Source organism: Microbacterium sp. BWR-S6Y, from assembly GCF_041379845.1.
GTDB classification, from domain to species: domain Bacteria; phylum Actinomycetota; class Actinomycetes; order Actinomycetales; family Microbacteriaceae; genus Microbacterium; species Microbacterium hydrothermale.
The window spans coordinates 171,686-393,272 of sequence record NZ_JBFECV010000004.1; the positions used below are offsets into that span (position 1 = coordinate 171,686).

Genomic DNA, 221,587 nt, shown 5'->3' on the forward strand with positions numbered 1-221,587 from the left:
CGCCGAGGTGCTCTCGATCGGCGTGCGCATGGCGGGGGCGCTCGAGTCGGCGCATCACGCCGGGCTCATCCATCGCGACGTCAAACCCAGCAACATCCTCGTGACCACCTTCGGCGCCCCGGTGCTGGCCGACTTCGGCATCTCGTCGTCGCTCGTGCGTCAGGGCGCCGACGAGATGCTCGCCATGAGCGTCCCGTGGAGCGCGCCCGAGGTCGTGGCGGAGCAGACCGCCGGCACCGTGGCGAGCGAGGTCTGGAGCCTCGGGGCCACGGTCTACTCGCTGCTGGCCGGCCACAGCCCGTTCGAGCGGCGCGAGAAGGGCCAGAACTCGCGCGAGCAGCTGCGCCGGCGCATCGCCCGGGCCTCGTACACGCCGATTGCCCGCGACGACGTCCCGCCGTCCGTGCAGGAGGTTCTCGCGAAGGCGATGGCGCGCGATCCCGCGCAGCGGTACGCGAGCGCCCGCGCCTTCGGTGAGGCGCTGCAGGGGGTGCAGACCGACATGGGCTCCGCGGCCACGCCGCTCGAGGTGCCCGCGGCCGAGTGGGCGCCCGCCGCGCGCGCGATCGACTTCGCCGACGGCACGGTGCGCGGGCCCGCCCGCTCGCGCGTGGAGCGCGAGATCTCGCGCAAGACCCGCGACTCGTCGGGCATCACGGGATACGCCCGCGACGAAGACACCGACATCGCGACGCCCGTCTCCACGGCATCCCGGGCACTGCCGTGGGTGCTCGCCTCGGCGACGCTCGTGACCGCCGGCGCGGTGGTCGTGGCCGCGCTCTACGCGACGGGGGTGCTGCGGTGAAGCGCCGCACGCTGGTCGGGCTCGCCTCGACCGTCGTGGCGGCCACGCTCGTGGTCACCGCGAGCATCGTCTGGCCGGGGCTCGACGCCCAGCAGACCCCCGAGGTCGACACCTCGGTGTGGGCGCTGCAGACCGGCGACGGGCAACGCTACGCCCGGGTGAACACCACCGTCGGCGAGCTCGACACCGTGCGGACGGCCGGGAACCCGAGCCAGGTGGCGCAGGCGGGCGACGGCGCCTACCTGTTCACCGACAGCTACAGCAAGCTCACCCGCATCGACGAGGCGCAGCCCGTCGACCTCGAGCAGGACCAGCTCGAGGCGGCCCCCGACACACCTCCGGGAACGACCTCGGTGGCCACGGCCGGCGACTACGTCGTCTACCGCACCGACACGGGCGCACTGTTCGCCGGGCGGTTGAGCCAGGCCGGGCAGCGCGCCGCCGAGCTCGACCCCTTCGGCACCGCCGGCGACGACGACGCGGTGTCGTACACCGCGGATGCCATCGCCCTCGACGATCGCGGCATGCTCTTCGCCTACTCCTCGGTCGACAAGTCCGTGATCCGGTACGACATCGACGCCGACGAGGTGCGCGCGCGCGACGCCCTCGATGTCGCGGTGACCGCCCCCGAGCTCTCGGCCGCGGGCGACACCTGGGTGCTCGTGGATGCCGAGGCCGGCCGCGTCTGGACGCGCGGCGCCGATCCGGTCGACATCGATCTGGGGGAGCAGGCCTCGCTGAGCGAGGCCGACGCGGGCGCCGACGCCGTCTACCTCGCCGACGACAGCTCGCTGTGGGCGATCCCCGCCGACGGCTCGGGGCCGCGGCGCGAAGCGGGCGGCAGCGGCGAGGTGCGCGGCCAGCCCGCGCGCCCGCTCACCCACCAGGGCGTGGCCTACGCCGCGTGGCTGCTCCCCGACGACGGCGGCGGCACGCTCTGGCGCAGCGACCAGGGCGAGACCTCACTCGACTACGGCGGGGCGAGCCTGCCCGACCAGCGTCGTCCGGTCTTCGTCGCGACCGACCACGCCGTCATCCTGAACGAGACGCGCACCGGCTGGGTGTGGACCGTGCCCGACGGAGCCCTCGTCGCCTCGAGTCAGAACTGGTCGCTCGACGATCGCACCGAACAGGCCGCGGTGCAGAGCGACGAGCAGCTGAGCGTCGTCCTCGATCCGAAGCCCCCGATCGCCGAGCCCGACTCCTTCGGCGTACGCGCGGGGCGGCTCACGACCCTCCCCGTCCTGCTCAACGACCACGACCCCAACGAAGACGTGCTCAGCATCGTGCCCGAGAGCGTCACCGGTCTCGACCCGGCCTTCGGAGCCCTCTCGCTCACCGACTCCGGGCAGCGCCTCGCGGTGCGCGTGCAGCCAGGAGCGACCGGCAGCGCGACCTTCAGCTACGCCGTGACCGACGGCACGACGGCCGACGGGCTCACCTCCGCCGCGACGACGGTGACCTTGACCGTGTCCCCTGCGGGGTCGAACGCGGCCCCCGTCTGGTGCGGCGTCGATAAATGCCTGCAGCCGTGGCCGACCCCCGAGGTCGCGCGCGGCGGGACGATCACCGTCCCCGTGCTGCCCGGATGGGTCGACCCCGACGGCGACCCCCTGCTGCTGCTGTCGGTCGAGAACCCGGGCGGGGTGGGGACGGTCGCCGCGACCCCGGGCGGCGACGTCGTCTATCAGCACGCCGATGACGGCTCGGGCGGCGAGCAGAACGTCCAGCTCGACGTCACGGTCGCCGACACCTCCGGGGCGACGACGACGAAGCCCCTCGTCATCCGCGTCACCCCCGATCCCTCGCTCGCGGTGCAGTCCTTCGCGACGATCGACACCGTCGGCACCTCGCTCTCCGTCGACGTGGGTCCGCACGTCACCGGCACCGCGGGAGACGTGACCCTCGGCTCGGTGCGCGTGCTCGACGACGCCGCCGCGACCGCGACGGTCGTCGCGGGCAGCACGGTGTTCGACTTCTCCGCCTCCGCGCCGGGTGTGTACCGCGTCGACTTCACCGTCAACGGCGGGGGCCGCGATGCCACGGGCACCGCCCGCATCACCCTGCTGCCCGGCGACGCGCCCGCGCAACTGTCGACGGCGCCGGTCGTGGCCTTCGTCCGCCCGCAGGAGGACGCCACCCTCGACGTCTTCACCGCGGTCTCCAACCCCACCGGGCGCGTGCTGCTGCTGAGCGATGTGACCCCGGCCGCCGCGGACGGTGCGTCGCTCACCGTCGACACCGTCGGGCAGAACGACCTGCGCGTCTCGGGCTCGACGGCCGACGGCGCAGCGGGGCTGCTCGGCACGGTCGGATACACCGTCAGCGACGGCACCGACGACGAGGGCTCCCGCGTCGCGGGCGAGGCGACGGTGTACCTGCTGCCGCCGGCGCCCGAGATCGCGCCGATCGCGGTCGACGACACCGTGACGGTGCGCGCGGGCGCGCAGATCGACATCCCCGTCCTCGACAACGACATCTCTCCGGCCGGGGGGCGACCCAGCCTCGACCCCTCGAGCGTGCAGGCGCAGCCGGCGAGCGACGCCCTCGCCTTCGCGTCGGGAGGCGTGCTGCGCTACCTCGCCCCCACCACTCCCGGGGCGTACGAGGTCACCTACCGCGTGTACACCACCGGAACGCCCGCCCTGTGGGACGAGGCGACCGTGCGCATCACCGTCCTGGGCGCAGAGGCCAACCGCGCTCCGCTCCCCGAGACGCTGCAGGGGCGCGTGCTCAGCGGGGGGACCACCACGATCGACTTCCAGGCCTTCGGCGTCGACCCCGACGGAGACGCCGTGTCTCTGGACCGCATCGTGGCCCAGCCCGACCGGGGCACGGCATCCGTCGCCCCCGACGGCTCGTCGATCGTCTACTCCTCGGTACCGGGCGATCGCGGGCAGGTGTCGTTCCGCTACCGCGTGTCCGACCCCTCCGGCGCCACGGGAGAGGGCACGGTGCGCATCGGGATCCTGGATGCCGAGGCCAACCCGAGTCCGATCACCTTCACCGACTACGTGCAGGTGCAGGCCGGGGGAGACCGCACCATCCGCGTCAGCCCGCTCGCGAACGACATCGACCCCACGCAGGGGCGCCTCACCCTCACCGCGGTGCGTCCCGACCTGCCGGAGACCCTGGTCGACGGGAGCGCCAACCCCGAGTACGCGCGGTTGAACGGGTTCGTCGAGACGGTCAGCGACACCGGCGTCGTCCTGAAGGCGGGCGATGACCCGGGCACGATGTCGTTCCTTTACGACGTCGAATCTGACTCGGGCAACACCGGTCGCGGCCTCATCGTGGTCAAGGTGGTCCGCGAGAGCGTTCCCGACTACCCGGTCGTCACCGACACGGTGCTCACGGTCGAGAACCGCGACGACTTCTCCACCGGCGTCGACGTGCTCGCGGGTCGCGCGACCTGGTCGGGCGGCGAGGTCGGCGATCTCGACGTGTCGCTGTGGGGTCAGCCCACCGACGTCCGTCTCGACGGCCGCCGTCTGTCCGGCGACCTTCCGGCCACGCGGCGCGTGATCCCGTTCGCGGTGACCGGCCGCGTGGGCGGCGCCGACGTCACCACCTACGCGTTCCTGCGCGTCCCCGGCGACGACGACGTGAGTCTCGCGCTGCGGCCCGGCTCGGCGCAGCGCGTCGACGAGCTGGCGTCGGTGGAGTTCGACATGGCATCCCTCGTCGCCCTGCCCCGCCGGGCGACCCTCGAGGTCGGAACCGACGTCGCCACCACCGGCGTGCGGGCGGAGGGGCGCTGCTCGGTCAGCGGCTCGGTCGTGCGGTACGACGCGGGCACCGGCTCGCCGTGGACCGACGCGTGCCAGGTGCCCGTGCGCGTGGCGGGGACGCAGGAGTGGACCGTGCTGTCGGTGCCGATCGGCGTCGTGGCGCGCGATCCCCAGCCCGAGCTGCGGCCCGGCTCGCTCACGGTGGGCCCCGGCGAGACGAAGACGTTCGACCTGCGCAACATGACCTCCTGGCAGCTCGGCCGCGAGGACTGGGCCGGCATCCGGTACGCGATCGGTGACAGTGGGTCGGCCTTCCAGGTCTCCCTGGACGGCTCGACGGTGACCGTGGTGGGCGACGATCGCGCGGTGCCCGGTACGGACACCGCGGCGGTGGTGTCGGTCACCAGCCACAACGCCGTCGCCCCGGCGCGACTCGTGCTGCGCGTGGGCGCGGCCCCCTCGACCCTGCCCCAGGGCGGCACCACCTCGTCGCAGTGCTCGCAGGCCCAGGGCTCGAGCTGCACGATCGGCGTGATCGGCATCAGCGGCGAGGTCAACCCGCTGCCGCGCACCCCGCTCGAGGTCGTGGGCGTGCGGCCCACCGCCGCGTGCACGGGAGTGGACTTCTCCGTCGCCTCGCCCACGAGCGTCGTCGCGTCGTGGAACGCCGACGCGCCCGGCGCCACGTGCAGCGCGAGCGTGACCCTGCGCGACGCCCAGGGGCGCACGACCGCCTCCACGCGCGACGCGCGCGTGGTGCTCGACCTGCTCGGCTATCCCCGCGCCCCCGCGAGCGTGCGGCAGACCGCTTACGCCGACGGCTCGCTCACGCTGCGCGTCGACCCGGGCGAGGCCCGCCGCGCCTATCCCGCGCTCGCCGGGTTCACGGTGCGCTCGCGCGGCGAGGTCGTCGCGCAGTGCGGCCCCGACGGCGGCTGCCCCGTGATCTCGGCGCCGAACGGCGAGCAGCGCGAGTACGTCGTGACGGCGGTGAACAGCGTCGGCGAGTCGCGCGGTGCCGTCCGCACCACCGCATGGGCCTACGCCTCGCCCGACCGGCCGAGGTCCGGCGACTTCACCCCCGTCGACAACGGCGGGGAGGGAGGCGTCGCCGACCTGACGATCCGAGGTGTGGATGCCGCCGAGACGGGGTCGCTCGAGATCGTGAGCGCCGCGGGGCAGAAGCGCACCGTCGACATCGGCCGCAACCAGGAGAACGTCTCGATCGACGCCTTCCCGGTCGGCAGCAACTCCTCCACTCAGATCACGGTGACCCCGATCTCGCGATTCACGGTGCCGCCGGGTCTCGGCGGGTCGCAGAGCGGGCAGGCCCTCGTGTTCTCCGCGCACGGCGTCGGCGCGCCGCAGCAGCTCACCCTCTCGTTGAACTCGAAGCGAGAAGGCGGTGGCAAGGTCACGATCGTGGCCGAGGGATCGGCGTCGAAGAACGGCGACGGCTCCGAGCTGCGCTACGGCTTCGCGATCGATGGCTCGTGCCGCGTGGGCGACGACGGTCCGCGTCGGGAGTTCCCGGGTAAGGACGACGGCGTCACGTACACCGTGCGCATGTGCGTCGACTCGGTCTACCAGGGCAAGAGCTTCGGCTCCGCGCAGGTCGAGCAGACCGTCGACGCCGCCCAGGACACCTCCGCCCCGCAGGGCTACACGTTCCGCGTCGACGCGAAGCCCGTGGTCGACGGCAACAGCGCCCGGTGGAAGATCAGCCGCATCGAGGAGGGCTCGAAGCCGCCGCGCAACAACACCGTGCGGTACGAAAATTGGGGCCCGGGCAGCGATGTCTACGACCGCGACCCCGATATCGGCGTGTATTTCCAGCACAACCTCTGGCAGACCCGCTCCGACCCCGGCGTGGTGAAGCCCGCATCCGGAAGCGCCCCCTACCAGGTGCAGGCCTCGGCTCGCGTCGAATCCTGCGTCGCCGGCAGCGAGCTGAAGCTCGGCTGGAAGACCAGCAACGGCGAGGCCCGCACCTCCACCGACCGTTCCGGCGTCGTCTACTACGACAAGGCCGGCAAGAAGCTCGACGCGACCGACCCGACCATCGTCCCGAAGGGGGCGGTGCGCGTCGAGAACGCCCGCGTCGTGGTCAGCTGGTCGGCGAAGGGCTGGGGCCTCGACGACGCCACCCTGGTCACCGGCGGTACCTGCGACCCCGGCAAGACCGACCCCTCGCAGCCGCCCGCGGGCAACAACTGACCCCGGCATTCCCGCCCCGGCATCCCCGTCCCCCACAGGAAAGAACGCACCGACATGACGATCACCCAGGAGCAGGCCACCTGGTTCTCCCAGACCTTCTCGCAGATCGCCGACAACGTCGAGCGCGCCGTCCTCGGCAAGCGTCACGTCGTCGAGCTGGTGCTGACCGCGATGCTCAGCGACGGGCACGTGCTGCTCGAAGACGTCCCCGGCACCGGCAAGACCTCGCTCGCGCGAGCGGTCGCGCAGTCCGTGCAGGGCACGAACACGCGCATCCAGTTCACGCCCGACCTGCTCCCCGGCGACATCACGGGCATCACCGTGTACGACCAGAAGACCGGGGCGTTCGAGTTCCACAGCGGTCCGATCTTCGCCAACATCGTGCTCGCCGACGAGATCAACCGCGCGAGCCCCAAGACCCAGTCCGCCCTGCTCGAGGTGATGGAAGAAGGACGCGTCACCATCGACGGCGTCTCGCGCGAGGTGGGCGTGCCCTTCCTCGTCCTCGCGACGCAGAACCCCGTCGAGCAGGCTGGCACCTACCGCCTGCCCGAGGCGCAGCTCGACCGCTTCCTGCTGCGCACCTCGCTCGGCTACCCCGACCACGCGGCGACCGTGCGCATCCTCGACGGCGCCCCCGTCGCCACCGCCGACCTCCGCCCGATCATCACGCCGCAGGCCCTGGTCGGAATGGCCGACCTGGCGGCATCCGTCTACGTCGACGCCCTCGTTCTCGACTACATCGCCCGCCTCGTGGATGCCACCCGCACGGCCGACGAGGTGCGTCTGGGCGTCAGCATCCGCGGTGCGCTGGCCCTCACGCGCGCGACCCGCGCGCGGGCCGCTTCGCAGGGACGCACGTACGCCACCCCCGACGACGTGAAGGCCCTCGCCGTCCCCGTGCTCTCGCACCGGCTCATCCTGCACCCCGAGGCGGAGTTCGACGGGGTCACCCAGGAGGCCGTGATCGGTCAGGTGCTGCTCGACACGCTCCCGCCCACCCAGCGCGAGAGCGCGTGACGCCCGTGCGCCCGGCATCCGCAGCCGCGCGGGAGGGGGGTGAGCCGTGCCCGACGTGAACCTCACCGAGTCGCGGCTGACCCGCACCTCCGCGGCGACGATGGCCACGGGATCGCGCACCTCGATCACCTCGACCGCGACCCGCCGCCAGCGCCGCATCGTCCGCGCGGTCGTGCGCGCGTCCGAGACGTGGCGGGTGGTCACCGAGGCGGTGGCGGCGGCCGTGTCGTGGGCCGGCCGCACCGTGCGCCCCGCGGGAGCGGTCGTCGCGATCGCGGCGACCGCTGGTCTGCTGCTCGGCATCCTGTTCGGGTGGATGGAGTGGATGGTCGCGGGGTCCGCGGCGCTGCTGCTGCTCGTCATGAGCGTGCCGTTCCTCTTCGGCGCCCGCGCGTACGAGGTCGACCTGGCCCTGCAGCACGAGCGCGTGACGGCGGGGCACGGGGTCACCGGCGAGATCGTCGTGCGCAACGACAGTTCGCGCCCGGCGCTGCCGGGGCGGCTCGACATCCCGGTCGGCCGCGGGCTCGTCGAGTTCGGCGTGCCGCTGCTGCGACCGGGGCAGAGCAGCACCGAACCGCTGCAGATCCCCCCGCTTCCCCGGGGCGTCGTGCGCGTCGGCCCCGTCACCACCGTGCGCAGCGATCCGGTCGGACTGCTGCGCCGCGAGCACGCGTTCGACGACGTGCACGACCTCTTCGTCCACCCGCGCACGGTCGGCCTGCCCTCCACCAGTGCCGGTCTCGTGCGCGACCTCGAGGGCAACGCGACCCGTCGCCTCGTCGACGCCGACATGTCGTTCCACGCGATCCGCGAGTACGCCCCCGGTGACTCGCAGCGGCAGGTGCACTGGAAGTCCACCGCCAAGACCGGTCGGCTGATGGTCCGGCAGTACGAGGAGTCCCGTCGCTCGCGCATGGCTGTCGTGCTCGCCGCCGCGACGCAGGAGTACGCGGATGCCGACGAGTACGAGCTCGCCGTCTCGGCCGCGGCCTCTCTCGGGATGCGCGCGGTGCGCGACGCGCGCGACATCGACATCGTGACGGGGTCGGAGATCCCGCGCGTGGTGAAGGGGCGCCTGCGCGCGATCCGCCACATCCCGGTGATCTCGTCGCGCGCGATGCTCGACGGGTTCAGCGCCATCGAGCGCCACGACAACACGATGCCCGTCGAAGACGTCTGCCGCCTGGCGGCCGAGGCGAACGAGCGCCTCTCGATCGCGTTCGTGGTGACCGGTTCGGTCGTGCCCCTCGCGCGTCTGCGCCAGGCGGCGCTCGCCTTCCCCGCCGACACGGCCGTCGCCGCGGTCATCTGCGACGAGCGCGCGCACCCGCGCATGCAGAGCGTGGCGGGGCTCACCGTGCTCACGATCGGGACGCTCGACGACCTCTCGGGCCTTCTCGTGCGCGGGGCCACCTCGTGAGCGGGTCGCGCGAGCGCGCCCCGCGGCGCCGGCGCGAGGCGTCGGCGGCTCCGCGCTGGGTCGCCGCCGCCGTCTACACCCTCGCGTCCGTGCTGCTCGCCGCGGTGGCGGCGTGGCCGATCTACGCCGCCGCGAGCTTCGTGATCCTCGTCGTCGCGGCATCCGTCGCCGCGGCCGTCGTGGTGGCGTCGGTCGCGTGGCGGCGGGGAAGCGGATGGATGCTGGCGGCGGGGCTCGTCGCCGCCTTCACGCTCCTGGCCGTGCCCGTGGCCGTCCCCTCGCGGCTCACTTCTCCCCTCGACGTGCTGCGCGGCCTCGGGGAGTCGTACGCCGGCATCGTCGTCGCGTGGAAGGACCTCGTCACCGTCGACCTCCCCGTCGGCGCCTATCGCAACCTGCTCATCCCCGCCCTGGTGGTCTTCCTCGTCGGCACCGCGCTCGCGCTCGCGCTCGCCGGCCGCAGCGACCGGTGGGCGACGGCCGCGGTGGTCGCGGGTCTCGGGATGACCGGCTTCGGACTGTTCTTCGGACGCACTGCGACGAGCGCGCCGCTGCAGATCGGCCCCCTCGTCCTGACCGCTCCGGTCGAGACCGCCGTGGGGGTGGGTGCCCTGCTGTCGGCGGTGCTGTGGCTCGCGTGGCGTGCCCACGACGAGCGCGCCCGCGCCCTGCGGAGGGCGAGCGACGTGTCGGCGGTGCCGGCGAGCCCCGGACGATCGCGGGCCGATCGCCGACGCACGGCGCTCGGGGTGGCGATGATCGCCGTGGCGGTGGTCGTCACGGTGGCGGTGGTGCCGTGGGTCGCGCGCGGAGCCGATCGCGAGGTCCTGCGCTCCGCCGCGGGACCCGACCGGCAGATCGCCGAGGCGGTCAGCCCGCTCGCCGAGTACCGCGCGATGTTCTCCGACTCTCGCGCCGACGAGGTGCTCTTCCGCGTCAGCGGCGAGGGGACGTTGCCCGACCGCATCCGTCTCGCCACCCTCGACACCTACGACGGCGAGATCTTCCGCGCCTCGGGCGACGAGGGGGCCGGGTTCGTGCGCCTCCCCTCGACGCGTGACGCCGGCGCGGGGCGCTCCCTCTCGGCCGAGGTCGAGATCGTCGATCTCGAGGGGATCTGGATGCCGACGGCCGGCCGCCTGTCGTCGGCGACGTTCGAGGGTGATCGCCGCGGGGCCCTCGCCGACCGCTTCTACTACAGCTCCGCCGCCGAGGCGGGGGTGCAGACCGCCGACGGCGGCCTTCGCGCGGGCGACGGATACCTCCTGACCGGCGTCGAACCCGCCCCCGTCGACCTCGCGACGCTGACCCCGCCGGGGGCGCCGCAGGGCGTGTCGGGCGGTGACAACTTGAAGCGCTGGGTCGAGGAGCACGCCGCCGGCTCGGACGGCGCCGCGCTCCAGGGTCTCGTGCAACTGCTGCGCGAGCGCGGATACCTCAGCCACAGCCTCGCCGCTCCCGGGGCCGCCGCCCCCGCGTGGACCCTCGACCTGCCCGGCTATCAGCTGCAGCCGAGCGCCTCGGGGCATTCCCTGGCGCGCATCGACCGCATGTTCGAGCGAGTGCTCGACCGCGAAGACGATCCACGCGCCGCGGCGTCGGGAAACTTCGTCGCCGCGGTCGGCGACGACGAGCAGTTCGCCGTGGCCACGGCCCTCATCGCGCACGAGCTGGGCTTCCCGGCCCGGGTCGTCGTCGGTACGCGCTTGACGACGACCGACGCGAGCCTGCCCGTCTGCGATGCGGGGGAGTGCCGACCGCGCGACCTGAGCGCCTGGACCGAGGTGCAGGGCGCCGACGGACAGTGGGCGGCGATCGACGTCACCCCGCAGTGGGAGCAGTCGCCGAGCCTCGAGGTGACGCAGCAGCAGGACCCCGAGAACGTCACCGACGTACGCCCCGACACCGTCGAAGAGGTCGTCCCGCCCGAGCCCGTGCAGCAGGACGACGCCCTCGACGACGACACCCGCACCGACGACGGGCTCGACCTCGCGTGGCTCTGGCCGATCCTTCGTGTCGCGGGTCTCTCGCTGCTCGGCGTGCTGGTGCTCTTTGGCCCGTTCCTCGCCATCGTCATCGCCAAGGCCGTCCGCCGCCGCGGGCGCCGCCGCGATCCCGATCCCCGAGGGGCGATCGCGGGAGGGTGGGACGAGTACGTCGACGCCGGAGTCGACGCGGGCCGTTCCGTGCCGCGGGCTCCGACCCGGCGCGAGGTCGCCGAGGCGTTCGCGACGCCATCCGGCATCCGTCTCGCCGCCGACGCGGATCGGGCGGTGTTCGCCGCCGACGAGGTGGGCGCCGACGAGGTCGCCGCGTTCTGGCGCATCGTCGACGACGAACGGCGCGCACTCACCCGTCAGCGCGGCTTCTGGCGCCGTGTGCGAGCGGCCGTATCGTTGAGATCGTTCCTGCGGTTCCTCGCCCCCCGGCCTTCTCGGCGGGGGTCGCCGCATCGCGACGAGAGGGGGAAGCGCCCCGCCACGGCGGCCGGGCGCGACACGACATGACGGATTCGACGCTGCTGATGTTGGGGGCGAGCTCCCTCGCCCTGGTCGTGGTGCTCTACCTGTGGTCCGCTCTCGCGCTCGCCGCGATGTGCCGCAAGGTCGGCGAGCCGGTCTGGAAGGCGTGGGTTCCCGTCGTCAACGTGGCCACCGTGCTGAAGATCGGCGGATTCTCGCCGTGGCTCGTGCTCATCAACCTGGTGCCCCTCTTCGGCTTCCTCGCCTTCGTCGTGGTCTTCATCGTCGCCGTGCACCGCATCACCGTCGGGTTCGGGGCGGGAGCGGGACTCACGGTGGTCGGTGCCGTCGTCCCGGTCGTGTGGGCCAGCATCCTCGGGTTCGGCTCCGCGCGATGGGAGGGCTCGAGCGAGCGCGGTCTCGACGAGGACTCCGCCCCGGTGCGCCGCGGGCGCGACTTCGAGGGGCCCTACGTGCCGCTCATCGGCGGGTGGACGCCGGAGCCGGGCTCCGACGACCGCGATGCCGCGGCCGACGCGGATGCTCCCGCGCCCGTGTCGGAGCCGGTCGTGCAGCCCTTCGCCGCGCCCGCGGGATCGCTGTCCGACGCCGTCCCGTCGCCGAGCGACTGGGGCCCGCCGATCGATCTCGCGCCCGCACGCCTCGACGGCCGCCGGTCGACCGAGCGGCCCGCGGCGTCCGAGGCGTCCCAGGCGCCCGCCCCCGTTGTCTCGGGGTCGGTCTTCGAGGTGCTCGACGCCCTGCGCGACAGCGCTCCCGCGCCGCGCGCCGCCTCATCCACCACCGACGAGGAGCCCGCAGCGGCCTCCGAGCCCGCCGCGTCGGCTCCCGCCGCACCCGATTCGCGGATCCCGGATGCCGCTGACGCGCCGTCCGGCTGGGTTCCCCGCCCCACGGACGCCGTGCCCGAGCCGGGGCCCGCGCCGGAGCGCGAGCCCGAGCACCGAGCCGAGCCCCAGCCCCACCCGGAGGACGATGGCCTGGCCACGCGTGCCCTCCTCCTGCCCGGCTCGCCCACGCGGGGCGTGCCGTCGTGGGCCGCTCCCCGGCCGACCGAGCCGGCCGAGCCGGAGCCCGCGGCATCCCCTCGCGACGACGTCCCCGTCTCGGAGGAGCCGTCCGCCGATGACGCCGTCGACGAGGCGCCGTCGCCGTGGGCCGGTCCCGCGCGTCGCGGCGTCCCCCCGACCGACGACCTCGCGGATGCTGCACCGTTGACGCGACCCGCGGCCGCCGCTCCGGTGCCCGCTCCGCGCGTGGCGCGCACCCCCGTGGATGAATTCCCGGAGAACTCCGAGGCCGTGTCGGCGGTGCCCGAGGCCCCCGACGCGGGTGCCCCGCGCTCCGCCCGCACGTCGGTGTCGGCGCTGTACACCCGCCCGGAGGTCCCCGCGGACGACGACTTCGACGCTCTCGATCGCACGGTCGTGGCGCGGCGCAAGCGCATCCCGTGGGCGCTCATCGCCCCCAACGGCGAGACGGTCGACCTGACGTCGTCGGTGGTCATCCTCGGTCGTCGCCCCGGCCACGACAGTGCGTACCCCGACGCCCAGCTCGTGCCCGTCGCCGACGAGACGCGGACGGTCTCCAAGACGCACGCGCGCCTCGAGCTGCGCGGTGACACCTGGTACGTCACCGACCTCGACTCCACCAACGGCGTGCTCTTCGCGACCCTCATGGGCACCGAGGTCGAGGCCCCTCCGGGCGAGGAGATCGAGGCCGGGGAGCGGTTCTTCCTCGGCGACGCGGAGGTGCGCCTCACCCGGAGGACCGTGTGAGCGGCCCCGGAGACCGCCCCGACGATCCCGACGAGGTCACCCTGTGGGCCGGTCGTCTGCGGGGATGGGCCGCTCACAACGCGCCGAGCACGGCGAGCTCCGACGACGACGGCGTCGATGACGCGACCCTGCGCCCCGGGACCGACCGGCCGCGCGACGCCGCAGCGGCGGGCCCGGAGGATCCTCCCGCCGACGAGCTCGACGACGCGACGCTGCTCAGCCCCTCCCGCGACGCGGCGCACGAACCGGATGACGCGACGGTCGTGTCCCGCCCGCGTGGTCCGGTCGACGAGCCGGATGACGCGACGCTGCGCAGCCCCTCCCGCGACACGGCGCACGAACCGGATGACGCGACGGTCGTGTCCCGACCCGCCCCGGGCGAGCCCACGGTCGCCGTCGCACCGGCGCGCGCCCCCCTCGACGAGCCCGACGAGACCACTCGCCCGCGTGTCACCGCACACCCCCGGCCGGAGCCCGTCGACGAGCTCGACGAGACCACCCGCCCGCGCATCGCCGCCACCCCCCGATCCGAGGCCGTCGACGACGACACCGTCCGCCGCGAGGCCCCGGACCACAGCGGCGACACCCGCGCGGGCACCCGCCGCGCCCGCCGATCCGCCGCCGCGGCCGCCGCAGCGGGGGCGAATGCGGATGCGGACACGGATGGTGTGGCGCCCGGCCGCCCGTCTCCGTCCGGCTCGGGTCTTCCCGAGGCGACCCGCGACGCCCGCGTGCCCGTGGCGCTCGAGCGCGAGATCTACAGGCCGCGCGCCGACGCCCCCGTCCGCGTGGAGCGTTCCGGGCCGCGACCGTCCGCTCCGCCCGATCGTGACGCCGCTGCGGTGCGCCCCCGCACGACGCGTCGCGCGGCGTGGCGGGCCCTGCTGGTCGGCGTCGCCGTGGTCGTGGTGCTCGCGGCGGTCGCCGTGGCCGCAATCGTCCTCCTGGGCTGAGCGGGCGGCATCCGGGCCGTCGACGGCAGCGAGACCCGCGCACGTTTGCCCGACCTCCGGGGAACGCGTATCATTGAGCGGGTGTGCGTTCACGCGCGCCGTGCGTCGTGCCTTCGGGCGTGTCGTGCGGATCAACGCTCGCACCATCTCAGGGATCGATCTGCGAACAGGTCGCCCCCACGGCATATCCACCACAACCGCTTCCGATCATTCTGTCGCGCGGTGGATCACACGTGAGCCCGACACGTCACGAATCGCAAGATGAGCGGCATGACGGGGGAGACACGACCGCTGTCACCGTGCAGCACCCCGGACGGTCCGAGAGGAACCGCCCGGCCAAACAAGGAGAGAACGTGCCAACCATTCAGCAGTTGGTTCGCAAGGGCCGCTCGCCGAAGGTCTCGAAGACCAAGGCTCCCGCGCTGAAGTCGAACCCCCAGCAGGCCGGCGTGTGCACCCGCGTGTACACCACGACCCCCAAGAAGCCGAACTCGGCCATGCGCAAGGTCGCCCGCGTCAAGCTGCGCAACGGCACCGAGGTCACCGCGTACATCCCCGGTGAGGGCCACAACCTCCAGGAGCACTCGCTGGTGCTCGTCCGTGGTGGTCGTGTGAAGGACCTCCCCGGTGTCCGCTACAAGATCGTCCGCGGTGCACTCGACACCCAGGCTGTCAAGAACCGTAAGCAGGCTCGCAGCCGCTACGGCGCGAAGAAGGGCTGAGAACCATGCCTCGTAAGGGTCCCGCCCCGAAGCGTCCCGTCGTCAACGACCCGGTGTACGGCGCTCCCGTCGTCACCCAGCTCGTCAACAAGATCCTCGTCGACGGCAAGAAGTCCATCGCCGAGTCGATCGTCTACGACGCCCTCAAGGGTGTCGAGGCGAAGAACAGCCAGGATGCCGTCGCGACGCTCAAGAAGGCGCTCGACAACGTCCGTCCCACCCTCGAGGTCAAGAGCCGCCGCGTCGGTGGCTCGACCTACCAGGTTCCCGTCGAGGTCAAGCCGCACCGCGCCAACACGCTCGCGCTGCGCTGGCTCGTGAGCTACGCGAAGGGTCGTCGTGAGAAGACGATGACCGAGCGTCTGCAGAACGAGATCCTCGACGCCTCGAACGGCCTCGGTGCCGCGGTCAAGCGCCGCGAAGACACCCACAAGATGGCCGAGTCGAACCGCGCCTTCGCGCACTACCGCTGGTAAAACCCGCGGAGGGTCCGTGATCGAACCCCGGTCACGGACCCTCCGATGGGCCCGGCATCAACCTCCCAACAGGTAAGGAAGACACCCGTGGCACAAGACGTGCTCACCGACCTCCACAAGGTCCGCAACATCGGCATCATGGCGCACATCGATGCCGGCAAGACGACGACGACCGAGCGCATCCTGTTCTACACGGGCGTCAACCACAAGATCGGTGAGACGCACGATGGTGCGGCGACCACCGACTGGATGGAGCAGGAGCAGGAGCGTGGCATCACGATCACCTCCGCCGCCGTCACCTGCTTCTGGGAAAAGAACCAGATCAACATCATCGACACCCCCGGTCACGTCGACTTCACCGTCGAGGTGGAGCGCTCGCTCCGCGTGCTCGACGGTGCCGTCGCCGTCTTCGACGGCAAGGAGGGCGTCGAGCCCCAGTCCGAGACCGTGTGGCGTCAGGCTGACAAGTACGACGTCCCCCGTATCTGCTTCGTCAACAAGATGGACAAGCTGGGCGCCGACTTCTACTTCACGGTCGACACCATCGTCAACCGCCTGAAGGCCAAGCCGCTCGTCATCCAGCTCCCGATCGGTGCCGAGAACGACTTCGTCGGCGTCGTCGACCTGGTCTACATGCGTGCCCTGGTCTGGCCCGGCGATGCCAAGGGTGATGTCACCATGGGCGCCAAGTACGAGATCCAGGAGATCCCGGCCGACCTCGTCGAGAAGGCGCAGGAGTACCGCGAGAAGCTCCTCGAGACCGTCGCCGAGTCCGACGACGCGCTGCTCGAGAAGTACTTCGGTGGCGAAGAGCTCACGCACGACGAGATCAAGGGCGCCATCCGCAAGATGACGATCGCCAGCGAGGTCTACCCCGTGCTGTGCGGTTCGGCGTTCAAGAACCGCGGTGTGCAGCCCATGCTCGACGCCGTCGTGGACTACCTCCCCTCGCCCCTGGACGTGCCCGCCATCGAGGCGCACGACCCCAAGGACGAAGAGGTCGTCATCGAGCGCCACGCCGACCGTGAGGAGCCCTTCGCGGCACTCGCGTTCAAGATCGTGACGCACCCCTTCTTCGGTCGCCTCACCTACATCCGCGTCTACTCGGGTCACCTCGACTCCGGCGCCCAGGTCGTCAACGCGACCAAGGGCAAGAAGGAGCGCATCGGGAAGATCTTCCAGATGCACGCCAACAAGGAGATGCCGGTCGACTCGGTCACCGCCGGTCACATCTACGCGGTCATCGGTCTGAAGGACACCACCACCGGTGACACCCTCTGCGACCCGGCCAACCAGGTCGTCCTGGAGTCGATGACGTTCCCGGAGCCGGTCATCGAGGTCGCCATCGAGCCCAAGACCAAGGCCGACCAGGAGAAGCTGGGTGTCGCCATCCAGAAGCTCGCGGAAGAAGACCCGACGTTCCGCGTCGAGCAGAACGCCGAGACCGGTCAGACCGTCATCAAGGGCATGGGCGAGCTCCACCTCGACATCCTGGTCGACCGCATGAAGCGCGAGTTCAAGGTCGAGGCCAACGTCGGAAAGCCCCAGGTGGCGTACCGCGAGACCATCCGCAAGTCGGTCGAGCGTCACGACTACACCCACAAGAAGCAGACCGGTGGTTCGGGTCAGTTCGCGAAGATCCAGTTCGCGATCGAGCCCCTCGAGGTCACGGCCGACAAGACCTACGAGTTCGAGAACAAGGTCACCGGTGGTCGCATCCCGCGCGAGTACATCTCGCCGACCGACCAGGGCTTCCAGGACGCCATGAACGTCGGCGTGCTCGCCGGCTACCCCATGGTGGGTGTCAAGGCGATCCTCCTCGACGGTGCCTCGCACGACGTCGACTCGTCGGAGATGGCGTTCAAGATCGCCGGCTCGATGGGCTTCAAGGAGGCCGTCCGCAAGGCGAACCCCACCATCCTCGAGCCGATCATGGCCGTCGAGGTGCGTACTCCCGAGGAGTACATGGGCGACGTCATCGGCGACCTGAACTCGCGTCGTGGCCAGATCCAGTCGATGGAGGACGCCGCCGGCGTCAAGGTCGTCCGGGCCAACGTGCCGCTGTCCGAGATGTTCGGCTACATCGGCGACCTGCGCTCGAAGACCTCGGGCCGTGCCGTCTACTCGATGGAGTTCGACAGCTACGCCGATGTCCCGAAGGCCGTGGCTGACGAGATCATCCAGAAGAACAAGGGCGAGTAACTCCGCTCTCACGGATGCCGGGAACCCCGGGTTCTGCTCAGGTTCCCGGCATCCGCACAAACTGAATACCGACTCTCTAGTAATCTGAGAACCATCCCCGCGAAGAATCGGTCGCAATCCAGCGCCCGAGACCTCGCAACCAACGTCCTGAGGAGGACCCAGTGGCTAAGGCCAAGTTCGAGCGGACCAAGCCGCACGTGAACATCGGAACGATCGGTCACGTCGACCACGGCAAGACCACGCTCACCGCTGCCATCTCGAAGGTGCTCGCCGACAAGTTCCCGTCGGCCACCAACGTTCAGCGTGACTTCGCGTCGATCGACTCCGCGCCCGAAGAGCGTCAGCGCGGTATCACGATCAACATCTCGCACGTCGAGTACGAGACCCCCAAGCGTCACTACGCTCACGTCGACGCCCCCGGTCACGCCGACTACATCAAGAACATGATCACCGGTGCCGCTCAGATGGACGGCGCGATCCTCGTGGTCGCCGCCACCGACGGCCCGATGGCTCAGACCCGCGAGCACGTCCTGCTCGCCAAGCAGGTCGGCGTGCCCTACCTGCTCGTCGCGCTGAACAAGAGCGACATGGTCGACGACGAGGAGATCCTGGAGCTCGTCGAGCTCGAGGTTCGCGAGCTTCTGTCGTCGCAGGACTTCGATGGCGACAACGCCCCCGTCGTGCGCGTCTCGGGCCTCAAGGCTCTCGAGGGTGACGAGCAGTGGGTCAACTCGATCGTCGAGCTCATGGAGGCCGTCGACTCCTCCATCCCCGACCCGGTGCGTGATAAGGACAAGCCGTTCCTCATGCCCATCGAGGACGTCTTCACCATCACCGGTCGTGGAACGGTCGTCACGGGTCGCGCCGAGCGCGGTACCCTCGCGATCAACTCCGAGGTCGAGATCGTCGGCATCCGCCCGACGCAGAAGACCACGGTCACGGGTATCGAGATGTTCCACAAGCAGCTCGACGAGGCCTGGGCCGGCGAGAACTGTGGTCTGCTCCTCCGCGGCACCAAGCGTGACGACGTCGAGCGCGGCCAGGTCGTCGTGAAGCCCGGTTCGGTCACCCCGCACACCAACTTCGAGGGCACGGCGTACATCCTGTCCAAGGAAGAGGGCGGCCGCCACAACCCGTTCTTCACGAACTACCGCCCGCAGTTCTACTTCCGCACCACCGACGTGACCGGTGTCATCACGCTGCCCGAGGGCACCGAGATGGTCATGCCCGGTGACACCACGGAGATGTCGGTCGAGCTCATCCAGCCGATCGCCATGGAAGAGGGCCTCGGCTACGCGATCCGTGAGGGTGGCCGCACCGTCGGTGCCGGTACCGTCACCAAGATCCTCAAGTAAGTCCTTCCAGACTTCACTCGGCAAAGGCCGGGCCTTCGGGCCCGGCCTTTGTCGTTTCCGGACGCCGTTCGCGGCGTCCTTTCTGCATTTTCCGACCGGACATTTTCGGACGCTTTGCGGCCGCGGTGAGACCTTACCGATGTCCTGGGATACCCCCTTTCGCGAGCATCGCGGGGCGGGTGCGACCGGTTCCCGCTTTTTCGCAAAAGGGGAGAATCGATGTTGGAAGAGCTGTCATCGGACAAGGCAACGGGTGCGACGGGTTCCACGCGGGGTATCGAGCGCCGAACCATTCTGAAGGGCGCCGCGTGGTCGGTTCCGGTGATCGCGGCCGCTGTCGCGGCTCCTGCGGCCTCCGCATCGGTGAACAATGCGAACCTCGCGCTCACGAATGATGTGACCAGCCTGCTGGCGCTGAACGTGCTCGACTCGACGACGGTGCTGACGGCGGCTGTTGCGATCACCGTGCCCACGACGCTGCGCGTCACGAACGGCGCGGGCGCGCTGTCGGGCAACGCCACCGTGACCATCAGCGTGGGGCGCCCCAGCGGCATCCCGATCTCCGTCGGCCGCGCTCACGGCTTCGGCGTGTACCGCTTCGACAGCACGCTGACGACGGCCGGACAGCGCAGCGCCACCTACCAGAGCGCGCCGATCGTCGGGCAGTTCGGCTTCCCGACGACGACCTTCACCACGACGAAGAACTTCAGCGTGGGGTCGGGTGCCGCCCTCGACATCCCCGTCCAGTGGGGTCTCGCCGGCGACCGCACGGGCCTGTCGATCACCGCTCTCGCGTCCTATCCCGTGTCGGTGACCGTCGTGTTCCCGGGACGCACTCTCACGGCCGCCAGCTCGATTCTCGTTCCCGTCGGCGCGGGCATTCTCTGACGCCCGCCCGGTTGATCCCGATCGGCTACGTAGGCGGCCCGGTCGTCGTCGCACCGACTACTGATCCCACTACGTATGCCTCTACGGATATCCGCTGCGATGGCTGACCTCCCACTGAGGTCCACGGCTACCGTGCGGTGAAGGATCACGGCGCTCCGCCTCCCGGTTGTAAGGGGGCGGGAGGCGGAGCACCGTGGTGCGGCGGGAAGACGCTCCTCCCGCTGACGCTTCGAGCCACCACACCCCCTGACAATCACCGCTGCGATCGAGGCTGGGGGGTCGGGTGAGCAGCATCGTTTCGTCGACCCTCGCGGCCGACCCGGGCGGGGACCGCGCGCCCATCCGAGCGCTTCTCCGGGATCACCTGCGCATGACGCGCATCCCGCACCCGGCTGCCGTCACCTCGGCGGGTCGCACCGCGATCACGTTGCACGCGGTCGATCACGGAGACCAGTGGCTGTGGTCGGAAGAGGGCGACACCGGCTACATCGGGATCGTGTTCCCCGTGGATGACGCCGGGGCGACGGTTCAGGGCGATGCCCCCCGTGAGGGCGCGGATCGCGCCCCGATCGTCCTCCGCCACGGACTTCCGATGCGCGTCGCGTGGACGCGCGGGGCGGCGGCCACCCTCTGGCTGCCGGGTGCGGCCCTCGAGGATCTGGGTCTCGACCTCGAGCGTGTCGCCTGCCGGCCCGCACTCACGACCGCGGCCATGGCTGCGCGAGCCTATGTCACGACCGTCGCCGGGATGCGACCGTCGCTGAGCATGGTCGAGGCGATGGTGATGGAGCGCACGCTCTTCGACATCGCGTTCGCGCTGCTCTTCTCCGCGGGGGAGCGTGAGGTCGTCGCCGCGGCGCGCACCTCGACGTTCAATCGGGTCCGGCTGCTTTTCGAGTCGCGCTTCACCGATCCTCGATTCTGCGTGGCGTCCGCCGCTCAGGAATTGCACATGTCATCGAGGCATCTGCATCGATTGTTCGAAAAGCGCGGAACGTCGCCATCCTCATACCTCCGCTCACTCCGGGTGGATTTCGCCCGCGCGCTCCTCGAGGTACGCGCCGACTCGGGAATGACCGTGCAGCGCATTGCGCGGCAAAGCGGCTTCGCGTCGGAGCGGACGATGCGGCGCGCGCTTTCCGAGACCGCGCCCGCGTCGGCGTGACTGCGGTCGACGCCATCCTTCCGAGCGCGCTAAGAATGAGAGTGTGAATGCGTTCGTGCGCGTTCACCGAGACACGTGAGTGGGTTCTAGAATCGTGTGCCCGAGGCATTTCTCGGTCGTCGCGGCGGAATTCCGGGGGGCGAAGTCGTCGCAGTGACGGCGCGGAAGAGGAGTGTGTTCGATGGAGTTGCAGACCTACCTGCGCATCATTCGAGTGGGCTGGGTGTGGCTGATTCTCGGCACTCTTCTCGGCATCGGGGCCGCGGCGGGCTGGGTGGCACTGCAGAAGCCCGTCTACACCGCGGATGCCAGCGGCTTCGTCGCCGTGACGGGGCAGGGCGAAGACACCGGTTCCGCGCTCATCGCCGACAATCTCGCGAAGTCCAAGGTCAAGTCGTACATCGACCTGGGCACGTGGCGGTCCGTGGCGGAGGACGTCATCACGCAGCTGGGGCTCGACACCCGTCCGGAGACACTCGTCGATCAGGTGCGCGTGAGCAATCCCGTCGACACGGTCAATCTGCTGGTCGTCGCGAACGCGTCGACGCCCGAGGGTGCGCGTGATCTTGCGCAGGCGTGGATCCAGGCGATGTCGTCGGAGATCTCGCGTCTCGAATCGCGAGACGGCGGTCAGGCGCTCGTGCAGCTCGTCGCGGGGGATTCCGCGCAGCTGCCCCGTTCGCCCAGCTCCCCGAACTGGCGTATCGCCCTCGCCGTCGGAGGTCTGATCGGCCTCGCCGCCGGTGTTTCCGGTGCCGTCGTCCGATACGTTCTCGACCGCCGCATCCGCTCCGCCGAGGTGGTCGAGCGCGAAACGGGGCACCCCGTCGTCGGCACCATTCCGCTCGAGAAGTCCTTCACCGATACGGGACGACTCGTCCCGTTCGACGGCGGTATGAGCGGAGGCGCTCGAGCGAAGTTCTTCCGGGTGGCGGAATCGTTGCGCGAGCTGCGCACGAACCTTCAGTTCATCGACGTGGACAATCCGCCGCGCGTGATCGTCATCAGCAGTCCCCTCCCCGGTGACGGCAAGTCCACGACCAGTGCGAACCTCGCGATCGTGCTCGCGGCGAGCGGGCAGCGCGTGGTCCTGATTGACGGAGACCTCCGGCGGCCCATGGTCGCCAACATCTTCGGCCTCATCGACGGCGCCGGTCTGACCGACGTCCTCGCCGGACGCGCCCTCTTCGACGAGGTGGCGCAACCGGTCGGTGTCGACGGCAACCTCCTCGTCCTCGGCGCGGGGATGCTGCCCCCGAACCCTTCCGAGGTGCTCGGGTCGGAGCGCATGCGCGATCTCATGCGCACTCTCTCGGCTGACGCGACGATCATCATCGACGCTCCGCCGCTGCTCCCGGTGACCGACGCCGCAGTGCTCGGGCACCACGCTGACGGCGTGATGGTCGTCGCGAGCGTCGGCAAGACGACGATCGAGACGCTGAACAAGGCGATGCTCAACCTCGAGAAGGCGAATGCGCGCTGCCTCGGGGTGGTCATCAACCGCGTGCCCGTCCGTGGTCGTGGGCGAGGCTACGACGACTACCAGTACACCGGTGATTACTACGCCGCTCCGCCGTCGGCTACTCCGGAGCCCGTCACGGTCGCGGGCCCGTTATCGGCATCCGTGAAGGAGGCGCGAGGTTCCTCCCGGAAGACCGAGGGGAGCGGCGCCCGCAGAAGCACGGCGATAGCGGTCCCGACGACCGGTGAGGGCCCCTCGCCGTCGCGGCGTTCCCGGCGTACGGCTCGATGACGAAGCGAGCCGCGGCGAGAAGCTGACCGACCTCGTTCAGCGACGGGTCGGCTGCAGCACACCTTTCGAGGCGAGAGCTTCGACGAAGGAGGCGACCGTCGGTCGCACGTCGGTCTCGTCGATCTCCCACAGGCGGACCATCTCCGCCACGATCTCGTTTTCGTCGCGGCGGCCGTCGACGAGCTCCCAGATGGCGGCACCCACCTCGGAGAGTCGGATGACGGCGAAAGGCGTCGTCCGGGCGGGAAGAGCGATGTAGGCGGTGGATCCCTCCTGCGTCCAACCCACACCGTCTGCGCGTCGCCACACGGGCGTCGGGTCGGTCATTCAGGGCCTCCGTCGGCGTGAGGCGGCGAGGATGCGGAACAGCTTCGCCGGTGCTGTGACGATGCGGTGCAGGTAGAACCGGAGCAGGCTGATCGGATCGTCGGCGACGCCGAAGAACGCTTGAGCGAAGCGCGGGCTCGGGACGAGCTTCCGAGCCGCGAGGCGAACGCGCGTCGACCAGCTCGCGCCGGCGAATTGTTCGGCGAGGGTTTCGGGGAGGTCGTCCGGGGATTCGACGCGACGTCGCCATAGCGCGGTCAGTCGGTCGGCCTCGGGAGTGAGGGTGACGGTCACGCCGATCAGATCGCGCAGCGTCTCGCGCAGGGGGCCGGCCGCCCCCGTCAGGTGAGCTCGTTCCGCGAGGTCGCTGAGGTCGGTCGACAGGCGTGGGGTGGCGCGTTCCTCGAGCTCGGCGAGCTGGCCGGCGTCGCGGGAACGCGTGGCGTGCAGCGCTGCGATGAGCCAATGGTCGGCCACGCCCGGGACCGGGCAGGCGCGATGCGCCAGGTCGATCGTGGTGCGGGCCTCCCACAGGGTGTCGAACACGTCCTGAGCAGGGTTCAGGAACCCCGGATAGTAACGGTGGAGGTCCAGATGGCACGGCCACTGAGGGTGCTCGAGGGTCCTGGCATGGGGAGCGAGAACGGTGCCCTCCCGCGGGAGGTCGACGAGGACCGCCCTGTCTCGATCGGTCCATCCGCTCGAACGCAGGATCGCCCACAGCCGTTCGAACGCCGACGGGTCGACCAGCACGTCGACATCCGACGATCCGCGGACTGCGCGCAGCCCTTGATCCGCGAGCACACGACCCTTGATCGTCAGGATGCGGATGCCGTGGAGTTCCGCGAAATCGTTCACCGCTGCGGCGAGGAGCTCGACCGCCACGTTGTGGGGGAGAGGGACGAGCTCGATGCCCGCATCCGGTGTTGCGGTCGAACCGGCCTCGACGCGGTTCCCCTCACGGCGACGTGTGCTTGCCATCAGCGTTCCGGTTGTCCCCACTTCATCCAGCGCGTGAGCGCGAGCCTACTTGAGTCTTCACCCGGGCGGGTGCGGCGGACCGGCGTCTGAGGGCGTACCGGCGTCTCCCCGCGGGCTGGTTCGGGTGAAACCCGTATGCTGAGCGGGTGAATGAAGCTCCCGTCGGCCCGAGCCGGAGATCCCGTCGGGAAGCGCGCGTCGTCGGCGATGTCGTGCCCGGCACGGACGATGCTCCTTCGTCGGAGATCAGTACGGCGTCCGAGGATCCCTCTCAGAGCAAGGGTGCGGACGGAGTCTCCTCGGCAGCGCGCGCACGCCGCGACCGCGACGCAAGCCCACGGGTGCACAGCGGCTTCGCCGGCACCTGGAAGCCCCTCGCCGCCGCGGTCGGAGCGCTCGTCGTCGCGATCGCCGTCGGCTCGCTCGCCTCGGTCGCCTTCGACGGCGACACCGGCCGCAGCATCGGCGGTCTCGCGGCGGCCCTCATCCTCGGGGCGACGGGGCTCGCACTGGCGGCGCGTACTCGCGTCAGCGGGTTCTTCTCGCTCCGGGCGCTCGACGTGCTGTGGGGCCTCGTGCTCGGCGTCATCCTGCCGTTCCTCACCGGTGTGTTCGCCGGCGACCTCGGGTTCCCCGCGCTCGCGGCGCTCTCCCCGCGCTGGCTCGTGCTCGGAGTGGCGGCGCCGTTCGTCGTCGTTCTGGGCCTGACGTTCTTCGCGATCTTCTTCGTCTACCCCGCCGCCGAGTCGTTCGCCGCCACGCGCCTGCCTTCGGTGTGGAGCCGGGTCGTTGCCGCCGCGGCGTCGACGCTCGCCTTCGCCGTCGTTCCGGCGGTCTTCTCTCCGACGGTGTCGGGGATGCCCCGGGCCCTTCTCATCGGCCTCGGGCTGGCGGCATCCGTGTTCGTCGCGCTCTCGCGTCGCTCGTGGGGGCCCCTGCTCACGGGCCTGGTCTTCACCGCCGTCTGGGTCGCCCTGGCGGCCGCGGGATACGTGCTGGCCTGAACCGATCCGACCCGGGCCGGCCACCCGGGCACGGTCCGGCGAACGACCGCGACCGGGCCGCCCTCAGCGACCGCGGAGCGCCGGCACCGCGGCGGCGCTGAGCGCCAGCAGCGCCGAGAGCTGCACGATCGCCACACCGGCTGCGGCCCCGGCGACTCCGCCGACGCCGGCGCCGATCAGCACGGCCGGCACGATGAGCACGGCCGCCACGCACACCGAGGCCAGATAGGCGCCGTCGCGCCCGGAGGGCAGAACGACGCACATTCCGAGCGCGGTCGCCAGGGTCATCGCGGCGAGGGCCATGCCGCCGAAGAGCGCGGTGAGCGGGGTGATCTCGAAGCCGGGTCCGAGCACGATCGGGGTCGCCCAGGGGGCCACCAGAGCGAAACCGGCACCGAGCCCGAGAGCGAGGAGACCGTGGATGCTCACCGCGCGGCGCATCCGTCGGAGTCCGGCCTCACCGGTCGCCGACGACACCCACCCCTGGAACGACGAGGTGATCATGTACACGCCGATGTAGCCGTACTTCAGGACCCGGTCGAAGGGCGCGAACCCGATCGCCGCGGGCGAGGTGGCCACGCCGAGAGTGGACAGCGGGGCCGTCTCGGAGAACGTGAGCAACCCCGCGGCCAGCGCCGTGCGCCAGCCTCCGCGGTACGCCGACCGCGCGTCGCGGAGCGCCTCGCCGAGCGCGAACCGCTCGCGCAGGCCGATCAGCCACGTGGCGATGACGAACGCCGCGAGGGTTCCGGCCAGCAGGATCACGGGGTACAGCAGGGGGATGCCGGTGGTCAGAGCGAGGATGGCACCGGCCAGGTTCAGCACGATGCGGGGAACGGCGTCGAACACGAGAGACAGCAGGGGGCGGCCGACCCCAACGGCGTACCAGCTGAGCGAAAGGCCCTGCAGCGAGAAGGCGAGGGCAGAGGCGATCGCGAGCGCGTGATCATCGGCGTGGCTCGCGAGGGCGGCGACGACGGCCACGAGGGGCAGGATCACCACGCTGTTCGCGCCGCGCACGACGATGCTGGCGCGGAAGACGCGGGAGGGGTGGAGAGAGCGCGCAGCCTCGACCGGACCGCGCACGGCCCATCCGAAGGTGATGAGGGTCGCCGCGAGTGTTCCGAGGGCCTGGCCGATCGCGATCTCCGCGAAGCCCGCGGGTCCGGCGGCGCGCGTGATGAGCGGCAGCGCGATCAGGGGCGAGATGGCCGAGAGGGCTGACACCCCCGTCAGCAGGGCGACGCTGCGGGCGCGGTGCGGGCGCGGCGCCTCAGGAGCGGTCGAGGTCACGCTCGTCCTCGGTGAGGGGTCTCAGCAGCACGGCGATGAGGATCCAGGTGACCGCGAACCAGAACATGCTGGTGAGGGTCGCCGACAGCAGATACGAGGCGAGCAGTCCCGCGGCGATCGGCTTGCGCGGGCGGGGAACGCACACGAACACGGTGACGAAGAGCGCGATCAGCAGGCCGAGGCCCACGATGCCTCCGTCGTAGAGCACCTGGACCGGCAGCATGATGATGTGCCCGCTCACGCCTGGGGTACCGGGCTGGTCGTGCCGCAAGCCGAAGGTGTTCGTGCCGTTGCCGAACCAGAGGTTGACGCCCTTCATCTCCTGCGCGGCGAGACCGGCGACCTCGAGGCGGAAGCCGATCGTGCCGCCCTGGAAGTCGACGTCGCCGATCTTGTTCTGCTGCTCGGGGTTGGTCGGGTCGGGCTCTCGCGTCGGGACGGGGGAGGGGGATGCCGTGGAGGTCGTCGCCGGTGCGGAAGGCGCGGAAGTCGTCGCGGTGGGCAGCGTACGGTCCGCGGGCTCGGTGCCGCCGAGCGCGGCGACGATGCCGTAGGTGACCACGAGGGTTCCGATGAGAACGAGGGCGGGCGCGATGCGCCGGACGCGTTCCCGCCAGCTCGACCGGAGGGAGAACACGGTGAACAGCCCGAACACGGCGAGGCCCAGCACGAGACTGAAGACGGCCGTGCGCGTCTGCGAGGCCACGAGACCGAGGGGCACGGAGACGGCGATCGCCGCCGTCTCCCAGCGCCCGATGCCCCGTCGGGTGATCGCGAGCAGCGTCCAGAAGATGAGGATCGAGGCGTAGATGTTCGCCTCGATCGCGGTGACCCGGGCGACGTAGACCTCGTAGAGGTAGTCGAAGTCGGCGCCGAACGCGACCTGGCCGCGGGTGAGGTTCGCGACGACGTAGACGGCGAAGCCGACGAGTGCCCACGGGGCGACCGACAGTCGTCCGAGTCGACCGGCGAACTCCGCCCCCTCGGCGAGTGCCATCATCGACACCAGCAGCAGCAGATCGATCAGCAGCCACACGAGGATCGATGCGCTCCACGTCAGGCTGGGCGAGAAGATCAGCGTCGCCACGATGTTCCACGCGACGAAGGCGGTGAACACCAGCGGCACCGGATGCCGCAGGGCGCGGAGGAACGCCGGTCGCAGGGTCGGGTGGACCAGCATCCATCCCGCCAACAGGAGCGGGACGACCTGCTCGACACGGACGCGGAAGCCGAGGATCTCCGCGTCGTACCGGCCGAGGAACGAACTGACGACCACGGCCGCGATGAGGCCGAGCGTGATCAGGCGGGTCCGGCCGGTCAGCGAGGTCCGCTGGAAGGCCGATGCGGTCGCGATCCTCACGATGAGGCCTCGCTCCAGAGCTCGTCCCGTATGCGCCGATCGAATGTCTCGCGCGAGAACAGCTGGTCGAACCGACCCCGGGCGGTGGACGCGGCGCTGCGCACCGAATCCTCGTCGAGGCCTTCCAGGGCTCGGGTCCACGCCTCCACGTCTCCCGGGGTCACCAGCAGGGGGCTGTCTCCCGCGATCTCACGGAGGCCGCCCCCGTCGCTCGCGAGCAGGGCGCGCCCGGCGCCGAGGGCTTCGATCGCGATCGTGGGCAGCGGGTCGGGCAGGATGCTCGGCACGATCACGACATGGGCGGCGTCGAGGTGGGCACGCACATCCGCGGTCGGGCCCACGACGGTGATGGTGTCGGGTCGGGGGGATGCCGCGACCAGCGCGGGAACGTCGACAGCCTCGCCGCTCGGCGGCTTGTCACCCAGGACCGTGAGATGCAGGTCGTCGCGTCGAACCGCGTTCCACGCGGCCAGGAGGACGCCGTGCCCCTTCCAGGCGTTCCATCGGCTCGCGACGACCAGGCGGATGCCGTCGGCGAAGCCGGGCAGCTCGGTCGGCGGTTGCGCGGAGAAGCCGTTGTTCACGACCCGCGTGCGCGCGCGGAGGGGTGCAGGCAGCACATCGGCGACCGCGCGACTCACGGCGATGATGCGATGAGCGAACCGCAAGAAGGGGACGACGGCGCGCGAGCGCTCGTCGATGTGCTCGTGCAGGTGCAGAACGACACGAGCGCGCGAGGCGCGGGCGGCGGGCGCGGCGAGGGCCGAGGCCGCGGTGTTCAGATAGACGAGCCGGGGTCGCGCCGCCATGAGACGCAAGCTCGTGGTCAGCGTCCTCCATCCGAGCCCCGGCAGTCGTGCCGGGCGCAGGTAGGCCCGTCGCATGATGGGCAGCGCGAGATGACGCACCCGGATGCCGGCGTCCTCGAGCGCACGTGTCAGCTGACGTTCGGGATACTCCACATCGGTAGGCAGCCAGACCTCGATGTCGAGGTCGGCGGGCGCCGTCCTCAGGACTTCGAGGAGGACGCGATCAGCACCGTACATCTCGTCGGAGGGGTGGACGACGATGCAGCGGCGGGTCTTCACTCGGCGCTCCGCGACTTGAGCTCTCGGGCGGGGATGCCGCCGTAGACGGCGCCGGCGGGGATGTCGCGGGTCACCACCGCGCCGGCGGCGACGACGGCGCCATCGCCGATCGTCACCCCCGAGGTGATGGTCACGCCGCTGGCGATCCAGCATCCGGAGCCGATGGTGATCGGCGACCACTCGACACCCTGGGACTTCACGTCGAGCGACGGGTCGCTCATCACGTGGTCTTCCGCGAAGACGCGGACTCCGGGGCCGAGCATGGTCTTCTCGCCGATCGTCACTCCGCCAGAGCACCCGATGTAGCACCCGGGCGAGAGGCTGCTGCCGTCGCCCATGACGAGTCCGACGCCGATCGCGCGGGAGTAGTAGCTGCTAGGGCGGATGAGCGAACCCGTCCCGATCGAGACGCCGTCCCCAAACCTGATGCCATCGCGGCTGAGGCCCTGGATCTCGGCGAAGTCCTCGACGATGAGATCCCGACCGGCGTGCACGAGGTGCGGGTTGCGAACGCGCACTCCCCGTCCGATCAGGGGGAGGCCGTGCGAAGTTCCGAGGCGGGGGGCGAGGAGCGCGCCGCGCACGGCCATGGGACCGACCTTGCAGGCGAGCTGTGCGCTGACGATCCGCCACCGGTCACTGCCGGCCTCGCGCAGACGCTCGCGCTGCTCGTGGATGATCTTCCCGGCGATGCCCATGGTGTCAGCGTTCCCGTTCCTGCGCTTCGTTGGTGCGGGAGGACTCGGAGGTCAGGTGCGCCCGCAGGAGTCGTTCGTATGCGGCATTGACGCTCTCCCATGAGTAGGCCGCGCGGGCGCGCTGCACCGCCGCTTCACTGAGCTGCTGCTGTCTGCGGGGGTCGTCAAGCAGGCGACGGAGCGCGCTTTCGATGTCCGCGGGAGTCGGCCCGGTGAAGTCACCGGCATCCGTTCCCAGCACCTCGCGGCTGTGTACCGTGTCGCGCGCCACGATCGGGGCCCCCGCGGCCATGGCCTGCACGAGGGCGGGATTGGTGCCCCCCACGCTGTGACCGTGGAAGTAGGCGCCGGCGTGCTGCCACAGACTGTGGAGGCGGTTGTCGTCGTGCACGTGGCCGAACCAGTGGAAGCGCGGCAGGCGCGCGGCGAGCGCGGCCGCCCGGTCGTCGAGTTCTCCGCCGTAGCCCGCCGACCCGACGACGATCACGTCATGGGTTTCGGCCAGTCGCTCAGCCGCGTCGAAGAACGGGCCGACGGTGTTCTCCGGAACGAAACGAGCCACGAGCAGGGCGTAACCGCGATGCGAGAAGCCGGGTTCGACGGGCAGCGGCGCGGGCACGTCGGCGCCGTAGGGGATGAATTCGCCACCGACGCCGAAACGCGACTGCCACGCGTCACCGATCGTCCGCGCGTCGACGACTCTCTCGGTCGACCATTTCGCGGTCACGTGCGCGCCCGCTTTGAAGACGGCCTTTCCCAGGGCGCTCCACTTCTCGCGTTCCCACTCGAGGCCGTCGACATTGACGATCGTGGGGATGCCGCGAGCCCGCAGCATCGGAAGCCAGAATCCGTTGGCGACATTCATGATGAGGGCGACATCGGGGCGGCGGCGGACGGCGTCGAAGGTGGACGTGAATCCGTATGACAACGTGCTGAGGACCCGAGAATCGATGCCCTTCGTCTGACGCGACAGCACGCGGTGGTCGCGCTCCGGATCATCGAGTTCGATCGAGCCGGGGCGACCGTAGACCGTCACATCCCATCCGTGATCAGCGAGGTACGGCGAGAGTCGACGCACGGCGGTTTCGAATCCGCCGTAATAGCTCGGATACCCCCGGGTGCCGATGATGGCGACGGACGGCGTGCGGTCGGATCCCACGCGGCTCCTCGTCTTTCGGCGGGTAGGAATCGAATAAAGCCCCCAGGGTGAGCGCTTTGCGCATCAACCGTCTTTCCATTCGACTCCGCTAGCATACCGATTTGCGTGACGGGCCCCGTTGCGCACGACGCCGGACCTCGGACTCACGGCGTGAACGGAATGTGATGTCGCGTATCTCCCTCGCCCGCCTGAGCCCCACGAGAATCGCGTGGATCGCGCTCGCCGTCGTCGCGGCCATCCTTGTCGTCCTCGTCGCGGCGGTAGGAATCGGCGCTTTCATCGCGCAGAAGGAACTGCGCGCTGCCGTGCCCGTCGTCTCGCAATTGCAGGATGATTTCGGGGGCGATGATCCCGCAGCCGTCCAGGCGTCTGTGCAGAAGCTCCAGGGCCACGCGGCGGCGGCGCGTGGCGCCGCCGATACCCCGTTGTGGTGGATCGCCGAGCAGGCACCCTTCGTCGGTCCGACCCTGCACGCCGTGCGGGAGTCGACGGTCGCCATCGACGAGCTCGCCCAGGGAGTGCTGCCCGCGCTGTCCGACGTCGACCCCGCTCTTCTTCGCCCGACCGGCGGGGTGTTCGACGTCGCTGCTCTCGCCTCCCTCGCCGCTCCGGTCTCCACCGCTGCGGATGCGGGGGAGCGGGCGGCCGACGCCCTCTCCGGGGTCGACCTCGCCGACACCCCCGGGGTACTGCGTCAACCCCTGTCGCAGCTCACGGGAGCCGTTGCCGCGCTGCAGCCGGCGCTCTCGCGCGCGAACGCGCTCATGCCGCACCTGTCCACGATGATGGGCGCAGACGGCCCGAAGAACTACCTCCTCCTCGTGCAGAACAACGCCGAGGCTCGCGGAACCGGTGGCATCCCGGCCTCCGTGGTGATGCTCCGCTTCGATGGTGGCAAGCTCGAGATCGCCGCGCAGGCGACGAGCCGTGACTTCACCAACAAGCGACAGTCGCCGATCATCCCGCTCGACCCCGAGGTCGTGAAGCTGTATGACGACAAGGTCGGCCGCTACTCGCAGGACATCACCTCGACGCCCGACTTCACCCTGTCGGCCGAGCTCGCGAAGGCGTACTGGACCGAGTCGTTCGGCACGCAGGTCGACGGGGTCATCTCCATCGACCCGGTGGTGCTTTCCTACATCCTCCGGGCGACCGGACCGATCACGCTGGCGACCGGCGACAAGCTGACATCGGGCGATGCGGTGAAGATCCTGCTCAGCGATGTCTACGCGCGGTATCCGAAGAATGCCGACCAAGACGCGTTCTTCGCCTCCGCGGCGGTGGAGGTGTTCGATGCCGTGTCGTCGGGAGACTTCAAGCCGGTCCCCTTTGCGACGGCCATCGTCCAGGCGGTCGATGAGAACCGCGTCTACTTCCATTCCTTCGACGACGGGATCGAGTCAGCCTTCGACGGGTCGCGCCTCTCCGGACCGCTGCCCGAGAGCGATGGCCCCGATCAGACGACGCTGGGTGTGTTCGTCAACGATCTCACCGAAGGAAAGCTCAGCTTCTACACCTGGATGTCGGCCGACGTCGTCGCCGACCGCTGCTCGGCGGTGCCGACGTACACCACGACGGTCACCTTCGTGAACGCTCTCGACCAGGCGACCTCGGACGGCCTCGTGAACTACGTCGACGGGGCACGGCACTACCCCAAGGGCACGATTGGAACGGACATCCAGTTCTACGGACCGAGCGGGGCGCGATTCGTCAAGGCGACGATCGACGGGACCGATGTCGAGATCACCAACGGAGAGCATCTCGGCCGGCCCGTAGGTCGCATGTGGGTGGTCAACGGTCTACAGCAGGCGCACACTCTGACCATGACCTTCGAGGGCGCGCCCGAAGACGGCGGCGAGGTGTCGCTCGTGCACACCCCGATGGTCAACCCGGTGCGAACGAGCGTGACCGAGACCAGCTGCGGCTGAGCCGTGGGGTTCGATCGTCGGCGGGCTGCCGACGGTCGCCGTGGCGGCGTCTCAGAGCACCGCGAACAGGAAGGCGTACGCCGCGAGCAGACCGAGGTTGATCAGTCCCGCGATCGGGGCGAGCAGTCCGACCGAACCACGCCGCAGAATCACCGCGACGACAGCCAGGGCCAGGCCGAGCACGGCACCCGCAGCACTCAGGGCGAGGGTGCCGGTGAGAGACAGCGTCTCGACGAAGGCCGCCCACAGGCGAGCCACGACCGCCAGTTGCACCCCGAGGGAAGCGAGCGCGGCGAGCAGAGACAGGGTGCCGAGCACGCGGGGGGCGGTTTTCACGGGGCGAGCCTACCCGAGGGGCTTTCGGCGACCGGAATCGCCCGCGCCGGTGGGAACACGACGAAGTGATAGAGCAGGAACCGGATGACGGTCACCCCGCCGATCGCGAACAGGTTGACGATGTTGAGACCGACGGGGTCGGCCGCCCCGAACACGGCCTCGAGCGCGCGCGCTCCGAGCCAGACGGCGCCCGCACCGAGACCGGTGCAGACGGCATTGACCAGGAGGAACTTCACCATCTGCCGTCCGGCGCCCGTGCGTGCTCGCGACCGGAAGGCCCACTCGCGGTTGCCGATGTAGGCGTTGACGAGGGCGATGAGCGACGCGACGATCTTCGCGGCGACGGGACCCATTCCTGTCAGAAGCAGCAGATTGAAGGCGGCGATCTCTATCGCGGTGCTGATCGCGCCCACGATCAGGAAGCGGGCAGACAGAGCGCCCGCACGACGAAGATTCCGGCTGCGCCCCACGAGTGTCATACGCTACATGTTCGGGGGAGTTGCCGGGTGAATCCGTCCCGGCTGAGAGCGGGGATGCCAGGGTGCAGGCGCAAGACCATGTTGCGGTCGTGATACCGGCCTACAACGAGGCCGAGGCCCTGCCGTCGTTCCTCGCGGAGATCCATGCATCTTTCGACAGCATCGGCGTCTCCGTTTCCGTGATCGTCGTCGACGACGCCTCCACGGACGACACGAGCGAAGCGGCTGCGCCGCTCGCCGACGTCGTTCGATCTCCGCGTAATCAAGGACATGGCCCCACGGCGCTCGCCGCATACGAAGAAGGCCTCCGCAGTGGGGCGGGCATCATCGTGCATGTCGACGGCGACGGGCAGTTCTACGGCGACGACATCGTGCGCGTCGCATCCGCCCTCGACCACGCCGAGGCCGATGTCGTCCACGGTGTGCGACGGGGGCGGACCGACCCGTGGTTCCGGCGGGCGTTGAGCGGACTGGTGCGCTTCGCGGTGCTCCTGCTGTGCGGGAGGTCGGTACCCGATGTGAACACGCCCCTCCGCGCTTACGGTCCGGCAGCGCTTCGTCGTCTCGTCGACGGCGTGCCGGCGGATGCCCTCGTCCCGCACGTGCATTTCTCGATCTCTGAAGCGCGCGAGCGGCTGCGGGTGCGGTACGTCTCCGTCGCCAGCATTCCCCGTCGGGGCGCGGTCGCCCAGGGCACCATGTGGGGCGGTGGGCGTGCGCGAGCCGTGCTGCCCCCGCGTCGCCTCGTCCGATTCGCCGCGCGGGCCCTCCGCGAATTGTGGCGGGTCGACATCCTCAGCTCCGCTCGACGCGGCGCTCCGCACGGCGCGGCCGTGCGCGGCTGACCGTGCGTCACCTGTTCGCGTGGACGGGTCTGGGGCTCTGTCTCGCCGTCGTGCTGATCGCCACCCTGTCGCCGACGCCCATCGATCAGGGCTACGAGAGCGCGATCGAGCGTCTCCTGTCGATCCTGCACCGGAACGGCGTCCCCCGGTGGTTCGGCTACCGATGGCTGGAGTTCTCGGCCAACATCGCCATGTTCGTGCCCCTCGCCTACTTCCTTTCGCTGGTCTTCCCGACACGGTTCCTGTGGGTGGCGCTGGGTGTGGTTCCCGCCCTGTCGGTCATGCTCGAAACACTGCAGTTCTTCGTGTTGCCGGCGCGCTTCGCCACCGTCAACGACGTGATCGCGAACACGCTGGGGGGCTGGGTGGGAGTCGCGGCTGCGGCGGTGACGGTCGCCGCGGTCCACGCGCGCGATCGACGGGTGCTGCAGAGGTGGCGCGAGCAGAACGTCATCGGCGTCCGAGAGGACGTCAGATGACGAGGCTCCCGGTTCGAATCGCGGTTTCGACGGCGGCATCCGCGCTCGTCGTCAGCCTCGTCGCCTACGTCCCGATGATCGTCAGCGGTCACATCACGCGGGATTCCGGCGTGTTCCTCTATACGGGAATGGTCGTCTCTCGCGGGGGAATGCCGTACGTCGATTCGTGGGACCACAAGGGCCCCCTCCTCGCGGTGATCGAGACCCTGGCATGGCGTCTCGGGGGAGGTATCGTCGGCGCTCCGATTCTGGAGGCGATCGCCCTCTTCTTCGGGCTCGCCGTCGCGGGCCTGATCTGGTCGCGATGGATCCGCGCGTGGGCGCCCGTTCTCGTGCTCGTCGTCGGCGTGACCTATCTCGGCGTGTTCGAGGGCGGCAACTTCACGGAGACGTGGTTGTTCCCGTTCCAACTCGTCGCCTACAGCCTCGTCGCTGATGTCGCGCTGCGGTTGGGGCGGGATGCGCCCGCCCGGATCATCGTCGGAGCAGGCCTGACGGTCGGCCTCGCCGCATCCGTCGGTCTGTTCACCCGTATGAACAACGTCGCGGGTCTTCTCGTACTGGCGGGGATCTGCGTCGTCTTCATCCGGCGGCGCCTCGCGTTCGCGGCATCCGTGGTCGGCGTGGTCGCCGTCGTCGGCATCGCACTGACCCTGTGGCTGTGGACGGGTGACGCCCTGCGTGCGGCGGTGGACCAGTACATCCGATACAACCTCTTCTACTCCGAGGGCACGCCCCTGGGCGAACGCGTCGCCTCGTTCGCGACGCTCGCGCAGCTGCTCGTCTCGGGAGCGGTCGTCGCCGTCGCACTTGTCATCATGGGCGCCGTCTTCATGAGGCGCGTCGCGGCGAAGGGAGCGTCGTCGCCGGCGTTGACCGTCGCCGTGGTCTTCCTCGCCGTGGGAGCCGTCGATGCGCTCTCGCAGATGGCGTCCGGTCGGCCCTACCCGCACTACCTGATCGTGGCGATCGCCGGCTTCGCCGTGGCGGTCGCCAGCGCCGGAGCTGAGGTGCTTCCGTCCGTCGGAGCATGGTGGCGCAGCGAGAGGCGTCTTCGGCCCCGCGCGATACGGGTGCTCGGGGCCGCGGCGCTCGCCGTCTTCGTCCTTGCGAGCTCGAGCGCGACCGCCCTGCAAGGAATTCGCACCACGTTCGGGGCCGGGGTCTTCGTCGCCGGGTCCTATCAGGCGCAGATCGTCGACCGTGTCCTGGCGGAGACGAGCCCCGACGACCGTGTGCTCGTACACGGAGCCGAGACGTGGATCCTGGCGGCATCGCAGCGGCTGTCGCCGACCGCGATCACCTACTCTCTGCCCGTCGAGCAGGGGTATGGAGGTCTCCCGGAGCAGTACCTGGCAGATGTGACGGCCTTCCCTCCGGCCCTGATCGTCGAGTCGCCCGTGTCGTGCGGGATCTCGATCGCCTGCCCGGCGGAGAAGGACCACTTCGCGGGGCTAGCGCCGTGGGTGGCGTCGTCCTACGAACTGGACGGGGACGTGGTGGGCTTCCGGTTCTGGCGCAGACTCGGCTAGAAGGGGGCGCGACGGACTTCTGGTCCATCCCACCTGCCGAGCTAATCCCGGGCGTCGCTCAAGTCGGTTTGGAATGCGCATACACCAAAGCGTCGTGTTACGTATACCGGCGGATCGTCTTGGCTGACTTCGATTATGCTTTCATCGAATTCGCTGGCCACATTCGCCGGCGTCGGAATCGTCTACGGTGCCCCTTACCACCGGGGGCTCTGGCGTGGATACCGCTAAAGCTGTCGACCGTTCGGGTGACCGTCGGCAAGTGGTGTCGTCTGGGAATGGGGCATTCCCCCAGAGGACTCCCATGTACCCGCAAGACGTACGACACGGTTCGCGCCTCCTTTCGTTCGGTGTCGCGATATCTCTGTTGCTCGGCCTCATCGCTCCCACGAGTTCGGCCTCGGCGGCGAGTGTGAGTTCCGTGACGGCCTCGCAGGTGACGACGTCGCATCCCCGGTTGCTGGCTGACAACACGCGCTTCTCGCTTCTCCGCTCTCAAGTGGCCTCGGACGACTGGAGTGCCAAAACCTATGCGGGTGTCATTTCGGCCGCGGATGCGTTGCTGTCAAAGCCAACGCTCACCTACTCAAAGCCAGACGGTGTCAAGATTCTCGACACGAGTCGCGAGATGGTGGAGCGCGCTTACACGCTCGGAATGGCTTGGCAGATCAGTAACGACGCCAAGTACGCGGAGCGCCTTTGGAAGGATTTGGACGCCGTCACCCGATTCGGCGACTGGAACCCGAATCATTTCCTCGACACGGCCGAGATGACCCATGGCGTCGCTATCGGCTACGACTGGTTGTACTCCTACTGGTCCGCGAGCCGTCGAGCGCAGTTGTCCCGAGCCATCATCGATCTGGGGCTCAAGCCGGCGCTGCCGGTGTACGACGCGCCGGAAGGCACTAACGGGCCCTATGCCAACGGGGGAAATTGGGCCCGGAACAGCAATAACTGGAACGTTGTGGTCAACAGCGGTCTCATGGTCGGAGCCATCGCAGTCGCTCAGGACGACCCGACGACATCCAATAGGATCCTCGGCGCGGCGGTAACGAGCGTTCAGCGTGGCATCGGCAGTTATGCCAATGGCGGGGGCTACGCCGAGGGACTCAGCTACTGGGACTACGCCACCCGTTATCTCGTTGTGATGCTGAAGAGCCTGCGATCGGCGACTGGCGGCGACGCAGGCCTGTCATCGCTTCCTGGACTCGACGCCACTGGTTTCTTCCCCATCTACCTGTCCGGTCCCTCCGGCGAGAGATTCAATTTCGGAGACAGTGAACGCGGTGTGAGCCGCGGGCCGGTCCTGGCCGGTCTCGGCGATCTCTATGACAATGCGTCCTTCACCTACGCGGGGATCGACGAAGGACGAGGCGGCAACTCGGTGCAGCGACTGCTCTGGTACGAGCCTGGCGGAGCCTCCATCTCGCCTGGCGCCGCCAACCTACCGATGGATCGCAACTTCCCGAATGCCGCTGTTGCCAGTTTCCGATCGTCGTGGAACGATCCGGATGCCACGTACGTGGGCTTTCGGAACGGGAGCCTTCCCGAGGCGAGTCACCAACACCTCGATGCGGGCACATTCACCCTCGACGCACTCGGACAAAACTGGGCGACTGAGTTGGGGAAGGACGATTATGGATTGTCCGGTTACTTCGACGAGGGGACTTCCGGGGGTAGATGGGACTATTACAGGTTGGCCGCAGAGGGGCAGAACACCCTTGTGATCAATCCGTACAAGCCTCGTCCGACGACCCTTGCGACGACACCCGCCGCGCGGTTTCAGTCCAACCTGACGTCGGCGTTCTCTGTCGCGGACCTGTCGGCTCTGTATCCCGGCGATGTGACATCGTGGAAGCGCGGAATCAAGTTGTTCGACGCTCGGCAGCAGGTCCTGGTGCAGGACGAGATCCGCTCGAGCAAGCCGGTCGAGGCCCTCTGGTCCATGCATACAGCTGCTTCGATTCAAATTGCGGGCGATGGCCGCTCCGCCACGCTCACCATGAATGGAAAGCAACTGCTCGCTCGCATCGTCTCCCAAAGCGCGACCGCGACATTCGTCGACACTGCTGCGGCCCCTCTCCCGACGTCTCCGCACCCGCCCCAGCAGGCCGAGAACGTAGGCATCCGTAAACTGGCGATCCAAGTTTCGACGAAGGGCAACACGACCCTTGCGGTGCAGTTCACTCCCCTCACGAGCGGGCTCGCGGCGCCACCGAACGCAGGAATTGTCGCGCTCGATGACTGGAAGCTCGAAAGCCAGGGAACCTCTCGTGCGCAGGGGATCCGGGTGGGCGGCACGGACCTCGCGAATTTCTCTGCATCTGCCCTCGCCTATACAACGCAGTGGGATCCGGGATCCGCAGTACCGACCGTCGCCGCGTACAAGAGCGGAGCCACCGTCACGAGCAAGCTCCCTTCCAGCATTCCGGGGGTGGCCACGACCACCGTCACCGAGCCGGGGAAGACCCCGACGACCTACCGGGTGCTGATCGAGCGCGGCCCGATGAAGATCAAGTCAGCGGTGGCGACACGCACCACCGAGGGCTCACCCGCGCAGACTTTCGATGGCGACCCGGCCACGTATTGGACGACATGGTTGGACAATTCGATCACGTTCACGTTGGATCAGCCCCGGTCCATCAAATCTCTTCAGATCGATTGGCGAGCCAACCGTTCTCGACTCACGAAGTTTGAAGTGCAGACGTCCTGGAACGGCTCGACCTGGATTACACGCCATGACGGCGCCTACGAGGGGTCCACGGGGTCGCAACTGATCGTTCCGTCCACTAGTGCGTCGTCGAAGTGGGTTCGAATCATCGGCCACGGCGATCAGGGACCTGACCCCAAGACGTCCATCAGTGAAATCAAGCTCTACAGCTACGCGGTCACGACGCCGTCGGCGACGCCATCAGCTTCGCGACTGGCTTCCGTTGGCCTCACTGGTGTCCCCGACACCATGAGCAAGGGTCAGACGGCCACCATCGCATTCACGGCGAGGAGAGCTGACGGTCGCACGCTGAGCTCGTCGGATTTGGCGACAGTGCGTTTCGTGTCGGGAGATCCATCCGTGGCACAAGTTTCTGATGCTGGTGTCGTGACCGCGTCGGCCGCGGGGCAGACATCCGTCGGGGCCATCGTCACGATGGGTGGGGTTTCGGCGTCCGCCTACGTCACGGTGAAGGTCGAGGATCCGCAGAGAGTACGCATCTATCCCGATGCAGATGCTTGGGTGAGGGGAGGGGCCGCCGCAGGAACCAACTACGCGAAAGACACGCAACTGGCAGTCAAACCTGCGAACACGGGATCGACAGATGAGTCGTATACCCGCCTTGCCTATATGGGATTCGACGTTTCCGCTCTGAAAGGCAAAGAAGTCTCGTCCGCCATCTTGACCACGACAGCCGCGGTGACTGAACCGTCAGCAGACCGCGCGCGGCTCGATGCACATGCAGTCGAGGGTTCGTGGGCCGAGGGCGGTCTCACATTCTCGAATCGACCGAAGCTGGGCGCCACCGTGGGCAGCACTGCAGTTGACACGACATTTGCCGAAAAGAAGACCGACATCACCGCTTACATGGCTTCGAAAGCTGCGGCAAATGCGGACCGCCTCTCGCTCGGATTCACTCAGGACATCCCATTTCTGACGGGTGAGCCGGTGATCGTGCAGATAAAGAGTCGCGAATCTTCGACGCCCGCATACATTGATGTGGTGCTGAAACCCGAGTCCGCTCCAAAGCTCGCTCCATACTTGAGCGCCGTCGAGCTGAGCGGCGTCGGTCCCACTCTTGCGCTTGGTGAGTCGCCGCAACTGGCAGTCGTCGCGAAAAGCACGACGGGCGAGACGATTCCTCCTTCCGCGTTGACGATCACCTACGCGACGAGTGATGGCTCTGTGATCGAAGTCGATGCTTCCGGTGTCTGTCGACCGAAAGCGGTGGGAGCCGCCACAATCGACGTAGCTGTCACGACGAATGGATCGACCGTGACACAGAAGGTCGACGTGGCTGTCACAGACCCGTCCAAGATCCGCCTCTTCGCCAGCGGCGACGCTTACGTGCGGGGTGGGGATGTCGCGGACACCAATTTTGCACAGGAAACGAAGATGCCTGTCAAACCCACCACGGGCGGCTCCTCGGACGAGTCCTACACGCGGCTGACGTATATGGGATTCGACCTGAGCGCATTGGAAGGAAGAAGAATCGCATCCGCGACGTTTTCCCTGAATGCCGCCATCACTGACGCGACGGGAGATCGCGCTAGGCTCGATATTCGCGCGGTCGAAGCATCATGGTCGGAGACGCAACTGACATATCGAAACCGTCCAGAGATGCTGTCTGCGGTGGGGAGTGTCGAGGTAGATCGAAATTTTGCTTACCGGAGTCTCGACGTGACAGAACGGGTCAGAGCGCTGCTCCGGCAAAACGTAGACACCCTCTCCTTCGGATTCACCCAGGACGCCCCGTTTCTGACGCCCAAGCCGGTCATTATGCAGGTGCGGAGTAGAGAATCCGCGGTGCCGCCCTACATCGACATCGTTTTTGCGGAGTGAGTCGGACGGGCCAAGAAGCGAGCGAGGGTCTCCTCGGGCCGATGCGGTCGCGCATCGTGTGAACGGATACGATGTGAATCTCGACGGGCACAGGGGGAAGCGTTATGCCGAGTAGGTCCGAGCGTCGTCGCCTCTTCACAAGAAGACGTGTCCACTTATGGATCGTTGGGGCCTTCGTCTGCTTTCTTGCAGTCCAGGGCTTCCTCTCGTTCCGGATTTCGCCCGAGCCGTACCCGGTGATTCGCATGCCAGGCTTCCAATCCGCCGCGGGTCGTGATGGGACGGTGAAGACCACTCTCGTCCACGCAGAGGTGGACCTTGCCGATGGTTCGAACGAGAGCATCGACCCGTCCGCGCTGATGGAACCGCTGAGGTTCTCGACGGCGCTCCCGACGCTCAACTTTGTTCTCGGCTCGGAAGGAGAGGGCGAGCTGTCGGAGGAAGCGACGGAGTGGCTCAAAGATCGGGTGCGCACCGTCTCAGGGCGTGATGACGTCACGAGCCTTCGGGTCTGCTGGGAGCCGGTCACAATAGACATCTCCACTGCGCAGGTCGCGGACAGAGGCGCCTGCGAGTGGAAGACGGTCAGACTATGATCTCGTTCCTCGAGAAGACGGTCGCCGGAGCGGTCGAGTCTTACAAGACCGATGGGCGGTTTCTTGCGGTCCTGAGAATCGCGTACGGCGCATGGATCATCTTCCTTCCCGTCGATATCCTCTGGATCGCGGGCCTCCCCGATGACTTCCTGCATCCTCGTCCAGGCCTACTCGGTTTTATCTCCGCGATCCCGCCGTTGGATGTGCTGGTCGCCATCTCGGTAATACGTTTCGCCCTAGCGGTTCTCCTCGTGCTTGGCATTGCGACGATCCCGGTCTCTATCCTCTTGACTATCACGATCATGACCGCCGCGGGTCTGTCCTACTCCTTTTCGAAAGTCGACCACTTCATCCTGTTCGAACTCGTGCCTGTATTTCTCGGGTTCGCCGGGTGGGGTTCTCGCTGGTCCATGGACGCGATGATCCGGCGGAGAAGGGGGCGAGACGCCAGGGAGGTGGCTGGCTTGCCCGTCCTTCTGTTCGCGTTCACCATCGGCTGGGGCATGCTCTCGGCGGCTGCGCCTAAAATCGCAGGTGGATGGCTCGACCCTGCTCGAGACGCGACTCGCGGTTATCTCGCCAAAGACATTGCGGCAGATGACAAGCTCGGTCTTCTCGGTCCGTGGATGTTGACCTTCGACAGTCAGATATTCTGGAAGGCACTGGACTACGCGACGATCGCAGCTGAGGGTCTGCTTTTCTTTCTCGTTCTTACGCCATTCCTCTTTAGGTGCTGGCTTGCGCTTCTTTCCTGCTTCCACATAGCGGTATACCTGACTTTGGGCATCTCCTTCGTCGACTACACGCTTGTTTACGCGGTCTTCTTCGCACCGGCCATTCTCTGGATCGTGCGCAAGATCATCGACGGTCGGCCATCAGTAGGTGTGGCCCGTATTGATACGTGACTGGAGTCTGTTGTGAGAGTCAGCGTTGTTGGCAGCGGTCCCAATGGGCTCGCCGCCGCAGTCATGATGGCGCGGGCTGGGCACCGCGTGGTCGTGTACGAGGCGGATGCGAGTGCCGGTGGAGGTCTCAAGACCGATCGATTCGATGGCTTCGACGGAATATTCGACGTCTGCTCCGCGGTGCACCCGATGGCACTGGCATCAACCTTCTTCCAGTCTTTCGAGCTGTCTCGCCGTATCGAATTCCTCATGCCTGAGATCTCTTACGCCCAGGCCATTTCGTCGAGGTCTGCAGTGGCCTACAGAGATCTGGAACGTACGATGGACGAATTGGGGCGATCCGGTGCAGGATGGGGGCGTGTCATGAAGCCGCTCATCGCGAACATCGACGGTGTTCGCCGTTTGAGCGGGTTGGACTTGCGGTTGCGCCCGTCCACGGTGGTCAGTGCCGCTGTCATGGCGGCTGCGGTGGGTGGATTCTCCGCCCTTCGGCAGGATGCGCGCGCGTTGGCTGCAGGAGCGACAGCGCATGCGGCTTCGCCCTTCAGATCCCTGCCCGCACGGTTCGTCGGCGCTGTGCTCGCCGCCGAGGCGCACGCCACTGGATGGCCGATCCCACGTGGAGGCTCACGCGTCATCGCGGATGCTCTGATCGCAGATCTCCTTGCGCACGGGGGCGAAGTCCGGACCGAGCACCGTGTGTCTGATCTGCGGGAGATCTGGAGGCCGGGAGACGTCACGTTCCTCAATGTGGGACCGCGTGAGATAAGCCGAATGGCGGGTCCTCTTCTGCCCGCGAGATACGACCGTCGGTTGAAGCGATACAGGTACGGGAACGCAGCATCGAAGGTCGATTTCGTTCTTTCCGCACCCGTCCCGTGGCGCGATTCGCGATTGAAAGATGCCGGGACCGTCCATATCGGGGAGCTGGAGCGGGATGTCTCGCGTGCAGAGGACCAGGCGCGTCGTGGCCGCGTTCCGGACAAACCATACGTCCTGCTGTCGCAGCCCACGCGTCTGGACCGCACTCGCCTGCCGGCATCGTCGTCGGACGAGGTGATCTGGGCATACGCCCACGTGCCGAACGGTTCTACAGTTGACGCGTCTGAACTGATCACCAGCCGCATCGAGCACTTTGCCCCGGGCTTCCGCGATCTCGTCATTCATCGGGAGGCCCGTCCCGCCCCATTCTTTGCTGCGATGAACCCGAATTTCGGAGGTGGGGACGTCCTCGGAGGGCGCATTGACGTAAGCCAGTTTTTGACTCGCCCAACCATGACGGATCTCCCATGGACGACACCGCTGCCGGGAGTTTATCTGGCTTCTGCGGCGACCCCGCCTGGTGCCGGTGTTCACGGAATGGGGGGCTGGCACGCAGCTCGTCTGGCGCTACACCGGCTCCATCAGAACGTTCCATCGCTTGGAATGGCCTGACAGAAAGGGCAGCAGATCGTCAAGCGTCCGCCTGGTGCCACATCTTCCACTCGCGCCGTTCGCGGATGAAATCGGCCAACGTGTAATTTGCGAGGGCGCCTAAAAGGTGGATCATCCGGCCCCCAGAGGTCGTGGCAGACGCTCGCCGGATTCGATGAATAGTCAGGCGGAGTTTGCGCAGGTCGCGGCGCGTCAGATGCTCGCGATGCTTGGCGATGTAGAGCTCTGTCCCGTGCGCCCGCCGTTCGTTCTTACTCGTCAACTGCCCAAGACCGTGTTTACGCTGCCGGACGAGCAGATCTGAAACGACCGCGTATCTGAAACCGGCCAGGAGATATCGGAAGAAGAAGTCGGTATCGTTCTTCACCGGGAGTCCTGAATCGAACCCACCAATTGCCTCGAAGGCGTGGCGACTGACGATCATGTTGCTTCCGGTCGTGCCCAGGCTTGCAGCAGCGACATCTGCCGAGGTGAGCCCCTCGACGATGCGCGGACCGATATGTGAATCGGATTCTGAGAATATCTCCCGATTGATGGCAACAAGGTCAACCGCCTGGACACTTAGCGCGTCAGAGACCGCCTCGAGAAGCGTGGGTTGCCACAGGTCATCATCGTCGAGGAATCCGATGAAGTCGGTTCTCGCTTCTGCCGCGCCGCGATTTCGAGAGGCGGAGGCGCCGGACCCCGACGCGGGGTCGTGTATGAACAGCACATTCGGATGACCTGAAGTCTCGGCGAGGTCGGCGCAGATCTGCGATGCAGCTTCGTCAGCGACGTCGGAGACCACGATGACCTGCTGAGGCGTGAGGGTCTGCGCCAACACGGATGAAAGCGACTCTCGCAGAAAGTCATGCCTGTTATGCGTCGGAATGACGCAGGCAAACGAGTGCTCGGACATCAGACTCCATTCTTCTTTCGGCGATACTCGATGACGTCAACGTTAAGCACATTCCCGACCATACCGACACCGTGCGCGAGCATGTTCCAGCTTCGGGCCATGAGCTGTCGTCGAACGATGAAGTCTAGGGCGATGAACGGCAATCCGACGCCGATTCGCGCGATTCCTCCGAGAAGCGCCTGCGGACGCTTGCGGTATCGCGCGTTGATGTTGCCAATGCGGATAGCGCGGCGGAACAGCCATCGTGCATTTGCTCGTTCAGCGAGCACGTGCTCCCGTACAACTGCTTCGGCACACCAGGACACCCTCAGGGGAGAGGCAGCTCGCACCGCCCGGAAGAACTCTGTGTCGCTGCCACCCTTCATCGAAAGCGCTTCGCTGAACCGGATTCCGCTTTCTCGCCAGGGCGCAAGTCGGAGCAGTGTGTTATTTGTCGCGACGGATGCAGGCACGCTCCCCGACGGACTGTTCTGTCGCCTCCAGAACCCCCCACTTACGATCCATCGTGGGACCGCATCGGTCATGAGTGGCTCGACAGGGCCGGTGACGATATCCGCGTCGTGCGTGTCTGCGAACTCCAGCATCGTGCGTAACCATGCGTCGGCCGGAACCTCATCGTCGTCAATGAAGATGATGGCGTCGTCGTCGATCCGCGCCGCGTCTAGGCCACGATTTCGCGCCGCGGCGATACCGGGTGAGGGCTCCATCGCATACTGCACCGACTGGAAACGTGAAACGACATCTTTTGCAGAGCCAAGAGGATCGTTGTCAACGACGACGATCCTCACTGCCGCATCGACTTCCGCAATCTGAGCAGTGCACACGTCGAGCAACTGCTCGAGAAGGTTTGGTCGCCGAAATGTCGCGATGGAGATCATCGCGGAACGTATACCCGGCTTCTTGAAGCGACGGGTTGGGTCGCTGGCCATCATTTCTTGCCGCCCAGGATAAGTGAGTTCATCGAGTCCGTGAGCTCAGCGAGAATCGATCGAGCTTCTTCGACCCTTTCGATCACAACCTCCTGGCCGCCGGCGAGAGCAGACACGGTGTCTACCAGATCAGCGTCATTCGGGCTGACCATGTGCTCCGCAAGCCCGACCACAGCCATCGTGCGCGGGATCTTCGCCGAATCGATGCTGGGAAGGTAGAGAGGGACGGCGCCCTCCGTCGCCGCGAAGATCAGTACGTGGAGCCGATCGCTGATGACGACGCGCGCACGGCGGTAGACGCTCCTCAAGTCGGCTTCCGCTGCAAGATGGTCTCCACCGTGCCAGGGGTGGACGTCTCCGCTGAGCGATTCGGCCAGTTGCCCTCCGCGTTGGACGTCTCTTTCTACCTGTGAAACTGTGACGAGCTCTAGTCCAAGAGCGGTGCGGATCGAAACAACAGCGTCAAGCCATTCCGCACTGACGGGAGGAGTGTCTCCACGCATCGAGACGACGAGCAGATCGCGATCTCCAGTTGCCATCTGGTCGCTACTCGCGCCCAATGCGAACGCCCAATCCGGGCGGACTGCGCCGGCCCTCGCGAATCGCTGGCTCTCCTCATCGCGCCAGGTAGTGATCTGGCACGCGCGCGCGAGTGAGGTCAGCGTTGCCGAGGGCTCTCCGGCGGGATTCCGAATGCCGAGCCCTGTTGTGATGGCCGCGCCACCGCGGAGTCGAATCAGGGCCACGAGCAGCCTGTCGGCGCGATTGATCCTGAGCCGACGTCGATTCAATTGAATCTCGCCGGCGTTCGACACGAATGCCGCGCGTCCCTGGATCGCGTGCCGGAATGCGGAGAGCTGCCAACGGCGTCGATTCGTGTAGGTCAGGTCGTCGGGTCGAAGTCCGAGCGCCTTGACGTAAGCGTGCGATGCGGCACCCACGAGCACATGCCGACGCCGATCGGGTGCGAGCCCGTCAAGCATGGCTCTGCGGAGGGCGGGATCGCCGACGTTATCGTCCTGTCCGTGAGCGGCGACGAAGATGTCAGAGTTTTTCATCAAAGGGTCCGTCTCTCAATAGCGTGGAGGGTCGGGGCGTCAGCCATTGCGTCGACCGCCGATTGCGCGTCGCCCGAAATCAATGAGCTGGGACGCGTCTGCGCGGACTCGAGGGAAGAGAAGGAAAGCCAACGCCGCCCACATGACCGCCGCTACCGTTCCAAGAACCACGACCAAAATGGGCGGACCACCCGCGCTCTCAACAAGAAGCCGCGTGCCGAATGCGCATCCGGCCATAGGAAGCGCGACTAGCCCCAGCGCGTAAAGCGCGTCGGAGTAGAGGACGCCGAGCGGGAGTTTAGTCACGCGTCGTACCCAGGCCAGTGATGCCACCCAAAAGAGGGCATACCCGATGGAGACCGCACCCGCGACTCCGAGGGGGCCGAAGGGCACGCCACAGGCAATGACGCCGACCAGAAGAGGTTGCGCTACGAGGTAGAAGCGCAGCTGTGCAGCCGCGAGACCTTGCGACATGTAAACCCAGTAAGCGACCTGCACCAGTGATCGGAAGATGCCGCTTACGGCGAGAATGCTGAGGATCGGTCCTGCGGTCGTCCATTGATCCCCCAGCACGGCGACGACAAGCGGGGTCCCGAGCGCAAAAAGAAGCGCGAAGATGGAAGAGGTCACATAGAGCGCGACGAGTTGCGCTCGGCGCAGGTACGAGACGAACCGCTCTCCCTCCTCGGCGATTCGGGCCAGCACCGGGACAGCGACTCTCGACATCGGCGTGTTGATCTGCGTGAGCGGAAGGACAACGAGGTTATATGCCCGGTCGTAGTAGCCGAGCGCAGTGGATCCCCATACCTTGCCGATCAGAAGACTATCGATGTTGCGCGTCAGGTAGGAGATGATCTGAGTCCCGGCGAAGCTCGCACCGAAAGAGATCAGCCCGTCCATGGGCACTTTTTTCGGGAGGCCCGGCCGCCACTTCGTAAGTGCTACGGAGAAGAGGAGGGTTCCGGCCGCGACGATCAGTTGTTGCGCTACGAGAGCCCAGAAGTTGGAGAAGATAGCGGCGATCACAATCGCCCCGCCGATACCGAGTGCGTATGGGAGCAGGTCGGCCACGGCAAGAGCGACGAACCGTAGGTCTCGATTGATGTGAACCTTGAACTGAGTGGACAACCCGCCGAGGACGAACGTTACTGATAGGGCCTGAGTTATCAGAGCGACCTCTGGTTGGCCATAAAAGGCGGCTAGCGCGTAGGAGGAGATAAAGAAGACGATGCCCAGTAGCGAGCCGACCGCTGCATTGATCCAAAAAAGATTGGATTGCTGCGCCTGAGTGAGTGACTTCGCTTGTAGCGCAGCCATCGAAAGTCCAAAATCGCGAAAGATTTCACCGACGCCCACGACCGCCACAACCATCGCCACGAGACCGTAGTCGGTCGGGTTCAAGAGTCGGGCAAGAATGACAGTCGACCCCAACATGAGGACGACTTTGAGGATCTGCGAGATTATTGTGATCCCGCCACCGCGTGCAGCGGCGGAGGCTAGCGAACTCAATGCGCTCCCTCTGCGTGGTTGTCGTCTGCGGTAGAGGCCGCCGCAGACGGCTGCTGCTCATTCATGAGACTGGAACTTGTGGCGGAACACACGCGTCAATAGAAGGAACGGTTCGACAAGATACCGCTTCGCCAGGCGACGAGGGGAGTGGGCGAGCCGGTACAGCCATTCCAGGCCGACGCGCCCCATCCACCGTGGAGCGAGCTGCTGTGATCCTGCGAAATAGTCAAAACATCCCCCGACGTTGGCGACGACCGCGCCATCTCCGATGGCGTCGAGATGGTCGAGAATCCACGCCTCCTGCGTGGGCATTCCCAATCCGACGAGAACGAGATCCGCATTCGCGAGCGCGTCGTCTAGGGTGCGTTGGCTGTGCGCGTTGCCGTTTTCCTGAAACCGGAACCCATCGAAGTGACGCCACTGGATGTTGTGTGTGTTGTCGTTGACATGACTCGACATCTTCGCCGCCGTCTCACTGGTTCCACCTACGGCTACGACTCGAAGCGCAGGATCACGCGAGAACAGCTCTTCAAGCCAATCGGTGCTGCCAATGCGTTCCCGCGACGTGGGCCATTTGGCAGACGCTGTCGTGAACCTCGCGAGAAGGAGGATCGGCCAACCGTCGATCAGAGTCACATCGCTAACTGCTGTCAGCCGCTTGACGGGACCTTCTTCCAGAGTCAGGTGGAGGGCGTGAAGATTGAGGTTTGCGAGGATGCGAGGTTGCTGACGGGACGGGGCGGCATCCAAGATCCAGTCGCAGGTCTGCTCCACATCGAGCGGGGTGACCGTTCCGAGGCCCCAGGGGAGCGCGACGCTCTTCACGTCGTATACCGCCTGATCTGGGCGACCCTGTCGAGAAGGGGCTGGATCCTCGCCGTCCAGCTATGGGCGCTGCGAACCCGTTCCTGATCGCGAACTCCGGTTCGTAGAAGATCAGCGAGGCGCGTGGAAGCGGTTCGCAATGCCTGTTCCAATTCTCCCTCGTTCTCGCCGAAAACCTCGACGGCATAGCCCTCTGATGAAAGTCGTTCCGTCGTGTCATGGCGAGAGGCCAGGACGGGCCGCCCCGCGGCGAGGTACTCCCAGAGCTTGAGCGGGGAGAAGTACACGCCCTCGGAACTTCCGTGACCTGCGTAACAGATGTCGACGGTCCTGAGGAACGAAGGCACCTCATCGGGATGGACGCGCCCAAGAAATGTCACCCGCGAACCCAGGCCGAGTTCGTCAGACAGTCGGCGGAGCGTTCCGTACTCGGGGCCTTCTCCCGCGATCCGAACTCTCCACGGGGTTTCGCTCGCGCACACAGCCCGCAGCAGGCGGTCCACACGCTGCCAAGGGTAAAGGGTGCCGAGGAACCCGATTGTCGGAACCTCCTGCTGTTGGGCTGAGGCGTTCTCATGTCGGGTGGTGTCGACGCCGTTCTCCACCACCAGAATGCGATCGATCGGCACTCCATAAATCTCATGGATGGCGGTCTTCAATTGCTCGGTGACGGCCACGATAAGGTCAGCGCGACGGAGAGTACGACGCTCGAAGAACGTAGCGACGCGTCGGCTCGAGGTCGCTCGGCGGTCGGAGGTGGACTCGATTGCGAGCAGGGCATTCACCTCGAGCACCCACGTCGCGCCTCTTCGCTGCGCAACGCTGCCCAGCTCCTGCATGAGCGCGTACCGCTCGTAGGCCATCGCGGCGGCGGGGGAGGTGGTTCCGAGGTGACGGCGCAGGTTCACCCTGGAGCGGACGCGATAGACGAGGCGCCCTACGTCAGCCGCAAGCAGCCGGAGGATCGAGGCCGTCATGCGCGCTTCGCTTCCCGAGGCATGGAAAGACTGCGGAACAGTATCGCCGACAACGAAAGTTCGAACACTCGACCCGCTGTCCCTTAGCGCTCCGATCACTCCGAGGATGTGAGACCGAGGACCGAGACTCTCCGTCGTCGGCTTAGTCGAAAGCCGGGGCGCACCCGACAGGTAGAGGACAGGCGTGACTTTCGGGCTCCCGAGGTTTGAGGGCGAGATCGTCGTCTCAGTCAAGATGTCTCTCTCTCAGAAAGAATGAGCGCCGCATCCACCCCGCATCTTTGGGGGTACGCGGAAAGACGCCTCAACGTGTCAGTGCAATGATACAGGGCGGCGCGAGGCAGACAGTGAACGCGTTGCTGAGCGGCGTTCCGCTTTCGCCGATCGTCGCCGTGCCTTCTCTAACGTCCCTGTCGAGAAGAGGGTAGTGAACAAGAAAAGCGGCACTACCTCGGTGTACGCGTATGAGGGCACGAGATACATCACAAACCCCGCCGCGGCCGCGGTGAGCGCAATCGCGAATGTCCCGGAGGCCACGGAGCTACCTAGAGACGCACCCTGCCTGTAGGAGCGCACGAGAACCTTGCCGATGATGACCACAAGAGCAATGAGGCCGACGACTCCGAAGTCGACCGCAGTCTGGATGTAGGTCTGATGGAAGTGGGGTACGTCCCAGCTCCTGAACTCGGGAATTGAGTAAGCCACAGCGGCAGCGTCAGGCGTCTCGAAATATGCGCCGTAACCCCAACCGAAGATGGGCTTCTCCGCCCACGTCCGCAACCCCCAGTCCCAAAGCACGGTGCGACCTGTCAAGGTCGCGTCCCGGGAGAGAAGGCCGAGAACATCGGACCATGTCCATGCGATAAGGAGCCCACCGGCGATCGCGGTTAGGACGAGCGAAGCGATCCACGCGCGGGCGCGCATACCGCGGTCGAGCGCGCGGCGCGTCAACAAGTAGATGGCGACGGCGAATGGGAGGAGAACCAGAGCCGTGGAAGAACTTGAGAGCACGATGACGGCGAGGAGGGTGATGATCGACACCACGCGACCCAGCCCGGGCCGCGAAGTTGCGAGGATCGCCACAACCCCGGTCGCCGCGTAGAACCCTGCCACGATCTTATGGGGGAAGAGGCCCTTGAACGGGGCCGTTCCGACGAGATTCGCTCGGTTTGCGGCGTCGACGTAGATAGCGATGTCAGCACGGAAAACATAGAGCGCAAGGCCAATGAGCGAAAGTGCGACCGTTACGCGAGCGAGGAGCACGAGAACGCCCCGCATGTTCAGGTCAATCGACATGAGGTAGGCGACGCACAGCACGCCCACCAACGTGGAGCCGTACTGGAGGGACGTCTGCGGCGCGACTGACCATGTCGCTGAGGCCAAGATGTAGACGCTGAAAAGCACGACAGTGAACAATGCCCCCGGTCGTTCCCGGGCGGCGGCGAGCACCAACAGCACGGCGAAAGCATTCAGCGCCAACCAGGTCCAGTAGAGCGCAGTGTCGGAAGGCGCGCCGAGGTAGCGGGCCGGCGCCGAAACGAGGGTGGGAGCCATCATCAACAAGGCGACATAGACCGTGTAGAAGGCGACGCGCAGTTGTCGGCCGGTAGTCATGGGCTGAGCCAGCGCGATGACGTCTTGTGACGCGTCCCCAGCTTTTGTCGCGGCTGCGCGTCTATAGCTTCTCGACTCGCTCGATGTCCCCACGGGCAGATACTACCCCGAGGCGGTCCGAGCACTTTGCCGGATCCCTACCGACCAGAGCCTGCGCTCACGACGAACGAGCGATTTCCAGCCACTTCGTCCCGAGGGAGACGAGATTGATACTTCCACCGGCGCCCGGCTTGAATGCCCCATTCATTTGAAGGTCCGTGCCCTCGGACATTCCCCCTGTCGTTCCGTTGTCGAAGACGAGACTGACAATACGGCCCGGACGACCGGGCGCTATCTTCGACACAGCCTGCGACCCCTTCACGCGCACGACGTCGGCCCATGGAGGCAAGGTGATGGTGCTCGCCGCTGTCACGGTGGGTATATCGTCCTCTCCCAGGTCAGTGGCAGAGACTCGAAGCAGTGCCGACTCAGTCCTTATCGAGATCCCGCTGAGCTGCTCCTCCGCTCGGAAGACCCCACCCGTGATGACTGACCGGCCCGTGTCCCCTGTCTCCACATAGGCGAACGTCTGGCTCATGGTCGCGCCACGGCTCGGGAGTTCAGGCGTCTCGGAGTTTTCCGGAACCCACAGGGCGGACAACTCCACGGCGTCGTCCCAAGCGCTGCAGCCCATGATCGTCCAAGCGTCGCCTCCGTCGTTGCGTATTGCGGCCGCGGAGACCGCGTCAGCTGAGGCCGAGCCGCCTACGTTGGTCCGGCCATTGCGCGTGAATGTCGATCCAGCCAATGTCAGATGACGGGTGCGCTCTCCCGTGAGACCCGATCCGCCGTTCTCCCATATACGGCACCCAGTCACGATGCTCCCGTCGCCGCCGCCTGCTTCAAAACAGAACCCGTCACCGAGGTTCTTCTCTGCCTGGCAACCGCTGAAAATATGGGTTCGAGACGTGATTCGGAAGCCGTGCTGATCGTTGTTATCGCCGCCTCGCACGCCCGACTGCCAGACGTGCACGTTGGACATGTTCTGCGAAGACGACTCGAGAAAGACGCCCGATAGACCCGAACGACCCACATCGATGTTGGACCAGAGCCCATCCGTGGATCCCGAGTCTTCGTTCTTCGCCGAGCCGTGTACGCGAATGCCGTATGCGCCGCAATCGCGGACGATGAGGTTCTCCAACATGTGCGCAAGAGATCGGCTGTCCCTGCCCACGGCGATGCCGGTACGCGGGGCCCGGTTCAGATTGCAGTTACTCACACGGTTGTAGCCAGCATTCAGGACCAGAAGGTCGTTCTCTCTTGTCGCGCCGCCGCCGTCGAGCTGCAGATTTTCCACAGCGGCGAACGTGGCGTTCAACGAGACCAGCGGATCCGCGCTCGTTTCGGAATGACGAAGAGAGATCTGAGAAGCGCGAGGCCCATCACCTCGGATCGTCATCGGGTGACCGGCGGGTACCGTCAAGGTTCCTGCCGCCAGCAGGTAGGCCCCGCGGGGGAAGTAAATGGTGGCGGGCTGTCCGCGGATTTGTGCTACTTCGAGCGCCCGTCGAACGGCCGCGGAGTCGTCGGCAGCGCCGTCGCCGCGCGCACCGTGGTCGCGAACATTGACCATCACGTAAGCGTCGCTTGGTGGGGGTTCTTCCGGGGCCCAAGACCCGCGCGTAGCGGCGACGGCACCCGCAGCTGCGACCCCCGTCATGAGGATCAAGTCCCGGCGGCTCGGTGACAGCGGTTCTCTACTCACGATCGGACACTATCCAGACGCGTGTGGGGAAGCGGAAAAAAGCAGTCCGTTATGCGGCAATTCAAAGGCGCTGAATACAGGTGTGAAACAAGCCTCACAGCATTGACGCCAGCCGTAGCGAGGAGGGTGCGATCGGGCATCCGTTGCAGGTTCAGGGCGCGATGGCGATCCTCGCGGCCGCACGCAGGAACAGCGCGACTCGCTCGGCAGCAGGGGCCAACTCCTCAAAAGAACGGCGATATGTCTCATCGGACCGGCGGTAGGGGTCGACAACATCGAACTCATCCGCGCTTTCCGGCGGAGGAACGGTGCCGCGCAGCGCCGAAGCGAGGGCGACGGCCGCTCGCATCCCGTCAACCTCCGTCGCAGCACTCGACTGACGAATCGCGTCCGGGAGGGCGGGCTCCGCATGATCAGCAATGCGAGCGAGCTCACGGAGCGTGAACGACCGTCGCATGGCGCCTGGGAATGACTCGACGATGATGCGTCGATGTTCGCGGGCCATTGTGACGATGAGGTCGGCGCCGCGGAGCATGGCGATATCGAATTGACGTGCGACGTGCCCGGATGCATCGATACCTGTTGCCGCGGCGAGACGTTGTGCCTGCTCGGGAACTCCGCTGCCTACCAACGCACCCGTTCCAGCGCTCGATACCTCGACGTCCGGGAAAGATCGCAGCGCATCCGCGATGATGAGTTCCGCTACCGGCGATCGACAGATGTTTCCCGTGCATACGGAAAGCACGGAGAAGGTCACTGGCTTTCCGGCTTCTGTCGACGAGCGCGGCGCTGACCCTCGCCAGCGGAGATTGTTTCCTCCTGCGCGCTGTAGGAGTACGCGCCGTAGCCGTAGCTGTCCGGGCCCTTCGCCGGCAGCATGGTCACGATCACGCCGAAGAGCCGGCTGCCGATGGCATTCAACTTTTCGACCGCAGCGGTGAGCTGCGGCTTCTTCGTTGTTCCCGACGCGGCGACCATGAGCACACCACTGGTGAACCGTGAGACAACAGCGGCATCAGTGACAAGGAGAAGCGGAGGAGCGTCGACGAGAACATAGTCGAACGCCTCAGACAGCTCCGACAGGGTGCGCTGCATCGCCTGGCTGCCGAGCAGTTCCGACGGGTTTGGGGGCGTCCGGCCGGACGGCAGGACGAAGAGCCTGCCGGTTCCCCATTGCTGCAGTACGTCGACCAGCTCTGCACGACCGATCAGGACATCGGTGAGTCCAACCCCGCCTTCGATTCCCATGTAGTCGGCGACACGCGGCAGTCGAAGATCGCCGTCTACAAGGGCGACGCGGGCACCGGTCTCTGCAAGCGCGATCGCAAGATTGGCAGTTGTCGTCGACTTGCCCTCGCCGGGGCCAGCGCTCGACACGACGAAGGAGCGCGACGCGCCATCGACATCGATGAACTGGAGGTTGGTCCGCAGGCTCCTGAACGATTCTGCACGGGGGTTTCGCGGGTCCGCGTGGACGATGAGGGGACGCTTCTTCGCGTCTGGGTCAAGAGCGATTCCGCCCAGCACGGGGGATTCGGTCGCGGCCTCGATGTCGTGAAGTGAGTGGATGCGAGTGTCGAGAATCGAGCGCAGGACGGCAAACGCGAGGCCCAAACCGAGGCCGACGATAATTCCGAGGGCGATATTGATCGGGGTGTGGGGAGCGGCCGGAGACGTGGGAACGAGCGCTGGCTCAATCGTCTCGACTTTCACCAGGCTTGCTGCGCTTCCGTCAGGCTTCTCCAGTTGGTTCACGACCACGTTCGCGAAATTGGTGCCCACTGAGTTCGCGATCGACGCGGCCAACTCCGCATTCGCATTCGACGCCTTGATCGAGATGATCACCGAGTTCGTCGGAGAGGAAGCGTCGATGGACTTTGCGAGCTGCTGCGCGGATTCGTCCAGGTTGAGATCATCGATCACGCGATCCAGGACCAGAGCGCTGTCGACCACATCAACAAAACTGACTACGGCCTGACGTGCGAAGTTTGTCCCTTGCGCAAGTTCGCTGACGCCGGAGCTCTCCGATCGCACGGATACGTACAACTGGGTGCTCGCCTCGTACGTCGGCGTCTGGAGCAGCGAGTACCCGTACGCGCCAGCGCCGCCGAGAATCGTCAGCGCCAGGATGAGGATCCAATTGCGATGCAGGATCCGGAGATAGTCGCGCAGTTCCAAGCCTCGTCCATTCGCCTGTCGTCTCGGTGAGTGGGTGCCCGGCAGTTTCGCGAGATTTCTCCGGCTATTGTTGCCCGAGACAATCCGCGCCGTACTCGGCGCCCCCTCGACTACCCTACGACATTCGCAGAACGGCGCCGGAGATGCGCCGGGGAGACGCCATGAACGACCTCGGAAAGCTCGTCGGTCCCTCGCCCGATCAGAGTCGGGCCGTTCGGGCCGAGGCAAAATCCGGCTCAGATCGCGATGCCTTGGCCGCCCTGGTGGGTGCCCCCTCCGTCAACGAGTCGGGCGCTGCTCAACGGTCGGATTCCGCCTCGCTGAAAGCATTGGTGGGAAGCGGCCAACAATCGACGGCGCCCGACCGCACGCAGGATCTCGTCGACCTCGTCGGCGGCGCCCGTCCCGCGTCGTCTCCTGATTCCCGTGCGGCACTCTCGGCGCTGGTCGGCGCCGGCGGAAAGTCCGCCGAAGACGCCGGGTGGCAGGCGCCCGAACTGGCGCAGGTCGGCAAGAGGCCTCTGTTCGGGGGACGACGTAAGGCCGGCGCCGTCAACTATCTGAGCGTGGCCGCTGCCGTGGTCGCCGTGCTCGCCATCGTCGGCACGGCATCCTTCGCGGTCGTACAGCGTGCGACGGCGAACCCCGCGGACGACGCAATGATCAGCCTGCGCGAACGCGAGGCCGAGCTCGCGAACGACACGAAGGTGCTTCAGACGGCCGCCGACCTCTACGACGCCTCGGTGACGGAGGCTGCGTCGCTGGCCCAGGCGAGCGAGTCCGTCTTCGTCGCCCTGCAGGGCCGCGTCGACGGGGCAGCCCTGGGTGCGGCCGAGTCGGCCCGGGGCACGCTGTTGCAGGCGTCCGCCACGGCGGCGCCCGTCTCCATCCCCGAATACCAGCGTGCGTCGATCGACGAGAAGTCGCTCGCCGACGTCGGCAAGGCGATCGACGGCGTTCGTCTCGCCCGGGAATCTCTTCCCACCCTGATCACCGACGCACGCGACGCCCGGTCGCAGATCACCGCGGCGGTGTCGGCTTTCAAGTCGCAGCTCACGGCGCTGGGTTCCGCGATCAAGACAGAGGCCGACAAGCTGGTCGTCGAGAACGACTCCGCGGCGCAGAGCTTCCGCGCGGCGGTCACCGACGCGGCGGGACGCGTGACGGCGGCCCAGCAGGCCGGTGGAGACGGCCTCGCGGAGATGCCCGTCTACGCCGCGGCCGTAGACGCGCTGCGCACCGAGAACCAGCGCGTCCTGGCGCTTGAGGCGGCCGAACGCGAGCGGACGCCCACCCAGCAGCCGAGCCGCAATCCCGGCTCAGGGGGATCGAACACGGGAGGCGGGTCGACGAACCCGTCGCCCGCACCCTCTCCGTCGCCCTCGGAGTCCACGCCCCCGACCGAACCCACCGATCCGCCCACCGACACCCCGACGGATCCGCCGACGACCGAGCCCAGCCTGCCGCCGATCATCGTCGACCCCCCGGCCACCGGTGACGGAACGGGGGCCAGCTCGTGACCGCGGATTCGAGTTCGCGTCGCGACCGCTCCCGTCGCTCCACCACCGACGCAGCCCCCGCGCCCTCCCCGCGCACCAAGCTCGCCGCCGCCATCACCGGCTGGACCCTGGGCGCCCTCGGCTTCGCCGTCTTCGGCGCGGCCGCCATCGCGCTGGCGTTCGCCCACCAGGCGGGTGTCGTACGCACTGATCTCCTCGGGGCGCAGGCGAAGCTCTCCTTCGTTCCGCAGATCGTCGCCAATCGCGACATCGCGGGTCTGAACCAGGTCTCGGGCGAGGTGCTCGAGCAGACGAATCGCGCGGATGCCAATTCGTCCGGACCGCTGTGGGACCTGGCATCCTCGCTGCCCCTCGTCAAAGACAACACCGAGGCGGTGCAGAGCCTCACCGCCATGACCCGCGAGCTGACCGGGCGGGCGCTCCCGCCGACGGTCGCGCTGCTGTCGGCCTCGGACCTCTCGTCGCTCGCGGTGGAAGGCGGAGGCATCAATCTCGAGCCGTTCCGCGCGGCCGAGGGCGCGCTGCCCGAGATCACTGCCGCATTCACGGATGCCAAGGTGGTCACCGACGGCATCGACCGCACGAACCTGCTGCCGATCGTCACCGAGCCGCTCGACCAGGTCGCGCAGATCGTCGATCAGGCCGCCCCTTCCCTCACGCTGGTGCAGAAGTATCTGCCGTCCCTGCTGGCAGCCGCGGGTGCGGACGGACCGAAGACGTATCTGGTGCTCTTCCAGAACAACGCCGAGATCCGCGCCACCGGAGGAAACCCCGCTGCGTCGAGCGTCATGGTCGTCGACAACGGACGCATCGAGCTCAAGGAACAGTCCGACTCGATGGCGTTCTACGCCGCGGGTCAGGCCGGCCGGTCGGCGCTCGACCTGCCCGAGAGCACTCTCGCGCTCTACCCCGACACCTTCACGCGGTACTCGCAGGACTTCACGTTCTCACCCGACTTCCCGACCACGGCGCGCCTGTTCGAATCGCTCTGGAAGCGCACCGACGGGTCGCAGTTCGACGGGGTCATCTCGATCGACCCGGTCGTGCTCGCGCACATGCTCGAGGTGCTCGGGCCCGTCGATCTGCCGACCGGTGAGCAGATCACCGCGGAGAACGCCGTGAAGCTCGTGCTCAGCGACGCGTACCAGCGATACGGCGACGCCGGTGACAACGGTCGATCGTCCGACGAGTTCTTCGCGTCCGTCTCGTCGACCGTGTTCTCTCGCCTCGCCGCGGGGCAGTGGAACCCGATCGCGATGTTCGATCAGCTCACCCGCAGCGCGCAGGAGCAGCGCATCAACCTCTGGTTCACCGACGAGCAGGCCCAGGCTCTCGTGACCGAGGTGGGCCTCGACGGCGGGCTGCGCGGCGACAACGCCGCGTCGACGCAGCTGGGCATCTACCTCAACGACTTCTCCGTCGGCAAGCTGGAGTACCACCTCTCGACCGAGGTCTTCGCTTCGTGCAACGCGGCGGATCGCACCGTCAACGTCAGCATGAACATGCGCAACGGCATCACGGATGACATCACCAACGCCTACACGCTGGGCTTCCGCAACAGCTCGTACGGTCTGCCGTCGCGCACGATGATGCTCGACACGCTCTTCTTCGCGCCCCCGGGCGCGACGATCACGGCGATGGATCCCGGGCAGGGCGACATCCCGTCGCTGTCGCGCAGCGGCAATGAGAACGGCAACACCGGTGAGAGCCGCATGGTCACGCTCGGCCAGAACGAGACGCGCACCGTCTCCTACACCGTGCAGCTGCCCGGTGGTCCGCTCGGACCGCTCGACCTGCGTCACACGCCGACGGCGAGCGACACCCCGGTCACCGTCGACGCTTCCTGCGACCCGTTCCTCGCCGGTTTCGCGAGCTGACGGCAGGTCGAACGCCGCCGGCATCCGGCTTCCAGGCGCTCCCTCTGCACTGTGTGTCGAGGGGCGTGGGCCGTCAGGGCGCGGCGTGAGACGACGCCGAGACCCCGGTACCGGGGCGGCGCAATCTGTCACGGTGACTGCGTACGGGTGCGCGCATTTTGGATATCTTTGCGCAATCTTGACAAGGCCTTGACGTGACGCCGAGGTGGGTTTGCGTTCGCCGCGATTCGATGTGAGCAGCGTCGGTTGCGTTCCGACGTGCCGAGCCCGCATCCCGCGACGGCTCGTCGTCGCCGTGTCGGGGGGGGTGTGGGCAATGGCCACCGTGCTCTCCGACGTCCCACCGACGCAGGCCGACTTCGGCAGCGTTCGCATCCGCGCCCTCCTCAGCGCTCATCCCACGACCGCCCCGCTGCGCGCCGCCCCCGACGAGGTGACACTGGTCGTCGCTCTCGATCGGCCACCCTCCATCCGGGGAGTGATCACCGAGAAGGGCCCCTGCGTCGCCGTCCTTACCTCGGATGCCGCCGCTGACACCGTTCCTCCGGCGAAGTGCCACCTCGTGCTGACCTTCCCCGCCCAGGTTCTGAACGGTGTCGGGCTGGAGGCGCCCTTCTTGCAGGCGATCGACACGCACTCCGCCCTGTTCTGGCCCTTCCTCACGTTCGCGTGGACCTGCGTGACCACGAGGGACCGCCAGACCGGGCTCTCGCTGTACTTCATGGAGCGACTGCTGCAGGAGATGGTCGTCGGTGTCGTGGTCGCGTCGCTGCGAGCTCGACACGACAAGCCCGCAGCCGATCTGCACGCGGCGGCTCTCTCGGTGATCACGGCGCGCGTGGGCGATCCCGATCTGACGGCGGCTTCCGTCGCCGCGGAACTGAACACGTCGCTGCGCACCCTGCAACGGCAGTTCTCTGCGCGCGGCACGACGATGGACCGCAGCATCCGGAATGCCCGGGTGCGGCACGCGATGGCTCTGCTGCGCGATCCTGCCTACTCCTCGCTCTCGATCGAACGAGTGGCCCACGCGTGCGGCCTCGCGAACGGCTCGTCTCTCGCCCGCGCGTTCGCCGCCGAAGGGCATCCCTCCCCGACGCGGGTGCGCGCGGCGCGCCACCTCCGCGCCGTTCGCGCCTGACGCGCCATCTCTCATACCTGACGCGCCGTCTTCATCGCTTCACCCGCGTGCTCACCTCACTGCGTCGGGATCATCGCCGTGTTGTCGCCTCGTCCTTCACCCGATGCCGGACGAGACATCCGATCGAACCCCTGGGGGGCACACATGAGCACCGAGAACTCCGAGACCGTCACCGGCTCCGTCAGCCGTCGCGCCGTCATCAAGACCGCCGCGTGGGCCGCGCCCGTCATCGCCGTGGCCGTCGCCGCGCCGCTGGCTTCCGCCAGCACCACCGGCCCGCAGCCCGTGCCCTCCGGGTCGGCGAGCACCCTCGACGGCGGCACGTCGATCTCCACCTACCGTGGTGGCAACCCGAACGAGATCCGCATCAACCAGTCCACCTCGGGCTTCGGCTTCTTCATCTACGACGGCAACGGCGACGAGTACCCGGCCGGCTCGTACTACGCGTCGGCACCCACGATCACGGTGAAGTGGTCGGGAACGGGCGACTACACCCCGATCCTCCAGAACCTCCGCGGTTGGACCCAGTCCGGTGGCACCGTCGCGTCCGGCACCTCCGGCAGCATCACGTTCTCGTACTCCGGACAGCTGCTCAACGGCGCCGCGAACCGGGTTCCGGCTCCCTACGTGATCCTGCGCCCGACCTCGGGCAACACGCTGCCCCCGACGCGCGCCGTCGTCGAGGCCTCTGCGGTCAACTTCGAGACGATCGACAGCGGCGTCACCATCTGATCCGCGACACTCCGAAGGGCGCCGCGCACACCGCGCGGCGCCCTTCGTCATCTGCGTCCGTCAATGTCTTCCGGGCGACGGCCCCGCACGCCAAAATGAGCGTGAATCGAACCGGCGTTCCGGCCGGATCGTGCGAGTGAGGGGGAACGCCATGGGCGTCGACGACATCATCAACAAGGGCAAGAAGCTCCTCGACGAGAACCGCGACAAGATCGAAGAGGCTCTCAAGAGCGAGAAGGCCGAAGAGGTCAGCGACAAGATCCTCGACGGCGCGGCCGACGCGATCAAGAAGGTCGTGCCGGCCGAGCAGCACGCGAAGGTCGACGAGGTCCGTCAGAACGTCGACAAGCACATCGGCAACGCCTGAGACCCCGTACGCCGCGGCGCCGTCCTCCGGGGCGGCGCCGCCGCGCGTGACGGGCGGTGAAGAGCGTCCCGAGACGCTCTCGGCCCACCCGACGGATGCCGCCCGCTCAGTCGAGCGGTCCGAACGCGCGGTCCAGGGGCCAGAGGATGGCCCGCACCTCGCCGATCACGTCGCTGCGGGGCACGAAGCGCGCACACTCCGCGGATGCCGGGGCCCCGCGGCATCCGACGACCGAATCCGCCGAGTTCGCCCTGTTGTCGCCCATCACGAGGTACTCGCCGTCGGGAACCGTGATCGGCCCGAAGCACCGCGTCGACGCCGGGACGCTGCCGCAGTCGAGCTGCCCGGCGACGAACGGCGCATCGTTGCGGACGTAGCTCTCGTCGAGCGCGACGCCGTCGACTTGCACCGCCCCTTCGGCGCTGCAGCACTGCACGGTCGAGCCGGGTTCTCCCACGACGCGTTTCACGAGGGCGTCGAGGTTGCTCGGGCCGAATCCCACCAGGTCGCCGACCCACCCCACCGCTGTCCGAAGCGCGCCGCGCGGTGCGGCATCCGTCTTCCACGTGTCGGGGCGGGAGAAGACGATCACGTCGCCCTGCACCGGGTCGCCGAACGAGAGCGAGATGCGATCCGCCAGAATGCGATCCCCCGTCTCGAGGGTGGGCGACATCGACTCGGACGGCACCTGGAACGGCTTGACGAAGAACAACTGCACGAGCGCGAGCACGACGAACGCGGCGACCACGTGCGTGATCGGCGAGCGGCGCACCCGCCGCCACACGCTGCGCTCCTGCGCCGGACGCGTCGCTCCGGTCGTCATGCGGCCTCGATGAAGCCGAGCGAGCACAGTTCGTCGAGCGTGCCGGCGACCAGGGTGGCGGCGTCGGCCCCCTCCGGCTCGCCGAACTCGGCGACCGCCGCGGTCATCGTGGCCTCGACCGTCGCGCCCTCGAGGCACTTCACCCACACGAGGCGGCCGAGCTCGCCGAGGGCGGTCACCACCCCGTCGCGCAGGATGCACGCGCGCCCGTCGACGAGGATCGCATCGTCGTACCGCCCCGCGCGCCACGGCCCGGACGAATCCGACCGGTGGGGGAGCGCCCACGTCGCCGGCATCGACGGCGAGGCCTCGAACATCCGCTCCACGAGCGCGGGGAGTTCCGTGGCATCCCGATAGACGAGGCGCGTCGGCGCACCGACGGCGTCGAACAGCCGAGCCAACCACTGCAGGGGCGTCGGCAACTCCGGCAGATAGCTGATCTGAGGGGTCATCTCGCAGATGGCGTCGATCGTGTCGACCACGACGGGGCCGACCTCGTCGGCATCGGGCTGCCGGTCGAGCAGGGTCAGTCCGACGAGGCGGAGCGGGCGTGGCGGCAGATCGCGCAGGCCGACGTCGCTGGGAGCGATCTGCTCCTTGTGCACCAGCCCCGGCGTGATGACCGACAGGGGCTTGCGATACGAGCGGACGGAGAGGTCCGCGGCGACCGCCACCGTCTCGTCGCTCACGTACGAGAAGTGCCGACCCAGATGACGGGATGCCGTGGTCTTGCCGCGCCCGGACGGTCCCACGAACGCGATCGTGCGGCCGTCCTCCTTCGACACCCCCGCCGCGTGCAGCAGGAGTCGCGAGCCGCGCAGCGCGTCGAGGGCTTCGAGCGTCACCCGGGTGGAGAGGTCGGAGAGCCCGGCGGCCGGGTCGGCGAAGAAGTCCGGCGACAGCTCGATCGCACGCCGGTGCTGCGGCACCGCCCCGGTCGCGAGGCAGTCCTTCCACGCCGCGCGGATGCTCGAGCGCACGGCATCCGGCAGCGCGGCCGTGGCACGGAGTTCGACGTCGACGCCCATCGCGTCGACCGCGCAGACCGTCGTGAGGGGGGAGGCTTTCTCGACCGGGCTCATTCGCGTCTTCCTGCCCGGGGTGGAGGCGCTGGATTCACGTCGCGGAACCGCCCTCGAGCGCCCTCATCCTATGGGGGAGCGACCGCGGCGGGGGAGTGCGGACGGCGGCATCCTGAGCATCCGCCGAGCGCGACACGCCCGGGTTTGCGACGCGTGCCGGGGGTCCGTAGACTAGACCAGTTCCACATTCCGGCGCGCGCTCGGCGCGCGCCAGGATCACTGTCTCGGCAGTGCACAGGCGGCGCGGAAGCGCAGGGTCCTGGGCCGCGGGCAGCAGAACACCACACCGAACCCCTCATCCTTCACGGGATTCGCACGCGTGCGTGCGCGGGGCGGGCCGGATGCCACGACGTGGCATGCGGTTTGACAGCTGAACAGCGGTGCAGCATCTCTCGCGAAAGCGAGGGGAAGTGCCAGGGTGCGTCAGCACCACCGTGCGTCCAATGCCCCAGGTCGGGTAAGACGCTGAAAGAGAGAGAGCAGACAATGGCGGGACAGAAGATCCGCATTCGCCTGAAGTCGTACGACCACGCCGGGCTCGACTCGTCGGCGCGCAAGATCGTCGACACCGTGACCCGTGCCGGCGCCACCGTGGTGGGCCCGGTTCCCCTTCCGACCGAGAAGAACGTCGTGTGCGTCATCCGGTCGCCCCACAAGTACAAGGACAGCCGCGAGCACTTCGAGATGCGCACCCACAAGCGCCTCATCGACATCATCGACCCGACGCCCAAGGCCGTCGACTCGCTGATGCGTCTCGACCTCCCGGCCGATGTCAACATCGAGATCAAGCTCTGAGGTTCGACATGGCTGACATCAACTCCAAGATCTCCAAGGGCCTCCTCGGCACCAAGCTCGGCATGACCCAGGTGTGGGACGAGAACGGCAAGCTCGTTCCCGTCACCGTCATCGAGGTCGCCCCGAACGTCGTGACCCAGCTGCGCTCGCTCGAGAAGGACGGCTACAACGCCGTTCAGATCGGCTACGGCCAGATCGACCCCCGCAAGGTGAACAAGCCCCTCACGGCTCACTTCGACGCCGCCGGTGTCACCCCGCGCCGCCACCTCACCGAGGTGCGCACCGCGGATGCCGCCGACTACGCGCTGGGCCAGGAGCTCACCGTCGACGGCCTCTTCGAGGCCGGCCAGCTGGTCGACGTCGTCGGCACCAGCAAGGGCAAGGGCACCGCCGGTGTCATGAAGCGTCACAACTTCAAGGGCGTCTCCGCTTCGCACGGTGCGCACCGCAACCACCGCAAGCCCGGTTCGATCGGCGCCTCGTCGACCCCGAGCCGCGTCTTCAAGGGCATGCGCATGGCCGGCCGTATGGGTGGCGAGCGCGTGACCGTCCTCAACCTCACGGTGCACGCCGTCGACGCCGAGAAGGGCCTGATGCTCGTCAAGGGCGCCGTCCCCGGTGCTCGTGGCCGCATCGTCTACGTCCGCAACGCAGTGAAGGGTGCCTGATCATGGCTGACTCGACTCTCGCGCTCGACGTCCTGAAGGCCGACGGCAAGAAGGCCGGCTCCGTGGAGCTGCCCGCCGCCATCTTCGACGTCAAGACGAACATCCCCCTCATCCACCAGGTCGTCGTGGCGCAGCGCGCCGCGGCTCGCCAGGGCACGCACTCGACCAAGCGTCGTGGCGAGGTCTCGGGTGCCGGCCGCAAGCCCTTCAAGCAGAAGGGCACGGGTAACGCCCGTCAGGGCTCGATCCGCGCGCCGCACATGACCGGTGGTGGCATCGTCCACGGTCCCAAGCCCCGCGACTACAGCCAGCGCACCCCCAAGAAGATGATCGCCGCCGCCCTCCTGGGCGCGCTCAGCGACCGCGCTCGTGGCCAGCGTCTGCACATCGTCGACAGCTTCGCCATCGAGGGTGCTCCCTCGACCAAGGCCGCTGCTGCCGCGCTGAAGGCTTTCGGTGCCGTCAAGAACGTCCTCGTGGTCATCGACCGCGACGACGAGCTGACGATCAAGAGCGTGCGCAACCTCGCGTACGCCCACGTGCTGACCGTAGGCCAGCTGAACACCTACGACGTGCTCGTCTCCGACGACATCGTCTTCACCAAGGCCGCCTACGACGCGTTCGTCGCGTCGAAGAGCGCTGCCACCGAGGAGGTCTCGGCATGACCACCGTCAACAAGGACCCGCGCGACATCATCCTGAAGCCGGTCGTCTCCGAGAAGAGCTACTCGCTCATCGACGAGGGCAAGTACACCTTCCTGGTGGACCCCCGTGCGTCGAAGACCGAGATCAAGCTCGCGATCGAGAAGATCTTCAGCGTCAAGGTCGCTTCGGTGAACACGCTGAACCGTCAGGGCAAGGCCCGTCGGACCCGCTTCGGCATCGGCAAGCGTAAGGACACCAAGCGTGCCATCGTCACGCTGAAGTCCGGCACCATCGACATCTTCACGTCTGTCGGCTGACGGTCGGGATAGAGGACAACAACAATGGCTATTCGCAAGTACAAGCCCACGACCCCCGGTCGCCGCGGCTCGTCGGTGGCCGACTTCGCCGAGATCACCCGATCGACGCCCGAGAAGTCGCTGCTGCGCCCGCTGTCGAAGACCGGTGGCCGTAACAACCAGGGCCGCATCACCACGCGTCACATCGGTGGTGGCCACAAGCGTCAGTACCGTCTGATCGACTTCCGTCGTAACGACAAGGACGGCATCGACGCCAAGGTCGCGCACATCGAGTACGACCCCAACCGCACCGCGCGCATCGCGCTGCTGCACTACGCCGACGGTGAGAAGCGCTACATCCTCGCCCCGGCGAAGCTGGCGCAGGGCGACGTCGTCGAGTCGGGTGCCGGCGCTGACATCAAGCCCGGCAACAACCTGCCGCTGCGCAACATCCCCACCGGTACCGTGATCCACGCGATCGAGCTGCGTCCCGGCGGCGGAGCGAAGATGGCCCGTTCGGCCGGCGCCTCGGTGCGTCTGGTCGCGAAGGACGGCCCCTACGCGCAGCTGCGTCTGCCCTCCGGCGAGATCCGCAACGTCGACGTGCGCTGCCGCGCCACGATCGGCGAGGTCGGCAACGCCGAGCAGTCGAACATCAACTGGGGCAAGGCCGGCCGCATGCGCTGGAAGGGCGTCCGCCCGACCGTGCGTGGTGTCGCCATGAACCCGGTCGACCACCCGCACGGTGGTGGTGAGGGTAAGACCTCCGGTGGTCGTCACCCTGTTTCGCCGTGGGGCAAGGCCGAGGGCCGCACCCGCCACGCGAACAAGGAGAGCGACAAGCTCATCGTCCGCCGTCGCACCGCCGGCAAGAAGCGCAAGTAGGAGTAGAGGAAGATGCCTCGCAGCCTTAAGAAGGGCCCCTTCGTCGACGAGCACCTGCTTCGCAAGGTCGTCTCGCAGAACGAAGCCGGTTCCAAGAACGTCATCAAGACCTGGTCGCGCCGTTCGATGATCATCCCCGCCATGCTGGGACACACCATCGCCGTGCACGACGGTCGCAAGCACATCCCCGTGTTCGTGACCGAGACCATGGTCGGCCACAAGCTGGGCGAGTTCTCGCCCACCCGCACCTTCCGCGGCCACGTGAAGGACGACAAGAAGGGCCGTCGCCGCTAAGGCGACCGAGGAGGAGAGAGAAATGGTGGAGTCCATCGCACGCGTGCGACACATCCGCGTGACCCCTCAGAAGGCTCGTCGTGTCGTCGCGCTCATCAAGGGGAAGCAGGCCGAAGAGGCCCTCGCCATCCTGAAGTTCGCGCCGCAGGGCGCGAGCGAGCCGATCTACAAGCTCGTCGCCTCGGCGATCGCGAACGCTCGCGTCACCGCCGACAAGACGAACGAATACCTGGATGACGCCGACCTGTACGTGAAGAACGCGTACGTCGACGAGGGCACGACGCTGAAGCGTTTCCAGCCCCGCGCTCAGGGTCGCGCCTTCCAGATCAAGAAGCGCACGAGCCACATCACGGTCGTGCTCGCGACGCCCGAGGCCGCTGAGGCAGCCCCGGCTCGCGCCAACAAGAAGGCGAGCAAGTAATGGGACAGAAGGTCAACCCGTACGGCTTCCGCCTCGGCATCACCACCGACCACGTGTCGCGGTGGTTCTCGGACTCGACGAAGCCCGGTCAGCGTTACGCCGACTACCTCGCCGAGGACATCAAGATCCGTCGCCTGCTGACCACCTCGCTCGACCGCGCCGGTGTCAGCAACATCGAGATCGAGCGCACGCGTGACCGCGTCCGCGTCGACATCCACACCGCCCGCCCGGGCATCGTGATCGGTCGCCGCGGCGCCGAGGCCGAGCGCATCCGCGCCGACCTCGAGAAGCTCACCGGCAAGCAGATCCAGCTGAACATCCTCGAGGTTAAGAACCCCGAGGCCGACGCTCAGCTGGTCGCGCAGGGTGTCGCCGAGCAGCTCTCTGCTCGCGTGGCGTTCCGTCGCGCGATGCGCAAGGGTCTGCAGGGCGCGCAGCGCGCCGGCGCCAAGGGTGTCCGCATCCAGGTGTCGGGTCGCCTCGGCGGCGCCGAGATGAGCCGCTCCGAGTTCTACCGCGAAGGCCGTGTGCCCCTGCACACCCTGCGCGCGAACATCGACTACGGCTTCTACGAGGCCAAGACGACCTTCGGCCGCATCGGCGTGAAGGTCTGGATCTACAAGGGCGACCTCACCAACAAGGAGCTCGCCCGCGAGCAGGCCAACGCGCCCAAGTCGCGCGGTCGTGACGACCGCGGTGGCGACCGTCGTCGTGGCCCGCGCAACGAGGCCCCCGTGGCAGAAGGAGCGTCGGCGTAATGCTCATCCCCCGCAAGGTCAAGTACCGCAAGCAGCACCACCCCGGTCGCTCGGGCCAGGCCACCGGTGGCACCTCGGTGTCGTTCGGTGAGTTCGGCATCCAGGCTCTGACCCCCGCCTACGTGACCAACCGTCAGATCGAGTCCGCTCGTATCGCCATGACGCGTCACATCAAGCGTGGTGGAAAGGTGTGGATCAACATCTACCCCGACCGTCCGCTCACCAAGAAGCCGGCCGAAACCCGCATGGGTTCCGGTAAGGGTTCCCCCGAGTGGTGGGTTGCCAACGTCAAGCCGGGCCGCGTCCTCTTCGAGGTCGCGGGTGTCAACGAGGAACTCGCTCGTGAAGCACTGACCCGAGCCATCCACAAGCTGCCGCTGAAGGCACGCATCATCAAGCGCGAGGAGGGCGACGCGTAATGGCGATCGGCACCAAGCAGCTCGCCCCGAGCGAGCTCGACACGTTCGAAGACCAGCGCCTCGTCGAGGAGCTGCGCAAGGCCAAGGAAGAGCTGTTCAACCTGCGCTTCCAGTCGGCCACCGGCCAGCTCGAGAGCCACGGTCGCATCCGTGCAGTCAAGCGCGACATCGCGCGTCTGTACACGGTGATCCGTGAGCGCGAGCTCGGCATCCGCGCCACCCCGGCTCCGGTCGAGGCTCCGGCGAAGGCGAAGAAGAGCAAGGCGAAGAAGGCGGATGCCGCTGACGACGCCACGAAGGAAGAGGCGGAGTAATGGCTACCGCGAAGAAGGCCGAGGCGCAGGTCGCCGGCCACGAGCACGCCGAGAACGACGTTCGCGACGAGAACGCCCGCGGTTACCGCAAGGCGCGTCGTGGCTACGTCGTCAGCGACAAGATGGACAAGACGATCGTCGTCGAGGTCGAGGACCGCGTGAAGCACCCGCTCTACGGCAAGGTCATCCGCCGCACCTCCAAGGTCAAGGCGCACGACGAGACCAACTCGGCGGGCATCGGCGACCTGGTCGTCATCAACGAGACCCGTCCGCTCAGCGCCACCAAGCGCTGGCGCCTGGTCGAGATCCTCGAGAAGGCCAAGTAAGCCTCGCGGCTTGCTTGGAACCCAAGGAGTAAAAAGTGATTCAGAACGAATCCCGGCTGAAGGTCGCCGACAACACCGGCGCCAAGGAGCTGCTCACGATCCGCGTGCTCGGCGGCTCCAACCGTCGCTACGCCGGCCTCGGTGACGTCATCGTCGCCACGGTCAAGGACGCGATCCCCGGTGGAAACGTCAAGAAGGGCGACGTGGTCAAGGCCGTCGTCGTCCGCGTCGTGAAGCAGACCCGCCGTCCCGACGGCTCGTACATCAAGTTCGACGAGAACGCCGCCGTGATCCTGAAGAACGACGGGGAGCCCCGCGGCACCCGTATCTTCGGACCGGTCGGTCGTGAGCTTCGTGACAAGAAGTTCATGAAGATCGTCTCGCTCGCCCCGGAGGTCATCTGATCATGGCGAAAATCAAGAAGGGCGACCTGGTTCAGGTCATCTCGGGTGCCAAGCCCGAGCGCGGCGGCGACCGCGGTAAGCAGGGCAAGGTCCTCGAGGTCCTGTCCGAGCAGAACCGCGTCATCGTCGAGGGCGTGAACTACGTCACCAAGCACAACCGCGTGGGCCAGTCCCAGCGCGGCACCAAGACCGGTGGCATCGAGACGTTCGAGGCCCCGATCCACATCTCCAACGTCGCGCTCGTCGACCCCTCGACCAAGAAGCCGACCCGTGTCGGCCACCGTGTCGAGGAGCAGGTGAAGGACGGCGTCAAGCGCACCGTCCGTGTGCGCTACGCGAAGAAGTCAGGCAAGGACCTCTGAACATGAGCACCGTGACTGCCGCGGAGACTGGCAAGATCCAGCCCCGCCTCAAGCAGAAGTACAACGCCGAGATCAAGAAGGCGCTGCAGGACGAGTTCGGCTACGAGAACGTCATGCAGATCCCCGGCCTGGTCAAGGTCGTCGTGAACACCGGTGTCGGCGAGGCCGCTCGTGACAGCAAGGTGATCGATGGTGCGGTCGACGACCTCACCAAGATCACCGGTCAGAAGCCCGTCGTCACCAAGGCCCGCAAGTCCATCGCGCAGTTCAAGCTGCGTGAGGGCCAGGCCATCGGCGCGCACGTCACCCTCCGTGGCGACCGTGCGTGGGAGTTCATCGACCGCCTCGTCAACCTCGCCCTGCCCCGCATCCGCGACTTCCGCGGTCTGTCGGCCAAGCAGTTCGACGGCAACGGCAACTACACCTTCGGTCTCCAGGAGCAGTCCGTGTTCCACGAGATCGATCAGGACCGCATCGACCGCGTGCGTGGTTTCGACATCACCATCGTCACCACTGCCAAGACCGACGACGAAGGCCGTTCGCTGCTCCGCCAGCTCGGGTTCCCCTTCCAGTCGGCCGACCAGCAGGCCTGACCCCTCGGGCCCCCGGGTTTCCGGGGGCCCGTCATCGAAGGTCGGCTGTCGTGTAACGGCAGCCGAAACCTCATGAAAGAAAGAAGCAACACATGACGATGACAGACCCGGTCGCAGACATGCTGACCCGTCTGCGCAACGCGAACTCGGCGCACCACGACTCCGTGTCGATGCCGAGCTCGAAGCTCAAGACGAACATCGCCGCCATCCTCAAGCAGGAGGGTTACATCGCCGACTGGAGCGTCGAAGACGCGCGTGTCGGCCAGACCCTCAACATGACGCTGAAGTACGGCCCGAACCGCGAGCGGTCGATCGCCGGCATCAAGCGCGTCTCCAAGCCCGGCCTTCGCGTGTACGCGAAGTCGACCGAGGTCCCCACGGTCCTCGGCGGACTCGGCGTCGCCATCCTGTCCACCTCCTCCGGTCTCCTCACCGACCGTCAGGCCGAGCAGAAGGGCGTCGGCGGGGAAGTCCTCGCCTACGTGTGGTGATCTGACATGTCGCGTATTGGACGTCTTCCCATCGACATCCCCGCCGGCGTCACCGTTTCGGTGAACGGCCGGGAGGTCAACGTCAAGGGCCCCAAGGGCGAGCTCGCGCTCACCGTTGCGCAGCCCCTCGAGGTGTCGGTCGAGGAGAACCAGGTTCTCGTCACCCGCCCCGACGATGAGCGCGAGTCGCGGTCGCTCCACGGCCTGACCCGCACCCTCATCAACAACAACATCATCGGTGTCACCCAGGGCTACTCCAAGGGCCTCGAGGTCGTCGGCACGGGTTACCGCGTGGCGCAGAAGGGCAGCTCGATCGAGTTCGCCCTCGGCTTCTCGCACCCCGTCCTGATCGACCCGCCCGCGGGCATCACCCTCACGGTCGAAGGCAACAACAAGGTCACCGTGAGCGGCATCGACAAGCAGGCCGTCGGCGAGGCCGCCGCCAACATCCGCAAGATCCGCAAGCCCGAGCCGTACAAGGGCAAGGGTGTGCGGTACGCGGGCGAGGTCGTGCGCCGCAAGGCCGGAAAGAGTGGTAAGTGACCATGGCTGTCAAGACAAAGTCTGTCGCTCGTGCTCGTCGTCACGCGCGCCTTCGCAAGAAGGTCGTCGGCACCGAGCTGCGCCCCCGCCTCGTCGTGACGCGTTCGGCGCGCCACGTGTTCGTCCAGGTCGTGGACGACAGCAAGGGCCACACGGTGGCCTCCGCCTCGACCCTCGAGACCGACCTGCGCGGTTTCGACGGTGACAAGACCGCCAAGGCCCGCAAGGTCGGCGAGCTCGTCGCCGAGCGTGCCAAGGCCGTGGGCGTCTCCGACGTCGTGTTCGACCGTGGCGGCAACCGCTACGCCGGACGCGTCGCGGCGATCGCCGACGGAGCTCGCGAAGGAGGGCTGAACCTGTGAGTGACAACAAGGAGACCGAAGTGACCGAGCAGACTGCACCGGCTGAGGGTGCGGCTGCGGCTCAGGCCCCCGCCGAGCGCGAGCGCGAGCCCCGTCGCGGTGGTCGCGAGCGCAACACCAACCAGCGCGACCGTGGTTCGCGCGACCGCAACGAGAGCCAGTTCCTCGAGCGCGTCGTCACCATCAACCGCGTCTCGAAGGTCGTCAAGGGCGGCCGTCGCTTCAGCTTCACGGCGCTCGTCGTCGTGGGTGACGGCAACGGCGTCGTGGGTGTCGGCTACGGCAAGGCCCGCGAAGTCCCCCTCGCGATCTCGAAGGGTGTCGAAGAGGCCAAGCGCAACTTCTTCCGCGTCCCCCGCTCGGGCTCGACCATCCCGCACCCCGTCCAGGGTGAGGCCGCTGCCGGTGTGGTGCTCCTGCGCCCCGCCGCCGCCGGTACCGGTGTTATCGCCGGTGGTCCCGTCCGCGCCGTCCTCGAGTGCGCCGGTATCCACGACGTCCTCTCGAAGTCGCTCGGTTCGTCGAACACGATCAACATCGTGCACGCGACCGTCGAGGCTCTGAAGTCGCTCGAGGAGCCCCGCGCCGTGGCCGCCCGCCGTGGCCTGGAGTTCGACCAGGTCGCCCCGGCCCGCCTCGTGCGCGCCGAGGCCGCCGCTCAGAAGGTAGGTGCCTGATGGCCGAGCGTCTGAAGGTCACGCAGATCAAGTCCAAGGTGAGCGAGAAGCAGAACCAGCGTGACACGCTGCGCTCGCTCGGTCTCAAGCGGATCGGCGACTCGGTCGTCCGTCCCGACGACGCGCAGACGCGCGGTTACGTCAAGACCGTCGCCCACCTCGTCAAGGTTGAGGAGATCGACTAATGGCTGCCAAGAAGGACGAGACCGCCACGGTCGACGCCCCGAAGAAGTCGACGGCCGGCAAGACGGCCGCCAAGAAGGAAGCCCCCGCGGCGCGCCCCGGCGTGCTGAAGGTCCACCACCTGCGTCCCGTCCCGGGCGCTCACACCGCGAAGACCCGTGTCGGTCGCGGTGAGGGCTCGAAGGGTAAGACGGCCGGTCGCGGTACCAAGGGAACCAAGGCCCGTTACCAGGTCAAGGTCGGCTTCGAGGGTGGGCAGATGCCGCTGCACATGCGCACCCCGAAGCTCCGCGGCTTCAAGAACCCGTTCCGCGTCGAGTACCAGGTCGTGAACCTGGAGAAGCTCGCCGAGCTCTACCCGCAGGGCGGCGACGTCACCGTCGCCGACCTCGTGGCCAAGGGTGCCGTCCGCAAGAACGAGAAGGTCAAGGTGCTCGGCACCGGCGACATCTCGGTCGCGCTGACCGTTTCGGTCGACAAGGTCTCCGGCTCGGCTGAGCAGAAGATCGTCGCCGCCGGCGGCTCCGTCAACTGACGCCCGACCCCGAAGGGGCCGGCGGCCTTACGGCCGTCGGCCCCTTCTGGGTTAGTCTGATTTGGTGTGCGCCCCGTCGCGCGCCGAGATCGTTCTGGAGGATTCTCCCTTGTTCAGCGCCATCGCGCGGGTTTTCCGCACGCCCGACCTGAGGCGGAAGATCGCCTTCACGCTGGGCATCATCGCCATCTACCGGCTGGGTGCCCACGTGCCGACGCCCTTCGTCGACTTCCCCAACGTTCAGCAGTGTCTGAACCAGTCGGGGGGCACCGAGGGCCTGCTCTCGCTGGTGAACCTGTTCTCGGGCGGTGCGCTGCTGCAGCTGTCGATCTTCGCGCTGGGCGTGATGCCGTACATCACGGCGACGATCATCGTGCAGCTGCTGCGCGTCGTCATCCCCCACTTCGAGACGCTGTACAAAGAGGGTCAGGCCGGTCAGGCCAAGCTCACGCAGTACACGCGCTACCTCACGATCGCGCTGGCGCTGCTGCAGTCCACGACGCTGGTCACCGTCGCCCGCTCGGGCCAGCTCTTCGGTTCGGCCGGCGTGCCCGAGTGCCAGCAGCTGCTCACCAACGACATCTGGTGGGCGCAGCTGCTCATGATCATCACGATGACCGCCGGTACCGGCCTGGTCATGTGGTTCGCCGAGCTCGTCACCGAGCGCGGCGTCGGCAACGGCATGTCGATCCTCATCTTCACCTCGATCGCCGCCACCTTCCCCGGCGCGATGATCTCGATCCTCAACGCCCGCGGCGTCGAGGTCTTCCTCCTCGTCCTCGCCGTCAGCGTCGTCATCGTCGGCCTCGTCGTCTTCGTCGAGCAGTCGCAGCGCCGCATCCCCGTGCAGTACGCCAAGCGCATGGTCGGCCGCCGCACCTACGGCGGCACGAACACCTACATCCCGATCAAGGTCAACATGGCCGGCGTCGTGCCCGTCATCTTCGCCTCGTCGCTGCTGTACATCCCCGCGCTGATCGCGCAGTTCAACCAGCCGCAGGCGGGCCAGGAGCCGCAGCCGTGGGTCACGTGGATCTCGCAGTACCTCACGCGCGGCGACCACCCGCTGTACATGCTGATCTACTTCCTGCTGATCATCGGCTTCGCGTACTTCTACGTCGCGATCACGTTCAACCCGGTCGACGTCGCCGACAACATGAAGAAGTACGGCGGCTTCATTCCCGGCATCCGTGCGGGCCGTCCCACGGCGGAGTACCTCGACTACGTGCTCACGCGCATCACGCTGCCGGGCTCCATCTACCTCGGCCTCATCGCGCTGCTGCCCCTCGTGGCGCTCGCGACGGTCGGTGCCAACCAGAACTTCCCGTTCGGCGGCGCCTCGATCCTCATCATCGTGGGTGTCGGTCTCGAGACGGTGAAGCAGATCGACGCGCAACTCCAGCAGCGTCACTACGAAGGGCTGCTGCGATGACCGCGCGTCTTCTGATCGTCGGACCCCAGGGTTCCGGAAAGGGAACGCAGGGCGTCCGCGTCGGCGAAGCCCTCGGCATCCCCGTCGTCTCGACGGGCGACGTCTTCCGCGCCAACGTCAAGGACGGCACGGAGCTCGGCCTGCAGGTCAAGTCGATCATCGACGGCGGCGACCTGGTCCCCGACGAGCTCACGAGCGCCGTCGTGCGCGATCGTCTCGCCCAGCAGGATGCCGCGGACGGATTCCTGCTCGACGGGTACCCCCGCAACCTCGCGCAGGTGCTGCACCTCGACGAGTTCCTCGAGGGGCGCGACGAGTCCCTCGACGCCGTCATCGCTCTGGTCGTCCCGCGCGAGGAGTCCCTGTCGCGCCTGACCGCGCGCGCGGCCGAGCAGGGTCGCGCCGACGACACCGAGGAAGCGATCGCGACGCGCCTGGGGATCTACGAGCGGGAGACCGCCCCGATCCTCGACGTCTACGGCACGCGCGGCATCGTCGACGAGATCGACGGCGTCGGCAGCCTCGACGAGGTCACGGCCCGTATCTTCGCGGCGCTCGACGCGCGCGGCATCTCGGCTCGCTGACGTGGGACTGCGTTCCTCGATCTACAAGAAGCCGGCCCAGCTGCGCTCGATGATCGAGCCCGGGCTGATCACCGCTGACGCGCTCGACGCCGTCCGCCGTCTCATCGAACCAGGCATCACCACCCTCCAGCTCGACGCGGAGGCCGCGCGGGTTATCGGCGCCCGCGGGGCGAAGTCGAACTTTCAGATGGTGCGCGGCTACCGGCACACCATCTGCGCGTCCGTCAACGAGCAGGTGGTGCACGGCATCCCGAACGACCGCGCGCTGCGCGCGGGCGACATCCTGTCGATCGACGCGGGCGCCGAGTTCCAGGGATGGAACGGCGATTCGGCGTTCACGGTGATCGTCCCCGGGGAGGCGCCCGCAGAGGTCGTCGCCCCTCGCCGTCGCCTGTCGGAGGTCACCGAAGGCTCGCTGTGGGCGGGTATCGCCGCCCTCAGTCGCGCGACCCATCTCGGCGAGGTGGGTGCCGCTATCCAGGCGTACATCGAGCAGCACGCGCCCGACGGCGGGTACGGCATCCTCCGCGACTATGTGGGGCACGGCATCGGACGCAAGATGCACGAGTCGCCGAGCATCTTCAACTACGCGGTCGACGATCGCGGTCCAGAAGTCCGCCCCGGGCTGGCCGTGGCGATCGAGCCCATGGTCGTCATCGGAGACCAGCAGACGCTGGTCGAAGACGACGGGTGGACGGTGTCGACCGTCGACGGCACAGACGGCTCCCACTGGGAACATAGTGTCGCCGTGCATGATGGAGGAATCTGGGTCCTCACCGCTCACGACGGCGGTGCCGAGAAACTGGCGCCGTTCGGCGTGGTGCCGAAGGAGATCGACTGATGATGATGGCGGCTGTCCGCAAGTCCACGAACTGGTTCGCGATCGGGATCACGGCGGCTGTCGTCGTCGTGGTGCTGATCATCGGGGGAGTGGTCTTCTTCGCCAACAGCCAGGCGACCTCGCCGGGGACGCTGCCGCAGTCGTCGGCGGTCGACACCGAGACCGGAGCGATCTCGGTCGGCTCGGGCGAGAAGACGGTCGACACCTACGTCGACTTCATGTGCCCGGTCTGCAACTCCTTCGAGCAGGCCTACGGACCCACCCTGCAGCAGCTCGCGGATGACAGCACCATCACGCTGAAGATCCACCCCATCGCCATCCTCGACCGCCTGTCGCAGGGGACGCAGTACTCGACCCGTGCGGCGAACGCCGCCTACTGCGTCGCCGTCGACGACGCGGCGAACATCCCCGCCTTCGTGAAGGCGATGTACGCCCAGCAGCCCAAGGAGAACACCTCGGGCCTCGACGACGCCACGCTGGCCTCCATCGCGACCACCGCCGGAGCCTCGGATGCCGTGACCTCGTGCATCAACGACGGCACGTACACGAAGTTCGTCACCGCGATGACGCAGAAGACGCCGGTCCAGCCCGGTCAGAGCGGGGTCGCCACCCCGACCATCGCGGTGAACGGCACCGTCCTGTCGAACCAGAACGACCTGTCCGGCGACCCGCAGAAGGACATCGTCGCCCGACTCAACGGGTGAGGCGTCCCCCGGCGAGTTGCCGGGGGAAGTAATACCACGTATGCTTGATCTTTGGTGCGTTGCGCCTTCATTGGCGTGTCGAAGCACCGAATCCCCATCCACCGCAGACCGGCCGGTCTGCAACTGAGCGTGAGCGAGTTTATGGCGAAGAAAGACGGTGTCATCGAGATCGAGGGCACGGTGTCCGAGGCACTGCCCAACGCGATGTTCCGTGTCGAACTGACGAACGGTCACAAGGTGCTCGCCACCATTTCGGGCAAGATGCGGCAGAACTACATCCGCATCATCCCGGAGGACCGCGTCGTCGTCGAACTGAGCCCCTACGACCTCACCCGCGGTCGTATCGTCTACCGCTACCGCTGAGTCCGGCCGAGAAGTAACGAGCCGCGCAGCGGTCTCGAAGACAGCGAAACAGGAACATCATGAAGGTCAACCCCTCCGTCAAGCCCATCTGCGACCACTGCAAGGTGATCCGTCGCCACGGGCGCGTGATGGTGATCTGCAAGAGCAACCCGCGCCACAAGCAGCGCCAGGGCTGAGCTTCCAGCTCGACACCTTTTCAACTGAATACACACCGGCAGGATCAGATCCCATCCGCGCGAGCGGGCGGGGGACACCTCGGGGCGGAGGCCCGAGCACCGATCCTGCTCCACACCTCCACGACACTCTGAGGAGAGCCGCATGGCACGTCTCGCCGGCGTCGACATCCCGCGCGACAAGCGCGTGGTGATCGCACTTACTTACATCTACGGCGTGGGTCGCACCCGCTCCGTCGAGATCCTGAACGCCACTGGCATCAGCCAGGAGATCCGCGTCAAGGACCTCACCGACGACCAGCTGGTCGCGCTCCGCGACCACATCGAAGGCACCTACAAGGTGGAGGGTGACCTCCGTCGCGAGGTGGCCGCCGACATCCGCCGCAAGGTCGAGATCGGTTCCTACGAGGGCCTGCGCCACCGCCGCGGCCTCCCGGTGCGCGGTCAGCGCACGAAGACGAACGCGCGTACCCGCAAGGGTCCCAAGCGCACCGTCGCCGGCAAGAAGAAGGCGCGCTAAGCCGCGGGCTGAGCGTCAGGATTCAGGAGAACGCACATGGCACAGGCCAAGTCCGCCGCGCGCAAGCCGCGCCGCAAAGAGAAGAAGAACATCGCCGTGGGTCAGGCCCACATCAAGTCGACGTTCAACAACACCATCGTTTCGATCACGGACCCCTCGGGCGCCGTCATCAGCTGGGCCTCGTCCGGCGGTGTCGGGTTCAAGGGCTCGCGCAAGTCGACGCCGTACGCCGCCGGCATGGCCGCGGAGTCGGCCGCTCGCCAGGCCCAGGAGCACGGCGTCAAGAAGGTCGACGTCTTCGTGAAGGGTCCGGGTTCGGGTCGTGAGACCGCGATCCGCTCGCTGACCGCTGCCGGTCTCGAGGTCGGCTCGATCCAGGACGTGACGCCGCAGGCCCACAACGGCTGCCGTCCGCCCAAGCGCCGCCGCGTCTGACGCGATCGTTCCCGGGGAGTGCTCGTCACTCCCCGGGAACGCCGCGCTCGCGCGCGACTCAGACTTCCGGATGCCGAGAGCCCGCCGTCGCGGTCGACCGGCATCCCGCGAGTACAACTCAACACCTCACCCCATTACACGTGTCATATAGCGGGCACGTGATCGAAAGGAACACATAGTGCTCATCGCACAGCGTCCCACTCTGACCGAGGAGAAGATCGGGGAGTTCCGCAGCCGTTTCATCATCGAGCCGCTCGAGCCCGGCTTCGGTTACACGATCGGCAACGCGCTGCGCCGCAGCCTCCTCTCGTCGATCCCCGGCGCGGCCGTCACGAGCATCCGCATCGACGGCGTCCTGCACGAGTTCAGCACCATCCCGGGCGTGAAGGAAGACGTCACCGAGATCATCCTGAACATCAAGCAGCTGGTCGTCTCGAGCGAGCGCGACGAGCCCATCACGGCGTACCTGCGCAAGACCGGCGCCGGTGAGGTCACCGCCGCCGACATCTCCGCTCCGGCGGGTGTCGAGGTGCACAACCCCGAGCTGGTCATCGCGACGCTCAACGACACCGCCAAGTTCGAGCTCGAGCTGACGATCGAGCGCGGCCGCGGCTACGTCTCGGCGACGCAGAACCGCAACGAGTACGCCGAGGCCGGTCAGATTCCGATCGACTCGATCTACTCGCCCGTGCTCAAGGTCAGCTACCGCGTCGACGCCACCCGTGCCGGTGAGCGCACCGACTTCGACAAGCTCGTCCTCGACGTCGAGTCCAAGGCCTCCATCGCCCCGCGCGACGCCGTGGCCTCGGCCGGCCGCACCCTCACCGAGCTGTTCGGTCTCGCCCGCGAGCTGAACGTCGAGGCCGAGGGCATCGAGATCGGCCCCGCGCCGGTCGAGACCGTCCTCTCGAACGAGCTGTCGATGCCGATCGAAGACCTCGACCTCTCGGTCCGCTCGTACAACTGCCTCAAGCGCGAGGGCATCAACACCGTTTCGGAGCTGGTCGCCCTTTCGGAGACGCAGCTGATGAACATCCGCAACTTCGGTCAGAAGTCGGTCGACGAGGTGCGCGACAAGCTCACTTCCCTCGGCCTTTCGCTCAAGGACTCGGTGCCCGGCTTCGACGGCGCCCAGTTCTACAGCGGCTACGACGAAGAGACCGTCTGACCCCGTCGGACCCGACCGAACCTTTCCCTGGAGTAACACGACATGCCCAAGCCCACGAAGGGTCCCCGCCTCGGAGGCGGCCCGGCCCACGAGCGTCTGCTTCTCGCGAACCTCGCGGCAGCTCTTTACACGCACAAGTCCATCAAGACGACCGAGACCAAGGCCAAGCGCCTTCGTCCGCTCGCCGAGCGCCTGATCACCTTCGCCAAGCGCGGCGACCTGCACGCGCGTCGTCGCGTGCTGAGCGTCATCGGCGACAAAGAGGTCGTTCACACCCTCTTCACCGAGATCGCGCCCCTGGTGGCCGAGCGTGACGGCGGCTACACCCGCATCACCAAGGTCGGCAACCGCAAGGGCGACAACGCCCCGATGGCCGTGATCGAGCTCGTCCTCGAGCCCGTCGCCAAGAAGACGCCGACCAAGGCCGCCGCGGCTCCCGCCGCCGCTGCTCCGGCCGCTGAGGAGCCCGCCGCGGAAGAGCCCGCCGCCGAGGAGACCTCGACCGACGAGGCCGCCGCCGCCGGCGCCGAGTCGCCCGAGGAAGGCGCGGCCGCCGAGGCCGCCGCCGACGACGCCGTCCAGGACGACGCCAAGGCCTGAGCCTCTCGCTCGCACGAAACCCCCGCCCTTTCGGGCGGGGGTTTCGTCGTTCCACCCCGCCCTCGGTCGGGCCCTCGTCGTTCGCCCTTCCGCCGCGCTCGTAGGCTGGACGGGTGCGCATTCGCCTCGACATCGCCTACGACGGCGCCCACTTCCGGGGGTGGGCACGCCAGCCCGGCCTGCGAACGGTCCAGGGCGTCCTCGAGGACGCCCTCGCGCGGATCGTCGGCGGCGGGCCCCGCCTCATCGTGGCCGGCCGCACCGACGCGGGGGTGCACGCCTCCGGTCAGGTCGCCCACCTCGATCTCGACCCCGATCAGGCCGCCCGCCTGCCACGCCGACGTCGAGACAACGACGAGTCCGACGCCGTCGCTGCTCTCGCCGGCCGCGTACGCGGCGTGCTGGGCGCCTATCCCGATGTGACGGTGCGGAGGACGTCCCGGGCTCCCGAGGGCTTCGACGCGCGGTTCTCCGCCGTCTGGCGGCGGTACACGTACCGTCTGGCGGACGCGGCGACCGCCTACGACCCTCTCGACCGCGCCCGCACCACCACGCTCCGCAGCGCTCTCGACGTCGAGGCGATGGATGCCGCGGCCGGGCGCCTCATCGGACTCCACGACTTCGCGGCCTACTGCAAGGCGCGCGAAGAGGCGACGACGATCCGCACCCTGCTCGAGTACGACTGGCACCGCGGGGCGGACGGGGTGCTGGTCGCGAACGTCCGTGCCGACGCGTTCTGCCACAGCATGGTGCGTGCGCTGGTGGGGGCGTGCGTGGCGGTGGGGGAGGGGCGCATCGAGATCGACGACGTCGTCGCCATCCGCGACGCGCGACTGCGTATCCCCGAGACGAAGGTCCTCGCCGCCCGCGGTCTCGTGCTCGCCGAGGTGGGCTACCCCGCCGATGAGCTGCTCGCGGCGCGCGCCGAGCAGACGCGCAACCGGAGGGATGCCGACGACGCGGCATCCTGATTCGCCCTCCCCGACCCCGCGCAACCCCCGCAGGTGGCCATCGGCGCAGGTCGTATGCTGACCAGGCCATGAAGGTCATCTCGTACAACCTCAACAAGCACCGCGCGGCGGGGGAGCTCGACGCGCTCGTCGAAGAGCACGAGATCGACGTGCTCTGTCTGCAGGAGTGCGACGCCACCGACATCCCGGAGCGCATCGGCGGCCTCCGTCTCGCCGAGGCCACGCAGCGCAACCGGCTCGGACTCGCGCTGTACTTCCGCGAGAACACGTTCCGCGCCGAAGAGGTGCGGGCCATCGCGCTGAAGAAATCCCTGCACGACTACGTCCTGAAGCCGGCCGAGGAACGCATGCTCGGGGTCCGCCTTCGCGACATCGATCAGGGGCGCGACGTGATCGTCGCCTCGTTCCACGCGGCGCCGCTCACGGCGCTGAACTCGCTGCGTCGTCACCAGATCCGGACAGCGCTCACCGAACTGCAGAACCTGGGACCGGGGCTCCCCGCCCTCATGGTGGGCGATTACAACTACCCCGTCTTCAAAGAGAACCTCGGTCAGAAGGTGCGTGATCAGGGGTACGAGCTCACCCTGAGCGACACCCGGACGTACACGCGGTACCGGTTCTTCCGCGGCCACTACGACTTCGCGACGTCGGTGGGCTTCGACATCGCGCACATCAAGACCCTGCCCCAGGGGCTGAGCGATCACCTGCCGATCCTCATCACGGCGCAGGTGTCGGCACCGCACTCGCCGCTGCGCGACTAAGCGGTCGGACACGACGAAGAGGGGGCCGTCTGCGGACGGCCCCCTCTTCTCTCGGGTGGGGTATCAGCTCTTGCTGGCGCGGCGGCGGCGGACGACGGTGCCGATGCCGACGGCCGCGCCTCCGGCGAGAAGGGCCGCGCCGGTCAGCCACAGGCCCGTCGTGCTGCCCGCGTCGAAGCCGGTGACGGCGAGCCCGCCTCGAGCCGGCGCGCTCGGCGCTCCCGCCGCGTTCACCGTCACGCTCGCGTGGAGGACCACTCCGCTCTGCGTTCCGGTGAACGTGAAGGAGTAGACGCCTTTCGCCGTCGTGGGGAAGCGGACCTGGGCGTTCAGGTTGCCGTTGATCGCCTGAGAACGCAGCGTGTCGTTCGTCTCGGTCGTGACCGAGGCGAGCGCGAGGCCCTTGGCCGCCGTGCCGGTGGCCGAGATGGCGATGTCTTCGCTGCCCTGGAACGCGGCGCGGCCGGTCGTGAACGTCACCACTCCGCCGGGCGTGGCGACCGAGGGCGATACGGTCACGACGGCAGGGTCGGTGTAGGCGTTGGCGGCTGTCGGTGCCATCAGCGCCGCTGCGGCGAGCGACAGCGCGGCGACGGCCCGGATGATCGTGGTCTTCATGGTGTGCCCCATCTGCTTGGCGTGGTCGAGCCGGTGATCGAAGCGGAACGCGCCGCTCCATCGGGAGTCTTCCCCACGACCGGGGAGGGACTCGGCGCGTCGAGGCCGCTTTCACGCCCCGCCTCACCGGACTTCACCCGCGACGGGCGTCTCATCCGGCTCCCTCGAGCGTGGGGCACGCACCCGTTCGGGCCACCTCCGTCGGATCGCTCGTCGGCGTCGAGACGACGTCCAGCCGCGGCGTCGTCGGGATCCGTACGTCCAGCTCCAGCACCCCGGAGCGGCCGGGCGCCAGCTGGACCGACCACTTGACGACGGGCAGACCATCGTGCGTCCCGTCCGCGAAGCCCGAGGGGGTGTCGTCGTCCGATGTCGTGCGTCGGGCGGTCACCTCGGCGCCGCGCGGGAGATAGACGTAGACACCGGTCAGCGCGTCGCCGACGGGCACTCCGTAATCACCGCCGCCCGTGACGTAGGCGGGGAGAGTCGCGGGATCTGGCGCGCCGTTCCGGAGGGCCACGCGGACGACGACCCGGTCGTCGCCGCACCATCCGGCCTCGATGTCCGGATGGAGGTAGTAGTCCATCTTGGACCCCGTGCCGTCGTCGAGATACACGCCGATCGTGGTGCGCTCCCCATCGGAGGCGGGGAGCGCCCCCTGCAGCGTCGAGCCGTCCAGAACGGACTGGTCGGCGGCATCCGCGTTCCACACCAGCACGCGACGCTCGGCTCCCGCGCGCGTCAGGGCGTCGACGAGGGCCGCCGGGTCGCCGCGCCCCTCGACCAGCGCTTGGAACACGGCCGAGGATGCGCTCTGGAAGAACGCGTCCTGCGCGCGCGGATCGGAGAAGCGCCGGTAGACCTCGTCGAGCAGCAGAGGGACGGCATTGTCAGCGGTGAGCTCGTCGCCGGTCGGAAGGGTGACCGGTCCTGTCGCCCGCAGCAGGTAGGAGAGGGTCACGGGGTCGACGGCGACCACGGCGTCGACGTCGACCCCGTGCGTCCGTCTCCACATCTCGCGGGCGATCTGCGCTCCGAGGGCGAAGTCGGGGATCTGCGTGGTGTTCTGCAGATACCGGGCCGGTCGCGTGTCGAAGATGCCGCGGACGTCGTCCGGCAGGGTGAGCGCGGGATCGTGGGCGAACGCGGCGAAGTCGCCGCTCGAGGCCTGCGCGGTGAGCGCGAGGTGCCCCTCCGTGGAGTCGACCTGCGCGACAGCGCCCACCACGCCGCCGAGGGAGCGCCATTCGGCATTGTTCTGAAAGAGCAGGAGCGTCGATCGAGGGCCGTCGGCCCCCAGCATCCGCGGAAACAGGATCGTCGCTCGCCGCAGGGCGTCGCTGTCGGCGGCGGCGCGCTCGAGCGTGGCTGAGGTCGAGGACACCGCGGAGGCGAGCGAGCCGAGGAGAGGAGCGGCATCGATGGCCGACACGCGATCGGCCGCCCCCTGCAGCACGCCTGCCGCGTCGGAGACGGCTGGCGCCGCGGACGCGACACGGGCGACGTCGATCGCCCCGTCCGGGCCTCGCAGGGCATCGGGTGCGAGGAGCTGGGCCGCGGTGCGAAGCGGAGGAGCGGCCTCGGATGCCACGTCGTCGACCGCGGCGGCGGTGACCGACAGCGCGGCCAGTTGCGGGCCGATCCAGGGCAGCGCCTGCGCGGCGGACCAGATCGGATCGTCGGTGAGGGAGCGGGCCGCGGAGGTGTCGGCGGCCGCGTCGCTGAGACGCTCGATGGCTCCGGCCGGATCCTGCGCGTCGGCCGTCGCCGCCGCGACCGTCGCCTCCGCCGACCGGAGGTGCTGGACGGCCACCGCCCCGCGCACGCCGATCCACGCGGCGAGTCCGGCGCCGAGGACGAACACGCCGAGCACGGCGGAAGCGAAGACCGTGGCTGTGCGAACACGACGGGGTGCGGAAGAAGAGCGCGTCACGCGCACACGATAGGTGCTCGTCGGCGGTCGCCCCGCACGGGGCACCTACACTGAAGAGAACGATCCGGGGGAGGACGAATGAGGCTCGCAACGAGGCGCGGGAGGCTTGCCGGCGCCGCAGCGCTGTTCGTCACGGGCGCGCTCGCGCTCTCCGGGTGCGGTGCCCCGCCCTGGGCCCAGGGTTCGGACCAGGCGTCTTCGTCGCCCTCCCCGACGGCGACGGCGAGTGCGGTTCCGCAGCCCGTCCGCAACGATCTGTCGAGCGGCTCCACGCAACGGCCGCTCACCGCGGGAGCCGTCAGCGCCACGGTGGATTATTGGTCGACGCTGTCGATGGACCGGTGGACGCCGACGGCCCTCAAACCAGTCAGCCTGTCGATGGTGACGACGGTGTCGCCCGATGACGGGCAGAAGGTCTATCTGCAGCGCGCGACGATGACGGCCGTCCCGGGCAACGCCGCACAGTCGTTCTCGCCGCTCGCCGCGCAGTCCGATCAGACGGACGCCCCCGGATACCTGGTGCTCGCGCCGTACAGCTATTCGCAGACGTTCAACGTCGGAGAGGTGCCGGCGGATGCCACATTCGTCACCCTCCAGTTCACCTTCGAGTTCTTGGTTCAGACCACCCCGACGTCGAACGAGTTCGCCAAACAGACCGCGAGCGACAGCCTGACCGTCGCCATCGCCGGCGGCGGCGAAACCACGACGGGCTGATCAGGCCCGTACGCGCTCCCAGCGATCGCCGCCCTGGCGGGTCGCTTCGAGGGCCGCACGGTCGGCTTCGACGATGAGGGTCGGCAAGTCGAAGTCCGCCATCTCGGCGGGGACCCATCCCACGCTCGCCGACACCTGGACGCCGACGTAGCCGGACGAGTCGATCTCGGTGATGCGGCGAAGGAGCGTGCGGACCTGTTCGCGGAGGATCGAGTCCGGCCGGGCCACGACGACCACCACGCGCCCGCGGACCTCGCGTCCGAGGTCCGCCTCCGCGGGGAAGGTCTCGGCGACGACGGTCTCGAAATCGCCGACCAGTCGCATCCACGCGTTCTCTCCGGCGGCGCTGCGCAGGTGCTGGGGGTCGTCGAGTCGGACGGTGAGTACGGCCCAGCTCTCTTCTCGAGAGCGCGCGGCACGACGCAGGCGAGCGGACGCGGTGACCACGAAATGCGGCCACGACGACGCCGCCCGCTGCCCGGCGGGCGAGACGGAGGTGAAGTACAGCAGGGAGACGGTCGCGCAGACCAGGAAGACCAGCATGGCCAGCCCGTTGAGGATGCGCGCCAGGGAGAGGTCTCCGATGCTGGCGGGGGCGGAGAGCCCGGAGACGAGGATGGCGACGCCGAGTGCGACGAAGGCCGCCGAGACGATCGCCAGCGGCAGGGCCAGCCTCTCGAGCCGGTCGGCGGCGTGACGCATTTCGCCGAGGGTCAGACCGGCGAAGACGGCCGCCCCCACGAAGGCGATCCGGAAGGCCAGCCCGTACGCGCTGAGATCGGTGACGGTCACGAAGACGGCGGCCGTGACCACGGCCTGCAGGGCGCCGATCCAGGGCATCGAGCGCACACCCCGCCGGGCCCGGAAGCCCGACCAGATGAGGGCCGGGGCACCGAGCATGAGTCCGAGTCCCGCGCGCCGCACGGTCTCGTCGTCGAGAATCGCGCCCGTCACCGAGACCCAGGTGCTGGTCATCGCGAGGACGAAGGCGAGCGACCACAGCAGCGCGGAACGCGAGGGGCGGTGCAGGAACCCCAATCCGATAATCATGACCGTTCCCAGGGTGGCGACGGTGGCCTGCGCGAGTCCGAGATTGGACAGCACGTCGCTGGGGGTCATGCGGCCTCGGCCTCGGTGCGCACAGAGAGGATGACGGTCACCGTGGTCCCGGAGCCCAGCTCGCTCTCGAGGAAGAGGGACCCGCCCTGCTCTTCGACGATACTGCGGATGATGCCCATCCCCAGGCCCGTGCCGGGGGTCGAGCTGTCGCGCACACTCTGGGCGCGGAAGTAGGGGTCGAAGACGCGTGCGAGATCGTCGGGGTGGATACCGATACCCGTGTCGGCGAATCGCAGGATCACATCGTCTGGGGAGACCTCTCCGGAGATGCGGATCGATCCTCCGGCGGGGGTGTACTTGATCGCGTTGCTGAGGATGTTGTCGAACGCCTGCCGGAGACGGAACGCGTCGCCGAGGACTTCGGCCGAGGGCGGGAGCTCGTCGATGACGCTCACGCGGCGCGCGGCGGCCGCGGGGCGGAAGGATGCCAGGGACGACGCGATGATGCGGCTCGCGTCGGCCGTGGCGGGCGCCGTCTGATCGCGGAAGACGCCGCGGGAGTTCGCGAGGATCTCGGAGATCAGCTTCTGCATACGTTCGCCCGCCCCGGCGATGACCTCGATCTGCTCGCGCACCTTGGGGGAGAGGTCGGGGTCGTCCAGAGCGAGGTCGGCGTGACCGACGATCGCGGTGAGCGGATTGCGCAGTTCGTGCGAGACCGTGGCGGCGAGGCGCTCTCGCGCCCGCTCCGCCTCGATCAGGGCGGTGATGTCGTGGACGATCAGCAGCGTGCTCTCGGGCTCGTCCGACGAGATCAGGCGGCGCGTCGACACCGACAGCGCGTGCCAGTCCCCGTGGGTGTCGAAGAGCCACACGCGTTCGTCGTCGAACTGCTCCCCGCGGGCCGCGCGCGCGAAGGGCCGCTCGGCTTCGGGCAGCGGATCCCCGCGGAGCGTCGCGTACTCGACCGCCGCGCCCGGCCGCTGGGGCTCGTCGCGCTCGACCCCGTAGAGGTCGACGTACGTGTCGTTGAGGGCGAGGACCTCTCCGTCGGCGGACAGGCGGGCGATACCGGTGTCGAGACCGTTGAGCATCTGCGAGACGCGCCGCTCCTGACCGGACACGCGCTGGAGGGTCCCTTGAAGACGACTGGCCTGTCGACGGAGGAGCTGTTTGAAGGCGCGCGTCTGCCGAGCCGACAGGAAGGAGGTGATGGCGATGAAGGTCAGCGACAGCAGCACGACGATCAACCGGAGGGCGGTGACGGGCCCGGTCGCGTTGACCGTCGCGTCGACGACGATGAGCACGCCGACCGCGCCGAGCGCCGAGATGAGGTAGGCGAGTGCGAAGTGGGTGGCGATCCAGATGATCGGGAACACCCAGAAGAACCCGAAGCGGAGGTCGGTGCCGAAGCTCAGCAGGCCGATCCCGATGATGTCGCCGAAGGGGATCACCGCGACAGCCGCGCGGGGGAATCTGTGCCAGGGCACCACGATCGCCACGGCGGTGAGGGCGATGACGACCCCGACTCCCGAGGAGAACGACCAGAGCGAGAAGAGGGTCGGTTCGAGTGCCTGGACGAGAAGGACGGTGATGACCACGCTCGCGCCGAGGACGAGTTGGAGCAACCAGACCGAGCGGGTGCGGCTGCTGGGGCTCGCGTCGTCGTCGTCGTGTCCCCCTCCCGCAGCAACCGCCGGTGGGACGTTCCTCACGGATGCCATGTGATCGAGTGTATAGAGAGTGGTGTAGTCTTCTGCGCGCCATCCTGTCTCTGCTCGCCGCTCGCGATCCGCGCATCACGACGACCGGTCAGACTCCCCCTGAGGCCTGCATCCCGCAGCGTGATGGTCGTTCAGCGACCTCTGCGCATCCTGCGCTGATCCTCAGGAGTACACCGTGAGCATGCCCTTCCGCCGTCGCGCCCGCGTGATCGCATCGGCCCTCGCCGTGGCCGTCGTCGTCCCCACGGCGTTGACCGGCTGCACGCAAGTGGCCGACCTCTTCAACGCGCTGCCCGGACAGGTCGGCGGAGGCGGCCAGTCCGTCGTCGTCGCGACCCCGGAGCCCGCGGCCAGCGCGACCGCGAAGCCTTTCGACTCGCAGTTCACCTACGACGGCTCGGTGTCGCTGACCTCGGAGGTCGCGGACGGTCTCGAGGTGCGCCTGGACGTATGGGCCGACAACCCCAAGCGCACGATGGAGTGGACGTCGACCAACGAGAAGCAGTTCGGATTCGCGATCAACGTCGTCGATAAGCGCGTGGACGAGAAAGCGGTCCTCACGCAGAAGCGGCGCGTGTATCTGTCCTCCGTGTCGATCAGTTCCCAGACGGCGCAGACGAGCGGGCAGGTGTCCAACCCGTTCCAGTTCAGCGCAGATCCCCGCACGCTGGTCCCGTCCGACACGCTGCGTTCCGATCGTGGACTTCTCCTCAACAGCTTCCAGGGTGGTCTGCTCGTTCCCACGACCTCGATCCGGCAGCTCCCGAACGACACGTACGGCATCACGCTGGAGTTCGCCCTGAACGTCGCCGTCGAGGGCACCGCGAACACGGACTCTTCGTTCTCGCAGCAGACGGTGTATCAGTACCTGCCGATCGCCATTTACAGCGACGGTGGCCAGGCGGCCTCGACGGGCACGACCGGGACCTCCTCCAGCACCGGGCGCGCTCCCGGATGGGGACAGGGCACCGGGTCGAACTGAGCGGCCGCTCGGGCCGGTCAGTCCTCGCGCTGCTCTTGACGCGGGCGTGGTCGGAGGGCGTCCATCAGGAGAGAGAGTTCGTCCACGTCGGCGACCAGGCGATGCTCGAACGTCAGGTCGGGCACGTCGGCGTAATCGATCTCGGGCATGCGCCGCGCGAAGGCCACGCGTACGTCCCGCTCGAGCTCGGCGGTGTCGGACGCCGCGGGAGCGATCGCGAACACCGTGTCGCGTCCCGGCATCCCGCAGGCGGCGTCCTCGAGGGAGTCCTCGAGCGCGGCGGACACCGCGCGCAGGATCATGTCCGCCCGTTCGGCGCTGTGGGCCGCGCGGATCAGATCGATCTCCGGCACCCGCACGAGCGTCGCGCGAACGCTCTGCCGGGTCGCCAGCATCCGAGCGGCCGCGCGGCGGAGCACGCCCCGGTCGTGGGCGCGCGTGCCGGGTGCCGGGGCGTCGTCGAGTTGGCGACCCAGGCGCACCACGGACACGGACACGAGGACGATGGCGACGGCGCTGACAGCGGCAGTCGTCTCGGCGGAGACGGGACCGCGTCCGATCAGGGGGCCGACTCCTGCGACGCCGACCACGATGAGGCGGGAGAGGTTGTACGCGGCGTAGACGCCGAGCGTCCATGACAGCACCCGCGCCCCCGACAGGGCGCCGAGGGGTCGTCGCGCGAGCTCGAGTGCACTCAGCGCGCCGAATACCGTCAGTCCGGCCGTCTTCAGCAGCGTCGCATCGTCGAGGGGGATGAGGAACGTGAAGCCGAGCATGAGCACGGCGCCCGCGGCCGTGCTGACGGCGCCGATGGCGCGACGGCGATTCAACCGCCGCGCTCCGGCCCAGATGAGCCCGACGGCGACGAGGTTGGTGGCGTTGCCGATCGCGGCCGCCGTGTCGCCGCCCCCGGCCGTTTCGAGGATGTTCATCGCCCCGCACAGCAGCGCGGCGATCGCCGCCCCGCCGAAGTAACGCACCATGTCGGCGCGGGGACCGCCACGGTCGTCCTCGGGTCGACCGTGGGCTAGGAAGAGCATCGTCAGCGCGAGACCCGCCGCGGCGATGGAGGCCAGGAGAGCGAGGAAGATCACGGGGTCGCGTCTCCTTCGGGGGGACCGCCCGCAAATCTTGAGGAAATCTTGCGGGGAAGGTGTTCGTGTGCGGTGGTCGCGTTGCGGCGAACCTACCAGAGTGGGACATGGCCGATACGCCGATACACCGACAGGAAGACATCGCCATGACCGATGCGCGCAGCTTCACCCCCACCACCCGGGAATTCAACCTCCACGCGGGTGAGTTGGCGGCAACGTCGACGGCGGAGGAGCACGGCTTCGCGGATGACTTCGCGGCGGTCCTCGAGAACACGTCGGTCCACCGCTCGACCATCGGGTGCGTCATCCCCGCGTACAACGAGGAGGAGTCGATCGCCGATGTGATCGAGGCCCTCCTCGCCCAGACCCGCGTGCCGGATGTCATCCACGTGGTCGTCAACAACACCTCGGATGCCACGGTGAAGATCGCGTCCGAGTACAGCGGCCCGCACGAGCTGCACACCGAGCTCGGCGAGCAGTTCACCGAGGTCTTCGTACACGACATCGGAAAGAACCCCGACAAGAAGGTCGGCGCGCTCAACTACGGCTACTCGCTCGTCGAGGGCTATGACTACCTCCTCGGCGTCGACGGTGACACCATCGCCGACACGAAGGCCGTCGAGTATCTCGAGACCGAGGCGGTGTCGGACTCGCGCATCGGCGGGATCTCCGCGATCTACACGATCGACGACAAGCCGATCAAAGGCGTCATCGCCCGGTTCCTCACCGCCGGTCAGCGCACGCAGTTCGCGGCGTTCAACCTGCAGAACATGCTCCGCGGCCGCAACATGGCGGTCCTCGGCGGGCAGTTCTCGATCTTCTCCACCAACGCCCTGCGCGACGCGATGAAGCAGAACCACCAGTCGACGCCGTGGGTCAAGGACTCGGAGGTGGAGGACTCGCTGCTGTCGCTCCAGATCAAGAGCGCCGGCTACCTCACCAAGATCAGCCCGTACGCGCGGGCCGACGTGGGCGGCATGACCACGCTGTCGGGATACGACGCTCAGCAGGTCAAGTGGACCTACGGCGCGATCGAGCTGATGTGGCCCGGCCAGCGCGGTGACACCAAGGGGCAGCCCTTCCACCCGAACCTGCGCCTGCGGTGGTTCGAGAACTTCGGCATGCTGACGAACCTGTTCGTGCGTGTGGCGTTTCTGACGCTGTTGGCGGGCTCGCTGTCGATCGGCGCCTTCGTCTTCTCGCCCCTGTGGCTGATCCCGCCGGTGATCGCCATGCTGCTGAACCTCCGCATCGCGCGCACCATGAAGAACTGCAACCGCAGCGACGTACTCTTCGCGGTGCTCTTCTTCCCCGCGGAGCTGTTCATGTGGATCCGCATCAGTCACTTCGTGCGCTCGTGGACCCGCTTCCTCTCCCGCAAGAAGGTCGACAACTGGGCGATGCAGGCCAAGGCCGAGCGCGGTGGCGGTCTCGGTCACTGGACGCCGATGGTCGTCCTCATCGCCGTGGCCATCGCCCTCGCCGTGATCTGGGTCATGGTCGGCCCCATGGTGCAGTCCTCGATCCTCTGGATCGGGTGGCCCATCGTCGGTGTGGTCACCGTCCTGCAGACCCTCCTCATGTTCTCCAAGCTCGTTCGTCGCCAGCACGGCTTCAAGGTCTGACGAACACCGGATCTGATCGCGCCCGAACGCATCAGAGACACGGATGCCTCGGCCCTGGGGAGGGTCGAGGCATCCGTTATGTCGTCGGGGGAGCTCAGGGGGCGGCCAGCAACTCCGAGGTGAGGCGATAGCCGACTCCGCGAACGGTCTCGATGTACCGGGGGTTGGCCGGGTTGTCGCCCAGCTTGCGACGCAGGTTTGTCATGTGCGCCTCGATCGCGCGCTTGTCGGCCTCTCCGACGAAGTAGCTGGTCACGTAGGACTCCCCCCGGAGGACGAGCGTGAGATCGGCCTTGCTGCGCACGCGCCGCTTCGACTCCATGAGCGTGGCGAGCAGGTCGAACTCCGTGCGGGTCAGGTCGAGCTCCTCCCCGCCGACACGGACCAGGCGGCTGTCGGGGTCGAGCTGCAGGTCGCGGTGCGCGACCCAGGATCCCCCCGTGGGGGTGAGATCCCCGGCCGCGGGGCGTGGCACCAGCTCGGTCCGCGGGCCGGCCGCCGGGGCGGGAGCCGTGCGCGGCTCGGGTCCCTGCGACGACGGCACGATGACCGCGGCGCTCGGAGCCGGGGCGGGCGCCGCGGGCGGCGGGGTGGCGACGTCGGGACGCGCTGCGGGGAACGACGGACCGACGCTGTCCTGGCGGGGCGCGGCGGACGGCTGCGCCTCTCCGCCCCGGGGGCGTCGGAGCAGCGCTTCGATGCGCGCACGCAGTTCGCGCGGGCGGAACGGCTTGACGACGTACTCGTCGGCCCCGGCGCCCAGCCCGAGCACGACGTCGGCCTCTTCTTCGAGGCCGGTCAACATGATGATGTACGTGTCGCTCTGCTGACGGATGCGGCGCGCCGCCTCGAACCCGTCGATGCCCGGCATGTTCACGTCGAGCGTGGTGATGAGGGGCTGGTAGGCGATGACCGCCCGCACCCCGTCGATTCCGTTCCCGACCGACACGGTGGAGAAACCGGCCGATTCGAGGACCTCGACGAGGAGGTGTCGGATGTCCGGGTCGTCCTCGACGATCACCGCGGTCTTCAGCAACTCGGAGCTGTCGCTCATTTCACCCACTCTTCCGGCTTCGCACGAGGTCGTGCCCGCGTTCTCCCCCGAGACACGGTGTTCGTCACTTGGCACAGCGACGAGCGCAATCTTGACACACTTCGCGGCGAAGTCGCCCGTCCCGCACCAGACGGGGGGAAGTCGCGGAGCGGTCAGCGCTGTTCGCGCGTGAGCTCCGCAGCCGCGGAGGGCCACCAGGTCCCGGCCGTGGGGCCGCCGTTGCACTCGCCGTCGCTCTCGCCGGGCGGCTTGATCCAGAGGTTCGTGTCGACGACGCCGTCTCCGAACGAGCCGCCGGGGCTGCCCACGAGTCGATCGGAGGGATTGCACCATTCGCTTCCCGCGGGGCCGGCGCCGTTGCGCGAGGTGTCGATCACGGCGTGCGTTCCGCCCAGGGCGTCGGAGAGGGCGTGGGCGTAGGCGAACTCCGCCGCGGTGTCCTGGTAGTTCGAGACGTTGAGTGCCACTCCGCGAACGTCCGGCAGGAGCCCGGTGGCGCGGATGAGGTCGGCCATCTCGTTGACCGGATGCCAGGACGAATGCCCGCCGTCGAGGTAGATCCACGTGTTGATCCCGCGGATGTTGTCCACGGCATCCTTCAGATATCCGGCGCGGTCGGAGGGGCTGCCGCACGTCGACGAAAGGGCGATGCTGTCGGGCTCGAGCACGACGATCTTCTGGACGTCGGAGGCGTTGCCGAGGGCATCGCCGATGCGGGCGGTCCACGCGCGGTAGGCGTCGGGGTCTAGACCCCCCGCGGAGTGGTTGCCGCAGTCCCGGTCGGGCAGACCGTAGACCGCGACGGAGAGGGCGGCATCCTGGTCGCGCGCTTCGGCGGCGAGGTGCGCGATCCGGTCCCACACCTCGTCGACGGGGTCGATCTCCGGGGTGAGCCAGTACGTCGTGGGCTGCGCCGCGAGCCACTGCGCGGCGGCCTGCTCGTCGGCACTGCCCTCCGCGGACTGCGCCGCTTGGGCGGCCTTCGATTCGTCGGGGGCGACGATGCGCGTGTCGACGGCCGGCGGGCGAGCGGCGAGCGTTTGGAAGAGCGTGCTCACCAGATTTCCGACGAGCGCGATCGCCGCGATCACGGCGACCAGCGCGACCACGGCGAGGATCACCAGAACGGCGCGCGGGACGCGGCGCCGAGGGCGGGTGAATCGCGGGAGTCGGGGCACGGTGAGCACTCTAGTTGAGGTGTCGAGAAGGTGACGGCGGGGTAGTTAACCGGGTGAAGGGTTGTAGTCTCTTCTGGTGGGAAAACTGGTTTACAACACCCTGGGTCACTCCTTCGATATCGAGGACCGCACGCTCTCCCACCTCCGCATGGTCTTCATGAACAAGCTGCGCCGCGGGGAGCCGTTCATGTTCCACTTCCCGCTCGGTGACGGCAGTGGAACGCGCAGCCTGTGGATCTCGCCCTCGATCCCCCTGGTGTTCCACTTCTACGGCAGCCGGGCCCCTCAGCTGAATCGCCGGTGGATCGACGACCTCATGAACGAGGCCAGCTCCGCGCACGGCCTGGTCATCACGAACGAGCCGGAGCCGGAGACGATCTCGGCCCCCTGAGGCCGTCAGCGGCATTCCGCATCGACGACCTCGCGCACGCGGTCGAGGAAGAGCGCGAGCTGTCCCGCCGTATCGGTGGGCAGGTCGAGAGCGAACTCGCGGATGCGGGCGGTGACGGGGTCGATCGCGTCGGGGTCGAGGTCTCGATCGAACGGCACCACGAACTTGCTGCGCCGATCGGCCGGGTTCGCGACGAATCCGATGAGCCCCCCGGCGTGCAGCCGATCGAGCATGCCGGTCACCGAGGCCGTCGAGATCGCGAGGGATTGCGCGATCTCGGTGGGCGTGATGGTGGTGCCGGCGTCGGCGCGTTCGAGGATGAGCCGCATCGCTGCCCGCGCGTTCTCGCTCGGCCCGCACTCGGTCTGACGACGACGCGCCAGGCGAGCCTCGGCGAGGCGGAGACGTTCGACCGCCTGTGCAGCGGTCGTCGCGGGGTCGTGTGCGGTCTCGATCGTCATGCGTCTCCTCCGGGTCTGGCCCCCGTGGCGCCATTCTAGTTCGGTCGCCGAGATTCCAGATGTCCAAACTATTTCCCGCCCCCGTCCAAGAAGTCCGTCTTCCGCATATTTCCCGGGAATTCATTTGGTGATAGTTAGGCAATCTAGTAAAATAAGAGAAGCTGGCATCCTCGGAAGGAGGAGCTGATGGGCTCTCTGTTCTACGGTTCCTCCGAGCGCGCGATTCACATCCCCGACCGGGTCCTCGCTCACATCAAGGTCGTCATCGCGACCAAGCTGCGGCGTGGCGAGAGCTTCACGATGTCGTGGCGGCATCCGTCCGGTGAAACCGCCGGCCGCAGCACCATCTGGATCCAGCCGTCGATCCCCCTGCGGTTCGTCTTCGGCTCCATCGAGCCGGAGATGCTCGATCCCGCCCTCCTGCAGGCGTACGCGAACTCGGCGAACTCGTCGAGCGGACTCACCGTCGACATCGACGTCCACGACGCCGCCCCCGCAGCGGCGGAGGCGCCCTGAATCACGACCGCGCTGCGGTCTGATCGGTCGGGCCGTACGGCTCAGGCGCGGGCGGAAGCGTGCCGGTGCGCGATGGCCGACACCCACTGCATCCCGGGGCACGGGGAGCGTTGCGCCCGCGCATCCGCTCCCACGCCTCGACGTAGATGCCCTCGAGCATGCGGTTCGCCTTGTCGGCGACTCCCGTGAGCGACAACAGGATGGCGTAGACGCGCGGCGCGGTGGCGTCGTAGAACGCGACGAACGCGTCGCAGTCGCCGGAGGCCGCTCGCACGAGCAGCTGGTCGAGATCGTCCTCGCGGGTCGCGGGGGACTCGGCATCCGTCATGGTCATGGGCACCTCCTCGACCGCCGTGTTCACAGTCAACCTCGCCGCGTCGTCCGAGGCCGGGGGTTGCGCAATCGGGACGCGTGCCCTAGAACCGCCCCCACGGGAGAAGAGGGGTCCCGCATCGCCCGTCAAGCCCGAGAGGACCGAGCGGCCCGCGCCTTAGCGTGCTGTCATGAAGTCGCTCGTGCGCTGGGCCCTCGCCCTGGCAATGATGTTCGCCGGTATCTCCCACCTCACCTTCGCGCGGCGGGACTTCCAGGCTCAGGTCCCAGACGCCCTCGTCGAGAAGGGGCCCCTCGATCGCGACGCGGTGGTCGTGGCATCCGGGGTCGTGGAGGCCGCGTTCGGGCTCGCCCTGATCGCGCTGCCCAAGGAACGACGACGCATCGGCGCCGCGCTGGCGGCGTTCTTCATCGCGATCTTCCCGGGCAACATCGACCAGTGGCGCAAGGGGCGCTCGGCCTTCGGGCTCGACACCGATCAGAAGCGCTTCGGTCGTCTCTTCTTCCAGCCGGCGCTGGTGGCGGCCGCGTGGTGGTCGACTCGGTGAGACGCCCGTGAGCGACATCGTCAGCCTCGAACTCGTCTTCGACGCCGAGTCGGATGCGGCGATCCGCGCTGAGTGGGACGCCCTGGTCGCGGCCGCTCTGCCCAGCCAGGCGAGCCACACCGGAGCGAGCAACCGCCCGCACATCACGCTCCTCGTGCGGGGGTCGCTGTCGAACCTCGACGGAGCGCTCCTCGCCGACGGACTTCCCCTTCCGATGACGCTCGGCGCGCCGGTGCTGTTCGGCGCGGGCCGCTCCCGGGTGATCGCCCGGTCGGTCGTGCCGTCGGCGGCGCTCCTGTCGCTGCACGCGCGCGTGCACGAGGTCGCGGGGGCGGGCGATGACGTCGACCACACGCGACCGGGCGCCTGGACCCCGCACGTCACGCTCGCGCGGCGCGTGCCCCTCGACCGGCTCGGGGAGGCGCTCGACGTCCTTTCCCAGCAGGCCCCGCCCGAGCGCGACGTGGTGGCGGTCGGCATCCGGCGCTGGGAGACGGCGACGAAGACCGTCTCCGACGTGGTCACTCATGGCACGCTGGAGGGGTGCTGACCGCCGACGCCCTCGCCTTCGTGAGCGAATACCACCTGGCCACCCTCTCGACGATCGGTCGCTCCGGTCGCATCCATGCCGTTCCGGTCGGGTTCACCTACGAAGAGGGGGTCGTCCGCGTCATCGGCTCGCGCGGCACGCAGAAGTTCGTGAACGCCGAGCGCAGCGGTCGCGCCTCCGTGTGCTCGGTCGACGGAGCGCGATGGCTGAGCTTCGAGGGACCCGCCCGGGTGAGCGACGATCCGGATGCCGTGGCCCACGCCGTTCGGCTCTACGCGGGCCGGTACCGCCAGCCGCGCGTCAACCCCGACCGCGTCGTGCTGGAGATCGCGGTGGAGCGCGTGCTGGGATCGGCGAGCCTGCGTTCCTGAGCCGTGCGGGGTTCCGTCGCGACAACTCGCGTGTCGTCCCGCGGAAGATGACGGTTCCGCGCGCGCCCGCGCGATATCGTGGAACGTCTTCCCCCGGACGCAAACCCGCTGCGTCGTCGGCACAGGGAGATGAAGAGATGTCCGGCACCACGTCACGCCCGTCACCGCCGCACGGTCGCCTCGCGGCGGCTCCCGCCGAGACCGCACGAGGATGCCTGGCCGGATGACGATGGATTCGCACGACGGGCGCCTGGACCAGGTTCTGCGCACCCTGGCCGACCGCGTCCGCAGGCTTCGTGAAGAACGCGGACTCACGCTGCTCGAGCTGTCTTTCGAGGCGGGGCTGTCGGAGTCGCGCGTGCGCGCGATCGAGGCAGGACGCACGACGGCCTCGCTCGCGACACTGGTCGCCCTGGCGGAGACGTTCGAGGTCGAGATCGCAGAGCTGTTCAGCGGCTCCGCACGTTCCGCGGGGGAGGGGGCGATCGAGACCCCGGCCAGCGCGTACGTCGTGCCGAGCGAGGTGGTGTGGGGCGGCGAGCTCCCTCCGGCCCCGTGGCTCGCCGCGACGCCCGCTCCCGCCGTGAGCCCGTACGTGGTGCCGAGCGAGGTCATCTGGGGTGGGGACCTCCCCGCCGCGCCGTGGACGTCCGCCACGGCCGCGCCGACCATGCCGGATCACCCCGGGGAACCGTCGCCGCCCCGGTCGCAGCAGACGCCGCGTGCGGGCCTCGTCGGGGGTGCGACCGGGACCGCCCGGAGAGAGGCGCCGCTTGCCGCGCCGATCGCGCCGTCGCCGGCGCGGCATCCCGTCGACGAGACCTCGCCGTACGTCGTGATCGCCTCCGGTGCGAGCACTCGCCGTCAGCCCCGTACCTTCGCTGATCTGCGGGAGGGCGCGCTGGCGGGCCGCGAGTTCGCCTCGCTGCGGCACTTCGCCGTGGCCGCCGTCGTCGAGGGCGGGTTCTCGACGGTCGCCGTCGCCCGCGTCTTCCGTCTTCCCGCGTGGAAGCTCGAGCAGTGGGTCGTCGAAGCGGGGTACCTCCGCCGCTGAGGGCGGGGCGCTGACGGACGGGGCGCGCCGCAGGCACGCCCCGCCGCGAGTCAGAGCGCGCGCAGCTTCTCGAGGAGAGGTCCGGCGATCTCGTCAACGAAGCGCTGCTGCTGCTCGTCGCCGACCTGCACGATCGCGATGTCGGTGAAGCCCGCGTCGATGAACGGGCGGACGCTCTCGGCGAGTTCGTCGAGGTCCGGACCGCAGGCGATCGAGTCGGCGACGTCCTCCGGACGGACGAACTGCGATGCTCCGGCGAAGCCCGCCGGCGTCGGCAGGTCGGCGTTCACGGCCCAGCCGCCCGCGAACCAGCGGAACTGGTCGTGGGCGCGCGCGATCGCGGCATCCTTGTCGGGATCCCAGCTGATCGGGATCTGGCCGATCTTGCGCGAAGCGCCGTCGTGGTGGGCGTCCCAGCCCGTGATGAGGTCGCCGTCGGGCTCGGTGGTGATGAGGTGGTCGCCGAGGGGCGCGAACCGCTCGATGGAGTGCTCCCCGGACACGGCCACGCCGATCGGCACCCCTCCGTCGGGCGCGTCCCAGACGCGTGCGGAGTCGACGCGGAAGTACTCGCCGTCGTACGTGACGAGGTCGCCCGTGTGCAGGGCGCGGATGATCTCGATCGCCTCGACGAGCATGTCCTGCCGCGCGTGGACCGCGGGCCATCCCTCGCCGACGACGTGCTCGTTGAGGTTCTCGCCCGAGCCGAGGCCGAGGGTGAACCGTCCGTCGGACAGCAGCTGCAGCGTGGCGGCCTTCTGCGCCACGACGGCGGGGTGATATCGCACGGTGGGGCAGGTGACGTAGGTCATCAGCTCGACATCGCTGGTCGCATGGGCGACTGCTCCGAGGACGGTCCAGGCGTAGGGGGCGTGGCCCTGGCTGGTCAGCCACGGCGAATAGTGATCGCTCGAGACCAGGAAGTCGTAGCCGGCGCGCTCGGCACCGACGGCGTAGTCGACGAGGGCCTTCGGGCCGCTCTGCTCGGTCATGAGGGTGTAGCCGAATCGCGTCATGTCGGCCACGGTAGGACGGCCGGTGAGGGCGCTCGCCGGGGTTGCGCTCGCCGCGCGGATGCGGCAGGAACGCCGAAGGGCCCGCGGCGATGCCGCGGACCCTTCGTGCGGACCTCAGTCCTCGGGGGCGTGGATGACCTTCTCTCCGTCGAAGGTCTCGCGCTCCTTCTTGCGGTCGTCATTGCGGGTCTTGCGGAGGCTCGCGATCGTCGCGACCGCCACGGTGGCCGCGATGAACAGCAGCGAGAACCAGATCGGGATCTCGGGCACCCACAGCAGCGGCTCGCCGCCGTTGATGAAGGGCAGCTCGTTGACGTGCAGAGCGTGGAAGACGAGCTTGACGCCGATGAAGGCGAGGATGACGGCCAGCCCCTGCGCGAGGTAGACGAGACGCTCGAGCAGCCCGCCGATGAGGAAGTACAGCTGCCGCAGGCCCATGAGCGCGAAGGCGTTGGCGGTGAACACGATGTACGCCTCGTTCGTGAGCCCGTAGATCGCGGGGATCGAGTCGACCGCGAAGACGAGGTCGATGAAGCCGATCGCGATGATGACGAGCAGCATCGGGGTGACGAAGCGCTTGCCGTCCTTCTTCACGGTCAGTTTGTCGTCGTTGTAGTCGGGGCTGACGGGCAGGACACGGCGGACGAACTGCATGAACTTGCCGTTCGCGGGGTCGCTCTCACCGTGCGAGAACGCCTGGCGGTACGCGAGGAAGAGCAGCAGGGCGCCGAAGATGTAGAAGATCCACGAGAAGTTCTCGATGAGCGCCGCGCCGACGGCGATGAACGCTCCGCGCATGATCAGGGCGATGACGATGCCGATCATCAGCACCTTCTGCTGGTAGATCTTCGGCACCGCGAACCCGGTCATGATGATCAGGAACACGAAGAGGTTGTCGATCGAGAGGGCCTTCTCGGTGAGGTAGCCCGCGAAGTATTCGCCGCCGAAGGTCCAGCCCGACACGACGCCGATACCGACGCCGAAGAGCAGGGCGAGGCCGATGTAGAACGCCGACCAGCGGGCCGACTCGGCGATCGACGGCTCGTGCGGTTTGCGCACGTGCGCGAAGAACTCGAAGACGAAGAACGCGACCGTGATCGCGATGGTGATGATCCAGATCAAGGGTGTGACGCCCAAGACGGCCTCCAAGGGAAACAGGTGTACGACAAGACACCAAGGTCTCCTCCACCCGGCGAGATGGGCCGACGTCCCGGGTCCTCGATGGCGTGGACCGTATTGACGAGATCGTCGCGGTGGGAGTACTCCCCTTGCTGAGACCAGTCTACGGGAGGCGGCTGGAAATTCCCTCGCTGGACGTCGCCCGCGCACGTGTGCTAGCCGGGCACCGAAGCGACCGCCCCGGGGCGAGATCGCGAAGCACCTGGGACACGGCGACGCAAGCCCCGCCTCCCGGATCCCCGAGGGGGTCAGGATGCCGATCACGACCAGCTCCGAGGAGGACGACGATGACCGAACGCGAAGAGACCCAGGACGCTCCCGTCATGGACGGTGCCACCGACGCCGGGGTGGAGGAGAAGAAGGACGGCGCCCGCGAGCAGCAGGCCGCCGACGCGGCGGTGCAGGATGACGCGCCGCAGAGCGACATCGTCCCGGGTGATGCCTCGAAGGAGGACCTGAAGGACGACCTCCGCAGCATCCGCGGCTACGGCGAGGACCGCTGAGCCGGACGACGACTCCCGTCCGGAGCCAGGTGGGGGACGGGCTCGACGGACGGGAGTCGTCGGGGACGCCGGATCGACGTCATCCGCGCCGGCGAATGCCGGGGCCGGGTAGAAGAAGAGTACGCGCGGGCGGGCGGAAACGAGCCGGCTCTCAGCCGATGCGAAGACGGCGCCGAAGCACCTCGCGGAATCGCCAGGTCGCTTCCCTCAGCCGGTGCCGACGGGCGGCGCGCGAGAGCGTCACCGCCCACCGGGTGAGGACCGTCGCCTCGTCCAGGGAGCGCGTCCTGTCGACGGCGTTCCGGCGCATCCGCGAGAGCTCGTCGGGGGCGAGGGATGCCGCTTGCACCAGCGTGTCGGCGAGGGCCTGCACGTCGCCCGCCGGGACCAGCCATCCGGTACGGCCGTGGGCGATGAGTTCGCGGGGGCCGTACGGCACGTCGTAGGCGATCGGAAGGCATCCCGCGGCCATCGCTTCGGCGACGACGAGTGAGAACGCCTCCGAGCGACTCGTCATCAACAGGAACGATGCATCGCTCAGGGCCTCCCGTGCTGCGGGGTCGAACCCGCGCAGACGGATGCCATCAGCGACGAGTCCCTCCAGTCGCGGGCGGGCGGGACCGTCTCCGTACACGTCGAGTCCGAGAGAGGGAGAGACGTTCCGAGCGCGGGTGACCGCGTCGATGGCGTCCTCCACGCGTTTGATGGGCTCCAGCCGGGCGAGCACGACGGCGCCGTCGCGGTGCCGCGCGGTGTCGACGCCGTCGACCGGCGCGACCGGATGCGGCACGACGGCCAGCAGCGGTGCGGGCCCGACCTGGCGACGGACGTCACCCGCCTGTCGGGCGGTGCAGAACACGACGGCGTCGAAGGCGCTGAGGCGAGAGAAGACCTCCGCTCGCGAGGCGCGGATCGCCGAGCCGTCGTCGGTGAGGTGCGAGCCGTGGACGACGTGCACCACGACCACCCCCGGGCGGCGGTAGCCGGCGGCGAAACGCGCCATCGCCTTGCTGTCGACGAGGACGAACGAGCGCTCGCCCGCGATGAGCCGGTCGAGCCAGGAGGCGTAGAGCTCCCGCACCCAGCGCCAGGCGGCGCGCGGCTGTCCACTCGCGTCGCACGTGACGATCACGCGGCGCGGGCGGCCGGACGAGTGCGGGACGTCGCGGCGATCGCTCACGGCGAGCGTCCCGTCGTCGCGCAGATGGTCGATCTGACGGACGAGGCCGTCGGCATCCGTCCGGATCCGCCGGACCAGGATGCCGCCGGAGTATTCGCGTCGCGTGTCGGCGTCGTCGGACAGGGGGGAGAAGCCGGAGCCCGCCCCCACGGGCCGCCCGCGAAGATCGTTCTCGCGCAGCCAGTCCCACAGGTTGGTGATGCCGACGCCCTCCGAGAGGGCGCCGCGGCGCTCGACCTCCGCCGCGACAGCGGCCCTGTCGTCGCGGTCGTCGCACGTCAGCACGTGCACCGGGGTGCCGCCGCGCTCGGCGAATAGGCGGGACCGCTGCAGGAGAGCGGCCGTCAGACCGCCGTACTCGCTCGGGATCCCCCACGTCAGGACGAACTGGCGCCCGTGGGGGAGGATCGACCCCCGGGTCATCCGGCGTCGTCGGTGGGGATCTCTCCGGCCGCGATCGCATCGGCGTAGGTGCGGATGTCGGGGCCGGGCTCGTAGTCGATGAAGCGGTCCTTGATGCGCGCGTTGATCTGCGCGAACGCCTCGTCCGACGAGATCCCGTCGCTCTCGCGGGCGATCGCGACGACGGCCTCGCGCAACACACCGTCGGCGTCGTCGAGGATCTTCTGCCGCGCGGGTTCGTTCCAGCGGATGTCCGAAATGTCCATGGCCTCACCCTAGGGCGGTCCCGGTGGCCGCGATCCCGGGGTTGCGCGCGGCGTGCGCGCGTGCGCGTCGTCGCCGTCCGCAACCCCGCCCGCCGCGCGGTCCTCGCACCGCAGGATGGACGGATGTCGAGGGATGCCGTGGCAGCCGTGCGCACCGGGATGCGCGATCTCTCGTGGTGGGTGCGCGACTACGCCTACGCCGTGCGCGCGCAGGCCCGCGCCGTGCGGGGGCGAGGGATCGCGGCATCCCTCGCGGAGGGGGAGGGGCGGCCGATCGTCCTTCTGCCGGGGATCTACGAGACGTGGCGCTTCCTGGAGCCGCTGGCCCGCGTCCTGCACGAGCGCGGGCACCCGGTCCATGCCGTGGTCGAGCTCGGCGGCAACCGGCGTCCGATCGCAGAGTCCGCCGAGCGCGTGGGGGCCTTCCTCGTGGCGCACGACCTCCACGACGTCGTGCTCGTCGCCCACAGCAAGGGCGGGCTCATCGGGAAGCACCTCATGGCCTTCTCTCCGGAGGGAGCGCGCGTGCGCGCGATGGTCGCCGTCGCCACACCGTTCGGCGGATCGCGTTACAGCAGACTGATGCCGACCCCCTCCCTCCGGGCGTTCGCCTCCGGCGACGCCACCATGCGCGCGCTCGCCGCCGCCGCGGAGGCGAACGCCCGGATCGTCTCGGTCTATGGCCCCTTCGATCCGCACATTCCCGAGGGGAGCGAGCTCGCCGGAGCGCGCAACGTCCGCCTCGCGGAAGGGGGGCACTTCCGTGTCCTCGCCGACCCGCGCGTGGTCGCGGAGGTCGTCCGCGCTGCGGAATGAGCGGCCCGCGCCGCACGCGGAGCGTCAGGACGCCGAGCCCCTCCGACCCGGGGAGGTTCAGCGCAGCAGGACCGTGGCCTCGGGATCCTCGGCGACGAGGTCGCCGAGCGCCACGGCCGTCACCTCGACCGAGGCCAGGGCGGCGATCCCCGACAGCGTGGTCAGGAACGCGGTGTCGGCCGCGTCACGGCCGGTCGCGATCCGCACGAAGTGCGCGCGCGGCGCGAGGCGAGTGGCATCCACGACCTCCCACCGCCCCTCGACGAACGCCTCGACGACGGCGTGGAAGTCCATCGGCTCGAGCCCGGGGGCAAACACCGAGACGAGTCGCGCGGGGATGCCGGCGGCCCGCAGCAGAGCGATGGTGACGTGTGCGTAGTCGCGGCAGACTCCGGCGCCCTCGCGCAGCGTGTCGAGGGCGGTGTCGGCGGGGCCGCTCGCTCCGGAGACGTAGCGGAGACGACCGGCGACCCGGTTGACGATCTCGCTGACCGCCTCGCGAGCCGACTCCGCCTCCACCGACGCGTCGTCGGTCAATCGGGGGTCGTCGGAGGGGGCGTAGCGGCTGGGCCGGAGGTATCGGACCGAGTCGAGATCGTCCGACGGAGCGGGGGTGGAGGGGCTGGACACGAGACCTTGATAGGAGACGACGGTGCGCCCGGGCGGCAGGAGCGCCCGGTGCACCCGGGTCCCGTGGGCGTCGCCGAGAGCGCTCGCCGTGACGTCGTGGCCGTCGGCGTGGACGGTCAGATTCTCTTCGACGGCCCACCCGTCGGCGGGCACGACCGAGAGGACGACGTCGGCTTCCTGCTCGACGTCGAGGATCAGCTCGACCCCGACTCGTGCCCTCACGCGGCCGCGTCCGGTTCGAGAGGGGAGGCGCGGGTTGCCGCCGCCTCGGGGCAGCACGTCCCACTGACGGCGCAGAGGTCGGCGACGGCGCACCGCATCCGTGTCAGGAACTGCGTCACCGCCGCGGTTTCGGACTCACTCATCCCTCGCGTCGCCCGCATCATCCGGGCGTGCATGGCGGTGAGGGTGTCTCGGATCTCCTCATCGGCATGGGTCGTGCTCGTGACCACGATCTTGCGCCGATCGGACGGGTGCGGGTGGCGCTGCAGGTGCCCGGACTTCTCCAGACGGTCGAGGAGGGCGGTCATGGATGCCGTCGACACGCCGAGATGCCGAGCGAGATCGATCGGCGTCACCACGGAGCCCTCGGAGGCGGACCGCGCGAGATAGCGCAGGACGAGCAGTTCGTTCTCGCCCATCGACATGGACTCCTGCGTGCGCCGACGCATCGCCATCTCGGCGGAACGGTACGCGCGCATGGCCTCCATGATCCGGGCACCGCGCTCGTCGTCGGCGCTGTCGCTGTACCAGTAGGACGGGGGCGAGGGCGTGTCGGTGTTCATCTCGCTCCTAATATCTCGCTTGCCTATTCGCTAGTCTACCTAGTAAGTTCATCCGTGAGCAACGAGCAAAGGGGTCACATCATGGCGAAGCTCTTCTACGGCACCACGACGGAGCCGATTCAGATCGACGACCGGCTGCTGGCGCATGTCAAGGTGGTCGTCGCCACCAAGCTCCGCCGCGGTGAGAGCTTCACCCTCTCGTGGGTCCACGGCCCGGATCAGCCCGTCGGCCGCTCCACGATCTGGCTGCAGCCGTCGATCCCTCTGCGCTTCGTCTTCGACTCCGAACAGCCGGAGGCGCTGGATCAGAACCTCCTCAAGCGCATGGCGAACGACGCCAATTCCTCGCGAGGCCTGAGCCTCGACATCGCCGTCGAGGAGCCCGCCGCCGGCGTCGCACCGACGCGGTCGAGCTCGCCCAAGAGCGCGTCCACGCGCTCGCTCGCGCGCGCCGCCTGAATCATCTCCCCGCCGCCCGCGCGGGCGGCTCGCCGAGAGCCGGGCTCCGCGCTCGCCGCTGCGTCATCCCCTAAGGAAAGACCCGTATGAACCCCGTCGCGTCATGGGAACTGCCCACAGAGCCCATCTCCGTGATTACCGCCGAGGCGCTGGAGGCTGCGGCGTCCCACTGACGTCGTCCGGCGCCGCGGTGACATCGGATCCGGCGCCCTCGTTCCGGATCCGCACGATGGCGATGATGAAGACGACCGCTCCCACGCCAACGAGCGCGAGCTTCGGCTCGGTGGGGGAATCGGCCGGGAAGAGCAGCGTGGGCACCGCGGCCACAACCGCCGCCGCTCCGCTGAGCACCGCACCGAGGGGGCGCCGAGATCGAGTCATCGCGTCTTCCCTCCTGCCGTCCGACCACCTCAGCCTAGGCGAGTCGCGCGGGCGCATAGCGGGACTCGGCCTCGCCGTCCAGCACCCGGAGCACGGTCACCGCGGCGCATAGCGTGACGGGACCGACGAAGGGAGCGCCGTGCTCACTCGAAAGACCCCCCTGTTCGTCTCCGCGGTTCTCGCCGCCTCGATCGCCCTTGCCCCGGGGCCCGTCGCCGCCACCGCGGCGGAGCGGGGCGCGCCGCAACCGCAGATCGTCGCGGACTCCTCTTCCGCCGTCGTCGGCGAGCAGGCCCAGCCCGACTCGGAGGCGGAGGCCGGGCGTCTCGCCTTCGTGCTGATCCCGCTGATCGGAGCGGCGGTGGTCGTCGTGGGAGCGATCGTGGTGATCTCGCGAGGTCGGCGTCGCCGGCGCGGGGATTGAGCCGGCGCGGTCCTCAGGGGACGATGTACCCCGCCGCGCGGACCAGCGCATACCACTCCGCCCGGGTGAGTGAGAGGTCCGAGCCCTCCGCCGCGTCGCGCACGCGCTCGGGCGTCGTCGTTCCCAGGACCACCTGCATCCCCGCCGGATGCCGCGTGATCCAGGCCACGGCGATGGCCAGGGGCGTCACGCGATAGTGGTTCGCGAGATCGTCGATCACCCGCGTGAGCTCGGCGTACTCGGGGTGGCCCAGGAAGACACCGCCGCCGCCCCGCGTGCCCTGCAGGGGAGACCAGGCCTGCAGCGTGATGTTCTCGATGCGGCAGTACTCCACGAGCCCGCCGCCGTCCAGGACCGCCGACTGGGGTGCCGTCTCCATGTTCGCGGCGAGGCCCTGGACGACCAGGGGTGCGTGCGCGATGGACAGCTGTACCTGATTGGCCACGATGGGCTGGCGGACCGCGGTGCGCAGCAGGTCGATCTGGCGGGGCGTGTGATTGGAGACGCCGAAGGCGCGCACCTTTCCCGACTGCTCGAGATGATCGAACGCGCGGGCCACCTCGTCGGGCTCGACGAGCGCGTCGGGTCGGTGCAGGAGAAGGACGTCGACATAGTCGGTGCGCAGGGCCCGGAGCGATTCCTCGACGGAGGAGACGAGATGGTCGTACGAGAAATCGAAGTACGGGCCCTCGCGGACGATGCCCGCCTTCGTCTGCAGACGGATCTCGGACCGCTCGCCGGCGCTCAGCGACAGAGCTTCGGCGAATCTCGTCTCGGCCGAGTGCAGGGTCTTCGCGTAGATGTCGGCGTGATCGAAGAAATCGATCCCGGACTCACGCGCCGCGTCGTAGAGGGCGCGCACCTCCGCGTCGGTCTTGTCGTCGATCCGCATCATCCCCGCCACGACATTCGGGACGGCGAGACCGGAGGGGCCGAGGGGAACACTGCGCATCACCCCACGCTAGCCGGGTGACGCCCGACCGCGGCCCGGTGTCAGCGTTCCGTGGTGTCGTCGGTCTCGTCCGAGCGTTCGGGCGAGGAGGGGGCGTCCGCCGCCGCCGGATCGCTCTCGTCGGTGCCGGTCTCGTCGACACCGGTCTCAAAGGTGCCGGTCTCGTCGAAGGCGAGCCCGTCGCGGGCACCGCGGGGAGCGGCGCGGAGCAGTTCGTTCATCTCGGCCATGAAGCTGCCGAGCTGTTGCTGCTGCCATCGGAGGTCCCGCGTGCGGTCTTCCGCGTCGCGGAGGACCCCCGTGGCGTGGTTCGTGATCGTGTCGGCGATCTTCTGCGCGCGCTCGCGCGACTCGTCGAGGATCTCGCGGGCGCGCACCTGAGCGTCAGCTTCGGTCCGCTGCGCCTGCGCGCGGGCGAGACGTTCGTAGTCGTCCGCGCGCGCGGCGATGCGTCGAGCGTGCTCGAGAGCGGCTTCGACCTGCTCGGTCGCGTCGGATGTGATGCGCTCGGCGTGGGCGACGGCCTGGTTGTGCAGCACGAGGAACTCCTGCTGCGCCTCGTCCTGCCGGCGTGTGAGCGACTCCTCGAACTCGAGCACCCGGGCCGTCATCTCGCGCACGTCCCGCTCCGCCTTGGCGCGGAGGTCAGTGGTCTCGCGGGACACCAGCGATCGCAGCGCCGCGGCTCCCTTCTCGGACTCCGTGCGGATGGCGAGCGCTTCGCGCTCCGCCTGCGACACCCGCTCGGCCGCGTGGGCGGCTTCTCTCTCGAGCCGTGCGGCGTGCGCGGTGGCCTCCGTCTCGACGCGGAGACGGATCTGATCCGCGTCGTGCTGCGCCTCGGCGCGCAGACGGGTCTGCTCGGCGAGCGCTTCTTCGCGGATGGAGGCGGCTTCGTCGTGGGCGCTCGCGAGCAGCCGTTCCGACTGGCCCACCGCGTTCTGCACGAGGACCGATGCCTGTTCCTCCGCGACCCGGAGGATCGCGTCGAACTGCTGCCGGCCCTGCTCAGGATCGTCGTCGCCCCGTCGAGCGGCGAAGTCGCTCGACAGCGCGGAGATCTGCGTCTCCGCCTCCGCGGCGCGGGCCGATGCCTCGCGCAGTTGCTCGCGGGAAGCACCGTTCTCCTCGGCGTGGCGGCGGGCCGCTTCTTCGAGCTCCTGATCGTGTTCCGCTCGCTGCTGCGCGAAGACCGCTTCTGCGCGCAGCTTGGCGTCGTGGGCGTCCTCGGCGCTGCGACGGAGCCGCTCGCCGAGTTCTCGAACGGCTTCGTCGACCGCCTCGCGGTCGTAGCCCCGGAACCCGACGGGGAAGACGGGACCGTCGTCTCCGTCGATCGACCTCAGGAGGGCATCGAGCTCGGCATCCGATGTCGGGGACTCGTCGACGCGGTCGTCGTCGGGACGATTCGGATCGTTGTCGGCTCGATCGGTCACGGGGTTCCTCCTCGGTGTTCGCGCCCCCTGCGCCTTCCGATTCAACCCCACCGGTCGTTTCGGTCGGAGGTGTTCGGGGGAGGTTCTCAGAGGATGCGCGGCCCGACAGCCGGGTGCCGTGGCCGGGGCCGCGCATCCAGGAATGAGCAGAGGTAGGGGAGAGTGAGGTTCTGGGGGAGAGCCACTCGACGTCCGCTCGCTTTCACTCTGGCAGCGGCCGTCGCGGGGTCGTCGCGAGGGGCGGTTTTTTCATCCCCGGCTTCGCCTCCGGCCGGCGCGTCCGCTCGCCTCTTCCGCGTTCTCCCGCCGGGCATCGTCGAGGTGCGGGCAGAGCGATGGTCCTTTCGCGCGGCCCCCCGGCTCACGCGACGACGCTCTCGCTCTGCCCGCTCGCCCAGCATCCATCCCCGGGGAGAACCGCCCCGCGGCGTCGGCGGTGAAATCACCCACCGCGTAAGGGACATCACCCGTGCTCCGCAGGCCCGACGACACCGAGACGGTAATGTTGCGGAGCCCGATCCAGGAGGACCCGATGACCGAGACCGTCGAACGGCCGACCGGCATCCTGCCGCCCCGCGCCGCGGGCCGGTCCGCGGTCCAGGCCGGGATCGGAGCCGGTGCCGCCTTCGTCAGCGCGGCGCTCATCTGGGTCTGCCGGGTGTGGGACCCGAGCGTCCACTACGTCAGCCAGCTCGGCGCGACGGGGATGTCGACCGCCCCCCTCTTCAACGCCGCGCTGCTGCTCCTCGCGATCGCCGCGGTGCTCGTCGACCGCGCGCTGCGGGGAGACGGCGGCCTCTATCGTGTCGGTTGGCCCGTGGCGACCACCCTCCTCCTCTGCGGGCTGTGCTTCGGTGTCGCCTCCGCCGTCACCTGTTCACCGGGCTGCCCGGTGCCTTTCACCGACGGGTCGCTCCCGCAGGATCTCATCCACATCACGTTCGCCGTCGTCGGCTTCGTCCTCGCGATCGTCGCCATGGGCCAGGTCGCCGCCCTCCGTCGGCGCCCGTGGATGAGGGCGGCGAGTGTGCTCACTCTCGTCGCCGTCGGTGCGACCGCGCTCACGGGGGCCATGATCGCGCTGTTCCGCGGTGACACGGTGCTCGGCGGCAACCTCGAGTTCACGGCGGCGACTCTCGCGATCACGTGGTTCGGCATCTTCGGATCGCAGGTGGCGATCGAGCACCGTGCGGCCGCGGGCGGGCGCCGAGGCCGCTGACGTGACGAACAGGCCCCCGCACCCTCGGCGGAACGCATCCGTCGCACTGAGGTGGATCCGGCGACTGTCCGGGATCCTGCTTCCCGTCGCGGCCCTTCTCGTCGTGGTGACGGTGCTGAAGGGCGCGGGGGTGCCGCTCACCGTTCCGGGCGTGCTGATCGCGATCGGCCTGCTCTTCGTCGTTCGATTCGCGATGGGGTGGTCGCGGCGCGGACGCCGCGACCCCCCTGTCACGCCTCGCCGTCGCTCTCGATGAGTCCCCACGCGTGCGCCGCGCGGATGGCGCTCGAGCGGTCCGACACCTCGAGCTTGCGGTAGAGGCTCTGCAGCTGCGTCTTCACCGTGTTCGGTGAGACGACGAGAGCGCGCGCGATCTCGGCGATGGTCGAGGTGGGAGTGAGGTGCGCCAGCACGACCTGCTCGCGCTTGGTCAGGTGCGGCACGCTCACCGAGGACGCGAAGAACGACGCGCGCTCGGTGATCTCGGCGCGAGCCGCGGGTGACAGCATCCGGAGCACCAGGTGCCGATCCTCGGGGGCGACCGCGCTCCACGGCCCCCACAGGTCGTGCCGCGTGCTGAGCGCCTCCGCCCGCTGGACCGCGGTGCGGTGCGCGTCGACCCCGTTCAACCGGACATCGGCGACGACGCTGACCACCAGGCTCTCGAGAGCGGCGCGCGCGGACGGCTCGTGATGCAAGCCCCACTTGACGCTCATCACGAACGCCTCGTGCGTCCTCCCGGCGTACAGCTGCGAGAGCGCGATCGCCGGTGCCGTGGCGGGGGAGAGGGCGAACGGGCCCTCGAAGAGGGCGAGGGCCTTGCGGGCCTGCCGCAACGCGATGAGCACCTTCGCGCGGGCCGTGAGCATGTGGGTCGACTGGAAGTGCGAGGGCGGCGTGCTGCGCGCTCGTGCCATCCACGCCCGCAGCAGACCGAGAGCATCGGATGCCGCGCCCGACAGGAGGAAGGACAACGCGTGCGCCGACGCGGCGAAGGGCCACAGCTCCCGTCCGCCCTGCGAGGCCGTCGTCGCGTCGAATCGCGCCCGGGCCGTCGCGGCGTCGCCGGCCTCCAGGAGCAGCCACGCCTCGGCGATGCGCATCCCCTCGCCCCACGGCGACGAGAACCACGGGTCCTCGCGGTTCTCCTCGATCAGGACTCGCGCACCGCGCACATCGCCCTCGAGAAGGGCGATGACGGCCTGTGCGCCACGGGCCCGCATCTGCCGAGCCGGGGGCGCCGCCCGCTCCGCGTGCCCCAGCGCGAGCGTGGCGTCGCGGAGTTTGCCCATGGCGAAGGCGGTCATGCCGACCTGATACCAACCCTCGTGGACGAGTTCGCCCTCCAGATCCCGGCGGCGGCGCAGGGCGTCGGACAGTAGGGCCGCGGCTTCGGTCGCGAGCGCGAACCGACCCGCGGCGCGAAGGAGGCTCACCCGGAGGACGAGCGCCTCGACGTTGCCGGCGGCAGCGCTCTTGGCGTCGGGGAGTCGCCCGAGAGCCCCGACCACGTGCGCGGGGGTCTCCGACGAGATCGCCGTCTCGGGGTCGAGGGCCAGCAACGCGTCGACCACGCGCGGCTCGGTGGGAGCGCCCGTCCTCAGCGAAGCGACGAGCCGGTCGAAGGTCTCCCGGTCACGCGCCCAGATCTCAGGCCCGGATGCCCGCAGGACCCCGGCGAGAGTGCTCCACTGGCCGGCATCCGCGGCGAGGCGCGCAGCCAGGAGGGATTCCCCTCCCTCCACGAGATGCCCGAGGAGACGGAGCTGGGCTGCGGCGACGAGTTGCGGGCTGCGTGCGGCGATGTCGCTCAGCCACTGCGCCCGGATCGGCTCCGCGAGGGTGACGCGCATCGAGCCGGGCCAGACGAGCCCCGCGCTCTGCATCCGGGCGAGGAGGTCGCGCGAGAGGACGGTCGTGGTGTCCATGCCGATCGCCTCGGCGAGGGGCGCCGTGACGTAGGGCGCGACGGCGAGGAGTCGCATCTCGTCGGTCACCGGCAGGCCCAGTCGCTGTTCCATGTCGGTGGTGAGAGCGGAGACCGCGTATCGCGCGGCCGAGACCGCGTCGTCGTGCGTCCGCAGCGCCATCCCCTCCAGGCGCAGGTGCGCGCTGGCGAGCTGCCCCAGAGCGGGCCACCCGTAGGTGAGATCCACGAGGGCGTCGATGGCGGACTCGGACGACTCGACCCCGTTCAGCGAGAGGACGGTGGCCAGCTCGTCGCGTGTGATCCGCAGGTCTTCGGGCGAGATCACCTGCACGTCGAACTCCAGGGCCACGAGCGGGCTCTCCCACCCCGTCGACAGGCGCGTGGCCACGATGATGCGCAGGGCCGGATCGCTGCGCAGCATGCCGAGGAGATCCTCGGTCGAGAGCCCGGCATCCTCGGCGAAGTTGTCGACGAGGAGGATGTGGATCGGAGGCCCTGCGGCGAACGCGTCGAGGACGTCCGGGATGGATGCCGCTGCCGCGTGGGCTCCGTCGATCAGCTGCACGCCCCGCTCGGGGTCGTCTTCCAGTGACGTGGCGAACTGACGCAGCAGCGAGGTCTTCCCCACGCCGGCGGGCCCGCGCACGAGGACCACGTCCGCCGTCAGCGCCTCGTGCAGCCGCGCGAGGGTCGCCGCCCGAGGGGTCCAGAAGCGGCTCGTGCGACGATTCGAACGAGCGTTCGTCGGCAGCCTGTCCACATCGATGAGCATCGGTACCTCCAGTCCGGAACCCGGGTGCGTCTTCGACGGACACCCGTGCGTTCGACGAGTCGCCGACCACGCACGAATGATCCTGGGGGTGAGGCAGGGGTCGATCCGGACCGAACGGCGCTCTTTCATCCCTCTCGTCATCCCCTTCTCACCCCATGCGCATCACCCTTTCCGTCATCCCCCACCGCTCGGTGCGGACTCGCCCGTCGGTCGCGCGCGACCGGCCGTTCCGACGCCCTCGTCGAGCGTGCCTATGCTGCGGACGTCTCGACGGGGCTCGCCGTCGGGCGTGGAAAGGCGGACTCGAGTGGACATGCAGCGGGTGGTGCGCATCCTGCGCGCCTATTGGAAGGCGATCGTCGCGCTGACGGTCGCGGGTGGTCTCGTGGGTCTGGCTTGGAGTGCGGTGCAGCCGCGGGTCTACACCGCGGATGCCAGCGGCTACGTCGCGGCGGTCGCGTCGGACGGGTCGACCGGTGCGGCCCTGGCCGGGGATCAGCTGGCGCTGTCGAAGGTGAAGTCCTTCATCGACATGGGCTACTGGCGGAGTGTGGCGGAGACCGCGAAGTCCGATCTCGGACTCCCGGACAGTCCGGAGGCGCTCGTGCAGCGTGTGAAGGTGTCGAATCCCGTCGACACGGTCAACGTCCGCGTCGATGCCACCGGTCCGACGCCGGAGTCCGCGCGGGATCTCGCCGAGGCGTGGATCCGCGGGATGACCGCGGAGGTCGATCAGCTCCAGTCGGGCGGAGGAGGTCAGAGTGCCGTCCGGCTCATCGCGGGGGACTCCGCGCGGTTGCCGACCGCGCCGTCGTCTCCGAACGTGAAGCTGGACATCGCGATCGGCGCGCTCGTCGGTGCCGTCGCGGGGATCGTCTTCGCCCTCGTCCGCCGGGCTTTCGACCGGCGGATCCGATCGGCATCCGACATCACCGGGACCATCGCCGCGTCGGTGGTCGGCATCCTCCCCGTCGACAAGGATTTGGCCTCGGGTCGCGCCGTGTTCTCCTTCGACGACATCCGTGACGGGCGGGGCTCGTTCGCCCACAAGGAGGCGATGCGGGAACTGCGGACCAACCTGCAGTACGTCGACGTCGACAGGCCCGCCCGGGTGATGGTGATCACGAGCCCGCTTCCGGGCGACGGCAAGTCGACGACGGCAGCCAATCTCGCGGTGAGCATCGCCGCCACGGGGCAGGCCGTCATCCTCGTCGACGCGGACCTGCGACGCCCGGTCCTCGGCGGCATGTTCGGCTTCTCCGACGACGTGGGCCTCTCGGACGTGCTGGCCGGTCGCGCGCAGATCGAACAAGTCGCCCATCAGGTCGACGAGAAGGGGAGCCTGTTCGTCGTCGCCGCGGGACGCACCCCGCCCAACCCCAGCGAGATGGTCGGCTCGCAGCGCATGCAGGCGCTCGTCCGCAAGCTCGCCGAGGACCTCGTCGTCATCGTGGACTCCCCGCCGACGCTCGCGGTCGCCGACGCCGCCGTGATCGCGAGCTGGGCGGACGGGGCGGTGCTCGTCGTCACGGCCGGTCGCACCACGGACGACATGCTGTCGCGCGCGGCGGAGAACATCGGAAAGACCCGGGGGCATCTCCTGGGGGTCGTCCTCAACCGGGTCCCGCTCCGCGGCGTCGACTCGAGCTATTACGGCGGTCGCTACGGCGGCTACTACGGATACGGCTCGCCCCGGGACGAGGGGCGCACGCGGGGGCTCTTCGGCCGCCGACGCCGTGGCGCGAACGGCTCGATCACCGACGAGTCCACCGGCGCCCGTCGACGTTCGACGGACGTGCAGCCCGAGAACGTCAGCGGGTTGCGGACGCTGGCGCAGCGGAGGACTTCGACACGGGCCGAGGGTGAGTCGTCGAGTGAAAAAACGACGACGGTGACCACTGTCGCGCCGCGCGCCGAGCGGCGACGCCGCACGACGTCCTGAGACGCTGCGCACGCGAAAGGCGCCGGCCGCATGGCCGGCGCCTTTCGCGTGTTCTCGTCAGTGGGCGGTGTCGCCGGGGACGAGCACGGCCTTGAAGGTCCGCGCGAGGATCGTCAGATCGCCCACGAGAGACCAGTTCTCGACGTAGAAGAGATCGAGTCGGATGGCGTCGTCCCACGCGAGGGCGGAACGACCGCTCACCTGCCAGAGCCCGCTCATGCCGGGACGAACCATCAGTCTCCGGTGAGCGTCGTCGTCGTAGAACTCGACCTCCGCATCGCGCTGCGGCCGCGGCCCGACCAGGCTCATCTGGCCGGCCAAGACGTTGATCAGCTGGGGCAGCTCATCGAGCGAATACTTGCGGAGCCACCGGCCGACCGGGGTGATCCGGGGGTCGTTCGCCACTTTGAACAGCGGAGTGCCCTCTCGTCCCTGTGCGGCGAGGAGTTCCTGCAAGCGCGCGTCGGCGCCGTCCACCATCGATCGGAACTTCAGCATGCCGAATCGCTGCCCGCCCTGTCCGATGCGGTCCTGGCGGTAGAAGACCGGCCCCGGTCCCGATGCCCGTACGAGGAGCGCCAGCACGAGGAAGAGCGGCGCGAGCAGAAGGAGGAGCGCGCCCGACCCGATGATGTCGAACGTGCGCTTGAGGATGCGCTGCGTCGCTGAGAACTGCGGGGTCTCGATGTGGACGAGGGGGAGCCCGGCGACGGGGCGCGTGTGAAGTCGAGGGCCCGCGACATCGGTGAGGTTGACCGCCACGATGAGGTGCTCGCGGCCGGGATCCAGCCCCCAACCGATGCGCCTGATGTCCTGCGCCTCGAGCAGAGCCCCACCGGAGACCAGGACGCTATCGGCCCGGAGATCCGACAGTCGACGACGCAACGCCTCCGCCTGAGCATCGTCCCATGCCGAGCGGCTGTCGGCGGCGACTTCGTGCACGCCGACCACTCGCAGCCCCGCAGCCGGTTGTCGGGCCAGCTCCGCGGCGACGCGGGCATTCTCGTCGGCTCCGCCGACCAGGACCACGCGAGAACTCATCGCGCCGAGGCGGCGACGGCGGCGGAGCCACACTCTGCACAACGCGCGCCCCGCGAGCAGCGAAGCCGTCCCGGCGGGGAGGCTGAGGAGGAAGTACCCGCGGGAGACGTCGGCGCCGGTCAGGTAGGCCACGATCGCCAAGCCCCCGAACAGTTGGAAGGATGCCGCGAGGATCAGTCGGTACTCGAGCACTCCATACCCGATGCTCCGCGGGAGACGGGATCCCCAGACGGTGAGGGCGCCGAACCAGCAGACGGTGAGGATCAGCGACAGGGTCGTGTAGTCCACGGACGACGAGGCGACATCGACGGGATGCGGCCCGAGCCAGAGGACCTGTGACCCGAAGACGGCCGCCGCGACGACCGTGAGATCGATCGCTCCGAGGAGCCGTGCGTACCGGCGTGGCCAGGGTCGGGGGTGAGCAGGCTCCGCCGTGGTGAGGTGGGTTGTCGGTCGAGGTGAGTCGATAAATGAGACGGAAGGATTCATCTGTGCTCCGCGGACCGCGCCCCGAGGTCCTGAAGAAGCCGTCGGCCGGGCGTGGATACGACGGTGGGCGCGGGAACTGTCCCATCGACGTCGGGATCGACGATGCCGCTCCCGACCCGCTCCGCAGGGGTGAGGTGTCGCTGACGTCCGCGGCAGCCCGCAGGAGCGGTGGGAGACCGTCGGTGTGGGCGGGCGCTGCCGGGGGGTGTGCCCGGATCGCTCCGTCGCTCACCCTGCCGGACGTATCGCTCACCACCCTCCGAGAGGCGGGCTCCGCTCGGCCGAGGAGCACCACAGCATGTTGACATGTTCATGTGAGCGTGGGCGGCCGATCAAGCTGGAACCATGAGCGAAGCGCCCGACCCCTGGACCGAATTCGCGCGAGAGCTCGGAGTGCGTCTTCTCCGCGCTCGCGCGGAGAAGCGGATGTCGCAGGAGCAGGTCGCCCACGCAGCCGGGCTCGCGACCTTCACCTACCGGAAGCTCGAGAAGGGCGAATCGAACCCGGGCACGGCGGCGAACCCGCGGCTTCGCACCCTGGTCTTCCTTGCCGAGGTGCTCGACATTCCGCTTCACGACCTCGTTCCGCCGCCGCCGGGGGGCCTCGCTCCCGGTCGGTGACGGCGGTGTCGGAGGTTCGGGTCAGACTTGCTTCGTGCCCACCCACGTCCGGTCCGCCCACTCGGGCGGTCCTCTGAGAGAGGTGCGCGCAATGACCCGATCCGACGGTTTCCCGTCCGACCCCCACACCTGCAGGTACGACTGGTGCTCCACTGAACACGGACGCACCGTGCACGCGCTCGACGAAGATCACCGCAGCGCGGGGTACGCCGTCACCGTGCGCGTGCGGAACGCGGCCGAACACGGTGAGGGCCGGTTCGAGGAGTGGGAGGTCGGACTGCTGCGGAGGTCCTCCGATGACGAGACGTGGTTCGTCGTCGAACGCCCGGGCGACGGATCCATCGCTCTCTCTCGGGATGCCGCGAGGGCGTTGAGACGAGCCATCGAGACCGACCGGTATCTGCGTGAATTCTCTGCGACGGGTGACTCAGGGGAGTGATGTCGCGCGTCCGGCGATTCGCCGGTCGTGGGCGTACGTCCACACCGCGGCTCCTGCGTACAGCACGCAGAGAGGCAGCGCGACGAACAGCATGCTCATGATGTCGGAGGCGGGTGTCACCACCGCGGAGAACACGACGATCACCACCAGCGCGATCCTCCATCCGCGGATGATCGCTCGGGCGCTCAGGACGCCGGCGGCATTGAGAGCGATCAGCGCCAGCGGAGAGACGAACGACAACCCGACGCCGAGAATGAGCTTCAGGAGGAAGTCGAAGTACTGACCGGCCGTGAGTATGGTCGTCGAGGCAGCCGGGGCGAAACCGGCCAACAGATTCACCACGTGTGGAACGATCGTCCACCCGAATCCCACGCCGATGAGGAAGAGAGGCACGGCCGCGCACACGAAGCCGATCCCGATCCGACGTTCCCGCGAGGTGAGGGCCGGCACGAGGAAAGCCCAGACCTGCCAGATCCACACCGGCGCGGCCAGGACGATACCCAGCGTCAGCGCGATCTTGAATCGGAGGTCGAATGCTTCGCCGAGACGCGTGAAGTTCAAGCTCGTCACGGACGGGCCCTGCACGTGAGCGAGAGGATCGGCGACGGCGGCGATGACCGCGTCCGACAGGAAGAACCCGATCACACCGCCCACCAGAATGGCGGACGCAGTGATCACCAACCGACGTCGGAGCTCCGAAAGATGGGAGAGGAGGGGCATCGCCCCTCCTCTCCCATCCCGTCGGGCCGGCTCCCGTCGACGTCGCTTGCGATCGTCGCGGCTCACGCGTGCGTCGAAGGGTCCGGGCGACCGGTCTCCGCGTGCTCGGTCGGCTGAGACGAGGTGGAGGGAGCGTCGCCGCCGCCGTTCTCGGAAGCTCTGCTTTCGGAGCGGAGAATCCGCACGGACTCGCCGACGCTCTTCGCGAGGCCGGGCAGCTTGGCCGCCCCGAACAGGAGGAGAACCACGGCGAGGATCAGCAAGAGGTGCCATCCGGAGAACGCGTTGCCGAAGATGCCCATGGCGGAGTCCTTTCGAGTGGCCGTCGTGATTCCCATGCTCCGCCGCTCGCCCGCGCAGACGGTCGTCGCCCAGGCACAATCGCCCTACCACCGCACCGACTTCACCCCGGCGCGTGCTCCGGGTCTCGTCCGGGGGCGGAAACCCACCGCGCTTTACTGGGAACGCCCGCGCGACGGCTTCTCCCGCCGCGCGAGGCCCGGGGAGGGGACACCATGACTGCGAGGAGCGACCGACTGGTGATCGTCTGCACGGCGAACGTGATCCGATCGCCCTTCGTGGCAGGCCTGCTCGCCTCGCGCATGCCCTCCTCTCTCGGGCAGCGGCTCATCCTCGACAGCGCGGGCACGATGGCGCGTCCGTCCATCCCCGCTGACCCTCGGGTCGTCGCTCTCGGGCGTACCTACGGCCTCGATCTGGACCCCCACCGCTCCCGGCGACTGGATGAGGGAGTCCTCCGCACCGGTGACACCGTCCTCACCGCTGAGCGCGCGCACAAGCGGGTCGTGCTCGATCTGCGGCCCGACCTCATCTCATCCGTCTTCACCCTGCGTGAATTCGCGCGTCTGGCTGAAGCGGTCCAAGGGAGGGCGTCGAGCTGGGCGGGTCTCGTCCAGGCGGTGTCGCGAGCTCGTCTCACGCTACGGCGGACGCACGACGAAGACGACGACGTCGTCGACCCCGTGGGCGGGCCCGACGCTGCCTGGCTGGCGTTCGAGCGCCAGGCGACGCAGGCCGTCTCCACGATCCTGGGTGTGGTCGCCACACTCGCCCCACCGGTCCATCCGGAAGGGAGCGCGGCGCCGATCCTGACGCGTCGTGAGTACCGGCGGTCGCGGGAGTTCTCCGTGCTGGATCGCCGCTCGACGCGGAAGGGCTGACATGTTCGACTTCGGATTCGACAAGATGATCGTGGTGGCCGTTCTGGTCGGCATCATCCTCGGCCCCGAGCGGTTGAGGGAACTCCGGCGTGCCCTTCCTCGACACCTCGGCCGTCTTCACGAGCTCTACCAGCAGGGCCGGGCGCAGGTCGTCGACGAGCTCAATGAGTTCGCCCCCGACTGGCGGGAATACGATCCGCGGCAGCTGCATCCGCGGCGCATCCTCCAGGACCTCAACGCGGCAGCGGCCGCCTCGGCGGTCGAACGGGCGACGTCGACAGGCGGTCCGGGTGAACCGACCGGTCGACTCGACGATGCGCGCGAGGTGCACGGGCACGGCGTCCCGGAGTCAGCGGGTTCCGCGCATTCGGCGCTCGCGGACGGCGACGGTGCAAGGCCCGACCCCGCTCCACCCGGGGCATCGGGCTCGAAGCCGCGCATCCGGCTCGAGGGTTCGTCCGCGTCCGAGGGTGAGGCGGACCGGGACGAGTGATCCGGTGCCCCGTGTCACCGCGCGGCACAGAACTCCCGCGCTGACCGCCCGCGGTGCGGTCGAGGACGGGTCAGAGCCGGGCGGGTCGTCGCAGGGGCCCGCCCGTCGACGGGAGGCGAGTCCCCTCCTCGGACTCCGCGCGGGCGATGACCCGGCCCAGTCCGATGCCCGTTGCGAGAGCGACGATCACCCAGATGGACGCGGCGATGATGGCGACGATGAGAGCGATCATGGGACTACTCCTTCGGAGTCCGCCCACCGGTCGGTGGTGCGCTCACCGTACCGCCTTCGCCGGTGAGACGTCACGTGCGGCGCGCCGTCTGGTCATCGAGGTCGGGAGAACGTCTTCCGCACGATGCGCAGCAGACCGAGGAAGCCGAACAGGCCGATGACCGCTCCGAGAACGGCGAAGAGGGTGACGGAACCGCCCAGAAGCGGGCCACCACCCGAGATGACCAGGACGACGGCGATCACGACGGCGGCGATCGACACGAGCGTCGAGGCGACCTCTGCCGTCACGCGTCCGAGGATGCCGCTCACGTCGCTGCCGTCATCGCTGCGCAGGGTGACCCCGATCGCCCCCTTCTCGACACCCGAGAGCAGGGCGTCGATCCGCTGCGGCATCCGCTCGAGGCGCGCCAGGTTGATCACGCTCTGCGCCTGCAGGTCCGTGGCCATGCGCTTCATCGAGAGCGTCCGACGCAGCAGGGTCGGCATGAGCGGCAGGGCGCGGCCCACCATGTCGAAGTCATCGACGAGGACGCGGAGACACCCCTCGAGGGTGGCGAAGCTGCGGAACGCCGACGCCAGCTCGCCGGGGAGGGCGATGCGGTGCTGGCGGATCACGTCGACCATCCGCGTGAAGATCGATCCCTGGCCGTCCGTGCGCAGGTGCTCGGTCGTCAGGACGATCCCGACGTCGTGACGGAAGGCGTCCAGGTCGAGGTCGTCGGGCGGGTCGACGATCAGCAGCAGCGCGTCGGCTGCGGCGACGTCGTTCTCGCTCAGCGCGGCGAGCAGGAGCGCCGTCAGGTGCTGCCGTCGACTGCGTTCGATGATCCCGACCGCCCCGAAGTCGATCATCCCGAGGGTGTCGTCGTCGGTGAGCAGGACGTTGCCGGGGTGCAGATCGGCGTGGAACACGCCGTACACGAGGATCTGCTCGATCACCGTCGACATCAGGGTCTGGGCGAGTCGGTCGCGATCCTCGGGGGAGAGGGACGCGAGCCGCACGGCGCTGTCGCTGAGCGCGGCGCCGCCGACCAGCTCCATCGTGAGCACGCGCTGATTCGAGGCCGCGGCGAAGACGCGCGGGGCCGTGACGACCCCGCGCCGATCGGGCTCGGCTCGGTCGATGAGATCCAGGGTGGAGCGGATCATCCGGGTGTTGCGGGCTTCGATGCGGTAATCGAGCTCTTCCAGAAGAGTGCCCGTGAACCCTCGCGCGACCGACTCGATGCGCAGGTCGCGGCCCACGCGGGTGCGCATCTCGGCGCGATGGGCGAGACGGCCGATGATGTCGGCATCCGCCTCCACCTGGGCTCGCGCCGCGGGGCGCTGCACCTTCACGACGACGGGCGTGCCGTCGTGGAGATGGGCGCGGTGCACTTGCGCCACGGATGCCGCGGCGAGGGGGACCGGGTCGACGTCGGCGTAGATCTCGTCGATCGAGACGCCGAGGTCGTCTTCGATGACGGCGCGCACGGTCTCCCACGGGAGGGTGGTCGCGTTCGTCTGAAGAGAGGAGAGGGCCGTGAGGTAGGGCTCGGGGATGAGGTCGCGACGCGTGGAGAGGACCTGCCCGAGCTTGACGAAGCTGACGCCGGCATCGTTGATGGTCGCCACGATCGCGTTCGCTCGCTCTTCGGTCGTGCTGAGCTGTTCTTCGACCCGTGAGCGACCGCCGTGGAAGAGCCATCCGACTCCGTGCCGTGAGGCGATGGCGAGGATCTCGAGATACCTGCGGGTGCGCTTGCGCTGACGCAGCGCGGCGCGCACGAGGTCGATCGGGTTCGGCAAGGGCCGCGTCGGGAAGATCGCCTCGCTCGCGACCAACGCCGCGACCCCGAGGGCGAACACCCACGCGAGGGAGAGGACGATCAGACCGATCCAGAGCCAGACGTCCGCCGCGGGGACGAGTGCCGTCGCCTCGGTCAGACCGGTCTGCCGAAGGGTCCATTGCGCCGACGGCACACCGAGGAAGAACACCAGCAGACCGACGATGATGCTCCGCGGCCATCCGACCGCGGTGCCCAGGATCCGTCGCGCGACGAACCCGACGAGCACCGCCGACACGACGGCGGAGATCGAGATCAGGATGGTCGCCCCCACGGGGCTCAGCGTAGCCGCCCGTTCAGCCGAGCACGGGGAGGGCGCAGGAGGGGCAGCGCCACCACGCGTGATTCCGAGTACCGTGCGGCTGCGTCGTGATTCTGCAGGAGGGACACCGTGGCGCGAATCCGACCATCACGTCGTCGTCGTGGGCAGAGATACCGGGGACCGGGCGGGAGACGGACGTGATCATGGTTCCTCCTGTGGGGAGCATTCTTGCATGCGCATGCGCGCGCGAGGTCGTCATCCACAGGGGCGACGTCATCCCCCGATCCGTTGCGCCAGCTCGCCGATGACCGTCCCCAGATCACCCGCTCGATCGATGGATCCGACCACCACGGCGACGAGGGGGAAGACCGTCACGACGAGTGCGACGACGATGGCCGACGCGGCGAGTGTCCAGGCCGCCGCGGTGCGCCGCCGGGTGGCGGAGCCGACGAGCAAGGCGACCACCAGGACGGACCCCATGATCGTCGTCACGGAGACGGCGAGCACGGGGAACGGGATGAGGCCCGCCGTGCTCGCGGTCGCGCCGGCGAGCACGCCCACGAGGGGCAGAAACGCCAGGAGGGCGATGAGGACGACGGTGACGGCGGAGATGAGCGCAGCGACGGCACTGCGGCGAGAGCGGATCAGGGTGCCGCTCGACAGGGAGCGGGACATGGGGATTCCTCCTCGGGATGTCTCGGGGATCGTGATGCGGGTCAGGAGCGGAGTTCGCGCAAAGTGCGACGCGCCCGCTTCTTCGCGGCGCGAGCCGCCTTCTCAGCGGTCTTCTTGCGTCGACGCCGGGCCCGCGGGTCGTCCCAGAGCCGCACGATCTGGTGGCCGACGGACTCTCGCTTCTTCACCTGGACGCGCGTGGCGCGTGTCCCCGCGACGTAGGCCACGAGGGCGACGACGCCGATCAGGATGAACTTGTTGCGCATGGCATCCTCCTTCTGCACGGGGCCCGGAGCCGGAACGCACCGAACCGTCACCTTGGAGACGTGTCGGCCCGCCCATTCGTCACGCCGAGGGGGATATCCGTCGAATCGGCGCTCGGGAACGGTCGATCCGACGTCGTCGGACGGCGGTGTCGCGCGGGCGGCGCGCCCCGCGTCGCTCCCGGACTCGAGACGACGAACGCCCCGGCCGATGGCCGGGGCGTTCGCGGGTGTCTCGGGTCAGGGGCGACCCATGCCGAAGTATGACCACCCGGCGGCGCGCCACGCGACGGGGTCGAGGCAGTTGCGACCGTCGACGATCACACGCCCTCGCGCCAGCGACGCGGCGTGCTCGGGCGACAGCTCACGGCGGTACTCGTCCCACTCCGTCACGACGATGACCGCGTCGGCGTCGCGGAGCGTCTCATCGAGATCGGCTTCGTAGGTCAGCTGGGGGTGGATGCGACGCGCGTTCTCGATCGCGGCCGGGTCGGTGAGGGTGACGTGCGCGCCGAGGCCGTGCAGACGCACGGCGACGTCGAGCGCGGGGGAGTCGCGGATGTCGTCGCTGTGCGGCTTGAAGGCCGCACCCAGAACGGCGATCTTCTTCTCGAAGACGCTGCCGCCGAGGGCGTCCGTCGTCAACTCGACGGCGCGATCGCGGCGCCGGAGGTTGATGGCGTCGATCTCGCGGAGGAAGGCGACCGACTCCCCTCGACCCAGCTCTTCTGCGCGCGCGGAGAAGGCGCGAATGTCCTTCGGGAGGCATCCGCCGCCGAAGCCGATGCCGGCTCCGAGGAAGCGGCGACCGATGCGCGCATCGTGTCCGATGGCGTCGGCGAGAGTGGTCACGTCGGCTCCGGTGACCTCGGCGATCTCGGCGATGGCGTTGATGAAGCTGATCTTGGTCGCCAGGAACGCGTTCGCGGAGACCTTGACGAGCTCGGCCGTGGCGTAGTCGGTGACGATGAAAGGCGTGCCCTTCGCGATCGACGGGTGGTACACCTCGCGGAGGACGTCCGCGGTGCGCTCGCCGTCGGCGGTGGGCGCTCCGTCCTCGGAGGGGACCCCTGCGACGAGTCGGTCGGGGTCGATGGTGTCTTGGACGGCCCAGCCTTCGCGCAGGAACTCGGGGTTCCAGACGAGGACGGCGCCGCGGTCCGCGACGCGCGGGGCCAGGCGGGCCGCCGTGCCCACGGGGACCGTGGACTTGCCCGCGACGATGTCGCCCTCGCTGAGGTAGGGAAGGAGGCCGTCGACGGCCGCATCGACGTAGGTGAGGTCGGCGGCGTGACCGCCCGCCTGCTGCGGCGTGCCGACGCCGATGAAGTGCACCTTGGCGCCCTGCGCCGCCGACATGTCGGTCGTGAAGGACAGGCGCCCCGAGGCGATGCCCTCCGAGAGGATCTCCTGCAGACCGGGCTCGAAGAACGGCGCTTCACCCTTGGAGAGCGCGGCGATCTTGCGCTCGTCCACGTCGATGCCGACGACCTCGTGCCCGATCGACGCCATCGCCGCCGCGTGCACGGCTCCCAGGTACCCGCAACCCACCACAGACAAACGCACGATCAGAGCCTTTCAGATTCACGTCGACGCGACACGGTGACACCGGTTCGCGGACCCGCGAGGGAGCGCAGGATTCTCACGCGGCCGTCTCGCCCGGCGCCAGGGCGGCGCGGGCGGTCTTGCCGAGGATGACGAAGTCGCCGAGCAGGGTCCAGTTCTCGACGTAGGAGAGGTCGAGACGGACCGATTCCTCCCACGACAGCGAGGACCGCCCGCTGACCTGCCAGAGTCCGGTGATACCCGGCTTGGCGAGGAAGCGACGGTGGACGTGGTCGGCGTAGACCGCCACCTCGGAGGGCAGCGGGGGACGGGGACCGACGAGTGACATCGAGCCGCCGATCACGTTGAACAGCTGGGGGAGCTCGTCGAGGCTGAATTTGCGCATGATCCGTCCGATCGGCGTCACGCGCGGGTCGTTCTTCATCTTGAAGAGAACCTCATTGCCCGCGTCGCGCTCCTGCGTGGCGAGCTGCTCGAGGAGGTCCTCCGCGTTGACGACCATCGAGCGGAACTTGATCATCGTGAATTCACGGCCGCGGAACCCGACGCGGGTCTGACGGAAGAAGACCGGTCCGTCGCTCGACAGGCGTACGGCGATCATGAGGAAGACGAGCAGCGGGCTCAGCAGGATCACGCCCACGGACGCAGCGACCAGGTCGACGCTGCGCTTGAGGAAGCTCTGACCGCGCGAGAACTTCGGCGTCTCGACGTGGATGAGCGGAAGGCCGGCAACCGGGCGCGTGTGCAGGCGCGGGCCGGCGATGTCGATGATGCTCGGCGCGAGCACGAGGTGCTGCCGACCGGCTTCGAGGCTCCAGGAGATTTGCTTGACCTTGTCGGCCGGCAGATCGTCGGCGCTGGTGATGGCGACCGTGTCGGCACCCGTGACCTGCAGCGCTCGGGTGACGTCGCCCACGTGGCCCATGACGGGGATCGTGGTGCCGGGGATGACGTCGGCGATCTTGCCGTTCGGCACGCAGGCGCCGACGACGCGGTAGCCGGCACTGGGCGAGCGACCGAACTCCCGGGCGAGCTGGGTGACCGACGGCAGCGAGCCCACCAGGAGCACGTTCGCCGAGTACAGACCGCGCGAGCGCTGGACAACCAGCCACTGCCTCCACATCCAGCGCGTGAAGATGAGGACCAGGATGCCGAGAGGCAGGCTGATCAGCAGGTAACCGCGGGCGACGTCGATCTGCGTGAGGAACGCGATGATCGCCACCGTGCCGAACAGGCGGAAGCTCGCGTCCGCGATGCGCACGTACTCGGCCGATCCGGTGCCGATGACGCGGTCGCTGCGGGAGTCGACGAACGACAGCGCCCACATCCACGTGACGATGAGGATGGCGGAGAACACCCAGTAGGAGAGATCGCTGATGCGACTGTCCCGCCCGGCGGCGACCTGGGCGTTTCCGAGGCCGAACCAGAGGAGCTGGGTTCCGTAGACAACCCAGACGAGGGAGAAGAGGTCCGTCAGCGCGAGGTTGCGGCGGTAGCGGCGCCGCCAGGGGTCGCGGCGGTACATGGGGGTCGGGTCCGCGGTCTCGCGGAGCCCGGGTTCATCGAGCGGGTCCGCGTCGGCGGATGCCGTGTTCAGCTGCAGGTCAGACGTCACGATGTGCAGCTCCTCCCCCCGCCGGCGAGCAATTCGGCCTACCCCGTGAACGATAACAGCCCGAACTCACCTGCCAAGTCACCCTGCGTCTCTTGTCACGAGCCTGAAACACGTCGGTACTCACCCGATAACTCACCTGACAGGTGAATCCGCGTGGGCGCGACGGCGACGCCGGGGGCGCGGTTCCCACAGGCGGTGGTGGTCCCGCGCGAGCGGTTCCCCTACACTCGGGCAGCGGATCGGCTGATGAGGCCGTCGCGAGATCACGCCCGCGCCGCGGGACGGATGCCCACCCGCCGCCCGGAGGAACACGATGAGCCGCGTCCCGCCGCCCCTCACCGGCGTGCGGCGCGAAGGATCGGCCGGTCTCATCGCGGCGATCGCCATCGCCGCGGTGCTCTTCGTCGCCGTGGCGGCGATCTTCGCCTTCGCTCTGCTGCGGCCCGCCGGGGATCCCGCCGCGATCGATCCGGTCGCGTCGCCGTCCTCCTCCCCGACCGCGACGGTGGAGCCGACCCCGACACCCACAGCGACGCCGACTTCGTCCGCCACCCCGACGACGCCGAGTCCCCCCGTGTCGCCCGCCGCGCAGGTGTGCGAGGGGGCTCCGACGCTGCTCACCATCTGGGCGCACCCCGACGACGACATCATCTTCGCCAACCCGACCATCTCCGACGCGATCGCCGCGGGGGAGTGCGTGCGGACCGTCTTCGTCACGGCGGGCGACGCGGGCAAGGGCATGGAGTACGTGCAGGCGCGAGAGCTCGGCATCCTGCGCGCCTACAACGCCATGCGCGGGCGGGAGGGGCTCTGGCACGCCGACGAAATCACCCTCGACGCGGGCCTGCACATCCGCCGGCTCAGCCCCGACGGTGACGACCGCATCTCGGTGACCTACGTGCGCCTGCCCGACGGCAACATCACGGACGGCGGTTTCGCCGCGACCGGCTTCGCGACCCTGAGCAAGCTCTTCGACGGCTCGCTCGCCTCGCTCGCGCCGGTGGACGGCGGACCCGCGATCGACCGCGACCACCTCGTCGCGTCGCTGCGCGAACTGGCCGACGCGGTGCGGCCGACGCGCACCCTCACGCACATTCCCCGCGGAAGCGCATTCGCGCCCGGGGATCACCCCGACCACTCGGTCGTGGGGTCCCTGGTGCGTGACGCCCTGTCGTCCGATGCGGCGGTGGCCCCCGGCATCCGCTACTTCGTGGGGTACCCCTCGGAGAATCTGCCCCGCAACCTGGACGGCGCGGTGCTGGACGCAAAGGTGGACACGTACCGGATCTACACGCAGCAGGACAGCGTCATCCGCTGCGCCGATCGCGGCGGCTGCCTGAAGACGCGCAAGTTCGGCGAGTGGTTGCAGCGGTCGTACCCGAAGACCGAGGCCGAACTGCAGCTCGGATGATCAGTCGTCCGTGGTGAGGGCGTCCTCGACGGCCGCACGCGCCTCGCGCTCGGCGATGATGTCGACGAAATCCTTCACGGGCGCGTCCGCGTACTTGTCCACCGCCGCGACGGCCTCGTCGTGGACGACCTCGTGCGGCACTTCGGGGAAGCGGTCCTGCACCCGCTCCTCGACACCCGCGATCGTCTGAGCCTTGTCGAAGCCGTCTTGGCGCTGCGTCATGTCGGATCCTCAGTGCTCGTAGGTGCCGTGCAGGATGGCACGACCGATCGTCTTGAACGCCAGGTTGAACGAGACCACGGCGGGGCTCGCATCGCGATCGACGCCGAGGGAATCCTCGCCCACCGCGTGGACGACGAAGAAGTAGCGGTGGGGCTGATCGCCCTGCGGGGGAGCGGCGCCCATGAAGCCGGCCTCGCCGCCGTCGTTGCGCACGTGGAACGCCGCGCCGGTCAGGTCACCGGAGGCGGCGCCGGTGGCGAGCTCGTGCACGTCGGCGGGGATGTCGACGAGGACCCAGTGCCAGAAACCGCTCGGTGTCGGGGCGTCCGGATCGAAGCAGGTGACGACGAACGACTTCGTGCCCTCCGGCGCTCCGGACCACCGCAGGTGGGGGGAGGTGTTGCCCTTCTCGGCGACCTGATCGTCCTTCAGGGGCTGCCCGTCGGTGACGTCGTCGCTGACGACGTCGAACGAGGCCGTGGCGGGAAGCAGCGGGTACGGATCGGGCGTCTGGGGGCGGGTGAGATCGACCATGCTCGGCACGATAGGACGCGGCGATGACGACTCGGCAGGGCTTGCGTGCGGGACCGGGGGAGGTTAGCGCTCAAGGGGCCAGAGCGAGGAGGGATCGGGCGGCGTCGTGGCATCCGTCCGGGGTGGGCAGGCCGTAGTCGACCTCGATCACCTCGCGCAGGTCCGCGGCGAGGTCGTCCACGCTCGGTTCGACCTCGAGGGCTTCGAGGATCGGGAGGATCAGGTCGTCGTACTCGTCGTCGGGCCAACCCGGACCGATGAGGTGGACGCCGATCGGATCCCAGTCGTTGAGGACGGCGCGCACCCGGAGGGCGATGGGCGACAGCGACCGCGGCGGTGAGGACGTCTGCATGACGGAGAGTGTTGCGAGCGTCCTTAGGTGCCGGCTGAGCATCGGCCATGGACCAGGTGGGCTCACCGACGCCGGGCCTTCACCCGCGGGATGATCGTGAGGTCGAACGGCTCGCTATGTCCCTGACGTCGCGCCGACGCGGGGTTTCGCGTGCGGTGAGCGACGCGCTTCGCGGTACCGTCGACGTACGCCTGAGGGCGAGGGGGAACCCGCACATCCGTCGCCGGGGGGCGCAGCACAGGACGGAGTCGCCGTGAGTGACATCGACGAGCCATCGGGCGCCGGACCCGCGCGGGGCGACGGGTCGGGCGGCGCCGCGAACGGCGGGGCGGACAGTCGCCGGCCGAAGGTGTCGCGTCGCGCCCTGCTCCTCGGCGGCCTGGCCGTGGGTGGCCTGGCCGCGATCGGTGGCGGCGCCCTCGTCTACCGCGACCTGCGACGTGCCGACGGTCCGGACGGGACGTGGGTGAAGCTGAGCCCGATCGTGCCCCTGCCCCGCGACGCCCCGCGCGACGCGTCACCCGCCTTCGAGGAGCCCGGAGCGGACACCACCGTCGCGGTGTGGGCGCACGCCGACGACGACATCATCTTCGCCAACCCCCATCTCGGCGAGCTGATCTCGTCGGGTGCCACGCTGCGCACGATCTTCGTCACCGCCGGAGACGCGGGTCGCGGACTCGGCTACGCGGAGCAGCGCGAGGCGGGGATCCGCGCCGCCTACGACGAGATGCGCGGCAGCACGGCGCCGTGGGACACGCGGCAGATCACGCTGCTCAGCGGGGCGCGCGTGACGCGCTTCGTCCCATCCGACGATCCTCGGCTGTCGATCACGACGCTCCGCCTGCCGGACGGGAACCTCAGCGCGAAGGGGTTCCCCAGCACGGGGGATGCCGGGCTCACGCAGCTCATCAACGGCATCGTGCCCGCGCTGGCGCCGATCGACGACGGTCCCACCCTGGACGCGAGTCGACTCTCGGACACGATCGCGGAGCTGATCCACGCCGGTCGGCCCGATCGCATCACCACGAACATCCCGCACGAGAGCGCGTTCGCCCGCGGCGACCACCCCGATCACTCGTGCGTCGGTTCGCTCGTGCGCGCCGTCGCGCCGACGGTGGGGGTGGATGCCGCGGCGGTGACCTACTACATCGGCTACCCGTCCAAGCGGCAGCCGGTGAATGTGATCGGCGCTCCGCTGGACGCGAAGGTCGGCGTGTACCAGGTCTACGCCGCGAAGGACCCGGTCGTCACGTGCGGGGACGCGGCCGCGTGCCTCGCCCAGCCCGGTTTCGGTCAGTGGCTTCGTCGCTCGTACGGCAAGACCGAGGACGAACTGCAGCTGTCGTGAGACACGAACGCCGCCCGCGGGAAGCGGGCGGCGTTCGCTCTGCCGGAGGCGGACCCAGGACGGGGCGCGCAGCGGTGTCAGTCCTCGGAGACGGTGACCGTGACCTCGATGTTGCCGCGCGTGGCGTTCGAGTACGGGCACACCTGGTGCGCCTGGTCGGCGAGCTCCTGCGCGAGCTCGTGCTCGACGCCGGGGAGGACCACCTCGAGCAGCACGGCGAGCTGGTACCCGCCCTGCCCGTTCGGGCCGATCTGCACGCGGCCGCCCACGGAGGAGTCCTCGAGCGTGATCTTGCGGCCGCGCGCGACGGCGTGCAGCGCGCTGTGGAAGCAGGCCGCGTAGCCCGCGGCGAACAGCTGCTCGGGGTTGGTGCCCGCGCCGGAGCCGCCCATCTCCTTCGGCGGGGCGACCTCGAGGTCGATGTAGTCGCCGGCGGTCACGTGACCGGTGCGGCCGTGGCCGGTGGAGACGGCTTCTGCGGTGTAGAGAACGTCCATGGGGGTTCCTTTCTGTGGACGAGGAAGGGGGAGTCGGATCAGGTCCGGGGCCGAGGGGCGCCCGCGGCCCCGATGATCGCGTCGGGGTGGTCGCGCAGGTCTTTCATCGCCTCGGTGAGCTGGTGCAGGGCGTCGATGAGCTCGCGCGCACTGTCGGCGTCGGTGAGGCCCGCCCCGGCGGCGATGCACCGGGGGACGTGGGAGAGCTCCTCTCGCAGCTCCGCCCCGCGTTGGGTGAGGGCGACCGACACCATGCGTTCGTCGTCGGCCCGGCGGGTGCGGGTGAGATACCCCGACGACTCCATGCGGGCCAGCATCGGGGAGAGGGTTCCCGAGTCGAGCTGCAGCGCATCGCCGAGACTCTTGACGGTCTGCTCGCCGTCGTTCCAGAGCGTCACCAGCGCGATGTACTGCGGGTAGGTGAGGCCCCAGGGCTCGAGGAGCACGCGGTACGCCTGCGTGGTCGTGCGATTGGCGGCGTAGAGCGCGAAGCACACGAGCGAGTCGACGGCGGGCATGCGACAACAATTGCACACAATTAAATTGTGCACAACCGAGTAGGTTCGCCGCCCTTCCGGCTGCGGTGTCAACCCCTGCCGTCGGGATCCCTCACGGGTGACGATGGGCGCATGATCCGCCGTAGCGACGCGAGCTTCACGGCGCCGTCGGGTTTCCTTCCCGACGGCGACCGCGACCTGCTCGCCATCAACGGGCATCACTTCGAGCTGGGCGACTCCGCCGCCCCGCTCGGAGGCGACCTCGCCTGAGTCCGCCGCGCCGGGAGCACCGCTCCGGCGCCGGACGCGCGCGCCCGACCGACGTACGGCCCGCCGTGGAACGCTCCTTAGTCCCGCGGTGACCGATCTCGCGGCGCGTCTTCGTCGTCCTCGACCGGATGCCGGGTCACCAGCAACTCCGCGACCCGTCGCCGGTCCACCGCGCTGACCTGCAGCGTCGCACCGTCGACCTCCACGGTGTCGCCGACCCGCGCGAGGCGGCCGAGCCGCTCGACGACGAATCCGGCGACGGTGTCGGAGGCGCCCCGGGGCAGGGTCACGCCGGTCGCCTCCTCGAAGTCCTGCAGGTTCAGGCGGCCCTCCACGGAGCCGTGCTCGCCCTCGGCCAAGGGTTGCTCGGCCGCGTCGTCGTACTCGTCGAAGATCTCGCCGACCACCTCTTCGACGAGGTCTTCGAGCGTCACGATGCCGTCGGTGCCGCCGTACTCGTCGACCACGACGGCGATGTGACTTCCTTCCGCGCGCATGGCCGTGAGGGTGGGCAGCACGCGCGCCGTCGACGGGATGTAGCGGATCTCGCGCACGACGGCCGTGAGCGGGCGCGAGGTGTCCTCGTAGAGGTCGCGCACGTGGACGAACCCGATGACGTCGTCGACCGTGCGCTCGGCGACCGGGTAGCGCGAGTACGGCAGGTCGCGCACGCGCTGTACGGCGTCGGCGATGGAGCCGGCGGCATCCAGGGTCACGACCTCCGTCCGCGGGCGCATGACCTCGCTGACGTGGCGGTCGCGCAGCGAGAGGACGTCGTCGAGGATGCGGCGCTCCTCGGCGGGCAGCCCCTCGTGGCTGGAGACGATGTCGCGCAGTTCCTCCTCGGTGAGTTCTTCACCGGTCTTGTCGGGGTCGCCGCCCAGCAGGCGCACCAGCACGTTGGTGGAGATCGACAGCAGCCAAATGACGGGCCGCATGAGGGTCGCGAAGCCGTTGAGCACGGGAGCGACCCCGTAGGCGAACGCGGCGTTCCGCTGGATCGCGAGCCGCTTGGGGACGAGCTCGCCGAGGACGAGCGACAGGTAGGCGATCACTAGCGTCAGGGCGATCGTCGATACGGTCGCCGCGATCGGCTCGTCGAGTCCCCACGCGACGAACAGGGGCGTCACCGACGGGGCGATCGACGATGCGCCGTAGGCCGCGGACGCGAACCCCGCCACGGTGACGCCGATCTGGACGGCGGACAGGAACGTGTTGGGGTTGCGAGCGAGATCGACGACCTTCTGCCCGCGACGACCCCGCGCGGCGAGGGCGTTGACCTGGCTCTCCCGGAGCGTGACCAGGGCCATCTCGGTGGCGGCGAAGACGCCCCCGATCAGCACGAAGACCACGACGAGCACGATGTTGAGGGCGAGGTCGTTCATCGTCGCTCCGCCCCCACCTGCTCCGAGCCCGCACCCGGGCTGACCCGGGCACGCGGACTGTGGGCGTCGGCGTCAAGAGCGTGGCGCATGCGCCGAGTGTAGTGAGCGCCGAGGGTCCGGATGCCGGGGAGCACGGGGCTTGCGCAGCCCGTGCGCTTCTGCTGCGTCAGCGCACGCTGCCGTCGGTCCCGGACACGCGGACCGTGGTGCCGCCGACCAGGTCGATCTTCCAGATCGGGGTGCCGTCTTCGCTCTCCAGGCTCGCTTCCTCGATGCGCGCGTCACCGGAGGCCCGGGAGGCGGCGATCCGGACGGCATCCGCGAGCGTCGTCGTGGTGGCCTGGAGGGCGGCGGCGTCATCGGTGTCGAGACCCTCGGCGTCGTCGGAGGACTGCGCCTGGGACCCGTCGGCGCTGACGACGACCTCGACCTCCTGATCGCCGACGGCGACGTGGATCTGCCACCGGCCGTCGTCGGTGCCGAGCTGGAACGCCCGCCCTCCCGCATCGGCTTCGGCGGTGGTGACGGCCCGCACGGCGTCGCGGTCCGTGGCGGTCAGATCGCCTCCGCCGGGGGCGGAGGGCGCGCACGCCCCGAGGGCGAGGGGCGCGGCGACGAGGAGGGCGACGCTCAGGGGGCGGATCGAGGCCATGCCGTGAGGGTAACGACGCACCACCCGCTCTCCGCAGAGCTTGCGTCGCCGCGGCTGCTGTGCGTCGCGGCCCGTCCTGACGGCGAGCGTTACCAAGCCGAGAGGACATCGTCAATGCCGGGGTCGCGTTCAGGCAGGGCGCGAACGATCACCTGCATGAGCGAGATCACCGCACACCATGGACTTCTGACCGACATCGACCTGCACGTCGACGACACCGGCGGCTCGGGGCGACCCGTGGTGCTGATTCACGGATGGCCCCTGTCGGGCGAATCGTGGGCGCACCAGGTTCCGGCCCTCGAGGCGGCCGGTCACCGGGTCGTCACCTACGACCGCCGTGGTTTCGGTCGCAGCGACAAGCCGCGCACCGGGTACGACTACGACACCTTCGCCGACGACCTGCAGGCGGTCCTCGAGGCGCTCGACCTGCGCGACGTCACCCTCGTCGGCTTCTCGATGGGCGGGGGAGAGGTCGCCCGCTACCTGACGCGTCACGGCGCCGACCGCGTGCACAGCGTCGTCTTCGCCGCGGCCGTCCCGCCGTACCTCGCGAAGACGGAGGACAATCCCGAGGGCCCCCTCGACGACGAGACCGCCGACGGCATGAAGAGCGGCCTGAAGGATGACGAGAAGTCCTTCTACCACCAGTTCACAACCGACTTCTTCTCGGTCGACGGCACGCTCACGGTCTCGCTCGAGGAGCAGGCCGAGGCGGAACGCCTGGCGAACCAGGCCGACCACCACGCCGCGCTGAAGTCGATGGAGGCGTTCGCGACCACCGACTTCCGCGGCGATCTGCCCCACGTCACCGTGCCCACCCTCGTCATCCACGGCGACAGCGACGCGACGGTGCCGTTCGAAGGATCCGGCAAGCGCACGCACGAGGCGATCGCCGGCAGCGAGCTGCACGTGGTCGCCGGTGCGCCCCACGGCGTCAACGTGAGCCACGCCGACGAGTTCAACCGCGTCCTCATCGACTTCCTGAAGCGCTGACCTCCCCGGAGCTCCGGCCGATCCGGAGCTCCGAGCCGAACGGTGCGCCCCACTCTCGCCCGCGCCCGCGGGGGATGCGCCGATCCTCCGATGCCCCGTCGTCCGATGACGACGGGGCATCGTCGTGCGGGCGCCCCGGTGTCGACCATGCGGTGACCGGGCAGCACCGGGCGGGCGACCGGGCGGGTGAACCGCGGCGCGGCGGGCATCCCACCCTCCGGCGCGGCTCCCGGACGATCGGGGCATCGCCCTACGGTGGCGGCCATGACCGATGCCTCCGACGCGCCGACCCGATCCGCGCGCCGTCGACGGCAGCGCGCCCCGCGTCCCTGGCGGACGGGCGAGTCGACGACCCGCCGCTGGGACCTCGAGATGCTGGCCTGGGCCGTTTGCGCGCTCGGCGCGGGCCTGCTGGCCGGGCGGGCGGCATCCGCTCTCCTTCCGCTCGAGACGGCGGAGGGCGGCGCGCGGGCGGTCGTCTGGGTCGCGATGGGGGGCGCCGTCGCCCTGGCCCTCTCGCGGTCGAGGCCGCGCGGGCTCCTGAGAGTGCGTCTCGTCGACGCGCTCTACGGCGTCGTCTTCGGCCTCGCCCTGCGCGTGCTGCAGGGGGTCGTCGCCGGGATCCCCGACGGACCCGCTCCCTGGCCCTCGATGTTCTCGGTCGGCGGGGCCCTCCCGGAGTCCTTCGTCGTCGACGCCCTCGCCGACACGCTCGTCGCCGCGACGCTGGAGGAGTTCTTCTTCCGCGGGGTGGTGCTGATCTGCGTCTACGTCCTCGTGCGTCGCTTCAGCGGTCGCGTCGCCGCGGGGATCGCCGCCGTCGCGGTCGCGACGGCCCTCTTCCTCATCGCGCACCTGGTCTCCGGCAGCGCCGCCGGTCTCGATCCGATCGCGCTCGCCGCCGTGGGCGTCGTCACCGGGGCGTTCGTGCTCGGAACGGGGAGGATCTGGCCGGCGGTCGCGGTGCACGTGGTCTTCAACGCCTCGGGTTATCTGCTGCTCGCCGTCGGGACGCTCCTCGCGTGAGACCGTCGCCGTTTGGCGATGGCATCCGGATGACGTAGTCTTGATCTTTGGTGCCTGCCTCTCTGCGAGCGGGTCACCCGAACGTGAGCCCTCCACCGGCCCTGTTCCCTCGTCTTCCGGGCGGTGAACGGACCACCGGAGCGGGATTCACGAACTCCTCCGTTCGATCAAGAAAGCAGCACTACTGTGACGCGCACTTTCACCCCCAAGGCCGCTGAGGTCACGCGCGAGTGGGTCGTTATCGACGCCACCGACGTCGTTCTCGGCCGCCTCGCCTCGCACGCGGCGGTCCTCCTCCGCGGCAAGCACAAGGCCACCTTCGCCAACCACATCGACTCCGGCGACTTCGTCATCGTGATCAACGCCGAAAAGGTGGCGCTCACGGGTCAGAAGCTCTCGCAGAAGAAGGCGTACCGCCACTCGGGCTTCCCGGGCGGCCTCAAGTCCGTCACCTACGACGAACTCCTCGAGAAGAACCCCGTCCGCGCGGTCGAGAAGGCCATCCGCGGCATGCTGCCCAAGAACAGCCTCGGCGCGGCGCAGCTCAAGAAGCTCAAGGTCTACCGCGGCGCCGAGCACCCCCACGGTGCCCAGCAGCCCACGGCATACACCTTCGACCAGGTCGCCCAGTAAGCGCCGCCGGATAAGGACGAAACAGTGTCGAACATCGACTCCAGCAACTACAGCACCGAGACGCCGGCCGAGCAGTCCGTCGTCGCCGCCGAGCGCCCCGTGCTCTCGGTTCCCGGCGCAGCCGTCGGCCGCCGCAAGCAGGCCATCGCCCGCGTGCGCCTGGTCCCCGGCTCGGGCACGATCACGGTCAACGGCCGCACGATCGAGGACTACTTCCCGAACAAGCTGCACCAGCAGCTGATCAACGACCCGTTCACGGTGCTCGAGCTCGCGGGCTCGTACGACGTGATCGCGCGCATCTCCGGTGGCGGCCCCTCGGGTCAGGCCGGCGCGCTGCGCCTCGGCATCGCCCGTGCGCTCAACGAGATCGACGCCGAGAACAACCGCCCGACCCTGAAGAAGGCCGGCTTCCTCTCGCGCGACGCCCGCGTCAAGGAGCGCAAGAAGGCCGGTCTCAAGAAGGCCCGCAAGGCGCCTCAGTACTCCAAGCGCTGAGTTCGAACCTCCGTATGCCTCTTTTCGGCACGGACGGGGTGCGGGGGCTGGCCAACGGCCTCCTCACCGCCGAACTCGCGCTGCACCTGGCCCAGGCGACTGCTGTCGTCCTGGGCCAGGGCCGTTCTGCGGAGGCGCGAAAGGCCGAGGGTCGCCGACTCACGGCCGTCGTCGCGCGCGACCCGCGCGTGTCGGGGGAGTTCCTCGCCGCCGCGGTCGCCGCAGGGCTGGCCTCCTCGGGGGTCGACGTGCTCGACGCCGGAGTGATCCCCACCCCCGCCACGGCCTTCCTCATCGCGGACCACGACGCCGACTTCGGCGTGATGGTCTCGGCGTCGCACAATCCGGCTCCCGACAACGGCATCAAGATCTTCGCCCGCGGCGGAACCAAGCTCCCCGACATCGTCGAGCAGCGCATCGAGCGCGCCCTCGAGGGGGAGCGTCTGCAGCCCACCGGTGCCGGTGTCGGCCGCATCCGTCGCTTCGCCGACGCCGAAGACCGCTACGTGCTGCACCTGCTCGGCTCGCTGCCGCATCGGCTCGACGGCATCCACGTCGTGCTCGACTGCGCTCACGGCGCGGCGGCCGGGGTGTCGCCCGAGACGTTCAAGGACGCCGGTGCGCAGGTCACGGTCATCGGGGCCGAGCCCGACGGTCTCAACATCAACGACGGCGTGGGCTCCACCCACCTCGACGTGCTCGCGGAAGCGGTCGTCCGCCTCGGTGCCGACGTGGGCATCGCGCACGACGGCGACGCTGATCGCTGCCTCGCGGTGGACGCGCAGGGCAACGTCGTCGACGGCGACCAGATCATGGCGATCCTCGCGGTCGCGATGAAGGAGCGCGGTGCGCTCGCCGACGACACGCTCGTGGCGACGGTGATGAGCAACCTCGGACTTCACCGGGCGATGCAGGAGCACGGCATCCGTGTTCTGCAGACCGGGGTGGGCGACCGCTACGTGCTCGAAGCGATGAACGAGGGGGGCTACTCCCTCGGCGGCGAGCAGTCCGGACACGTCATCATGAGCGAGTTCGCCACGACCGGCGACGGACTGCTGACCGGTCTGCACCTCGTGGCCGAGATGGCGCGCCAGGGCAAGACGCTCGCGGAGCTCGCGTCGATTATGACCGTGTACCCCCAGGTGCTCGTGAACGTGCGCGGCGTCGACCGCGACGGTGTGAGTGACGAGGGCGTACAGGCAGCAGTCGCCGCGTCGACCGCCGAGCTGGGCGATTCCGGTCGCGTGCTGCTGCGCGCGTCGGGCACCGAGCCGCTCGTGCGCGTGATGGTCGAGGCGGCGTCGGAGGACGTCGCCCGGGCCCACGCGGACCGGCTCTCCGAGGTCGTCCGGGAGCGCCTGGCGCTCTGACGTCCATTCGCGCGAAAGCCCAGGGGTCCCGCCGCGGGGCTCCTGGGCTTTCGTCGATTCCGGGTCGCCGGCAGAACCGGCGCGCGTCCTCCCGCGGTCGTCAGTACTCGAGCGACTCGATGTAGCGCAGCAGGACGCCCTCGCGCAGCGCCCACGGAGAGACCTCGAGCTCCTCGACGTCCATCGCCTTCATGGCCCGTTCGACGACGATCGCCGCCGCGACGATCTGGAAGGTGCGGTCGGCGGTGATCCCCGGGAGCGCTTCGCGCGCGTCGGCGGGGATGCGGGCCAGGCGGGGGATCCAGTCCTTCAGCTCCTTGCGGGGCAGGACCATGCGGTCGATGCCCGACCAGCCCGGCACGGGATAGCCGGCGAGCTTGGCCAGGGAGCGGATCGCCTTCGACGATCCGATGACGTGGTCGGGTCGGGGGAGCGCGGCGAAACGCTCGGCGACGGGGGCGAGGACGGATGCCGCGTGCTCGCGCAGCGCGTCGATCTCGTCGTCGCCGGGTGGGTCGTGAGGAAGGAACTGCACGGTCGAGCGCCCCGCACCCAGGGGGACGGACTCCGCGAGATCGGGGAGTTCGTCGGCGCCGCCGGCGATCTCGAGCGAGCCGCCGCCGATGTCGAACAGCAGGATCTGGCCCGCCGACCACCCGAACCAGCGCCGCACGGCGAGGTAGGTGAAGCGCGCCTCGGTTTCGCCCCCGAGCACCTGCAGGGGCTGGCCGAGCGCCTCCTCGATGAGCGCGATGACCTCCTCGCCGTTCGTCGCGTCGCGCACGGCGGAGGTCGCGGTGGCGAGGAGTTCGTCGACCCCCTCGGCGCGGGCCCGATCGCGGGCGGCGGTCACGGCATCCACCAGTCCGGTGATCCCCTCGGCGGAGATCGACCCGTCGGCCTGCAGGTAGCGCATGAGGCGCAGCACCGAGCGGTGCGAGCTCGTCGCGGTGGGGCGACCGCCCGCGCGGGCGTTGGCCACCAGGAGGTGGACGGTGTTCGAGCCGATGTCGAGGACTCCCAGGCGCACGGTCCGAGCGTAGCGGGGCGTCCGATCGGCGGGAGAACTCCCACGCGGCATGCCCCTCCCGCGCGGCGCGGCCGCAGCTGCACGGCCGATCGTCCGACGGCGTCGTCGTCGGCGGGGAAGCGCAGCCGGGCCGCCGGGGAGGGGGCGGACTCGCGGGTAGCATGAGCGAGTGTCCGCCGCCGAGACAGCCGCTCCCGCACCGTCGCTGAGCCCCTACCGTCAGATCGACCGCGACGATTGGGCCCGCATGGCCGGCGGCCTCGAGCAGCCGCTCACCGAGAACGAGATCGTGCAGTTGCGGGGCATCGGCGACCGTCTCGACCCGCGAGAGGTCGCGGAGGTCTACCTGCCGCTCAGCCGACTGCTGAGCCTCTACGCTCGCGCGACGCGCCGCCTCGGGGCCGACACGAGCGAGTTCCTCGGCGAACCGGATGCCACGACCCCCTTCGTCATCGGGGTGGCCGGTTCGGTCGCCGTGGGCAAATCGACCATCGCCCGCCTGCTCCGCGAGCTCATGAGCCGCTGGCCCGACACCCCGCGCGTCGAACTGGTCACCACCGACGGCTTCCTCTACCCGAACGCCGAGCTCGAGCGACGGGGGCTCATGGACCGCAAGGGGTTCCCCGAGTCGTACGACCGTCGAGCGCTCGTGGAGTTCCTCAGCGAGGTCAAGTCGGGAGCCGAAGAGGCGCGCGCACCGTTCTACTCGCACGTGCGGTACGACATCATGCCCGACGCGCACGTCACCGTGCACCGTCCCGACGTGGTCATCGTGGAGGGACTGAACGTCCTGCAGCCGCCGCCGTCGCCGAACGAGGTCGCCGTGAGCGACCTGTTCGACTTCTCGATCTACGTGGATGCCGACGCGGCCCACATCGAGCGCTGGTACGTCGACCGCTTCCTGGCGTTGCGCGACAACGCCTTCACCAACCCCACCTCCTTCTTCCGCGTGTTCGCCGACATCAGCGACGAAGAGGCAGTGGAGCGCGCCCTGGGGTACTGGCGCGAGATCAACCTCCCCAACCTGGAGGAGAACGTGCTGCCCACGCGGCACCGCGCCAAGCTCGTGCTGCAGAAGGGCGCCGACCACACCGTCGACTCGGTGCTGCTGCGCAAGCTCTGACGCCGCGCCGACGTCGTCGAGAACCGGATGCCACGGGTTCGTCCGACGCGCGGACAGGCGCAGACGGCCGGGGAGGGGTTCGTCCATCCCCGCCCCGTAGACTCGGGGACCATGTGCGGAATCATCGGTTACGTGGGTCCTCGGCAGAGCCAGGACATCCTTCTGGCGGGGCTGTCGCGTCTGGAGTACCGGGGGTACGACTCCGCGGGCATCGCCGTGATCGACGGCGACGGTGCACTCGGGATGCGCAAGCGCGCCGGCAAGCTGGCGGTGCTGCGCGACGACCTCGAGGCATCGCCGATGGCCAACGGCACGACCGGAATCGGTCACACGCGCTGGGCGACGCACGGCGGCCCCACCGACGCCAACGCGCACCCCCACCTCGCCGACGACGACAAGCTCGCCGTCATCCACAACGGCATCATCGAGAACTTCGCCGAGCTCAAGAGCGAGCTCGTGGGCGAGGGCTTCAGCTTCCGCAGCGAGACCGACACCGAGGTCGCCGCGGTGATGATCGGTCGCGAGTACGCGAAGTCCCAGGACCTCGTCGCCGCCTTCCGCGCCGTCGTGTCGCGCCTCGAGGGCGCCTACACGCTGCTCGCGATGCACGAGGACCACCCGGGCCTGGTCGTCGGTGCGCGGCGCAACTCGCCGCTGGTCATCGGCCTGGGCGAGGGCGAGAACTTCCTCGGCTCCGACGTCGCCGCGTTCGTCGAGCACACTCGCAACGCCCTCGCGATCGGCCAGGACGAGATCGTCGCGATCACCCCCGACGGCGTCGAGGTCACCGACTTCTCGGGCGCCCCCGTCGAGGTCGAGGCCTTCGAGGTCACCTGGGACGCCTCGGCGGCCGAGAAGGGCGGCTGGTCGTCGTTCATGGCCAAGGAGGTCTCCGAGGAGCCCGAGGCCGTCGCGAACACGCTGCGCGGTCGCATCCACGAGGGCCGCGTCGAGATCCCCGAGCTCGAGGGCCTCGACGACTTCCTCGCTGACATCGACCGCATCCTCGTCATCGCCTGCGGCACCGCCGCGTACGCCGGCATGGTCGGCAAGTACGCCCTCGAGACCTGGACGCGCGTGCCCGTCGACGTCGAGCTCGCGCACGAGTTCCGCTACCGCGACCCGGTGCTCTCGCCCCGCACGCTCGTCGTGTCGATCAGCCAGTCGGGGGAGACCATGGACACCCTCATGGCCGTAAAGTACGCCCGCTCCCGCGGCGCGAAGACCCTGTCGATCTGCAACACGCAGGGCGCGACGATTCCGCGCGAGTCCGACGCCATCGTCTACACGCACGCCGGCCCCGAGGTCGCCGTGGCCTCGACGAAGGCGTTCGTGGCGCAGATCACCGCGCTGTACCTGCTCGCCCTGCACGTGGGTCGCGTCCGCGGCGCCGTCGACCCGGTCGTCGCCGTCGAGGCCGTGACCGAGCTCGAGGCCGTGCCCGGCAAGATCGCCCGCGTGCTCGAGACCGAGCAGTCGCGCATCGAGCAGCTGGCGCACTGGATGGCAGACACCCGTTCGGTGCTCTTCCTGGGCCGCAACGTCGGTTACCCGATCGCTCTCGAGGGGGCGCTGAAGCTCAAGGAGCTCGCGTACATCCACGCCGAGGGCTTCGCCGCCGGGGAGCTCAAGCACGGCCCGATCGCCCTGATCGAGCCCGGTCAGCCGGTGTTCGTCGTCGTGCCGTCGCCGCGCGGCTCGGGCGAGATGCACAAGAAGGTCGTCTCGAACATCGAGGAGATCCGCGCCCGCGGTGCCCGTGTCATCGCGATCGCGGAAGAGGGCGATGTCGCGGTGCTCCCCGCCGCCGACGAGGTGCTGCGCATCCCGCTCGCCGCTCCGCTGTTCGAGCCGCTGCTGGCGGTCGTGCCGCTGCACATCTTCGCGATGGGCCTGGCCGAGGCCAAGGGCCTCGACGTCGACCAGCCGCGCAACCTGGCGAAGTCGGTCACGGTCGAGTAAGACCGTCGATCGCGGGGGTCGGATGCCGTGGCATCCGGCCCCTTTCCCGTTCCCGACCCGAGGGGCGGAGGGCGACCGATGCCGGCGCGCACGGGCAGAATGGAACGGATGCCGGGGAGGGAGGCCGCATGATCGTCGGAATCGGCGTCGACCTGGTCGACGTCCCCCGTTTCGAGGCGCATCTCTCGCGGACGCCGCGTCTGCTCGCCCGGTTGTTCGCACCGTCCGAGCGGGTCCTCAAGCCCCGGTCCCTCGCGGCGCGCTACGCCGCGAAAGAAGCGCTCATCAAGGCGCTGGGCGGGTCGGACGGCGTGCACTGGACCGACATCGAAGTCGCCTCCGAACCCTCGGGACGCCCCGTCTTCGCGCTGCGCGGAGAGACCGCGACCACGGTCGCGGCTCGGGGCATCACGGCGCTGCACTTGTCGATGTCGCACGACGCGGGCCTTGCGACCGCCTACGTCGTCGCCGAGGCCGCTCAGCCGGCCGGCGACACGCGGGCGTCGGCGCCCGCGGCATCCGTTCCCGACCCCGCCGGAGAGGACACCGCATGACGATGGCACCCGGGGTGCTGCGCGAAGCGCTCGTCGACGTCGACGCGATCACCGAGAATGTGCGCCACCTGCGCGCCCTGACCGGCAGCGAGATCATCGCGGTCGTCAAGGCGGACGGGTACGGGCACGGCGCGCACCGCGCCGCCCTCGCCGCGCTGCGCGGGGGAGCGGCCCGCATCGGCGTGTCCGACATCACCGAGGCGCTCGCGCTGCGCCGCGCCGGCATCCGGGCCCCCCTCTTCGCGTGGCTGCACGCGCCCGGGGCGTCGTTCGACGAGGCCGTTCGCGAAGAGATCGAGCTCGGCATCTCCGACCTCGACCAGTTGCTGCGCGCCGGTCAGGCGGCGGGCGAGGGGCGTCCCGCCGCGGTGCACCTGAAGATCGAGACGGGCCTTTCGCGCAACGGCATCGCCCCCGCCGACTGGCGCGTGGTGTTCTCCGAGGCGGCCCGCCTCGAGCGCATCGGTCGCCTGCGCGTGGTCGGTCTCTTCTCGCACCTGTCAAACACGAGCCTCGACGACGACCGCGCGGCGCTGGCGAAGTTCGAAGAGGGCGTGATCCTGGCTGCGTCGGCGGGGCTCCGGCCCCCGTTGCGGCACATCGCCGCGACGAACGCCGCGATCGCGCTTCCCGAGGCCCGCCTCGGCTGCGTCCGTATCGGCATCGGCCTGTACGGCGTCTCGCCCTTCGACGACCGCACCCCCGCCGACCTCGGGCTGCGCCCCGCCATGACCCTGCGGGGCGCGGTGGCGGCGGTGCGGCGCGTCCCCGCGGGCACGGGCGTCTCGTACGGCTACGACTACCGCACTCCGGTCGACACGACGCTCGCCCTCGTGCCGCTCGGCTACGCCGACGGCGTGCCGCGGCAGGCGTCGGGCCGCGGGCCGGTCGTGATCGGCGGTCGCCGTTTCACGGTCGCGGGTCGGATCGCCATGGACCAGTTCGTCGTCGACGTGGGCGATCACCCCGTGTCGATCGGCGACGAGGTCGTGCTCTTCGGCGATCCGACGCTGGGCGTGCCGTCGGCCCGCGACTGGGCGGATGCCGCCGACACGATCGACTACGAGATCGTCACGCGCGTGGGAGCGCGCGTCCCCCGACGAGAGGTGCACGCATGAGCGTCCCCGAGGAGGTGCTCGGTGAACGCGTCGTCGAGTCCCCGTCCGACATGGAGGACCTGGGCCGGCTGATCGGCCGCGCCCTCGAGCCCGGTGACGTCGTCGTGCTGACGGGTCCGCTCGGCGCGGGCAAGACCACCCTCACCCGCGGGATCGGCGAGGGCCTCGGCATCCGGGGGCCCGTGCAGAGTCCCACTTTCGTCATCGCGCGCACGCATCCCTCGCTGTCGGGCGGGACTCCGCTCGTGCACGTGGATGCCTACCGGTTGGGCGCCGCGGTCGAGCTCGACGACCTCGACATCGATGTCGCCCACAGCGCGGTGATCGTCGAGTGGGGTCGCGGGGTCGCGGAGTACCTGGCCGACGCATGGTGGGAGATCGAGATCTCGCGCCAGACCGGCGGTCGAGGCGTCGACAACGCGTGCGGCGAGATCGCCGTGCACACCGTCGAGCTCGACGCCGACGCCCCGCGGACCGTCACGATCTCGCGGCATCCCTGAGCGCAGCCTCGCCGGCGGGGCGCGCGCCGCGCGTCACGCCGCGGGGGTCCGCCGTCCGCGGCGCGGGGGAGCGCTCCGTCTCCGCGAAGCGGGGGTCGGGGTCGCCCGGGAGGCCGCCCACACCTCGCGCAGCGCGCGCAGCGTCTGCACGGGCTGCTCGACGTGGGCGAAATGCCCGCTGTCGGCGAGGACCACGTGGTCGACGTCGCGCAGGATGCGCGACCACTCCCGTGCATCGGCCGCGGCGACGAACACGTCGTGCGCCCCGCGCACCGAGCGCACCGGGCACGCGATCCGGCGCCACACGGCGTCGTCATGCGTGCGCGACAGGTGAGCGGCGGCGAGAAACGCCGCGGGGCGGATCTCGTCGGCGAGAGCGTCGGTGACCGCGGGATCGACCCGTTCCGGATGCCGGAACAGCGGCCGCGCAAGATGGCGCAGGGCTCCCGTCCGTCGGAGCAGCCGCAGGAGGGGGTTCGCGAGAGGACCGAGACCCCGAAGAATCCGCATGGCGACGACCATCCCGGCGAGCCAGGGGAGCCGGATGCCGCCCGCCAGGGGGCGGCGCATCACGGCGCGGGCCCCGGCGCCGCTGGGCGACACCACGCCGACCGCCACGGTCTCGTCGGGGAAGCGCGCGGCGACGTCGAGAGCGATCACCCCGCCGAGGGAGTGGCCCACGAGGCGCCACCGGGGATAGCCCAGGGCACGCGCCACGGCAGCCACGGCGACCGCCAAGTCTGCGGGTGCGGGGACCGGCCCCGGGGACTCGCCCCACCCGGGGAGATCGACGGCGACGACGTCGGAGAGCGGAAGGCCGAGCTCATCGGAGGCGGCGATCATCGGTGCCCACGTCGCCCACGACCCCGCGGCGCCGTGCAGCAGCACGGTGGCGACCGGGCTCCCCGAGGCGCGTCCCGCGCGCACCACCAGGGGGCCGACCCCCGTGGGGACGACCGTGCGACGCAGCCCGAGGGTCGTGGCATCCATGTCTGTTCTTCGGAGCGGAGGGGAGCCCGGATGCCGCGACGCGCGGGCGGAGGGCGCCGGATACGCTGGAACGGTGATCCTCGGCATCGACACGTCGCTCGGCACCGCCGTCGCGGCCATCACCCGTGACGGAGAGGTGCTCGCCGACGAGCAGAGCGCGAACCCGCTGGGTCACGCCGAGGTCATCGGCGATCTGCTGCGCCGCGCGTCGTCCGCAGCGCCCGCCCCGACCCACGTCGCCGTCGGCATGGGCCCCGGGCCCTTCACGGGCCTGCGCGTGGGGATCGCCACCGCGCGGGTGTTCGCCCTCGGAAAGGGGGTGCCGGTGGTTCCGGTCCCCAGCCACGACGGCATCGCGCTGGGGGTGCTGCTCGCGGACGCGCTCACCGGCACCGAGACGGGGCGATTCGCGGTGGTCACCGATGCCCGGCGCCGCGAGTTCGCCTTCAGCGTGTACGACGGCCTTGACGACGACGGACTGCCCGTCCGACTCTCCGACGCCGCGCTCGCCCCGCGCGACGACCTCGACGCGCGTCTCGACGAGGCCGGCGCGCGCCGGTACGACGCCACGAGTGCCTCGGCCGCGATGATCGCTCTCGCCGCCGCCCGCGCCCTCGACGCCAGTCGCACGCTCGCGGACGGCGAGCCGCTCTACCTGCGCAGCCCCGACGTCGTCGCCGCCCACGCCCCGAAGCGGGTCAGCTGATGGTGACGCGTCGCGCCACCGGCGCCGACCTCGACGCCATCATGGACCTCGAGCGCACCTCGTTCCCCACCGACGCCTGGAGCGACGCGATGATGCGCGAGGAGCTCGCCTCGCCGCACGGCTGGTACGTCGTGGTCGAGGAGGCCGGTCGCCTCGTCGGATATGCGGGACTGCGCGCGGTGCGCGGCGCCCGGGACGCCGACATCCAGACCATCACGATCTCCGCGGCGGCGCGCGGTCGCGGGCGCGGGCGGGCCCTGCTGGCCACGCTGCTCACCGAGGCCGTGGACCGCGGGGTGCACGACGTGTTCCTCGAGGTGCGCGCCGACAACCCGGTGGCGCAGGCGCTCTACGCGTCGGAGGGCTTCGTCGAGGTCGGCCGCCGCGCGCGCTACTACCAGCCCGACGACGTCGACGCGATCGTGATGCAGCTCGACCTGCGCGGCTGGGCGGCCCGGCGCGCCGAGACCGCGGCATCCTCCGCCGCCGACCCCACGACCTCGTCGCCCACCGGAAAGGGATGGTGCTGATGGACGCGCCCCTCGTGCTCGGCATCGAGACCAGCTGCGACGAGACCGGGATCGGCATCGTGCGGGGACGCACCTTGCTCAGCAACACGATCGCCTCGAGCATGGACGAGCACGCGCGCTACGGCGGTGTCGTCCCCGAGGTCGCCGCGCGCGCACACCTCGAGGCCCTCCAGCCCTCGATCGACGCCGCGCTCGCCGAGGCGGGCGTCTCCCTCGCCGACCTCGACGCCGTCGCGGTGACCAGCGGCCCGGGGCTCGCCGGCGCGCTCATGGTCGGGGTGGGCGCGGCCAAGGGACTCGCCGTCGCGCTCGACAAGCCCCTCTACGCCGTGAACCACCTGGTCGGACACATCGCCGCCGACATCCTGGATGCCGAGGCGGGCGAGCTCGAGTACCCGACGGTCGCCCTGCTGGTCAGCGGAGGCCACACCTCGCTGCTGCTCGTGCGCGACCTCACCAGCGACGTCGAACTGCTGGGCGAGACGATGGACGACGCGGCGGGCGAGGCGTTCGACAAGGTCGCCCGTCTCCTCACGCTCCCCTATCCCGGCGGTCCCGAGATCGATCGAGCGGCGGCGACCGGCGACCCCACGGCGATCCGCTTCCCGCGGGGACTCTCGCGCGCCTCCGACATGGCATCCCATCGCTACGACTTCTCGTTCTCGGGACTCAAGACGGCGGTGGCGCGCTGGGTCGAGCAGCACGAGGCGACGGGCGAGCCGGTACCGGTCGCCGACGTCGCGGCCTCGTTCCGCGAGGCCGTCGTGGACGTGCTCGTGACGAAGGCCCTCGACGCGTGCGCGCGGTACGGCGTCCCCCGGCTGCTGCTGGGCGGCGGCGTCATCGCGAACAAGCGACTGCGCGACGTCGCCCTCGAGCGCGCCGCCGCCGCCAGGGTCTCGGTGCGCATCCCGCCGCTGCGGCTGTGCACCGACAACGGGGCGATGATCGCCGCGCTCGCGGCCGAGCTCATCGCATCCGGTCGGCGTCCCTCGACCCTCGCGTTCGGGGCCGACTCCACCCTTCCGGTGACCGAGATCCAGGTGGCCGAAGACCCGGATGCCGAGGCCCCGGCGCCATGACCGATCCGACGCCGCCGACGCGACGCGCGCGCAAGGAGACCACCGAGCAGGCTCCACCGGCGGTCGACCCACGGCGCCCGTGGATGGTCCCGGCGGGGGAGACGGCCGCTCCGGCACCGGATGAGAACGACGCCGAGCGACTGCCCACCGCGCAGCTCGAGATGGCGGCGTTCGGCGATCACCTGATCCCGTACGTCCCGCCCGCGCCGAAGCCCCCGCCCTCGCTCGCGCCCTGGGCGCTCGCGCTGGCCGTCGTGGCCCTGCTGGCCTCTCTCGTGACCGGGTGGCTCCTGCCCCTCGGGGTGATCGGGGTGATCGTCGCGACGATGTCGCTGCGGCGCACGCACGACAGTCGCCCCGTGGCCGTCTGGGCCCTGGCGCTCTCGCTGCTCTCGCTCGTGTTCAGCGTCGGGTGGCTGGTCTGGGGCTTCTCGCAGCTCGCCGTGCGCTGACGCCCGCTCGGCACGCGCTCGCCGTGCGGGGCCGTCAGACGCGATCGGCGAGGAGCGCGAGGCGCGCGGACCCGACCCGCGTGAGGAGGAGGGTCGCGGAGTCGTCGCCGCGCAACGCGAGCTTCTTGCGCAGCGTCGCGGGGTCGACGTCGACCCCGCGCTTCTTGATCTCGAGCGTGCCGATCCCACGCGCGCGCAGCGCCTGCCCGAGCTTCTTCGGGTCGGCGGGAAGCTGCTCGCGGATGCGGAACGACTGCACGAAAGGACTCGTCAGCGGCGCGTCCGAGGTGAGGTAGGCGATGCCGGGCGACAGCATCCCCGCCTCCAGGGCGCGGGCGACCTCGCCGATCAGTCGGGCGCGGATGACCGCTCCGTCGGGCTCGTGAACGAAAGCACCGAGCTCCCTCTCGGCCGCGTCCTCGCTGTCGGCGGGGGCCGTCAGCTCCCATGCCTCGTCGCCGCGCACCACCAGCGCGGCACGGCGCACGTGGTCGCGGGCGACTGCGCCCGCCCACAGCACCAGCTCGATCGTCGATCCGTCGGCACTGATCCACTGCGCCTCGACGTCGTCGGGGATCTGCGTCCGGTCGAACCCCGGTCCGAGTTTCACGCCGCCCGGCGTGCGCCGGAGGAGGTCGAACACCCACTCGAGCGAGGGCGACCACTCGCTCGAGGCGACCTGCCGCGTCTCGGAGTGACCCGCCGTGCGGCGCGCGGGGTCGAGCCACACGGCATCCGTCCCCTCCAGGTCGACGTCTTCGGCGCGCGCGTGCGCCACCATCGTGCTCTCCCCGAACGGGGCGAGGTTGTAGGCCGCGATGGCGGCGGTGACCTCGTCGGCGTCGACGGCGTGCACCCGGATGCCGAGACCCGCCATCCCGAGGGCGTCGCCGCCGATGCCGCAGCCGAGGTCGGCCACGCTCGTCATTCCCGCGGCGCGGAAGCGTCCGGCGTGACGCGCGGCGATCGACAGCCGCGTGGCCTGCTCGAGTCCCGCTCGCGTGAAGAGCATGCGGTCGGCGAAAGCGCCGAACTTCGCCGCCGCACGCACGCGGAGCCGAGCCTGGCCGACGACGGCCGACACGAGGTCGGGGGAGTGGCCGGCGGCGCGCAGGCGCGAGACGGCGCGAGCGGCGTCGTCGGTGGAGACGATCGGGCCGAGCTCGTCGAGAAGGCGCAGGCCGTCGGGCTTGAGCAGGGCGGTCAGCTCGCTGGTATCCACCCGATTCAGCCTAGGCGGGCGATTGTGCTGGCACTCGCGTTGCATGAGTGCCAGCGCTTCTCTACACTCGCATTAGCACTCTCCCCGCGTGAGTGCTGACAAGTCTTCTGTAACGAGAAAGAAGAGGTAGACCGTGTCGGTTTCCATCAAGCCGCTCGAGGACCGCATCGTCATCAAGCAGGTCGAGGCTGAGCAGACCACCGCGAGTGGTCTCGTCATCCCCGACACCGCCAAGGAGAAGCCGCAGGAGGGCGAAGTCGTCGCCGTCGGCCCCGGCCGCATCGACGACAACGGCAACCGTGTCCCCCTCGATGTCGCCGTCGGCGACCGCGTGCTCTACAGCAAGTACGGCGGCACCGAGGTCAAGTTCGGCGCCGAGGAGTACCTCGTGCTCTCGGCTCGCGACGTCCTGGCGGTCGTCGTCCGCTGATCGCGCGACTCGATCGAAGGCCCCGGGTGCTCGGCATCCGGGGCCTTCGTCGTTCCTCCCGGATGGCAGGAAGAGGGGGACGCGCGACCGTCCCGGGGTCGATCCCGCGCGTAGGCTGAGTCGGTGACCCCCGCTCCCTCCACTCCGACCGGGGGGACCACTCGCGGTGCCCTGTACGCTCTCGGCGCCTACCTGCTGTGGGGCGTCCTGCCCATCTACTTCCTGCAGCTCGCGCCCACCGGCCCCTTCGAGGTCGTGGCGTGGCGCATCATCCTCGCGTTCGTCTTCTGCCTGCTGCTGCTGACGGCGCTGCGCGCCTGGCGGCCCTTCCTCGCGATCGTGCGGCAGCCGCGCCTCATGCTGTTGACCGCCGTCGCCGGCGTGCTGATCTACGTGAACTGGCAGACCTACCTCTACGGCGCGCTGACCGGGCACGTCATCGAGACGAGCCTGGGGTACTTCATCAACCCGATCGTGACGGTGCTGCTCGGGGTCGTGGTGCTGCGCGAGAGGCTGCGGATCCTCCCGTGGATCGCCGTGGGCGTGGCCGTGGTCGCGGTCGTCGTGATCGTCGTCGGCTACGGCGCCTTCCCGTGGATCGCGCTGACCCTGGCGTTCTCGTTCGGCTTCTACGGTCTCGTGAAGAAGCAGATCGGACCCGCGGTGGATGCCGTGAGCGGACTCACCCTCGAATCGCTCTGGTTGCTGCCTGTCGCCGCCGTCCAGCTGGTGTTCGTGGCGAACATCAGCGGCATCACGCTCGGCACGCAGGGGGTGCTGCACACCGTCCTGCTCCTGCTCGCGGGCGCCGTCACCGCCGTGCCGCTGCTGCTGTTCGCGTCGGGAGCCCGCCGCGTACCGCTCACCGTGATCGGGCTGCTGCAGTTCGTCGCGCCCATCATCCAATTCGTCATCGGCGTGTGGGTGCTCCACGAGCCCATGACGGCGGAGAGGTGGGTCGGCTTCGCCCTCGTGTGGGTCGCCCTGGTGATGCTCAGCGTGGACTCGATCGTGGCCTCGCGCCGCCACCGGCAAACGGTGGATGACGTCGTCGAACCGGTCTGACGGCGCGGATCCTGCGTTTGGCGGCCCGCTGTTGCCGCTGAAAAGTAACGATTGGGTCGCGTAACCGACCGTTAACACATTGCAACAACGTGGCCACAGGGGCGCCGTTAGGTTTGTGACAATCCGCGGGGGTCATCCCCTCGGTTCCTACTCACCAAGGAGCACCCATATGAGTGTCCTCTCCCGTTCGCGTTACGCGAAGATCGTCGGCGGACTCGCCGTGGTCGGCGTCAGCGCGCTCGTCCTGGCCGGTTGTTCCGGCAGCAGCACTCCGTCCGAGACCGGCGACGCTGCCGGTGGCGGCGACTTCCCGATCGACTGCAACGCGGCCGAGCCCGCCTCGTACACACCCGAGTACTCGTCGACCTCGACCGGCCCGGCGACCAACCTCACGTACAACATCGGCACGGCACTTCCCGTGACCGGTAACCTCGCCTTCCTCGGCCCGCCCGAGATCGCCGGTACCGAGTACGCCGCGTCGGAGATCAACGCCGCCAACAAGGGCGTGCAGATCAACCTCATCCAGGGCGACTCGGGCGACACCGACAACAAGGCCTACGAGACCGAGATCCCGCGCCTCCTCGGCGCCGGCGCGACCGCCATCGTCGGCGCCGCGTCGTCGGGCACGTCGCTGCAGTTCATCGACCAGGTCATCGCGGCCAACGCCGTGCAGATCTCGCCGGCCAACACCTCGGCTGCCTTCACCGGCTACGACGACAAGGGGCTCTACTGGCGGACTGCTCCCTCCGACGTCCTCCAGGGCGAGGTGCTCGGCAACCTGATCGCGTCCGAGGGCAACGAGACCCTCGGCATGATCGTGCTGAACGACTCGTACGGCACCGGTCTCGCGTGCTTCACCAAGAAGGCCTTCGAGAACGCCGGCGGGTCCGTCGTCGCCACGAGCCTCTACAACACGGGTGACACGAACTTCTCGGCGCAGATCGAGGACGTCCTGGCCCAGTCGCCCGACGCGATCGCCCTGATCACGTTCGACGAGGTGTCGACGATCATCCCCGACATCACCGCGAGCGTCAGCCCCGACAAGCTGTTCTTCGTCGACGGCAACCTGAAGAACTTCGGCACCCAGTTCCCCAACGGAACCCTCGCCGGGGCCAAGGGCACGTACCCGAGCGTCGACCCCGACTCGACGGCGACGTTCCGCAGCTCGCTGGAGTCGTTCTGGAGCGGTAAGGGCAACCCCGCGCTCGAGGACTTCACCTACGCCCCCGAGTCGTACGACTCGGTCGTCCTGCTCGCCCTCGCGGCGCTGAAGGCCGGCTCGGCCGCGGGTCCCGACGTGGCGGCGAACCTGCAGTCGGTCTCCGGCGGCAGCGGCAGCGGCACCAAGTGCACGACCTACGCGGAGTGCGCCGACATCATCATCGGTGGCGGAGAGGCCGACTACGACGGCGTCTCGGGCCCGATCACGTTCGACGAGGTGGGTGACCCCACCGAGGCGACGATCGGTGTCTTCGAGTACGGCGACGACAACAACTACAGCTGGCTCCGCGCCGGTTGATCGGTTGAGCCTGAGGGCCCCGGGACTTCGGTCCCGGGGCCCTTTCTCTGTGTTGTGCCGGTCGAGTCGTTCCGATGGCGGGATCGGGAGGTCGGAGAGGTGCGTCGGACGCGCACCATCGGCCGTGGACTCCGCGTCGCTCGCTGCAGCCGCGCCCGCGGCCAGGCCGCGGCGCCGTCCGCCCTGACCCGCCTGCCCCGCTGACCGGCCGGCTCCTGCCCGTCCCGGGCCACCCGACCGCTCGGACGGCCGCGCCGCCCGCTCGGCGCCGTCTTCTGCGCCGGCCCGGGCGTCCCGCGTCGCGCGGCCCTCACCGGAACGGCTCGGGCCCTGAGAGAGGGAATCAGGCCCGTCCCCGGTCGGCCCGCCCCGGGCATCCCCGTCGCGCGGGAAACACCCGGGCACTGAGACGGGGACCCGGGTCCTCCCACCCCGCGCACGGGACAGCCCTTTCTGATTCGGGGACCCGGTCCTGTCGCCAGTGACCCCGCCCCGCGAACGGAGAAGGCCCGGGCCCCGAACGGGACCCGGGCCTTCCTGCTGGCCGGAGGCGCGGCTCAGGTGCCGAGCGTGCCGAGGTACAGGCCGATGACGGCCGGGTCGTCCATGAGCTCGCGACCCGTGCCGGTGTAGGCGTCACGGCCCTGGTCGAGCACGTATCCGCGATCGCAGATCTGCAGGCAGCGGCGCGCGTTCTGCTCGACCATGATGCAGGTGACGCCCGCCTTGTTGATCTCCGAGACGCGGATGAACGCCTCGTCCTGGCGCACGGGCGACAGACCCGCCGACGGCTCGTCGAGCAGCAGCACCTTCGGATCCATCATGAGCGCGCGGCCCATGGCGACCATCTGGCGTTCACCGCCCGACAGCGAGCCGGCGCGCTGCTTCAGACGCTTCGCCAGGTCGGGGAAGATGCTCGTGACGAAGTCGACGCGCTCCGCGTACCCCTTGGGGCGCTGGTAGAGCCCCATCTGCAGGTTCTCGCCGATGGTGAGGCTGGGGAAGACGTTGTTCGTCTGCGGCACGAAACCGACGCCCTTGGCCACGAGCTTGTTGGCCCGCAGTCCCGTGATCTCCTCCCCGTCGAGGATGACGGAACCGGAGCGCACCTTCACCTGGCCGAAGATCGCCTTGAGCATGGTCGACTTGCCGGCGCCGTTGGGGCCGATGATGCCGATGAGCTCGCCGGGAGCGGCGGTGAGGTTGGCCCCGTTCAGGATGTTGACGCCGGGCAGGTACCCGGCGTGCACATCGCGGAGCTCGACAACGTTGCCGGTCATCGACCGTCCTCCTTCTCGTGCGACGACGGCGACGACTCGCCGTCGATCGCGGCGTCGACCTGCTGAGCGGTCTCGAGCAGCTCCGCGGCGGCGGCCGAGTCGACCGTCCCCTCGTGGCGGCCCGTGACGACGCCGAGGTCGACGTCCTGGTGCGCGCCCAGGTAGGCGTCGATGACGGCCTGGTCCTTCATCACGGTGTCGGGCGGGCCCTCCGCGACGATCTTGCCCTCGGCCATGACGACGACCCAGTCCGCGATGTGGCGGACCATGTGCATGTCGTGCTCGACGAAGAGCACGGTCATACCGAGGTCCTTCAGGTCGAGGATGTGGTCGAGCAGCGACTGCGTCAGCGCCGGGTTGACGCCGGCCATCGGCTCGTCGAGCATCACGAGCGTGGGATCGCTCATGAGCGCGCGCGCCATCTCGAGCAGCTTGCGCTGGCCGCCGGACAGTGAGGCGGCGAAGTCGGCCTCCTTGGCATCCAGCTTGAAGCGCTTGAGCAGGTCGCGCGCCTTGGCGTCGTTGTCGGACTCCTGCTTGCGCCACACGAAGGGCAGGATGCTGGAGAACAGCCCCTCGCCCTTCTGCTTGGTCGCGCCCAGCTTCATGTTCTCGAGAACCGTGAGCAACCCGAGCGCCTTGGTGAGCTGGAAGGTGCGCACCTGACCCATGCGGGCGGCCTTGAACGCCGGGATGCCGGCGAGGTTCTTGCCGTCGAACGACCACTGGCCGCTGTTGGGCTTGTCGAACCCGGTGAGCAGGTTGAACAGCGTCGTCTTGCCGGCGCCGTTCGGTCCGATCAGCGCGGTGATCGCGTTGCGCGGGATCTCGAGGTGCTTCACGTCGACGGCGGTGTTGCCGCCGAAGTCGCGACGCACGTTGTCGGCGACGATGATCGGGTCGACCTTGGCGACGCCAGGGCCGATCTCGCCCTTGTGCAGTCCGGTCGCCTTCGCCCGGGGCGCCGAAGCGCTGGGCACGACCGGCGTGGACTCATCGGACAAAGGTCATCTCCTTCTTGCTGCCCAGGATGCCCTGGGGGCGGAAGATCACGAGCAGCATCAGTGCGACGCCGACGATGACGAAGACGAGCATCTGCGACTGGTCGGCGGTGAGGAAGGGCAGCAGTCCGATCGAGGACAGCGCCGGCAGCAGGTTCGACAGGAACGCGCGGACGACCCAGAACAGCACCGCGCCGAGCACGGGGCCGAAGATCGTCGCCGCGCCGCCGAGCAGCAGGGCCGTGTAGACGAAGAACGTCTGCGACGTGACGTACACGTTCGGGTTCACGTTCGTGTCCATGGCCGTGATGATGCCGCCGGCCGCGATGATGACACCGCCGATGACGAGCGCCTGCATCTTGAACGCGAAGACGTTCTTGCCGAGAGCGCGGACGGCATCCTCGTCTTCCCGGATGCCGCGGATGACGCGGCCCCAGGGGCTGCGCATCAGCATCCAGACCAGCAGGACGGCGACGGCGACGGCGACGAGGCCGAGGATGATCACGTACCAGCGGTTGGCGTTGTACGTCCACGGGCCGAAGCCGTAGTCGCCCGCGGGGAGCGGGTTGTTCTCGCCGCGCCAGCCCGACTGGAAGTTGAACAGGCCGTCGGCCGAGCCGGTGACGCTGCGGAAGGTCGACGTGAGGAAGACCAGGCGCAGGATCTCGGCCGCCGCGATCGTGACGATCGCGAGGTAGTCGCCGCGCAGACGCAGCGTCGGGATGCCCATGATGAGGGCGAACACGATGGCCGCCGCGAAGCCGATCAGCGCCGCCAGCGGCCACGCGAGGCCGAAGGTGAGGATCGAGATCGCGAAGCCGTAGGCGCCGATGGCCATGAAGCCGGCGACACCCATGTTGAGGAGGCCGGCGAAGCCGAAGTGCATCGACAGGCCGATGGCGGCGAGGGCGTATCCGAACGTGGCCGGCGCGAGGATCTGCGACGCCGTGTTCGAGAGGATCTGCAGGAAGTCCATGATCTGTGTACCTACCCGATTCGCTCTCGGCGGCCGAGGATGCCCTGCGGCCGGAAGAGGAGGATGACGATGAGCACGACGAGGGCGCCCACATACTTCATGTCGGAGGGGATCCACAACGTGGACACCTCGACGAGGAGGCCGACGACGATCGAGCCGATGAGGGCTCCGAACGCCGTCCCGAGGCCGCCGAGCACCACGGCGGCGAACATGAGCAGCAGGATGCCGGAGCCCATGTCCCACCGGATGCCGGGGCGGAAGTAGGCCCACAGCACGCCGGCGAGGCCGGCGAGGGCGGATGCCAGCACCCACACGATGCGCACGACGTTGTCGACGTCGATCCCGGATGCCGCGGCGAGCGACGGGTTGTCCGACACGGCGCGCGTCGCGCGGCCGAGGCGCGTGCGGGTGAGCCACCACGCGAAGGCGCCGATCACGACGATCGAGATCGCCATGCTCGTGACGTCGGTGACGCTGATGCGCACCGGCCCGAGTCCGGGGATGATCTCGCTCGACGCGCCGGGCAGCTGCTGCGTGCCACCGCCGATGAAGATCTGGAAGATGTAGCGCAGCGCGAGCGAGAGACCGATCGAGACGATCATCAACTGCACGATGCCGAGGCCCCGTCGCCGCAGGGGGCGCCAGATGCCGGCATCCATCGCGAGTCCGAACAGGCCCGAGAGGATGATCGCCAGCGGGATGGCGATCCAGATCGACCAGCCGGTGCCGGCGCTGAGGAAGAGGGCGGCGATGGCGCCGAACGTCACCATCTCACCGTGCGCGAAGTTCGACAGTCCCGTCGTGCCGAACACGAGCGAGAGGCCGATCGCCGCGAGGGCGAGCATGAGACCGAAGTTCAGGCCGTTCACCGTGCGGGAGAGCAGCTGATCGACGAAGCTCGTCGTCTGCCGCTCCGCCGCGCCGAGGGTGAAGTTGCTGGACACGGTGCTCGAGCTGCCGAACTCGACGGTGCGCTCGAAGGATTGGCCGTCGGGGATCGAGAGTCCGGACGGGAGCGAGCTCTCGTCGAGGTCGAGCGTCCAGGTGCCTTCCTTGGTGGGGACCTTGATGGTGGCGCGACCGCGGTCGTCGGTCGTCGCCTCCCCGGTGAAGGAACCGTCGGTCGCCGTCACCTTCGCCTGGGCGACGGGTTCGCCCTCCGAACGCACGTTGACGTTGATCGAGTAGGGAAGATCCTCATCGTTGACGGCTGCCGACGATGCCGGGGCGAACCCGAGCACCAGGGCGGCAGCGAAGATGCCTGACAACAGCGTCAGGATCGAACGTCGACGGCGAGGCATCCGTGGGGATGCTTGCCGAGTGGTCACGAAACCTCCTGGTCGTTCGACGACGTGGCCCGTCGCCGCCCGGACACCGTAGTCCGGGATTATTGCCGCGGTGTTTCCAGCGCGGCAGTCGATGTCAGAACGATACCCGTCGGTGACACGTTGACCGCATAACGCTTGATCACGACGTCCGAGGGCATGCGGAATGGGGATAGCGGAGGCCTCGCGGGTGCGCTATCCCGCGCGGGCGGGGAAGAAAACGGTCCCCTCCGACGCTTACACTTTGAGGCGGAGCGCCCACGGGGGTTCCGGCCGACGTCGTCCTTATTTTCGAGCAGGCGCCGCGCGCGCAGGAGGATCCATGGAGCAGCACGACCCCTTCGGTTTCATCGGACTGACCTACGACGATGTCCTCCTCCTTCCGGGGCACACCGACGTCATCCCGAGCGAAGCGGACACGTCGTCGCGCCTCACCCGCCGCATCACCGTCGCGACGCCCCTCCTGTCGTCGGCGATGGACACCGTCACCGAGGCGCGCATGGCGATCGCGATCGCGCGCCAGGGTGGAATCGGCATCGTGCACCGCAACCTCTCGATCGAAGATCAGGCCGGCATCGTCGACCAGGTCAAGCGCAGCGAGTCGGGGATGGTCTCCAACCCCATCACCACGAACCCGGATGCCACCGTGGCCGAGGTCGACGCGATGTGCGCGCAGTACCGCATCTCGGGTCTGCCCGTCGTCGACCCCGACGGCGTCCTCGTCGGCATCATCACCAACCGCGACATGCGATTCGTCTCGGGCTTCGAGCGTCAGACCACCAAGGTCAAGGACGTCATGACCAAGGACGGTCTCATCACCGGCCCCGTCGGCATCCACGCCAACGACGTCATCGCGACCTTCGCGAAGCACCGCGTCGAGAAGCTGCCCCTCGTCGACGAGAACGGCAAGCTCGCCGGCCTCATCACGATCAAGGACTTCGACAAGAGCGAGAAGTACCCCCTCGCCACGAAGGACGACCACGGTCGCCTCCGCGTGGGCGCGGCCATCGGCTTCTTCGGCGACGCGTGGCAGCGCGCCGAGGCCCTTCGCGACGCGGGCGTCGACGTCCTCGTCGTCGACACCGCCAACGGGCAGTCGGCCGGCGTGATCGACATCGTCACGCGTCTGAAGGCCGACCCCTCGTTCGCCCACATCGACGTCATCGGCGGCAACGTCGCCACGCGCGAGGGCGCTCAGGCGCTCATCGACGCGGGAGTGGATGCCGTGAAGGTCGGCGTCGGGCCGGGATCCATCTGCACCACGCGCGTCGTGGCGGGCGTCGGCGTGCCCCAGGTCACCGCCATCTACGAGGCCGCGAAGGCCGCGATCCCCGCGGGCGTCCCCGTGATCGCCGACGGCGGACTGCAGTACTCGGGCGACATCGCGAAGGCTCTCGTCGCCGGAGCCGACACCGTCATGCTCGGTTCGCTGCTCGCCGGCACCGACGAGTCGCCGGGCGAGATCGTCTTCCAGGGCGGCAAGCAGTTCAAGCAGTACCGCGGCATGGGCTCCCTCGGCGCGCTGCAGACCCGTGGCAAGAAGACCTCGTACTCGAAGGACCGCTACTTCCAGGCCGACGTCCCCAGCGACGACAAGCTGATCCCCGAGGGCATCGAAGGTCAGGTCCCCTACCGCGGGCCCGTCTCGGCCGTGGCCTACCAGCTGATCGGCGGCCTGCGGCAGTCGATGTTCTACGTCGGTGCGCGCACCGTGGAGGAGCTGAAGTCCAAGGGCAAGTTCGTCCGCATCACCTCCGCGGGGCTGAAGGAGTCGCACCCGCACGACGTGCAGATCGTCGTCGAGGCGCCGAACTACAAGAAGTAAGGCGTCGCGCAGAAGCGCAGCGTGTCGAGAAGGGCCGGGCAGGCGACTGCCCGGCCCTTCGTCTTTCCCCTCGTTCCCGCGCCGACGATTCCCCGTCGACCCCCACGTCGACGACCACGTCGACGCCTGAGGCGGCTTCTCGCGACGGTGGAGGATCCGACGGGGATGTCGGAGGGCGCGGGTAGGCTGGTCGGGTGACCATGGAGATCGACCTCGGCCGCGCCAAGCGCGCCCGCCGCGCCTACACCTTCGACGACATCGCCGTCGTGCCGTCGCGGCGCACGCGCAACCCCGAAGACGTCTCGACCGCATGGACGATCGACGCCTTCCCCTTCGAGATCCCGGTTCTGGGTGCGCCCATGGACTCCGTGGTCAGCCCGCGCACGGCGATCGAACTCGGGCGCCTGGGCGGTCTCGGTGTCCTCGACCTCGAGGGTCTGTGGACGCGGTACGACGACCCCGAGCCGCTGCTCGCCGAGATCGCGACGCTCCCCGAGGCCGACGCGACGCGGCGCATGCAGGAGCTGTACTCCGAGCCGATCAAGCCCGAGCTCGTGCGCGATCGCCTCGCCGAGGTGCGCGCCGCCGGCGTCACCGTCGCCGGTGCCCTCACGCCGCAGCGCACGCACGACCTCTACGAGACGGTCGTCGCGGCCGGCGTCGACCTCTTCGTCATCCGCGGCACCACGGTTTCGGCCGAGCACGTGTCGAGCGTCGCCGAGCCGCTGAACCTCAAGAAGTTCATCTACGACCTCGACGTCCCCGTCATCGTGGGCGGGGCCGCCACCTACACCGCCGCCCTGCACCTCATGCGCACGGGCGCAGCCGGCGTGCTCGTCGGCTTCGGCGGGGGAGCGGCGTCCACCACCCGCGCCACCCTCGGACTGCACGCCCCGATGGCGACCGCCGTCGCCGACGTCGCCGGCGCGCGCCGCGACTACCTCGACGAGTCGGGCGGGCGCTACGTGCACGTGATCGCCGACGGCGGCGTGGGTACCTCCGGCGACATCGTGAAGGCCCTCGCCATGGGCGCGGATGCCGTCATGCTCGGCGTCGCGCTCGCCCGGGCCACCGATGCGCCCGGACGCGGGTTCCACTGGGGTCCCGAGGCGCACCACGCGAAGCTGCCGCGCGGACGTCGTGTCGCGGTCGATCGGGTCGGTCCGCTCGAGCAGATCCTCTACGGCCCCGCGCCCGTCGCCGACGGCACCGCGAACCTCATCGGTGCGCTGAAGAAGTCCATGGCGACCACCGGATACTCCGACCTGAAGGAGTTCCAGCGCGTCGAGGTCGTCGTGGCCCCCTACGGTCACTGACGCCGGAGACCGCATGACGTCGACCCCCGCGACCGATTCCGCGCCGCCGCAGATCTTCCCGCCCACCCTGCGGGAGGTCATGCTGCGACCGCGGTGGATCGCGCTCCTGGCGTTCTCCCTCGTCATCGCCGGGGTGCTCGCGTGGCTCGGACAGTGGCAGCTCGGCCGCGCCGTCGACACCTCGCCTCCCGAGCCCGGGCAGACCGAGGTCGTGCGTCCGCTCGTCGACGTCGTCCTGCCCGGCGACTATCTGCCCGAGCCGCTCGTCGGACAACGGGTCGAGGTGAGCGGAACCTGGGTGGCATCCGACTTCATCGTCGTGTCGTCGCGGTTCAACGACGACGTCGAGGGGTACTGGGTCACGGGGCAGCTGCGGGTCGCGGGCACGACGGAACCGACGTCGATCGCCGTGGCGACCGGCTGGACCAGCGATCTCGGTCAGGCCGACGCGGCCGCCGCACGATTGCAGGCGGATGCCGAGGCCGATCCCACCGCCGTCGTCGAGGTGACGGGTCGCCTGATCTCCGACGAGGGTCCCTCCGTCCCGCCCGCCGGGGCGGACCCGCAGACGCTGGTCAAGATGTCGCCGGCCATGCTGCTCGGGCGATGGCACGACACCGGCGACCTCAGCGTGTACCGGCAATACATCGCCTCGCAGACCGCCATCGGCCCGCTCGACGCGATCGCCTCTCCCGCACCCGACGAGCGTTCGCGCGTGAACTGGCTCAACATCTTCTACGCGGCCGAGTGGGCGATCTTCGCCGGCTTCGCGCTGTACCTCTGGTACCGCCTCGCGCGCGACGCGTGGGAGAAAGAGGTCGAAGACCTCGAAGACGAACAGCTCGAGGGCGAGCAGACCCGGCCTCTCGCGGCGGATGCCGCGGAATCCCGCGACTAGACTGGCATCCATGCCCCGCGCCCCGAAGCTCGCCTCGTTCCCGGCGATCCGCGGAGCCCTGAAGTTCTACCAGATCTGCTCCATCATCACGGGTGTCGGCCTGCTCCTGCTGGTCGCCGAGATGATCCTGAAGTACACGCCCATTCACGTGGAGCTGTTCCTCGGCGGGTCCGGCGGCTTCCTGTGGTTCGCGGATGCCGTTCCCGGCCCCGACTGCCAGTGGTTCTCGTTGTTCGTCCCCGGCGGCAACGGCTGCTCGATCCTGTCGACGGGCGACGGCGTGAACGTGTCGCTCGCGATCCTCGTCGCGCACGGCTGGTTCTACGTCGTCTACCTCATCTCGTGCTTCCGCGTGTGGAGCCTCATGCGGTGGCCGTTCCGTCGGTTCGTCTTCCTCGCCCTCGGCGGCGTGGTGCCGTTCCTCTCCTTCATCCTCGAGGTGCGCACCGCCCGCGGCGTGCGCGCCTACCTCGCCGAGCGCGAGGCCGCCCAGGCCTCGGCTCCCGTCTCCGCCCCGGAGGGCACCCGGTGACCGAACAGACCGAAACGTCCCAGCGTCCCGTCCTCGTCGTCGACTTCGGCGCCCAGTACGCGCAGCTGATCGCCCGCCGCGTCCGTGAGGCGGGCGTGTACAGCGAGATCGTGCCACACACCGCCTCGGCGGAAGAGATCGCGGCCAAGAACCCCGTCGGCATCATCCTGTCGGGCGGCCCCTCCTCGGTGTACGAAGAGGGGGCTCCGCGCCTCGACGACGGCGTCTTCGACCTCGACGTCCCCACGCTCGGCATCTGCTACGGCTTCCAGGTGATGGCCAAGGCCCTGGGCGGCGAGGTCGCGAACACCGGCCTCCGCGAATACGGCGCCACCGATGCCACCGTCGTGAGCGAGGGCACCCTCCTGCAGGGGCAGCCCGCCGAGCAGAACGTGTGGATGAGCCACGGCGACCAGGTCTCCCGTGCTCCCGAGGGCTTCGAGGTGCTCGCCCGCACCGCGCACACCCCCGTCGCCGCCTTCGCGAACGACACCCGTCGCATGTACGGCGTGCAGTGGCATCCCGAGGTCAAGCACTCCGACCACGGCCAGAACGTGCTCGAGAACTTCCTCCACAAGGCGGCGGGACTGCCCGCCGACTGGAACAGCGGCAACGTGATCGCCGAGCAGGTCGCCCGCATCCGCGAGCAGGTCGGCACCGGTCGCGTCATCTCGGCCCTGTCGGGCGGCGTCGACTCCGCCGTGTCGACCGCGCTCGTGCACGAGGCCGTCGGCGACCAGCTGATCGCCGTCTTCGTCGACCACGGCCTCCTCCGCAAGGGCGAGCGCGAGCAGGTCGAGAACGACTACGTCGCCTCGACCGGCGTGAAGCTCATCACCGTCGACGCGCGCGAGACGTTCCTCAACGCCCTCGCCGGTGTCAGCGACCCCGAGCAGAAGCGCAAGATCATCGGCCGCGAGTTCATCCGCGCGTTCGAGAAGGTGCAGGCCGATCTCGTCGCCGAGGCCGCCGCCGAGGGCGAGCAGGTGCGCTTCCTCGTGCAGGGCACGCTCTACCCCGACGTCGTCGAGTCGGGCGGTGGTGCCGGCACGGCCAACATCAAGAGCCACCACAACGTCGGCGGTCTGCCGGAAGACCTCCAGTTCGAGCTCGTCGAGCCGCTGCGGACCCTCTTCAAGGACGAGGTCCGCGCGATCGGCCGCGAGCTCGGGCTGCCCGAAGCCATCGTCGGCCGCCAGCCCTTTCCGGGGCCCGGTCTTGGCATCCGCATCGTGGGCGAGGTCACCGCTGACCGTCTCGAGATCCTGCGTGAGGCCGACGCCATCGCTCGCGCCGAGCTGACCAAGGCGGGCCTCGACGACGAGATCTGGCAGTGCCCCGTCGTGCTGCTCGCCGACGTGCGCTCGGTCGGAGTGCAGGGCGACGGCCGCACCTACGGCCACCCCATCGTGCTGCGGCCGGTGTCGTCGGAAGACGCCATGACGGCGGACTGGACGCGCCTGCCCTACGACGTGCTGTCGAAGATCTCGAACCGCATCACCAACGAGGTGCGCGACGTGAACCGCGTGGTGCTCGACGTGACGTCGAAGCCGCCGGGGACGATCGAATGGGAGTGAGCCGGGCCGTCGGTCGCGACGAACGTCGCTGCTGACTCCCGGCTACGTGACACGCCCTCCTGAGTCGAGAGCGGGGCCCCTACCCCGATCGACGCAGGAGGGCGTGTCACTTCGCCTCGCGCTCGCGGCGGCGTGCGCGCTCCGCCGACCCGGCCGGGAGGTATGGGTCGAGAGCGGGGCCCCTACCCCGATCGACTCGAAGACGACACCCCTCCGCCGGACGGCGGCGTCGCTGCTCTGTCCTCAGCCGGTGGGGGTATGGCGCGCCTGCGGCGCGCGGGTCGAGAGCGGGCCCCTACCCCGATCGACTCAGGAGGGCCCGTCACTTCGCCTCGCGCTCGCGGCGGCGTGCGCGCTCCGCCGACCCGGCCGAGAGGTATGGGTTGCGTGGTCGGGCCGCTGAAGGCACGGCATCGCGCCCGAGGCCGGGAGACGGCCGCGCGCGCGGGGCAGCGAGGCGAGGGTCGCCGGTGGGAGAGGATGGGGGCGTGAGCGACGCCGACTTCCCCGACGCCTGGTACCTCATCCTCTCGAGCAGGCTCATCCCCGACCTCGACGGCGGGTACACGATCTCCACTCTCGCGCGGGCACGCCAGATGACGGATGCCGGAGCGGCGCCCCTCCTGCTGACCGTCGACCCGGGCGACGCCGACGCCCATGCCGCGCACCGGCGGACCTTCGTCGAGCGGGGGGCGGCCGCGGCATCCGGGGTCTTCCGCAACCTTTTCGACGAGGCCCTCGCCCCCGACGGGGGAGCCGCGGACTGGTTGCGCGCATCGGCGCACGAGGGGCGGGCCGACCCGGCCCTCGAGTACCGTGACGTCGCCGGGGGTGCGATCTCGCTTCCGAACGTGATCGACCCCGACTGGCACCTGACGACGGCCCCCATCGTGGTGAGGGATGCCGCGGGCGATTCCGTCAGCGTGATCGACGGGTTCGGAGCGCTCTACCGCGCGTGGCTCACGCACCTCACGGCGCAGCTGCGCGAGAAGAATCCGCGTCCCGTCGTGATCATCTGCGAGTCGCGGCAGCTCGGAGAGCTCATCGTCGGATGGGGTGACGACGACGTCAGGATCCTGCACACCGTCCACACGATCCACCTCGAAGCCCCGTACCGTCCCGACTCAGCGCTGAATGCGCTCTGGACCCGCTGGTTCGAGATCGCTCCGCGCTTCGACGCGGTGCTGTGGCCGACGGCGCAGCAGCGCGACGACGTACGCGAGCGCTTCGGCGACGCGGCGAACGACGTCGTCGCCCCGCACGCCGTCCGCGCTCCCGCGGCGGTCGTCCCCACCGACGACCGCGACGCCGGTCGCGTCGTGGTGCTCGGGCGGCTGGCCCCCGGCAAGCGTCTTCCCGCGGCCGTGCGGGCGTTCGCCCGCGTCGTCGCCGAGGTGCCCGCGGCCCGCCTGGAGCTCTGGGGAGCCGGCGCCCAGCGGGATGAGCTCGAGGCCCTCGTCGCCCAGCTCGGGCTGGCAGAGGCCGTGACCCTCCCGGGACTCACGAACGACGCCGGCGCCGTGCTCGATCGCGCCGCGGTGTACCTCACGACCTCGGCCTTCGAGGGGCAGGGGCTCGCTCTCGCCGAAGCGCTCGCGCACGGAACCCCCGTGGTCGCCTACGACATCCGCTACGGCCCGCGCGACATGCTGGCCGCGGGGGGCGGCATCCTGGTTCCCGACGGCGACGAGGACGCGCTGGTCGCCGCCCTCGCGCGTGTTCTGACGGATGCCGCGACGCGACGCCGACTCTCGGCTGAGGCGGTGAGCGCCGCGGCGACCCTCAGTCCCGCGCGCGCGATGCAGACCCTGGCCGCCGCGTGCGGCGAGGCGTTGAGCAGGCCGCGCCGCCGCTGAGATCAGGCGCGCGCGGCCTCCCGCACGGCGCGGACGGCGGTCGCGGGGGACCCGTGGAACGCCGGTCCGTGGCCGGGGAGTACCCAGTCGGCATCCAGATCGGCGATGTGCGCCAGCGAGGCGATCGCCGCGGACGGGTCGTCGGTGAAGGGCGCCGGTCCGGGGCCCGTGCGGCCGGTGAGCACGTGCCGGGTCGTCAGCGCGTCGCCGACGAACACGGCTCGCACCGCGGGCGAGAAGACGGCGATGCTGCCCGGGGAGTGCCCGGGCATGGAGATCACCCGGGGTGCGCCGGGCAGGTCGAGCGTCGAGTCGCCGTCGAGCGCGACGACCTCGGTCAGCCACTGCGGCCGCATGCCCTTGCGGATGCCGAAGGCCGCGAAGCCGAGCAGGGGACCGAGGCGCATCGGTCCCATCGGCGTCTTGGGCTTGTCGCCGCCGCGGGCGCGGTCCGCGTCGGCCGCGTGCACGAAGACGGGGACGCCTCTCTCGCGGCGCAGGCGCTCCGCGAAGCCGACGTGGTCGCTGTCGCCGTGGGTGAGGACCACCCCGCGGATGTCGTCGAGCGAGCGGCCGATGGCATCCAGTTCGCGGCGGAGATCGGCGTACATGCCGGGGAGCCCGGCGTCGACGAGGGTGATGCCCTCCGGCTGGACGATGAGGTACGCGGCGACGATGTCGTTGCCGATGCGGTGGACCGCGGGGCCGAGTTGCATGGGGTTCTCCTGACTGATGGCTACGAACATTAGCCATGATAGCTTATCCACGTAGCCATGGGGAGGGATCATGCCGACACCGGAGAGAACGTCGACCGAGCAGATCATCGGCGCCGCCGTCCGCCTGCTCGAGGACGGCGGGCCCGCCGCCGTGACGATGCAGGCCGTCGCGAACGCGGTCGGCGTCAAGGCACCCTCGCTGTACAAGCGCGTCCGCGACCGCGACGCCCTGCTGCACCTGGTGGGGGAGCAGGCCGCCGACGACCTCACGCGCCGGCTCGAGGCGGCATCCGGGCGTCTCGACGACGCGCTCCTCGCGTTCCGACGCTTCGGGCGCGAACGGCCCGAGGCGTTCCGCCTGCTGTTCACGAGCCTGGTGGATGCTGACCGGCTCGCCGCCACGAGCGCGCCGGTGCTGCGCGTGACCGAGGCCGTCGTGGGCCCGGCCCACGCTCTCGACGCGGCTCGCCTGCTCACGGCCTGGGCGACGGGCTTCGTCACGATGGAGCTCGCCGGGGCCTTCCGTCTCGGCGGCGATCTCGACGAGGCCTACCGCTACGGGATCGCGCACCTGGTGGGATCCCTGCGGACCGCTCAGGAGTCGGAGCGCCCCGCCCACGGGTCGTAGTCGGCGATCAACTCCTCCTGCCCGGGGCGCGCGGCATCCGGGACGTGCTGGAGGTTCACGCGCACGCGGTACCAGAGCGAACTCGACCCGCGCATGCCGTCGACCAGGACGTCGGCCGGATGCAGGGCGGCCGCGGCCTCGGGATGCCGCGCCTTCCACGTCTCGAGGGCGTCGAGGGCCTCGGGCTTCGTCTTCGTGCGGGCGACCTCGATGAGGGGCATCGTCGAGGCGCGGCGGCCCGAGCCGTCGGAACCCCGCGGCGGCTTCTCGGCCGGTCCGAGCTCCGCCGCCAGGGCGAGGAGGGCGTCGAGGGATCCCGCGGCGTCGTCGATCCCGGCGTGCGGGTCGCCGATCGAGGCGAACCTCTCGGGCACCGTGAGCACGGTGAACTCCGCGGGTCGGCGCGAGCGCAGCTCGTCCCACGTGAGCGGGGTCGAGACGCGGGCGTCGGGCAGCGCGCGGATCGAGTAGGCCGAGGCGACCGTGCGGTCCTTGGCGTTCTGGTTGAAGTCGACGAACACGCTCTCGCCGCGCTCTTCCTTCCACCAGCGGGCCGTTGCGAGGCCCGGGGCGCGGTTCTCGACCTCGCGGGCGAGCGTCTCGGCGGCGAGGCGCACGTCGGCGTACTCCCACTCGGGGCGGATACGCACGAGGATGTGCAGGCCGCGCGAGCCCGACGTCTTCGGCCACCCGACGAGGCCATGGTCGTCGAGCACCTCGCGGGCGATGAACGCGACGTCGACGATCTGCGCCCAGTCGACCCCCGGCATCGGGTCGAGGTCGACGCGCAGCTCATCGGGATGGTCGAGGTCTTCCGCGCGCACGGGGTGCGGGTTGAGGTCGAGGCAGCCGAGGTTGACGACCCACGCCAGGCCCGCGGCATCCCGGATCACCGTCTCTTCGGCCGACGTGCCGGAGGCGTAGCGCAGCGTCGCGGTGTCGATGAAGGCGGGGTGGTTCTCGGGCACGCGCTTCTGGAAGAACGGCTCCTGATCGAGGCCCTTCGAGAAGCGCTTGAGGACCATGGGGCGACCGCCCGCTCCGCGCAGCGCCCCGTCGGCGACGGCAAGGTAGTAGCGCACGAGATCGAGCTTGGTCAGGCCCGGCTCGGGGAAGACGACGCGGTCGGGACTGGTGACGCGCACCTCGTGGCCGTCGACGTCGAGGATCTCGGGGGGAGTCTTCGCGGGGCTCATGCCGGGAGGCTAGCGCCGCGGCATCCGGGGCGGGGGCCCCTTGCGGGCGGGGTCGCGGGTGCGGGGCGGGGTGCGGCGGAGGGCCGACGGTCCGGCACGGGGTGCGGGGTGGGGACGCGGGACGGTGCGGGGCAGGGCGGCCCGGGGCGGAGAACGACGAAGGGCCGCCCCGAGCGGGACGGCCCTTCGTACGACGCGCGTGCGTCAGTTGTTGCCGCGCACGATGGCGATGAGGCGCAGGATCTCGACGTACAGCCACACGACGGTGACCATGATGCCGAAGGCGCCGACCCAGCCGTAGACGCGGGCGGCGCCGTTGCGCACGCCGCGCTGGATCTGGTCGAAGTCGAGCACCAGCGAATAGGCGGCCATGATGACCACGAACACGCCGATGATGACGCCGAGCGGGATGCCGAAGATCTCGATGCCGCTGCGCAGACCGAACGCGCCGCCGGCGATCGGGACGTTGAACAGCATGAGGCCGAGGTTGACCAGGCTGAACACGAGGTAGCCGACCATCGCGATCAGGAAGATCTTGGTGGCGCGGGCCGAGGCACGGATCTTGCCGCTCGCGAACAGGGCGAGGGTCACGCCGACGACCGACAGGGTGCCGAGCGTCGCCTGCAGGACGATGCCCGGGAAGATGAACTCGAAGAACGCCGAGATTCCGCCGACGAACAGACCCTCGAACGCCGCGTAGGCGACGAAGACGGGGACGGAGGGCTTCTTCTTGAACGTCGCGACCATGGCCAGCACGAAGCCGACGAGGCCACCGACGATCATCGGGGCAGCGCTCGGGTTCGGGTTGGCGGCGCTGACGCCGGCCATCGACCAGATCCAGCCGACGACGGCGGTCACGACGAGGATGCCGAAGAGCGCCAGGGTCTTCATGACGGTGTCTTCCACCGTCATGCGGCCGGTGTCGACGGCGCTGGCCGACGGGGCGGCATAGGCGCCTTCGATCGTCGCGGCGGCGGCGGGGTCGACGGCCGGGGGCGGGCTGTAGCGCGTCTGAGCGCCACCGGCTCGAGGGTCCTGGAACGCCGGGTTGTTGAATGCCGGGTTGTTGAGGGCCACGGGAACTCACACTCCAAAGATGGTGATCACAGCACCGTGCTGTCAGACAACACTAGCCGAGAGGGCCGCCAGATTCCTTGTGCTGACTGGGATTCTGCTTTGAGCGGACCTCGTGTTCACCCGCCGTCGCTACCGTGACGGGGTGCCTGTCGTCATCGGTCATCGCGGAGCTCCCGGATACCTCCCCGAGCACTCCCGCTCCTCCTATCAGCGGGCGATCGCCGCGGGGGTGGATGCCGTCGAGCCCGACGTCGTGCCCTCGAAGGACGGCGTGCTCGTGGTGCGACACGAGAACGAGATCTCCGGCACCACCGACGTCTCGACGCGCCCCGCCTTCGCCGATCGGCGCACGTCGAGGGTCATCGACGGCGAGGAGCTGACCGGTTGGTTCACCGAGGACTTCACCTGGGCGGAGCTGCAGACCCTGCGCTGTCGCGAACGTATCCCCGCGATCCGCCCCGGCAGTGCCGCGCACGACGACATTGAACCGTTGCTGCGCCTGCGCGACGTGCTCGACCTCGCGCGGGAGGCCGGGATCGGCGTCGTGCTCGAGATCAAGCACGCCGCCGCCTTCGCGCGTCGGGGCTTCGACATGGCCGAGCTCGTCGCCGCCGAACTGCGCGAGAGCGGATGGGCGGAGGCCGTGGACGCCCTCGTCATCGAATCCTTCGAGCCCCTCGTGCTCGCGCGGCTGCGAGAGCGCGGCATCCGCGTTCCCCTGGTGCAGTTGATCGAGGCCGACGGAGCGCCGTGGGATCTGCGCGAGCGCGACGGGTCCGAGGCGCGGACGTACGCGTCGATGCTTACGGCGGCCGGCTTGGACGCGCTCGCCGACGAGGTCGAGGGGATCAGTCCCGACAAGCGCCTCGTGCTCGCCCCCGACCGGTGGGGGCGGGCGAAAGGGCCGGCCGGGTTCGTCGGGGCGGCGCAGGGGCGCGGACTGCGGGTGTTCACCTGGACGTGTCGTCCCGAGAACGCCTTCCTGCTTCCGGCCTACCGTCGGGGCGGCGGCAGAGCGGCGCTCGGCGACTACCGCCGCGAGTGGGGAGTGCTGCGCGACGCCCGGCTGGACGGCGTGTTCGTGGATCACCCGGATCTGGGCGTGGAGTTCTTCGGCGGCGCCGCGCGGAACTCCTGACTTTCGCGCGCGACTGTGGGGCGCTGCCGCGTCATCGAGCGGAGCGGGCCCGCGCACGGTGCGGATTCTCAGGAGTTCTGCTCGCGCGGGTGCTGCGCCCGGGGGGCGGAGGGCAGGGTCCGCGCAACCCCGCCGGCTCCCGGGGGCGCCCGGGCGAGGATGACGGTATGACGGTGGACGTGACGGTGGTCGGTGGCGGCATCTCGGGTCTCGCGTGCGCGCGGGCCGTTCAGGATGCCGGACGGTCGGTGCGCGTGCTCGACCGCGGCCGTCGCGTGGGGGGACGGCTGTCGAGCCGCACGATCGACGGGCGCGCGGTCGACCTCGGCGCGTCGTACTTCGTCGTCGGCGAGGCCGAGGGCTTCGCCCACGTCGTCGCCGGATGGGAGGAGCGACAGCTCGCGCGGCCCTGGACCGACACGTTCCAGGTGATCCAGCCGGACGGGTCGCAGACCCCCAAGCCCGGGCCGATGCGGTGGGCGGCGCCCCTCGGACTGCGCTCCCTGGCGCTCGATCTGGCCGACGGGCTGGACGTGGAGAACGAGCGCGTCGTCGAGAGCGTCGAGCCCTTCCGTGTCGACGGCGACGACGCCGGCGAGGTGGTGCTGGCCATGCCCGCTCCGCAGGCCGCGCGACTCGCGGGGGAGGCCCCCGGCGGGGCGCAGGAGTGGGAGCCCGTCATCGCCGTGGTGCTGCGGTGGGACGAGCGGAGATGGGATGCCGACCTGCACGGCGCCTTCGCCGCCGACGATCCTGACGTGTCGTTCATCGCGGACGACGGCGACAGGAGAGGCGACGGCGCCCCCGTGCTCGTGGTGCACACGACGGCGGAGCGGGCCGGACGCCACCTCGACGATCCGGACGCGGCGATCGCGCCCGTCCTCGCCGCGACCCGGCGCCTGCTGCGCATCGACGACGACCCGGTCGCGACCCGCGCGCACCGGTGGACCTTCGCTCGCCCGGCCGAGACGACCGGGCGGCCGTTCTTCCGCTCTCCGGGCCTTTCGGCTTGCGGTGACGCCTGGGGGGAGAGCGCGGCGGTGCGCACCGCGTGGACCTCGGGCGATGCGCTGGGGCGCGCGCTCGCGGCATCCTGAGCTCTCCGTCGCGTGCGACGGGTGCAGCGCGCGGCCGTCCCGTGGTGAGTGGGGCGACACGCGCGGGCGGTGAGACGCGGGAATCGGCGGTGCCGCCCGTCGACGTGGGGGAGTCGCCGTGCGGTCGAGGGGGCCCGCGGGTCGGCGTGTCGGACCCTCCCCCTAGGGTGGGCGCATGGGAGCCGGAATCGATGTCGCGGGCGTCAAACGGTCGTTCGGTGCGGTGCAGGCGGTGCAGCACGTCACGTTCTCGGCGGCGCCGGGTCGGGTGACGGGACTGGTCGGGCCGAACGGCTCCGGCAAGACGACGCTCATGCTCATGCTCGCCTCGCTTCTGCGACCCGACGACGGAACGCTGCGCATCGGCGGCATCGACCCGTTGGGCGATCCCGCGGGTGCGCGCCGCATCCTGGGCTGGATGCCGGATTCGCTCGGCGCCTGGCCGAGTCTCACCGCCCGAGAGGTGCTGGTGGCCACCGCGCAGCTGTACGACCTGTCGCGCGACGACGCCCGTGCTCGCGCGGACGAGCTGCTCGCCCTCGTCGATCTCTCCGGAGTCGCTCACTCCGCCGCGCGGGTGCTCTCGCGGGGGCAGAAGCAGCGCCTCGCCCTGGCCCGCGCCCTCGTGCACGATCCGCGCGTGCTCCTGCTCGACGAGCCGGCGTCGGGTCTCGACCCCCAGGCGCGCATCGCCCTGCGCGAGCTGCTGAGGCGGCTCGCGGCCGAGGGACGCACGATCCTGATCTCGAGCCACGTGCTGTCGGAGCTCGAAGAGGTGGTCGACGACGCCGTCTTCATCGTCGACGGGCGCACGGTCGGAAGCGACCGGGTCGCCGCGGCCGCCACGCGCGTGCGTCCGTGGCGCGTGCGCCTGCTGACCGATCCGTCGCGGCCGGGCGACGCCGCCCGAGCCGACATCGCCGCGGCACTGGGACGCACCGCGGCCGAGGTGGGCGTCGACCGTCGCGACGTGCTCGTCCCGTTCGCCGACGAGGCCGCGGCCGTCGCGGGATTCCGCGCGCTCGCGAGCGCCGGTCTGCCGGTCGTCGAGTTCGCCCCGGCCGTGGGAGATCTCGAGCACGCGTTCCTCGACCTGCGGGGCGACGCCCGCTCTGCCGATAACGCGCCCCCGGCTCCGGATGCCGAGGCGGCGCCGACGGATGCCGCGCAGGAGCCCGACGGGACGGCGGGAGCCGCGGGCGACCCGCCGACCGATCGACGCGACGACGGGAGCCGCGCATGAACCTCCACCGGCTGGGCACGATCGTCGGGATCGAGCTGCGTCAGCGCGTGCGCTCGGTCGCCTGGTACGTGCTGCTGGGCGTCTTCGCGCTCATCCTGCTCGGTCTGCTGCTGCTCTCGTTCGCGTCGTTCGCGCTCTGGAACGGCGGCAACGAGTTGTTCTTCTCGATCGTCATCATGCTCGTGCTGCTGCTGGTGCTGCTCGTGTCGCCGACGCTCAGTGGCAGCGCGGTCAACGGAGACCGGGATGCCGCGACCCTCGCCCCCGTTCAGGTCACGCTCGTGACCACGGGCGAGATCGTCATCGGCAAGTTCCTCGCCGCGTGGATCTCGGGGCTCGCCTTCCTCGTGGTGGCGGCGCCGTTCCTGCTCGTGGCGACGTTCGCCGGCGGCCTGAACCCCCTCGTCATCCTGACCTCTCTCGTGATTCTCGTGCTCGAGGTCGGAGTCGTGGCGACCATCGGCGTCGGGCTGAGCGCCGTCGTCGCCCGTCCACTGTTCTCTGTGGCCAGTACGTACCTCATCGTCGCCGCGCTCACGATCGGCACCCTGCTGGTCTTCGGGCTCGGGGGGACGGCCCTGCGCACGTCGCAAGAGGTCGTGTCGCGCGACTTCGACTTCGCGGCGGTGCCCTCCGGGTGCGATCCGTTCGCGACGTCGCCGCAGAACGGGTGCCCGTCACCGGGTGAAGTCGGGTGCGTCGACTCGACGAGCTATACCGAGATCCCCCGCTTCGACCGGGTCTGGTGGGTGCTGGCGGCCAATCCGTTCGTCATCCTCGCCGATGCCACCCCGCCCACGTACGACCCCGAGTACGGGGCGCCGAGCGATCTGTTCTCGCAGATCGCCTACGGGGTGCGCCTGGCGCAGATCGCGCCGGAGCCGCGTGTCGAGTACGACTCGTGCGCGTCGTACACGTCGGAGCGCGTGCCCGACTACACGACCCCCGAACAGCAGGTCGCGGGCACCGCGCCGAGTTGGTTCGTGGGCCTGCTCGTGCAGCTCGTCATCGCGGGCGGGCTGATGGCATGGGGGATCGCCCGGACGCGCACCCCGTCGAAGAGGCTGCCGCCGGGCACGCGGATCGCGTAAGCGCCGATCGGTCGGCGAGCCCCGCGCCGGTGTCGCCACCGGCGCGGGACACCGGCATCGCCTCAGGCGTGTCCTTCGGCGGCCGGGAAGCCCGGGTCGGGCTCGACCGTGTCGCCGGTGTGGTCGTCGAGGTGCACGTGCTCCTCCGCCTCGGCGGCGTCTTCGCGCACCTCGTCGGTGACGGCGTCGGTCGGGGCGGCGGAGTCGGCGTGCGCGTCGTCGGAGTGGCGGGAGGGGATGTCAGGAGTGCTCATGCCTCCACGGTGCTCCTCGGCGCCGAGCGGGCGAACCGGCTTGACAGGAGCTGGTCGCTTCAGTCGGCGGCATCCGGAATGGAGGGCTGCGTCGCGGGCCACGCGGGAAGGGGGTCGGTGAATCCGGCCCACGCGGTCGGTCCTGCCGCGAGCTCGTCGTCGGTGAGGACGGCCTCGTCGAGGACGTGCGCGAGCCGCGGGGCGGAGAGATCGAGACCGGTGAAGACGATCTCCTGGCCGAGGCCCATGCGGCCGTCATCGGCTCCGAGCGGTTCGATCCACATGGCCGATCCGACGTGCTCCCACCGCCCGAGGATGCCGGGGCGCGAGGCCAGACGGCAGAATCCCGCCGAGCGCACGAGGCGTCCCGCGGCGCCGTCGTCGAGCCGGTCGAGCGCGGCGGACAGGCGCTGCGGGTGGAACGGTCGCACCTGCTCGTAGACGAGAGTGGCGACACGGTTATCGCGCATGAACGGGTCGTGCTCGCCGTTGAGAGCGCGAACCCAGCCCGCGCGTTCGAGCAGCTCGCCCTCGTGCGCGGCGGGCGACCGCAGGTCGCTCAGCGGGTCGCGCGACAGACGCACCACCGCGGTGGGGTTGAGGTGGGAGGCCAGCGCCATCTGCACGGCGAGGGCGGGCGTCGGCACCTGCTCCCAATTGATCCAGACGATGCGCGAGGCCAGCTCGAGGGCGAGGGCGGCCTGGCGCGCGCGGGCACCGACGTCGCCGCGGGAGTCGCCGGGCTTCACGGAGGTCACCAGGGCGGCATCGTCGAGCAGGTCGCCGATCATATGGCGGGCGTCGACGACGCAGACCGCCTCGACGTCGGCCCCGCCCCGGGCGACGAGGGAGTGGATGAGGTCGACGTCGGTGCCGAGGTCGACGACCGCGTGGTCGTCCGTCGAGCGGGGGCGCGGGGTCGGAAGGGCGTGCGCGGCGCGCAGGTCGGCGAACCGCAGCAGGTGGAGCGGCCGTTCCAGGGCGATCGCGGTGCGTTCGGCGTAGGCCCGGCGTTCCGGGGCGCAGACGCCCATGATGGCGATCGTGCGGGGCATGGCATCCACCTCTCGTTTGTCTCGGGTCGGAGAACACTCTAGCCTCCTATTGAGAACAGTTATCAACAAGGAGGATGCCATGAAGGTCCGAGCTTCGATCAAGTCCCTGAAGAATCAGCCCGGCGCACAGGTCGTGCGCCGACGCGGGAGGATCTTCGTGATCAACAAGCTCAATCCGCGCTTCAAGGGGCGGCAGGGGTAGGGCTGGGCGCCTACCGGCGCCCTTCGTAGACTCGCCCGCATGGAGGCTGCGGGGTGGGTCGTGGGCATCGTGATCGGATTCGCGCTGGCCTGGCAGGCGGCGTCGGTCGGTCGCGAGGCGTGGCGTCGCCGCGAGGCGAAGAAGATCGAGGATGCCGCTGAGAGGGGCTGGACGCGACTCGTCCGGCCGCGCGACGACGAGTGACGTCGCGATAACGCGAACGAGAACCGTTCCCGACTTCGTGAACATATTGCAATTCGTTTATGCGTGTGGTGTCGTAGGCACGTGGACAAGATCGCAGGGCTCGACGAGGCCGCGGAGCTGTTCAAGGTGCTCGGCAGTGAGTCGCGTCTCGCGCTCGTCTGGCTGCTGAACGCCGAACCGCTCACGGTAGGCGCGCTGGCGGCGTCATCCGGACTCTCCCAACCGCTCGTGTCGCAGCATCTGCGCACGCTGCGGCAGGCGGGCCTGGTGACCTCGGAGCGCGACGGGAAAGAGATCCGTTACGCCCTCGCCGACCAGCACGTCGCTCACGTCGTGCTCGACGCGATCGCCCACGTCACCGAACCGACCACCCAGGGGAACGAACAATGAGCACTGCCGAGACCCACGCCGAGCACACCGTCGACGAGCACGCGCACGGCGACGACTGCGGGCACCAGAAGATCGAGCACGGCGATCACGTCGACTACGTGCACGGTACCCATCACCACGCGCTGCACGGCGACCACTACGACGAGCACGAGTCGAAGGCCGAGCACTCGGTCGACGAGCACCGTCACGGCGACGACTGCGGGCACGAGAAGGTCGAGCACGACGACCACGCCGACTACGTGCACGACGGTCACCGTCACGCGCTGCACAGCGACCACTACGACGAGCACTGAGGTTCGACGGCGTCCCGTGTCACGAGCGCGGGGTGACCGTCCGAGGCCCGCTTCCCGTTCGGGGAGGCGGGCCTTCTTCGTCGCCGCGTCTCGGGTTCGCTCGGGCGGGGTTGTCCCGGGGTGACCCGCGGTCAGGCCTGCACGCGGAAGGACCGACCCTCGAAGGCGATCACATCGCCGACCTGCAGCTGACGTCCGCGGCGGCGCTCCACCTCGCCGTTGACCGTCACGTAGCCGTCGATGATCGCCTCTTTGACGTCTCCGCCGGAGTCGAGCACGCCCGCGAACTTCAGGAACGGGCCGAGGCGGATCATCTCGCTGCCGACGGGAACGTCCTGGGGTGCGGGGGATGCCATGGATCCAGCATGGCAGGTGGGTGCGCGGTCCGGCGCTCGGTCGGGGCCGTCGGCGGATCAGAGGGCGGGGTTCGACGCGAGGGTCGACCGCCACGCGGTGAGGTACGGGGGGAGGTCGGTCGTGAGGGTCGCCCAGAAGAGGGTGTCGTTCATCGCTCGATAGCCGCCGTGCGAGGCGATGTTCCTCATGGTGCGGAGGGCATTGGAGACCTCGTGGGGCACATCGTTCAGGAACGGCGCGAACTCCTCGACCTCGAAGAGGGCGGCGCAGCGGATGATGACCATCGATCCCGACGCGTAGGCGGGGGAGTTGCGCACGAACGCCTCTCGTCCGCTCGTCGTGGCGTGTTCGAGGAAGGCCTCTATGGCGTCGAGGCTCTCCGCGAACTTCGCTCGGGCGGTGTCGGCGGACGGGGCGTCGGCGCGGGGGAGGCGGCTGAACCGCCGAGGGATCTCGGGGTTCGTCACAGTGGCACCGCCGTCACGTCGTCGAGGAACGCGGGACGGCCGGTGTCGTCGACCACGACGTCCACGGGGAAGCCGGTGAGCGACTCCACCTCATTCTGGAAGCGCGCGACGTCGAGATAGCTCCGGCCCTCGTCGAGTTTCGCCACGAGGTCGATGTCGGACGTGAAGTGATCGGACCCGCGGGCGATCGACCCGAAGACGCGGATGTCGACCACTCCCGATCGGGCGCCGACGGCGATGATCTCCTCCGCATGCTCCTCGAGGGCGATGCTCGGGCGGTAGTCGGCCGCGCGCAGGAGGCGTTCCAGAACCTCCGCGCTGACGCCGCGGCGCGCGGTCTCGATCGCGGCGACGTGCGGCTGGCTCATGCCGGCGGCGCGCGCGAGTTCCATCTGCGACATTCCGCTATCGAGTCGCGCGGCCTTGACGAGCGCCGCGGCGTCGTCGGGATCGAAGCGCGCTGCCACGTGTATACCTCCGTGGTATACGGTACCGGCCAGGATGCGTCTCGTCGAGGACGCGTCGTCGCGGGATCATCGGCGACGGCCGGCCCAACGGGCGCGGCGAGCGGGAGAGGTGGACGCGACGGCGGGAGTCGAACCCGCCACGCCTTCGGTTATGAGCCGAGGCCCGGGACCGCCCGGATCGCCGCGATGTGCCCCCACGCTAACCCGGCTCGTCGGGTCGGCGAAGGGGCGTTGCGGAGCGTGACGGGATGTGTCGCCACGTGTCGGTCAGCCCCCGCGCCGCCCGTCGAGGATCGCCCGGGTCGAGTGGTCGAGGTGTGCGCGCACGGCACGCTCCGGATCGCGCAGCGCCTCGGTGGCGTAGGCGCGATGCTCTTCGGTGAGGGCGCCGGGCGCGTAGGCCGGGCGTACGTGTGTGAGCAGGAGGTGCATCTCGGAGTCGAGGCGGCGATACTCCTCGGCGATGCGCGGGCTCCCGGCGGCGTCGACGAGGGCGAGGTGCACGCGCGCGTGCGCCGCGAGGGTCGCCGCCCAGTCTCCCGAGGTTTCCGCCGCCGACAGCTCGTCGAGAGCCGCCTCGATCCCGGGAGGGCGGATGCCGCGGTCGCGGACGATCCGCAGGGCCTCGGTCTCGAGGGCGCACCGCAGCTGCTGCAGGGCGATGAGGGCGTCGTCGTCGAGCGACGACACCCGCACGCCGCGATAGGGCTCGGCCGCGGCGAGTCGTTCGCCGGTGAGACGCGCGAGCGCCGTGCGGGCGGTGTGCCGCGAGACGCCGTACGTCGCACTCAGCTCCTCCTCGCGCAGCGGAGTGCCGGGTGGAAGGTCCCCGGAGAGGATGCCGGCGCGCACGGCGTCGGCGACGACGTCGGCCGTGCGGGGGCCGGGCGTGGGGGCGTCAGGCGCGGGCTGCGGCATCCTCGACCTCCTGGCGTCGACGGGCGGGAGCGGAGACGACGGCGAGGCCCACCGCGATGAGAGCGAGGCCGACCGCGCCCACCGGCGTCAGCTGTTCGCGCAGCACGAGCAGGCCGAGCAGGGTCGCGGCAAGCGGCTCGGCGAGGGTGAGTGTCGATACGGTCACCGCGGTGAGGCGCGCCAGGCCCCACCCGAACAGCAGGTAGGCGACCGCGGTCGTCACGATGCCCAACCAGAGCGCCAGCGCCAGACCGTTCGGCGTGAGCAGCCACCCCGTGCCCGCGAGGAGCAGCACGGGGACGCTCGCGAGAGCGGCGACGCCGAAGACGGTACCCATGACCCGCGTGGAGTCCCACCCCCTCTCGATCAGCGTCTTCGCGCACACCGTATAGAGGGCGTACGACATTCCCGCGCCGATCGATCCGAGCAGGCCGCCCGCGGAGAGCGTGACGGTGCCGCCGGTCACCCCCGACACCAGCACCACGCCGGCGAGGGCGACGGCGGTGGCGAGCATCCAGCGCGAGGTGGGGGAGCGGCGCAGGCGCACGGCATCCGCGATCCCGGTGGCGATGGGCGCGGAGCCGAGGGCGACGACGGTGCCGATGGCGACGCCGTTCTCGCGGGTCCCGAGGAAGAACAGCGGCTGATAGGCGAGCACGCCGACGGCGCCGAGCGCGATGAGCGCCGCCATCGACCCCCGCGTCCCGGTCGTGGCGCGGGACGGAGTGCGCCGCCCGAGGGCGAGCAGACCCAAGATGCCGCCCCCGAGCACGATCCGCGCGGCGCCGACCGCGATGGGCGAGGCGTCGACCCCGGCCAAGGCCTGCGCGGTGCCGGTCGTGGAGAAACACAGCGCCGCGGCGAGGATGGCGAGGGCGGGAAGCATGGATGGATTGTTACACAATGTGGTCGAGGGGGCTGCGCGTCTGGACGCGCGGGCGGGCTGCCTGCCGCCTCCGCCCCGAGCGGACGCTCAGCCGCCGACGGGTAACGTGGGTGCATGGCGACGACGGCGGGACGCGGCATCCTGGCCCTCGGCGTCGCCGGGATCCTCCTCGCCTTCGGGGCCGTCATCGCCGTGCTGGTCGATCCGTTCGCGCGGGTGCCCATGATGGTCGATCCCTCGACCGAATGGGCGGCGCGGGTGCTGCTGCTCCTCGGCGTCGCGTGGCTCGTGATCGGCATGCTCGCGGCGCGCACCAGCCTGGTGCGCCGCCCCGGCGCGGCGGCCGCCCGCGCGACCTGGATTGCGTCGACGCGACCCTGGCGGGCGCGCGAATCCAGCCTCGGCGTGCTCCCGCTGGACCGCTGGCTCATGATCCTCGTGCCCGGCGGACTGCTCGTGACGACGCGCATCGTGCAGACCCCGCGGGACGGTCTCCTCGGCGTCGCGATCGCGGTCCTCGGGTGGCTGCTGTTCGCCGCGGCGGTGCGGCTGCTGCTCGGGAGGCGCTCGCCGTGGCCGATCATCGCGGCGGTCGGGGGCGCCCTCGTGCTGCGCTGCGTCGTCGCCCTGCTCGCGGTCGCCCTCAGCGGCCCCGACGGCATCTGGCCGGCGCTGTGGTCGGCGCCGGTGGTGCGCATCCTCTACCTGATGGTCGCGTTCGCCCTCGTGGCCTGGGTGTTCGTCGCGGCGGGCTGGTCGCTCGCCGCGCAGCTCGGACGCCGTCGCGCCGGCGGCATCGCCCTGGCCGGCATGGGGATCGGCTACGCGCTGCCCGCGGCGACGATCGCCGTCATGGGGGCGCGCGACGCTCTGCGCTCGTGGAACGAGCAGGTCGGCATCCTGCCCTGGGACCTCGCGCGCCTGACCGGCATGCGCGACGGCGCCTTCCCCGTCGAGCTCGTGGCCGTCACGGCGGTGATCGGCGCTGTCGCCACGGTCGTCGGCATCCTGCTCGCCCTTCCGCGTCGCGCGTACGCGCGACCGGCGCGCTGAGACCGACCGCCTCTCAGCGCCCGAGGGTCTGATCGAACGGCCCGCCGCGGCGGATGTCGCGCACCTCTTTGCCCAGCGGGAAGAGCGAGACCGGCACGAGCTTGAAGTTCGCGATGCCGAGGGGGATGCCGATGATCGTCACGCACAGCAGGAGGCCGGTGACGATGTGCTCGAGGGCGAGCCACCATCCGGCGAGGACGACCCAGACGAGGTTGCCGAGGAACGAGCCCACGCCCGCGGTCGGTTTCGCCACGATCTCGCGGCCGAACGGCCACAGCGCGTACAACCCGATACGGAACGAGGCGATGCCCCACGGGATCGTCACGATGAGGATGCAGAGCACGATCCCCGCGACGAGGTAGCTCAGGAACAGCCAGAAACCCGACAGCACGAGCCACAGGACGTTGAGGATCAGGCGCATGCGTCCATCCTCGCGTGCGCGGCCGATCGGTGCGCGGGGTTTGACAGGGGGCCGCTAACCCGGCGTCGGGCGGCGCGCAACCGCCCCGCGCGCGACTGTCGTCGCCGTTAGCGTGAAACCACCGAGGGAAGGAACCGACCATGTCCGATGTCACCCGCGCCACCCCCGAACGCCGCGTCCTGTCGAGCTTCACCGATTACACGGGCGCCCAGGCGGCCGTCGACCGCCTCTCCGACGCCGGCTTCCCCGTCGAGCACACCGCCATCGTCGGGCACGGCGTGCGGATCGTCGAACAGGTCACCGGCCGGATGACCCGCGGGCGGGCGGCACTGCTCGGAGCGGCGTCGGGCGCGTGGTTCGGCCTCATGATCGGGGTGCTCATCGGGCTGCTGAGCGTCGGCGGGTTCCTCGGGTTCGTGCTGCTGGGCGTCGTCCTCGGTGCGGTCTGGGGAGCGGTCTTCGGCTTCGCCGGGCACGCGTTCACCGGCGGCCGCCGCGACTTCTCGTCCGTGCAGGGTTTCGAGGCGGAGCGGTGGGACGTGACGGTGGATGCCGAGCACTTCTCGCGCGCCCAGTCGCTGCTGTCGTCGGGTGCGGCGGGGGAAGCGCGGGGCTGAGGGCGTCCGCGGGGCTGGGAAGCACGGGGGCCGGTGGCCGGTCCCGGGGCGTCGTCCGCGGCGCCGGGGCCACGATTGCGCGCGGTGAACCCGCCGGCCTGAACGTGGGCCGGGGCCGTTGTCGGAGGCCCCGCCTAGACTTGACCCCGCCATGACCGATGCCTCCACGCCCCTCATCGTCGGCGGTCCCGCGCCGTCGGACGCCCGCCCCGACGCCGACCTCCTGCAGGGCCTGAACGGCCCCCAGCGCGAGGCCGTCACCTATCGCGGGCAGGCGCTGCTGATCGTCGCGGGCGCGGGATCGGGCAAGACGAGCGTGCTCACCCGCCGTATCGCCTCTCTGCTGCGCACGCGCGAGGCGTATCCGAGCCAGATCCTCGCGATCACCTTCACCAACAAGGCCGCCGGCGAGATGCGCGAGCGCGTGCACCAGCTGATCGGGCAGAAGGCCGACGGCATGTGGATCTCGACGTTCCACTCGGCGTGCGTGCGCATCCTGCGGCGCGAGGCCGAGCAGTTCGGCTTCACCAAGTCGTTCACCATCTACGACTCCGGCGACTCGCGTGCGCTCATCAAGCGCCTCGTGAAAGAGCACGAGGGCGACTCGTTCGGTCTCACCCCCGCGGGCACGCAGAGCCGCATCTCGAAGCTCAAGAACGAGCTGGCGGATGCCGAGTCCTACGCCCGCTCCGCGAACATGAGCGACCCCGCCGAGCGCGTGTTCGTCGAGATCTTCGGGTCCTACCAGCGCGAGCTGCAGCGGGCCAACGCCTTCGACTTCGACGACCTCATCGCGCAGACGGTCTACCTGTTCCGGGCGTTCCCGCAGGTCGCCGACCGCTACCGCAAGCGGTTCCGGCACATCCTGGTCGACGAGTACCAAGACACCAACCACGCCCAGTACGCGCTGATCCACGAGCTCACGCGCCCTGCGGGGTCGGACGCCGAGCCGTTCTCGTCCGGCGGCATGATGATCTTCGACGCCGAGCCAGCGGGTGAAGACGCGGCGTCCCTCACCGTCGTCGGCGATTCCGACCAGTCGATCTACGCGTTCCGCGGCGCCGACATCCGCAACATCAGCGAGTTCGAGCGCGACTATCCGGGCGCGAAGGTCGTGCTGCTCGAGCAGAACTACCGCTCGACGCAGAACATCCTGTCGGCGGCCAACGCCGTCATCGCGAACAACTTCGACCGCAAAGACAAGAAGCTCTGGACCGACGTCGGGGCGGGCGACCCCATCATCGGCTTCACCGGCTACTCGCAGCACGACGAGGCGCAGTTCGTCGCCGACGAGATCGAGGCCCTGCACAAGAAGGGCGTCGACTACTCCGGCGTCGCCGTCTTCTACCGCACCAACTCGCAGTCCCGAGCGCTCGAGGAGATCTTCATCCGCTCCGCCGTGCCCTACAAGATCATGGGCGGCACCAAGTTCTACGAGCGCGCCGAGATCAAAGACGCCCTCGCCTACCTCGTCGCCGTCGCCAACCCCGCCGATTCGATGGCGCTGCGTCGCATCCTCAACCGCCCCCGCCGCGGTATCGGCGACGTCACCGAGACGGCCATCGCGCGGTACGCCGCCGAGCACGACATCACCTTCCGCGACGCCCTCGCCAACTCCGCGCAGCTCGGCGTCGGCCCCAAGCTGCAGAAGGCCATCGACCAGCTCGACGCCGTGCTCACCGAGGCCACGGCGGTCATGCTCCCGGCATCGGGAGAGCTCGCCCCCTCCACCTCGGTCACCGAGGGGCTCACCCTGCTGCTCAACAAGAGCGGGTACTTCGACGCGCTGCGCGCGAGCAAAGACCCGCAAGACGAAGCGCGCCTCGAGAACCTCGACGAGCTCGTGGCGGTGACCCGCGAATTCGCGCGCAACAACCCCGAGGGCACGATCATTGACTTCCTCACCGAGGTCACCCTCGTGGCGGATGCCGACGACCTCGACGACGCATCGGGCTCGGTGTCGCTCATGACCCTGCACACCGCGAAGGGGCTCGAGTACGACGCTGTCTTCCTCACCGGCGTCGAAGAAGACCTACTTCCACACCGCATCTCGGCGAACGAGCCCGGCGGCCCGCAGGAGGAGCGCCGGTTGTTCTACGTCGGCATCACGCGCGCCCGCAAGCGTCTGCACATCTCGCTCGCGATGACCCGCGCGCAGTTCGGCGAGGTGACGGTGGCGATGCCGAGCCGGTTCCTGCAAGAGATCCCCGCCGACCTCATCGACTGGCGCCAGTCGCCCGGCGATGTCAACGGTCGCGGAGGCTCGCAGTCGCGCGCCCTCAACGCGCGCGGTCGTCGGCCGGGCCAGACCGGCGGTGGCAATCGGTACGGCGACGACCTCGTGCCTCTGCCCAAGCGCGCGCCGGCGGATCCGAGCAAGTTCCCGAACCGCATCCCCGCGAAGGTGCGCGACAACGGCGACATGGTCCTGGCCGCGGGCGATCGCATCCGGCACGACGACTTCGGCGAGGGCCGCGTGGATGCCGTGACCGGCGAGGGCGCGAAGCGCGTGGCGCACGTGCGCTTCGACACGGTGGGTCCGAAGAAGCTCCTGGTGAAGATCGCGCCGATCGCGAAGGTGTGACGCGGCGGAGCTGGCCGTGGGTTCGGGGCGTGTTCTCGTGTCCGGGGCGTGAGCTTCCCGCCCCGGAGTGAGGAATGCGCCCCGAACCGCCGCGGACGTGCACCCGCGGCCGCTCGAATCGCCGCACCCGTGCTCGCACCCGCACCCACCCGCGCCCGACCCCTCCCGCACACCCCCTCCCGCACCTGAACCCGTGCTCGCGCCCGCGCCCCGACCCTCACGGCTAGGCTGAACCAATGGCTCTCTTCTCGCGCCGCAAGAAGTCCGACGACCGCCCCGACTCCGCGATCGAACCGGGCGAACAGCCGGTCGATCCCTCCGGCCCGAGCGACGCCGCTCCTGCCGCCGACACCACTCCCGAGGCTCCCGCCGAGGCCGCGCCCGCCGTCGGCATCTCGATGTCGTCGTTCCGCGGCGTCGGCGCCGCGCCGGAACCCGCCCCGACGCTGACCAACGCACCGCCGGTCGCCGCGCGCCCCTCGGCCCGTCAGCCCGGGCCGATGGAGGCCCCCGAGGCTCCCGAGACTGTCCAGGGCCTGCGCGACAACGCGCTGCTGGGCAACGCTCTCGCCGAGATCTCGGGCCAGCCGGAGCCGGCGCAGCTGCTCAACGTCGCTCGTCAGCTCCTGCAGGGCCACGTGTTCCTGCGGGTGAAGGGCGACGCGCGGGCGCTGCTCGCGGAGGGCAAGGACCTCCCGCTCGCCGTCGCCAACCGCGGTGACGAACAGCTCGTCCTCGCGTACAGCGGTGGGCTCGCCCTGCGCGCGAGCGTCGAAGCCGACGGCGACCACGACACCTCCGCGATGGGGCAGCCGGTCATGGCGCTGCTGCGTCACGTGCTCGGCGGCCCCTACGCGGGCATCGTGCTCGACCCGGCCTCGGGTGACAACCGCGCGGTGCTGCCGAAGGCGCTGCTGGAACGCATGGTCGCCGAGGTCGACCCCGAACTGCGCATCAAGACCGCGCTGTGCGAGACCCGCACCGACGAGACGGTCTCGACGGTGGTCGACGCCATCGTGGCCGAGGCGCCGATGTGGATCGCAGTGAACCGCACCGAAGAGGGCGGACCGATCGGCGTCGCCGAGTCGCGCTCGGCGGCGGGCGAACGCTTTCTCGAGGTGTTCACGCACCCGCTCGAGCTCCTCGCGCTCGGTCGCGGCGACCAGCCGTTGCCCATCTCGCGCGCCCAGCTGTCGAAGGCTCTGGCCAGCGACCCCGCGCTCACCGGCATCCTGATCGATCCGGCCGGCCCCTGGATCCGCCTCACGCGTGCGGAGCTCGCGCCCGTGATCGATCTCGCTGAGAAGGACGCCGCCGCCGCCGACGCCTGAACCACGAGAACAGCGGGCCGTCCCTCTCGGGGCGGCCCGCTGTCGTGTCAGGGTTCCGGATGCCGAGGGGTCGAGCCCTCACACCCCATAGAGCTCGCCGACGGGAACCGCCACGGGCAGCACGTTCCCGGCGGGAGCGAGGGGGCACGCCCACATGGGGTCATAGGCGCACGACGGGTTGTAGGCGAAGTTGAAATCGATCACGAGGCTGTCGGGGGCGGAACCGCGTCCGAGATCCGCACCCTTGATGGTGTCGAGCAGGTAGCGTCCGCCGCCGTAGGTGCCGCCCGGCCGGCCGGCGGCCGCATCGCGCACGGGCACGAAGAGACCGCCGCCGTACGACGTCAAGCGCCAGACGTCGAGAGATCCGGTGTCGGGAAGCTCGACGCGGCCGATGCGTTCGAAGCCGACCTCGCCGTCCGTCCCGGTGGTGGCGACGAACGACGCCTCCTCGGCGTCGAGCAGAGGCACCTCGAAGCGCCACGCCGCGTCGTAGGGGGCGAGGGGTAAGCCCACGAACCCCTCCCGCTGCTCCGGAAGCAGCGGCGTCGCGGGATGGTCGGCGAAGAGCGCATCGCGCTCGATCCGCCAGAGCTCGTGGGCGTCTTCGGGGTCGTCGGCCTCGCGAACGGCGTCGTAGAGCGCGAACACGCGGCGGCGCCAGTCGGCGATGTCGAGGGCGGTGCGGGCGGCGGCGGTCGTCATGTGTCGAGCGTAGGCCGGAGGTGGAGGCGTCGGCCCGGGGTGGACAGGCGCGCGGCGTGACTCCTCATGTGCGCGCGGGCGGCGCGAAGCGGCGAACCGCCGGGCACAGGGACGTGCTTGGTGGCCCCGGCGCCATGCGCGACGCCCCGCGCGGTCGCGGGTGCCTGCGTGTTCGGACCTCGGCGTTACGTGCGACGCCCCGCGGCGCGAGCGGCGACCGCCGTCGCGCAACGGGCAGACACGACGGCACGGGAGCGTTAGCGTCGGCACATGGCATCCCCTCGCATCACTCTGACCGTGCCGGGACCCGACGGCGATCGCGAGGTGGGCATCTCGAACCCCGATCGGGTGCTCTGGCCCGAGGTGGGGATCACGAAACGCGAGCTGGCCGAGTACCTCGTCGCGGTGGGCGATCCGTTCATCGCCGCGAACGGGCACCGGCCCGTTTCGCTCGAGCGCTTCCCCGAGGGCGTCGGCGGCGAGGCCTTCTTCTCGAAGAACCCGCCGAAGGGGGCTCCCGACTTCGTCGAGGCCGTGACCGTGACGTACAACAGCGGGCGGCGGCATCCCCAGCTCTTCCTCGGCGAGATCGCGTCGGCGGTGTGGGCGGCGCAGATGAACACGATCGTGTTCCACCCGTGGGCCTCGCTCGCGAGCGATCCCGATCACCCGGTCGAACTGCGCATCGACCTCGATCCCCAGCCCGGCACCGGGATCGCTGAGGCGGTCACGGCCGCCCACGAACTGCGCGTCGTCCTGCGCGAGGCGGGGCTCGAGCCGTGGATCAAGACGAGCGGCAACCGCGGTCTGCACGTGTTCTGCCCGATCGAGCCGACGCACGAGTTCCTCGACGTGCGGCATGCGGTCATCGCTGCGGCGCGCGAGCTGGAACGACGGATGCCGGATGCCGTGACGACGAGCTGGTGGAAGGAGGAGCGGGGCGAGCGCATCTTCGTCGACTTCAACCAGGCCAATCGCGATCGCACGATGGCCGGAGCGTATTCGCCGCGCGCGCTGCCCACCGCGACCGTGTCGACCCCGGTCGCCTGGGACGAGCTCGACGGACTCGACCCGCTCGCGTTCACGGTGCGCTCCGTGCCGGAGCGGTTGGCATCCGTCGGCGATCCGTGGGCCGGATTCGCGGAGAAGCCCGGGCGCATCGACACGCTGCTGCAGTGGTGGCAGCGCGACGTCGAGAACGGGCTGGGGGAGTTGCCGTTCCCGCCGGAGTTCCCGAAGATGCCGGGGGAGCCGCCGCGCGTGCAGCCCTCGCGCGCGAAGAACCCGGGGCAGTGACGGCGGCACAGCACGAACGACGGCGGAGAACAGGAGATCGCTCCAGGACAGGATGGAAAGAGAGATCGGCGCCCTGATCTCGGCCGATCTCCTGTTCTCGCGTGTGCCGACCCGTGGAGCGGATGCCGGCGACACCGCGGCCGCGCGACCGGCGCGCTTCCCGTCACCGTGCGTCGCCCGCGACCGGAGCGCGTGTCGCCGATGTCGCCAGGTCCGCCTCAGCCGCCGGTGGCCAACGCGTCGCCCGCCGCACTGCGGTAGTACAGCACCGCGCGGCCGTACCGGGCGCGGTTGAGCAGCCCCGCGCGTTCCATCACGCGGACCTGCTGGTTGATCGCGGACGTCGAGACCCCGAATCGGAGGGCGAGATCGGTCGAGGATGCCGGCTCGCCCAGCGCCGCGAGAAGAGCCGCGCGCGTGCGCCCCAGCAGGTCGGAGACGGCGTCCTCCTCCGGCTGGGTGCTGCGCGACCACATCGCGCCCTGCCCGCGCGCGGGGTACATCACCGTCGGCGGCAGATCGTCGTCGATGGGGGTCGAGACGCGCACGGTGAACATCGACGGCACGAGGGTGAGCCCCTCGCCGAGCACGGGCCGGCGGCGGATCTCGGGGTTCCACAGGCGCACGTCGAGGTGGTGGCCGTCGTAGCGGGCGGCATCCGAGAGTCCGTTGAGCACGCTGCCCATCCCCGATTGCGCGGCGATCCGCCCGCGATAGGCGATGTCGGCCCGCAGCACCGCGCTCATCCGCGCCCAGTGCGGGGCGAAGCAGAGCTCCCAGGCGGTGGCGAGGGCGCGCTGAAGGCGGGCCACGACGACGTCGTGCCGACCGCGGAGCGCCGGCGGCACCTCGCCGTGGACGCGTTCGAGGTCGGCGACGAAACGGGCGCGGGGGATCCGTCCGAGCGTGACCAGCTCGTCGTCGAGCGAGGTGAGCGGCGAGGACGGCCGGGGGTTGACGAAATCGGCCGTCCACTTGCGGTCGTTCACGAGGGCGAGCAGCACGTCGAGGTCGAGCAGGGGGCGCACCGAGGCGATGCGGTCCAGCCACGGCCGCTGCAGCGGGAAGCCCTCGGGTTGGGAGAGAGCGCGCAAGCCGAGACCGAGCTCCGACAGGGGGGAGATGCCGAAGCGGATCGCCGAGATGTCGGCGGCCTCGAGCTCGTATCGGATCATGAAGCCCCACGCTACATCGATGGAAAGCGGGTTCCGCTCCTGGATCAATGGAGGGGTGACCAGCACGATCCCCACCGTCCCCCTGAGAACCCTCGTGCAGACGGATCGGACACTGCGCCGCCTGCTCACGGTCACCCTCGTCGACACCCTCGGTCGAGGGGCGTTCTTCACCCTGACGACGCTGTACCTGACGCTCATCGTGGGGCTCGAGCCCGTCACGGTCGGCATCGGACTGACCATCGCCGGCGCGGTGGGCGTGGCCAGCTCGCTCGTGTTCGGCCATCTCTCCGATCGCTTCAGCGCGCGGCGGATGCTCGTCATCCTGCACGTCGTGCAGGGGGCGGCGCTGATCGGCTACCTCTTCGTGCGCGATCTGCCGACGCTGGTGATCGTCGCCTCGCTCGTGCTCCTGGCGCAGCAGGGCGGGGGCAGCGTGCGCTCCGCGGTCGTCGGACGCGCGTTCCGCGGCGAGGACCGCGTGCGCATCCGCGCCACGATGCGCACCGTGACGAACGTGGGGATCGGCGTCGGCACTGCGGTCGCCGCGATCCCGCTCGCCCTCGGCACACCGTTCGCGTTCCACCTGACGATGTCGATCGCGGGCTCGCTCTTCCTGCTGTCGGCGGTGCTCGTGACCGGCCTCGACCCGCAGCGGGTTGACCTCCGTCGACAGGACCCGGATGCCGACACCGTCGACCCCGCGAGCGTCGCGGTGCGCAGCCCCTACCGCGACCCGCGCTTCCTGTGGTTGACGGCTCTCATGGGCGTCTTCGGCATCCAGTTCGGGGTCTTCGAGATCGGAGTCCCGCTGTGGGTCGTCGCTCACACGATCGCCGCCGACGTCGTCGTGAGCCCCCTGCTGCTGGTGAACACCGTGGTCGTGGTCCTGCTGCAGGTGCGCATGAGCCGCGGCACCGGCACCTTCGCCGGAGCGGGACGCGCGATGACCCGCGCCGGATGGCTCATGGTCGGCGCGTGCCTGCTGTGGGCCGCGGCGGGATGGATCGGCGGGGAGGGCTGGGGGCCCGCGACGGCGGTGGTCGTCGTGCTGTTCGCCGCGGCCGTCGTCCACTCGCTCGCCGAGATCAGCTCGAGCGCGGCCGGGTGGAGCCTCAGCTTCGACCTCGCGCCGCAGGAGCGCATGGGCAGTTATCAGGGCGTGTACGGCACCGGGTACGCGGTCGGCGCGATGATCGCCCCCGCCGTCGTGACGCTCACGGCGATCGACCTCGGCACCGCGGGGTGGGCGATCCTCGCGGCGATGTTCGCCGTCGCCGCAGCCGGCGTCGTGCTGATCGCCCGCCGGGCGGATGCCGCGGAGGTCCGCTGAGCGGCCTCCGGCGTCGCGAGGACAGGGGATTCGTCGAGAACAGGACGCGGGCGACCTGATCGTCCTGTTCTCGCCGCATCTCCTGTTCTGGTGGCGCGGCGGTGCGCGGGCGAGGGCGGCGCGTGACCGGTCGAGCCCGAGATCCCGCGGGCGCGCGACCGAGCGGCCCGCACCGCGCACGGGCTCGCCGGGGAGTCCGTGCAGGACGGCGTCAGTCCCGGACGGCCTCAGTACCGGACGGCCTCAGTCCAGGACGTCACCCAGGTCGTAGGAGCTCACGCTGTCGAGCTGCGCGAAGGTGCACGAGCGGGCGTCGCGGTCGGGGCGCCAGCGGTCGAACTGCACGGTGTGGCGGAAGCGCATGCCCTCGAGCTGGTCGTAGCGCACCTCGAGCACGCGCTCGGGGCGCAGGCGCACGAACGACACATCTTTAGAAGCCGAGAAGCGCGAGCGGTCGGTCTCGCCGGTGACCGCCGCGCCGTCGGCGTCGCGCTCGACGAGGGGCGCGAGCTCGTCGATCAGCTCGCGGCGGCGCTTGTCGGTGAAGGCGGAGGCCCCTCCGACCCCGTGCAGATGACCGTCGTCGTCGTACAGGCCGAGCAGGAGAGAGCCGACACCCTCGCCGGACTTGTGGATGCGGTAGCCCAGCAGCACGACGTCGGCGGTGCGCGCGTGCTTGATCTTGAACATCGTGCGCTTGTTCGGCGCGTAGGGCTGCGCGAGCGGTTTGGCGATCACCCCGTCGAGACCGGCACCCTCGAACTCGGCCAGCCAACGACGGGCGAGGTCGGGATCGTCGGTCGTGCGCGTGACGTGCACGGGGCGGGGGACGTCGCCGAGCAGGTCGACGAGCTGCGCGCGGCGCTCGGCGAACGCCTCGCCCTGCAGGTCGCGCTCGCCGCGGGCGAGGAGGTCGAACGCGATGAACATCGCGGGGGTCTCTTCGGCGAGCAGGTTCACCCGGGAGGCCGCCGGGTGGATGCGCTGCGACAGCGATTCCCAGTCCAGTCGCTGCGCTCCCGGCTCGCCCCGGGCGACGACGACCTCGCCGTCGAGGAGGCACGGCTCGGGGAGGAGCTGGGCGAACGCCTCCACCAGTTCGGGGAAGTACCGCGTGAGCGGCTTCGCGCCGCGACTGCCGATCTCGACATCCGTTCCGTCCCACGACACGAGGGCCCGGAAACCGTCCCACTTCGGTTCGTAGCTGAACCCGCCCGCCACCTTCGCGTGGTCGGGAACCTCGGGGACCGACTTCGCCAGCATCGGCGCGGGGATGTCGTACGGCACGAGCGTCAGCTCTCGTCGCCCGCGAGCGGGACGGGGTTCTTGCGCTTCTTGCGACGCGCCCACTCGGCGGGCTTGTCGGGGCCGTTCCACACCGTGATGATGCCCCACACGACAGCGGTGAGCGGCACGGCGAGGAGGGTGCCCAGGATGCCGCCGATCGCGGTTCCGCCGGCGAGGACGACCAGCACGACGAACGAGTGCAGCTTCATCGAGCGCCCCATGAGGACGGGCTGCAGGAAGTTGCCCTCGAGCTGGTTCACGAGAACGACGATGCCGACCACGATGAGGGCGACGACCCACCCGTTCGTGACGAGCGCGACGAGGGCCGCGAGGATGCCGGCGGTCACCGCGCCCACGATGGGGATGAAGGCCAACAGGAAGACGAGGACCGCGAGGGGCAGCGCGAGGGGAACCTGCAGGATCGCCAGGCCGATGCCGATGCCGATCGCGTCGACGGCGGCCACCGAGGCCGTGCCGCGGACGTACGAGCCGAGGACGGTGATGGTCTTGTCGCCGATGCGGCGGGCGCGTTCGTAGTCGGAGCCGTGGAACGGGCGCAGCACGAACTCCCACATGCGCGGGCCGTCTTTGAGGAAGAAGAACAGGATGACGACCATGAGCACGAAGCCGGTGACGAACGAGGCGACCGCGCTGACGCCGGCGAGGGCCCCGTTGCCGAACTGCGCGCTGGTGACGAAGTCGCCGATGGCCTGGACGGCCTGATCGACCTGGTCGGGAGAGATCGCGAAGGGCAGCGTGTGGTACCAGTCCTGGGCCTTCTGGAACCCCTCGACGGCCTGCGCGCTGAGCGTGTCCCACTGGTTGATCACGGCGTTGACGACGAGCCAGCCGAGGGCGGCGAGCACGACGACCACCGCGAGCAGGGTGAGGACGGTCGCGAGGACGGCGGGTACGCCCTTGCGGCGCATCCACATCGTGACCGGGCCGAACGCCGACGCGAAGATCAGGGCCAGGATCAGCGGGATGATGACCAGCGTCACCTGACGGATGCCCCAGATGATGCCGGCGACGAGCGCGACCACGGCGATGATCTGCACCGCGCGGACGGCGAGACGCCCGAACCCGTCGGCCCACAGGCTGCGCGGCGGCGGCTGCACCGCCTCGGCGACGGCTTCGACCGCGCGACGTGGAGCGGGATGGCGAGAGAAGAGGCCCATGCGACGACGTTAGCGGGAGGGGCCGACATCGCCCGCGGCGCTTGCGCGGCCCCGGGCTGCCGGTTAGGACGCCGACGCGCCGACCGCCCCCGCCTCGACCCCCGCGCCCGCGTCCGTCAGGACCCGACTCCGCGTCTCGACCCCCGCGCAGACCAGAACCCGGCCCCGTCTGCCGCGACCCGGCCCCGGCGCCCGCGCGGGGCCGGGGCCGTGGCATCCGGATTCAGACGAACGCGCTCATCCCGGTGATGTCGCGACCGAGCAGGAGGGCCTGCACGCTCTCCGTGCCCTCGTAGGTGTGAATGGCCTCGATGTCGGCCATGTGCTGCATGACGCCGTTCTCGAGCAGGATGCCGTTGCCGCCGAGCAGGTCGCGGGCGATCGCGGCGATCCGCCGCGCCGCGCGCGTGTTGTGGTACTTCGCGAGCGAGGCCTGGGTGGGGCGCAGTCCGCCCGACGACTCGAGGTCGGCGAGGCGGCGGCAGTAGAGCTGCATGGCGGTGAGTTCGTCGAGCATCTGGGCGAGGCGTTCCTGCACCATCTGGAACTTCGCGAGGGGCTTTCCGAACTGCATGCGCTCAGTGGCATACGTCCGCGCGATCTCGTAGCAGGCGGTCGCGTGGCCGAGTGCCGACCAGGCCACACCCGAGCGCGTGGCGAAGAGGACGACGGACGCGTCCTTGAAGGTGTGGGTGCCCGGCAGCACGGCATCCGCGGGAAGACGCACGTCGTCCATCGCGATGTGGGCCTGGTGGATGCCGCGCAGCGACACCTTGCCGGTGATGACGGTGCCGGTGTAGCCCGGGGTGTCCTGCTCGACCAGGAAGCAGCGCACGGTGCCGTGGTCGTCCGCCCCGTCGTCCTCGACGCGGGCCCAGACGAACGTGATGCCGCCGGAGGCGCCGTTGCCGATCCACTTCTTGGTGCCGCTGAGCGACCAGCCGTCCGCGGTGCGCGTGGCGGTGGTTTCGAGCGACACCGAGTCGGAGCCGTGGTCGGGCTCGGTCAGGGCGAAGGCGCCGAGCACGGTTCCGTCGGCGAGCGGCTTGAGCCAGCGCTGCTGCTGCTCGGGGGAGCCGTAGAACGCCAGCGTGCGCAGAGCGAGGCCGCCCTGCACGGCCAGCGCCGTGGCGAGGGAGCCGTCGTGGCGCGAGATCTCCATGTTGACCAGTCCCGCGGCCAGGGGAGAGGTGTGCGGCAGATCGGGGTGCTCGATGCCGTCGGTGAAGAGTTCGAGCTCGCCCATGCGTCGCACGAGATCGATCGGATACGTCGCGGCATCCCACTCGCCCTGCATACGCGTGCCGACCTCGTCGGCGAACGCCTTCGCGGCGTCCCACACGGCGCGGTCGGCGTCGGGGATGTCGGCGAAGACGGCGTAGTAGTCGGTGTCGCGGCGGCCCAGCAGATCGTAGTGGGCGACGCGCTCTCCGGGGAGCGTGCGGGCATCGGCGTCGATGGTCATGGTTCCGAGTATCGCGCATGTTGGGACTCGGTGTCACGCCGCGGGTCGTCTTCGCGGCGAACGCTCGGGGTCGAGCGAGGGCACGGGAGCTGCGGGTCCCTCGAGACGTCACCCGGCTGACGACTCGGCGTCAGGCTGCTGCCGAGAAGTCAGCGAGATGCGGTCTCGCGGCCCACGCCCTGCTCGACGTCTCAGTCGCCGAGCGACGCGCGCAGGCGCCGCGTCACCTCGGCGGCGGGCATGCGGCGGGGGAACGCCGCCACGATGAGGTCGTCTCCGGCGGCGTCGCTGCCGTCGGGGTGCACGCCGTACCGGCGCAGCACGTCGTCGAGGGCGCGGCGGAGGACGGATGCCGGCACGCGGGCGCCGCGCATCAGCCGACGCAGCACGTGATTGTGCACCGCCGTCACCAGGGCGGCGAAGCCGACGGCATCCAGGGGGTCCAGGCCCGGGAGCGCTTCGCGCAGGTACTCGTCGAAGAGCCGTTCGTAGCGGAACACCGTCACGATCTCGCGATCGCGCAGGTCGGGGATCTCGCGCACGACGACGTAACGCCGCCGCGCCAGCTCGGGGTCGGCGGCGAAGTGCCGGAACACCCGCACCGACGCCTCGCACACCGCGGCCCACGGATCGTCGTGCGGCTGCGACAGATACGCCCGCGTCTCGGCGAGCAGCACCTCGTGATCGGCGAAGACGACGTCTTCTTTGCCGCCGAACTGCCGGAAGAACGTCGAGCGCGACACTCCCGCCGCCTGGGCGATCTGCTCCACCGACGTCTGGTCGTAGCCGTGCGCGACGAAGAGGTCGATCGCGGCGGCGACGACGGCCGTGCGGCTGGGCGGGGCAGGGGTGTCGCTCACGGGACGAGCCTAGGCGGGGGAGTCGCCGCGGCGCGACGCACGGTCGCGGGCCGCGAATTCATCGCGCACGGCTTTACGGACGAGGCCGTAGACGGCGTACAGGAAGACCGCGGCGACGGTCACGAGCAAGACGAGCGAGGTGAGCGGGTCCATCGCCCCACGCTGTCACGGATCGCGCCCCGCGCACACCCCGGAGGGCGGGTAACCGAAACCGCCGCCGGGGGCAAGCGGATGCCGAGACCCGGGCCCGCGCGATGGGATGGGGATCATGTCGATCCCCGTGTGGCTCCGCGATCAGACGCCCGTGCAGGGCACCCCGTTCGAATCCGGGGCGCGACACGACGTCGTGATCGTCGGCGCGGGACTCACCGGCCTGTCCACCGCGGTCATGCTCGCCGAGGCCGGCGTCGACGTCGCGGTGGTCGACGCGGGCGCCGTGGGAGAGGGCGCGACCGCGGCGTCGGTCGGCATGGCATCCGTCCTCCAGGGCACGACGCTCGCGATGCTGCGGAAGCACCACCCGGCGAGTCTGGTGCGGGCGTACGTCGACGCCAACCGCGCCGGCCTCGACTGGCTCGCCGAGCGCGCCGGGGCCTCCGCCGACCGCCGCACCGCCTTCACGTTCGGTCGAGGTCTGGCCGCCGATCCCGCCCTCGACGCCGTGCGCGACGCGGCGCTCGAGGCGGGCCTGCCGCTGCGCGAAGACGCCCCCGCCGACCTCGGCGGTCGCACCCCCGTGCGCGCCCTCGCCCTCGATGAACAATTGGCCCTCGATCCCGCGCAGATGGCTCGCGCCCTCGCCCGCACCGCGGTCGACGCGGGCGCCGCTTTGCACACCGGGGTGCGCGTCACCGACGTGCGGGCGCTGCCGACCGGCCGCATCGAGACCGCGCACGGCGCCCTGCGCGGCGACACGGTCGTGCTCGCCACCGGCACGCCGATCACCCGCCGCGGCCTGTACGACCTCAAGACCCGCGCCCTGCGGTCGTGGGCGATCGCCTTCGAGCTCGAGGGGGAGGCCGAGGCCCCCGGCGGGATGTGGAGCGAGGTCGGCGTCGACGGCCGCAGCGTCGTGGCCGCACCGTCGTCGTTCGGGCGTCCCGCTCTCATCGTGACCGGGGCACGGCATCCGGTCGGGTCGGCGTCGTCGGAGGTCGCGCTCGCCGAGGGGCTCGCCGCCTGGGCGCGTCGCACGCTGCCGGTCGGCGCCGAGATCGCTCGCTGGTCGGGGCAGGATTATCAGTCGCACAACCTCGTGCCGTTCGTGGGCGGGATGCCGCGCGGCCTCGGCCGTCTGAGATTCGCGACCGGATACGCCGGGTGGGGCATGACCAACGCCCCGGCCGCGGCGATGAGGCTGAGCGCGGAGATCCGCGGGGTCGCGCGCAGCGAACGTCCGGAGTGGATGCGGACGATCGGCACGCGGCTGACCGTTCCGGCCGATCTCGGTCGCGGGATCGGCGAGGCCGCGCGGCGCGCGCGGGTCACGGCCACCGCTCTCGCCGGCGCTGCACCGGCCCCGACGAAGAGGCCCGCCGAGGGCGCCGGGCTCGTCGCCCGGCAGGGGCTGCGCACCGCCGCCGTCTCGACCATCGACGGCCGCACGCGCGCCGTCACCGCACCGGCCCCGCTGACGTGGAACGACGCCGAGCGCACGTGGGACAGCCCCGTCGACGGATCGCGCTACGCACCCGACGGCGCGCGGGTGGAGGGCGCGGCATCCGCCGACCTGGGCGTGGCCACCCGGAGCTGAGGCGCGCCGGCCCGCGGCCGTGATGTCGGCGGGCGGTGCAGAACTCCTGCAGGATCGGGGGTCGAGATCGCAGGAGTCGTGCCCCGCGGCGGTCAGCTCTTCGCGCCGGTGAGCGCGAGCGCGCCGCCGAGGCCGATCATCATGACGCCGCCGGTTCCCGACAGCGCGGACAGCCGCTTCGGGGAACGCGCGAACCAGGCTCGCGCGGTACCCGCGGCGAGGGCCCAGGTGCTGTCGCAGATCAGCGCGAGCACCTGGAAGATGAGACCGAGCACGAGCAGCTGCGACCACACCGCTCCCGCGTGCGGGTCGACGAACTGCGGCAGCACCGCGACGAAGAACGCGATCGTCTTGGGGTTGGTGACCCCGACGACGAAGCCCTGCCGCAGCAGCGTCCACCTCGATCGCGCGGCGGGCGGCGCGGCCGACAGGTGTGCGTGGCGGTGGCGGATCGCCTGGATGCCGAGCCACACGAGGTAGATCGCCCCCACGATCTTCAGCACCGTGAAGGCCACGATCGACGAGGCGACGATCGCGCCGACCCCGAAGGCCGTCGCGAGGATCGCCGGGATGTTGCCGATCGCGTTGCCGACGACGCTGAGCACTCCCGCGCGGCGCCCGAGGGCGATCGACCGGCCGATGACGAAGAGCACTCCGGGGCCGGGAATGACGATGAGCACGAGGGATGCCAGGACGAACGCGGGCAGGGTGGCGAGCGGAGGCATGGGGGAAGGGTACTGCCGATGGGGATCGCACGCGGACGCTGCCGAAAGGCTCCCGGGGCGGGGAACGGCCGTCAGCCGGTCGAGGTCGGGGCGGCGGCGAAAGCTCACACAGCCTCGGCCCCGCCGTGAGACAAACGTTCGCGGGAGGTAAGGCGGGCAACGACTCCGGCGAAACCTCGACTGCCTACCGTCGAGGCATGCTCACATCGAACTCGTCGTCCGGTCGTCTTGTCGTGGTCGGTGCGGGAATGGTGGCGCACCGCTTCGTTGCGCAGCTTTCCTGAGTGGCGTGCTCGTCTTTCGCGCAGCGGCAAGGGCGGCCGGCGAGAAGGCGCCTTAAAGGGCACCCTGCTCGGCAGTGCCCGCGGGGATCGGAGTCAGGAACTCCACGGCGACGGGAGCCGCGACGAGGTCGGCGATGGCGGCGCGCAGCGCCTGGGTGCCGGGGCTGACGTCGTGCGCGTCGAGGTCGGCCCGGCTCGCCCACTTCTCGACCATCACGACGCGACCGTCCTCGGCGCCGTTCAGGGTGTAGTAAATGCAGCCCGGCTCCTCGTGGATCGCGGGCAAGCAGGCGCGCAGCGCATCAACGAGCGCCGACTCCTTACCGGGAAGGGGTGTGAAGACGGCGGTCACGACGACAGCGGACATGATGTTCCCTTTCTGAAAGCGGACGGTGGGGGCGCCGACGACGCGTCGGGCTCAGATGACGGTGCGCAGCGGCGAGGCGGTGAGCGGAGGAGTGCTGCTGCCGCGCGGCACGAATTCGGCGTCGACCGCGATGGCTCGCGGCTCCTGGGTCGCTGTACCACGGAGGCGGCTGAGCACTATCTCGAGCGCGTGTACGGCCAGCATGTCCACGGGGGGACGCACGACCGAGAGCGGGGGCGTCATGACCTCGGTCCAGGGGTTGTCGTCGAAGACGATGATCGACATTTCGTCGGGGATCGAGGTGCCCGCGTCCCGCAGTCGACGCAAGGCGTTGCGCACCTGCGCGGTGTTCGCGACGACGAGAGCGGTGGGCGGCTCAGGCAGGTTCAGGAGCATGCCGACCGCGTCGCTGCCCGCATCGCCGCGGAAGCTGACGCCCTGGACGAGCTCGGGGGCCACCGGCACGTCGTAGTCGGCGAGTGCCGCGCGGTAGCCCTCGGCCCGCTCTCGTCCGGTGCTCGTGGTCAGGGGGCCGGAGATCAGCCCGATGCGTCGATGCCCCTGCTGGAGGAGGTGCTCGGTCGCGACGCGGGCCGATTCGACGTTGCCGATGCCCACATGGTCGACTCCGAGCCCCTCGATCCATCGGTCGACGAAGGTCAGGTGGATCCCCAGATCGTGCAGCCTCGCCCATTTGTCGGCGTTGGCACCTGTCGGCGTCGCGATGACGGCGGCGACCGACCGGTCTTGAAGTCGGTCGAGGATCTCACGCTCGAGCTGCGCGTCTTCCTGCGTGGTCATGAGCACGATCTGAGACCCGGACGAGCGAGCCTCCCACACGATGCGATCGGCGAGGCGGGCGAAGAAGGGATTGGCGAGGTCGGTCAGGATGAGGCCGATGGTGGCGGCGCCCGTGACGAGGCTCCGTGCGGCGGCGCGCGGGCGGAAGCCCAGCTCCTCGATCGTCCCCAACACGCGTTCACGGGTCTGAGGGGCGACCGGTCCAGTGCCCTCGTTGATGACACGGGAGACGACGGCGACCGAGACGCCGGCCTCGCGGGCCACGTCTCGGATGGTAGGCGGCTTCTTCATCGAGTGCCCCTTCGTGTGGTGTCGATGCTATCCATCAGCGCCGCCGGGGCCAGAGGAAATGGTCACCGAGCCTTCCTCGCCGAGTCGCTTGACACCATCGTAAACCCAGTGGTACAAAAATGGAACCGTTTTACTAAACGCCTCGACAACGCCGTCGGTTCATCCGCTCGACGCTGTCCCACGTCGCTACGAAAGAAGTCCGGATGAACCTCCACCACCTGCTCTCCCAGCGTGAGGCCGAAGGCAAGCCGATCCGCGTCGGCCTCATCGGCGCCGGTCGCTTCGGCACCATGTACCTCGCTCAGGCGCGCAATATCCCCGGTATCCACGTCGTCGGCGTGGCCGACATCAACGTGGCGCGCGGACGCGGCGCCTTCGATCTGGCCACCTGGCCCGCGGACCTCGTGGTGGACTCGGTCGAGACCGCCCTGCGCGACGGAACGACCGCCGTCATCCCCTCGGCCGCCGACCTCTTCCGCCCCGAGATCGACGTCATCGTCGAAGCCACCGGCAATCCCATCGTCGGCATCCAGCACGCCCTACAGGCCATCGAGACCGGCCAGCACGTCATGATGGTGACCGTCGAGGCCGACGCGCTCGCCGGACCCGCCCTCGCCGCCCGCGCGGCCAAGGCCGGAGTCGTCTACTCCATGGCCTTCGGCGACCAGCCCGCGCTCATCATGGAGCTCGTCGACTGGGCGCGCACCTCCGGTTTCGACGTCGTCTGCGCGGGCAAGGGAGCCAAGTACCTGCCGCACTACCACGAAATGAATCCCGATAACGTTTGGGAGAACTGGGAGTTCTCGAAGGAGCTCACCGACTCGGGGCAGCTCAACCCCTACATGCACACCTCGTTCCGCGACGGCACGAAGGCCGCCATTGAGATGGCCGCCGTCGCCAACGCGGCATCGCTCGTGCCGTCCGACGAGGGACTCACCTTCACCCCGGGCGATGTGGAGGAGATCGCGACGATCTGTCGTCCGTCCGAGGTCGGCGGCGTCCTGGCGCACGAAGGGACCGTCGACGTCATGTCGAGCGTGACCCGCGACGGAGAGCGCATCCCGCACAACACGCAGGAGGGCGTATTCGTCGTCGTGAAGGCGACCAACGCCTACGTCGCCGACTGCTTCGTCGAATACCCGTGGCACCCGGACCCGACCGGCCAATACGCGGCGCTCTACCGCCCGTACCACTACGTCGGACTCGAGCTCAACATCTCGATCGCGAACGCCGTGCTCCGCGGCGTCGCCACCGGAGCCCCCGTCGGCTTCTTCGCCGACGTCGTGGCCTGCGCCAAGAAGGATCTCCGAGCCGGAGAGTTCCTCGACGGCGAGGGCGGCTACACCGTCTGGGGCAAGCTCGTCTCCGCCAAGCGCTCCATGGCGACCCACGCTCTGCCCGTGGCCCTCGCCCACCACGTCGAACTCGTCAACGACGTCCCCAAGGGCGGGATCGTCAACTGGGACGACGTGAAGATGGACGACTCGCTCACGACCGCGCTCGAACTGCGCCGTGAGACGGAGGCCATGTTCGTCGCCGAGTGATCCCCGACCATCCCGAATCCTCACCTCTCGCAGGACCCCTCCTTCCGAAGATGAAAGGCACCACCATGTCCCGCACCACGCTCCGCACCTCGGCGGTCGTCGCCGCAGCGGTCGTCGCCGTCGGTCTCGCCGGCTGCTCCGCCACACCCGACGGCTCCCCCGCCGGGGGCGCCGACGGCGCCGCCGCCATCACCTCGCTGGTCCAGACCGACGAGGTCACCGCCTACGACGACGTCCTCGACAGCCTCGGCGCACCCGAGGTCCCCGATGGAGCTACCGTCTGCTACGTGACCCGCACACTGTCGAACGAGTACTGGTCGTTCGTCGCCGACGGCGTCAAGAAGCGCGCTGAGGAGCTCGGCATGAAGTCGCAGATCTTCGCGGTCAACGACGAGTCTTCTATCACCGAACAGCTCGACAAGGCCAAAAGCGCCCTCAACCAGAACTGCAGCATCCTGCTCGCGTCGCCCATCTCGGCGACCGGTCTCGATTCGGTGTTCTCCGAGGCCCTCGCCAAGGGCGTTCCGGTGGCCGTCCTCAACGACGCCAAGGGAACACTGCCCGGTGTGGTGTACTCCGGCCCCGACGCGCTCATCACGGGCGAGACCGCGGCCGATTACCTGGCGCAGAAGCTGCCCGACGGCGGAGAAGTCGCCATGGTCGAGGGCGACCCCGGAAGCTCGAACGCGCTGAACCGCGGTCAGGGCTTCAAGAACGGACTCGAGAAGCACCCGAACCTCAGCCTGGTGGCTTCGCAGACCGCGAACTGGGACCAGACCAAGGCACAGGACATCGCTACGGCGATGCTGACCGCCAACCCGAACATCGCGGCCTTCTACGTGCAGAACGACGGCATGGCCTTCGGCGTGGCGACCGCCATCGAGCGCGCGGGCAAGACCGGTCAGATCCTGCTCGTCGGCACCGACGGCATCCCACAGGCGAAGACCGAGATCCAGGACGGCAACCTCACCGCGACCGTGTCGCAGAAGCCGGGTGTCGAGGGCGCCGCGGGCGTCGACGCCGGTCTCTGGTTGCTCGCAGGCAAAGAGGTCCCCGCGTGGATCGAGGTGCCCGCGTTCATCATCGACTCGGAGAACGTGTCCGAGTACGCCACGGGCATGCCCTGACCGACATCGGGATCACCGGTTCGTACGACGAAGTAGAGAGCGATCGATTCATGAAACCCCTTCTCGACATCGACGGGATCGCGAAGAGCTTTCCCGGGGTGCGTGCCCTCGACAGCGTGACCTTCCACGTGGACGCAGGGGAGATCTGCACTATCGCCGGCGAGAACGGCGCGGGCAAGAGCACACTGCTGGGAATCCTCGGCGGCGCGCTCACCCCCGACAGCGGATCGATCACCATCGGCGGCGTCCGGCGCGAGGAGTACTCCCCGCGCCGGGCGCTGGCCGACGGCATCGTCATCGCCCAGCAGGAGCCCGCCGTGGTGCCGCAGCTGACGGTTGCCCAGAACGTCCTCCTCGGGCGTGGCCGCGCGGACCGCAAGCGCGCGAAAGCTGCCGTCGAAGGGGTGCTCGCGGACATGCTCCTCATGGGCTTCCCCGTGACGGCGTCCGCGAAGGTGGCGACATTGAGCCCTGCCGAACGGCAGGCCATGGCCATCGCTCGCTCCTTCGCGTTCGACGCCCGCATCATCGCGCTCGACGAACCCACGACGAGCATGCTCGAGCACAACGCGGTCCAGGTGCTGGAGCGCGTCCGCGAGATCGTCGCCGAAAGGCAGATCGCGGTGCTCTTCGTCTCGCACAAGATGCCCGAGGTCATGCGCGTCTCGGACAGCGTCGTCGTGCTGCGCGACGGGCGCACGGCGTTCCGCTCGACCATCGCCGAAACGGACGACAAGGAGATCGTGCAGAAGATGGTCGGCCGCGAGTTGCTCTCCTTCACAAGGGAGCACCCGGTCAAGCCGGACGCACCCGTGCACTTCTCGGCGAGGGGCGTACAGCACCCCCGCCATCCCGCGCCCCTCGACCTCGAGGTGCGCCGCGGCGAGGTCGTCGGCATCGCCGGCCTGGTCGGCTCCGGCCGCACCGAGTTCCTCCGGGCTGTCATCCGTGCCGACTCGGGCTGCTCGGGCTCGGTCTCCATCGGCGGCACGCCCGCCCGCATCGTCGATCCCCACACCAGCCGCAGCGCCGGTATCGCCTTCATCCCCGAGGAGCGCAAGCGTCAGGGTCTCGCCCTACAGATCCCCGCCTACGCCAACATCGCCATGACTGCCGACCGGCAGTTCTCGAAGTACGGGCCACTGGTCAGCAAGCGTCGCCAGATCGCCGTGGCGACCGAGCAGACCCAGAGCATGTCGTTGCGGCCGGACAACGTGCGTCTGAACGCGCGCCAGTTCTCCGGCGGCAACCAGCAGAAGGTCGTCATCGCCAAGTGGACCTGGCGCGGCGCGACCACTTACCTCTTCGACGAGCCGACGAAGGGTGTTGACGTGGGAGGCCGCGTCGAGATCTACCGGCTCATCGACAAGCTGGCCTCGGAGGGCAACGCGATCATCGTCGTATCCTCCGATCTCCCCGAGGTCATCTCCCTGAGCGACCGCGTGCTCGTCATGCGCGCGGGCGCTTTCGCCGGCTCCTTCAGCGGCGACGCCATCACCGAACAGAACTTGGTAGCGAGCGCCATGGGCGTCGCAGAAGGACAGGAATGAGCACCTCAGCACCCCGGCGCGAGCGCCGCCGGATCAACGTCCAGGAGGTCGGCATCTACGGAGCCGCCGTCCTGATCTTCGCCATCTTCGGCATCCTCAACGCCAACTTCCTCACGCCGGGCAACCTGCGCGACATCGCCGTCGCAGCGAGCATCAACGCGATCATCGGCCTCGGCGTCACCTTCGTGATCATCACCGGCGGCATCGATCTGTCGGTCGGCTCGATCGCGAGCGTCGTGGGCATTATCTCAGCCACGCTGATGACCGCGAACGGTGTGGCGCCAATTCTCGCCCTCATCATCGGCATCACCGCGGGTATCGCGTGCGGCGTCGTCAACGGGCTGCTCATCACGAGGCTCAAGCTGCCGCCCTTCATCGCGACCCTCGGCACCATGAGCATCTTCCAGGGTCTCGCCTACGTCACCACCGACGGCAAGCCCGTGTACAACATCCCCCAGGAGTTCATCCTCCTGCTGAACAGCTACATCGGCGGAGTCCCCGTCATGGTCGTCATCGTCGCGGTCGTCGGCGTGCTGTGCTGGTTGCTGCTGCGCCGCACCGTGTTCGGCGAGAACGTCATCGCCGTCGGCGGGAGCGAGGAGACCGCCTGGCTCTCGGGTATCCGCGTCAACCGCATCAAGGTCATGGTCTACGGACTCTCCGGCGGTCTCGCCGGTCTCGCCGGACTCGTGCTCGTCGCCCGCATCAACGCCGCGCAGACCGAAGGCGGCAGCCCGTACCTGCTGACCGCGATCGCTGCCGCAGTCATCGGCGGCGCGAACCTCATGGGTGGAGAAGGACGTATCGCCGGCACCCTCGTCGGCGCCCTCATCCTCGGGGCCCTGACCAACGGCCTGGTCCTGTTGAACGTGCCCAGCTTCTACGAGCAGATCGTCACCGGTTCGGTCGTCGTCATCGCTGTGGCTCTGGACCAGGGGGCGAAGGGGTGGCCGATCCTCAAGCGGGGCACGGGCCCCGCTACGCCCGTGGCCGGCGAGCCCGCGCCCGCGGCCACCGAGGCGAAGTGATCTCCCACCTCGAGGGGTCCCGCATCGTCGTCACCGGCGCCGCGGGGCTCATCGGCCGGGCGACCGTCGCGCACCTCGTCGCGGCGGGCGCCCGGGTGGTCGGCTTCGACGTGGTGGGGGCCGTCTCGATGGAGGGCGTCGAGTGGGTCACGGGCGATGTGACAGACGAGGGTGCGTTGCGCTTCGCCTTCACTGACGCCGACGCGGTGGTCCACCTCGGCGGAATTGCGGGGATGGACGTCACCGACGACATCACGACCTATCGAGTCAACACGGTCGGAACCTACGCGGCGTTCTCGGTTGCGGCGTCTCTCGACGTCGCCAAGGTCGTCTACGCCTCCAGCATCAACGCCAGCGGTCTGCCGCTCGGCCGTTTGCGGGCGCCATCGCGGCTCCCGTACGACGAAACCGAGACCCCCGCGTTCGGCGACAGCTACTCCCTGTCGAAAGACGCCAACGAGCAGGCCGCCCGCATGGCCCACGCGACGTGGGGGCTGCACCTGACCGGGTTGCGCTTCCCCCTCGTTCGCGACGTCACCCTCGATGGCGGTCGCCGTTTCGCGAAACATGTCCGCGACGCTCTCGACGAGCAGGCGGTCCGTCAGGCCTACGAGGGATGGAGCTACCTCGACGTCTCGGATGCGGCTCGCGCGATCGAGGCCGCTCTGCTGAGAGACACCCCGCCCGCTCCGGGCATCCTGGTCGCCGCGCCCCTCACCTACCTGTCGGAGGACACCGCGTCGGCTGCGGCGGCCGTCGTCCCCGATGTCCCCGTCGCGGGTCTCGTGGGACGCGCGGTCGGCCTCGATCTTTCTCGGGCGCGGGAACTGCTCGGTTTCGAGGCGCGCGTGGCGTTCGAGGATGCCGGACCGGATCTGTTGCAGAGCGTGGCGCGATGAGCGCGGAGTCATCGACGGAGATCGGCCTCTGCGGGCTCGGTCCGATGGGTATGCCGATCGCCCTCCGCCTCGCGGACGCGGGCGCCAATCTGGTCGTGTGGAACAGGACGCCGGGGAAGACGGGAGACGTGGTCGCGGTCGGCGCCGTCGCCGGGAAGCATCCCGCCGATGCCGCGCGGGCCGTGACGCTCACGGTCCTGCCCGACCTGCCCCAGGTCGAAGAGCTGGTCTTCCGGCCCGACGGTCTTCTCGCCGGATGGCGGGATCGGGGGGTCGCATCGCCCATCCTCGTCGTGCACGGCACGGTATCGCCCGTCGCCGTGTCCGTGTTCGCCGAGCGGATGCGCGTCGAACACGGGGTGAGCGTCGTTGACGCCCCCATGAGCGGCGGCACCGTCGGCGCGACCCGGGGCACGCTCAGCCTCATGGTCGGGGGAGATCCGACCGCTGTGTCGAAGGTGCTGCCCGTCTTCGAGACCTACGGCCGCACGATCCGCGTCTTCGGCCCCTCGGGAACGGGGGCGCTCGCCAAGCTGTGCAACCAGGTCGTCGTCGCCTCCACCGTCACCGCCGTCTCGGAGGCCCTGGTGCTCGCGCGTCGAGCGGGTCTGGACCAGGTCGCCCTCGTGGAGATTCTGTCCGGGGGGCTGGCGGCATCCGAGGTGCTGACGCAGAAAGCGTCGAAATGGCTGGCGGACGATTACGTCGAGGGAGGGAGCGCCCGGAACCAGCTGAAAGACCTGCGTTTCGTCGCCGAGGCGGCCCGGGCGAACGGCATCGATCTTCCCGTCGCCGCCGTGGTCGAGGCGCTTTTCGCCGAGATGGTCGCATCGGGGGCCGGCGACCTCGACCACACCGGCATCATCCGCACCCTCGACTCCCGCTCCGCTTCCCACGCCGGAGGCGCGGTCTCCCTCGCCTCGAACACGGAAGACGCTCACCCGTGACTCTTGACTTCGACATCGTCGACGCGCACCAGCATCTCGCCCGTCTCGACCTCGGATACCCCTGGCTCGGACCCGACGCGCCGATCGACCGCTATCACGGAGATGACCGCGCTCTGCGTCGGAACTACTCGGTCGCCGACTACCGCGCGGACATCGCGAGCCTCCCGATCGTCGCATCCGTCCACATCGAGAACGGGGCGGGTGATCCGTTCGTCGAGGCCCGATGGATTGACGAGGTGATCTCGGCGTACTCGCCGCTGCCCGCCGCACAGGTCGCCAGGGCCGACCTCTCGGCGACGGGGGCGGAGGAGGTGCTGGAGAAGCTCGCGCAGATCCCGTCTGTTCGCGGTATCCGTCACATCCTCAACTGGCATCCGAATCCGCGTTTCACACACACCGACCGACCGGGGATCATGGGCGAACCGGCTTGGCGCGCGGCCTTCGCCCGACTCGAACCCCTCGGCTTGTCGTTCGACCTGCAGGTGTTCTCCCCCCAGCTCGTCGAGGCGGCCGAGCTTGCCCGAGACTTCGCGGGGACGAGGATCGTGCTCGATCACCTCGGCATGCCCCCGGGCCGGGACGAACAGACGCTGGCCGAGTGGGGGCACGGAATGGCCGCCATCGCTGCGTGCCCCAACGTCGTCGTAAAAGTCTCCGCCATCGGCACGATCGATCAGCACTGGTCGGTCGCGTCCCTGCGCGAGGTCGTCGCGCCCACGCTCGACCTGTTCGGCCCCGAGAGGGTGATGTTCGCCAGCAACTTTCCGGTCGACGGGCTCTACTCGACGATGACCGATCTGTACGTCGCGTTCGACGAGCTCACCTCGTCCTTCGACCGATCGGAGCGGGAGGCGATGTTTGCCGGCACGGCCCAGAGCTTCTACCGACTCCCGCCTTTCGTGGCCGCCGGGTCATCTGTCGGGGACTGAGGGCGCAGAACTGCCGTCCCAGCGAAACCCTTGCCTCGTCGGGGCCGGATTTGCGCTCGTGCCTTCTGCGTGCCGAGGGCAACCGGTTCTGCGTCATTGATATCAGCGAACGCTGACCCAGGATCGCTCATCGGTTGCCTGGCGTCATCGCCAGCGTGGCCGCGGCGATGACTCCGATGCGGAGCAGTTGGTACCCGTCGGCTGACCCGCGAGGCGTTCGTCGTCGGTCGGAACGGAGCCGAGAACAATCACCCGATTCACCCCCAAAGCAGCGCACATCGCGACGACCGCGAACGCGTCGGTCGTGCCCCGGGCGACGACGCAGTCGCTCTCCGCCAGCGAACGCACGATCAGGCCGCGATCGCGCGGCTCGTGGCGCTGTCGTCGCCGCGTTACGGCGACCGCGTGGTGGTGTCGTACGCCGACCCGCAGGTCGCGCTGATTCAGCTGCTCACGAAGGATGCCACGGCGACGGTGACGTGGGTACGAGAGATCCTGGGCGACTTCGCCGGTGCCGGGGACAACGCGCGCTCGATGCGCGAAACCGTCGCGGCCTGCTACGCCGCCGACAAGAAAGCGGTGCGGACGGCTGAGCAGCTCGGCGTCCACCGCAACACGGTGCGCCAGCGCGTAGACCGGTTCGAGGCCTCGGTGGGAGCGCGGGGAGTCGATCCCCTGCAGGTGGCTCGCCCTGCGGATCCACGACGACCTCTCCCTCGACGGCGGGTGATCCGCGGCCCTCGTGACGGGGGCCACCGAGTGTTACGGTTCGCGTCGCCCTCGATCGCTCGAGCTCGCGGCATCCCGTAGCTTCATCTCACCAACCCCCTCCGAAGGCAGGTGAAGCCATGTCCCGCACGATCTCGTCGACAGTCCACCCGATCCAGCGCTGCATGGCAGCCTCGAACCCCTCGGCGTGGTGGGACGGTCTTGTGGTCGACGCCGGTGGCGCGACGGTTACCGTCGCACTGTTGAACGGTGCAATCGCGCAGCTGCGCGTGGTCGGCCCCGCGATCGACATCGCGGTGGGGGAGCCGGTGGCGTATCACCCGATCGCAGAGCTGCTCAGCGCGGCGGCGATCACGACCACCGCGCGCGCGGCCTGATCTCCGGGGCGGCGGCGGAATGACTCAGGACGAGCGAGAGCGTTCTCCCGCCGTCCTGATTTTCATCCTCGTTCTGGTGGTTTTCGCGGTGATCGTCGTGGTGACGTCCGGAGTGCTCGCGACGGTCTTCGATCCGGCGTGACTCAGGCGCTCATCGAGGCCATCATGGCCTCGCACTTCATGACCATGTCGTCGCAGGCCATCGCGCAGTAGCGGCACATCTCGTCCATGTCGGCGTGGGCGCGGCACTCTTCGGCGCAGGCCTTGCCCATGGTCGTGCAGGCGGTCATCATGGCGCGCATCACGTCCATGTTCATCCCGGCGGGACGCATCATCATGTGCATCGTCGCCTGAGCCATCTCGACCATGTTCGAGCACATGGCGCAGCACGTCGCCATATCGGGGCCGTGCATCATGTCGCTGCCGGCGCACATCGCCGCGGCCATCGCGCACGCGTTCAAGGACTGCATGCATTCCTGCATGGCATCCATGTCCATGCTCATCTCGCCCATGTCCATCGACTTCATCATGGCCATCGTGTCCATTGCTTCTCCCGAGTGCTCGTTGTGACGGAGGGACCGGATGCCGCGGAGGGACTCCGGCGTACCCGCGATGGTACGCGGGGGCGCCGTCGCGGGACAGCGCTCGCAGCAGGTTGATCGGTTGCTGGTAAGGCGTCGCGCCTGTGGTCGGCCGTGCATAACTTCAGTGATTCGCGCATTGTCAGTGGCGAGGGCCGGATGCCGGCTGAGGTTGTGCAGATCGCGGAGGTAGTGCCCACGGGCTACGAGTCGCGCCGGTGGCTGGCCGTGCATAACCTCAGTGATTCGCGCATTGTCAGTGGCGAGGGGCGGATGCCGGCTGAGGTTGTGCGGATCGCTGAGGTTGTGCCCGCGGGCTATGCAACGCGCCGGAACCTCGGCCCCGAGTACCCGTCGCGCTCGACCGTTCCCAGGAACATCTCCACCGGACGCACCCAGTACGAGTAGTCGTCGTACAGCTTGCGATACGAGATGAAGACCTCTTCGGTCTCGGAGTGCCGAGCGAGGCCGAACACCTCGTACCGCTGGCCTTTGAAGTGCTCGTAGATGCCGGGTTCGATCGTCACGGGATCCTTCCTTCTCGGCGCGGTCGAGCGTTGCGCGTCTCGCGCTGTCGATGCCGGAGTTTCTCGCGCGTGACCTACGGGAGGGGATGCGCGGCAGTTCTGCGCGCGTAACTGCTCTCGTGTCCCCGTGTGAGCCGGTGCCTTCGAGATTATGCGATGCCCCCGGGGCGCGCACGCGTCGCGAAGCGTCGGGTGAAATACGTCGCTGATCATCGCGATGAGTGGTTCGTAACTACGACGCTGTCTCGAGCGTCTTGAACGACGTCAACAGCTAGGAGGACTTCGTGGTCAATCGTTCCCGAGCCATCGTGCTCACGTCTGTAACCGTTCTTTCGACGGCGCTGCTCTGTGCGACTGTTCCGATCATCGGGGGCGGAGCACACGCGTCTGCCGTCACGACCGAGGCGGGGTGGGCTCTGTCCTCGAAGCACCCCGGCGTCGGCGGCGAGGTGTCGCGCGCCGGGGTCACGATCACCAGGCCTCTCGAGTCCTGAGGCGTCACCGTGACCCGCGACGTCGCCCTCCCGCGCGCGGAGGCGCTCGACCCGGTGAGTCGCTGACGGCGGCGGGTCGCGGGGGCCTCGAGAGGCCCTGGCCGGAGGAGAGGAGGTCTAGCGCGGGCGCCCGTGACGTGTCAGTTGCGTGCCGGTCGAGCGTTCCCCTCGCCCGCCGACTCCCTCCGGCGTCGTCGCGACCTCCGCTCGCCGGTTCCCGCGCCGACGCTCAGGCCGATCCACCGGTTGATGGCCTCTGCCTGCTTGACCGTCACACCGAGAGATGTCACCGTCCCGCCCAGCGTGTGCGCGACTCCTCCCGCTTCGAGGATGATCTCGCCGCTCTGCAGTATTCCGCTAGCCACGGGCCAGCCGAAGATGAAGAACACTCCTCCGTAGGGCTCCGACCGGCACCGCCGGATCGTCGAGCGGGGATACCTCTTCGTCGACCACCACGACCTGACGATCAGGCCGTCGTCATCCAGGTACAACCCCGTCCGGGGGAAACGCAGCCAGAGCGCGACGAGGAGCGAAGAAACGGCAACGCCCAAGAAGGCGACGGGGACGTGGACGTGCAAAGGATCCTCGAGAAAGCGAACGATCGAGACCACGGGGACAGCGATCAGCAGACCGGTCGCCGCGAGGAGCCGGGCCGCTCGACCGCGCAAACCCGTCGGGTGGAGTCGCACGGCCGTCGTCCGAGAGGTCGGCGCGTCGTCTTCGCCGTCGACGAAGGATGCCGCGAGATGCGCGTTCCTGCGCGCGATGAGCCGGCGCAGGTAGGGCACCAGGATCAGGCGTTCCGCCACGACGCCGAACACGGGCGACGACAGCTCGATCGTGTCGGTCATCGTCGTTCCGCCGTCCGGCGTCGCCTCGAAACGGTGCTCGTGGCGGAAGGAGCGGAACGGGCCCCTGATCTGCTCGTCGACGAACCGGGTGGGCGGGCGCATCTCCGTGATGCGGGCGGTCAGGGTGAACCAGACGCCGAAGTGCCGGGCGCGGAACGTGACCGTGTCGCCCCGCTCCATCACCCCCTGCGTGATCCCGGCGACGGCGCTCTCGCGGCTGCCGCGCATGGATGCGACGTGCGCCCCGATGTCGCGCGCGAGATCGAAGACCGCGGAGGGAGGGGCGTCGACGCGGGTGACGAGGGTGAAGCGGGAAGGCACGTCCTCATCATCCCGTGCCGTCCCCCTCAGGCCGCGAACCGGATCAGCCCGAGCGCGATCGCGGTGATGCCCGCGGTCCACAGCGCGATGGCGAGCGCCTGCCAGCCGATCACCCGCGCGGGCGAGACGCCGGTCGAGGTCAGCGCGGCGGCGGTGAACTGCGTGGGGAGCAGCAGGGGGCCGAGCAGGCTCACCCCGGGCGTCCCATAGCGGTGATAGGCCTTCTCGAACTTCTCCCGGCGCGCCGACGGCGTCGTCGAGGGTGCGCCGCGGCGCGTCGTGACGGCGGTGCGCACGCGAGAGGTCGCGAGCACGACGACACTCACGCAGAGGAGGTTGCCGAGCGCGCCGGCGAGGGCGGCGACGACCGGGTGGATGCCGCCGATGATGCCGATCGCGGCGGCTCCCTCTCCCTCGATGAAGGGCACGGCCCCCGCGAGGGCGACGATCAGGGGCTGCAGGAGGTCGGGGACGTCGGCGACGAGGCCTTGGAAGCCGAGGACGAGGTCGGTGATCGGGTTCGACATGGGGCGGGCTCCTGGGGTGAGGTCGCGGCGTGTTCCGCGGTGATCCCATCCCACTCGCCACGGGCTCGCGGGGGCAGTGCCGCGGTGTCACGGCCGCTCGGGAGAATGCGCCGAGGCGCCGGTGACGAATGTCACGGGTCCTTCTCCCGTGCCGCGCGGGCCGGTATCGTCGAGGACTCGCGCGACGACGAGGGGGCCATCGCATGGGGACGTTCGGATGGATCGAGTGGGTGTTCTGGGCGGCGATCGCCGTCGGGATCGTCGTGCGCCTGATCGTCGCGCTCCGCCGTCGTCGCACGAGGGGCCGCGACGCCCTGCGGTCGGCGTTCGGTCCCGTTGCCGATGCGGGAGCCGCGCAGTCGACGGCCTACGGCTGGACGCCCTCGTCGTCCACGGACCTGCCGGCCGTCTACGGCACGGTGCAGACCGGCGAGCCCGACCTCGATCGTCCGCGCGACCTGCCCGACCCGCCGGCATAGCGAACGGATAGCAACGCGCAGGGAGGGGTGAGGGTGCACGCCCCACACTCGGCGGCATGACCACCATCGACCCCGTTCCGTCCACCCCGCCCGAGGATGCGAAGGAAGCCCCGGTGACGCGCCGACCGCCCCTCACCCGCCGTCTCGTCGCCGGAATCGGCGCGGGAGCCCTCGTCGTCGGCCTGCTCGTCGGCGGAGGCGCGGGCTTCGCAATCGGGAACGCATCGGCCGCCGCCGCGGCGACCTCGGGCACGATGCCCGACTTCGGCGGAGGAACCCCTCCGCAGATGGGCGGCGACCGCCCCGACTTCGGCGGCGGCACACCTCCGCAGATGGGCGAGGACGGCCCGGGCGGCAGCGGGAGCACCGACGGCTCCACCGGCGGAGGCACCGACGGCTCCACCGGCGGCACGACCGACGACTCGGGCACGACGAGCTGACGGCGCGCTCCGTCCCGTCACCGCCGTGCGCGAGCGGTGATCACCTTCCCGGTCGGTGGCGGCATCCGCGATCATCGACACCATGGATGACACGCTCGACACCGCAGACCTCACCCACCTCCGCCGTGCGATCGAGCTGTCGGCGTCGGCGCGCGCCCACGGCAACCACCCCTTCGGAGCTCTGCTGGTCACCGCAGACGGGCGGGTGATCGAGGCAGAGAACACGGTGCTGACCGATCGCGACGTGACCGCCCACGCCGAGACCGTCCTCGTGCGGCGCGCGTGGCAGCAGGTGGATGCCGCCGGGGTCGCGGCATCCACCCTGTTCACCTCGTGCGAGCCGTGCGCGATGTGCTGCGGGGCGATCTTCTGGGCGGGGATCGGCCGGGTCGTCTACGCCCTCTCGGGCACGCGGCTCATCGCCATCGCGGGCGGAGAGGACGACGGCGCCGTGCTCGACCTGCCCTCGCGCGAGGTGTTCGCGCACGGCGGGCGGGCGATCGCGGTGTCGGGTCCGCACCTCGAAGACGACGCGGCCGCGCCGCACCACGGCTTCTGGGGCTAACCGGCCAGGTCGTCGAGCCACGACGATCGCAGTCGTAGTGCGCGTTCCACGCTCGCGAGCGCGACCGCGACGGTGACGGCCGCATTCGCGGCGGGCGTGAGGTGCAGCGGCGCGGTGAAGGTGCCGAGCGTGTCGGCGATCGGCGGGATGCGGGAGAGCGTCTCGATCAGCTGCGGGACGGTGAGGCACACCCCGGCCACGACGACGAGCAGAGACAGGATGCCGAGAGCCCGGCTCGCCCGCGGATGCGCGCGGTCGAGAGCGGCGCGTCGTCCCTCCGCGGACCGCGGGTGCGGCGAGAGCTGTCGCCGCTCACCGGTGTCGGAGACGACGTCGCACCGTTTGAGGCCGAAGGTCCCTGTCGCGACCTCGACGTGACCGCCGGGCACCGGGAACCGCGCGGGCAGACGCGAGACGGACGAGAGGGCGCCGTCGCGGAACAGTCGGGCGCGCACCTCGCCGTCCTCCGTGTCGCCGAGGTGCCGCACGTCGATCGTGTACGTCCGCGCCGTGCCGTCGGCATCCGGAATCCGCAGGGAGAGCTGCGAGCGGGTCAGCGCCTGCCACCACCGGAAGGGCGGGAGGGGACGCCCGTCCCCGCGGCGCGCCCGCCGCTCAGCCCACCGGGCGCGCAGGGACCGGGGTCGGCGCGAAGGACCGGGCGCGTTCACAGGAGCATCTCGCTGAGCGGGAAGACGAGGTAGCGCAGGGAGTACGCCTCCCACAGGGCGCCGACCACCAGCAGAGCCAGGGCGGGCAGAGCGAGGAGGCCGAGCCGGCGCACGCCGTTGCGATACCCCGCGCGACGGGTCGGGGCGCCCACGCGCGCCGGGCGGAGCCAATCGCGTCCGAGCAGAAGGGCGCCGAGCGCCAGCAATGCGTAGGCCTGCAACTCGATCACCACGGTGAGACTGTGCGGGATCATCGCGACCCAGGCGACCGGGGTGGACGGCACGAGCGTGATCCCGGTCTCGACGAGCCAGTACCCGAAGAAGACGAGACCGGCGAAGGGGATGACGAGCGAGGGGACGACGATCGTCGCCAGGCTCAGGCGCAGCACGTTCACGGCGAGGATCACGAGCGCGAACAGGGGTGCGGAGGAGGCGACCGCGGTGACGAGATCGCCGGTCCCGTCGCTGTCGAGAGCGGCCGCGCGGGCAGCCGGGAGGGCGGGGAACAGCAGGCCGACGACGAACCCGAGCGCGAGCAGACCGTAGGTCGCGGCGGTGACGATCGCCCAGGCGCGACGGTTCTCTCGGATCACGGCGAACGGGCGACGCCAGAGCGGCGATCGCGGGATCGTGGGGGAGGACATGCTCCCATCGCAGCCCGTCGGCGCCGTTCGCGGCAGTGTCGGGGTGTCACGATCCGAGGTGACATCCGTCAGGGGGGGGGCGTCGACCGGCGCCGTGGCTCGGACGGAGGCCACCCGCTCGAGCCTCTGCGCGCATGCGCGACGGCCGCGCCCCGGGGGGAGGAGACCCCGGGCCGCGGCCGTCGACCGTGACTTCTCAGCGTCGTGCGCCCATTCCACCTCCCATCCCGCCCGCGATGGCCTCGCCGGCGGTCACCGAGGTCGCAGTGCCGTCCACGCTCACCACGTACTCCTGGCCGTCGGCGATCGCCGACGACGAGAACACGACCGACCCGAACGTCTTCGTGGCGGTGTACTCGGCGATGACGGTGCCCGCGGCATCCGTGATCCGAACCGTCGAGCCCGCGGAACCCGAGGCGGTCGCGGCGAGCCATCCCTGCGCCGAGGACGCGTCGGGGGACTCAGCCATGCCGGTGCTGCCGATCGCGACGAGGGTGCCCCCGGTCACCGTGATGCCGCCGTTCGAATCGAGGGCGCCGTTGTTCTGCGAGGTGGGTCCGTAGACGGTGACCTCGCCCCCGGTCATCTCGATCGTTCCGTTGGAGTCGAGGCCGTCGCCGTCGGCGTCGACGATCAACGTCCCGCCCGAGATCGTGAGCGTCTCGCCCGAGTCCTGCATGCCGCCGCCGCCCATCCCTCCGTCCGTCGAGGTGGCGTTGCCCGAGGCGTTGACCCCGTCGTCGGACGAGGTGAGGCGCGTGACACCGCCGGCGATGCGGATGTCGGCCGACTCGATGCCCTCATACGACTGGGTGATCGTCACGTCGCCGCCCGAGATCGCCAGCGCGGTCTCGGAATGGATGCCGTCGTCGTCCGTCGCGAGAGAGACGGTTCCTCCCGTGATCAGGGCGTCCGTCCACGCGTCGATGCCGTCGTCGGCGGCGGTGGCGTCGATGGTGCCGCCGGCGATCCACACGTATCCCTGGGCGGCGTCGTCCTGCTGATCGCTCTTGAGGGCATCGCCCCCGGCGGTGAGCGTGAGGGTTCCGTCCGTCACGACGAGGGAGTCCTTGCCGCGCAGGGCGTCGTCGGCGGCGTCCACCGTGATCGTGCCTCCGATGATCGCGAGGTCGTCGGTGGCCGAGATGCCGTCGTTTCCGGTGTCGGTGACCGTCAGCGATCCGGAGCCGGAGACGGTGAGGTCGCTGTCGGCGTAGATCGCGGCACTCGCGTCGGCGTCGGCCGAGCTGGCAGCCGTGACGGCGTTCGCGGAACCCGCGGCCAGGTTGATCGCGACGTCATCGGCGGTGACCACCTGGATCGCCGAACCCGAGACGTTCTCGATCTCGGCGCCGTCGAGCACGAGCACGACCTGCGCGTCGTCGGGGGCGGCGACCACGAACTGTCCCTCGAGGGTGCCGGTGAATCGGTAGACGCCGGCGGCGGTGATGGTGACAGTGGATCCGTCGACGCTCACCCCCGCCGACTCGCTGGACGCGGTCGACCCCGAGAGGGTCACGGTCTCGGCATCCGCGAGGTTCCACTCGTCGTCGCGCACGACGGTGCCGTCGGCGTTCGCCGCGAGCAGTTCGGCGGCGGCCGCGGGGATCGTCGAGTCGACGTCGGAGATGGTCTCCACGCTCGACGCGGCGGCGCTCTGCGCCGTGCCGGTGGGCTGCGCGGTGACGGCGCATCCGGCGAGAACGAGCCCCGCGAGGGCGAGGGGAAGGGCGAGGGGGATCAGACGGCGGCGCATGAGGCGTCCTTTCGAGAGGGGGAGGCGGAGGAGAAGGGACCGGAGAGCACGCGGGTCCAGCGGTTGCGGGGGAGGTCGGCGCGCAGGGCCGCCATCCCCGTGGCGTATTTGCTGATGCGCTGCGGGCGGTGACCCGCGTGCCACAGCGCACGGTCGAAGGCGCCCGCCTGACCGGGGGATTTGGTCTCGACGATCGCGAAGCGCGGGAGGGTGAAACCCCCGCCGTCTGCATCGATCCACTGCAGGTCGAGATCGATCGTGGCGCGAGAGGGCGTGCGGCCCGGCAGCAGCAGCGTCGTCCGCCGGTACAGGGTCTGCAGTCGCGCGTCGAGGTCGGCGGCGCGGGCGGGTTCGACACCGATCGCCCCGAGGGCATCGGCAACCTCGTCACGGGCCTCGGTCGTGAGCCGGTCGGCCGCGTCGAGGTCGTACGCGTCGCGCTCCTTGCGAGTGAGGCCGCGCGCTCCGCGCGTCTTCATCTCGAGGAACGCCGCTCCCGTGTCGACGTACGTGCGCGTGCGGAGCTTGAACCGGCGGCGGCGACCGTGCGCGGCGAGGCGGTAACTCAACAGGTCGGGGGTGTCGAAGTACACCGAGCGGTACGCCAGTTCGCGCTCGCCGTCGATCTCGAGGGCGGCCGGCGCGTCGGACGAACGCCCCAGGTCGTGCAGGAGGGATGCCGCGGCATCCATCGGCACGACGTACTTGCGGTCGACGCGGGTCAGCAGGGCCGCGTCGGTCGTCAGGGCGTCGAGGCCGATCGTGGGGAGGGCGGCGATCGCGGCACCGGCCCGGTCGCGGGCGGTCATCGGGTGCCCCCGAGCAGGTCGGCGAACGTGGAGTCGCGATCGGCGGCGGGGGTCGCCTCGAGCCGCGTGCCGAGGCCGGAGTCCACCGTCGTGCGCGTCGCCGCGACGCCGAGGCGGTAGCGCACGTCGACCAGCGTGGTGTCGTCGACGAGATCGAGCTGCTGCACGGTGAGCGCGGTGACCTCGCCGCCGAGGAGCCGCTCGAGCTCGCCGCGCAGCTCGGTCTCGTCGGCGATCGCGCGGTCGAGGTGCACGGTCTGGTGGCGGGAGCGGGAGAGCAGCCGCGGGTGGTCGGCGACGGCGAGCACGGCCACGATCAGTCCGACCAGCACGAGGGGGGTCGCGAGATCGGTGTGCGGGAGTCCGCAGATGAGTCCGATCGCGAGAGCCGCGAAGTAGTAGGCCACCTCGCGCTGAGTGATCTCACTCGAGCGCAGCCGGATGATCGAGAGGACCCCGAACAGGCCGAGGCCGAGGCCGAGGGCCACCTCGGCGGTGCCGAGCACCGAGGCGACGGCCAGCACTCCGACGTTGACGCCGAGGAAGGCCACGACGAGGTCGCGGCGCCGGTGTCGCTGGAAGTAGACGGCGCTCAGCAACACGGCGGCGATCAGGTCGGTGGCGGTGAGGATCAGGGCGGTGATGGTCATGAGGAGGAGCTCCTTGCGGGGGTGAGGGGGGAGGGGACGGATGCCGACGGGGCGGCGCGTCTGGGGGTCGCGGTCCCGTCGACAGGCTCAGGGACGTGGGCCGGAGGGGCGGCGACTGTGGGACCGGGGCGTGCGCCACCCGACGTCGGGCGTGAGATCGGCGGACCGCCGAAGGCACCGGCATCCGTTCGCGGGAAGACGAGCGAGCGCTGGACGCCGTAGCTGAGGACGAACAGCACGCCCTCGGTGACGACTTTCGCCGGCAGCAGGGCGAGACCGTTGTCGGTGAGGAACGACATCCACGCGACGTTCGACGCCAGAAGCGCCAGCGCGAGCACGCCGTAGCGCACGGCCTGCCCGTGCATCGGCCCGCCCCGCGCGCGGAAGACCACGCGACGGTTCACGACGAAGTTCGCGGTCGCCGACAGCACCCGCGCCGCGATGATCGAGGGGACGAGCCATCCGGTCAGCGCCTGCAGCACGAGAAGGGCCAGCGTGTCGACCACGAAGGCGGCCAGCGACGACGCCGCGAACAGCAGCACCGGCAGCAGCACCCGCAGCGAGTCGCGCACGGGCCGGAAGTGGCTCGACGCGTTGTCGTCGAGGTAGACCGTGTCGATGGGAACCTCGTGCGTGGCGACGAGGTCGGGCGCGAGGCGCAGCAGCATCCGCTGCTCGTACTCGAAACCGTCACCCGGAATGCCGAGCGCCCAGGCGATGCGGTCCGACGGGATGCCGCGAAGACCGGTCTGCGTGTCGCTCACCCGCCGACCCGTCGCCATGCGGAAGACGCCGCGCGCCACCGTATTGCCGACGCGGCTGCGCCACGGCACCGCGCCGTCGAAAGCGCGAACGCCCAGGACGAGCGCGCTGCGCGCGGCACCGGCATCGGTGCGCAGGGCCTCGGCGACACGGCACACGTCGGCGGGCGTGTGCTGCCCGTCGGCGTCGGCGGTGACCACGTCGGCATCCGGATCGTGGGCACGGACATGAGCGAGCCCGGTCTTCAGCGCCGCGCCCTTGCCGCGGTTGTCGGGATGGGCGAGCACGCGCGCGCCGGCGTCGCCGACCGCGGCGAAGACGGGCTCGAACGACGGCCCGCTGCCGTCGTCGACGACGAGCACCTCGAGGTCGGGGTCGGCGGCGCGCAGGTCGCGCACGAGCCCCGGCAGGCGCGGGCCCGGTTCGTAGGCGGGGATGAGCACGAACATCGCTCAGCCCGCCACGTAGAGGATGTCGCTGGTGCCGCGCTCGCCGCCGTTGGAGGGGGAGTTCACCACCCGACCGTTGAAGTACATGGTCGACGAACCGCCGCCGTCGAGGTTGTAGGCGGTGGTCGCGCCGAGCGAGAGCATGATGTCGGCGAGCTCGGGCAAGGTCACTCCCGCGCTGTATCCCTCCTGCCGGCCGTCGACGACGACGAAGACGAGGTGGTTGTCGTCGATGACGCCGACGGCGGTGCGTGGCTGGTCGCCCTGGATCGAGTGGTTGCCGACGTTCGTGTCGACCTCGACGTCGTCGATCCCGTCGACCACCGTGCCGCCCTGCACGATGGCGGGCCCGAAGCTGAGGGTGTTCCAGACCCCGGATGCCACGAGCGCATCGGCCGTGGTCTGCGTCTCGTCGTACACCTCGACGTGCCCGTCGGCGTAGAAGGCGAGTCCGTCGCGTGCCCCCTCGTCGCGGTAGGCCACTCCGTTGCGGATCTCGATGCCGGTAGAGCGGAATCCGTAGTAGTCGCCGTTGATGGCGAAGATCGCGCCGTTCGCCGCGGCGATCTCGCTCGTGGTCTGCGTGATGTTCTCGCCGAACTGGTTGTTCGCGAACGCCGATCGCAGGGCAGTGGCATCGCTCAGGATGACGTCGGCGACGTAGTACGTCACGGTGCTCGAGCCCGTTCCCGAGGTCATCGTCGCCAGGGTCACCGAGGTCGACCCGTCATCGAAGGTGGAGTCGGTCACGGTCGCGGGCCCCGCCGCCCCGGCCTGCGCCTCGGTCCCGGTCGACACGCTCGAGTGCTCGGCCTCGTACGCGGCGACGTCGGTGACCTCGACGTGGGGGATCAGGAAGCGATCCGCGGCCCACCACGCGGCTCCGCCCGCGCCGAGGACGACGGCGAGCCCGGCCGTGAGGAACGTGCGACGGGCGACACCCCGTCGGGGGGTCGACGTCGGGGCCTCGGGCGTGGGGCCGGCCGGATCGGTCTCGGAGGAGTGGTCTGCGGGGTGCATGGCTCCACGAAAGGCGTCGCGCCCTCACCGCACCTGGGGTGGGCCCTATCCGCCGCCAAGAAAAGCTATGCGGGGGCGATGAATCTTCGAGGGGCCGGCCGGGACCCGCGCGCGGGGCTGCCCCGAGCGCTCGCCGCTTCGGAGCGTCGGCTCCGCCCCACCCGTGACGAATGTCACGGCCGTACAGTGGCCGGGGTGAGCACACCCCCGGCCGCCTACGCCCGCGACGTGCGCGTGACGTGGTGGTACACCGCCTCGTCGATCCTCTTCCTACACGTCTTCGCGGCCCTCATGTGGACGCTCGCGGTGTTCGTCGGCGGCACCCCGGCCGCGCTCGCGGTGAACCTGCTCGGGGTCGCCGGGTCGGCGGCATCCGCTGTCCTGCTCCTCGTGCGCTACCGTCGCGAGCCGCTCGACGACGCCGACGACGCCGGGCGCCGGCGCCGGTGGCCGCTCGTCGTGCTCGGGATCGTCGCGGCGGTCGCGATGGGGGTCTCGGCCGGATCGGTCCTGCTCGGCGTGGGGTTCGCGGCGCAGACGCTGTGCCTCGTGCGGTGGCACGGCGGGGTGCGCCTGCGACTCGCGGTGCTGTCGATCGCGGTCATCGTCGTGGTGTGGTTCGTCGAGGCGAGCCGTGTGAACCCGGAGGGGTACATCGCGGTCTTCTCGTTGCCGTTCTTCGTGGCCCTGCTCCCCGCGTTGACGGCCACGTCGCTGTGGTGGTGGGACATCGTCCGCGAACTCGACCGCGCCCGTCGCGCCGAGGGGCGCCTCGCCGCCGCCCAGGAACGCCTCCGTCTCGCCGGCGACCTGCACGACCTGCAGGGCCACCACCTGCAGGTCATCGCGCTGCAGCTCGAGCTCGCCGAGAAGATGATGCCGCGCGACCCCGACGCGGCGATCGAACAGGTGCGCGCCGCGCGGGCCAGCGTCGACGACGCCCGCCGCGGCACCCGCGACCTCGCGGCGCGGTTCCGCGGAGTGCCCCTCCCCGACGAACTCGCCAACGCCGCCGACCTGCTGCGCGCCGCCGGCCTCACGGTCGACCTGCTCGTCGACACCGCCGCCGACCGCGCCCCGGCCGACGTGCTCGGACCGGTCGTGCGCGAGTCCACGACGAATGTGCTCAAGCACGGCGGCGGGGTCTCGGCATCCCTCTCCCTCGCCCGACACCAGGGGGCGTGGGTGCTCGTCGTCGAGAACGATTCGCGCGGCGCGGCCTCTCCCGTGGGCGACGGGGCGGGGCTGTCCGGCATCGCCGACCGCGTGGGAGCGGTCGGGGGAACGATGGATGCCACCCGCCTCGACGACCGTTTCCGCCTCACCGTCCAGGTGCCCGAGGAGGCCGCCGCATGATCCGCGTGCTCATCGCCGACGACGAGGACATGATCCGCACGGCCCTCGCCGCCCTGCTCCGCCTCGAGGACGACCTCGAGGTCGTCGCCGAATGCCGCGACGGCGAGAGCGCGCTCGCCGAGGCCGAACGACTGCGCCCCGACGTGTGCCTGCTCGACCTCGAGATGCCCGGCCTCGACGGTGTCGACACGGCCGCGCGCATCCTCCGCCGCGTGCCGTCGCGGTGCGTGATCGTCACGCGGCACGCGCGACCCGGCGTGCTGCGACGCGCGCTCGGTGCGGGGGTCGACGGCTTCCTGCCCAAATCCCGACCCGCGGACGACGTGGCCGCGGTGATCCGCGAGGTGGCGGCGGGCCGCCGGTACGTCGATCCCGAGATCGCCGCCGACGCGCTCAGCGACGAACGCAGCCCCCTCACCGACCGCGAGCTCGACGTGCTGCGCGCCGGGGCGCGTGGCGAGACGGTCGCCGAGATCGCGGCCGCGCTGCACCTGTCACCCGGGACCGTGCGCAATCACGTGTCGTCGGTGCTCGGCAAGCTCGGACTCGCGAGTCGTCAGCAGGCGACGATCCACGCGGGGGAGCGGGGGTGGATCTGATTCAGCAGTCGATGGCGGCACTTTTCATCTGCCCGATGATGGTGCCTAAGTCCCCGTAGTCGGCCATTTGCGAACCCCCTGAATCGGTCGACGGAAGGGACGAGAGCAATGCCGCCCCTCAGTGGGGTAGGCACATGCCTCACAGATTTCGAGGCATCATGAGCACGAAGTTCCTTTCCGACGGGTCACGGAGGTCACTCATGTCGAACGAGTCCGCGACACGAATTCCCGGTGCTCGACCGAGAGGCGGCGGCCGGACCATTGCCGCCCTCGTCGTGGGCATCGCGGCGGCCATCGTCGCGGGACTGCTCATCGTGCCCTACCTCGCCCGTCCGGGACTGGTGGCTCTGCCCGTGCTCGCGCTGGCTCTCGCCGTGGTGGGCGTCGTGCTCGCGGTTCGTGCACGGAGGCAGACGGGGCTTCGCACGCGGGGGCGAACGGCTTTGGTGTCATCGCTGGTCGCCCTGGTCGTCGACGTGGTCCTGATCGTGGTCTTCGTGGGGACCATCGCGGGTCTCGGCCTCGCGAGCGTCGAACTCCGGGCCACGGGCCCAGACGACAACACGGTCACGTTCTCCAGTGCAACGGAACAGCGAACGCTCCAGTGGGGGCCCGAGGGTCGTGCCCAGTTCAACACCTCGGGCACGTGGACGGAGATCACGGTGACGGCGCCTGCGGACAGCGCCGACCAGAACGTGAGCTGTGAGATCGTCTGGAACGGCGAGGTCGTCGTCGACGAGAGCTCGGGCTCGGGAACGGTCACCTGCCGCTACGACGCGGGCTGATCGACGGTCGAGGAGGGCTCTCGCCCGTGCCCGACCGCTCTCGCGTCGACCGGGCCGGAGTCGATCGTGCCTGTGTGCTCTTCCCCTGCCTCCGAGCGCACGTTCTCCTGGCCGATGCCGCCTGGGCGATCGTCCGCGACCCGTGGCGGAGGGGCGCCGGTACGTCGATCCCGATTCGCGGCGGCGCTGCACCTGTCACCCGGGACGGTGCGCAATCACGTGTCGTCGGTGCTCAGTAAGCTCGGGCTCGCGATTCGTCAGCAGGCGACGATTCATGCGCGGGAGCGGGGGTGGGTCTGATGGTCGACGGGGATGAAGGGGTGCGATTCGCCTCGTCCGCCGATGCGGGCGCGATCGAGCGGATCGAGAACGATGCCGACCGTCTGCTCATCGACCGTCTCGCCCCCGCGGACTGGCCCGCCGCGGAGGCGGGTACCGCACGCGTGGCGGGGCCGGGGTTCGTTCTCGTCGCCGTCGGCGAAGGGGGCACGGTCGTCGGATTCGCGCACGTCACGGAGGTCGCGGGACTCTGTCATCTCGAACAGTTGTCCGTCGATCCCACGTCTTCACGCCGCGGCTGGGGCCGGCGGCTGCTGATCGCCGCGATGCGGGTGGCCCGAGAGCGCGCCCACGAGCGGATGACGCTTCGTACCTATGCGGACGTCCCGTGGAACGCCCCCTTCTACGCCACCGCGGGCTTCGTCGAGGAGACCCCCGTCACCGCTTTCCACCGCGG

235 protein-coding genes and 1 tRNA gene (2 of these 236 cut by a window edge) are annotated in these 221,587 nt (G+C 69.6%); 139 read left to right on the forward strand and 97 right to left on the reverse strand.

Annotation, left to right across the window (positions count from 1 at the left end):
* From AB1K56_RS10225 to AB1K56_RS10290, 14 genes are all read left to right on the forward strand, one after another.
* Positions 1-805: the 3' portion of a serine/threonine-protein kinase gene (locus tag AB1K56_RS10225; RefSeq protein ID WP_371205556.1), read on the forward strand. The gene continues 332 nt to the left of window position 1, outside the view; only the last 805 of its 1,137 coding nucleotides appear in the window; the start codon falls outside the window, past its left edge; the stop codon is at positions 803-805.
* Entirely contained in the window at positions 802-6,753 is a 5,952-nt protein-coding gene (locus AB1K56_RS10230) for an Ig-like domain-containing protein (protein WP_371205557.1), read from the forward strand. Before AB1K56_RS10225 ends, AB1K56_RS10230 begins: the two co-directional genes overlap by 4 nt.
* A 54-nt stretch (positions 6,754-6,807) precedes the next feature.
* Positions 6,808-7,773 (forward strand): MoxR family ATPase, encoded by a 966-nt coding sequence (locus AB1K56_RS10235; protein WP_136585974.1) that lies wholly within the window; start codon positions 6,808-6,810, stop codon positions 7,771-7,773.
* Between the two features lie 46 nt (positions 7,774-7,819).
* The gene (locus AB1K56_RS10240) at positions 7,820-9,196 is read left to right on the forward strand and encodes a DUF58 domain-containing protein (RefSeq protein WP_371205558.1); all 1,377 of its coding nucleotides are present in this window, start codon (positions 7,820-7,822) and stop codon (positions 9,194-9,196) included.
* Positions 9,193-11,703, forward strand: coding sequence for a transglutaminaseTgpA domain-containing protein (locus AB1K56_RS10245; RefSeq protein ID WP_371205559.1), 2,511 nt, complete (start codon positions 9,193-9,195; stop codon positions 11,701-11,703). The genes AB1K56_RS10240 and AB1K56_RS10245 overlap by 4 nt, the downstream gene beginning before the upstream one ends.
* The gene (locus AB1K56_RS10250) at positions 11,700-13,457 is read left to right on the forward strand and encodes a DUF5684 domain-containing protein (protein WP_371205560.1); all 1,758 of its coding nucleotides are present in this window, start codon (positions 11,700-11,702) and stop codon (positions 13,455-13,457) included. The genes AB1K56_RS10245 and AB1K56_RS10250 overlap by 4 nt, the downstream gene beginning before the upstream one ends.
* Positions 13,454-14,410: a hypothetical protein gene (locus tag AB1K56_RS10255; RefSeq protein WP_371205561.1), complete on the forward strand. Its 957-nt coding sequence runs from the start codon at positions 13,454-13,456 to the stop codon at positions 14,408-14,410. Before AB1K56_RS10250 ends, AB1K56_RS10255 begins: the two co-directional genes overlap by 4 nt.
* 353 nt (positions 14,411-14,763) lie before the next feature.
* A complete protein-coding gene (rpsL, locus tag AB1K56_RS10260; RefSeq protein WP_013584051.1) occupies positions 14,764-15,132 on the forward strand; it encodes a 30S ribosomal protein S12 in 369 nt (122 codons plus the stop codon).
* 5 nt (positions 15,133-15,137) lie between these two features.
* On the forward strand, positions 15,138-15,608 hold the full coding sequence (gene rpsG, locus AB1K56_RS10265) for a 30S ribosomal protein S7 (protein WP_013584050.1): 471 nt from the start codon (positions 15,138-15,140) through the stop codon (positions 15,606-15,608).
* Positions 15,609-15,695: 87 nt separating this feature from the next.
* Positions 15,696-17,810, forward strand: coding sequence for an elongation factor G (gene fusA / locus AB1K56_RS10270; protein WP_371205562.1), 2,115 nt, complete (start codon positions 15,696-15,698; stop codon positions 17,808-17,810).
* A gap of 161 nt (positions 17,811-17,971) precedes the next feature.
* Positions 17,972-19,165, forward strand: coding sequence for an elongation factor Tu (gene tuf, locus AB1K56_RS10275; protein WP_076673648.1), 1,194 nt, complete (start codon positions 17,972-17,974; stop codon positions 19,163-19,165).
* A 219-nt stretch (positions 19,166-19,384) separates the two neighbouring features.
* A complete protein-coding gene (locus AB1K56_RS10280) occupies positions 19,385-20,053 on the forward strand; it encodes a hypothetical protein (protein WP_371205563.1) in 669 nt (222 codons plus the stop codon).
* Between the two features lie 505 nt (positions 20,054-20,558).
* Positions 20,559-21,218, forward strand: coding sequence for a helix-turn-helix domain-containing protein (locus AB1K56_RS10285; protein ID WP_371205564.1), 660 nt, complete (start codon positions 20,559-20,561; stop codon positions 21,216-21,218).
* Between the two features lie 181 nt (positions 21,219-21,399).
* Entirely contained in the window at positions 21,400-22,971 is a 1,572-nt protein-coding gene (locus AB1K56_RS10290) for a polysaccharide biosynthesis tyrosine autokinase (RefSeq protein ID WP_371205565.1), read from the forward strand.
* Positions 22,972-23,007: 36 nt separating this feature from the next.
* On the opposite strand, the gene AB1K56_RS10295 is transcribed toward AB1K56_RS10290, so the two are convergent.
* Together AB1K56_RS10295 and AB1K56_RS10300 are read right to left on the reverse strand one after the other, a co-directional pair.
* Positions 23,008-23,298 carry a PqqD family protein gene (locus AB1K56_RS10295; protein WP_371205566.1) on the reverse strand — a complete coding sequence of 97 codons (291 nt, stop codon included), beginning with the start codon at positions 23,296-23,298 and terminating at the stop codon, positions 23,008-23,010.
* Complete coding sequence (locus tag AB1K56_RS10300) at positions 23,299-24,279, reverse strand: nucleotidyltransferase family protein (protein WP_371205567.1); 981 nt, start codon at positions 24,277-24,279, stop codon at positions 23,299-23,301.
* A 341-nt stretch (positions 24,280-24,620) separates the two neighbouring features.
* On the opposite strand from AB1K56_RS10300, the gene AB1K56_RS10305 reads away from it, so the two are divergent.
* Entirely contained in the window at positions 24,621-25,283 is a 663-nt protein-coding gene (locus AB1K56_RS10305; protein ID WP_371205568.1) for a hypothetical protein, read from the forward strand.
* A gap of 63 nt (positions 25,284-25,346) precedes the next feature.
* On the opposite strand, the gene AB1K56_RS10310 is transcribed toward AB1K56_RS10305, so the two are convergent.
* Genes AB1K56_RS10310 through AB1K56_RS10330 form a run of 5 tightly spaced genes read right to left on the reverse strand, consistent with a single transcriptional unit; the run spans position 25,347 to position 30,881 of the window.
* Positions 25,347-26,576: a hypothetical protein gene (locus AB1K56_RS10310; protein ID WP_371205569.1), complete on the reverse strand. Its 1,230-nt coding sequence runs from the start codon at positions 26,574-26,576 to the stop codon at positions 25,347-25,349.
* A complete protein-coding gene (locus tag AB1K56_RS10315; protein ID WP_371205570.1) occupies positions 26,557-27,936 on the reverse strand; it encodes an O-antigen ligase family protein in 1,380 nt (459 codons plus the stop codon). Before AB1K56_RS10315 ends, AB1K56_RS10310 begins: the two co-directional genes overlap by 20 nt.
* Positions 27,933-29,024: a glycosyltransferase family 4 protein gene (locus tag AB1K56_RS10320; RefSeq protein WP_371205571.1), complete on the reverse strand. Its 1,092-nt coding sequence runs from the start codon at positions 29,022-29,024 to the stop codon at positions 27,933-27,935. Before AB1K56_RS10320 ends, AB1K56_RS10315 begins: the two co-directional genes overlap by 4 nt.
* The gene (locus AB1K56_RS10325; protein ID WP_371205572.1) at positions 29,021-29,722 is read right to left on the reverse strand and encodes a DapH/DapD/GlmU-related protein; all 702 of its coding nucleotides are present in this window, start codon (positions 29,720-29,722) and stop codon (positions 29,021-29,023) included. The genes AB1K56_RS10320 and AB1K56_RS10325 overlap by 4 nt, the downstream gene beginning before the upstream one ends.
* A 4-nt stretch (positions 29,723-29,726) precedes the next feature.
* The gene (locus AB1K56_RS10330; RefSeq protein ID WP_371205573.1) at positions 29,727-30,881 is read right to left on the reverse strand and encodes a glycosyltransferase; all 1,155 of its coding nucleotides are present in this window, start codon (positions 30,879-30,881) and stop codon (positions 29,727-29,729) included.
* 164 nt (positions 30,882-31,045) lie between these two features.
* Here AB1K56_RS10330 and AB1K56_RS10335 point away from each other — a divergent pair, with 164 nt between their 5' ends.
* Positions 31,046-32,809 carry a DUF4012 domain-containing protein gene (locus AB1K56_RS10335; protein WP_371205574.1) on the forward strand — a complete coding sequence of 588 codons (1,764 nt, stop codon included), beginning with the start codon at positions 31,046-31,048 and terminating at the stop codon, positions 32,807-32,809.
* 51 nt (positions 32,810-32,860) lie between these two features.
* On the opposite strand, the gene AB1K56_RS10340 is transcribed toward AB1K56_RS10335, so the two are convergent.
* Entirely contained in the window at positions 32,861-33,145 is a 285-nt protein-coding gene (locus AB1K56_RS10340; RefSeq protein ID WP_371205575.1) for a hypothetical protein, read from the reverse strand.
* The gene (locus AB1K56_RS10345; RefSeq protein WP_371205576.1) at positions 33,142-33,624 is read right to left on the reverse strand and encodes a GtrA family protein; all 483 of its coding nucleotides are present in this window, start codon (positions 33,622-33,624) and stop codon (positions 33,142-33,144) included. The genes AB1K56_RS10340 and AB1K56_RS10345 overlap by 4 nt, the downstream gene beginning before the upstream one ends.
* A gap of 62 nt (positions 33,625-33,686) precedes the next feature.
* Between AB1K56_RS10345 and AB1K56_RS10350 the strand changes: the two genes are divergently transcribed.
* The 7 genes from AB1K56_RS10350 (at position 33,687) to AB1K56_RS10380 (ending at position 43,964) form a co-directional block, all read left to right on the forward strand.
* On the forward strand, positions 33,687-34,469 hold the full coding sequence (locus tag AB1K56_RS10350; RefSeq protein ID WP_371205577.1) for a glycosyltransferase family 2 protein: 783 nt from the start codon (positions 33,687-33,689) through the stop codon (positions 34,467-34,469).
* A 2-nt stretch (positions 34,470-34,471) separates the two neighbouring features.
* On the forward strand, positions 34,472-34,948 hold the full coding sequence (locus AB1K56_RS10355; RefSeq protein ID WP_371205578.1) for a VanZ family protein: 477 nt from the start codon (positions 34,472-34,474) through the stop codon (positions 34,946-34,948).
* A complete protein-coding gene (locus AB1K56_RS10360) occupies positions 34,945-36,480 on the forward strand; it encodes a hypothetical protein (protein ID WP_371205579.1) in 1,536 nt (511 codons plus the stop codon). The genes AB1K56_RS10355 and AB1K56_RS10360 overlap by 4 nt, the downstream gene beginning before the upstream one ends.
* Positions 36,481-36,898: 418 nt before the next feature.
* Complete coding sequence (locus AB1K56_RS10365) at positions 36,899-41,029, forward strand: DNRLRE domain-containing protein (RefSeq protein WP_371205580.1); 4,131 nt, start codon at positions 36,899-36,901, stop codon at positions 41,027-41,029.
* A 284-nt stretch (positions 41,030-41,313) separates the two neighbouring features.
* Positions 41,314-41,625, forward strand: coding sequence for a hypothetical protein (locus AB1K56_RS10370; RefSeq protein WP_371205581.1), 312 nt, complete (start codon positions 41,314-41,316; stop codon positions 41,623-41,625).
* Complete coding sequence (locus tag AB1K56_RS10375; RefSeq protein ID WP_371205582.1) at positions 41,622-42,530, forward strand: hypothetical protein; 909 nt, start codon at positions 41,622-41,624, stop codon at positions 42,528-42,530. Before AB1K56_RS10370 ends, AB1K56_RS10375 begins: the two co-directional genes overlap by 4 nt.
* Before the next feature lie 12 nt (positions 42,531-42,542).
* Positions 42,543-43,964 carry a phytoene desaturase family protein gene (locus AB1K56_RS10380; RefSeq protein WP_371205583.1) on the forward strand — a complete coding sequence of 474 codons (1,422 nt, stop codon included), beginning with the start codon at positions 42,543-42,545 and terminating at the stop codon, positions 43,962-43,964.
* Positions 43,965-43,983: 19 nt separating this feature from the next.
* On the opposite strand, the gene AB1K56_RS10385 is transcribed toward AB1K56_RS10380, so the two are convergent.
* From AB1K56_RS10385 to AB1K56_RS10430, 10 genes are all read right to left on the reverse strand, one after another.
* The gene (locus AB1K56_RS10385) at positions 43,984-44,862 is read right to left on the reverse strand and encodes a glycosyltransferase family 2 protein (protein WP_371205584.1); all 879 of its coding nucleotides are present in this window, start codon (positions 44,860-44,862) and stop codon (positions 43,984-43,986) included.
* On the reverse strand, positions 44,862-45,740 hold the full coding sequence (locus AB1K56_RS10390) for a glycosyltransferase family 2 protein (protein WP_371205585.1): 879 nt from the start codon (positions 45,738-45,740) through the stop codon (positions 44,862-44,864). Before AB1K56_RS10390 ends, AB1K56_RS10385 begins: the two co-directional genes overlap by 1 nt.
* 50 nt (positions 45,741-45,790) lie before the next feature.
* A complete protein-coding gene (locus tag AB1K56_RS10395; RefSeq protein WP_371205586.1) occupies positions 45,791-46,849 on the reverse strand; it encodes a hypothetical protein in 1,059 nt (352 codons plus the stop codon).
* A 39-nt stretch (positions 46,850-46,888) separates the two neighbouring features.
* Positions 46,889-48,358, reverse strand: a complete 1,470-nt coding sequence (locus AB1K56_RS10400; RefSeq protein ID WP_371205587.1) for a lipopolysaccharide biosynthesis protein — start codon at positions 48,356-48,358, stop codon at positions 46,889-46,891.
* A 57-nt stretch (positions 48,359-48,415) separates the two neighbouring features.
* Positions 48,416-49,183, reverse strand: coding sequence for a WecB/TagA/CpsF family glycosyltransferase (locus AB1K56_RS10405; RefSeq protein ID WP_371205588.1), 768 nt, complete (start codon positions 49,181-49,183; stop codon positions 48,416-48,418).
* Positions 49,180-50,394, reverse strand: a complete 1,215-nt coding sequence (locus tag AB1K56_RS10410) for a glycosyltransferase (protein ID WP_371205589.1) — start codon at positions 50,392-50,394, stop codon at positions 49,180-49,182. Before AB1K56_RS10410 ends, AB1K56_RS10405 begins: the two co-directional genes overlap by 4 nt.
* A 78-nt stretch (positions 50,395-50,472) precedes the next feature.
* On the reverse strand, positions 50,473-51,774 hold the full coding sequence (locus tag AB1K56_RS10415; protein ID WP_371205590.1) for an O-antigen ligase family protein: 1,302 nt from the start codon (positions 51,772-51,774) through the stop codon (positions 50,473-50,475).
* Positions 51,775-51,931: 157 nt separating this feature from the next.
* Positions 51,932-53,386 (reverse strand): glycosyl hydrolase family 28-related protein, encoded by a 1,455-nt coding sequence (locus AB1K56_RS10420; RefSeq protein ID WP_371205591.1) that lies wholly within the window; start codon positions 53,384-53,386, stop codon positions 51,932-51,934.
* Between the two features lie 283 nt (positions 53,387-53,669).
* On the reverse strand, positions 53,670-54,275 hold the full coding sequence (locus tag AB1K56_RS10425) for a low molecular weight phosphatase family protein (RefSeq protein ID WP_371205592.1): 606 nt from the start codon (positions 54,273-54,275) through the stop codon (positions 53,670-53,672).
* Positions 54,272-55,696: a polysaccharide biosynthesis tyrosine autokinase gene (locus tag AB1K56_RS10430; protein WP_371205593.1), complete on the reverse strand. Its 1,425-nt coding sequence runs from the start codon at positions 55,694-55,696 to the stop codon at positions 54,272-54,274. Before AB1K56_RS10430 ends, AB1K56_RS10425 begins: the two co-directional genes overlap by 4 nt.
* Positions 55,697-55,857: 161 nt before the next feature.
* On the opposite strand from AB1K56_RS10430, the gene AB1K56_RS10435 reads away from it, so the two are divergent.
* The 5 genes from AB1K56_RS10435 (at position 55,858) to AB1K56_RS10455 (ending at position 61,333) form a co-directional block, all read left to right on the forward strand.
* A complete protein-coding gene (locus tag AB1K56_RS10435) occupies positions 55,858-57,216 on the forward strand; it encodes a hypothetical protein (RefSeq protein WP_371205594.1) in 1,359 nt (452 codons plus the stop codon).
* Positions 57,213-59,093 (forward strand): DUF4012 domain-containing protein, encoded by a 1,881-nt coding sequence (locus tag AB1K56_RS10440; RefSeq protein WP_371205595.1) that lies wholly within the window; start codon positions 57,213-57,215, stop codon positions 59,091-59,093. Before AB1K56_RS10435 ends, AB1K56_RS10440 begins: the two co-directional genes overlap by 4 nt.
* Positions 59,094-59,409: 316 nt before the next feature.
* The gene (locus AB1K56_RS10445) at positions 59,410-60,234 is read left to right on the forward strand and encodes a helix-turn-helix domain-containing protein (protein WP_371205596.1); all 825 of its coding nucleotides are present in this window, start codon (positions 59,410-59,412) and stop codon (positions 60,232-60,234) included.
* Between the two features lie 144 nt (positions 60,235-60,378).
* The gene (locus tag AB1K56_RS10450) at positions 60,379-60,966 is read left to right on the forward strand and encodes a hypothetical protein (protein ID WP_371205597.1); all 588 of its coding nucleotides are present in this window, start codon (positions 60,379-60,381) and stop codon (positions 60,964-60,966) included.
* A gap of 151 nt (positions 60,967-61,117) precedes the next feature.
* Positions 61,118-61,333: a hypothetical protein gene (locus tag AB1K56_RS10455; RefSeq protein WP_275797916.1), complete on the forward strand. Its 216-nt coding sequence runs from the start codon at positions 61,118-61,120 to the stop codon at positions 61,331-61,333.
* A 106-nt stretch (positions 61,334-61,439) separates the two neighbouring features.
* On the opposite strand, the gene lepB is transcribed toward AB1K56_RS10455, so the two are convergent.
* Positions 61,440-62,156, reverse strand: coding sequence for a signal peptidase I (lepB, locus tag AB1K56_RS10460; RefSeq protein ID WP_371205598.1), 717 nt, complete (start codon positions 62,154-62,156; stop codon positions 61,440-61,442).
* The gene (locus tag AB1K56_RS10465; RefSeq protein WP_371205599.1) at positions 62,153-63,238 is read right to left on the reverse strand and encodes a hypothetical protein; all 1,086 of its coding nucleotides are present in this window, start codon (positions 63,236-63,238) and stop codon (positions 62,153-62,155) included. Before AB1K56_RS10465 ends, lepB begins: the two co-directional genes overlap by 4 nt.
* A 486-nt stretch (positions 63,239-63,724) precedes the next feature.
* On the opposite strand from AB1K56_RS10465, the gene rpsJ reads away from it, so the two are divergent.
* The 32 genes from rpsJ (at position 63,725) to AB1K56_RS10625 (ending at position 81,760) form a co-directional block, all read left to right on the forward strand.
* Positions 63,725-64,033, forward strand: a complete 309-nt coding sequence (rpsJ, locus tag AB1K56_RS10470) for a 30S ribosomal protein S10 (protein WP_013584016.1) — start codon at positions 63,725-63,727, stop codon at positions 64,031-64,033.
* A gap of 8 nt (positions 64,034-64,041) precedes the next feature.
* Positions 64,042-64,701, forward strand: a complete 660-nt coding sequence (rplC, locus tag AB1K56_RS10475) for a 50S ribosomal protein L3 (RefSeq protein ID WP_056226244.1) — start codon at positions 64,042-64,044, stop codon at positions 64,699-64,701.
* A gap of 2 nt (positions 64,702-64,703) precedes the next feature.
* A complete protein-coding gene (gene rplD / locus AB1K56_RS10480; RefSeq protein ID WP_371205600.1) occupies positions 64,704-65,366 on the forward strand; it encodes a 50S ribosomal protein L4 in 663 nt (220 codons plus the stop codon).
* Positions 65,363-65,662 carry a 50S ribosomal protein L23 gene (gene rplW / locus AB1K56_RS10485; RefSeq protein ID WP_264629983.1) on the forward strand — a complete coding sequence of 100 codons (300 nt, stop codon included), beginning with the start codon at positions 65,363-65,365 and terminating at the stop codon, positions 65,660-65,662. The genes rplD and rplW overlap by 4 nt, the downstream gene beginning before the upstream one ends.
* A gap of 24 nt (positions 65,663-65,686) precedes the next feature.
* Complete coding sequence (gene rplB, locus AB1K56_RS10490) at positions 65,687-66,526, forward strand: 50S ribosomal protein L2 (protein ID WP_251536293.1); 840 nt, start codon at positions 65,687-65,689, stop codon at positions 66,524-66,526.
* Positions 66,527-66,538: 12 nt separating this feature from the next.
* The gene (gene rpsS / locus AB1K56_RS10495) at positions 66,539-66,820 is read left to right on the forward strand and encodes a 30S ribosomal protein S19 (RefSeq protein WP_013584011.1); all 282 of its coding nucleotides are present in this window, start codon (positions 66,539-66,541) and stop codon (positions 66,818-66,820) included.
* 22 nt (positions 66,821-66,842) lie between these two features.
* Complete coding sequence (gene rplV, locus AB1K56_RS10500) at positions 66,843-67,241, forward strand: 50S ribosomal protein L22 (protein ID WP_136585944.1); 399 nt, start codon at positions 66,843-66,845, stop codon at positions 67,239-67,241.
* Complete coding sequence (gene rpsC, locus AB1K56_RS10505) at positions 67,241-67,999, forward strand: 30S ribosomal protein S3 (RefSeq protein WP_058230882.1); 759 nt, start codon at positions 67,241-67,243, stop codon at positions 67,997-67,999. The genes rplV and rpsC overlap by 1 nt, the downstream gene beginning before the upstream one ends.
* Positions 67,999-68,418, forward strand: a complete 420-nt coding sequence (gene rplP / locus AB1K56_RS10510; RefSeq protein WP_136585943.1) for a 50S ribosomal protein L16 — start codon at positions 67,999-68,001, stop codon at positions 68,416-68,418. The genes rpsC and rplP overlap by 1 nt, the downstream gene beginning before the upstream one ends.
* Positions 68,418-68,732 (forward strand): 50S ribosomal protein L29, encoded by a 315-nt coding sequence (gene rpmC, locus AB1K56_RS10515; protein ID WP_136585942.1) that lies wholly within the window; start codon positions 68,418-68,420, stop codon positions 68,730-68,732. Before rplP ends, rpmC begins: the two co-directional genes overlap by 1 nt.
* Positions 68,732-69,058 (forward strand): 30S ribosomal protein S17, encoded by a 327-nt coding sequence (gene rpsQ, locus AB1K56_RS10520; RefSeq protein WP_076673706.1) that lies wholly within the window; start codon positions 68,732-68,734, stop codon positions 69,056-69,058. Before rpmC ends, rpsQ begins: the two co-directional genes overlap by 1 nt.
* Before the next feature lie 35 nt (positions 69,059-69,093).
* Positions 69,094-69,462 carry a 50S ribosomal protein L14 gene (rplN, locus tag AB1K56_RS10525; RefSeq protein ID WP_013584005.1) on the forward strand — a complete coding sequence of 123 codons (369 nt, stop codon included), beginning with the start codon at positions 69,094-69,096 and terminating at the stop codon, positions 69,460-69,462.
* Positions 69,463-69,464: 2 nt separating this feature from the next.
* Entirely contained in the window at positions 69,465-69,824 is a 360-nt protein-coding gene (rplX, locus tag AB1K56_RS10530) for a 50S ribosomal protein L24 (RefSeq protein ID WP_076673708.1), read from the forward strand.
* A gap of 2 nt (positions 69,825-69,826) precedes the next feature.
* Complete coding sequence (rplE, locus tag AB1K56_RS10535) at positions 69,827-70,417, forward strand: 50S ribosomal protein L5 (RefSeq protein ID WP_076673711.1); 591 nt, start codon at positions 69,827-69,829, stop codon at positions 70,415-70,417.
* A gap of 92 nt (positions 70,418-70,509) precedes the next feature.
* Positions 70,510-70,908: a 30S ribosomal protein S8 gene (gene rpsH, locus AB1K56_RS10540; RefSeq protein WP_013584002.1), complete on the forward strand. Its 399-nt coding sequence runs from the start codon at positions 70,510-70,512 to the stop codon at positions 70,906-70,908.
* A gap of 6 nt (positions 70,909-70,914) precedes the next feature.
* Complete coding sequence (gene rplF, locus AB1K56_RS10545) at positions 70,915-71,451, forward strand: 50S ribosomal protein L6 (RefSeq protein ID WP_136585941.1); 537 nt, start codon at positions 70,915-70,917, stop codon at positions 71,449-71,451.
* 2 nt (positions 71,452-71,453) lie between these two features.
* On the forward strand, positions 71,454-71,813 hold the full coding sequence (gene rplR / locus AB1K56_RS10550) for a 50S ribosomal protein L18 (protein ID WP_043361012.1): 360 nt from the start codon (positions 71,454-71,456) through the stop codon (positions 71,811-71,813).
* The gene (rpsE, locus tag AB1K56_RS10555; protein ID WP_056226274.1) at positions 71,810-72,490 is read left to right on the forward strand and encodes a 30S ribosomal protein S5; all 681 of its coding nucleotides are present in this window, start codon (positions 71,810-71,812) and stop codon (positions 72,488-72,490) included. Before rplR ends, rpsE begins: the two co-directional genes overlap by 4 nt.
* The gene (gene rpmD, locus AB1K56_RS10560; protein ID WP_013583998.1) at positions 72,490-72,675 is read left to right on the forward strand and encodes a 50S ribosomal protein L30; all 186 of its coding nucleotides are present in this window, start codon (positions 72,490-72,492) and stop codon (positions 72,673-72,675) included. Before rpsE ends, rpmD begins: the two co-directional genes overlap by 1 nt.
* Positions 72,675-73,208, forward strand: a complete 534-nt coding sequence (rplO, locus tag AB1K56_RS10565; RefSeq protein ID WP_136585940.1) for a 50S ribosomal protein L15 — start codon at positions 72,675-72,677, stop codon at positions 73,206-73,208. The genes rpmD and rplO overlap by 1 nt, the downstream gene beginning before the upstream one ends.
* Positions 73,209-73,317: 109 nt before the next feature.
* A complete protein-coding gene (gene secY / locus AB1K56_RS10570) occupies positions 73,318-74,640 on the forward strand; it encodes a preprotein translocase subunit SecY (protein ID WP_136585939.1) in 1,323 nt (440 codons plus the stop codon).
* Positions 74,637-75,224, forward strand: coding sequence for an adenylate kinase (locus AB1K56_RS10575; protein ID WP_371205601.1), 588 nt, complete (start codon positions 74,637-74,639; stop codon positions 75,222-75,224). Before secY ends, AB1K56_RS10575 begins: the two co-directional genes overlap by 4 nt.
* Before the next feature lies 1 nt (position 75,225).
* Positions 75,226-76,065, forward strand: a complete 840-nt coding sequence (map, locus tag AB1K56_RS10580; RefSeq protein ID WP_371205602.1) for a type I methionyl aminopeptidase — start codon at positions 75,226-75,228, stop codon at positions 76,063-76,065.
* The gene (locus tag AB1K56_RS10585) at positions 76,065-76,769 is read left to right on the forward strand and encodes a thioredoxin domain-containing protein (protein WP_205822656.1); all 705 of its coding nucleotides are present in this window, start codon (positions 76,065-76,067) and stop codon (positions 76,767-76,769) included. Before map ends, AB1K56_RS10585 begins: the two co-directional genes overlap by 1 nt.
* 141 nt (positions 76,770-76,910) lie before the next feature.
* Positions 76,911-77,132: a translation initiation factor IF-1 gene (infA, locus tag AB1K56_RS10590; protein WP_013583992.1), complete on the forward strand. Its 222-nt coding sequence runs from the start codon at positions 76,911-76,913 to the stop codon at positions 77,130-77,132.
* Between the two features lie 59 nt (positions 77,133-77,191).
* The gene (rpmJ, locus tag AB1K56_RS10595; protein WP_005050492.1) at positions 77,192-77,308 is read left to right on the forward strand and encodes a 50S ribosomal protein L36; all 117 of its coding nucleotides are present in this window, start codon (positions 77,192-77,194) and stop codon (positions 77,306-77,308) included.
* A 142-nt stretch (positions 77,309-77,450) separates the two neighbouring features.
* Positions 77,451-77,825, forward strand: coding sequence for a 30S ribosomal protein S13 (gene rpsM, locus AB1K56_RS10600; RefSeq protein ID WP_076673723.1), 375 nt, complete (start codon positions 77,451-77,453; stop codon positions 77,823-77,825).
* Positions 77,826-77,861: 36 nt separating this feature from the next.
* Complete coding sequence (gene rpsK, locus AB1K56_RS10605; protein ID WP_013583990.1) at positions 77,862-78,260, forward strand: 30S ribosomal protein S11; 399 nt, start codon at positions 77,862-77,864, stop codon at positions 78,258-78,260.
* Between the two features lie 178 nt (positions 78,261-78,438).
* Entirely contained in the window at positions 78,439-79,428 is a 990-nt protein-coding gene (locus tag AB1K56_RS10610; protein ID WP_076673725.1) for a DNA-directed RNA polymerase subunit alpha, read from the forward strand.
* Positions 79,429-79,470: 42 nt separating this feature from the next.
* Entirely contained in the window at positions 79,471-80,028 is a 558-nt protein-coding gene (gene rplQ, locus AB1K56_RS10615) for a 50S ribosomal protein L17 (RefSeq protein WP_371205603.1), read from the forward strand.
* A 113-nt stretch (positions 80,029-80,141) separates the two neighbouring features.
* Complete coding sequence (truA, locus tag AB1K56_RS10620; RefSeq protein ID WP_371205604.1) at positions 80,142-80,999, forward strand: tRNA pseudouridine(38-40) synthase TruA; 858 nt, start codon at positions 80,142-80,144, stop codon at positions 80,997-80,999.
* Between the two features lie 68 nt (positions 81,000-81,067).
* Positions 81,068-81,760, forward strand: a complete 693-nt coding sequence (locus tag AB1K56_RS10625; RefSeq protein ID WP_371205605.1) for an endonuclease/exonuclease/phosphatase family protein — start codon at positions 81,068-81,070, stop codon at positions 81,758-81,760.
* Positions 81,761-81,823: 63 nt separating this feature from the next.
* Here AB1K56_RS10625 and AB1K56_RS10630 read toward each other — a convergent pair whose 3' ends face one another.
* Positions 81,824-82,378 carry a hypothetical protein gene (locus AB1K56_RS10630; protein WP_371205606.1) on the reverse strand — a complete coding sequence of 185 codons (555 nt, stop codon included), beginning with the start codon at positions 82,376-82,378 and terminating at the stop codon, positions 81,824-81,826.
* Between the two features lie 151 nt (positions 82,379-82,529).
* The gene (locus AB1K56_RS10635; RefSeq protein WP_371205607.1) at positions 82,530-84,311 is read right to left on the reverse strand and encodes a DUF4012 domain-containing protein; all 1,782 of its coding nucleotides are present in this window, start codon (positions 84,309-84,311) and stop codon (positions 82,530-82,532) included.
* Positions 84,312-84,389: 78 nt separating this feature from the next.
* Between AB1K56_RS10635 and AB1K56_RS10640 the strand changes: the two genes are divergently transcribed.
* Positions 84,390-85,025 carry a hypothetical protein gene (locus tag AB1K56_RS10640; protein ID WP_371205608.1) on the forward strand — a complete coding sequence of 212 codons (636 nt, stop codon included), beginning with the start codon at positions 84,390-84,392 and terminating at the stop codon, positions 85,023-85,025.
* Here the strand turns inward: AB1K56_RS10640 and AB1K56_RS10645 are convergent, their stop codons facing one another.
* Both AB1K56_RS10645 and AB1K56_RS10650 read right to left on the reverse strand, forming a co-directional pair.
* The gene (locus AB1K56_RS10645; RefSeq protein WP_371205609.1) at positions 85,026-86,144 is read right to left on the reverse strand and encodes a hypothetical protein; all 1,119 of its coding nucleotides are present in this window, start codon (positions 86,142-86,144) and stop codon (positions 85,026-85,028) included. It abuts the gene before it with no gap.
* Complete coding sequence (locus tag AB1K56_RS10650) at positions 86,141-87,808, reverse strand: sensor histidine kinase (protein WP_371205610.1); 1,668 nt, start codon at positions 87,806-87,808, stop codon at positions 86,141-86,143. The genes AB1K56_RS10645 and AB1K56_RS10650 overlap by 4 nt, the downstream gene beginning before the upstream one ends.
* Positions 87,809-87,989: 181 nt before the next feature.
* Here AB1K56_RS10650 and AB1K56_RS10655 point away from each other — a divergent pair, with 181 nt between their 5' ends.
* Positions 87,990-88,790 carry a fructose 1,6-bisphosphatase gene (locus AB1K56_RS10655; RefSeq protein WP_264630622.1) on the forward strand — a complete coding sequence of 267 codons (801 nt, stop codon included), beginning with the start codon at positions 87,990-87,992 and terminating at the stop codon, positions 88,788-88,790.
* A gap of 17 nt (positions 88,791-88,807) precedes the next feature.
* Here AB1K56_RS10655 and AB1K56_RS10660 read toward each other — a convergent pair whose 3' ends face one another.
* Positions 88,808-89,884: a hypothetical protein gene (locus AB1K56_RS10660; RefSeq protein ID WP_371205611.1), complete on the reverse strand. Its 1,077-nt coding sequence runs from the start codon at positions 89,882-89,884 to the stop codon at positions 88,808-88,810.
* A gap of 146 nt (positions 89,885-90,030) precedes the next feature.
* Here AB1K56_RS10660 and AB1K56_RS10665 point away from each other — a divergent pair, with 146 nt between their 5' ends.
* Positions 90,031-91,509 carry a glycosyltransferase gene (locus tag AB1K56_RS10665; RefSeq protein ID WP_264629998.1) on the forward strand — a complete coding sequence of 493 codons (1,479 nt, stop codon included), beginning with the start codon at positions 90,031-90,033 and terminating at the stop codon, positions 91,507-91,509.
* A gap of 94 nt (positions 91,510-91,603) precedes the next feature.
* On the opposite strand, the gene AB1K56_RS10670 is transcribed toward AB1K56_RS10665, so the two are convergent.
* Positions 91,604-92,563, reverse strand: a complete 960-nt coding sequence (locus AB1K56_RS10670) for a response regulator (protein ID WP_371205612.1) — start codon at positions 92,561-92,563, stop codon at positions 91,604-91,606.
* 152 nt (positions 92,564-92,715) lie between these two features.
* Positions 92,716-93,741: a glycoside hydrolase family 6 protein gene (locus tag AB1K56_RS10675; RefSeq protein ID WP_371205613.1), complete on the reverse strand. Its 1,026-nt coding sequence runs from the start codon at positions 93,739-93,741 to the stop codon at positions 92,716-92,718.
* 76 nt (positions 93,742-93,817) lie between these two features.
* Here AB1K56_RS10675 and AB1K56_RS10680 point away from each other — a divergent pair, with 76 nt between their 5' ends.
* Complete coding sequence (locus tag AB1K56_RS10680; RefSeq protein WP_136585925.1) at positions 93,818-94,132, forward strand: ATP-dependent DNA ligase; 315 nt, start codon at positions 93,818-93,820, stop codon at positions 94,130-94,132.
* A gap of 5 nt (positions 94,133-94,137) precedes the next feature.
* Here AB1K56_RS10680 and AB1K56_RS10685 read toward each other — a convergent pair whose 3' ends face one another.
* Positions 94,138-94,593: a MarR family winged helix-turn-helix transcriptional regulator gene (locus tag AB1K56_RS10685; RefSeq protein ID WP_136585924.1), complete on the reverse strand. Its 456-nt coding sequence runs from the start codon at positions 94,591-94,593 to the stop codon at positions 94,138-94,140.
* A 186-nt stretch (positions 94,594-94,779) separates the two neighbouring features.
* Here AB1K56_RS10685 and AB1K56_RS10690 point away from each other — a divergent pair, with 186 nt between their 5' ends.
* Complete coding sequence (locus AB1K56_RS10690; protein ID WP_371205614.1) at positions 94,780-95,109, forward strand: hypothetical protein; 330 nt, start codon at positions 94,780-94,782, stop codon at positions 95,107-95,109.
* Position 95,110: 1 nt separating this feature from the next.
* Here the strand turns inward: AB1K56_RS10690 and AB1K56_RS10695 are convergent, their stop codons facing one another.
* The gene (locus AB1K56_RS10695) at positions 95,111-95,443 is read right to left on the reverse strand and encodes a hypothetical protein (protein ID WP_371205615.1); all 333 of its coding nucleotides are present in this window, start codon (positions 95,441-95,443) and stop codon (positions 95,111-95,113) included.
* A 169-nt stretch (positions 95,444-95,612) separates the two neighbouring features.
* Between AB1K56_RS10695 and AB1K56_RS10700 the strand changes: the two genes are divergently transcribed.
* The 4 genes from AB1K56_RS10700 (at position 95,613) to AB1K56_RS10715 (ending at position 97,965) form a co-directional block, all read left to right on the forward strand.
* Positions 95,613-95,990, forward strand: a complete 378-nt coding sequence (locus AB1K56_RS10700; RefSeq protein ID WP_371205616.1) for a hypothetical protein — start codon at positions 95,613-95,615, stop codon at positions 95,988-95,990.
* Positions 95,991-95,997: 7 nt separating this feature from the next.
* A complete protein-coding gene (locus AB1K56_RS10705) occupies positions 95,998-96,540 on the forward strand; it encodes a 2'-5' RNA ligase family protein (RefSeq protein ID WP_371205618.1) in 543 nt (180 codons plus the stop codon).
* Positions 96,534-96,911 (forward strand): PPOX class F420-dependent oxidoreductase, encoded by a 378-nt coding sequence (locus tag AB1K56_RS10710; protein WP_136585920.1) that lies wholly within the window; start codon positions 96,534-96,536, stop codon positions 96,909-96,911. Before AB1K56_RS10705 ends, AB1K56_RS10710 begins: the two co-directional genes overlap by 7 nt.
* A 223-nt stretch (positions 96,912-97,134) precedes the next feature.
* Complete coding sequence (locus AB1K56_RS10715) at positions 97,135-97,965, forward strand: helix-turn-helix domain-containing protein (protein ID WP_371205619.1); 831 nt, start codon at positions 97,135-97,137, stop codon at positions 97,963-97,965.
* A gap of 50 nt (positions 97,966-98,015) precedes the next feature.
* On the opposite strand, the gene AB1K56_RS10720 is transcribed toward AB1K56_RS10715, so the two are convergent.
* Positions 98,016-98,981, reverse strand: coding sequence for an LLM class F420-dependent oxidoreductase (locus tag AB1K56_RS10720; RefSeq protein ID WP_371205620.1), 966 nt, complete (start codon positions 98,979-98,981; stop codon positions 98,016-98,018).
* 114 nt (positions 98,982-99,095) lie between these two features.
* Entirely contained in the window at positions 99,096-100,118 is a 1,023-nt protein-coding gene (locus AB1K56_RS10725) for a TerC family protein (RefSeq protein ID WP_371205621.1), read from the reverse strand.
* Positions 100,119-100,447: 329 nt separating this feature from the next.
* On the opposite strand from AB1K56_RS10725, the gene AB1K56_RS10730 reads away from it, so the two are divergent.
* On the forward strand, positions 100,448-100,663 hold the full coding sequence (locus tag AB1K56_RS10730) for a hypothetical protein (RefSeq protein WP_264630010.1): 216 nt from the start codon (positions 100,448-100,450) through the stop codon (positions 100,661-100,663).
* Positions 100,664-100,814: 151 nt separating this feature from the next.
* Here the strand turns inward: AB1K56_RS10730 and AB1K56_RS10735 are convergent, their stop codons facing one another.
* Together AB1K56_RS10735 and AB1K56_RS10740 are read right to left on the reverse strand one after the other, a co-directional pair.
* Entirely contained in the window at positions 100,815-102,266 is a 1,452-nt protein-coding gene (locus tag AB1K56_RS10735; protein WP_371205622.1) for a glycosyltransferase, read from the reverse strand.
* Complete coding sequence (locus tag AB1K56_RS10740; RefSeq protein WP_136585914.1) at positions 102,263-102,511, reverse strand: hypothetical protein; 249 nt, start codon at positions 102,509-102,511, stop codon at positions 102,263-102,265. Before AB1K56_RS10740 ends, AB1K56_RS10735 begins: the two co-directional genes overlap by 4 nt.
* Before the next feature lie 60 nt (positions 102,512-102,571).
* Here AB1K56_RS10740 and AB1K56_RS10745 point away from each other — a divergent pair, with 60 nt between their 5' ends.
* Positions 102,572-103,327, forward strand: a complete 756-nt coding sequence (locus AB1K56_RS10745) for an esterase/lipase family protein (protein ID WP_371205623.1) — start codon at positions 102,572-102,574, stop codon at positions 103,325-103,327.
* Positions 103,328-103,384: 57 nt separating this feature from the next.
* Here the strand turns inward: AB1K56_RS10745 and AB1K56_RS10750 are convergent, their stop codons facing one another.
* Together AB1K56_RS10750 and AB1K56_RS10755 are read right to left on the reverse strand one after the other, a co-directional pair.
* Entirely contained in the window at positions 103,385-104,179 is a 795-nt protein-coding gene (locus tag AB1K56_RS10750; protein WP_371205625.1) for a transglutaminase family protein, read from the reverse strand.
* Positions 104,176-104,742, reverse strand: a complete 567-nt coding sequence (locus AB1K56_RS10755; protein ID WP_371205626.1) for a MarR family winged helix-turn-helix transcriptional regulator — start codon at positions 104,740-104,742, stop codon at positions 104,176-104,178. Before AB1K56_RS10755 ends, AB1K56_RS10750 begins: the two co-directional genes overlap by 4 nt.
* Before the next feature lie 81 nt (positions 104,743-104,823).
* Here AB1K56_RS10755 and AB1K56_RS10760 point away from each other — a divergent pair, with 81 nt between their 5' ends.
* Positions 104,824-105,201 (forward strand): hypothetical protein, encoded by a 378-nt coding sequence (locus AB1K56_RS10760; protein WP_371205627.1) that lies wholly within the window; start codon positions 104,824-104,826, stop codon positions 105,199-105,201.
* A 135-nt stretch (positions 105,202-105,336) separates the two neighbouring features.
* Here AB1K56_RS10760 and AB1K56_RS10765 read toward each other — a convergent pair whose 3' ends face one another.
* Positions 105,337-105,582, reverse strand: coding sequence for a hypothetical protein (locus AB1K56_RS10765; protein WP_371205628.1), 246 nt, complete (start codon positions 105,580-105,582; stop codon positions 105,337-105,339).
* 139 nt (positions 105,583-105,721) lie between these two features.
* Between AB1K56_RS10765 and AB1K56_RS10770 the strand changes: the two genes are divergently transcribed.
* A complete protein-coding gene (locus AB1K56_RS10770) occupies positions 105,722-106,006 on the forward strand; it encodes a hypothetical protein (RefSeq protein WP_371205629.1) in 285 nt (94 codons plus the stop codon).
* Positions 106,007-106,019: 13 nt separating this feature from the next.
* Here AB1K56_RS10770 and AB1K56_RS10775 read toward each other — a convergent pair whose 3' ends face one another.
* Positions 106,020-106,958, reverse strand: coding sequence for an aldo/keto reductase family oxidoreductase (locus AB1K56_RS10775; protein WP_371205630.1), 939 nt, complete (start codon positions 106,956-106,958; stop codon positions 106,020-106,022).
* Between the two features lie 41 nt (positions 106,959-106,999).
* Positions 107,000-108,394: a cell division initiation protein gene (locus AB1K56_RS10780; RefSeq protein ID WP_371205631.1), complete on the reverse strand. Its 1,395-nt coding sequence runs from the start codon at positions 108,392-108,394 to the stop codon at positions 107,000-107,002.
* 532 nt (positions 108,395-108,926) lie between these two features.
* Here AB1K56_RS10780 and AB1K56_RS10785 point away from each other — a divergent pair.
* A complete protein-coding gene (locus AB1K56_RS10785; protein WP_371205632.1) occupies positions 108,927-109,613 on the forward strand; it encodes a DUF998 domain-containing protein in 687 nt (228 codons plus the stop codon).
* A 230-nt stretch (positions 109,614-109,843) separates the two neighbouring features.
* On the opposite strand, the gene AB1K56_RS10790 is transcribed toward AB1K56_RS10785, so the two are convergent.
* Positions 109,844-112,315 carry a LuxR C-terminal-related transcriptional regulator gene (locus AB1K56_RS10790; RefSeq protein ID WP_371205633.1) on the reverse strand — a complete coding sequence of 824 codons (2,472 nt, stop codon included), beginning with the start codon at positions 112,313-112,315 and terminating at the stop codon, positions 109,844-109,846.
* Between the two features lie 313 nt (positions 112,316-112,628).
* Here AB1K56_RS10790 and AB1K56_RS10795 point away from each other — a divergent pair, with 313 nt between their 5' ends.
* On the forward strand, positions 112,629-114,257 hold the full coding sequence (locus AB1K56_RS10795) for a polysaccharide biosynthesis tyrosine autokinase (RefSeq protein WP_371205784.1): 1,629 nt from the start codon (positions 112,629-112,631) through the stop codon (positions 114,255-114,257).
* Positions 114,258-114,314: 57 nt separating this feature from the next.
* Here AB1K56_RS10795 and AB1K56_RS10800 read toward each other — a convergent pair whose 3' ends face one another.
* The gene (locus AB1K56_RS10800; protein WP_371205634.1) at positions 114,315-115,787 is read right to left on the reverse strand and encodes a sugar transferase; all 1,473 of its coding nucleotides are present in this window, start codon (positions 115,785-115,787) and stop codon (positions 114,315-114,317) included.
* A gap of 345 nt (positions 115,788-116,132) precedes the next feature.
* Here AB1K56_RS10800 and AB1K56_RS10805 point away from each other — a divergent pair, with 345 nt between their 5' ends.
* Together AB1K56_RS10805 and AB1K56_RS10810 are read left to right on the forward strand one after the other, a co-directional pair.
* Complete coding sequence (locus AB1K56_RS10805) at positions 116,133-116,408, forward strand: helix-turn-helix transcriptional regulator (RefSeq protein WP_136585902.1); 276 nt, start codon at positions 116,133-116,135, stop codon at positions 116,406-116,408.
* Between the two features lie 91 nt (positions 116,409-116,499).
* Positions 116,500-116,847, forward strand: a complete 348-nt coding sequence (locus AB1K56_RS10810) for a hypothetical protein (protein WP_371205635.1) — start codon at positions 116,500-116,502, stop codon at positions 116,845-116,847.
* On the opposite strand, the gene tatC is transcribed toward AB1K56_RS10810, so the two are convergent.
* Entirely contained in the window at positions 116,836-117,567 is a 732-nt protein-coding gene (gene tatC / locus AB1K56_RS10815) for a twin-arginine translocase subunit TatC (RefSeq protein ID WP_371205636.1), read from the reverse strand. The genes AB1K56_RS10810 and tatC overlap by 12 nt on opposite strands.
* 62 nt (positions 117,568-117,629) lie before the next feature.
* Positions 117,630-117,869: a twin-arginine translocase TatA/TatE family subunit gene (locus AB1K56_RS10820; protein ID WP_371205785.1), complete on the reverse strand. Its 240-nt coding sequence runs from the start codon at positions 117,867-117,869 to the stop codon at positions 117,630-117,632.
* A 213-nt stretch (positions 117,870-118,082) separates the two neighbouring features.
* Here AB1K56_RS10820 and AB1K56_RS10825 point away from each other — a divergent pair, with 213 nt between their 5' ends.
* Together AB1K56_RS10825 and AB1K56_RS10830 are read left to right on the forward strand one after the other, a co-directional pair.
* The gene (locus AB1K56_RS10825) at positions 118,083-118,748 is read left to right on the forward strand and encodes a hypothetical protein (RefSeq protein ID WP_371205637.1); all 666 of its coding nucleotides are present in this window, start codon (positions 118,083-118,085) and stop codon (positions 118,746-118,748) included.
* Position 118,749: 1 nt separating this feature from the next.
* On the forward strand, positions 118,750-119,241 hold the full coding sequence (locus tag AB1K56_RS10830; RefSeq protein ID WP_371205638.1) for a twin-arginine translocase TatA/TatE family subunit: 492 nt from the start codon (positions 118,750-118,752) through the stop codon (positions 119,239-119,241).
* A 70-nt stretch (positions 119,242-119,311) separates the two neighbouring features.
* Here the strand turns inward: AB1K56_RS10830 and AB1K56_RS10835 are convergent, their stop codons facing one another.
* The 6 genes from AB1K56_RS10835 to AB1K56_RS10860 all read right to left on the reverse strand — a co-directional run bounded on the left by AB1K56_RS10835 (position 119,312) and on the right by AB1K56_RS10860 (position 125,679).
* On the reverse strand, positions 119,312-119,473 hold the full coding sequence (locus AB1K56_RS10835) for a hypothetical protein (protein ID WP_167494135.1): 162 nt from the start codon (positions 119,471-119,473) through the stop codon (positions 119,312-119,314).
* A gap of 92 nt (positions 119,474-119,565) precedes the next feature.
* Positions 119,566-121,572, reverse strand: coding sequence for an ABC1 kinase family protein (locus tag AB1K56_RS10840; RefSeq protein ID WP_371205639.1), 2,007 nt, complete (start codon positions 121,570-121,572; stop codon positions 119,566-119,568).
* A gap of 261 nt (positions 121,573-121,833) precedes the next feature.
* The gene (locus AB1K56_RS10845) at positions 121,834-122,235 is read right to left on the reverse strand and encodes an MFS transporter permease (protein ID WP_371205640.1); all 402 of its coding nucleotides are present in this window, start codon (positions 122,233-122,235) and stop codon (positions 121,834-121,836) included.
* Between the two features lie 41 nt (positions 122,236-122,276).
* Positions 122,277-122,501 carry a hypothetical protein gene (locus AB1K56_RS10850; RefSeq protein WP_136585895.1) on the reverse strand — a complete coding sequence of 75 codons (225 nt, stop codon included), beginning with the start codon at positions 122,499-122,501 and terminating at the stop codon, positions 122,277-122,279.
* A 237-nt stretch (positions 122,502-122,738) separates the two neighbouring features.
* The gene (locus AB1K56_RS10855) at positions 122,739-124,064 is read right to left on the reverse strand and encodes a UDP-glucose/GDP-mannose dehydrogenase family protein (protein ID WP_371205641.1); all 1,326 of its coding nucleotides are present in this window, start codon (positions 124,062-124,064) and stop codon (positions 122,739-122,741) included.
* A 76-nt stretch (positions 124,065-124,140) separates the two neighbouring features.
* Entirely contained in the window at positions 124,141-125,679 is a 1,539-nt protein-coding gene (locus AB1K56_RS10860) for a sugar transferase (protein WP_371205642.1), read from the reverse strand.
* A gap of 313 nt (positions 125,680-125,992) precedes the next feature.
* Here AB1K56_RS10860 and AB1K56_RS10865 point away from each other — a divergent pair, with 313 nt between their 5' ends.
* Complete coding sequence (locus AB1K56_RS10865) at positions 125,993-127,090, forward strand: PIG-L family deacetylase (RefSeq protein WP_371205643.1); 1,098 nt, start codon at positions 125,993-125,995, stop codon at positions 127,088-127,090.
* Here the strand turns inward: AB1K56_RS10865 and AB1K56_RS10870 are convergent, their stop codons facing one another.
* The 3 genes from AB1K56_RS10870 to AB1K56_RS10880 all read right to left on the reverse strand — a co-directional run bounded on the left by AB1K56_RS10870 (position 127,091) and on the right by AB1K56_RS10880 (position 128,198).
* On the reverse strand, positions 127,091-127,312 hold the full coding sequence (locus tag AB1K56_RS10870; protein ID WP_371205644.1) for a three-helix bundle dimerization domain-containing protein: 222 nt from the start codon (positions 127,310-127,312) through the stop codon (positions 127,091-127,093).
* Between the two features lie 9 nt (positions 127,313-127,321).
* Positions 127,322-127,846, reverse strand: a complete 525-nt coding sequence (locus AB1K56_RS10875) for a YbhB/YbcL family Raf kinase inhibitor-like protein (RefSeq protein ID WP_371205645.1) — start codon at positions 127,844-127,846, stop codon at positions 127,322-127,324.
* 70 nt (positions 127,847-127,916) lie between these two features.
* On the reverse strand, positions 127,917-128,198 hold the full coding sequence (locus AB1K56_RS10880) for a hypothetical protein (protein WP_371205646.1): 282 nt from the start codon (positions 128,196-128,198) through the stop codon (positions 127,917-127,919).
* 253 nt (positions 128,199-128,451) lie between these two features.
* Between AB1K56_RS10880 and AB1K56_RS10885 the strand changes: the two genes are divergently transcribed.
* On the forward strand, positions 128,452-129,546 hold the full coding sequence (locus tag AB1K56_RS10885) for a PIG-L family deacetylase (protein WP_371205647.1): 1,095 nt from the start codon (positions 128,452-128,454) through the stop codon (positions 129,544-129,546).
* Between the two features lie 77 nt (positions 129,547-129,623).
* On the opposite strand, the gene AB1K56_RS10890 is transcribed toward AB1K56_RS10885, so the two are convergent.
* Together AB1K56_RS10890 and AB1K56_RS10895 are read right to left on the reverse strand one after the other, a co-directional pair.
* Positions 129,624-130,043: an organic hydroperoxide resistance protein gene (locus tag AB1K56_RS10890; RefSeq protein ID WP_371205648.1), complete on the reverse strand. Its 420-nt coding sequence runs from the start codon at positions 130,041-130,043 to the stop codon at positions 129,624-129,626.
* 38 nt (positions 130,044-130,081) lie between these two features.
* Positions 130,082-130,561: a MarR family winged helix-turn-helix transcriptional regulator gene (locus AB1K56_RS10895; RefSeq protein ID WP_371205649.1), complete on the reverse strand. Its 480-nt coding sequence runs from the start codon at positions 130,559-130,561 to the stop codon at positions 130,082-130,084.
* 111 nt (positions 130,562-130,672) lie between these two features.
* Here AB1K56_RS10895 and AB1K56_RS10900 point away from each other — a divergent pair, with 111 nt between their 5' ends.
* On the forward strand, positions 130,673-130,810 hold the full coding sequence (locus AB1K56_RS10900) for a hypothetical protein (protein WP_167494134.1): 138 nt from the start codon (positions 130,673-130,675) through the stop codon (positions 130,808-130,810).
* A gap of 77 nt (positions 130,811-130,887) precedes the next feature.
* Here the strand turns inward: AB1K56_RS10900 and AB1K56_RS10905 are convergent, their stop codons facing one another.
* Positions 130,888-132,195, reverse strand: coding sequence for a hemolysin family protein (locus AB1K56_RS10905; RefSeq protein WP_371205650.1), 1,308 nt, complete (start codon positions 132,193-132,195; stop codon positions 130,888-130,890).
* A gap of 166 nt (positions 132,196-132,361) precedes the next feature.
* Positions 132,362-132,847 (reverse strand): hypothetical protein, encoded by a 486-nt coding sequence (locus AB1K56_RS10910; protein WP_371205651.1) that lies wholly within the window; start codon positions 132,845-132,847, stop codon positions 132,362-132,364.
* 156 nt (positions 132,848-133,003) lie between these two features.
* Between AB1K56_RS10910 and AB1K56_RS10915 the strand changes: the two genes are divergently transcribed.
* The 5 genes from AB1K56_RS10915 (at position 133,004) to glmM (ending at position 137,364) form a co-directional block, all read left to right on the forward strand.
* Positions 133,004-133,840 (forward strand): alpha/beta fold hydrolase, encoded by an 837-nt coding sequence (locus tag AB1K56_RS10915; protein ID WP_371205652.1) that lies wholly within the window; start codon positions 133,004-133,006, stop codon positions 133,838-133,840.
* Positions 133,841-134,104: 264 nt separating this feature from the next.
* Complete coding sequence (locus AB1K56_RS10920; protein ID WP_371205653.1) at positions 134,105-134,866, forward strand: type II CAAX prenyl endopeptidase Rce1 family protein; 762 nt, start codon at positions 134,105-134,107, stop codon at positions 134,864-134,866.
* 186 nt (positions 134,867-135,052) lie between these two features.
* A complete protein-coding gene (gene rplM / locus AB1K56_RS10925; RefSeq protein ID WP_058624377.1) occupies positions 135,053-135,499 on the forward strand; it encodes a 50S ribosomal protein L13 in 447 nt (148 codons plus the stop codon).
* 24 nt (positions 135,500-135,523) lie between these two features.
* Positions 135,524-135,994, forward strand: coding sequence for a 30S ribosomal protein S9 (rpsI, locus tag AB1K56_RS10930; protein ID WP_058597862.1), 471 nt, complete (start codon positions 135,524-135,526; stop codon positions 135,992-135,994).
* A 14-nt stretch (positions 135,995-136,008) separates the two neighbouring features.
* Positions 136,009-137,364: a phosphoglucosamine mutase gene (glmM, locus tag AB1K56_RS10935; protein ID WP_371205655.1), complete on the forward strand. Its 1,356-nt coding sequence runs from the start codon at positions 136,009-136,011 to the stop codon at positions 137,362-137,364.
* Between the two features lie 100 nt (positions 137,365-137,464).
* Here glmM and AB1K56_RS10940 read toward each other — a convergent pair whose 3' ends face one another.
* A complete protein-coding gene (locus AB1K56_RS10940; RefSeq protein WP_264630045.1) occupies positions 137,465-138,394 on the reverse strand; it encodes a Ppx/GppA phosphatase family protein in 930 nt (309 codons plus the stop codon).
* Between the two features lie 169 nt (positions 138,395-138,563).
* Here AB1K56_RS10940 and coaA point away from each other — a divergent pair, with 169 nt between their 5' ends.
* The 5 genes from coaA to tsaE all read left to right on the forward strand — a co-directional run bounded on the left by coaA (position 138,564) and on the right by tsaE (position 143,651).
* On the forward strand, positions 138,564-139,517 hold the full coding sequence (gene coaA / locus AB1K56_RS10945) for a type I pantothenate kinase (protein ID WP_136585880.1): 954 nt from the start codon (positions 138,564-138,566) through the stop codon (positions 139,515-139,517).
* A gap of 111 nt (positions 139,518-139,628) precedes the next feature.
* Complete coding sequence (glmS, locus tag AB1K56_RS10950; protein ID WP_136587193.1) at positions 139,629-141,479, forward strand: glutamine--fructose-6-phosphate transaminase (isomerizing); 1,851 nt, start codon at positions 139,629-139,631, stop codon at positions 141,477-141,479.
* A 128-nt stretch (positions 141,480-141,607) separates the two neighbouring features.
* The gene (locus AB1K56_RS10955) at positions 141,608-142,033 is read left to right on the forward strand and encodes a holo-ACP synthase (protein ID WP_371205657.1); all 426 of its coding nucleotides are present in this window, start codon (positions 141,608-141,610) and stop codon (positions 142,031-142,033) included.
* Positions 142,030-143,151 (forward strand): alanine racemase, encoded by a 1,122-nt coding sequence (gene alr, locus AB1K56_RS10960; RefSeq protein ID WP_371205658.1) that lies wholly within the window; start codon positions 142,030-142,032, stop codon positions 143,149-143,151. The genes AB1K56_RS10955 and alr overlap by 4 nt, the downstream gene beginning before the upstream one ends.
* Positions 143,148-143,651, forward strand: coding sequence for a tRNA (adenosine(37)-N6)-threonylcarbamoyltransferase complex ATPase subunit type 1 TsaE (tsaE, locus tag AB1K56_RS10965; protein ID WP_136587191.1), 504 nt, complete (start codon positions 143,148-143,150; stop codon positions 143,649-143,651). Before alr ends, tsaE begins: the two co-directional genes overlap by 4 nt.
* Positions 143,652-143,684: 33 nt before the next feature.
* Here the strand turns inward: tsaE and AB1K56_RS10970 are convergent, their stop codons facing one another.
* Positions 143,685-144,641 (reverse strand): alpha/beta hydrolase, encoded by a 957-nt coding sequence (locus AB1K56_RS10970; protein ID WP_371205659.1) that lies wholly within the window; start codon positions 144,639-144,641, stop codon positions 143,685-143,687.
* A gap of 73 nt (positions 144,642-144,714) precedes the next feature.
* Here AB1K56_RS10970 and tsaB point away from each other — a divergent pair, with 73 nt between their 5' ends.
* From tsaB to AB1K56_RS10990, 4 genes are read left to right on the forward strand one after another with little or no spacing between them, the layout of a single operon-like run.
* The gene (gene tsaB, locus AB1K56_RS10975) at positions 144,715-145,347 is read left to right on the forward strand and encodes a tRNA (adenosine(37)-N6)-threonylcarbamoyltransferase complex dimerization subunit type 1 TsaB (protein WP_371205660.1); all 633 of its coding nucleotides are present in this window, start codon (positions 144,715-144,717) and stop codon (positions 145,345-145,347) included.
* A complete protein-coding gene (gene rimI, locus AB1K56_RS10980; protein WP_371205661.1) occupies positions 145,347-145,877 on the forward strand; it encodes a ribosomal protein S18-alanine N-acetyltransferase in 531 nt (176 codons plus the stop codon). The genes tsaB and rimI overlap by 1 nt, the downstream gene beginning before the upstream one ends.
* Positions 145,877-146,959: a tRNA (adenosine(37)-N6)-threonylcarbamoyltransferase complex transferase subunit TsaD gene (tsaD, locus tag AB1K56_RS10985; protein ID WP_371205662.1), complete on the forward strand. Its 1,083-nt coding sequence runs from the start codon at positions 145,877-145,879 to the stop codon at positions 146,957-146,959. The genes rimI and tsaD overlap by 1 nt, the downstream gene beginning before the upstream one ends.
* A complete protein-coding gene (locus AB1K56_RS10990) occupies positions 146,956-147,411 on the forward strand; it encodes a hypothetical protein (RefSeq protein ID WP_371205663.1) in 456 nt (151 codons plus the stop codon). Before tsaD ends, AB1K56_RS10990 begins: the two co-directional genes overlap by 4 nt.
* A gap of 34 nt (positions 147,412-147,445) precedes the next feature.
* Here the strand turns inward: AB1K56_RS10990 and AB1K56_RS10995 are convergent, their stop codons facing one another.
* A complete protein-coding gene (locus AB1K56_RS10995; protein ID WP_371205664.1) occupies positions 147,446-148,633 on the reverse strand; it encodes an SAM-dependent methyltransferase in 1,188 nt (395 codons plus the stop codon).
* Between the two features lie 133 nt (positions 148,634-148,766).
* Between AB1K56_RS10995 and groES the strand changes: the two genes are divergently transcribed.
* The 3 genes from groES (at position 148,767) to AB1K56_RS11010 (ending at position 151,647) form a co-directional block, all read left to right on the forward strand.
* Positions 148,767-149,063: a co-chaperone GroES gene (gene groES, locus AB1K56_RS11000; protein ID WP_013583903.1), complete on the forward strand. Its 297-nt coding sequence runs from the start codon at positions 148,767-148,769 to the stop codon at positions 149,061-149,063.
* 123 nt (positions 149,064-149,186) lie between these two features.
* Positions 149,187-150,128 (forward strand): EamA family transporter RarD, encoded by a 942-nt coding sequence (gene rarD, locus AB1K56_RS11005; protein ID WP_371205665.1) that lies wholly within the window; start codon positions 149,187-149,189, stop codon positions 150,126-150,128.
* Positions 150,129-150,297: 169 nt separating this feature from the next.
* Positions 150,298-151,647, forward strand: a complete 1,350-nt coding sequence (locus AB1K56_RS11010) for an ABC transporter substrate-binding protein (protein ID WP_371205666.1) — start codon at positions 150,298-150,300, stop codon at positions 151,645-151,647.
* A gap of 557 nt (positions 151,648-152,204) precedes the next feature.
* Here AB1K56_RS11010 and AB1K56_RS11015 read toward each other — a convergent pair.
* Genes AB1K56_RS11015 through AB1K56_RS11030 form a run of 4 tightly spaced genes read right to left on the reverse strand, consistent with a single transcriptional unit; the run spans position 152,205 to position 156,205 of the window.
* On the reverse strand, positions 152,205-152,927 hold the full coding sequence (locus AB1K56_RS11015) for an ABC transporter ATP-binding protein (RefSeq protein WP_136587183.1): 723 nt from the start codon (positions 152,925-152,927) through the stop codon (positions 152,205-152,207).
* Positions 152,924-153,907 (reverse strand): ABC transporter ATP-binding protein, encoded by a 984-nt coding sequence (locus AB1K56_RS11020; RefSeq protein WP_136587224.1) that lies wholly within the window; start codon positions 153,905-153,907, stop codon positions 152,924-152,926. Before AB1K56_RS11020 ends, AB1K56_RS11015 begins: the two co-directional genes overlap by 4 nt.
* A gap of 13 nt (positions 153,908-153,920) precedes the next feature.
* Entirely contained in the window at positions 153,921-154,904 is a 984-nt protein-coding gene (locus AB1K56_RS11025; protein WP_136587182.1) for a branched-chain amino acid ABC transporter permease, read from the reverse strand.
* An 11-nt stretch (positions 154,905-154,915) separates the two neighbouring features.
* Positions 154,916-156,205, reverse strand: coding sequence for a branched-chain amino acid ABC transporter permease (locus AB1K56_RS11030; RefSeq protein WP_136587181.1), 1,290 nt, complete (start codon positions 156,203-156,205; stop codon positions 154,916-154,918).
* A gap of 346 nt (positions 156,206-156,551) precedes the next feature.
* On the opposite strand from AB1K56_RS11030, the gene guaB reads away from it, so the two are divergent.
* The 6 genes from guaB (at position 156,552) to AB1K56_RS11060 (ending at position 164,233) form a co-directional block, all read left to right on the forward strand.
* Positions 156,552-158,054 carry an IMP dehydrogenase gene (gene guaB, locus AB1K56_RS11035; protein ID WP_136587180.1) on the forward strand — a complete coding sequence of 501 codons (1,503 nt, stop codon included), beginning with the start codon at positions 156,552-156,554 and terminating at the stop codon, positions 158,052-158,054.
* A gap of 200 nt (positions 158,055-158,254) precedes the next feature.
* A complete protein-coding gene (locus AB1K56_RS11040) occupies positions 158,255-159,370 on the forward strand; it encodes a GuaB3 family IMP dehydrogenase-related protein (protein WP_136587223.1) in 1,116 nt (371 codons plus the stop codon).
* 13 nt (positions 159,371-159,383) lie between these two features.
* On the forward strand, positions 159,384-160,268 hold the full coding sequence (locus tag AB1K56_RS11045; protein ID WP_371205667.1) for an SURF1 family protein: 885 nt from the start codon (positions 159,384-159,386) through the stop codon (positions 160,266-160,268).
* A gap of 10 nt (positions 160,269-160,278) precedes the next feature.
* A complete protein-coding gene (locus tag AB1K56_RS11050) occupies positions 160,279-160,800 on the forward strand; it encodes a DUF3817 domain-containing protein (RefSeq protein WP_136587177.1) in 522 nt (173 codons plus the stop codon).
* The gene (gene guaA / locus AB1K56_RS11055; RefSeq protein ID WP_371205668.1) at positions 160,797-162,377 is read left to right on the forward strand and encodes a glutamine-hydrolyzing GMP synthase; all 1,581 of its coding nucleotides are present in this window, start codon (positions 160,797-160,799) and stop codon (positions 162,375-162,377) included. Before AB1K56_RS11050 ends, guaA begins: the two co-directional genes overlap by 4 nt.
* A 488-nt stretch (positions 162,378-162,865) precedes the next feature.
* Positions 162,866-164,233, forward strand: a complete 1,368-nt coding sequence (locus AB1K56_RS11060) for a glycosyltransferase (protein ID WP_371205669.1) — start codon at positions 162,866-162,868, stop codon at positions 164,231-164,233.
* A gap of 2 nt (positions 164,234-164,235) precedes the next feature.
* Here AB1K56_RS11060 and AB1K56_RS11065 read toward each other — a convergent pair whose 3' ends face one another.
* On the reverse strand, positions 164,236-164,949 hold the full coding sequence (locus tag AB1K56_RS11065) for an MBL fold metallo-hydrolase (RefSeq protein ID WP_371205670.1): 714 nt from the start codon (positions 164,947-164,949) through the stop codon (positions 164,236-164,238).
* A 70-nt stretch (positions 164,950-165,019) separates the two neighbouring features.
* Here AB1K56_RS11065 and AB1K56_RS11070 point away from each other — a divergent pair, with 70 nt between their 5' ends.
* Positions 165,020-165,577, forward strand: a complete 558-nt coding sequence (locus tag AB1K56_RS11070) for a TetR/AcrR family transcriptional regulator (protein ID WP_371205671.1) — start codon at positions 165,020-165,022, stop codon at positions 165,575-165,577.
* On the opposite strand, the gene ligD (AB1K56_RS11075) is transcribed toward AB1K56_RS11070, so the two are convergent.
* Together ligD (AB1K56_RS11075) and AB1K56_RS11080 are read right to left on the reverse strand one after the other, a co-directional pair.
* Positions 165,544-166,773 carry a non-homologous end-joining DNA ligase gene (gene ligD, locus AB1K56_RS11075; protein WP_371205672.1) on the reverse strand — a complete coding sequence of 410 codons (1,230 nt, stop codon included), beginning with the start codon at positions 166,771-166,773 and terminating at the stop codon, positions 165,544-165,546. The two genes, AB1K56_RS11070 and ligD (AB1K56_RS11075), sit on opposite strands and share 34 nt — an antisense overlap.
* A gap of 204 nt (positions 166,774-166,977) precedes the next feature.
* Complete coding sequence (locus tag AB1K56_RS11080) at positions 166,978-167,850, reverse strand: Bax inhibitor-1/YccA family protein (protein ID WP_136587171.1); 873 nt, start codon at positions 167,848-167,850, stop codon at positions 166,978-166,980.
* A 142-nt stretch (positions 167,851-167,992) separates the two neighbouring features.
* Here AB1K56_RS11080 and AB1K56_RS11085 point away from each other — a divergent pair, with 142 nt between their 5' ends.
* The 4 genes from AB1K56_RS11085 (at position 167,993) to AB1K56_RS11100 (ending at position 172,419) form a co-directional block, all read left to right on the forward strand.
* Positions 167,993-168,988: a glycerophosphodiester phosphodiesterase family protein gene (locus AB1K56_RS11085; RefSeq protein ID WP_371205673.1), complete on the forward strand. Its 996-nt coding sequence runs from the start codon at positions 167,993-167,995 to the stop codon at positions 168,986-168,988.
* A gap of 167 nt (positions 168,989-169,155) precedes the next feature.
* Positions 169,156-170,085: an NAD(P)/FAD-dependent oxidoreductase gene (locus AB1K56_RS11090; RefSeq protein WP_371205674.1), complete on the forward strand. Its 930-nt coding sequence runs from the start codon at positions 169,156-169,158 to the stop codon at positions 170,083-170,085.
* A 175-nt stretch (positions 170,086-170,260) separates the two neighbouring features.
* Positions 170,261-171,328: an ABC transporter ATP-binding protein gene (locus AB1K56_RS11095; protein WP_371205675.1), complete on the forward strand. Its 1,068-nt coding sequence runs from the start codon at positions 170,261-170,263 to the stop codon at positions 171,326-171,328.
* Complete coding sequence (locus AB1K56_RS11100; RefSeq protein ID WP_371205676.1) at positions 171,325-172,419, forward strand: ABC transporter permease; 1,095 nt, start codon at positions 171,325-171,327, stop codon at positions 172,417-172,419. The genes AB1K56_RS11095 and AB1K56_RS11100 overlap by 4 nt, the downstream gene beginning before the upstream one ends.
* A gap of 62 nt (positions 172,420-172,481) precedes the next feature.
* Here the strand turns inward: AB1K56_RS11100 and AB1K56_RS11105 are convergent, their stop codons facing one another.
* Together AB1K56_RS11105 and AB1K56_RS11110 are read right to left on the reverse strand one after the other, a co-directional pair.
* Positions 172,482-172,673, reverse strand: coding sequence for a hypothetical protein (locus tag AB1K56_RS11105; protein WP_136587166.1), 192 nt, complete (start codon positions 172,671-172,673; stop codon positions 172,482-172,484).
* A gap of 59 nt (positions 172,674-172,732) precedes the next feature.
* Positions 172,733-173,728, reverse strand: coding sequence for a GTP-binding protein (locus AB1K56_RS11110; protein WP_371205677.1), 996 nt, complete (start codon positions 173,726-173,728; stop codon positions 172,733-172,735).
* Between the two features lie 79 nt (positions 173,729-173,807).
* Here AB1K56_RS11110 and ykgO point away from each other — a divergent pair, with 79 nt between their 5' ends.
* The 4 genes from ykgO to AB1K56_RS11130 all read left to right on the forward strand — a co-directional run bounded on the left by ykgO (position 173,808) and on the right by AB1K56_RS11130 (position 174,817).
* Positions 173,808-173,930 (forward strand): type B 50S ribosomal protein L36, encoded by a 123-nt coding sequence (gene ykgO, locus AB1K56_RS11115; protein WP_136587164.1) that lies wholly within the window; start codon positions 173,808-173,810, stop codon positions 173,928-173,930.
* Positions 173,931-173,969: 39 nt separating this feature from the next.
* Positions 173,970-174,134: a hypothetical protein gene (locus AB1K56_RS11120; RefSeq protein WP_371205678.1), complete on the forward strand. Its 165-nt coding sequence runs from the start codon at positions 173,970-173,972 to the stop codon at positions 174,132-174,134.
* 81 nt (positions 174,135-174,215) lie between these two features.
* The gene (locus AB1K56_RS11125; protein ID WP_371205679.1) at positions 174,216-174,524 is read left to right on the forward strand and encodes an ArsR/SmtB family transcription factor; all 309 of its coding nucleotides are present in this window, start codon (positions 174,216-174,218) and stop codon (positions 174,522-174,524) included.
* Entirely contained in the window at positions 174,521-174,817 is a 297-nt protein-coding gene (locus AB1K56_RS11130; RefSeq protein ID WP_371205680.1) for a hypothetical protein, read from the forward strand. The genes AB1K56_RS11125 and AB1K56_RS11130 overlap by 4 nt, the downstream gene beginning before the upstream one ends.
* Before the next feature lie 131 nt (positions 174,818-174,948).
* Here AB1K56_RS11130 and AB1K56_RS11135 read toward each other — a convergent pair whose 3' ends face one another.
* The 6 genes from AB1K56_RS11135 to AB1K56_RS11160 form a co-directional block, all read right to left on the reverse strand.
* Positions 174,949-175,173, reverse strand: a complete 225-nt coding sequence (locus AB1K56_RS11135; RefSeq protein ID WP_136587161.1) for an RNA-binding S4 domain-containing protein — start codon at positions 175,171-175,173, stop codon at positions 174,949-174,951.
* Between the two features lie 57 nt (positions 175,174-175,230).
* The gene (locus tag AB1K56_RS11140; protein ID WP_205822891.1) at positions 175,231-175,641 is read right to left on the reverse strand and encodes a hypothetical protein; all 411 of its coding nucleotides are present in this window, start codon (positions 175,639-175,641) and stop codon (positions 175,231-175,233) included.
* A complete protein-coding gene (locus AB1K56_RS11145) occupies positions 175,638-176,108 on the reverse strand; it encodes a helix-turn-helix domain-containing protein (RefSeq protein WP_371205681.1) in 471 nt (156 codons plus the stop codon). Before AB1K56_RS11145 ends, AB1K56_RS11140 begins: the two co-directional genes overlap by 4 nt.
* A gap of 110 nt (positions 176,109-176,218) precedes the next feature.
* Positions 176,219-176,294: transfer RNA gene (locus AB1K56_RS11150), tRNA-Met, on the reverse strand.
* Positions 176,295-176,375: 81 nt separating this feature from the next.
* Positions 176,376-177,026 (reverse strand): GntR family transcriptional regulator, encoded by a 651-nt coding sequence (locus AB1K56_RS11155; RefSeq protein WP_371205682.1) that lies wholly within the window; start codon positions 177,024-177,026, stop codon positions 176,376-176,378.
* On the reverse strand, positions 177,007-177,912 hold the full coding sequence (locus AB1K56_RS11160) for a DMT family transporter (protein ID WP_371205683.1): 906 nt from the start codon (positions 177,910-177,912) through the stop codon (positions 177,007-177,009). The genes AB1K56_RS11155 and AB1K56_RS11160 overlap by 20 nt, the downstream gene beginning before the upstream one ends.
* A 114-nt stretch (positions 177,913-178,026) precedes the next feature.
* Between AB1K56_RS11160 and AB1K56_RS11165 the strand changes: the two genes are divergently transcribed.
* Positions 178,027-178,965: a hypothetical protein gene (locus AB1K56_RS11165; protein WP_371205684.1), complete on the forward strand. Its 939-nt coding sequence runs from the start codon at positions 178,027-178,029 to the stop codon at positions 178,963-178,965.
* 13 nt (positions 178,966-178,978) lie between these two features.
* On the opposite strand, the gene AB1K56_RS11170 is transcribed toward AB1K56_RS11165, so the two are convergent.
* Positions 178,979-179,386, reverse strand: a complete 408-nt coding sequence (locus AB1K56_RS11170; protein ID WP_371205685.1) for a YccF domain-containing protein — start codon at positions 179,384-179,386, stop codon at positions 178,979-178,981.
* 140 nt (positions 179,387-179,526) lie between these two features.
* On the opposite strand from AB1K56_RS11170, the gene AB1K56_RS11175 reads away from it, so the two are divergent.
* The 3 genes from AB1K56_RS11175 to AB1K56_RS11185 all read left to right on the forward strand — a co-directional run bounded on the left by AB1K56_RS11175 (position 179,527) and on the right by AB1K56_RS11185 (position 183,918).
* Positions 179,527-180,003 carry a general stress protein gene (locus AB1K56_RS11175; protein ID WP_371205686.1) on the forward strand — a complete coding sequence of 159 codons (477 nt, stop codon included), beginning with the start codon at positions 179,527-179,529 and terminating at the stop codon, positions 180,001-180,003.
* A gap of 151 nt (positions 180,004-180,154) precedes the next feature.
* Positions 180,155-182,587: an ATP-dependent helicase gene (locus AB1K56_RS11180; protein ID WP_136587153.1), complete on the forward strand. Its 2,433-nt coding sequence runs from the start codon at positions 180,155-180,157 to the stop codon at positions 182,585-182,587.
* 236 nt (positions 182,588-182,823) lie between these two features.
* A complete protein-coding gene (locus tag AB1K56_RS11185) occupies positions 182,824-183,918 on the forward strand; it encodes an SseB family protein (protein WP_371205687.1) in 1,095 nt (364 codons plus the stop codon).
* A gap of 78 nt (positions 183,919-183,996) precedes the next feature.
* Here AB1K56_RS11185 and AB1K56_RS11190 read toward each other — a convergent pair whose 3' ends face one another.
* Positions 183,997-184,623: a DUF1684 domain-containing protein gene (locus AB1K56_RS11190; protein WP_371205688.1), complete on the reverse strand. Its 627-nt coding sequence runs from the start codon at positions 184,621-184,623 to the stop codon at positions 183,997-183,999.
* A gap of 270 nt (positions 184,624-184,893) precedes the next feature.
* Here AB1K56_RS11190 and ligD (AB1K56_RS11195) point away from each other — a divergent pair, with 270 nt between their 5' ends.
* A complete protein-coding gene (gene ligD / locus AB1K56_RS11195) occupies positions 184,894-185,919 on the forward strand; it encodes a non-homologous end-joining DNA ligase (protein ID WP_371205689.1) in 1,026 nt (341 codons plus the stop codon).
* A gap of 218 nt (positions 185,920-186,137) precedes the next feature.
* Here the strand turns inward: ligD (AB1K56_RS11195) and AB1K56_RS11200 are convergent, their stop codons facing one another.
* Positions 186,138-187,094: a DUF5937 family protein gene (locus tag AB1K56_RS11200; protein WP_371205690.1), complete on the reverse strand. Its 957-nt coding sequence runs from the start codon at positions 187,092-187,094 to the stop codon at positions 186,138-186,140.
* A 55-nt stretch (positions 187,095-187,149) separates the two neighbouring features.
* On the opposite strand from AB1K56_RS11200, the gene AB1K56_RS11205 reads away from it, so the two are divergent.
* On the forward strand, positions 187,150-188,424 hold the full coding sequence (locus AB1K56_RS11205) for an MFS transporter (protein ID WP_371205691.1): 1,275 nt from the start codon (positions 187,150-187,152) through the stop codon (positions 188,422-188,424).
* 243 nt (positions 188,425-188,667) lie between these two features.
* Here the strand turns inward: AB1K56_RS11205 and AB1K56_RS11210 are convergent, their stop codons facing one another.
* The 5 genes from AB1K56_RS11210 to AB1K56_RS11230 form a co-directional block, all read right to left on the reverse strand.
* Entirely contained in the window at positions 188,668-189,711 is a 1,044-nt protein-coding gene (locus AB1K56_RS11210; RefSeq protein ID WP_371205692.1) for an ATP-dependent DNA ligase, read from the reverse strand.
* A 5-nt stretch (positions 189,712-189,716) separates the two neighbouring features.
* Complete coding sequence (locus tag AB1K56_RS11215; RefSeq protein ID WP_371205693.1) at positions 189,717-190,889, reverse strand: AI-2E family transporter; 1,173 nt, start codon at positions 190,887-190,889, stop codon at positions 189,717-189,719.
* Positions 190,890-191,112: 223 nt separating this feature from the next.
* Positions 191,113-192,354: an acyl-CoA dehydrogenase family protein gene (locus tag AB1K56_RS11220; RefSeq protein ID WP_371205694.1), complete on the reverse strand. Its 1,242-nt coding sequence runs from the start codon at positions 192,352-192,354 to the stop codon at positions 191,113-191,115.
* Positions 192,355-192,545: 191 nt separating this feature from the next.
* Positions 192,546-193,214, reverse strand: a complete 669-nt coding sequence (locus AB1K56_RS11225; protein ID WP_136587145.1) for a TetR/AcrR family transcriptional regulator — start codon at positions 193,212-193,214, stop codon at positions 192,546-192,548.
* 9 nt (positions 193,215-193,223) lie between these two features.
* Positions 193,224-193,367 carry a hypothetical protein gene (locus tag AB1K56_RS11230; RefSeq protein ID WP_264630087.1) on the reverse strand — a complete coding sequence of 48 codons (144 nt, stop codon included), beginning with the start codon at positions 193,365-193,367 and terminating at the stop codon, positions 193,224-193,226.
* A gap of 115 nt (positions 193,368-193,482) precedes the next feature.
* On the opposite strand from AB1K56_RS11230, the gene AB1K56_RS11235 reads away from it, so the two are divergent.
* Positions 193,483-194,967 carry an FAD-dependent oxidoreductase gene (locus tag AB1K56_RS11235; RefSeq protein ID WP_371205695.1) on the forward strand — a complete coding sequence of 495 codons (1,485 nt, stop codon included), beginning with the start codon at positions 193,483-193,485 and terminating at the stop codon, positions 194,965-194,967.
* A 92-nt stretch (positions 194,968-195,059) separates the two neighbouring features.
* Here AB1K56_RS11235 and AB1K56_RS11240 read toward each other — a convergent pair whose 3' ends face one another.
* From AB1K56_RS11240 to AB1K56_RS11250, 3 genes are all read right to left on the reverse strand, one after another.
* Positions 195,060-195,692: a LysE family translocator gene (locus AB1K56_RS11240; RefSeq protein WP_371205696.1), complete on the reverse strand. Its 633-nt coding sequence runs from the start codon at positions 195,690-195,692 to the stop codon at positions 195,060-195,062.
* Positions 195,693-196,028: 336 nt separating this feature from the next.
* Positions 196,029-196,343, reverse strand: a complete 315-nt coding sequence (locus AB1K56_RS11245) for a putative quinol monooxygenase (RefSeq protein ID WP_371205697.1) — start codon at positions 196,341-196,343, stop codon at positions 196,029-196,031.
* Positions 196,344-196,394: 51 nt separating this feature from the next.
* On the reverse strand, positions 196,395-197,435 hold the full coding sequence (locus tag AB1K56_RS11250; protein ID WP_371205698.1) for a LacI family DNA-binding transcriptional regulator: 1,041 nt from the start codon (positions 197,433-197,435) through the stop codon (positions 196,395-196,397).
* Between the two features lie 203 nt (positions 197,436-197,638).
* On the opposite strand from AB1K56_RS11250, the gene AB1K56_RS11255 reads away from it, so the two are divergent.
* From AB1K56_RS11255 to AB1K56_RS11285, 7 genes are all read left to right on the forward strand, one after another.
* Entirely contained in the window at positions 197,639-198,979 is a 1,341-nt protein-coding gene (locus AB1K56_RS11255; protein WP_371205699.1) for an NAD(P)H-dependent oxidoreductase, read from the forward strand.
* Positions 198,980-199,044: 65 nt separating this feature from the next.
* On the forward strand, positions 199,045-200,106 hold the full coding sequence (locus AB1K56_RS11260; protein ID WP_371205700.1) for a substrate-binding domain-containing protein: 1,062 nt from the start codon (positions 199,045-199,047) through the stop codon (positions 200,104-200,106).
* Between the two features lie 50 nt (positions 200,107-200,156).
* Positions 200,157-201,656 (forward strand): sugar ABC transporter ATP-binding protein, encoded by a 1,500-nt coding sequence (locus AB1K56_RS11265; RefSeq protein WP_371205701.1) that lies wholly within the window; start codon positions 200,157-200,159, stop codon positions 201,654-201,656.
* Positions 201,653-202,684 carry an ABC transporter permease gene (locus AB1K56_RS11270; RefSeq protein WP_371205702.1) on the forward strand — a complete coding sequence of 344 codons (1,032 nt, stop codon included), beginning with the start codon at positions 201,653-201,655 and terminating at the stop codon, positions 202,682-202,684. Before AB1K56_RS11265 ends, AB1K56_RS11270 begins: the two co-directional genes overlap by 4 nt.
* On the forward strand, positions 202,681-203,583 hold the full coding sequence (locus AB1K56_RS11275) for an NAD-dependent epimerase/dehydratase family protein (RefSeq protein ID WP_371205703.1): 903 nt from the start codon (positions 202,681-202,683) through the stop codon (positions 203,581-203,583). The genes AB1K56_RS11270 and AB1K56_RS11275 overlap by 4 nt, the downstream gene beginning before the upstream one ends.
* On the forward strand, positions 203,580-204,530 hold the full coding sequence (locus AB1K56_RS11280; protein WP_371205704.1) for an NAD(P)-dependent oxidoreductase: 951 nt from the start codon (positions 203,580-203,582) through the stop codon (positions 204,528-204,530). Before AB1K56_RS11275 ends, AB1K56_RS11280 begins: the two co-directional genes overlap by 4 nt.
* Positions 204,527-205,459, forward strand: a complete 933-nt coding sequence (locus AB1K56_RS11285) for an amidohydrolase (protein WP_371205705.1) — start codon at positions 204,527-204,529, stop codon at positions 205,457-205,459. Before AB1K56_RS11280 ends, AB1K56_RS11285 begins: the two co-directional genes overlap by 4 nt.
* A gap of 144 nt (positions 205,460-205,603) precedes the next feature.
* On the opposite strand, the gene AB1K56_RS11290 is transcribed toward AB1K56_RS11285, so the two are convergent.
* Entirely contained in the window at positions 205,604-206,068 is a 465-nt protein-coding gene (locus tag AB1K56_RS11290) for a hypothetical protein (protein ID WP_371205787.1), read from the reverse strand.
* Here AB1K56_RS11290 and AB1K56_RS11295 point away from each other — a divergent pair.
* Genes AB1K56_RS11295 through AB1K56_RS11305 form a run of 3 tightly spaced genes read left to right on the forward strand, consistent with a single transcriptional unit; the run spans position 205,994 to position 206,707 of the window.
* On the forward strand, positions 205,994-206,269 hold the full coding sequence (locus tag AB1K56_RS11295; protein WP_371205786.1) for a helix-turn-helix domain-containing protein: 276 nt from the start codon (positions 205,994-205,996) through the stop codon (positions 206,267-206,269). The genes AB1K56_RS11290 and AB1K56_RS11295 overlap by 75 nt on opposite strands.
* 38 nt (positions 206,270-206,307) lie before the next feature.
* Positions 206,308-206,565, forward strand: a complete 258-nt coding sequence (locus AB1K56_RS11300) for a nuclease (protein WP_371205706.1) — start codon at positions 206,308-206,310, stop codon at positions 206,563-206,565.
* 19 nt (positions 206,566-206,584) lie between these two features.
* Entirely contained in the window at positions 206,585-206,707 is a 123-nt protein-coding gene (locus tag AB1K56_RS11305) for a hypothetical protein (protein WP_371205707.1), read from the forward strand.
* 1 nt (position 206,708) lies between these two features.
* Here AB1K56_RS11305 and AB1K56_RS11310 read toward each other — a convergent pair whose 3' ends face one another.
* The 4 genes from AB1K56_RS11310 to AB1K56_RS11325 form a co-directional block, all read right to left on the reverse strand.
* Complete coding sequence (locus tag AB1K56_RS11310; protein WP_371205708.1) at positions 206,709-207,110, reverse strand: aldehyde dehydrogenase; 402 nt, start codon at positions 207,108-207,110, stop codon at positions 206,709-206,711.
* A 353-nt stretch (positions 207,111-207,463) separates the two neighbouring features.
* Positions 207,464-207,673, reverse strand: a complete 210-nt coding sequence (locus AB1K56_RS11315; RefSeq protein ID WP_371205709.1) for a DUF1653 domain-containing protein — start codon at positions 207,671-207,673, stop codon at positions 207,464-207,466.
* Positions 207,674-208,307: 634 nt separating this feature from the next.
* Positions 208,308-209,339 (reverse strand): SRPBCC family protein, encoded by a 1,032-nt coding sequence (locus tag AB1K56_RS11320; protein ID WP_371205710.1) that lies wholly within the window; start codon positions 209,337-209,339, stop codon positions 208,308-208,310.
* Positions 209,340-209,365: 26 nt separating this feature from the next.
* Positions 209,366-209,866 carry a small multidrug efflux protein gene (locus AB1K56_RS11325; RefSeq protein WP_371205711.1) on the reverse strand — a complete coding sequence of 167 codons (501 nt, stop codon included), beginning with the start codon at positions 209,864-209,866 and terminating at the stop codon, positions 209,366-209,368.
* Positions 209,867-210,069: 203 nt separating this feature from the next.
* On the opposite strand from AB1K56_RS11325, the gene AB1K56_RS11330 reads away from it, so the two are divergent.
* The 3 genes from AB1K56_RS11330 (at position 210,070) to AB1K56_RS11340 (ending at position 211,350) form a co-directional block, all read left to right on the forward strand.
* Positions 210,070-210,345, forward strand: coding sequence for a hypothetical protein (locus AB1K56_RS11330; RefSeq protein ID WP_371205712.1), 276 nt, complete (start codon positions 210,070-210,072; stop codon positions 210,343-210,345).
* Positions 210,346-210,401: 56 nt separating this feature from the next.
* Positions 210,402-210,785, forward strand: a complete 384-nt coding sequence (locus AB1K56_RS11335; RefSeq protein ID WP_371205713.1) for a hypothetical protein — start codon at positions 210,402-210,404, stop codon at positions 210,783-210,785.
* A gap of 82 nt (positions 210,786-210,867) precedes the next feature.
* Positions 210,868-211,350, forward strand: a complete 483-nt coding sequence (locus tag AB1K56_RS11340) for a nucleoside deaminase (RefSeq protein ID WP_371205714.1) — start codon at positions 210,868-210,870, stop codon at positions 211,348-211,350.
* Here the strand turns inward: AB1K56_RS11340 and AB1K56_RS11345 are convergent.
* The 7 genes from AB1K56_RS11345 to AB1K56_RS11375 form a co-directional block, all read right to left on the reverse strand.
* Positions 211,347-212,021: a hypothetical protein gene (locus tag AB1K56_RS11345; protein ID WP_371205715.1), complete on the reverse strand. Its 675-nt coding sequence runs from the start codon at positions 212,019-212,021 to the stop codon at positions 211,347-211,349. The genes AB1K56_RS11340 and AB1K56_RS11345 overlap by 4 nt on opposite strands.
* Positions 212,018-212,665, reverse strand: coding sequence for a hypothetical protein (locus AB1K56_RS11350; RefSeq protein WP_371205716.1), 648 nt, complete (start codon positions 212,663-212,665; stop codon positions 212,018-212,020). Before AB1K56_RS11350 ends, AB1K56_RS11345 begins: the two co-directional genes overlap by 4 nt.
* A 196-nt stretch (positions 212,666-212,861) precedes the next feature.
* On the reverse strand, positions 212,862-214,421 hold the full coding sequence (locus tag AB1K56_RS11355; RefSeq protein WP_371205717.1) for a carbohydrate-binding domain-containing protein: 1,560 nt from the start codon (positions 214,419-214,421) through the stop codon (positions 212,862-212,864).
* Positions 214,406-215,230 carry a polyphosphate polymerase domain-containing protein gene (locus AB1K56_RS11360; protein WP_371205718.1) on the reverse strand — a complete coding sequence of 275 codons (825 nt, stop codon included), beginning with the start codon at positions 215,228-215,230 and terminating at the stop codon, positions 214,406-214,408. Before AB1K56_RS11360 ends, AB1K56_RS11355 begins: the two co-directional genes overlap by 16 nt.
* The gene (locus AB1K56_RS11365) at positions 215,227-215,880 is read right to left on the reverse strand and encodes a DUF4956 domain-containing protein (protein WP_371205719.1); all 654 of its coding nucleotides are present in this window, start codon (positions 215,878-215,880) and stop codon (positions 215,227-215,229) included. Before AB1K56_RS11365 ends, AB1K56_RS11360 begins: the two co-directional genes overlap by 4 nt.
* Entirely contained in the window at positions 215,877-217,091 is a 1,215-nt protein-coding gene (locus AB1K56_RS11370) for a glycosyltransferase (RefSeq protein ID WP_371205720.1), read from the reverse strand. The genes AB1K56_RS11365 and AB1K56_RS11370 overlap by 4 nt, the downstream gene beginning before the upstream one ends.
* A gap of 3 nt (positions 217,092-217,094) precedes the next feature.
* Complete coding sequence (locus tag AB1K56_RS11375; RefSeq protein ID WP_371205721.1) at positions 217,095-218,111, reverse strand: phosphodiester glycosidase family protein; 1,017 nt, start codon at positions 218,109-218,111, stop codon at positions 217,095-217,097.
* 195 nt (positions 218,112-218,306) lie between these two features.
* On the opposite strand from AB1K56_RS11375, the gene AB1K56_RS11380 reads away from it, so the two are divergent.
* The 5 genes from AB1K56_RS11380 to AB1K56_RS11400 all read left to right on the forward strand — a co-directional run.
* On the forward strand, positions 218,307-219,467 hold the full coding sequence (locus AB1K56_RS11380) for a sensor histidine kinase (RefSeq protein WP_371205722.1): 1,161 nt from the start codon (positions 218,307-218,309) through the stop codon (positions 219,465-219,467).
* Positions 219,464-220,066 carry a DNA-binding response regulator gene (locus tag AB1K56_RS11385; RefSeq protein WP_371205723.1) on the forward strand — a complete coding sequence of 201 codons (603 nt, stop codon included), beginning with the start codon at positions 219,464-219,466 and terminating at the stop codon, positions 220,064-220,066. Before AB1K56_RS11380 ends, AB1K56_RS11385 begins: the two co-directional genes overlap by 4 nt.
* Before the next feature lie 200 nt (positions 220,067-220,266).
* Complete coding sequence (locus tag AB1K56_RS11390) at positions 220,267-220,851, forward strand: hypothetical protein (RefSeq protein ID WP_371205724.1); 585 nt, start codon at positions 220,267-220,269, stop codon at positions 220,849-220,851.
* Positions 220,852-220,965: 114 nt separating this feature from the next.
* Positions 220,966-221,151, forward strand: coding sequence for a response regulator transcription factor (locus AB1K56_RS11395; protein ID WP_371205725.1), 186 nt, complete (start codon positions 220,966-220,968; stop codon positions 221,149-221,151).
* On the forward strand, positions 221,151-221,587 hold the 5' portion of the coding sequence (locus AB1K56_RS11400) for a GNAT family N-acetyltransferase (protein ID WP_371205726.1). The gene runs 106 nt beyond the window's last position; only the first 437 of its 543 coding nucleotides appear in the window; the start codon lies at positions 221,151-221,153; its stop codon lies beyond the right edge, outside the window. The genes AB1K56_RS11395 and AB1K56_RS11400 overlap by 1 nt, the downstream gene beginning before the upstream one ends.

Excerpts from the sequence above, each read along its gene's own strand:
- rpsH (WP_013584002.1), top strand. The coding sequence starts at position 70,510 with ATGACGATGACAGACCCGGTCGCAGACATGCTGACCCGTCTGCGCAAC.
- AB1K56_RS10835 (WP_167494135.1), bottom strand. The coding sequence starts at position 119,473 with ATGATCGCTCTCATCGTCGCCATCATCGCCGCGTCCATCTGGGTGATC.
- AB1K56_RS11385 (WP_371205723.1), top strand. The coding sequence starts at position 219,464 with ATGATCCGCGTGCTCATCGCCGACGACGAGGACATGATCCGCACGGCC.
- AB1K56_RS11215 (WP_371205693.1), bottom strand. The coding sequence starts at position 190,889 with ATGGGCCTCTTCTCTCGCCATCCCGCTCCACGTCGCGCGGTCGAAGCC.
- AB1K56_RS10875 (WP_371205645.1), bottom strand. The coding sequence starts at position 127,846 with ATGGTCGATCTCACCCGCCCCCAGACGCCCGATCCGTACCCGCTGCTT.
- rplP (WP_136585943.1), top strand. The coding sequence starts at position 67,999 with ATGCTCATCCCCCGCAAGGTCAAGTACCGCAAGCAGCACCACCCCGGT.
- AB1K56_RS11030 (WP_136587181.1), bottom strand. The coding sequence starts at position 156,205 with ATGCCTCGCCGTCGACGTTCGATCCTGACGCTGTTGTCAGGCATCTTC.
- AB1K56_RS10415 (WP_371205590.1), bottom strand. The coding sequence starts at position 51,774 with ATGACTACCGGCCGACAACTGCGCGTCGCCTTCTACACGGTCTATGTC.
- AB1K56_RS11255 (WP_371205699.1), top strand. The coding sequence starts at position 197,639 with ATGAACCTCCACCACCTGCTCTCCCAGCGTGAGGCCGAAGGCAAGCCG.
- AB1K56_RS10715 (WP_371205619.1), top strand. The coding sequence starts at position 97,135 with ATGACGATGGATTCGCACGACGGGCGCCTGGACCAGGTTCTGCGCACC.
- AB1K56_RS10345 (WP_371205576.1), bottom strand. The coding sequence starts at position 33,624 with ATGACACTCGTGGGGCGCAGCCGGAATCTTCGTCGTGCGGGCGCTCTG.
- tsaE (WP_136587191.1), top strand. The coding sequence starts at position 143,148 with ATGAGCGTCCCCGAGGAGGTGCTCGGTGAACGCGTCGTCGAGTCCCCG.
- AB1K56_RS10585 (WP_205822656.1), top strand. The coding sequence starts at position 76,065 with ATGATGATGGCGGCTGTCCGCAAGTCCACGAACTGGTTCGCGATCGGG.
- AB1K56_RS10640 (WP_371205608.1), top strand. The coding sequence starts at position 84,390 with ATGAGGCTCGCAACGAGGCGCGGGAGGCTTGCCGGCGCCGCAGCGCTG.
- AB1K56_RS11015 (WP_136587183.1), bottom strand. The coding sequence starts at position 152,927 with ATGACCGGCAACGTTGTCGAGCTCCGCGATGTGCACGCCGGGTACCTG.
- AB1K56_RS11040 (WP_136587223.1), top strand. The coding sequence starts at position 158,255 with ATGGAGATCGACCTCGGCCGCGCCAAGCGCGCCCGCCGCGCCTACACC.
- AB1K56_RS11090 (WP_371205674.1), top strand. The coding sequence starts at position 169,156 with ATGACGGTGGACGTGACGGTGGTCGGTGGCGGCATCTCGGGTCTCGCG.
- AB1K56_RS10235 (WP_136585974.1), top strand. The coding sequence starts at position 6,808 with ATGACGATCACCCAGGAGCAGGCCACCTGGTTCTCCCAGACCTTCTCG.
- AB1K56_RS10765 (WP_371205628.1), bottom strand. The coding sequence starts at position 105,582 with ATGACTCGATCTCGGCGCCCCCTCGGTGCGGTGCTCAGCGGAGCGGCG.
- AB1K56_RS10250 (WP_371205560.1), top strand. The coding sequence starts at position 11,700 with ATGACGGATTCGACGCTGCTGATGTTGGGGGCGAGCTCCCTCGCCCTG.
- rplD (WP_371205600.1), top strand. The coding sequence starts at position 64,704 with ATGGCTGACTCGACTCTCGCGCTCGACGTCCTGAAGGCCGACGGCAAG.
- rpmJ (WP_005050492.1), top strand. The coding sequence starts at position 77,192 with ATGAAGGTCAACCCCTCCGTCAAGCCCATCTGCGACCACTGCAAGGTG.
- AB1K56_RS11070 (WP_371205671.1), top strand. The coding sequence starts at position 165,020 with ATGCCGACACCGGAGAGAACGTCGACCGAGCAGATCATCGGCGCCGCC.
- AB1K56_RS10395 (WP_371205586.1), bottom strand. The coding sequence starts at position 46,849 with ATGAAAAACTCTGACATCTTCGTCGCCGCTCACGGACAGGACGATAAC.
- AB1K56_RS10445 (WP_371205596.1), top strand. The coding sequence starts at position 59,410 with ATGGCCACCGTGCTCTCCGACGTCCCACCGACGCAGGCCGACTTCGGC.
- infA (WP_013583992.1), top strand. The coding sequence starts at position 76,911 with ATGGCGAAGAAAGACGGTGTCATCGAGATCGAGGGCACGGTGTCCGAG.
- rpsC (WP_058230882.1), top strand. The coding sequence starts at position 67,241 with ATGGGACAGAAGGTCAACCCGTACGGCTTCCGCCTCGGCATCACCACC.
- ligD (WP_371205689.1), top strand. The coding sequence starts at position 184,894 with ATGGCATCCCCTCGCATCACTCTGACCGTGCCGGGACCCGACGGCGAT.
- AB1K56_RS10990 (WP_371205663.1), top strand. The coding sequence starts at position 146,956 with ATGACCGATCCGACGCCGCCGACGCGACGCGCGCGCAAGGAGACCACC.
- rpmC (WP_136585942.1), top strand. The coding sequence starts at position 68,418 with ATGGCGATCGGCACCAAGCAGCTCGCCCCGAGCGAGCTCGACACGTTC.
- AB1K56_RS11190 (WP_371205688.1), bottom strand. The coding sequence starts at position 184,623 with ATGACGACCGCCGCCGCCCGCACCGCCCTCGACATCGCCGACTGGCGC.
- AB1K56_RS10790 (WP_371205633.1), bottom strand. The coding sequence starts at position 112,315 with ATGCTCATCGATGTGGACAGGCTGCCGACGAACGCTCGTTCGAATCGT.
- AB1K56_RS10910 (WP_371205651.1), bottom strand. The coding sequence starts at position 132,847 with ATGGCCTCGATCCGCCCCCTGAGCGTCGCCCTCCTCGTCGCCGCGCCC.
- AB1K56_RS11180 (WP_136587153.1), top strand. The coding sequence starts at position 180,155 with ATGACCGATGCCTCCACGCCCCTCATCGTCGGCGGTCCCGCGCCGTCG.
- AB1K56_RS10645 (WP_371205609.1), bottom strand. The coding sequence starts at position 86,144 with ATGACCCCCAGCGACGTGCTGTCCAATCTCGGACTCGCGCAGGCCACC.
- AB1K56_RS11330 (WP_371205712.1), top strand. The coding sequence starts at position 210,070 with ATGGGGACGTTCGGATGGATCGAGTGGGTGTTCTGGGCGGCGATCGCC.
- rpsM (WP_076673723.1), top strand. The coding sequence starts at position 77,451 with ATGGCACGTCTCGCCGGCGTCGACATCCCGCGCGACAAGCGCGTGGTG.
- AB1K56_RS10830 (WP_371205638.1), top strand. The coding sequence starts at position 118,750 with ATGTTCGACTTCGGATTCGACAAGATGATCGTGGTGGCCGTTCTGGTC.
- AB1K56_RS10700 (WP_371205616.1), top strand. The coding sequence starts at position 95,613 with ATGAAGTCGCTCGTGCGCTGGGCCCTCGCCCTGGCAATGATGTTCGCC.
- AB1K56_RS10280 (WP_371205563.1), top strand. The coding sequence starts at position 19,385 with ATGTTGGAAGAGCTGTCATCGGACAAGGCAACGGGTGCGACGGGTTCC.
- glmS (WP_136587193.1), top strand. The coding sequence starts at position 139,629 with ATGTGCGGAATCATCGGTTACGTGGGTCCTCGGCAGAGCCAGGACATC.
- AB1K56_RS11325 (WP_371205711.1), bottom strand. The coding sequence starts at position 209,866 with ATGTCGAACCCGATCACCGACCTCGTCCTCGGCTTCCAAGGCCTCGTC.
- AB1K56_RS11305 (WP_371205707.1), top strand. The coding sequence starts at position 206,585 with ATGACTCAGGACGAGCGAGAGCGTTCTCCCGCCGTCCTGATTTTCATC.
- AB1K56_RS10335 (WP_371205574.1), top strand. The coding sequence starts at position 31,046 with ATGTCGCGTATCTCCCTCGCCCGCCTGAGCCCCACGAGAATCGCGTGG.
- rpsJ (WP_013584016.1), top strand. The coding sequence starts at position 63,725 with ATGGCGGGACAGAAGATCCGCATTCGCCTGAAGTCGTACGACCACGCC.
- AB1K56_RS11235 (WP_371205695.1), top strand. The coding sequence starts at position 193,483 with ATGTCGATCCCCGTGTGGCTCCGCGATCAGACGCCCGTGCAGGGCACC.
- AB1K56_RS11135 (WP_136587161.1), bottom strand. The coding sequence starts at position 175,173 with ATGGCATCCCCCGCACCCCAGGACGTTCCCGTCGGCAGCGAGATGATC.
- rpmD (WP_013583998.1), top strand. The coding sequence starts at position 72,490 with ATGGCCGAGCGTCTGAAGGTCACGCAGATCAAGTCCAAGGTGAGCGAG.
- rplV (WP_136585944.1), top strand. The coding sequence starts at position 66,843 with ATGGTGGAGTCCATCGCACGCGTGCGACACATCCGCGTGACCCCTCAG.
- AB1K56_RS10730 (WP_264630010.1), top strand. The coding sequence starts at position 100,448 with ATGACCGAACGCGAAGAGACCCAGGACGCTCCCGTCATGGACGGTGCC.
- AB1K56_RS10900 (WP_167494134.1), top strand. The coding sequence starts at position 130,673 with ATGATCCGCCGTAGCGACGCGAGCTTCACGGCGCCGTCGGGTTTCCTT.
- AB1K56_RS10755 (WP_371205626.1), bottom strand. The coding sequence starts at position 104,742 with ATGAACACCGACACGCCCTCGCCCCCGTCCTACTGGTACAGCGACAGC.
- AB1K56_RS10465 (WP_371205599.1), bottom strand. The coding sequence starts at position 63,238 with ATGAGCCCGGTCGAGAAAGCCTCCCCCCTCACGACGGTCTGCGCGGTC.
- AB1K56_RS11280 (WP_371205704.1), top strand. The coding sequence starts at position 203,580 with ATGAGCGCGGAGTCATCGACGGAGATCGGCCTCTGCGGGCTCGGTCCG.
- AB1K56_RS11200 (WP_371205690.1), bottom strand. The coding sequence starts at position 187,094 with ATGATCCGATACGAGCTCGAGGCCGCCGACATCTCGGCGATCCGCTTC.
- rplC (WP_056226244.1), top strand. The coding sequence starts at position 64,042 with ATGGCTGACATCAACTCCAAGATCTCCAAGGGCCTCCTCGGCACCAAG.
- rplQ (WP_371205603.1), top strand. The coding sequence starts at position 79,471 with ATGCCCAAGCCCACGAAGGGTCCCCGCCTCGGAGGCGGCCCGGCCCAC.
- AB1K56_RS10870 (WP_371205644.1), bottom strand. The coding sequence starts at position 127,312 with ATGACGCAGCGCCAAGACGGCTTCGACAAGGCTCAGACGATCGCGGGT.
- AB1K56_RS11170 (WP_371205685.1), bottom strand. The coding sequence starts at position 179,386 with ATGCGCCTGATCCTCAACGTCCTGTGGCTCGTGCTGTCGGGTTTCTGG.
- AB1K56_RS10845 (WP_371205640.1), bottom strand. The coding sequence starts at position 122,235 with ATGTCCCGCTCCCTGTCGAGCGGCACCCTGATCCGCTCTCGCCGCAGT.
- AB1K56_RS11185 (WP_371205687.1), top strand. The coding sequence starts at position 182,824 with ATGGCTCTCTTCTCGCGCCGCAAGAAGTCCGACGACCGCCCCGACTCC.
- AB1K56_RS10625 (WP_371205605.1), top strand. The coding sequence starts at position 81,068 with ATGAAGGTCATCTCGTACAACCTCAACAAGCACCGCGCGGCGGGGGAG.
- AB1K56_RS10880 (WP_371205646.1), bottom strand. The coding sequence starts at position 128,198 with ATGCAGACGTCCTCACCGCCGCGGTCGCTGTCGCCCATCGCCCTCCGG.
- AB1K56_RS10795 (WP_371205784.1), top strand. The coding sequence starts at position 112,629 with ATGCAGCGGGTGGTGCGCATCCTGCGCGCCTATTGGAAGGCGATCGTC.
- AB1K56_RS10895 (WP_371205649.1), bottom strand. The coding sequence starts at position 130,561 with ATGCCCGCCGTCGACTCGCTCGTGTGCTTCGCGCTCTACGCCGCCAAT.
- tatC (WP_371205636.1), bottom strand. The coding sequence starts at position 117,567 with ATGCCCCTCCTCTCCCATCTTTCGGAGCTCCGACGTCGGTTGGTGATC.
- AB1K56_RS11165 (WP_371205684.1), top strand. The coding sequence starts at position 178,027 with ATGGCGACGACGGCGGGACGCGGCATCCTGGCCCTCGGCGTCGCCGGG.
- rplX (WP_076673708.1), top strand. The coding sequence starts at position 69,465 with ATGGCGAAAATCAAGAAGGGCGACCTGGTTCAGGTCATCTCGGGTGCC.
- AB1K56_RS11025 (WP_136587182.1), bottom strand. The coding sequence starts at position 154,904 with ATGGACTTCCTGCAGATCCTCTCGAACACGGCGTCGCAGATCCTCGCG.
- AB1K56_RS11365 (WP_371205719.1), bottom strand. The coding sequence starts at position 215,880 with ATGACCATCACCGCCCTGATCCTCACCGCCACCGACCTGATCGCCGCC.
- AB1K56_RS11100 (WP_371205676.1), top strand. The coding sequence starts at position 171,325 with ATGAACCTCCACCGGCTGGGCACGATCGTCGGGATCGAGCTGCGTCAG.
- tsaD (WP_371205662.1), top strand. The coding sequence starts at position 145,877 with ATGGACGCGCCCCTCGTGCTCGGCATCGAGACCAGCTGCGACGAGACC.
- AB1K56_RS10665 (WP_264629998.1), top strand. The coding sequence starts at position 90,031 with ATGACCGATGCGCGCAGCTTCACCCCCACCACCCGGGAATTCAACCTC.
- rpsG (WP_013584050.1), top strand. The coding sequence starts at position 15,138 with ATGCCTCGTAAGGGTCCCGCCCCGAAGCGTCCCGTCGTCAACGACCCG.
- AB1K56_RS11340 (WP_371205714.1), top strand. The coding sequence starts at position 210,868 with ATGGATGACACGCTCGACACCGCAGACCTCACCCACCTCCGCCGTGCG.
- AB1K56_RS10905 (WP_371205650.1), bottom strand. The coding sequence starts at position 132,195 with ATGAACGACCTCGCCCTCAACATCGTGCTCGTCGTGGTCTTCGTGCTG.
- AB1K56_RS11105 (WP_136587166.1), bottom strand. The coding sequence starts at position 172,673 with ATGAGCACTCCTGACATCCCCTCCCGCCACTCCGACGACGCGCACGCC.
- ligD (WP_371205672.1), bottom strand. The coding sequence starts at position 166,773 with ATGAGCCCCGCGAAGACTCCCCCCGAGATCCTCGACGTCGACGGCCAC.
- rplR (WP_043361012.1), top strand. The coding sequence starts at position 71,454 with ATGGCTGTCAAGACAAAGTCTGTCGCTCGTGCTCGTCGTCACGCGCGC.
- AB1K56_RS11120 (WP_371205678.1), top strand. The coding sequence starts at position 173,970 with ATGGAGGCTGCGGGGTGGGTCGTGGGCATCGTGATCGGATTCGCGCTG.
- guaB (WP_136587180.1), top strand. The coding sequence starts at position 156,552 with ATGGAGCAGCACGACCCCTTCGGTTTCATCGGACTGACCTACGACGAT.
- AB1K56_RS10890 (WP_371205648.1), bottom strand. The coding sequence starts at position 130,043 with ATGGACGTTCTCTACACCGCAGAAGCCGTCTCCACCGGCCACGGCCGC.
- AB1K56_RS11240 (WP_371205696.1), bottom strand. The coding sequence starts at position 195,692 with ATGCCTCCGCTCGCCACCCTGCCCGCGTTCGTCCTGGCATCCCTCGTG.
- AB1K56_RS11260 (WP_371205700.1), top strand. The coding sequence starts at position 199,045 with ATGTCCCGCACCACGCTCCGCACCTCGGCGGTCGTCGCCGCAGCGGTC.
- AB1K56_RS10690 (WP_371205614.1), top strand. The coding sequence starts at position 94,780 with ATGGGCTCTCTGTTCTACGGTTCCTCCGAGCGCGCGATTCACATCCCC.
- AB1K56_RS10915 (WP_371205652.1), top strand. The coding sequence starts at position 133,004 with ATGAGCGAGATCACCGCACACCATGGACTTCTGACCGACATCGACCTG.
- AB1K56_RS11250 (WP_371205698.1), bottom strand. The coding sequence starts at position 197,435 with ATGAAGAAGCCGCCTACCATCCGAGACGTGGCCCGCGAGGCCGGCGTC.
- rpsS (WP_013584011.1), top strand. The coding sequence starts at position 66,539 with ATGCCTCGCAGCCTTAAGAAGGGCCCCTTCGTCGACGAGCACCTGCTT.
- AB1K56_RS11300 (WP_371205706.1), top strand. The coding sequence starts at position 206,308 with ATGTCCCGCACGATCTCGTCGACAGTCCACCCGATCCAGCGCTGCATG.
- AB1K56_RS10290 (WP_371205565.1), top strand. The coding sequence starts at position 21,400 with ATGGAGTTGCAGACCTACCTGCGCATCATTCGAGTGGGCTGGGTGTGG.
- AB1K56_RS11155 (WP_371205682.1), bottom strand. The coding sequence starts at position 177,026 with ATGCCGCAGCCCGCGCCTGACGCCCCCACGCCCGGCCCCCGCACGGCC.
- AB1K56_RS11095 (WP_371205675.1), top strand. The coding sequence starts at position 170,261 with ATGGGAGCCGGAATCGATGTCGCGGGCGTCAAACGGTCGTTCGGTGCG.
- AB1K56_RS10810 (WP_371205635.1), top strand. The coding sequence starts at position 116,500 with ATGACCCGATCCGACGGTTTCCCGTCCGACCCCCACACCTGCAGGTAC.
- AB1K56_RS11160 (WP_371205683.1), bottom strand. The coding sequence starts at position 177,912 with ATGCTTCCCGCCCTCGCCATCCTCGCCGCGGCGCTGTGTTTCTCCACG.
- AB1K56_RS11360 (WP_371205718.1), bottom strand. The coding sequence starts at position 215,230 with ATGACCGCCCGCGACCGGGCCGGTGCCGCGATCGCCGCCCTCCCCACG.
- ykgO (WP_136587164.1), top strand. The coding sequence starts at position 173,808 with ATGAAGGTCCGAGCTTCGATCAAGTCCCTGAAGAATCAGCCCGGCGCA.
- AB1K56_RS10735 (WP_371205622.1), bottom strand. The coding sequence starts at position 102,266 with ATGACCCGGGGGTCGATCCTCCCCCACGGGCGCCAGTTCGTCCTGACG.
- AB1K56_RS10385 (WP_371205584.1), bottom strand. The coding sequence starts at position 44,862 with ATGTCCGAGCACTCGTTTGCCTGCGTCATTCCGACGCATAACAGGCAT.
- AB1K56_RS10455 (WP_275797916.1), top strand. The coding sequence starts at position 61,118 with ATGGGCGTCGACGACATCATCAACAAGGGCAAGAAGCTCCTCGACGAG.
- AB1K56_RS11310 (WP_371205708.1), bottom strand. The coding sequence starts at position 207,110 with ATGGACACGATGGCCATGATGAAGTCGATGGACATGGGCGAGATGAGC.
- AB1K56_RS11265 (WP_371205701.1), top strand. The coding sequence starts at position 200,157 with ATGAAACCCCTTCTCGACATCGACGGGATCGCGAAGAGCTTTCCCGGG.
- AB1K56_RS10760 (WP_371205627.1), top strand. The coding sequence starts at position 104,824 with ATGGCGAAGCTCTTCTACGGCACCACGACGGAGCCGATTCAGATCGAC.
- AB1K56_RS10695 (WP_371205615.1), bottom strand. The coding sequence starts at position 95,443 with ATGACCATGACGGATGCCGAGTCCCCCGCGACCCGCGAGGACGATCTC.
- AB1K56_RS10805 (WP_136585902.1), top strand. The coding sequence starts at position 116,133 with ATGAGCGAAGCGCCCGACCCCTGGACCGAATTCGCGCGAGAGCTCGGA.
- rplO (WP_136585940.1), top strand. The coding sequence starts at position 72,675 with ATGGCTGCCAAGAAGGACGAGACCGCCACGGTCGACGCCCCGAAGAAG.
- AB1K56_RS10920 (WP_371205653.1), top strand. The coding sequence starts at position 134,105 with ATGACCGATGCCTCCGACGCGCCGACCCGATCCGCGCGCCGTCGACGG.
- AB1K56_RS10670 (WP_371205612.1), bottom strand. The coding sequence starts at position 92,563 with ATGAGCGACAGCTCCGAGTTGCTGAAGACCGCGGTGATCGTCGAGGAC.
- AB1K56_RS10420 (WP_371205591.1), bottom strand. The coding sequence starts at position 53,386 with ATGGTCAATGTTCGCGACCACGGTGCGCGCGGCGACGGCGCTGCCGAC.
- AB1K56_RS10655 (WP_264630622.1), top strand. The coding sequence starts at position 87,990 with ATGCCCTTCCGCCGTCGCGCCCGCGTGATCGCATCGGCCCTCGCCGTG.
- rplF (WP_136585941.1), top strand. The coding sequence starts at position 70,915 with ATGTCGCGTATTGGACGTCTTCCCATCGACATCCCCGCCGGCGTCACC.
- AB1K56_RS10325 (WP_371205572.1), bottom strand. The coding sequence starts at position 29,722 with ATGGGCATCGCCGGGAAGATCATCCACGAGCAGCGCGAGCGTCTGCGC.
- AB1K56_RS10630 (WP_371205606.1), bottom strand. The coding sequence starts at position 82,378 with ATGAAGACCACGATCATCCGGGCCGTCGCCGCGCTGTCGCTCGCCGCA.
- AB1K56_RS11350 (WP_371205716.1), bottom strand. The coding sequence starts at position 212,665 with ATGTCCTCCCCCACGATCCCGCGATCGCCGCTCTGGCGTCGCCCGTTC.
- AB1K56_RS10800 (WP_371205634.1), bottom strand. The coding sequence starts at position 115,787 with ATGAATCCTTCCGTCTCATTTATCGACTCACCTCGACCGACAACCCAC.
- AB1K56_RS10785 (WP_371205632.1), top strand. The coding sequence starts at position 108,927 with ATGACCGAGACCGTCGAACGGCCGACCGGCATCCTGCCGCCCCGCGCC.
- lepB (WP_371205598.1), bottom strand. The coding sequence starts at position 62,156 with ATGACGACCGGAGCGACGCGTCCGGCGCAGGAGCGCAGCGTGTGGCGG.
- AB1K56_RS11370 (WP_371205720.1), bottom strand. The coding sequence starts at position 217,091 with ATGTTCGTGCTCATCCCCGCCTACGAACCGGGCCCGCGCCTGCCGGGG.
- AB1K56_RS11245 (WP_371205697.1), bottom strand. The coding sequence starts at position 196,343 with ATGTCCGCTGTCGTCGTGACCGCCGTCTTCACACCCCTTCCCGGTAAG.
- AB1K56_RS11230 (WP_264630087.1), bottom strand. The coding sequence starts at position 193,367 with ATGGACCCGCTCACCTCGCTCGTCTTGCTCGTGACCGTCGCCGCGGTC.
- AB1K56_RS11130 (WP_371205680.1), top strand. The coding sequence starts at position 174,521 with ATGAGCACTGCCGAGACCCACGCCGAGCACACCGTCGACGAGCACGCG.
- AB1K56_RS11355 (WP_371205717.1), bottom strand. The coding sequence starts at position 214,421 with ATGCGCCGCCGTCTGATCCCCCTCGCCCTTCCCCTCGCCCTCGCGGGG.
- AB1K56_RS10820 (WP_371205785.1), bottom strand. The coding sequence starts at position 117,869 with ATGGGCATCTTCGGCAACGCGTTCTCCGGATGGCACCTCTTGCTGATC.
- AB1K56_RS11335 (WP_371205713.1), top strand. The coding sequence starts at position 210,402 with ATGACCACCATCGACCCCGTTCCGTCCACCCCGCCCGAGGATGCGAAG.
- AB1K56_RS11045 (WP_371205667.1), top strand. The coding sequence starts at position 159,384 with ATGACGTCGACCCCCGCGACCGATTCCGCGCCGCCGCAGATCTTCCCG.
- AB1K56_RS10740 (WP_136585914.1), bottom strand. The coding sequence starts at position 102,511 with ATGGACATTTCGGACATCCGCTGGAACGAACCCGCGCGGCAGAAGATC.
- AB1K56_RS10450 (WP_371205597.1), top strand. The coding sequence starts at position 60,379 with ATGAGCACCGAGAACTCCGAGACCGTCACCGGCTCCGTCAGCCGTCGC.
- AB1K56_RS10825 (WP_371205637.1), top strand. The coding sequence starts at position 118,083 with ATGACTGCGAGGAGCGACCGACTGGTGATCGTCTGCACGGCGAACGTG.
- AB1K56_RS10390 (WP_371205585.1), bottom strand. The coding sequence starts at position 45,740 with ATGATCTCCATCGCGACATTTCGGCGACCAAACCTTCTCGAGCAGTTG.
- AB1K56_RS11295 (WP_371205786.1), top strand. The coding sequence starts at position 205,994 with ATGCGCGAAACCGTCGCGGCCTGCTACGCCGCCGACAAGAAAGCGGTG.
- AB1K56_RS11050 (WP_136587177.1), top strand. The coding sequence starts at position 160,279 with ATGCCCCGCGCCCCGAAGCTCGCCTCGTTCCCGGCGATCCGCGGAGCC.
- rpsK (WP_013583990.1), top strand. The coding sequence starts at position 77,862 with ATGGCACAGGCCAAGTCCGCCGCGCGCAAGCCGCGCCGCAAAGAGAAG.
- AB1K56_RS11220 (WP_371205694.1), bottom strand. The coding sequence starts at position 192,354 with ATGACCATCGACGCCGATGCCCGCACGCTCCCCGGAGAGCGCGTCGCC.
- AB1K56_RS11390 (WP_371205724.1), top strand. The coding sequence starts at position 220,267 with ATGTCGAACGAGTCCGCGACACGAATTCCCGGTGCTCGACCGAGAGGC.
- AB1K56_RS11375 (WP_371205721.1), bottom strand. The coding sequence starts at position 218,111 with ATGCACCCCGCAGACCACTCCTCCGAGACCGATCCGGCCGGCCCCACG.
- AB1K56_RS11065 (WP_371205670.1), bottom strand. The coding sequence starts at position 164,949 with ATGCAACTCGGCCCCGCGGTCCACCGCATCGGCAACGACATCGTCGCC.
- rplB (WP_251536293.1), top strand. The coding sequence starts at position 65,687 with ATGGCTATTCGCAAGTACAAGCCCACGACCCCCGGTCGCCGCGGCTCG.
- AB1K56_RS11395 (WP_371205725.1), top strand. The coding sequence starts at position 220,966 with ATGCCGCCTGGGCGATCGTCCGCGACCCGTGGCGGAGGGGCGCCGGTA.
- AB1K56_RS10775 (WP_371205630.1), bottom strand. The coding sequence starts at position 106,958 with ATGCGCAGTGTTCCCCTCGGCCCCTCCGGTCTCGCCGTCCCGAATGTC.
- AB1K56_RS10850 (WP_136585895.1), bottom strand. The coding sequence starts at position 122,501 with ATGCGCAACAAGTTCATCCTGATCGGCGTCGTCGCCCTCGTGGCCTAC.
- AB1K56_RS10865 (WP_371205643.1), top strand. The coding sequence starts at position 125,993 with ATGAGCCGCGTCCCGCCGCCCCTCACCGGCGTGCGGCGCGAAGGATCG.
- rplW (WP_264629983.1), top strand. The coding sequence starts at position 65,363 with ATGACCACCGTCAACAAGGACCCGCGCGACATCATCCTGAAGCCGGTC.
- rplE (WP_076673711.1), top strand. The coding sequence starts at position 69,827 with ATGAGCACCGTGACTGCCGCGGAGACTGGCAAGATCCAGCCCCGCCTC.
- AB1K56_RS10300 (WP_371205567.1), bottom strand. The coding sequence starts at position 24,279 with ATGGCAAGCACACGTCGCCGTGAGGGGAACCGCGTCGAGGCCGGTTCG.
- AB1K56_RS11175 (WP_371205686.1), top strand. The coding sequence starts at position 179,527 with ATGTCCGATGTCACCCGCGCCACCCCCGAACGCCGCGTCCTGTCGAGC.
- AB1K56_RS10720 (WP_371205620.1), bottom strand. The coding sequence starts at position 98,981 with ATGACGCGATTCGGCTACACCCTCATGACCGAGCAGAGCGGCCCGAAG.
- AB1K56_RS10955 (WP_371205657.1), top strand. The coding sequence starts at position 141,608 with ATGATCGTCGGAATCGGCGTCGACCTGGTCGACGTCCCCCGTTTCGAG.
- AB1K56_RS10685 (WP_136585924.1), bottom strand. The coding sequence starts at position 94,593 with ATGACGATCGAGACCGCACACGACCCCGCGACGACCGCTGCACAGGCG.
- alr (WP_371205658.1), top strand. The coding sequence starts at position 142,030 with ATGACGATGGCACCCGGGGTGCTGCGCGAAGCGCTCGTCGACGTCGAC.
- rimI (WP_371205661.1), top strand. The coding sequence starts at position 145,347 with ATGGTGACGCGTCGCGCCACCGGCGCCGACCTCGACGCCATCATGGAC.
- AB1K56_RS10970 (WP_371205659.1), bottom strand. The coding sequence starts at position 144,641 with ATGGATGCCACGACCCTCGGGCTGCGTCGCACGGTCGTCCCCACGGGG.
- AB1K56_RS11270 (WP_371205702.1), top strand. The coding sequence starts at position 201,653 with ATGAGCACCTCAGCACCCCGGCGCGAGCGCCGCCGGATCAACGTCCAG.
- AB1K56_RS10435 (WP_371205594.1), top strand. The coding sequence starts at position 55,858 with ATGAACGACCTCGGAAAGCTCGTCGGTCCCTCGCCCGATCAGAGTCGG.
- rpsQ (WP_076673706.1), top strand. The coding sequence starts at position 68,732 with ATGGCTACCGCGAAGAAGGCCGAGGCGCAGGTCGCCGGCCACGAGCAC.
- glmM (WP_371205655.1), top strand. The coding sequence starts at position 136,009 with ATGCCTCTTTTCGGCACGGACGGGGTGCGGGGGCTGGCCAACGGCCTC.
- AB1K56_RS11110 (WP_371205677.1), bottom strand. The coding sequence starts at position 173,728 with ATGCCCCGCACGATCGCCATCATGGGCGTCTGCGCCCCGGAACGCCGG.
- AB1K56_RS10650 (WP_371205610.1), bottom strand. The coding sequence starts at position 87,808 with ATGGCATCCGTGAGGAACGTCCCACCGGCGGTTGCTGCGGGAGGGGGA.
- AB1K56_RS11010 (WP_371205666.1), top strand. The coding sequence starts at position 150,298 with ATGAGTGTCCTCTCCCGTTCGCGTTACGCGAAGATCGTCGGCGGACTC.
- AB1K56_RS10575 (WP_371205601.1), top strand. The coding sequence starts at position 74,637 with ATGACCGCGCGTCTTCTGATCGTCGGACCCCAGGGTTCCGGAAAGGGA.
- AB1K56_RS10295 (WP_371205566.1), bottom strand. The coding sequence starts at position 23,298 with ATGACCGACCCGACGCCCGTGTGGCGACGCGCAGACGGTGTGGGTTGG.
- AB1K56_RS10360 (WP_371205579.1), top strand. The coding sequence starts at position 34,945 with ATGACGAGGCTCCCGGTTCGAATCGCGGTTTCGACGGCGGCATCCGCG.
- AB1K56_RS10375 (WP_371205582.1), top strand. The coding sequence starts at position 41,622 with ATGATCTCGTTCCTCGAGAAGACGGTCGCCGGAGCGGTCGAGTCTTAC.